Origin of the sequence: uncultured Kordia sp. (assembly GCF_947489565.1) — a bacterium.
GTDB lineage: Bacteria > Bacteroidota > Bacteroidia > Flavobacteriales > Flavobacteriaceae > Kordia.
Map to the genome: position 1 here is coordinate 1 of NZ_CANLEA010000008.1, position 230,686 is coordinate 230,686.

Annotated in this window: 203 protein-coding genes, 2 tRNA genes and 1 riboswitch (2 of these 206 running past the window's edge); of the genes, 123 read left to right on the forward strand and 82 right to left on the reverse strand. The window is 33.9% G+C overall.

Annotation, left to right across the window (positions count from 1 at the left end; translation table 11 throughout):
* Positions 1–411: 411 nt before the first annotated feature.
* Positions 412–1,068: an HAD family hydrolase gene (locus Q0845_RS12065; RefSeq protein ID WP_298513350.1), complete on the forward strand. Its 657-nt coding sequence runs from the start codon at positions 412–414 to the stop codon at positions 1,066–1,068.
* 61 nt (positions 1,069–1,129) lie between these two features.
* Here Q0845_RS12065 and Q0845_RS12070 read toward each other — a convergent pair whose 3' ends face one another.
* The 3 genes from Q0845_RS12070 to Q0845_RS12080 form a co-directional block, all read right to left on the reverse strand.
* Positions 1,130–2,185, reverse strand: coding sequence for a hypothetical protein (locus Q0845_RS12070; protein ID WP_298513352.1), 1,056 nt, complete (start codon positions 2,183–2,185; stop codon positions 1,130–1,132).
* Between the two features lie 276 nt (positions 2,186–2,461).
* Positions 2,462–2,788 carry a helix-turn-helix transcriptional regulator gene (locus Q0845_RS12075; RefSeq protein ID WP_298513354.1) on the reverse strand — a complete coding sequence of 109 codons (327 nt, stop codon included), beginning with the start codon at positions 2,786–2,788 and terminating at the stop codon, positions 2,462–2,464.
* Complete coding sequence (locus tag Q0845_RS12080) at positions 2,778–3,203, reverse strand: SRPBCC domain-containing protein (protein WP_298513355.1); 426 nt, start codon at positions 3,201–3,203, stop codon at positions 2,778–2,780. The genes Q0845_RS12075 and Q0845_RS12080 overlap by 11 nt, the downstream gene beginning before the upstream one ends.
* A gap of 352 nt (positions 3,204–3,555) precedes the next feature.
* Between Q0845_RS12080 and Q0845_RS12085 the strand changes: the two genes are divergently transcribed.
* From Q0845_RS12085 to Q0845_RS12135, 11 genes are all read left to right on the forward strand, one after another.
* Positions 3,556–3,960: a carboxypeptidase-like regulatory domain-containing protein gene (locus Q0845_RS12085; RefSeq protein ID WP_298513357.1), complete on the forward strand. Its 405-nt coding sequence runs from the start codon at positions 3,556–3,558 to the stop codon at positions 3,958–3,960.
* Between the two features lie 24 nt (positions 3,961–3,984).
* Complete coding sequence (locus tag Q0845_RS12090; RefSeq protein WP_298513359.1) at positions 3,985–5,001, forward strand: transglutaminase domain-containing protein; 1,017 nt, start codon at positions 3,985–3,987, stop codon at positions 4,999–5,001.
* 175 nt (positions 5,002–5,176) lie between these two features.
* Positions 5,177–5,497 carry a thioredoxin gene (gene trxA, locus Q0845_RS12095; protein ID WP_298513361.1) on the forward strand — a complete coding sequence of 107 codons (321 nt, stop codon included), beginning with the start codon at positions 5,177–5,179 and terminating at the stop codon, positions 5,495–5,497.
* 214 nt (positions 5,498–5,711) lie between these two features.
* Positions 5,712–6,641, forward strand: coding sequence for a DUF58 domain-containing protein (locus Q0845_RS12100; RefSeq protein ID WP_298513363.1), 930 nt, complete (start codon positions 5,712–5,714; stop codon positions 6,639–6,641).
* 86 nt (positions 6,642–6,727) lie between these two features.
* Positions 6,728–6,801: transfer RNA gene (locus tag Q0845_RS12105), tRNA-Asp, on the forward strand.
* Positions 6,802–7,085: 284 nt separating this feature from the next.
* The gene (locus Q0845_RS12110) at positions 7,086–8,357 is read left to right on the forward strand and encodes a hypothetical protein (protein ID WP_298513365.1); all 1,272 of its coding nucleotides are present in this window, start codon (positions 7,086–7,088) and stop codon (positions 8,355–8,357) included.
* Positions 8,358–8,469: 112 nt separating this feature from the next.
* Positions 8,470–8,838, forward strand: coding sequence for a BlaI/MecI/CopY family transcriptional regulator (locus Q0845_RS12115; protein WP_298513368.1), 369 nt, complete (start codon positions 8,470–8,472; stop codon positions 8,836–8,838).
* Positions 8,835–10,337, forward strand: coding sequence for a M56 family metallopeptidase (locus Q0845_RS12120; protein ID WP_298513371.1), 1,503 nt, complete (start codon positions 8,835–8,837; stop codon positions 10,335–10,337). Before Q0845_RS12115 ends, Q0845_RS12120 begins: the two co-directional genes overlap by 4 nt.
* 129 nt (positions 10,338–10,466) lie before the next feature.
* Complete coding sequence (locus Q0845_RS12125; RefSeq protein WP_298513374.1) at positions 10,467–11,963, forward strand: M56 family metallopeptidase; 1,497 nt, start codon at positions 10,467–10,469, stop codon at positions 11,961–11,963.
* A gap of 6 nt (positions 11,964–11,969) precedes the next feature.
* Positions 11,970–13,112 carry a tetratricopeptide repeat protein gene (locus Q0845_RS12130; RefSeq protein ID WP_298513378.1) on the forward strand — a complete coding sequence of 381 codons (1,143 nt, stop codon included), beginning with the start codon at positions 11,970–11,972 and terminating at the stop codon, positions 13,110–13,112.
* Positions 13,113–13,171: 59 nt separating this feature from the next.
* Entirely contained in the window at positions 13,172–13,666 is a 495-nt protein-coding gene (locus Q0845_RS12135) for a hypothetical protein (RefSeq protein ID WP_298513381.1), read from the forward strand.
* On the opposite strand, the gene Q0845_RS12140 is transcribed toward Q0845_RS12135, so the two are convergent.
* Complete coding sequence (locus Q0845_RS12140; RefSeq protein WP_298513382.1) at positions 13,663–14,406, reverse strand: Bax inhibitor-1/YccA family protein; 744 nt, start codon at positions 14,404–14,406, stop codon at positions 13,663–13,665. The two genes, Q0845_RS12135 and Q0845_RS12140, sit on opposite strands and share 4 nt — an antisense overlap.
* A 102-nt stretch (positions 14,407–14,508) precedes the next feature.
* Here Q0845_RS12140 and Q0845_RS12145 point away from each other — a divergent pair, with 102 nt between their 5' ends.
* Positions 14,509–14,922: an antitoxin Xre/MbcA/ParS toxin-binding domain-containing protein gene (locus Q0845_RS12145; protein WP_298513387.1), complete on the forward strand. Its 414-nt coding sequence runs from the start codon at positions 14,509–14,511 to the stop codon at positions 14,920–14,922.
* Positions 14,922–15,386 (forward strand): RES domain-containing protein, encoded by a 465-nt coding sequence (locus Q0845_RS12150; protein ID WP_298513389.1) that lies wholly within the window; start codon positions 14,922–14,924, stop codon positions 15,384–15,386. Before Q0845_RS12145 ends, Q0845_RS12150 begins: the two co-directional genes overlap by 1 nt.
* 5 nt (positions 15,387–15,391) lie before the next feature.
* Here Q0845_RS12150 and Q0845_RS12155 read toward each other — a convergent pair whose 3' ends face one another.
* The 3 genes from Q0845_RS12155 to Q0845_RS12165 form a co-directional block, all read right to left on the reverse strand.
* Entirely contained in the window at positions 15,392–16,672 is a 1,281-nt protein-coding gene (locus tag Q0845_RS12155; protein WP_298513391.1) for a hypothetical protein, read from the reverse strand.
* Positions 16,673–16,755: 83 nt separating this feature from the next.
* Positions 16,756–17,883, reverse strand: coding sequence for a glycosyltransferase (locus Q0845_RS12160; protein WP_298513394.1), 1,128 nt, complete (start codon positions 17,881–17,883; stop codon positions 16,756–16,758).
* A complete protein-coding gene (locus Q0845_RS12165) occupies positions 17,880–18,863 on the reverse strand; it encodes a lysylphosphatidylglycerol synthase domain-containing protein (RefSeq protein ID WP_298513397.1) in 984 nt (327 codons plus the stop codon). The genes Q0845_RS12160 and Q0845_RS12165 overlap by 4 nt, the downstream gene beginning before the upstream one ends.
* A gap of 76 nt (positions 18,864–18,939) precedes the next feature.
* Here Q0845_RS12165 and ruvC point away from each other — a divergent pair, with 76 nt between their 5' ends.
* From ruvC to hemW, 4 genes are read left to right on the forward strand one after another with little or no spacing between them, the layout of a single operon-like run.
* Positions 18,940–19,515 carry a crossover junction endodeoxyribonuclease RuvC gene (ruvC, locus tag Q0845_RS12170; protein WP_298513400.1) on the forward strand — a complete coding sequence of 192 codons (576 nt, stop codon included), beginning with the start codon at positions 18,940–18,942 and terminating at the stop codon, positions 19,513–19,515.
* 1 nt (position 19,516) lies between these two features.
* Complete coding sequence (locus tag Q0845_RS12175) at positions 19,517–21,214, forward strand: hypothetical protein (RefSeq protein WP_298513403.1); 1,698 nt, start codon at positions 19,517–19,519, stop codon at positions 21,212–21,214.
* 18 nt (positions 21,215–21,232) lie between these two features.
* The gene (locus Q0845_RS12180) at positions 21,233–21,517 is read left to right on the forward strand and encodes a hypothetical protein (protein ID WP_298513406.1); all 285 of its coding nucleotides are present in this window, start codon (positions 21,233–21,235) and stop codon (positions 21,515–21,517) included.
* 21 nt (positions 21,518–21,538) lie between these two features.
* Complete coding sequence (hemW, locus tag Q0845_RS12185) at positions 21,539–22,663, forward strand: radical SAM family heme chaperone HemW (RefSeq protein ID WP_298513920.1); 1,125 nt, start codon at positions 21,539–21,541, stop codon at positions 22,661–22,663.
* On the opposite strand, the gene Q0845_RS12190 is transcribed toward hemW, so the two are convergent.
* A complete protein-coding gene (locus Q0845_RS12190) occupies positions 22,660–22,845 on the reverse strand; it encodes a hypothetical protein (protein WP_298513409.1) in 186 nt (61 codons plus the stop codon). The genes hemW and Q0845_RS12190 overlap by 4 nt on opposite strands.
* A gap of 44 nt (positions 22,846–22,889) precedes the next feature.
* On the opposite strand from Q0845_RS12190, the gene Q0845_RS12195 reads away from it, so the two are divergent.
* A complete protein-coding gene (locus Q0845_RS12195; RefSeq protein ID WP_298513412.1) occupies positions 22,890–23,639 on the forward strand; it encodes a cyclase family protein in 750 nt (249 codons plus the stop codon).
* Here the strand turns inward: Q0845_RS12195 and Q0845_RS12200 are convergent, their stop codons facing one another.
* Both Q0845_RS12200 and Q0845_RS12205 read right to left on the reverse strand, forming a co-directional pair.
* Positions 23,640–23,981: a hypothetical protein gene (locus Q0845_RS12200; protein ID WP_298513415.1), complete on the reverse strand. Its 342-nt coding sequence runs from the start codon at positions 23,979–23,981 to the stop codon at positions 23,640–23,642. It lies immediately after the preceding gene.
* A 298-nt stretch (positions 23,982–24,279) separates the two neighbouring features.
* Positions 24,280–24,693 (reverse strand): hypothetical protein, encoded by a 414-nt coding sequence (locus Q0845_RS12205; protein WP_298513418.1) that lies wholly within the window; start codon positions 24,691–24,693, stop codon positions 24,280–24,282.
* Between the two features lie 136 nt (positions 24,694–24,829).
* Between Q0845_RS12205 and Q0845_RS12210 the strand changes: the two genes are divergently transcribed.
* The 9 genes from Q0845_RS12210 to Q0845_RS12250 all read left to right on the forward strand — a co-directional run bounded on the left by Q0845_RS12210 (position 24,830) and on the right by Q0845_RS12250 (position 30,892).
* Complete coding sequence (locus Q0845_RS12210; RefSeq protein ID WP_298513422.1) at positions 24,830–25,087, forward strand: hypothetical protein; 258 nt, start codon at positions 24,830–24,832, stop codon at positions 25,085–25,087.
* A 118-nt stretch (positions 25,088–25,205) separates the two neighbouring features.
* Complete coding sequence (locus Q0845_RS12215) at positions 25,206–25,826, forward strand: DUF4230 domain-containing protein (RefSeq protein WP_298513424.1); 621 nt, start codon at positions 25,206–25,208, stop codon at positions 25,824–25,826.
* Positions 25,827–26,009: 183 nt separating this feature from the next.
* The gene (locus Q0845_RS12220) at positions 26,010–26,147 is read left to right on the forward strand and encodes a hypothetical protein (protein ID WP_298513426.1); all 138 of its coding nucleotides are present in this window, start codon (positions 26,010–26,012) and stop codon (positions 26,145–26,147) included.
* A 67-nt stretch (positions 26,148–26,214) separates the two neighbouring features.
* Positions 26,215–26,586 (forward strand): MmcQ/YjbR family DNA-binding protein, encoded by a 372-nt coding sequence (locus tag Q0845_RS12225; protein WP_298513428.1) that lies wholly within the window; start codon positions 26,215–26,217, stop codon positions 26,584–26,586.
* A gap of 279 nt (positions 26,587–26,865) precedes the next feature.
* On the forward strand, positions 26,866–27,279 hold the full coding sequence (locus Q0845_RS12230; protein ID WP_298513430.1) for a response regulator: 414 nt from the start codon (positions 26,866–26,868) through the stop codon (positions 27,277–27,279).
* Positions 27,280–27,416: 137 nt separating this feature from the next.
* A complete protein-coding gene (locus Q0845_RS12235) occupies positions 27,417–29,480 on the forward strand; it encodes a PAS domain S-box protein (RefSeq protein ID WP_298513432.1) in 2,064 nt (687 codons plus the stop codon).
* 1 nt (position 29,481) lies between these two features.
* On the forward strand, positions 29,482–29,805 hold the full coding sequence (locus tag Q0845_RS12240; protein WP_298513434.1) for an Hpt domain-containing protein: 324 nt from the start codon (positions 29,482–29,484) through the stop codon (positions 29,803–29,805).
* A 12-nt stretch (positions 29,806–29,817) separates the two neighbouring features.
* Positions 29,818–30,537 carry a LytTR family DNA-binding domain-containing protein gene (locus Q0845_RS12245; RefSeq protein WP_298513436.1) on the forward strand — a complete coding sequence of 240 codons (720 nt, stop codon included), beginning with the start codon at positions 29,818–29,820 and terminating at the stop codon, positions 30,535–30,537.
* Between the two features lie 130 nt (positions 30,538–30,667).
* Positions 30,668–30,892, forward strand: a complete 225-nt coding sequence (locus Q0845_RS12250) for a hypothetical protein (RefSeq protein ID WP_298513438.1) — start codon at positions 30,668–30,670, stop codon at positions 30,890–30,892.
* Here Q0845_RS12250 and Q0845_RS12255 read toward each other — a convergent pair whose 3' ends face one another.
* The 4 genes from Q0845_RS12255 to Q0845_RS12270 all read right to left on the reverse strand — a co-directional run bounded on the left by Q0845_RS12255 (position 30,893) and on the right by Q0845_RS12270 (position 36,325).
* On the reverse strand, positions 30,893–31,993 hold the full coding sequence (locus Q0845_RS12255; RefSeq protein ID WP_298513440.1) for a DUF4407 domain-containing protein: 1,101 nt from the start codon (positions 31,991–31,993) through the stop codon (positions 30,893–30,895).
* Between the two features lie 167 nt (positions 31,994–32,160).
* Positions 32,161–34,467 (reverse strand): M56 family metallopeptidase, encoded by a 2,307-nt coding sequence (locus tag Q0845_RS12260; protein ID WP_298513443.1) that lies wholly within the window; start codon positions 34,465–34,467, stop codon positions 32,161–32,163.
* A 22-nt stretch (positions 34,468–34,489) separates the two neighbouring features.
* Positions 34,490–35,956, reverse strand: a complete 1,467-nt coding sequence (locus Q0845_RS12265; protein ID WP_298513446.1) for a M56 family metallopeptidase — start codon at positions 35,954–35,956, stop codon at positions 34,490–34,492.
* Between the two features lie 3 nt (positions 35,957–35,959).
* Positions 35,960–36,325, reverse strand: coding sequence for a BlaI/MecI/CopY family transcriptional regulator (locus Q0845_RS12270; protein WP_298513448.1), 366 nt, complete (start codon positions 36,323–36,325; stop codon positions 35,960–35,962).
* A gap of 679 nt (positions 36,326–37,004) precedes the next feature.
* On the opposite strand from Q0845_RS12270, the gene Q0845_RS12275 reads away from it, so the two are divergent.
* The 6 genes from Q0845_RS12275 (at position 37,005) to Q0845_RS12300 (ending at position 45,483) form a co-directional block, all read left to right on the forward strand.
* On the forward strand, positions 37,005–37,568 hold the full coding sequence (locus Q0845_RS12275) for a Crp/Fnr family transcriptional regulator (protein WP_298513451.1): 564 nt from the start codon (positions 37,005–37,007) through the stop codon (positions 37,566–37,568).
* Positions 37,569–37,643: 75 nt separating this feature from the next.
* Complete coding sequence (locus Q0845_RS12280) at positions 37,644–38,063, forward strand: hypothetical protein (protein ID WP_298513453.1); 420 nt, start codon at positions 37,644–37,646, stop codon at positions 38,061–38,063.
* A gap of 121 nt (positions 38,064–38,184) precedes the next feature.
* Positions 38,185–38,772 carry a Crp/Fnr family transcriptional regulator gene (locus Q0845_RS12285; protein WP_298513455.1) on the forward strand — a complete coding sequence of 196 codons (588 nt, stop codon included), beginning with the start codon at positions 38,185–38,187 and terminating at the stop codon, positions 38,770–38,772.
* Between the two features lie 108 nt (positions 38,773–38,880).
* Positions 38,881–41,223, forward strand: a complete 2,343-nt coding sequence (locus tag Q0845_RS12290) for a TolC family protein (RefSeq protein ID WP_298513458.1) — start codon at positions 38,881–38,883, stop codon at positions 41,221–41,223.
* A gap of 20 nt (positions 41,224–41,243) precedes the next feature.
* The gene (locus Q0845_RS12295; RefSeq protein WP_298513462.1) at positions 41,244–42,326 is read left to right on the forward strand and encodes an efflux RND transporter periplasmic adaptor subunit; all 1,083 of its coding nucleotides are present in this window, start codon (positions 41,244–41,246) and stop codon (positions 42,324–42,326) included.
* Positions 42,327–42,369: 43 nt separating this feature from the next.
* Positions 42,370–45,483, forward strand: a complete 3,114-nt coding sequence (locus Q0845_RS12300; protein WP_298513464.1) for an efflux RND transporter permease subunit — start codon at positions 42,370–42,372, stop codon at positions 45,481–45,483.
* Positions 45,484–45,703: 220 nt separating this feature from the next.
* Here the strand turns inward: Q0845_RS12300 and Q0845_RS12305 are convergent, their stop codons facing one another.
* The 5 genes from Q0845_RS12305 to Q0845_RS12325 all read right to left on the reverse strand — a co-directional run bounded on the left by Q0845_RS12305 (position 45,704) and on the right by Q0845_RS12325 (position 70,212).
* Positions 45,704–46,522, reverse strand: coding sequence for a T9SS type A sorting domain-containing protein (locus tag Q0845_RS12305; RefSeq protein WP_298513466.1), 819 nt, complete (start codon positions 46,520–46,522; stop codon positions 45,704–45,706).
* A 32-nt stretch (positions 46,523–46,554) separates the two neighbouring features.
* Positions 46,555–53,658 (reverse strand): hypothetical protein, encoded by a 7,104-nt coding sequence (locus tag Q0845_RS12310; RefSeq protein WP_298513469.1) that lies wholly within the window; start codon positions 53,656–53,658, stop codon positions 46,555–46,557.
* A 1,467-nt stretch (positions 53,659–55,125) separates the two neighbouring features.
* On the reverse strand, positions 55,126–66,981 hold the full coding sequence (locus Q0845_RS12315) for a hypothetical protein (RefSeq protein ID WP_298513471.1): 11,856 nt from the start codon (positions 66,979–66,981) through the stop codon (positions 55,126–55,128).
* A gap of 239 nt (positions 66,982–67,220) precedes the next feature.
* Complete coding sequence (locus Q0845_RS12320; RefSeq protein ID WP_298513473.1) at positions 67,221–68,249, reverse strand: hypothetical protein; 1,029 nt, start codon at positions 68,247–68,249, stop codon at positions 67,221–67,223.
* A 574-nt stretch (positions 68,250–68,823) separates the two neighbouring features.
* Positions 68,824–70,212, reverse strand: a complete 1,389-nt coding sequence (locus Q0845_RS12325) for a dipeptidase (RefSeq protein ID WP_298513475.1) — start codon at positions 70,210–70,212, stop codon at positions 68,824–68,826.
* A gap of 108 nt (positions 70,213–70,320) precedes the next feature.
* On the opposite strand from Q0845_RS12325, the gene Q0845_RS12330 reads away from it, so the two are divergent.
* The 6 genes from Q0845_RS12330 to Q0845_RS12355 all read left to right on the forward strand — a co-directional run bounded on the left by Q0845_RS12330 (position 70,321) and on the right by Q0845_RS12355 (position 76,441).
* Positions 70,321–70,402 (forward strand) — tRNA-Leu (locus Q0845_RS12330).
* A 245-nt stretch (positions 70,403–70,647) separates the two neighbouring features.
* Entirely contained in the window at positions 70,648–72,225 is a 1,578-nt protein-coding gene (locus Q0845_RS12335) for a tail fiber domain-containing protein (RefSeq protein WP_298513477.1), read from the forward strand.
* Between the two features lie 246 nt (positions 72,226–72,471).
* Positions 72,472–74,025, forward strand: a complete 1,554-nt coding sequence (locus Q0845_RS12340; protein ID WP_298513479.1) for a tail fiber domain-containing protein — start codon at positions 72,472–72,474, stop codon at positions 74,023–74,025.
* A gap of 297 nt (positions 74,026–74,322) precedes the next feature.
* Positions 74,323–75,798, forward strand: a complete 1,476-nt coding sequence (locus Q0845_RS12345) for a tail fiber domain-containing protein (RefSeq protein WP_298513481.1) — start codon at positions 74,323–74,325, stop codon at positions 75,796–75,798.
* Positions 75,799–75,850: 52 nt separating this feature from the next.
* Positions 75,851–76,039: a hypothetical protein gene (locus Q0845_RS12350; RefSeq protein ID WP_298513483.1), complete on the forward strand. Its 189-nt coding sequence runs from the start codon at positions 75,851–75,853 to the stop codon at positions 76,037–76,039.
* A gap of 165 nt (positions 76,040–76,204) precedes the next feature.
* Complete coding sequence (locus Q0845_RS12355) at positions 76,205–76,441, forward strand: class I lanthipeptide (RefSeq protein WP_298513485.1); 237 nt, start codon at positions 76,205–76,207, stop codon at positions 76,439–76,441.
* Positions 76,442–76,521: 80 nt separating this feature from the next.
* On the opposite strand, the gene Q0845_RS12360 is transcribed toward Q0845_RS12355, so the two are convergent.
* Positions 76,522–76,956 (reverse strand): hypothetical protein, encoded by a 435-nt coding sequence (locus Q0845_RS12360; RefSeq protein WP_298513487.1) that lies wholly within the window; start codon positions 76,954–76,956, stop codon positions 76,522–76,524.
* A 127-nt stretch (positions 76,957–77,083) separates the two neighbouring features.
* A complete protein-coding gene (locus Q0845_RS12365) occupies positions 77,084–78,367 on the reverse strand; it encodes a glycosyltransferase N-terminal domain-containing protein (RefSeq protein ID WP_298513489.1) in 1,284 nt (427 codons plus the stop codon).
* A 62-nt stretch (positions 78,368–78,429) separates the two neighbouring features.
* Here Q0845_RS12365 and Q0845_RS12370 point away from each other — a divergent pair, with 62 nt between their 5' ends.
* The 3 genes from Q0845_RS12370 to Q0845_RS12380 are packed head-to-tail and all read left to right on the forward strand — an operon-like array spanning position 78,430 to position 81,932.
* Positions 78,430–79,587 carry a DegT/DnrJ/EryC1/StrS aminotransferase family protein gene (locus tag Q0845_RS12370; protein ID WP_298513491.1) on the forward strand — a complete coding sequence of 386 codons (1,158 nt, stop codon included), beginning with the start codon at positions 78,430–78,432 and terminating at the stop codon, positions 79,585–79,587.
* Between the two features lie 31 nt (positions 79,588–79,618).
* The gene (galE, locus tag Q0845_RS12375) at positions 79,619–80,647 is read left to right on the forward strand and encodes a UDP-glucose 4-epimerase GalE (protein WP_298513493.1); all 1,029 of its coding nucleotides are present in this window, start codon (positions 79,619–79,621) and stop codon (positions 80,645–80,647) included.
* Positions 80,648–80,651: 4 nt separating this feature from the next.
* Entirely contained in the window at positions 80,652–81,932 is a 1,281-nt protein-coding gene (locus Q0845_RS12380) for an amidohydrolase family protein (protein ID WP_298513496.1), read from the forward strand.
* Between the two features lie 134 nt (positions 81,933–82,066).
* Here the strand turns inward: Q0845_RS12380 and Q0845_RS12385 are convergent, their stop codons facing one another.
* On the reverse strand, positions 82,067–82,255 hold the full coding sequence (locus Q0845_RS12385) for a hypothetical protein (RefSeq protein ID WP_298513499.1): 189 nt from the start codon (positions 82,253–82,255) through the stop codon (positions 82,067–82,069).
* Positions 82,256–82,437: 182 nt separating this feature from the next.
* Here Q0845_RS12385 and Q0845_RS12390 point away from each other — a divergent pair, with 182 nt between their 5' ends.
* A complete protein-coding gene (locus Q0845_RS12390; protein WP_298513501.1) occupies positions 82,438–82,713 on the forward strand; it encodes a hypothetical protein in 276 nt (91 codons plus the stop codon).
* Between the two features lie 64 nt (positions 82,714–82,777).
* On the opposite strand, the gene Q0845_RS12395 is transcribed toward Q0845_RS12390, so the two are convergent.
* Together Q0845_RS12395 and Q0845_RS12400 are read right to left on the reverse strand one after the other, a co-directional pair.
* Entirely contained in the window at positions 82,778–82,996 is a 219-nt protein-coding gene (locus Q0845_RS12395) for a hypothetical protein (RefSeq protein WP_298513504.1), read from the reverse strand.
* A 91-nt stretch (positions 82,997–83,087) separates the two neighbouring features.
* Positions 83,088–84,788, reverse strand: a complete 1,701-nt coding sequence (locus tag Q0845_RS12400; RefSeq protein WP_298513506.1) for a helix-turn-helix domain-containing protein — start codon at positions 84,786–84,788, stop codon at positions 83,088–83,090.
* 159 nt (positions 84,789–84,947) lie between these two features.
* Between Q0845_RS12400 and Q0845_RS12405 the strand changes: the two genes are divergently transcribed.
* From Q0845_RS12405 to Q0845_RS12465, 13 genes are all read left to right on the forward strand, one after another.
* Positions 84,948–86,105: a beta-ketoacyl synthase N-terminal-like domain-containing protein gene (locus Q0845_RS12405; protein WP_298513922.1), complete on the forward strand. Its 1,158-nt coding sequence runs from the start codon at positions 84,948–84,950 to the stop codon at positions 86,103–86,105.
* A 39-nt stretch (positions 86,106–86,144) separates the two neighbouring features.
* Entirely contained in the window at positions 86,145–86,726 is a 582-nt protein-coding gene (locus Q0845_RS12410; protein WP_298513508.1) for a hypothetical protein, read from the forward strand.
* Between the two features lie 68 nt (positions 86,727–86,794).
* On the forward strand, positions 86,795–88,186 hold the full coding sequence (locus Q0845_RS12415; protein WP_298513924.1) for a flotillin family protein: 1,392 nt from the start codon (positions 86,795–86,797) through the stop codon (positions 88,184–88,186).
* Between the two features lie 507 nt (positions 88,187–88,693).
* Entirely contained in the window at positions 88,694–88,858 is a 165-nt protein-coding gene (locus tag Q0845_RS12420) for a hypothetical protein (RefSeq protein ID WP_298513510.1), read from the forward strand.
* A 212-nt stretch (positions 88,859–89,070) separates the two neighbouring features.
* Positions 89,071–90,687 carry a tetratricopeptide repeat protein gene (locus Q0845_RS12425; protein ID WP_298513512.1) on the forward strand — a complete coding sequence of 539 codons (1,617 nt, stop codon included), beginning with the start codon at positions 89,071–89,073 and terminating at the stop codon, positions 90,685–90,687.
* A gap of 109 nt (positions 90,688–90,796) precedes the next feature.
* Positions 90,797–90,949 carry a hypothetical protein gene (locus tag Q0845_RS12430; protein WP_298513515.1) on the forward strand — a complete coding sequence of 51 codons (153 nt, stop codon included), beginning with the start codon at positions 90,797–90,799 and terminating at the stop codon, positions 90,947–90,949.
* A gap of 210 nt (positions 90,950–91,159) precedes the next feature.
* Positions 91,160–91,306 carry a hypothetical protein gene (locus Q0845_RS12435; protein WP_298513517.1) on the forward strand — a complete coding sequence of 49 codons (147 nt, stop codon included), beginning with the start codon at positions 91,160–91,162 and terminating at the stop codon, positions 91,304–91,306.
* 248 nt (positions 91,307–91,554) lie between these two features.
* Positions 91,555–93,180: an AraC family transcriptional regulator gene (locus Q0845_RS12440; protein WP_298513519.1), complete on the forward strand. Its 1,626-nt coding sequence runs from the start codon at positions 91,555–91,557 to the stop codon at positions 93,178–93,180.
* 94 nt (positions 93,181–93,274) lie between these two features.
* The gene (locus Q0845_RS12445) at positions 93,275–93,463 is read left to right on the forward strand and encodes a class I lanthipeptide (RefSeq protein WP_298513521.1); all 189 of its coding nucleotides are present in this window, start codon (positions 93,275–93,277) and stop codon (positions 93,461–93,463) included.
* Positions 93,464–93,622: 159 nt separating this feature from the next.
* Complete coding sequence (locus tag Q0845_RS12450) at positions 93,623–94,588, forward strand: alpha/beta hydrolase (protein WP_298513524.1); 966 nt, start codon at positions 93,623–93,625, stop codon at positions 94,586–94,588.
* On the forward strand, positions 94,581–95,063 hold the full coding sequence (locus Q0845_RS12455) for a hypothetical protein (RefSeq protein WP_298513527.1): 483 nt from the start codon (positions 94,581–94,583) through the stop codon (positions 95,061–95,063). Before Q0845_RS12450 ends, Q0845_RS12455 begins: the two co-directional genes overlap by 8 nt.
* 28 nt (positions 95,064–95,091) lie before the next feature.
* Positions 95,092–96,201: a biotin synthase BioB gene (bioB, locus tag Q0845_RS12460; RefSeq protein ID WP_298513529.1), complete on the forward strand. Its 1,110-nt coding sequence runs from the start codon at positions 95,092–95,094 to the stop codon at positions 96,199–96,201.
* A gap of 109 nt (positions 96,202–96,310) precedes the next feature.
* Positions 96,311–97,183 carry a cupin-like domain-containing protein gene (locus tag Q0845_RS12465; protein ID WP_298513532.1) on the forward strand — a complete coding sequence of 291 codons (873 nt, stop codon included), beginning with the start codon at positions 96,311–96,313 and terminating at the stop codon, positions 97,181–97,183.
* Between the two features lie 3 nt (positions 97,184–97,186).
* On the opposite strand, the gene Q0845_RS12470 is transcribed toward Q0845_RS12465, so the two are convergent.
* Positions 97,187–97,657, reverse strand: a complete 471-nt coding sequence (locus tag Q0845_RS12470) for a regulatory protein RecX (protein WP_298513535.1) — start codon at positions 97,655–97,657, stop codon at positions 97,187–97,189.
* 106 nt (positions 97,658–97,763) lie between these two features.
* Between Q0845_RS12470 and Q0845_RS12475 the strand changes: the two genes are divergently transcribed.
* Entirely contained in the window at positions 97,764–102,266 is a 4,503-nt protein-coding gene (locus tag Q0845_RS12475; protein WP_298513538.1) for a lamin tail domain-containing protein, read from the forward strand.
* 6 nt (positions 102,267–102,272) lie between these two features.
* Here the strand turns inward: Q0845_RS12475 and Q0845_RS12480 are convergent, their stop codons facing one another.
* From Q0845_RS12480 to Q0845_RS12525, 10 genes are all read right to left on the reverse strand, one after another.
* The gene (locus tag Q0845_RS12480; RefSeq protein WP_298513542.1) at positions 102,273–102,827 is read right to left on the reverse strand and encodes a hypothetical protein; all 555 of its coding nucleotides are present in this window, start codon (positions 102,825–102,827) and stop codon (positions 102,273–102,275) included.
* 3 nt (positions 102,828–102,830) lie between these two features.
* On the reverse strand, positions 102,831–103,475 hold the full coding sequence (locus Q0845_RS12485; RefSeq protein WP_298513545.1) for a diphthine--ammonia ligase: 645 nt from the start codon (positions 103,473–103,475) through the stop codon (positions 102,831–102,833).
* Between the two features lie 108 nt (positions 103,476–103,583).
* A complete protein-coding gene (locus tag Q0845_RS12490) occupies positions 103,584–104,069 on the reverse strand; it encodes a hypothetical protein (protein ID WP_298513547.1) in 486 nt (161 codons plus the stop codon).
* Positions 104,070–104,079: 10 nt separating this feature from the next.
* A complete protein-coding gene (locus Q0845_RS12495; RefSeq protein WP_298513549.1) occupies positions 104,080–104,859 on the reverse strand; it encodes an ATP-grasp domain-containing protein in 780 nt (259 codons plus the stop codon).
* Between the two features lie 32 nt (positions 104,860–104,891).
* Positions 104,892–105,377: a hypothetical protein gene (locus Q0845_RS12500; RefSeq protein ID WP_298513551.1), complete on the reverse strand. Its 486-nt coding sequence runs from the start codon at positions 105,375–105,377 to the stop codon at positions 104,892–104,894.
* Between the two features lie 51 nt (positions 105,378–105,428).
* Complete coding sequence (locus Q0845_RS12505) at positions 105,429–106,295, reverse strand: tetratricopeptide repeat protein (RefSeq protein WP_298513554.1); 867 nt, start codon at positions 106,293–106,295, stop codon at positions 105,429–105,431.
* Between the two features lie 108 nt (positions 106,296–106,403).
* Positions 106,404–107,732: an OmpA family protein gene (locus Q0845_RS12510; protein ID WP_298513556.1), complete on the reverse strand. Its 1,329-nt coding sequence runs from the start codon at positions 107,730–107,732 to the stop codon at positions 106,404–106,406.
* Positions 107,733–107,890: 158 nt separating this feature from the next.
* Complete coding sequence (locus Q0845_RS12515; protein WP_298513559.1) at positions 107,891–108,340, reverse strand: carboxymuconolactone decarboxylase family protein; 450 nt, start codon at positions 108,338–108,340, stop codon at positions 107,891–107,893.
* 80 nt (positions 108,341–108,420) lie between these two features.
* Positions 108,421–108,990 carry a Crp/Fnr family transcriptional regulator gene (locus tag Q0845_RS12520; protein WP_298513561.1) on the reverse strand — a complete coding sequence of 190 codons (570 nt, stop codon included), beginning with the start codon at positions 108,988–108,990 and terminating at the stop codon, positions 108,421–108,423.
* Between the two features lie 2 nt (positions 108,991–108,992).
* A complete protein-coding gene (locus Q0845_RS12525) occupies positions 108,993–109,682 on the reverse strand; it encodes an alpha/beta hydrolase (RefSeq protein ID WP_298513563.1) in 690 nt (229 codons plus the stop codon).
* Positions 109,683–109,784: 102 nt separating this feature from the next.
* Between Q0845_RS12525 and Q0845_RS12530 the strand changes: the two genes are divergently transcribed.
* Positions 109,785–109,946, forward strand: a complete 162-nt coding sequence (locus Q0845_RS12530; protein WP_298513566.1) for a hypothetical protein — start codon at positions 109,785–109,787, stop codon at positions 109,944–109,946.
* Between the two features lie 62 nt (positions 109,947–110,008).
* Here Q0845_RS12530 and Q0845_RS12535 read toward each other — a convergent pair whose 3' ends face one another.
* Positions 110,009–110,188 carry a hypothetical protein gene (locus tag Q0845_RS12535; RefSeq protein ID WP_298513568.1) on the reverse strand — a complete coding sequence of 60 codons (180 nt, stop codon included), beginning with the start codon at positions 110,186–110,188 and terminating at the stop codon, positions 110,009–110,011.
* 154 nt (positions 110,189–110,342) lie between these two features.
* Complete coding sequence (locus Q0845_RS12540) at positions 110,343–110,552, reverse strand: hypothetical protein (protein WP_298513572.1); 210 nt, start codon at positions 110,550–110,552, stop codon at positions 110,343–110,345.
* Between the two features lie 208 nt (positions 110,553–110,760).
* Between Q0845_RS12540 and Q0845_RS12545 the strand changes: the two genes are divergently transcribed.
* Entirely contained in the window at positions 110,761–111,135 is a 375-nt protein-coding gene (locus tag Q0845_RS12545) for a hypothetical protein (RefSeq protein ID WP_298513574.1), read from the forward strand.
* A 44-nt stretch (positions 111,136–111,179) separates the two neighbouring features.
* Here the strand turns inward: Q0845_RS12545 and lspA are convergent, their stop codons facing one another.
* The 5 genes from lspA to Q0845_RS12570 all read right to left on the reverse strand — a co-directional run bounded on the left by lspA (position 111,180) and on the right by Q0845_RS12570 (position 115,305).
* Positions 111,180–111,704, reverse strand: a complete 525-nt coding sequence (gene lspA / locus Q0845_RS12550) for a signal peptidase II (protein WP_298513577.1) — start codon at positions 111,702–111,704, stop codon at positions 111,180–111,182.
* The gene (gene fabD / locus Q0845_RS12555) at positions 111,697–112,587 is read right to left on the reverse strand and encodes an ACP S-malonyltransferase (RefSeq protein ID WP_298513579.1); all 891 of its coding nucleotides are present in this window, start codon (positions 112,585–112,587) and stop codon (positions 111,697–111,699) included. The genes lspA and fabD overlap by 8 nt, the downstream gene beginning before the upstream one ends.
* Positions 112,588–112,708: 121 nt before the next feature.
* Positions 112,709–113,860, reverse strand: coding sequence for a DinB family protein (locus tag Q0845_RS12560; RefSeq protein ID WP_298513582.1), 1,152 nt, complete (start codon positions 113,858–113,860; stop codon positions 112,709–112,711).
* 12 nt (positions 113,861–113,872) lie between these two features.
* Positions 113,873–114,805, reverse strand: coding sequence for a dihydrofolate reductase (locus Q0845_RS12565; protein ID WP_298513584.1), 933 nt, complete (start codon positions 114,803–114,805; stop codon positions 113,873–113,875).
* 17 nt (positions 114,806–114,822) lie between these two features.
* Entirely contained in the window at positions 114,823–115,305 is a 483-nt protein-coding gene (locus Q0845_RS12570) for a hypothetical protein (RefSeq protein ID WP_298513587.1), read from the reverse strand.
* 348 nt (positions 115,306–115,653) lie between these two features.
* On the opposite strand from Q0845_RS12570, the gene Q0845_RS12575 reads away from it, so the two are divergent.
* Complete coding sequence (locus Q0845_RS12575; RefSeq protein WP_298513590.1) at positions 115,654–115,950, forward strand: isoamylase early set domain-containing protein; 297 nt, start codon at positions 115,654–115,656, stop codon at positions 115,948–115,950.
* Positions 115,951–116,007: 57 nt separating this feature from the next.
* On the opposite strand, the gene Q0845_RS12580 is transcribed toward Q0845_RS12575, so the two are convergent.
* The 7 genes from Q0845_RS12580 to Q0845_RS12610 all read right to left on the reverse strand — a co-directional run bounded on the left by Q0845_RS12580 (position 116,008) and on the right by Q0845_RS12610 (position 122,369).
* Positions 116,008–116,601 (reverse strand): GNAT family protein, encoded by a 594-nt coding sequence (locus tag Q0845_RS12580; protein ID WP_298513592.1) that lies wholly within the window; start codon positions 116,599–116,601, stop codon positions 116,008–116,010.
* The gene (locus tag Q0845_RS12585) at positions 116,598–117,134 is read right to left on the reverse strand and encodes an alpha/beta hydrolase (protein WP_298513594.1); all 537 of its coding nucleotides are present in this window, start codon (positions 117,132–117,134) and stop codon (positions 116,598–116,600) included. Before Q0845_RS12585 ends, Q0845_RS12580 begins: the two co-directional genes overlap by 4 nt.
* A 5-nt stretch (positions 117,135–117,139) precedes the next feature.
* Positions 117,140–117,964 (reverse strand): thymidylate synthase, encoded by an 825-nt coding sequence (locus Q0845_RS12590; RefSeq protein ID WP_298513596.1) that lies wholly within the window; start codon positions 117,962–117,964, stop codon positions 117,140–117,142.
* A 176-nt stretch (positions 117,965–118,140) separates the two neighbouring features.
* Positions 118,141–119,859 carry a nucleoside transporter C-terminal domain-containing protein gene (locus tag Q0845_RS12595; RefSeq protein ID WP_298513598.1) on the reverse strand — a complete coding sequence of 573 codons (1,719 nt, stop codon included), beginning with the start codon at positions 119,857–119,859 and terminating at the stop codon, positions 118,141–118,143.
* Positions 119,860–119,871: 12 nt separating this feature from the next.
* Complete coding sequence (locus Q0845_RS12600) at positions 119,872–120,516, reverse strand: bifunctional nuclease family protein (RefSeq protein ID WP_298513600.1); 645 nt, start codon at positions 120,514–120,516, stop codon at positions 119,872–119,874.
* 92 nt (positions 120,517–120,608) lie between these two features.
* Complete coding sequence (locus Q0845_RS12605) at positions 120,609–121,577, reverse strand: electron transfer flavoprotein subunit alpha/FixB family protein (RefSeq protein ID WP_298513602.1); 969 nt, start codon at positions 121,575–121,577, stop codon at positions 120,609–120,611.
* 45 nt (positions 121,578–121,622) lie between these two features.
* A complete protein-coding gene (locus Q0845_RS12610) occupies positions 121,623–122,369 on the reverse strand; it encodes an electron transfer flavoprotein subunit beta/FixA family protein (RefSeq protein ID WP_298513604.1) in 747 nt (248 codons plus the stop codon).
* A 194-nt stretch (positions 122,370–122,563) separates the two neighbouring features.
* Here Q0845_RS12610 and Q0845_RS12615 point away from each other — a divergent pair, with 194 nt between their 5' ends.
* Positions 122,564–123,448 carry a DUF6734 family protein gene (locus tag Q0845_RS12615; RefSeq protein WP_298513607.1) on the forward strand — a complete coding sequence of 295 codons (885 nt, stop codon included), beginning with the start codon at positions 122,564–122,566 and terminating at the stop codon, positions 123,446–123,448.
* 38 nt (positions 123,449–123,486) lie between these two features.
* Here the strand turns inward: Q0845_RS12615 and Q0845_RS12620 are convergent, their stop codons facing one another.
* The gene (locus Q0845_RS12620; protein WP_298513609.1) at positions 123,487–123,759 is read right to left on the reverse strand and encodes a class I lanthipeptide; all 273 of its coding nucleotides are present in this window, start codon (positions 123,757–123,759) and stop codon (positions 123,487–123,489) included.
* Between the two features lie 104 nt (positions 123,760–123,863).
* Between Q0845_RS12620 and Q0845_RS12625 the strand changes: the two genes are divergently transcribed.
* The 3 genes from Q0845_RS12625 to Q0845_RS12635 all read left to right on the forward strand — a co-directional run bounded on the left by Q0845_RS12625 (position 123,864) and on the right by Q0845_RS12635 (position 129,107).
* Positions 123,864–125,468, forward strand: coding sequence for a hypothetical protein (locus tag Q0845_RS12625; protein WP_298513611.1), 1,605 nt, complete (start codon positions 123,864–123,866; stop codon positions 125,466–125,468).
* Positions 125,469–125,530: 62 nt separating this feature from the next.
* On the forward strand, positions 125,531–126,508 hold the full coding sequence (locus Q0845_RS12630) for a pyruvate dehydrogenase complex E1 component subunit beta (protein ID WP_298513613.1): 978 nt from the start codon (positions 125,531–125,533) through the stop codon (positions 126,506–126,508).
* 76 nt (positions 126,509–126,584) lie between these two features.
* Positions 126,585–129,107: a DUF5686 family protein gene (locus tag Q0845_RS12635; RefSeq protein WP_298513615.1), complete on the forward strand. Its 2,523-nt coding sequence runs from the start codon at positions 126,585–126,587 to the stop codon at positions 129,105–129,107.
* 281 nt (positions 129,108–129,388) lie between these two features.
* On the opposite strand, the gene Q0845_RS12640 is transcribed toward Q0845_RS12635, so the two are convergent.
* The 4 genes from Q0845_RS12640 to Q0845_RS12655 all read right to left on the reverse strand — a co-directional run bounded on the left by Q0845_RS12640 (position 129,389) and on the right by Q0845_RS12655 (position 133,914).
* Complete coding sequence (locus Q0845_RS12640) at positions 129,389–129,664, reverse strand: hypothetical protein (RefSeq protein ID WP_298513617.1); 276 nt, start codon at positions 129,662–129,664, stop codon at positions 129,389–129,391.
* Positions 129,665–129,750: 86 nt separating this feature from the next.
* A complete protein-coding gene (locus Q0845_RS12645; RefSeq protein WP_298513620.1) occupies positions 129,751–131,517 on the reverse strand; it encodes a helix-turn-helix domain-containing protein in 1,767 nt (588 codons plus the stop codon).
* A gap of 271 nt (positions 131,518–131,788) precedes the next feature.
* Positions 131,789–132,037: a hypothetical protein gene (locus Q0845_RS12650; protein WP_298513621.1), complete on the reverse strand. Its 249-nt coding sequence runs from the start codon at positions 132,035–132,037 to the stop codon at positions 131,789–131,791.
* A gap of 86 nt (positions 132,038–132,123) precedes the next feature.
* Positions 132,124–133,914 carry a helix-turn-helix transcriptional regulator gene (locus tag Q0845_RS12655; RefSeq protein WP_298513623.1) on the reverse strand — a complete coding sequence of 597 codons (1,791 nt, stop codon included), beginning with the start codon at positions 133,912–133,914 and terminating at the stop codon, positions 132,124–132,126.
* Positions 133,915–134,202: 288 nt separating this feature from the next.
* Between Q0845_RS12655 and Q0845_RS12660 the strand changes: the two genes are divergently transcribed.
* Positions 134,203–134,454: a hypothetical protein gene (locus Q0845_RS12660; RefSeq protein WP_298513626.1), complete on the forward strand. Its 252-nt coding sequence runs from the start codon at positions 134,203–134,205 to the stop codon at positions 134,452–134,454.
* Between the two features lie 80 nt (positions 134,455–134,534).
* Here Q0845_RS12660 and Q0845_RS12665 read toward each other — a convergent pair whose 3' ends face one another.
* The 6 genes from Q0845_RS12665 to Q0845_RS12690 all read right to left on the reverse strand — a co-directional run bounded on the left by Q0845_RS12665 (position 134,535) and on the right by Q0845_RS12690 (position 139,594).
* Entirely contained in the window at positions 134,535–134,777 is a 243-nt protein-coding gene (locus tag Q0845_RS12665) for a hypothetical protein (RefSeq protein WP_298513628.1), read from the reverse strand.
* A gap of 106 nt (positions 134,778–134,883) precedes the next feature.
* Positions 134,884–136,554 carry a helix-turn-helix domain-containing protein gene (locus Q0845_RS12670; RefSeq protein ID WP_298513630.1) on the reverse strand — a complete coding sequence of 557 codons (1,671 nt, stop codon included), beginning with the start codon at positions 136,552–136,554 and terminating at the stop codon, positions 134,884–134,886.
* A 403-nt stretch (positions 136,555–136,957) separates the two neighbouring features.
* The gene (locus Q0845_RS12675) at positions 136,958–137,191 is read right to left on the reverse strand and encodes a hypothetical protein (protein WP_298513633.1); all 234 of its coding nucleotides are present in this window, start codon (positions 137,189–137,191) and stop codon (positions 136,958–136,960) included.
* Between the two features lie 30 nt (positions 137,192–137,221).
* Positions 137,222–137,452 (reverse strand): hypothetical protein, encoded by a 231-nt coding sequence (locus Q0845_RS12680; RefSeq protein WP_298513635.1) that lies wholly within the window; start codon positions 137,450–137,452, stop codon positions 137,222–137,224.
* A 30-nt stretch (positions 137,453–137,482) separates the two neighbouring features.
* Positions 137,483–137,701 carry a hypothetical protein gene (locus Q0845_RS12685; protein WP_298513637.1) on the reverse strand — a complete coding sequence of 73 codons (219 nt, stop codon included), beginning with the start codon at positions 137,699–137,701 and terminating at the stop codon, positions 137,483–137,485.
* A 111-nt stretch (positions 137,702–137,812) separates the two neighbouring features.
* Positions 137,813–139,594 carry a helix-turn-helix domain-containing protein gene (locus Q0845_RS12690; protein WP_298513639.1) on the reverse strand — a complete coding sequence of 594 codons (1,782 nt, stop codon included), beginning with the start codon at positions 139,592–139,594 and terminating at the stop codon, positions 137,813–137,815.
* A 391-nt stretch (positions 139,595–139,985) separates the two neighbouring features.
* On the opposite strand from Q0845_RS12690, the gene Q0845_RS12695 reads away from it, so the two are divergent.
* Complete coding sequence (locus Q0845_RS12695) at positions 139,986–140,513, forward strand: inorganic diphosphatase (RefSeq protein WP_298513641.1); 528 nt, start codon at positions 139,986–139,988, stop codon at positions 140,511–140,513.
* Positions 140,514–140,629: 116 nt separating this feature from the next.
* On the forward strand, positions 140,630–142,924 hold the full coding sequence (locus Q0845_RS12700) for a sodium-translocating pyrophosphatase (protein ID WP_298513926.1): 2,295 nt from the start codon (positions 140,630–140,632) through the stop codon (positions 142,922–142,924).
* A 77-nt stretch (positions 142,925–143,001) separates the two neighbouring features.
* On the opposite strand, the gene Q0845_RS12705 is transcribed toward Q0845_RS12700, so the two are convergent.
* Both Q0845_RS12705 and Q0845_RS12710 read right to left on the reverse strand, forming a co-directional pair.
* The gene (locus Q0845_RS12705; RefSeq protein ID WP_298513644.1) at positions 143,002–143,484 is read right to left on the reverse strand and encodes a methyltransferase domain-containing protein; all 483 of its coding nucleotides are present in this window, start codon (positions 143,482–143,484) and stop codon (positions 143,002–143,004) included.
* Between the two features lie 13 nt (positions 143,485–143,497).
* The gene (locus tag Q0845_RS12710) at positions 143,498–145,987 is read right to left on the reverse strand and encodes a hypothetical protein (protein WP_298513646.1); all 2,490 of its coding nucleotides are present in this window, start codon (positions 145,985–145,987) and stop codon (positions 143,498–143,500) included.
* A 156-nt stretch (positions 145,988–146,143) separates the two neighbouring features.
* On the opposite strand from Q0845_RS12710, the gene Q0845_RS12715 reads away from it, so the two are divergent.
* Complete coding sequence (locus tag Q0845_RS12715; protein WP_298513648.1) at positions 146,144–146,392, forward strand: hypothetical protein; 249 nt, start codon at positions 146,144–146,146, stop codon at positions 146,390–146,392.
* 240 nt (positions 146,393–146,632) lie between these two features.
* Here Q0845_RS12715 and Q0845_RS12720 read toward each other — a convergent pair whose 3' ends face one another.
* The 4 genes from Q0845_RS12720 to Q0845_RS12735 all read right to left on the reverse strand — a co-directional run bounded on the left by Q0845_RS12720 (position 146,633) and on the right by Q0845_RS12735 (position 151,085).
* Positions 146,633–147,247 carry a deoxynucleoside kinase gene (locus Q0845_RS12720; protein WP_298513651.1) on the reverse strand — a complete coding sequence of 205 codons (615 nt, stop codon included), beginning with the start codon at positions 147,245–147,247 and terminating at the stop codon, positions 146,633–146,635.
* A 77-nt stretch (positions 147,248–147,324) separates the two neighbouring features.
* Positions 147,325–148,116 carry a hypothetical protein gene (locus tag Q0845_RS12725; RefSeq protein ID WP_298513654.1) on the reverse strand — a complete coding sequence of 264 codons (792 nt, stop codon included), beginning with the start codon at positions 148,114–148,116 and terminating at the stop codon, positions 147,325–147,327.
* A gap of 804 nt (positions 148,117–148,920) precedes the next feature.
* Entirely contained in the window at positions 148,921–149,604 is a 684-nt protein-coding gene (locus Q0845_RS12730) for a response regulator transcription factor (protein WP_298513657.1), read from the reverse strand.
* Entirely contained in the window at positions 149,601–151,085 is a 1,485-nt protein-coding gene (locus Q0845_RS12735) for a HAMP domain-containing sensor histidine kinase (RefSeq protein ID WP_298513660.1), read from the reverse strand. The genes Q0845_RS12730 and Q0845_RS12735 overlap by 4 nt, the downstream gene beginning before the upstream one ends.
* Before the next feature lie 143 nt (positions 151,086–151,228).
* On the opposite strand from Q0845_RS12735, the gene Q0845_RS12740 reads away from it, so the two are divergent.
* From Q0845_RS12740 to Q0845_RS12755, 4 genes are all read left to right on the forward strand, one after another.
* Complete coding sequence (locus Q0845_RS12740) at positions 151,229–152,083, forward strand: GLPGLI family protein (protein ID WP_298513663.1); 855 nt, start codon at positions 151,229–151,231, stop codon at positions 152,081–152,083.
* 4 nt (positions 152,084–152,087) lie between these two features.
* Positions 152,088–153,269 (forward strand): aspartyl protease family protein, encoded by a 1,182-nt coding sequence (locus Q0845_RS12745; RefSeq protein WP_298513666.1) that lies wholly within the window; start codon positions 152,088–152,090, stop codon positions 153,267–153,269.
* Between the two features lie 141 nt (positions 153,270–153,410).
* Positions 153,411–154,301, forward strand: coding sequence for a GLPGLI family protein (locus Q0845_RS12750; RefSeq protein WP_298513668.1), 891 nt, complete (start codon positions 153,411–153,413; stop codon positions 154,299–154,301).
* Between the two features lie 41 nt (positions 154,302–154,342).
* Positions 154,343–157,057 (forward strand): carboxypeptidase regulatory-like domain-containing protein, encoded by a 2,715-nt coding sequence (locus Q0845_RS12755; protein ID WP_298513671.1) that lies wholly within the window; start codon positions 154,343–154,345, stop codon positions 157,055–157,057.
* A 513-nt stretch (positions 157,058–157,570) separates the two neighbouring features.
* On the opposite strand, the gene Q0845_RS12760 is transcribed toward Q0845_RS12755, so the two are convergent.
* The gene (locus Q0845_RS12760; RefSeq protein WP_298513674.1) at positions 157,571–157,900 is read right to left on the reverse strand and encodes a hypothetical protein; all 330 of its coding nucleotides are present in this window, start codon (positions 157,898–157,900) and stop codon (positions 157,571–157,573) included.
* Positions 157,901–158,165: 265 nt separating this feature from the next.
* On the opposite strand from Q0845_RS12760, the gene Q0845_RS12765 reads away from it, so the two are divergent.
* From Q0845_RS12765 to Q0845_RS12780, 4 genes are all read left to right on the forward strand, one after another.
* Positions 158,166–158,897 carry a hypothetical protein gene (locus Q0845_RS12765; protein ID WP_298513677.1) on the forward strand — a complete coding sequence of 244 codons (732 nt, stop codon included), beginning with the start codon at positions 158,166–158,168 and terminating at the stop codon, positions 158,895–158,897.
* Positions 158,898–159,254: 357 nt separating this feature from the next.
* Positions 159,255–159,557, forward strand: a complete 303-nt coding sequence (locus Q0845_RS12770; RefSeq protein ID WP_298513680.1) for a hypothetical protein — start codon at positions 159,255–159,257, stop codon at positions 159,555–159,557.
* Positions 159,533–160,324, forward strand: coding sequence for a histidine kinase (locus tag Q0845_RS12775; protein ID WP_298513682.1), 792 nt, complete (start codon positions 159,533–159,535; stop codon positions 160,322–160,324). The genes Q0845_RS12770 and Q0845_RS12775 overlap by 25 nt, the downstream gene beginning before the upstream one ends.
* Positions 160,317–160,979: a response regulator transcription factor gene (locus Q0845_RS12780; protein WP_298513684.1), complete on the forward strand. Its 663-nt coding sequence runs from the start codon at positions 160,317–160,319 to the stop codon at positions 160,977–160,979. Before Q0845_RS12775 ends, Q0845_RS12780 begins: the two co-directional genes overlap by 8 nt.
* A gap of 8 nt (positions 160,980–160,987) precedes the next feature.
* On the opposite strand, the gene Q0845_RS12785 is transcribed toward Q0845_RS12780, so the two are convergent.
* From Q0845_RS12785 to Q0845_RS12810, 6 genes are all read right to left on the reverse strand, one after another.
* A complete protein-coding gene (locus Q0845_RS12785) occupies positions 160,988–161,500 on the reverse strand; it encodes a hypothetical protein (protein ID WP_298513686.1) in 513 nt (170 codons plus the stop codon).
* Positions 161,497–162,810 (reverse strand): paraquat-inducible protein A, encoded by a 1,314-nt coding sequence (locus Q0845_RS12790; RefSeq protein ID WP_298513688.1) that lies wholly within the window; start codon positions 162,808–162,810, stop codon positions 161,497–161,499. Before Q0845_RS12790 ends, Q0845_RS12785 begins: the two co-directional genes overlap by 4 nt.
* Before the next feature lie 161 nt (positions 162,811–162,971).
* Entirely contained in the window at positions 162,972–163,946 is a 975-nt protein-coding gene (locus Q0845_RS12795) for a Gfo/Idh/MocA family oxidoreductase (RefSeq protein ID WP_298513692.1), read from the reverse strand.
* An 85-nt stretch (positions 163,947–164,031) separates the two neighbouring features.
* Positions 164,032–164,556 carry a DinB family protein gene (locus Q0845_RS12800; protein WP_298513695.1) on the reverse strand — a complete coding sequence of 175 codons (525 nt, stop codon included), beginning with the start codon at positions 164,554–164,556 and terminating at the stop codon, positions 164,032–164,034.
* Entirely contained in the window at positions 164,546–164,758 is a 213-nt protein-coding gene (locus tag Q0845_RS12805) for a hypothetical protein (protein WP_298513698.1), read from the reverse strand. The genes Q0845_RS12800 and Q0845_RS12805 overlap by 11 nt, the downstream gene beginning before the upstream one ends.
* Before the next feature lie 67 nt (positions 164,759–164,825).
* Positions 164,826–166,562, reverse strand: a complete 1,737-nt coding sequence (locus Q0845_RS12810) for a DUF4419 domain-containing protein (protein WP_298513701.1) — start codon at positions 166,560–166,562, stop codon at positions 164,826–164,828.
* Between the two features lie 388 nt (positions 166,563–166,950).
* On the opposite strand from Q0845_RS12810, the gene Q0845_RS12815 reads away from it, so the two are divergent.
* The 4 genes from Q0845_RS12815 to Q0845_RS12830 are packed head-to-tail and all read left to right on the forward strand — an operon-like array spanning position 166,951 to position 169,284.
* Complete coding sequence (locus tag Q0845_RS12815) at positions 166,951–168,051, forward strand: serine hydrolase (RefSeq protein ID WP_298513703.1); 1,101 nt, start codon at positions 166,951–166,953, stop codon at positions 168,049–168,051.
* A gap of 10 nt (positions 168,052–168,061) precedes the next feature.
* On the forward strand, positions 168,062–168,391 hold the full coding sequence (locus tag Q0845_RS12820) for a DUF6249 domain-containing protein (protein ID WP_298513706.1): 330 nt from the start codon (positions 168,062–168,064) through the stop codon (positions 168,389–168,391).
* Entirely contained in the window at positions 168,392–168,958 is a 567-nt protein-coding gene (locus tag Q0845_RS12825; RefSeq protein WP_298513709.1) for an RNA polymerase sigma factor, read from the forward strand.
* A complete protein-coding gene (locus tag Q0845_RS12830) occupies positions 168,955–169,284 on the forward strand; it encodes a hypothetical protein (protein WP_298513712.1) in 330 nt (109 codons plus the stop codon). The genes Q0845_RS12825 and Q0845_RS12830 overlap by 4 nt, the downstream gene beginning before the upstream one ends.
* Positions 169,285–169,459: 175 nt before the next feature.
* Here the strand turns inward: Q0845_RS12830 and metK are convergent, their stop codons facing one another.
* Positions 169,460–170,716 (reverse strand): methionine adenosyltransferase, encoded by a 1,257-nt coding sequence (metK, locus tag Q0845_RS12835; protein ID WP_298513715.1) that lies wholly within the window; start codon positions 170,714–170,716, stop codon positions 169,460–169,462.
* A gap of 824 nt (positions 170,717–171,540) precedes the next feature.
* On the opposite strand from metK, the gene Q0845_RS12840 reads away from it, so the two are divergent.
* The 19 genes from Q0845_RS12840 (at position 171,541) to metF (ending at position 203,774) form a co-directional block, all read left to right on the forward strand.
* Complete coding sequence (locus Q0845_RS12840; protein WP_298513718.1) at positions 171,541–172,836, forward strand: O-acetylhomoserine aminocarboxypropyltransferase/cysteine synthase family protein; 1,296 nt, start codon at positions 171,541–171,543, stop codon at positions 172,834–172,836.
* Positions 172,837–172,846: 10 nt separating this feature from the next.
* Positions 172,847–173,836 carry an alpha/beta fold hydrolase gene (locus tag Q0845_RS12845; RefSeq protein WP_298513721.1) on the forward strand — a complete coding sequence of 330 codons (990 nt, stop codon included), beginning with the start codon at positions 172,847–172,849 and terminating at the stop codon, positions 173,834–173,836.
* A 12-nt stretch (positions 173,837–173,848) separates the two neighbouring features.
* A complete protein-coding gene (gene thrA / locus Q0845_RS12850; protein ID WP_298513724.1) occupies positions 173,849–176,251 on the forward strand; it encodes a bifunctional aspartate kinase/homoserine dehydrogenase I in 2,403 nt (800 codons plus the stop codon).
* Positions 176,252–176,418: 167 nt separating this feature from the next.
* A complete protein-coding gene (locus Q0845_RS12855; protein WP_298513727.1) occupies positions 176,419–176,553 on the forward strand; it encodes a hypothetical protein in 135 nt (44 codons plus the stop codon).
* Complete coding sequence (locus Q0845_RS12860; RefSeq protein ID WP_298513730.1) at positions 176,550–177,719, forward strand: aminotransferase class I/II-fold pyridoxal phosphate-dependent enzyme; 1,170 nt, start codon at positions 176,550–176,552, stop codon at positions 177,717–177,719. The genes Q0845_RS12855 and Q0845_RS12860 overlap by 4 nt, the downstream gene beginning before the upstream one ends.
* Before the next feature lie 131 nt (positions 177,720–177,850).
* Positions 177,851–178,102: a DUF2061 domain-containing protein gene (locus tag Q0845_RS12865; RefSeq protein WP_298513733.1), complete on the forward strand. Its 252-nt coding sequence runs from the start codon at positions 177,851–177,853 to the stop codon at positions 178,100–178,102.
* Between the two features lies 1 nt (position 178,103).
* A complete protein-coding gene (locus Q0845_RS12870) occupies positions 178,104–178,718 on the forward strand; it encodes a phosphoadenosine phosphosulfate reductase family protein (RefSeq protein WP_298513737.1) in 615 nt (204 codons plus the stop codon).
* A gap of 11 nt (positions 178,719–178,729) precedes the next feature.
* The gene (gene cysD, locus Q0845_RS12875) at positions 178,730–179,635 is read left to right on the forward strand and encodes a sulfate adenylyltransferase subunit CysD (RefSeq protein WP_298513739.1); all 906 of its coding nucleotides are present in this window, start codon (positions 178,730–178,732) and stop codon (positions 179,633–179,635) included.
* A gap of 180 nt (positions 179,636–179,815) precedes the next feature.
* A complete protein-coding gene (locus Q0845_RS12880) occupies positions 179,816–181,063 on the forward strand; it encodes a GTP-binding protein (protein WP_298513741.1) in 1,248 nt (415 codons plus the stop codon).
* Positions 181,064–181,261: 198 nt separating this feature from the next.
* Positions 181,262–183,355 carry a HEPN domain-containing protein gene (locus Q0845_RS12885; RefSeq protein ID WP_298513743.1) on the forward strand — a complete coding sequence of 698 codons (2,094 nt, stop codon included), beginning with the start codon at positions 181,262–181,264 and terminating at the stop codon, positions 183,353–183,355.
* On the forward strand, positions 183,348–184,124 hold the full coding sequence (cobA, locus tag Q0845_RS12890; RefSeq protein ID WP_298513745.1) for a uroporphyrinogen-III C-methyltransferase: 777 nt from the start codon (positions 183,348–183,350) through the stop codon (positions 184,122–184,124). The genes Q0845_RS12885 and cobA overlap by 8 nt, the downstream gene beginning before the upstream one ends.
* Positions 184,125–184,126: 2 nt before the next feature.
* Positions 184,127–184,717, forward strand: a complete 591-nt coding sequence (locus tag Q0845_RS12895; RefSeq protein WP_298513748.1) for a bifunctional precorrin-2 dehydrogenase/sirohydrochlorin ferrochelatase — start codon at positions 184,127–184,129, stop codon at positions 184,715–184,717.
* Between the two features lie 41 nt (positions 184,718–184,758).
* The gene (locus Q0845_RS12900) at positions 184,759–185,814 is read left to right on the forward strand and encodes an NAD(P)/FAD-dependent oxidoreductase (protein WP_298513751.1); all 1,056 of its coding nucleotides are present in this window, start codon (positions 184,759–184,761) and stop codon (positions 185,812–185,814) included.
* Positions 185,815–186,185: 371 nt separating this feature from the next.
* Complete coding sequence (locus tag Q0845_RS12905; RefSeq protein ID WP_298513753.1) at positions 186,186–191,735, forward strand: GEVED domain-containing protein; 5,550 nt, start codon at positions 186,186–186,188, stop codon at positions 191,733–191,735.
* A gap of 355 nt (positions 191,736–192,090) precedes the next feature.
* A complete protein-coding gene (locus Q0845_RS12910; RefSeq protein WP_298513756.1) occupies positions 192,091–196,383 on the forward strand; it encodes a GEVED domain-containing protein in 4,293 nt (1,430 codons plus the stop codon).
* 491 nt (positions 196,384–196,874) lie between these two features.
* Positions 196,875–197,855, forward strand: a complete 981-nt coding sequence (locus tag Q0845_RS12915; RefSeq protein WP_298513758.1) for a phytanoyl-CoA dioxygenase — start codon at positions 196,875–196,877, stop codon at positions 197,853–197,855.
* Between the two features lie 277 nt (positions 197,856–198,132).
* Positions 198,133–198,236, forward strand: a riboswitch (SAM riboswitch).
* Positions 198,237–198,610: 374 nt separating this feature from the next.
* Entirely contained in the window at positions 198,611–199,612 is a 1,002-nt protein-coding gene (locus Q0845_RS12920; protein WP_298513761.1) for a homocysteine S-methyltransferase family protein, read from the forward strand.
* A gap of 192 nt (positions 199,613–199,804) precedes the next feature.
* Positions 199,805–202,519 carry a methionine synthase gene (gene metH / locus Q0845_RS12925; RefSeq protein WP_298513763.1) on the forward strand — a complete coding sequence of 905 codons (2,715 nt, stop codon included), beginning with the start codon at positions 199,805–199,807 and terminating at the stop codon, positions 202,517–202,519.
* Between the two features lie 298 nt (positions 202,520–202,817).
* On the forward strand, positions 202,818–203,774 hold the full coding sequence (metF, locus tag Q0845_RS12930; protein WP_298513766.1) for a methylenetetrahydrofolate reductase [NAD(P)H]: 957 nt from the start codon (positions 202,818–202,820) through the stop codon (positions 203,772–203,774).
* 58 nt (positions 203,775–203,832) lie between these two features.
* Here the strand turns inward: metF and Q0845_RS12935 are convergent, their stop codons facing one another.
* The 4 genes from Q0845_RS12935 to Q0845_RS12950 all read right to left on the reverse strand — a co-directional run bounded on the left by Q0845_RS12935 (position 203,833) and on the right by Q0845_RS12950 (position 205,553).
* Positions 203,833–204,027, reverse strand: coding sequence for a hypothetical protein (locus tag Q0845_RS12935; protein ID WP_298513768.1), 195 nt, complete (start codon positions 204,025–204,027; stop codon positions 203,833–203,835).
* A 407-nt stretch (positions 204,028–204,434) separates the two neighbouring features.
* The gene (locus Q0845_RS12940; RefSeq protein ID WP_298513770.1) at positions 204,435–204,638 is read right to left on the reverse strand and encodes a class I lanthipeptide; all 204 of its coding nucleotides are present in this window, start codon (positions 204,636–204,638) and stop codon (positions 204,435–204,437) included.
* A gap of 495 nt (positions 204,639–205,133) precedes the next feature.
* A complete protein-coding gene (locus Q0845_RS12945; RefSeq protein ID WP_298513771.1) occupies positions 205,134–205,325 on the reverse strand; it encodes a hypothetical protein in 192 nt (63 codons plus the stop codon).
* Between the two features lie 33 nt (positions 205,326–205,358).
* Complete coding sequence (locus Q0845_RS12950) at positions 205,359–205,553, reverse strand: class I lanthipeptide (protein ID WP_298513774.1); 195 nt, start codon at positions 205,551–205,553, stop codon at positions 205,359–205,361.
* A 183-nt stretch (positions 205,554–205,736) separates the two neighbouring features.
* On the opposite strand from Q0845_RS12950, the gene Q0845_RS12955 reads away from it, so the two are divergent.
* From Q0845_RS12955 to Q0845_RS12965, 3 genes are read left to right on the forward strand one after another with little or no spacing between them, the layout of a single operon-like run.
* Entirely contained in the window at positions 205,737–206,849 is a 1,113-nt protein-coding gene (locus Q0845_RS12955) for an acyloxyacyl hydrolase (protein WP_298513776.1), read from the forward strand.
* Between the two features lie 49 nt (positions 206,850–206,898).
* Positions 206,899–207,450 (forward strand): hypothetical protein, encoded by a 552-nt coding sequence (locus tag Q0845_RS12960; RefSeq protein WP_298513778.1) that lies wholly within the window; start codon positions 206,899–206,901, stop codon positions 207,448–207,450.
* Between the two features lie 27 nt (positions 207,451–207,477).
* Positions 207,478–208,224, forward strand: a complete 747-nt coding sequence (locus Q0845_RS12965; RefSeq protein ID WP_298513782.1) for a head GIN domain-containing protein — start codon at positions 207,478–207,480, stop codon at positions 208,222–208,224.
* A gap of 133 nt (positions 208,225–208,357) precedes the next feature.
* On the opposite strand, the gene gldA is transcribed toward Q0845_RS12965, so the two are convergent.
* On the reverse strand, positions 208,358–209,251 hold the full coding sequence (gene gldA, locus Q0845_RS12970) for a gliding motility-associated ABC transporter ATP-binding subunit GldA (protein ID WP_298513784.1): 894 nt from the start codon (positions 209,249–209,251) through the stop codon (positions 208,358–208,360).
* A gap of 337 nt (positions 209,252–209,588) precedes the next feature.
* Between gldA and Q0845_RS12975 the strand changes: the two genes are divergently transcribed.
* The 6 genes from Q0845_RS12975 to Q0845_RS13000 all read left to right on the forward strand — a co-directional run bounded on the left by Q0845_RS12975 (position 209,589) and on the right by Q0845_RS13000 (position 214,511).
* A complete protein-coding gene (locus Q0845_RS12975) occupies positions 209,589–210,419 on the forward strand; it encodes a prephenate dehydratase (RefSeq protein WP_298513786.1) in 831 nt (276 codons plus the stop codon).
* Entirely contained in the window at positions 210,416–211,561 is a 1,146-nt protein-coding gene (locus tag Q0845_RS12980; RefSeq protein ID WP_298513788.1) for an aminotransferase class I/II-fold pyridoxal phosphate-dependent enzyme, read from the forward strand. Before Q0845_RS12975 ends, Q0845_RS12980 begins: the two co-directional genes overlap by 4 nt.
* A 1-nt stretch (position 211,562) precedes the next feature.
* Positions 211,563–211,946 (forward strand): hypothetical protein, encoded by a 384-nt coding sequence (locus Q0845_RS12985; protein ID WP_298513790.1) that lies wholly within the window; start codon positions 211,563–211,565, stop codon positions 211,944–211,946.
* A gap of 1 nt (position 211,947) precedes the next feature.
* Complete coding sequence (locus Q0845_RS12990; RefSeq protein ID WP_298513793.1) at positions 211,948–212,796, forward strand: prephenate dehydrogenase; 849 nt, start codon at positions 211,948–211,950, stop codon at positions 212,794–212,796.
* 321 nt (positions 212,797–213,117) lie between these two features.
* Positions 213,118–214,200: a bifunctional 3-deoxy-7-phosphoheptulonate synthase/chorismate mutase type II gene (locus tag Q0845_RS12995; protein ID WP_298513795.1), complete on the forward strand. Its 1,083-nt coding sequence runs from the start codon at positions 213,118–213,120 to the stop codon at positions 214,198–214,200.
* Between the two features lie 65 nt (positions 214,201–214,265).
* A complete protein-coding gene (locus tag Q0845_RS13000) occupies positions 214,266–214,511 on the forward strand; it encodes a hypothetical protein (RefSeq protein ID WP_298513797.1) in 246 nt (81 codons plus the stop codon).
* 254 nt (positions 214,512–214,765) lie between these two features.
* Here Q0845_RS13000 and Q0845_RS13005 read toward each other — a convergent pair whose 3' ends face one another.
* Positions 214,766–214,960 (reverse strand): hypothetical protein, encoded by a 195-nt coding sequence (locus Q0845_RS13005; RefSeq protein ID WP_298513799.1) that lies wholly within the window; start codon positions 214,958–214,960, stop codon positions 214,766–214,768.
* Between the two features lie 56 nt (positions 214,961–215,016).
* Positions 215,017–215,220 carry a class I lanthipeptide gene (locus Q0845_RS13010; RefSeq protein ID WP_298513802.1) on the reverse strand — a complete coding sequence of 68 codons (204 nt, stop codon included), beginning with the start codon at positions 215,218–215,220 and terminating at the stop codon, positions 215,017–215,019.
* 397 nt (positions 215,221–215,617) lie between these two features.
* Between Q0845_RS13010 and rsgA the strand changes: the two genes are divergently transcribed.
* The 11 genes from rsgA (at position 215,618) to rlmN (ending at position 227,442) form a co-directional block, all read left to right on the forward strand.
* Positions 215,618–216,571, forward strand: coding sequence for a ribosome small subunit-dependent GTPase A (rsgA, locus tag Q0845_RS13015; protein ID WP_298513804.1), 954 nt, complete (start codon positions 215,618–215,620; stop codon positions 216,569–216,571).
* 29 nt (positions 216,572–216,600) lie between these two features.
* Entirely contained in the window at positions 216,601–216,987 is a 387-nt protein-coding gene (locus tag Q0845_RS13020) for a hypothetical protein (RefSeq protein ID WP_298513808.1), read from the forward strand.
* A gap of 15 nt (positions 216,988–217,002) precedes the next feature.
* Positions 217,003–217,455 carry a D-aminoacyl-tRNA deacylase gene (gene dtd / locus Q0845_RS13025; protein ID WP_298513810.1) on the forward strand — a complete coding sequence of 151 codons (453 nt, stop codon included), beginning with the start codon at positions 217,003–217,005 and terminating at the stop codon, positions 217,453–217,455.
* A 107-nt stretch (positions 217,456–217,562) separates the two neighbouring features.
* Complete coding sequence (locus tag Q0845_RS13030) at positions 217,563–219,473, forward strand: DUF3857 domain-containing protein (RefSeq protein ID WP_298513813.1); 1,911 nt, start codon at positions 217,563–217,565, stop codon at positions 219,471–219,473.
* A gap of 27 nt (positions 219,474–219,500) precedes the next feature.
* Positions 219,501–221,522: a transglutaminase domain-containing protein gene (locus Q0845_RS13035; RefSeq protein WP_298513816.1), complete on the forward strand. Its 2,022-nt coding sequence runs from the start codon at positions 219,501–219,503 to the stop codon at positions 221,520–221,522.
* Positions 221,523–221,645: 123 nt separating this feature from the next.
* Positions 221,646–221,972 carry a nucleotide pyrophosphohydrolase gene (locus Q0845_RS13040; RefSeq protein WP_290669948.1) on the forward strand — a complete coding sequence of 109 codons (327 nt, stop codon included), beginning with the start codon at positions 221,646–221,648 and terminating at the stop codon, positions 221,970–221,972.
* Between the two features lie 101 nt (positions 221,973–222,073).
* Positions 222,074–223,303, forward strand: a complete 1,230-nt coding sequence (locus Q0845_RS13045; protein WP_298513820.1) for a 3-phosphoshikimate 1-carboxyvinyltransferase — start codon at positions 222,074–222,076, stop codon at positions 223,301–223,303.
* A 78-nt stretch (positions 223,304–223,381) separates the two neighbouring features.
* Positions 223,382–224,437: a tRNA preQ1(34) S-adenosylmethionine ribosyltransferase-isomerase QueA gene (gene queA / locus Q0845_RS13050; protein ID WP_298513822.1), complete on the forward strand. Its 1,056-nt coding sequence runs from the start codon at positions 223,382–223,384 to the stop codon at positions 224,435–224,437.
* A 141-nt stretch (positions 224,438–224,578) separates the two neighbouring features.
* Positions 224,579–225,031, forward strand: a complete 453-nt coding sequence (locus Q0845_RS13055) for a hypothetical protein (protein WP_298513824.1) — start codon at positions 224,579–224,581, stop codon at positions 225,029–225,031.
* A 221-nt stretch (positions 225,032–225,252) separates the two neighbouring features.
* Positions 225,253–226,299, forward strand: a complete 1,047-nt coding sequence (locus tag Q0845_RS13060; protein WP_298513826.1) for a hypothetical protein — start codon at positions 225,253–225,255, stop codon at positions 226,297–226,299.
* Positions 226,300–226,398: 99 nt separating this feature from the next.
* Positions 226,399–227,442, forward strand: coding sequence for a 23S rRNA (adenine(2503)-C(2))-methyltransferase RlmN (gene rlmN, locus Q0845_RS13065; protein WP_298513828.1), 1,044 nt, complete (start codon positions 226,399–226,401; stop codon positions 227,440–227,442).
* A gap of 242 nt (positions 227,443–227,684) precedes the next feature.
* On the opposite strand, the gene Q0845_RS13070 is transcribed toward rlmN, so the two are convergent.
* Positions 227,685–228,809 (reverse strand): choice-of-anchor J domain-containing protein, encoded by a 1,125-nt coding sequence (locus Q0845_RS13070; RefSeq protein WP_298513830.1) that lies wholly within the window; start codon positions 228,807–228,809, stop codon positions 227,685–227,687.
* Positions 228,810–229,089: 280 nt separating this feature from the next.
* Here Q0845_RS13070 and Q0845_RS13075 point away from each other — a divergent pair, with 280 nt between their 5' ends.
* Positions 229,090–230,067 carry a polyprenyl synthetase family protein gene (locus tag Q0845_RS13075; RefSeq protein WP_298513832.1) on the forward strand — a complete coding sequence of 326 codons (978 nt, stop codon included), beginning with the start codon at positions 229,090–229,092 and terminating at the stop codon, positions 230,065–230,067.
* Positions 230,068–230,135: 68 nt separating this feature from the next.
* On the forward strand, positions 230,136–230,686 hold the 5' portion of the coding sequence (locus tag Q0845_RS13080; protein WP_298513928.1) for an RNA polymerase sigma factor. It continues 13 nt past the right edge of the window; only the first 551 of its 564 coding nucleotides appear in the window; its start codon is at positions 230,136–230,138; its stop codon lies beyond the right edge, outside the window.
* Position 230,686: a 1-nt sliver of a hypothetical protein gene (locus Q0845_RS13085; protein ID WP_298513834.1), read on the forward strand. It continues 773 nt past the right edge of the window; only 1 of the gene's 774 nt is visible here; the start codon is cut by the window's right edge — 1 of its three bases falls inside, at position 230,686; its stop codon lies off the right edge, out of view. Before Q0845_RS13080 ends, Q0845_RS13085 begins: the two co-directional genes overlap by 14 nt.

The window sequence follows — 230,686 nt, forward strand, 5'->3', positions numbered from 1 at the left end:
TGTGAAACGGTTCAATTCGTGGAAATGATTAAGATAAAGCAATAGAAAAACCATTCGTGAATTCGTGACAATTTCTAAGGAATTTTAAATGCTAAATTTTGAATGTTGAATTGTTTGTGAAACGGTTCAATTCGTGGAAATGATTAAGATAAAGCAATAGAAAAACCATTCGTGAATTCGTGACAATTTCTAGGGAATTTTAAATGCTAAATTTTGAATGTTGAATTGTCTGTGAAACGGTTCAATTTCTGGAAATCATTAAGATAAAGCAATAGAAAAACCTATTCGTGAATTCGTGACGAATTTTTATTAAGATTGAGATTATTCAAAGAAAATCTCGATACAATTTTTCTTCGTTTTACTCCGAAAAACCACTCGATCAGACGTTTGGTAAATTAACTGTAAAGAGTTATGAAAAAAGAAAATCTGCTAGTTTTTGATATTGACGGAACGCTGTTAGATAGCGAAAACGTGCATCAAACAGGTTTTATAAATGCATTACATGCCGTTGGTGTCGAATTCGTAAATACTGATTGGGAGAATTATACACATTTAACCGATAGTTTCATCGCAAAAGAAAACTATGAAACAGACGTAAATCGTGGGTTTTCGAATCAGCTTTTACAAAAGTTTGAAGCTGCTTTTCTAGATGAAATCAAAGATTGTCAAGTCACGGAAATCGCTGGAGCAAATTCGTTTTTACAATACATCATTAAAGAAACCAATTATGCAGTTTGTTTTGCTACAGGTTCAATGTTGTTACCTGCTAAATTAAAACTTGAGCGTGCAGGAATTGAGTACGATCAAGCATTACTAGAAGCTTCTAATAACTATTTTACCCGTGAAGAGATTGTCAATGCTGCTATTGCGAAAGCTAAAACATATTTTAAGGTAACAAATTTCAAGCGCATCATTTCACTAGGTGATGGAATTTGGGATGTAAAAACTGCAAACAACTTAGGAATTGAATTTGTTGGAATTGGTTCTCATAATAAAGAAAAGCTTCAGCAATTGGGCGCTAAACATCATTTTGTAAATTTTACAGTTTTTGATACGTCAATTTTATGACAAAACATTAAATTGAATGTGTAAATAAAATTTCCAAAAACCTGAGATGTCATTGATTTTTTTAATCTAATTCTGCTAATTTCTTTTTAGCGTATTCATTTTTATATTTGGCTGACTTTTTATAGTAATACTTTGCTTTAGATATATCTTTTGGGTAGTCACTTGCCAATCCATCCTCATAGTAACTAGCTAAATTGTATAATAGGTTCCCGAGCGTATAATCATCAAGTATCAAGGCAGTCATATCGTTATTGACTAAACTAATCATAGTCTCCATTTTTAGATTTGAAGCAACTTCCAAACCAAAAAAATCTCTCATAGCCCAAAAACAATTTGTTTTACCATATGGAGCAACACAAGCTCCTTTTGTATAATAAATTGCGGCTTCATTTTTGTCAGTTTCTACACCTGTTCCTTTGTTATATGCAAATGCTAAATTATTTAGTGCTGTATAATCAAAACTATCAGCAGCCTCTTTTAACCATTTTACTTTCTTTTTGTCATTTTTGTCTATAAATGTATAATATCTCGCTAATCGTCTTTGTGCGACAGCACTATTATTTTCAGCTTCTTCAATAAGTCTTTGAAGCCCAAAATCATTCACCCAATTAGCTAATTTGTCTTTAGCAATGACTTCTCTTTTTAATTCACCGTCATCATTATAATATTTTTGATATTCTTTTAAGTTTTGTTGTACTTTTTTCAAAATCATTTTCCACTCCGCAGTTCCGTGAAGCTTAGATAAGTCTGTATCGTTTTTAAGATGTTCAACCATATTCAAGCCTTTATCTGCAGAAATATTCAAATTTTTTAATGATTTTGTAGTATTCCCTGCTAATGACCATAGACAGGCTGCATTATAGTAATCCCTAAAATTACCTTCTTTTAGTTTAAAGGCTTTCTCATATTCTGATGCTGCTTCGGTATATTTACCTTTCTGATATAAGCGCGTTGCATTATTGATTCTTTGTTCATAAGTTTGAGTATCTAGGCTTTCATCCTTATCTTCAACTACCTCAATAATTAGTGGTTTAGGAGGTGGAGGAGTTTCTTGTGCATTTGTGTATGTAGTAGAACCTATCAATAAGGTAATTAGTATTAATTTTAATAGTTTCATTTTTTCTTATTTTTAAAAATTCATTTTGAGTTCCGCTATAATAAAATATAACGGTCTCACTATGATTTTGTTACGTCGAAAATACGCGGGTATTTTCGATATAAACCTAAGCTTTGTAAATATAACAGGATTTTTCGAAAATGAAAATACACCGTAGTGAATTATAGCCATTATACCTGTTAGATAAATCTAATTTAAGTATAATCTATCAAGAAAAGTTATTCAACAATTCTCAGTTAAATGATTGCATTTACAAAGCCAAATTTTAAGGTTCTTCTATGAGAGCTTTCCATCCAAATAATCATCTAAGTTATCCAGTGAATTATCCCAGAATTGTTCGTAGAATTTCATCCATTTATTAATTTCTTTTAAAGGTGTTGCATTCGCATTGCAAAAACGTTCGCGACCTTTACGTTCAATATCTACCAAGCCAGCTTCTTCCAGTGTTTTAATATGTTTGGTTACACCTTGCCGTGTAATTTCAAACTGATTGCTAATTTGTGAAATAGATAATGTTGAACTTGCAATCACCAAGGCATGAAAAATATCACGCCTTGTCGGATCTGCAATAGCTTTAAATATTCGTGTGATTTTATCCTGCATGGACATTTTCTTTTAAATATGATACTAATTTATTGGTGCAATTGTCCCAACCGCCATTAAAGCTATCAAACATAGTCACAGCAGTTTCGCCTTCGTATTTTGATATTCCTGAATGTTCTAAGTATAACTTTGTGCCTCCAGGAATAGTTTCTAATACCCAACTTACCGTAGTTTCCGTGTTTGTACCTTCTACAATCCAAGTATACACTAACGTATACGGATCTGCACTTTTTATTTCTCCGGTGATAGGAACACATCCATCTTCATCAGAAGTGAAGGTATAATGATATCCTTTTTCGGCTTTAAAATCAGCTTGAATAAACCAAGTTGAGAGTTCTTTTCCGTTTGAAATTGCATTCCATACAGTTTCAATAGAATGCTTAAAAATTTTTTCTTTGGTGATCATGTCTTTCATAAGAGTAAAGTTTTTATAATTGCGCAACTGTTCGGTTGCTAATTTACGAATTCTTTTTTAAAAAGCAACTTTTTGGTTGCATATTGTAATTTTAACAGTTTTTAGACGTAGAAATTCACTATTTTTATACTCTATTTTATGATATACTGATCTGAAATTGAAAAAAATAAGCGATTCACTCACTCAAAGAAGAAGTTTACTCAATGTAACTTTGAAGTAGTTACTTTGGTAAATATATTTGATAGTGTAAATAGTATAGAATTTAAAATGCGTTAGCATATTGGATGAATTTTTTAAGAAATGACTCTTGATGTATGCTATTTGAAAGGAATTAATCTAAAAAAAGAAACAGATGAAAAAACAAGTAACATTTACACAAAAAATGTGGTACGTTACCATTTTGATGGTTGCTGTATTTGCGTTCAATCCAATGTATGGACAGTCTACAAGTGCTGAGCAAAAAGGAAGAATCATAAAAGGAACAGTAAGCAATCCGCAAGAACCTTTAGAAGGAGCAAACATCATATTAAAAGGCGCAAATGAAGGAACGGTAACGAACAAAAAAGGCGAGTTTACGTTTCCTGTAGCCTTAAAAACAGGCGATATATTAATGATTACCTATTTAGGTTATGAATCGATCGAAGTAAGAATAAAAGCAGATACATCTTTTATAAAAGCTGTTTTATCTGATGAAGTGATAGAGTTTATGGGCGCTGTAAATTCGAACAAACGTTACAAGTCCAAACGTAAAAACTAACTCAAAAACAGTAACTATAGTTCTGTGAGAATACTTTTAATACACATATTTCTATTCATCTTTGTATTTCAGTCAAATGCTCAGATTTCTGATTTTCAGCATATTTCATTTGAAAAAGCCGACGAAATTGCACTGAAATACAAAGATGAAACATTACATAATTTACCAGATTTAGTCTATAAACTGACATCAGAATTAGAGACTGATGCCGAACGTTTTAGAGCGATCTTTAAGTGGGTTTGCAGTAGTGTTGGTAATGATTATAAACTATATAATCGAAATAAGCGCAAACGTCAACGTTTTAAAAATGACAGTGTTCGGTTGGATCAATGGAACACAAAATTCCAAAAAATTGTCTTTAGAAGACTTTTAAAAGACCGTACAACGATCTGTACAGGATATGCGTATTTGGTGAAAGAATTGGCAAATTTGGCTGATATTGATTGTGAAATGGTACATGGATACGCTAGAACCAGCACCATGAATATTAAAACTTTAGATACGCCAAATCATTCTTGGAATGCCGTAAAACTTAATGGGAAATGGTATTTATGCGATCCTACCTGGGCAAGCGGAATTCCAAATCCGGAAACCTATCATTTTCAATTTGACTTCAATAGCGGATTTTTTCTATCAGATCCAAAAATCTTTGCGGTAAATCATCATCCATTAGATAAAAAATGGTTTCTATTAGAAGGAGAGAAGCCTTCTTTTCAAGCATTTTTAGATGCGCCAATTATTTATGGAAAAGCATATACATATTTTAGCGATCACAGTTATCCGCAAAAATTACACAATGAAATTCAGAAGAATACAAACTTCAACTTCAAGCTAGAGCTTCACAAAGAAATAGAAAAAGATGATGTCAATTTAATCATTGAAAGTAGTTTTAGGGAGCGAAAAATATATCCAAAACAGATTTCTATCCAAAATCAATCATTATCCATTGATTACAAGTTTGAATTTGCAGGCTTTTACGATGTACACTTATACATTAAAGATGACCTAATTTCTACATATACAGTTGAGGTAACTCGCTAAAAAGTAAGTATATAATCTTTTAACTGCTTAAATTACAGGAATTCAATTCAATAATAAGAAAAATCAATTGGCGTATAATCAAAACAAATACTTGTGATGTAAGTTTTGGAAAAATATTTGACTAATATTGCATAATACACAAAAAATAAAGTAGAATTTTAAAAAATATATAGTTATGGCATTAGAAATCACAGATGCAAATTTTGAAGAAATAGTAATGAACAGCGATAAGCCGGTATTGGTTGACTTTTGGGCAGCTTGGTGTGGACCATGTAAGATGTTAGGTCCTGTAGTAGAGCAAATCGCTGGTGAATATGAAGGAAAAGCTGTCGTTGGAAAATTAGACGTAGATGCTAACCAAAAGTACGCAGCACAATTTGGAGTTCGTAACATTCCAACGGTATTAGTTTTCCAAAATGGAGAATTAGTTGGTCGTCAAGTAGGTGTAGCACCAAAAAAAGCATATACAGAAGTTATCGACAAGTTATTAGCTTAGACATACATTTTGAAATAGAATATAAAAGGTTTGACAATACTGTCAAGCCTTTTTTTATGGAATTTAGTTTTAAGATATAAAAAACAAACGTCATTTAGTTTCTGTGCGAAAGCGCAATTTGACAAACGTTAAAAAAAGTTATCATAAAGTTAGCGGTGTTCCGAATACTAATATTTAATTGTACATTTATATCTCAAATTAAACAAAAGCTCTTTTGAATTTACAACAAGAACTCAATAAAACTTCAGGATTTAAAAATCTGGAATTGCTGGCAAAGCAAGTAGTAGAAGGATTTATCTCAGGAATGCATAAAAGTCCATTTCATGGTTTTTCTGCGGAATTTGCAGAACATAAAATCTACAATTCTGGAGAAAGTACCAAGCATATTGATTGGAAACTGTTTGCAAAAACAGACAAATTATATACAAAAAAGTACGAAGAAGAAACCAATTTGCGTTGTCATATCATTCTTGACAATTCTTCTTCCATGCATTATCCGGAAGTTACTGCGCCATCATTAGACAATTTAAATAAGATTGGATTTTCGGTTTTGGCAACAGCTTCTTTAATGAATATTCTCAAAAAACAACGCGATGCTATTGGTTTGAGTGTGTATTCAGATAATTATGATTTTTATGCGCCAGAAAAAGGAAGCGAACGTCATCATCAGTTATTATTAAATGCGCTCGATACAACCGTTACTACAAAGCGTGTAAACAAAAAAACAGACACATACACATATTTGCATCAAATCGCGGAGAAAATACACCGTAGAAGCCTTATTTTCCTTTTTACAGATATGTTTCAAGATGGAGTTGCTGACGAAAAATTATTTGAAGCATTGCAACATTTAAAATACAACAAACATGAAGTCATTTTATTTCATGTCTTTGATTCTGAAAAAGAATTAAACTTCGATTTTGATAACAAACCCAAACGTTTTATTGATGTTGAATCTGGTGAGCATATCGATATTTATGCAGATACGGTACAGGAAAACTATCAAAAAGCAGTTTCTGATTATTTTCTTCAATTAAAAATGAAATGTGCACAATACAAAATCAAATATGTGGAAGCAGATATTAACGAAAAATTTGAAAAAATTTTACTCACGTATTTGGTTGAAAGACAAAAGTTTGCGTAATCATTGAAAAAAAACTTTCAATTTTTATTCAAATATGTTTGTATAAATAGAATTGTAGTGTATATTTGCATCCGCAATCAAGCAACGGTTTGGTAGTTCAGCTGGTTAGAATACATGCCTGTCACGCATGGGGTCGCGGGTTCGAATCCCGTCCAGACCGCTAAAATTGCAAAAAGCTTCTCCCTCGAAGAGAAGCTTTTTTTGGCAAAATGATTTAGTTGTGTTGTTTAAGGTAAATCCTTGATTTACCTTGGTTTAGTAGTTAAACCAATGAAAAGCTTTCCTTTTTTCTTTACTGAAAATTGGGATGCTTTTTTATTTTAATGAAACTTGTTTTTCAGAATTCTCGTGAATGAATACGCATTTTAGCATAAAATCATAAAGAATATACTTCATCTATCTTTTCAATTTCAATAAATCCTAGAATTCGACGTTAAATAGTTGATGCGACTAAAAATTACACTACTATTATTTCTCTTTATATATACGTTTTCAGCGAAAGCGCAAACAAACATATATCCAGAAAAACTTTTCGATTACGGAGACTACTATTATTGGAAAGCAAAAAATATAAAAGGAAATATAAAGAAAGTAACAGTAAGAAATTATACGTACGCGTTTCACAAACCAGATTCTTCCTATGTTGAATATGCCACATCAAATGATGAAAAAGATGTGTTTGTAGATATGAATCAAGTTTTTGAGTTTGATGCGAAAAAGAATTTGATTAAAACCTATGAGTTAAAAAATGATAACGTCTTATTTCTCGAAAAAGAAAATGTGTATAATAGAAAAGGAAAACTAGCGCATCAAACCATACACAATGAAGTCAAAAAGAAATTTAATGGAAAAGATTCCACATACGTCCATCAAATAAGAGAATTAAGAACTTATAATTTATATGGGAAATTAGAAGAAGTTTGGCAAAAATCATCCTATCAAAATGCTTATTTTCTCAAAGAAAGATATTTCTATACAGATGCGAACGTACTCTCAAAATACGAATCGCTGAATGCCAATATTCGAACGGAACATTATGTAATCTGCAAAGGAAGTTTGGTGGATACAGACTATATTAAACTGTATAAGTACGATGCAAAAAATAGACTGATAGAAGAAAAAATACATGCATACGAATATGATTTGGATGAAACGAATGTCAAAGCCATTGATCACAGAGACTTTTCGGCATATACACTTTCTCAAATAATCACCTACAAATACAATGATCAAGATCTTATTATAAAAGAAACAAGAGAACATTTTGGGAGCTATTTAGAAAAAACGTCCAATACTATCACACGGATGTATGATCAAAAAAATAGACTGATCTCAGAAATGACAACCTACCATAACTTAGACCACGGAAATGGGTATGAGTATGAATATTATGAAAAAGAAGGTGAATTGTATAAAATAAAAACCATTCATGTAGATCGTGAAAAAGATAATAAGCTTATAAAGAAGCTTCAAAGAACTGTTGAAAAACAAGCTGATGGTTTTAAAGAATGTTATTTTAAAAATGATACTATAGTAAACACCGCTTTTTATACACCATACGGAGATCAACGTAAACATCAGGATTTTGAATATAACGAAGAGACTTCGTATCAATATATCTACGATAAACACGGCAATTGGACTTCACGAATTTTATTTCAAAACGGTATTAAAAAAGAAAAGACTACACGCACATTAGCATACTTCTCAGAGTAACTTCTTCTAAAAAGAACATAAATTTATAACTAAAAAATTAGTTTGAACTAAATATTTAGTTATATTTGTGTTATAGAACTAAAAGTTTAGTTAAAAAATAAGAAGTTTATTTATGAAGCAATTGACCAAAGCAGAAGAGGAAATCATGCAAATTCTGTGGAAACTAGAAAAAGCAAATGTAAAAGCCATTATTGAAAATTTTAAAGGCACAAAACCTGCCTACAATACGGTTTCTACCATTGTGCGAATTCTGGAAAACAAAGGATTTGTAGGCTATGAAAAAGTGGGAAAAGGACACGTGTATTTTCCGCTTTTAGCACAATCTGAATACAGCAATCAGTCAATTTCAAAATTGGTAAACGGATATTTTCAAGGATCTTTTAAAAGTATGGTGTCATTTTTTATGCAGAAGAATGATATCAGTACGGAGGAATTAGAAGAAATACGCAAAGAAATCGAAAAAAGTAATCCGAAGTCATGATTGTATATTTTATTCAAGTTGTTGCTTTTCAGCTGTTGTTTTTATTGAGTTATGATTTATTTCTCAAAAAAGAAACCTTTTTCAATTGGAATAGAGTCTATCTTATATTTTCGTCTTTAATTTCATTTCTACTACCTTTTATTAAGATTGAAAGCTTTCAGAATGTAGTGCCACAAGAATATATTGTATTATTACCAGAAATAGTATTGACACCGCAAAAAGCAGTTGCTACGATTGAACCTACTTGGAATTGGTTTTTAATCATCGGAATTGCCATTAGTAGTTTACTATTTATCTATAAAATTGTACAATTAGTAAAACTCCGTTTCAAAGGACGCTTTGTAAAACGTGAAAACTACACCATCATTATCATACCCAAAAGCACTACAGCATTTTCTATTTTTAGATATGTGTTTATTGGTGAAGAAATTCATGAAGAAAAATTGGAAGATGTGCTCTCGCACGAATTGGTGCACATTCGTGAAAAGCATTCGCTAGACTTGCTATATTTTGAGCTGCTGCGCATTCTGTGTTGGTTCAATCCGCTCGTATACATCTATCAAAAACGAATATCAGAATTACACGAATACATTGCAGATGCAATTGTAGTTCAAGACAAAGATAAATCCGATTATTATGAAAAATTGTTAGCCGAAGTCTTTCAGACGCAACAGTTTTCGTTTACCAATCAATTTTTTAAACATTCATTAATCAAAAAACGAATCATTATGTTGACAAAAGAAAAATCCCGTCAAATTTTAAAACTAAAATACTTGGTATTAGTACCTGTGTTAATTGTATCACTCTTATATACTTCTTGTGAAGATACAACGATAGCAGATTCTGAAGAAGCCAAGTCTAAAACTGAAATTGTAGATGCAGAAGCTAAAAAAGTGAAGTTGCAAGAAGTTATATATGAGTTAAGCAAACTTACGGTGAATCTGAATACGAGTCCAATTTTATCAAAAACAGATTATGACAAGCAAACAGAGTTGCTCAGAGAAATGGCACAGCTTTTAGGTTCTGAAGATGATGAAATAATAACAAAGCTTGCACAAATACGATCGTATGAAGATTATGTAATTGCGAGAAAAGAAAGCATCGCAAAAGGCTCAAACTATAGTGAGCTTGAACAAGAAGCTATTTCATTTCAGGTACTAGATAAAGCTCCTGTTTTTCCAGGTTGTGAAGATAAAGGAACACTTGAGGAATTGAAAAAATGTTTCACACTAAATATTCAAAAACATATTGTTGAAAACTTTGATGCTAAACGTGCAGAGAATACAGGTTTAGAAGGTCGTCAAAGAATAATTGCAAAATTTCTGATCGATAAAAATGGGGAAGTAGTTGATGTCATGGTCAGAGCTCCACATCCAGATTTACAATCTGCGGCAGAAGAAGCAATCAATACCTTACCAAAGTTAACACCAGGAATGCAAGATGGAAAACCTGTAAGTGTAAAATATGTATTACCAATTGTATTTAAAGTTGCTGAATAAGTTGGTGTAAAAAGTAGTATCCGGTTGGATCTTTTTAAAAGTATAGTGTCATTTTTTATGAAGAAAATGATATTAGTACGGAGGAATTAGAAGAAATACGTAAAAAAATCAAAAAAATAACTAGAAATCATGATGGTATATTTTATTCAAGTCGTTGCTTTTCAACTATTGTTTTTATTGAGTTATGATTTATTTCTCAAAAAAGAAACCTTTTTCAATTGGAATAGAATCTATCTTATATTTTCATCATTAATTTCATTTCTGCTGCCTTTTATTAAAATTGAAAGCTTTCAGAATGTGGTGCCACAAGAATACATAGTATTGTTGCCAGAAATTATGCTCACGCCAGAAAAAGCAGTTGCTACGATTGAACCTACTTGGAATTGGTTTTTAATCATCGGAATTACAGTTAGTAGCTTACTATTTATCTATAAAATTGTACAATTAGTAAAACTCCGTTTCAAAGGACGATTTGTAAAGCAGGAAAACTATACTGTGGTTATCATACCCAAAAGCACCATCGCATTTTCTATTTTTAGGTATGTATTTATTGGTGAAGATATTCATGAAGAAAAACTCGAAGATATCCTTTCTCACGAATTGGTGCACATTCGCGAAAAACATTCGCTAGACTTGCTGTATTTTGAGCTGCTGCGCATTTTGTGTTGGTTCAATCCGCTTGTATACATCTATCAAAAACGAATCTCTGAAGTACATGAATACATTGCAGATGCAGTTGTAGTTCAGGGCAAAAATAAATCCGATTATTATGAAAAATTGTTAGCAGAAGTTTTTCAGACGCAACAGTTTTCGTTTACCAATCAATTTTTTAAACACTCACTAATTAAAAAACGAATCATTATGTTAACAAAAGAAAAATCCCGCCAAATTTTAAAACTCAAATACTTGGTCTTAGTACCTGTATTAATTATGTCATTATTGTATACTTCTTGTGAAGATACCTTACTTGTAGATAATGTTGATAAAGTGGAAAAACTTGATAAAAAAGCATTGCGAACTAAAATTAAAAGCGCAATAGATGCTATGAGTGATTTTTATGAAAGTTATACAGGAGAAGAAAGTAAAGCCAAAGAAGAATTTGAGCAAAGAAATAAAGTTGAATATAATCTCATATTACTACTATCAAAATATAATGTTGACTTAGATGAAATCCACGATCTATATGATCAAAGATATCACGATAATTTTAAAAGATATATGAAGATAGCTTCTAAAGTGGTGCATGAAGATGCGAATAAAAATAAAATTTACGCTATGGGAGATGTAGACAAGCTTCCTATATATCCAGGATGTGAAACGTTGGGAAGTCAGGAAGAAATAAAAAAATGTCTCACAGAAAACATACAAAAACATGTGCTGAAAAACTTTAATATGAAAATAGCTGAAGGTTCAGGATTGAAAGGAAAACAAAAAATTTCTGCACGATTTATCATAGAAAAAGATGGAAAAGTAACAGTGGCAGAAGCAAAAGCGCCAAATGCTGATTTGTCAAAGGAAACAAAACGTGTCATGGAATCATTACCAACGTTTATTCCAGCTAAAAAAGAAGGCAAACCAGTAAGAATTAATTATTTGCTGCCGATTACTTTTCAAATACAAGGATAATTATACATGAAAAACATACTAAGTCTCTGCATTTTTATAGCAATCATAACTAAAGTCGAAGCGCAATCTTCGACTTTAGCTGTTGCAGATAGTTTATACACATTCGGAAACTACTCGAAAGCAATAAAAGCCTATCAGCAACAAGAAACGAGCGCTTATACAAACACACAAATTGCCAAAGCATACAAAGCCTTAGGAAATAGTAAAAAAGCCATAGAAAGCTATGAAAAAGTCTTAAAAATTGATGCGGAGAACGCATTGGTATTGTATGATTATGGAAGATTGTTATTTACGGCAGGAAAACTAGAGAAATCATTAGTAATTTTTGAAAAGCTAAAAGCAAAAGATACGCTCAATCCTAATTTTCATTATCAAATTGGCTTGGCCAAAGAAGCTTTACGGCAAGAAACGTATATACAATCTTATCAAACCGCTTTTGAGTTAGATGCACAACATCAAAAAAGTATTTACAAACTCATCAAAAACTATATAGAAACCAAAGAATTTAAAAAAGCAGATCGAATTATTACGGTAGGTTTAACGAATAATGAAGACGATGTAAAAGTTATTGGCTTTAAAGCACAATTACACTATGCGAATCAAGAATACAGAAAAGCATTGCTATGGTTTGAAAAATTAATCGACCAGAACAAAGCGACGCGATATGTATATGAAAAAGCAGCATTTGCCGCGTATCGTGTAGGACGAATTTTAAAATCAATTGCATATTACGAAGAAGCATTAAAACGTGATCGCGGAAACTATTTCTACCATTCGCAATTGGCAAAATTGTATTATCAAGATGGAGTTCCGGATAAAGCGGAACATCATGCATCTCAGGCTATTGTTGGAAAAATGACCGATCCTTCTGGTGATTATTATATTTTGGGAATGGTGCATTTTGATCGAAAAGAACACAAAAAAGCCATGAAATTATTCAATATGGCTTTAGAGGAAAATCCAGACTATGAATTGGCACAACTTCGATTGGCGCAGGTAGCAGATAATTACTATTCTGATTCCAAAGCAAAGCTGAAAATGTATGAGCGTTTCCTAGAAAAATTTCCAAAAGCCAAGATTGAAATGAAGAAAATTGTCAATACGCGAATTCGTGAGTTAAAAGAAGAAATTCACTTAAAATCAGAATAAAAGAATCAAAAACTACGGCAAAATGTCGAAAAGTTGTATTTTTCATGATATTTGTATTGATGAAACACCTTTGGACATATTGCCTTATTTTTTTTATATGCGTATCCTGTGACTTTTTTAAAAAGCCTGTCGTTACAGAAGAAGAATTGGTTGCGCAAGAAAAAGAAAGTATCAATTTGAATACTGTTGACGTATTTCCATCTTTTTCAAATTGTGATTCTTTAGAAAAAGAACAACAAAAAACATGTTTCTTTCAAACCCTAACAGATCAAATTTACGAGCAACTAGCACAAAACAATATACAGGTTACCAAAACGATTAGAGATACCATTCAAGTAGCCATATATATTGATACTTTGGGAATCATCAAAGTTTCTGATATTCAGAAAAAACCCTACACTGATAAATACATTCCAAGCTTAGACAGTTTGATTGAAGTGAGTGCGCAAAATCTTCCAAAAGCGTCACCTGCTTATAAAAGAGGTATTCCTGTAAAAACAAAATTTCTCTTGCCTATCATTTTGCATGTAGAAGAACCGTTGAAAGAAAATTAAAATCGGATCGCTAGTTTTTTTAGCAAACGCAAAACTTCCACATATAACCAAATAATGGTGACCAATAATCCCCAAGTTGCAAACCATTCGTAGTGTTTTTTGGCGCGACCTATATACCGATCCATAAAATCAAAATCGAGCAATAAACTTAACGAAGCAAAAATGGCAACTACAACATTAAAGGCAATAGCAATCCAAGAACTATCCCAAAGGAATGAAAAGTGAATTCCGAAAAAATTCAAGATAAATGAGGTAATATAAACGAGGAAAATAACGGAAATAACGGTAATAACCACACTTCTAAACTTTTTAGTCACTTTAATAATTCGTGTCATATACAAGAGTAGCATGACAAAAAAAGTAAGCAATGTGATAATAACAGCTTGAAAAGGTAAATACGGAAACCGTTGGTGAATATACGCGCTAAATCCACCAATAAAAAAACCTTTGGCAACGGCGTAAATAAGTGTGAGTGGCATTGTCCATTCGCGTCTAACAGAAATGACAATACTGCATACAAGCGCTACAATAATTCCGCCAGTAGTATACCATTGAATGGTAACACCTTCAAAAAATAACTTCCAAGTATAAGCAGCACTTGCCGTAACTAATAGCAAACAAAAAATAGATTTTAGAATGACACCGCTAAGCGTCATTTTTTTTGCTTTCTTTGTGTTAGAATGTTTCCAAAAATAATTAGAAAACGCTGGATTTGAGGTATTTAATCCGAATAAGCTCATGCATAAGGTTTTGTTAAAAATAATAAAAATATACACTTTGCAATGGTAGTTATATAAAATAGTTGTAAATTTACACAATGTACTAGGTAAAAATAATAAAATATGGAAGCTTTAACTCTAACGAGCTATATCGATAACCGAAACGACTCGCCACAAAATAAACTGAAAATTATTCACGCTACAAGAAGTGGTGTCACACGTTCACAATTAAAAAAGTTTAGCATGCGCATTGCGTTACCGCTTACTAAAATATCGGAAATAGTTCCGGCTTCCTATTCTACCTTATCCAAAAAAAACAGCTACGACAAAGAAGTTAGTGAACGCTTGTTTGAAATAGCCGAAGTATACTCAAAAGGCTTTGAAGTTTTTGGTGATGAAAAAAAATTCACAAGATGGCTTAACAAAAAAAGCAAAGTTTTAGGCGGGCAAACTCCTTTTTCCCTTCTAGATACAAGTTACGGTGTAAAATTAGTTATTGACGAAATAAGACGTATTGATTACGGAATTTTTGCTTGATGATAGTTTACAGAATTGACAGAGCCAAACGAAAGAACAACTTGCTTTCGGGAATTGGCGCGGAAAAAATTGGCGGGCGTTGGAATGAAATAGGAACACGCGCCGTATATACTTCACAACACATTTCACTAGCGTACTTGGAAGTGGTGATGCACTTAGACATTACAGAAGACTTGCCAAGCGATCGTATTTTAGTTCATATCAATATTCCTGATGAAGTTTCTGTGTACGAGCTTCAGAAGCTTCCTAAAAGCTGGAATACTTTTCCTTATAACAGCAAAACACAAGAAATATTCACGCGTTTCGTAGAAGAGAATAAGCATGCAGTATTAAAAGTGCCTTCTGCCATCGTAAAAGATGAATTCAATTACATTTTAAATCCAATGCATATTGACTTTCATAAAATTAGTGTAGTTAAAATTCAAAAATTTAGCTTTGATTCTCGTTTATATCACGAAAAATAAATGAGTTAACGATTGTATGGAAATTCATTAATCCAACGGAAATCTCTATTAATCAATTTAAATTTCTTTAAATCATATTGCTTTGCTTTAATGAGCAATGTATCATTCAAATGTGTTCCATTTAGGGTAAGAATACTATCTTTTAGCGTGTATTTAAAATTATAAACATCGGTAGAATCTCTACGGTTTGTTGCTTCGATAGTTTTGGCAACCGTATCAAGTTTCATAGCTAACCAAGTGCCGCGATCGTTCATATAATAAACTGAGAAAAAGTTTTCACGTTGAAACACAATTCTTCTCCATAAAGTATCATCTGTAATTAACATTGGAATGGTGTCTTTATTTTTTTCAAAAAGCTGAATATCGTAAATTCCATACATAGGAGGTTTTGGCGTATTGGGGCCGTACATCGCATTGGCTTCAAGGGAATCGCCTAAAGTTGTATGCAAGAAATGACCAAGAATGACAACTTTTAATACCACGGCTGCAATATTAAGTTTCGGTTCTTTAAAATATTTTGGAAAGCTTCTGGCTGTTGTCGTCGCTTTTGTGAAAAATACTGCAAACAAGCGTTTTCTGTCTTGCATAAAAATAAAAGCAGCAAAAAATAACAAATGGAACGAATAGGTTTTTATAGGAATATCATAGCACATATTCATCATAAATACATTCAGCATCACGCCAAAAGCAACCAATCCACCTAGAGTTCGTGTACGTCTAAATAGTAACAAGACACCTGCAATTAATTCCGCAAATCCAGAAAAAATAGTATACGCTTTAGAAGCGCCCATAAAGGTCCAGGCAATTCCCATAGGCGAAGAACTTCCGTAGGGTTGTATCAATCGTCCTAAAGAAGGAGAAGGAAACTGAAGTGGAATTATTTTATAAAATCCATATACAAACATTGAAAACAATACATAGTATGCTACGTATACGACAAACAAACGCAAGAGTTCGGTGTAATTTTTACGATTACGGTCAATAATACTCCAAATAATTGTACCCAAAACAGCAATAAATACACAAGAAAATAAATGTACATAATCATACGTAGTATCGCCACTTCCTGTTATGGGGCGTTCGCTAGGTAATTCAAGATCAAAAAACACATCGCCCATAAACGGGATTAAATTTCCCCACACATTATCCGATAAAAAAGAGACAACACTTTCTTGTAAATATTTAAAAGCATCTAAAGGAAACGGAAATACATATAACAATACATAGATAAAGAAAAAACGAAATCCTATTTTCTGGAAAATATTCCATGAAGTCTTGGCAAGCATATGGTGGTGTATTGGTTATATACTTAAAGTTAGAAAAAAATAGTGCTACAAACATGGTATTTGAAAAAATTAATACAATTTTATCATTTTCTAAATGTTCTGTTTTTCCATGTGTATGTAGAGAATAGTGATCGTATAAAAATATAAACAGTGAGATACGGATATAAAATTCCGCTTATAAAAATATAGAATGGCTGTACTTTTTGTTGGGTAAAATGTAATGTTTGAAGCAATAAAAGACTATCAATACTGATCTTTGAAATGAAAATAATAGCTAAAAATTTCCATGAGATAGCTGTTAGTAAAAATACAGGAAGTGTACAAAAAAGCAGGTTCATCAACACTACTATAATTCCGATCAATTTTCCTGTGAACAAGTTATAATTTGCGCTTTTAGAAGCCCAGCGGATGCGTTGTGAAACAAATGTTGACCAAGTGCGCACTGCAAACGTTTGTACCAAAGCATCTTTCGATTTGAGATACAGGACTTGTGTTGGCCATTTTTGAATGAATTTTTCCAATAAAAATACATCATCGCCACTAGCAATGGTGTCATTTCCTGAAAATCCACGCACTTTTAAAAAAGCTTCTTTCTCGTATGCTAAATTGGCGCCATTGCACATAAAAGGAATTTGTAAACCAAAACTTCCCATTGTTGTTCCCTGTAAGCTTAAAAAATCGAGTAATTGAAATATGCTGAAAAATGTAGTTTCTTTTGTATACGTTACTGGTGCAGCAATCATTTTTGGTTGTGCTAGCACAATTTTCTGATTGAAAAGCTGTAACCAATTTGTTGGTAGGATGCAATCGGCGTCAGTAGTTATGATCCAATCGCTTTGAATTGTTGAAATAGCTGCAGTGATGGCATCTTTTTTGGGCGAATTGGAAACGCGCGTATTTTGTAAAATGTGTATGTTGCGAGTTGGATGTTTTTTGCTGAAATTTTCTATGATTTTACAAGAAGTATCTTCGGAAGCATCATTGACAAACCAAAAAGAGACCTTAGATTCTGGATAGCGTAATGCCGCAATAGATGCTAACAATTTGGGAAGATTCTCTGCTTCATCTCGAAAAGGAATAATAACTGAAAACTCGGTGATTGCTTCTGTTTCTATAGGTTTTGTGATTGGCAACTTCCAAAAACCATATACCAAGCTTAGAATCAGCAACGCATAGCTTATACAAATGCAATAAATAAGTATCAGCATCATGAAGCAATTGATTTTTCTGTGGTTCTTACAGGCGAAAAATTCAACACAAAATAACTTCCCACAATACTCGGCAAGACAAAATTGAGAATCCACATCAAAGAAACTACGGAAAGAATATTCAATTCCGGAATGTTGAGATAGCCAAAAAGCCATACGGCAACACTTCCTTTGACAACCACATCAAAAATAAATAACATCGGAATTAAAGACGTAATTAAATACATAGCAGTAATGGTACTCATGGCAATTAGATAGGATGTGTTCAATCCGAAAAATAATAACAATACATAAAATTGATGTGAAAAAATAGCATAACGCAACACAGAAAGGCTGCTGTTTTTCCAGTGAATTTCCCCAGAAACATTCCGAATAAAACCACGAACACGTTCCCATGAAAAACCTTTGATGCGAAACCGTTTCTGTTTGCTTCCAACCAGAAAAAGTCCACCTAAAACCAATACAAAAGCAGAAATACGCAGTATTCGATACCAAGGCAATTCAATACCAAATTCAATGGTGAAAATGGTGAAACCGATCAATCCGAAAAATAAGGTGGCTACCAATTGTGCTAGGTTTCCGAGAAAATTCAATCCTACGACACGTTTTCGTTCAAACTTCGGGAAATACAAGGCTTTTGCGCCATATTCGCCCACACGATTTGGTGTAAATAACGACGCTGTCAATCCGCCTAAACTATGTGCAGTGCTTTCCCAAAGTGAAATGGGTTTTATAGAACTCACGAGTGTTTTCCATTTGATAATTTCCAAAAACCAATTCAAAAAACTAGCAACTAAAAGTCCTAAAATAATGGCAGGTTGTAAGAGTTTGGAAGTCTGTAGTTGGGTGAAAAAAGTATCAAAATCCAACTGTGTATTATTTGCCAATTTATCAAAAATAAAATAGGCAGCACCAATAAGTATCGCTACTTTTATAGCTAACGCAAAGAATTGCTTAGTTTTGTGTGATACAGAAGTGAACATTTTACAAAGTAAAGCATTTCGGAATACAAATCTATCATGGAGTTTATTTTCGTGATAGTGATACCGTTTGAAATAGATGAATCAAGAGAAAAAGACGCCAAAAACAGAAAGAATCATACTTGGAATTGATCCAGGAACCACTATTATGGGTTTTGGCTTGATTAGAGTTGTGGGAAAGAAAATGTACTTTTTACAACTCAATGAACTACAGCTTCAAAAATACAAAGACCATTATTTAAAACTGAAACTAATTTTTGAACGTACCATTGAATTGATTGATACGTATCATCCAGACGAAATTGCCATTGAAGCACCATTCTTTGGTAAAAACGTACAATCCATGCTAAAATTAGGTCGCGCACAAGGTGTAGCAATGGCAGCAGGTTTATCGCGTGAAGTACCGATTACAGAATATTCTCCCAAAAAAATAAAAATGGCAATTACTGGAAGTGGAAACGCCAGTAAAGAACAAGTTGCCAAAATGTTACAAAGCTTATTGCAGCTCAAAACACTTCCCAAAAATCTAGATTCTACCGATGGTTTGGCAGCCGCAGTGTGTCACTTTTACAATTCGGATAGAGTAGAAATTGGTAAAAGTTATTCTGGTTGGTCAAGTTTTGTAAAGCAAAATGAAAAAAGAGTGAAAAAATAAAATGACACAACTTTTTAGGACATTCACTATTGGCTTTTTGTCAATACTATTATTTTCTTGTGGACTCAGTGACGAAGAAGTTTTGGAACGATTTCAGAAAGCAACAAAGTCAAAAAACTGGAAAGCTGCCAAAGATTTAATTGATGAGTATTTAGAACGAAAACCGAATGAAGACATAGAAGCATATTTTTCAAGAGCTAGAATTGCTACCAATATTGAGCCGTTAGATCTTGAGGAAATTATTGCTGATTTGAATACATATATTGAAAATTTCCCTGAAAACTCTGTGGCAATTATGTATCGATTCCAAGCCTACTTATATGCCGCTGAATTTGAGAAAGCCATGGAAGATATTGAAACGGTCATTCAAAGGCATGGAAAAAATCCTTTTCTATTATCATGGAAAGCAAATACTGCTTTTTTAGACAAAAAATTTGATATAGCTGCAAAAATCTACGAGCAACTCACAAAAATGCCAGGTACTTACGAGGAAATCAGAAACAATTATTATTATATGGTTTTTTCGAAACATTTTGGAAGTAACAAAGAAGGCGCTATGTGGGATACTGCCTTTTTACAAGATCGTGGTTTTGAGCAGGATTCACTTTTAATGAAAGCACTGATCGATGATAAGATCATATTTGAAGAAGTTGCAAACTTTCATTTGCCAAAACTTACGATACCGGAATTGGAAAAAGCGATTAAGAATGATTGTCATGAACTCGATTTGTTTCCGTTCAAAGAATATCGTCGTGCTGAACTGATGAACAAAATAGCACTAGAAGAAAGAACTAAAGATTTGGAAGCGTTATTAGAAAATAGAGATGAAGTATATACTTTAAATCTTTCCTATAACGGTTATAAAGAACTTCCAAAAACTTTATTAGCGTTCAAAAATTTACAAATCTTAAATCTATCTTTAAACCAATTTACAGATTTAGAAAAAACGATAGAAGACATAAGTCAACTTCCAAATTTGAAAGTGCTCTTGTTGAACGAATGCGGAATCAAAGAATTGCCAGAAAACATCAAGCTTTTAGATCAATTGTTGGTTTTGAACATGTATGGAAATCGTTTTGAAAAACTTCCAGAAGCTATTGGAGAACTGCGTAATTTGAAGCTCTTAGGATTGGAAAATAATAGAAAACTAAGCTCATTGCCAAAAAGCATTGGAAATTTAAAGTGCTTGCAAGTATTAGATGTTTCGCAAACAAAACTAACGAGTTTGCCTGTTGAGGTAGCGTATTGCTCACAATTGGTCATGTTATCTGCCAATCGTTGTCGTATAAAAACGTTGCCTGAAAACTTTGGAGACCTAATCAATCTTAGAAACTTGAGTCTCTATGGTAATAAAATTGAAAAATTGCCACAATCTTTTGGAGGACTAGAAATATTGCGATATTTAACTTTAACAGGAAACCGATTGAAAGGTCTGCCAAAATCTTTCAAGAAGTTAGACAGTCTAGGACGTGTATCTTTGGATGGAAATCCTATTGAAGTATTTCCAAAAGAATTAGACTCTTTAAAAAGTGTTTATAGTATTGTTATACATAATACACCAATTAAAAATATTCCATATTCAATTGCAAATAAGGAAGGTTTAGAACGTATTTTGGTAAATCCGAAATACATTTCACAAAAAAATATAGATTCACTCAAAACAATAAATCCATCTTTGTATGTGATTCCACAAAATTAATTCACAAAAATAACCGATATGAATAACCAAATAGAATTATGTAAAGTATGCGCCAATAGAAAATTTTCTTCTTCACAAGGAATTGTATGTGGACTTACGGATCAAAAACCAGCATTTATCAACAACTGTCCTGATTATGAAAAAGACGTCAAAGAAGAAGAAAGACAGGCAAAACAAAAAATGGAATTAATTGAAGCAACAGCGCATGAAGAAGAAGGAAAGCCAATGTCTGTGTTGAATATTGTTGTCAGCGTTATTATTTTTATTGTAGCAATGATTCGACTTGCTACGAGTTGTTCTTAAACTTAAAATTCATCCAAAGTCATCGCCGGAATTTATATACATATCCCATTTTGTAAGCAAGCTTGTCATTATTGCGATTTTCACTTCTCTACATCGTTGGCGAAGAAAGATCGCATGATCAATGCTTTGCAGAAAGAATTACAATTACGCCAAGCAGAATTGGGAAATACGATGGTAGAAACTATTTATTTTGGTGGCGGAACGCCTAGTGTACTTTCGTTAGATGAAATCAATGAAATTTTACAAACGGTTCAGCAATACTACACGGTTTCTGAAGCTCCAGAAATTACCTTGGAAGCCAATCCAGATGATTTAACAGAAGCTAAAATCATGGAGCTTTCTAAGTCTCCGATAAACCGATTAAGTATCGGAATTCAATCGTTTTTTGAAGAACATTTGATTTTAATGAATCGAGCGCACAACAGCGAAGAAGCTAAAAAGTGTTTAGCAATTGCCGCACAGTATTTTGATAATATTACGATTGATTTAATTTACGGTATTCCAGACATGACCATGGAAGAATGGAAAACCAATATGGAGACTGTTTTTAGTTACGGAATCAATCATATTTCAAGTTATGCACTTACGGTGGAACCAAAAACAGCATTGGAAAAATTCATCCGACAAGGAAAATATAAAGACGTTTCTGAAGAAGATTCGTTAGCGCATTTTAATGTATTAGTTGAAGAAACTCAAAAACAAGGATTTGTACATTATGAAATCTCTAATTTTGGAAAGCAAGACTATTTTTCCAAGCACAACACTTCATATTGGAAAGGCGCAAGTTATGTAGGTATTGGACCGAGTGCACATTCGTTTCAAAAAGAAACCAGAAGTTGGAATGTTTCAAACAATGCGAAATACATAAAAAGTATAGAAGAAAATAAACTTCCGCTCACTACCGAAAAGCTCTCAAAAGACGATCAATACAACGAATATATAATGACAGGTTTGCGCACCATTTGGGGAATTTCACTTGATTATATTCAGAAAGAATTTGGCGAAAATTATGTACATCACACAAAAAAAATAGCAAAAGCTCATTTGGAAGAAAAGACAATTCAAGTCATTGAAAACACAATCAAAACTACGCAAAAAGGAAAATTTCTTTGTGACGGAATTGCTGCAGATTTCTTTAAAGTTTAATCTTGACTTGTTACTAAAAGAATAATTCCTAAAATAATATTAAGTGGCAATCCAACAAATAGAAATGCAAATAAATCCCAAGTGCCATTTTCTTGTAAAAGCCATATAGAAAACACCAATGATATTAGAAACAATATCAAAGCAAAAAGAAATGATTTTTTATGGTAAAAAGGCTTTTTCATACGCTTTACCAAGATAAGAAAAAATCAATTCGTATTTTTGCGGCATGATTTGTACCATTCAACGTAAAACAACCAAACATCAAATAGACCTATCAAAACCGCTTGATATTTCTATTCCGTTACGAGCTGCTAAAGACAATGTAAACGCGTGGTATGTAGACGCGCCAAAAATTGAACCGGTACGTGCTGACGATTGGGTTGGAAGCGTGAAAGAAGGTGGTGATGTTAATTTTAATAATATTTATTTCAATCCGCATTCACATGGAACGCACACGGAATGTGTTGGGCATATTACAGAAGAAGTACATTCTATCAATGAAAATTTAAAGCAATTTTTCTTTTATGCTGAATTGATTACGGTTGTTCCTGAAAAAAAAGGAGACGATTACATCATTTCCAAAAAGCAATTGCAAATGAACATAGGAAACAAAAAACGGGAAGCAATTGTCATTCGTACATTGCCAAACTTTGAAGAAAAAAAACAGCGACAATACTCGCATACAAATCCGCCATATTTAGAAGAAGACGCAGCTATATATTTGCGTGAAAAAGGAATTCAACACTTACTAATCGATTTGCCAAGTGTGGATAAAGAAAAAGATAATGGCGAACTATTAGCGCACAATGCCTTTTGGAATACTTCGGGAGACATTCGTAAAAATGCTACAATTACAGAATTTATTTATGTGGCTAATGCTATAGAAGATGGCGCGTATTATATAAATCTTCAAATTGCTCCTTTTGAAAACGATGCGACACCGAGTAAGCCAATTTTGTACAAAATAGAAAAGTAATTACTCACCGCGTAAATTCTTCTGAATCTCTTTGCTAATTTGATCTAAGGTTGGAAAAGACTCTAGCTTATCGCTAAATTCTTTCAGTTGCTCTTGAACGATTCTTTTAATTTTATTCTCTAAAATTTCATCAATAGTTTCTCCGTAATCGGGCATAGGTTCTCCAGATTTTTTAATAGGCAATGTCATATCACCATTTCCGGTAATCAACCAAAGCGGATTAAGATCTGGATACGTATCGATTATTCTCTCCAAAACATCGCTTCCTATGGAAGCCCCTGATTTAGATTGCTTACTTGTATAGCCATTGCCTACTTTTATTGAGATATCGAAGGCTCTCATGCTCATATTTTTATACTTAATGAACTCAATGATTCTGTCGATTATTTTCATTTTATATAGAAATTTATCTATGAAAAATTAACTTTTCGTAGAAAATAGTTTTTAAAATTTAAAAACGTCACTTAAACTGACAGTAAATCAGCACAAACTAGTGAACTCGTAAATATACATAATTTTGTGTGAGATATAGCGTTTTTTCTGGAAAAGACAGGAATTGTATGCCGTTGATTCTCAATAAGTATAAAAAAGATACTTTTTTACAATGCCATTTTACATTGAAGTGAAGTGGGTTTTTTAGTTATGCCTGACCCTTTTGATTGTTCTGAATTTCCTTACGGATTTCTTCCATAGTTGGAACATTTTCAAGTTTATCACCAAAAGCTTTTAGTTGCCGTGCAACGATGCGCTCAATTTTTGATTCAATAATTTCGTCAAAGATAGTATAGCTAAGTGGTGGCTCATTAGTTTTATCAAGAGTTATATCTTCATCAATATCGAGAATCATAGCGCCTTTTCCTGTTAACAGCCATAACGGACTTAACTCAGGATACACATCGATTATTCTCTCCAAGACATCACTGCCTACAGAAGCTTTTGATTTCGATTGCTTGCTAGTATAGCCGTTTCCTACGTTTATTGACTTATCAAACGCGCGCATGCTTAGTTTTTTATGCTGAATAAAGAGGATAATTCTGTCGATTATTTTCATCATTTGGTGAAATTTTTCTGCACAAAACTTCTTTATGTAGAAAATAGTTTGTAATATTATACTGTCAGTTCTATAACGTGTGTCATAAAAGCGACACAAATATAGCAATTTACTAATTATAAAAACGATAAGTATAAAAATGATACGAAAAGAGCAGCGTAAAAAACTCAAAGAAACATTGGGATATCATTATACAGATGGTGTGCTGAAAATATTAAAAGAAAAAAAGATCATGAGTAGAAAAGGAAGGCCTTATGGCTCATCTATGATTCGAAATGTATTCAATGGTTTAAATGAAAATGAAGATATTGAAAATGCTATTATAGAACTATTTGTTCGTACGCAAGAAGATATCAAAGAAACGGAGGAAACTAGAAATCGAATATTAGGAATATAGTAAGTTGTTTTTGTCATATTTTACATCTAAAAAACATTCGTAAAAAAACAATCAGTTAAAAATACAGTACATTTACAAGGAGATAAAATCAGGAATGGTTTTTGTAAATCGCTTGTATATGGATATATTTTTAGCAGTATTGATCGGAGGAATTGTATCGTACTTTGTGTATGATTATATAGGAAAAAGACAATCAGAAAAGCGTATTACGCAACAGGCACATTTATTACTCGATAAAATAAAAAGTGTTTGCAACCTTACAACTGTAGAAGGTGATTTTAGTGAGATTTATCATTACGAAGATAAATCAGAACATTTTTTACGGATGATTTCCAGTAAAAAACGCGCACTTATTGTCATTAAAGCCAAAGCATGTGTTGGATATGACTTAAAGAAGCTGCGTTTAGAAGCAGATAAAAATGAAAAAACAGTACGAATTGTCTATGTTCCGCAACCAGAAATTTTAACGATCGAAACCGATTTTACGTATTACGACATCAAAGATGGTTTGTTCAATAAATTTAGTGCAGATGATTTGACGAAACTTAACCAAGAAGCAAAGCAGCACATCATTGATAAAGTTCCTGAAAGTGGTTTGTTGATTACCGCAAAACAGGAAGCTTTAAACGCTATTTTAGTCATTCAAAAAATTGTCGAAACCATTGGTTGGAAATTGGATTATTCAGAAATTACACTTCCAGAAGATGAGGTAAATCAACTGGAAATGACAGATTCGTAAATGATTTTATAAATGTTTGAAATTCATGTTTTTGAATTGGGGAAAATGCTTCTCTAGTATTTTTGTAGACTACTTGTCTATGAATCCTGTATTTTGTCGAAATTTTATATTGATTTAAAGAAAATCTAACGTTTTCTTTCACATTCTTACCGTATATTTGTCCCAACCTAAAATAACAGTAAGATGTCACTAATTGATAAAGTAGTTTATTACTTAAATGATGTTCTTGTAAGCTTAGATATTGCGCCCATTCAAAAAACGTTGCCTAAGCAAAAAAACAACACAAAAGGTTTGCATGATCATACAGATATCAACGCATAATCTTTTAATCATTTCTACAGCATAATCTATTGCCAAGATTTTTATATCTTGTTTGCAAATAGAGTTTATGAATATTGAGTTACTTCGCGAATTTTGCATTAAAAAACCAGCAGTTACAGAAGAATTTCCTTTTGATCAAGATACATTGGTCTTTAAAGTATTGGGGAAAATGTTTGCACTCACGTCTTTAAAGAAATGGGAGGAAGGTATTCCTTCAGTAAATCTGAAATGTGACCCAGAAAAAGCAGAAGAGTTACGTTGCGAATACGATAGCATTACACCAGGATTTCACATGAGTAAAAAACATTGGAATACGGTTGAGTTGTATCATGGAGAATTGCCAAATACATTTATAAAAGAATTGGTCGATGAATCTTATGATTTGGTGGTGAAAGGAATGACAAAAAAGCAAAAAGCTGAATTGGCAAAATACCAATAATACAATGTAGATCGTTGGAAGTTCGATTCAAAAAGCTACTGGAAAAGTATTTTATAAGTCAAAAAAGAGTTTCAAACTAATAGATATGCATGCTCATTATAGGAAAATAGCGGATGTATCGATAAACGGAAACTGAAAAATGCAGGAAATGGAAAACCATTAATCTATGAAAAAAGACCATTAACCTACTTATAAAACCCTTTAATCGAAAGAACTAAGCTATCTCGCATATAAAGGGGAAATTTACGTTTTAATTGCTGAAAACTATAAATTAAACAAATGTTAGAGAATCTTTCATTTTTATTCATCGAAGATGACGAGATCGAAGTATTGAAGTTTAAAAAATCTTTAAAGAAACTAGGATTTACTCATCGAATACTCGAAGCTAAGAACGGAGAGGAAGCACTTGATATCTTGAGAAAGAAACAAGAGCTCCCTAATGTCATTCTTTTGGATTTAAATATGCCTAAGATGAACGGACTTGAATTTTTGAAAGAACTTAAAGAAGATTCGCATTTACGCTACATTCCAGCAATTATAGTGACCACTTCTAACAATCACCAAGATATGTTAGAAAGCTACAAACTAGGAATAGCAGGTTACATTATCAAGCCATTACGTTACGAAGATTACATCAAAAAAATACAACGAGTAGTTGATTATTGGATGGTAAATGAAGTCATAGAATTCTAAAAACATCCTAATTTTTTCTTTCCACACAAAGCTTCAAGAGTGCAGTTCGTCGGTTAATTATGTTTATTGACCGAAAATTATTTGGAATTTACTATCTTCAAACGCGAAAATCCCTTGAAACTAGATTTGCGTTCTAAATGAAAGAAAAGATTCAAGCCCTAGAACTAGCCCTGCAGAACGAAAAAAGAGCCCGTGAAAAAGCGGAAGAATTGCTCTTGAGGCGTACTAGCGAATTGCTAGAAATACGTGAAGCACTGTCTTCGAAAACACATGAGTACAATGTGTTCTTCGAAAATATACTCGACTCCTTTATTGTCATGGATACCATGGGAAATGTGATCAAGATGAATGATGCTGCGGTCAAATTACTTGGGTATGATATTAAAGAAGAAGCCATCAATGTTGTCAATTTAATTTACAGCAAAGATTTTGAGTATGCAATGAATTCCTTTGCAACACTTATTGAAGAAGGTTCTTTTTCAAATTACGAAGCAAGGATTTTTACAAAAAATAGAGAAATAAAGTGGGTTCAAATTAATGCGAGCTTAATTTATAATGAAGAAGGAGAAATTATAGCAGCACAAGGAATTGTAAGAGATATTACGGAGTCCAAAGAAACTGCAGTAGATTTTGAGGAACAGCAAGAACAATTGGCTGCAATTGTTGACAATTCTACCTTAGGAATTGTATTGGCACAAGATCGAAAAATCATCAAAACCAACAACGCTTTTCAAAAACTCATACAATATAGTGAACAAGAACTTTTAGGAACACCTGTAGAAGCACTTTCTTATGAAGATGCTCATGAAGAATCGAGAAGTCTCTACAACCGAATGGTTTCTAAAGAAATTGATCATTACAGTCTCACAGAAAAATACAAGCGAAAAGATGGCACTTCATTTTTATCTAAAACAAGTGTAACTGGAGTTCGTGATAGTGAAGGAAAAATAAAATATCAACTCGCATTTGTAGAAGATGTTTCTGTAAAACACAAAAGACGTTTAATGCTCAATACATTAAACAGTTTAACACGCTCTTTTATTGGAAAACTAAATATTCATGATATTGCTTGGGAAATTGCCAATGTAACTGCGCGCGATTTGGAGTTTGAAGATTGCGTGGTGTATTTAGTCAACAAAGAAGAAAATATATTAGAGCAAATTGCAGGTTACGGAGCCAAAGTTGACGAGAATAAAGAAATCATTGATAAACTATACATTCCGTTTGGAAAAGGAATTGTTGGGAATGTTGCGCAAACCGGAAAAGCAGCATTGGTACATGACACATCAAAAGATGAACGCTATGTCGTAGATGATATGCGTCGCTATTCGGAGATTTCGGTGCCAATTACAATCAAAGGAGAAGTAGTTGGAGTGATTGATTCTGAACATTCTTCTAAAAATTTCTTCACAAAAGAACATTTGCGTTTATTAAAAAATGTGGCGAATCTAGTTTCGATACAGTTGACAAATGCTGTCAATTTAGAACGAAGAATTGCTGCAGAAAGTGAAAACAAAGAATTACTCGAAAACTTAAAGCGCAGTAACAAAGAATTGCGTGATTTTGCACATATAGTTTCACACGATTTAAAATCGCCTTTGCGAAGTATCAATGCTTTAATTTCTTGGTTTCAGGAAGATTACGAACATGTGTTGGATGAAGAAGCCAATGATACTTTTGATAAATTGAACAACAAACTGGAGCAAATGGATGCGCTCATTGATGGAATTTTACGCTATTCGAGTGTGAATGACAAAAATATTCTTACGGTGCAAGAAGTAAGCATAAAAGAAATATTGGAGGAAATTAGAACCATCTTGTACATTCCAGAGCACATTGAATTCATTTTTCCAGAAGATTTGCCTGTAATTGCTGCTGATAAAACTAGAATCAAACAATTATTTCAAAACCTAATCAGCAATGCAATCGTCCATATTGATAAAGAAAAAGGCCGCGTTGAAGTGCAATATACTGAGCTAAAAAATTATTGGAAATTTTCTGTATCTGATAATGGTATTGGAATCGCCGAAGCTTATCACGATAAAATCTTTAAAATCTTTCAGACACTTGACAATAAAGGAAAGTCTACAGGAATAGGTTTATCGATTGTGAAAAAAATTATAGAGCTTTATAAAGGTACCATTTCACTAGAATCTGAAGAAGGAAAAGGCACTACATTCTTTTTTAAATTAAAAAAATAATATGCAACTAGATAGTCCCAACTTATCCTATATAAAAGAGCTTGCAGACGGTGATACCGAATTTGAAGCCAGCTTAATTACCATCTTAAAAAAGGAGCTTCCTAAGGAAAAAGAAGCCTTTATAGAGAGTGTTCGCTTGAAAAACTATCAAAATTCAGCGGAACATGTGCATAAAATTAAACATAAAATTAGTATTTTGGGACTTGAAAAAAGCTATGACTTTGCCATTGCCTTTGAAGAAGAACTGAAAAATGATGATCCCAAACAATATGAAACATTTCTCAGTATTTTGCAAAACATGGAAGAATTTTTAAAGACGATATAAGCCTACCTACTTATGAAGTGTATTATTGTAGATGATGAAGCTGCTGCAAGAGCTATAACCAAACAATTGTGTAAGAAAATAGAAGAACTTACCATTGCAGAAGAATTTGATAACGCTATTGATGCTATTAAATATTTAAATGGCAATACGGTCGATTTAATTTTTCTAGACATTCATATGCCTACTTTTTCAGGGTTCGATTTTATTCAGACTTTGAAAAATCCGCCACTTGTAATTCTAACAACTTCCGATAAAAACTTTGCACTAGATGCTTTTGAATACGACTGCGTAGTCGATTATTTAGTGAAGCCTATAACGCCAGAACGTTTTGCAAAAGCAGTTGCGCGTATCAAAGAACGCGGTGTTGTTACCAAAACAGAAGAACCAGTTCCAACAAGTTTAGAAGAAGCTTCTACCGTTGGAAATGATTTATATGTAAATATTGATCGTCGTTTGGTGAAAATTAATGTGCCTGATATTTGCGTTATTGAAGCCAAAGGTGACTATATTAAAATAAAGGCGGAAGACAAGAACTACGTGGTACATTCGACACTTAAAAAGATAGAAGAAAAACTTCCAAACCATTTATTTTTAAAAGTACACCGATCGTATATCATCAATACCACTAAAATAGTTGATATTGAGGATAATAGTGTATTGATAAAACAAGATGTAATCCCTGTAAGTAGAGCCAACCGAAAAGAGTTGATGCAACGCTTAAACTTATTATAAGTTTAGAACATTCGTCGAAACTTTCGTATACATTCGTCTTAACTTTAGAACATTTTAGACTGTCTTCTTCAATTAATTCAAATAAATTTCTTACATTCTCAGCAACAACAACAACAACCTACTGAGATTCATGAGATGGAAAGGAAATAAAAAATTCAAAGAAGTCATCACTGAAGATGGCTATCATTTGAAAGCCGAATTTATTCAAGAGCATAAATATTGGTGGATCGTCTATAAAAACGGCGAAGTCCTCTATCGTGCTGTCACCGAGAGTGAATTTGCAACAAGTTTACAAACTGCGCAAGCAAAAGCGCAACAACGCATGATTAAACATCTTAAAAGTATTACGAATTAATTAAAATTGCTTTTTCTGTAAATTAAAAAAGGCATCGGCTTGTAGCTGCATTAATTCGCGCGCTTTTTTGCGTTTGTGAAGATATATTTCTTCCTCTTCGGCAAGATCCGAATATACTTTCTTGTTTAAAGAAATATCGGTTTGCAACAATGTTTTTCGTTGATCTACTTTCTGTTTTACCCACGTTTTTACTGCATCTTCTGTATCTTGAAGTTTAAAGTCATACTCACTTTTTGATGTAAATAATTTTGCGAAAATTGGAGCTGTTTCGATGGCTAAGAATAATAAAAAAATAAACAATGAAGGCAGCCAAGGCAATTCGTTTAGTGCGTTTACACGAGCCATTAAACCATCAAAACCATCTATAATAGGTTGTGTATTGGCTTCTTGCGCTTTTTGTTGTGTAATTAAATTTTGAACAGCACTTTCTTTAACGGCTATTTTTTTAGTGTTTCCAGTGCGTAGCAGTTGTAGTTCTTGTAGGGCAGCATCGTGTTTATCGCGCTTCTCTTTGTATACAGGTCCTTTTCCAATTAATTGTGTTCCTTTTCTACCTTCAGCCTCCGAAATATAAGTTTCATACAAGTCGTTTACTTCTTTTTCTTTTGCAACAACTTCGGTTTTTAAATCGCTGATCTCTTGATTGATTTGCTGAATTTCAGGAGTATACTGTTGTGCAATTTGCGATTTGTTTGAAAGTGTTAATTCATTTTTTTGCTCTAGTAAAACTTGATTGATTTCTTTTTCAAAGATTTTCAATTCCAAAGGTTTAGAAATCACAACAGCAATAATAATCGCCAAAATGATTCGTGGTGTTGCTTGTAGAAATTCAGCAAACCTGGACTCTTTTTTTCGGAGTGTAGACACGATAAATCGATCTAAGTTGAAGATTAACAATCCCCAAATAATTCCAAAACCTACGGCTGCAAAAAGGTTGTCAAAAATGGTATACAAAGCATAAGCGCTTGCAATAAAGGCCATGAGCGCTGTAAAAAAAACGGTAGCGCCAATACCTGCATATTTGGTTTGTTCTCTGGCGCTACATTCGCGTATAAGATCGCGATCAACGCCCGAACAGACGAGAAAAAATTGTTGTAACATAAAATGATTTTTGATTGATGATGTCTATAAGAACGCAAAGTCTATAGAAATGTTACAAAAAAAGCAGCTTATTTTGAGTTTATAAGCTGCTTTTTCATATTTCATAACATACATGCCACAATGTATTAGTATTGGCAGTAATGCATCTGAATTTTCTGTTAATAAGATTATAGCTGTTTCTCCTTCAACTTTTTCTTAGGAACTTCTTTTACTTCAATCACTTTCGGTACAACTTTCTTACTGTCCTTTGCCTTGTTCTTCGCTTTCGCTTTGTTCTTTGCTTTGTTCTTTGCTTTATTTTTAGTCTTGTTCTTGACCTTTATTTCCTTAACTGTTGGCTTTTTGGGAGCTGGTGGTGGCGGAGGTGGCGGAGCAATTTTTAAATCATAAGCAAAAATTGTGCGAACTTCGGTAATGTTATTTTGTTTAAGAATTTGCTTTATTTTAGACTTTAAATCTGAAGCATTATCATCTTTAACATCATACACTATAGCAGCAGTTGGCTTTTTGTTTTTAACCGAAGAAGCTAGCGCTTTGACTTTAGCAGGAAGCATGTCAATTGATTTTATAACAACATCATTTACTGAAATCGCATGTTTTTTATTAAAACGTATCACGATATCATGAAGTTTAGCAATATTTCCTTCTTTAATAATGGTTCGTTTTATTGGCGCTGGCGGTGCTGGTGGAGGCGGAGGCAAGCGTAATTCTTCTTCAGAAGATGAATTTCGAGTTGTAATATCATAAATATTATTTCTCTTTAAGACCGCTATGGTTTTTGAAATAAACTCTTTTGAAACAGTAATATCGTAAACTAATGAAGCTGTGATTGACTTTTTAGGCTTCATTTTTGCAAGTTCGGATTTGATAAACTTATCTAAACTTTTGAATTTAAAAACATAATTATCATTCAATAAAAATTGTTCGTTTTTATTGATGAGCAATACAATATCTTTTTGTACTGTTTTCTTTTCTGTTTCTTTAACAAAAGGTACTTCCATTTCATTTGGACCATTTTTGTCATTTACATAATGAATAGGCAATTCATTAATTTTTGAAAGCTCATGACGTACAGAGTTATTTTGAGTAGCACCAACTTTTTTCTTCTTTAAACTTGCATTGTTATGTTTTCCTTTTTTAAAATGTAAAACAGCACTTTTGCTTAGCGGACTTGCAAATTCTGTTGTTAATGTATTAAAACCTGATTCGGTATATAATTGCACTTGATACGATTGCGGAAAACGTTCGCTTCGTGCATTTTTATAAACAAAACTCTGCGTATAATATACAATATCATTGTTGGAAATCTCTGTGTTGTTACTCACTTTTCCATCAATCCAAATGGCATATTTAGTGTGGTTTCTCCAATCGTTCAATTGTTTTTTATTGGGACGATTTACCTTTGGTTTAGATGGAGGAGGAATGAGCATTGCTTTTTCCTCAACACTCAATTGTGCATAGGTTTTGGTAACTTTATTTCCTTTTAAATCTTCAAAAATAAAAGTTGCATTTTTATAATAATCGGCTTTAGGATCTTGTTGAATGGTCTTTTTTATCGCTGGAATTTCTTTGATTTCAGCAGTCGTTTTTTGCGCAATTACTTTTGTGCTAAATAAAAATAGTGCACCTATAAAAACGGGAATCGTGAGCGTGGCAATTAGCCAGGCGCGTACACGAGTTGTATGTTTTGTCATCATTTGTAATCTCTTTTTAGTTACGGAAAAATTCAAATTACTGGCCAAGTATAAGTTGTGATTCCAATCGGCATTTGCTAATAATAAATGTTGATATGCTGGAATCTGTATGTTCGATTTTAATACAGCGTCATCTGCTAAAAACTCATGGTTGAGCTGTATGGCCTTTTTGTAATAAATAAGTAATGGATTGAACCAGAATACAATCTGAATCAATTCAATTAAAATAATATCGAGCGAATGTTTTTGTGTCACATGCGCCAATTCGTGCGTGTATAATTCTTCTGCAATGTTTTGTGTATCATACGCTTCTTTCTTTAAAAATATATAGTGTAAAAACGTATGCGGTAACACATTTTCTTTCAGCAATACCAATGATGCTGTCTTGTAACGAACACGTACACTTTTAATAATTTTATAGAAAATTTGATAGATATTTCTAACAAAGCGAAACAAGAACAATATATTTCCAATACTATACAAACTCAGCGTTACAAGAATCCAAACAGAAATTGTAGTTGCTACTTGAATCTGCTCAGCTTCAAGACCCGTAAATTCACCAGTATTTGTATACTGTAAATTCACAGATGCGGTACTTTCGGTAAAAGGAATTTCTACCACGGTTTCCATAGTAATCAATGGAACCATCAGCGCGAAACACAATCCGAAAAGCAAATAATACCTGTTAAACACATACATGCGTTCACGTTCTAGCAATACTTTGTAAACTAGTAATACCAGCGCTAAGCACAATCCTGATTTGATGATATACGCGATCATGAGTTTGTATTTTAATTAGAAATTACTGTTTAAATTTTCTATTTACTTTTTTAATATTTTCAAAGGACATTGCCTCTGTTCCAACATATTTTTGTTGTTGTTCCCCATACTTTTTGGCCTTGTAATAGTCGTGTGTATAAAACATACACCAAAAAGGTTGTGGATATTTCTCAGAACGACCAGTTTTGGTAATGGTCATTGGAGCGCTGTAAGAAGCAAAATCGGTGCGTTTATAATTTGCCAATTCCGCATTATCTACAGATTCTCCATCAATCCAAATGGCGTACACTTTTTTATTCAAATACTTTTTCAATTCTGCATTTGATGGTGTTCTTTTCTCCATTGGTTTAGGCATGAAGAACATAAAACGTAGCTCTTTAGAGTTCTTTTCTGCTTCGGTAAATTCCTCATATTTTTTATCAAATATTGGATGTTCTCCAACAATGGTGTCTTTGTACTGAATGCCGTTTTTATAACGAACAAATCGTACACCTTCAAAATAGGAGCTAGGTGTTACCTTTCCTTTTTTTGTGGTTGTTTTGACTGTATGAGTTTGCTTTATCGCTGTTTTCTGTATTGGTTCTATGTGCTTTATCGCTTGTTCTTTTCCCTCTTTTTCTTGTAAGATGGTTTCTCTGGAACTAAAACTGTATAATGTAAAAGCAACGACAGGAATCAACAGTAAACTACGCAGCAATAGCGCTCGTTTTGATGTATATGATTTCATGATTGTAAATCTTTTTTTTATAGATGAATGATTAATGGCATTTGCCAAACTTCCTACGGTTGAACGTGAAGAAAAACTCAATAAAATTTCTTGATATATAGAAGGTTGTACTCCTTTGTATAAAACGCCTTGATCTGCCAGGAACTCATGATTTAATTTGATAGAAGTTTTTGCGATGTATAGCAACGGATTGAACCATAATACTACTTGCAAAGCTTCTACGAGAATGATATCGATAGAATGCCTTTGTTTTGCATGCGTTTCTTCATGCCAAACGACTTCTTTTGGAATGTGTTGCTGTTCGAATGTCTGTTTGTTGAAAAAGATATACTTCAAAAAAGTATGTGGTGTTACTTTTTCATTCATTAAAACATACGTAACATCTTTATTTGAATGCTTGGGATTTTGCTGCACTTTGACAATCATGCTCCACAAGTTTCGAATAAATTTACTTCCAAAAAGCAGCAATCCAATACTATATACACTCCAGGCAATAACATTCCAATAATTTACATTTGTTACTTCCAATGAGTTATGTAAAGGAACTTCTGCCACTGCAAAATTTACAGGAATAGCCGTAGTTGTTACAATAGTTTCAACATAGGTTGTAAACGTAATGCATGGAATACCAAACGCCAGTACCAAACTTGCCAATAAATAATAACGCTTGAATACATGCGCCGTTTCTTTTTCAAGAAAAAGCTTGTAAAACGCTAAAAGTATAGCCAGAATTGCACTAAATTTTAGAATGTATAGTAGCATTATTTACTTCTTTTTAATTTCGTTATCGATAAGCTTTCTTAAGTCTTCAAGCTCTTCTTTGGTCAAATTTGTCTCTTTGGTAAAGAAAGAAGCAAACTGAGAAGCGCTATCGTTAAAAAAGTTTTTGATGAGTCCATTGACATGTTTGGAGAAATAATCTGCTTTTTTGATTAATGGATAATATTCCCTTGATTTTCCAAACGTTTTATAGGAAACGTATCCTTTATCAGTCATACGTTTCAATAAAGTAGCAATGGTGGTTGTTGCAGGTTTTGGTTCAGGATACTGTTCCAAAATATCTTTCATGAATGCTTTTTCAAGCTTCCATAAATGCTGCATCAATTGTTCTTCTGTTTTTGATAGTTTCACACGTCAAAATTTTAAGTATTGTTTTGATTGTTTGTAAAAAGAAACGCCATTATTTCGGTCGACATCAAAATAAAAACAGTTCATTTTACACCAATCACTGTAATATTACTCTACAAATGTAGAATATAAATTTTAATTCTACAAATGTAGAGGTAGAATATTTTCTGAATTTGTGCTGTCACGATTTTTTTAGGGTTTAGCACTTTGGTAGAAATTTCTATTTTGTGTAGTCCTAGGTGTTAAGGATAAAAGTGGCATCCTTTTTTAAAAAAGAGATAGCTAAAAGCTATACCTATTGACTTTTTAGGTTGTTCATATTAAAAATGCTTCAATCCCAGTATTCGTATGTATTTTTCTTATTTTGAAAACACAAATTATATATTCGTTTAAACACACCGCAACTTTGTAAATATTTAAGAGGTATTGGAACATTATGTGAAAAAGCATTAAAGCACATTTCACGCTAATCATTACTATTTAACTTAGTAGTTGATTCGTTTAGGTACTTACCAGAGTTAAGAACTTGAATTAATTCAAGATAATTACATATCTAAAAAAGTATTTTTGACAATCAAGATTATTAATTAGAACTGCTTAATGTAAATTATCAGTATATACAGAAAGAATGTAAACGAATAAAATAAGTATCTTATACTTTTAAGTATAAGAAATAATTAAAATGGAAGACTTTTTAAAACACCTAAATAAACTATCCACACTTAACAAAGAAGAAATAGTTTTATTAACGAATATAGTCGAAGAAAAAAAATATTTGAGAGGAGAAGAGGTGTTAAAGATGCACCAGATTAATAAAAAATTATATTTTGTAAATGATGGTTTAGTAAAAATTTCCTTTTTTAATGAAGATAAAGAATTTGTGATGAATTTTTTTGACAAACACCATTTCTGTGCTGTTCTAGATAGTTTACTGACCAAGCAACCTTCTCAATACAAAATAATTGCCATTCAAAATACCTCATTAATTGAAATTGATTATTATCAGTTAGAAAAATTAGCCGCCGAACATCTTTCTTTTGAAAAAATAACATCATCATTGTTGTCAATTGCAACTGGTAAAATGATGAGTAGAGTACGTGAACTACTTGAAAGCGATGCTAGTGAAAGATATTCAAATTTTTTAAAGAACAAGAGTCACTTAATTAATCAAGTTAGTTTAAAGGATTTATCTGCTTATTTTGGTATTTCTCAAGTTTCACTAAGCAGAATAAGAGCTAAGAAGTAATTATTTAACATTTGTTAAAAGAACTGTTTTTTAACAACCATATCTTTAAAGTTCATTTTTAATCCCTAATAAATCATGAATCTAAACATTACATCAAGAACATATGGTTGCTATTTTATGTTTCTTATAATGATGCTTTCCGCATCTTTTAAGCTATTCTATTATGGACCGTCGGTTCATTTTTATGTGTATCCTTTGCCTGAAGTATTTTTAAAATCAGTTCCTTATATTGAATTACTTGGTGGAATCTTGTATTTAATTGGTACAAAAAAAATGATATTTAGAGTTTACGGAGGTCTCGTTATAATACCAACATTAATAGGTGCTGTAGCTTCGCATATTGCTTTTGGATGGTTTAACTTCATGGATGGCATTAGCGAACCTTTTTATTTTACATTACCGTCTTTTACTTTCTTATGTGTAGCCATTTGGGTTTCTTACAATCCAATTAAAGAGTTTGTAAAATCAAAGTTTAAAAAAAGCTTAGCTGAATGACATATAATTCAATTACTCAATAAAAGCGGTTCGTGTTTTAACACAAGCTGCTTTTTATTTTACTAATTACTTCTACACGAATAAAATATTATTTAAGATTAATCCCCTAACTTATAGTATCATGTTAAATGCATTTAGAAAAAAAATTGAAAAACATACGCCAATTAGTGATGAACAATGGGAACACATAAAAAAAGATTGTTCAGTTATGAATGTGAAAAAAAAAGAAGTTCTTATTAAATATGCAGAAATGAATAAAAATCTGTTTTTTATCGTTTCTGGAAGTTTTGAGATTTCACTAGTATCAAAGAATGGAGAATCAAAAACGGTTTGGTTTTTTTTAGATGACTTATTTAATATAATATGCTGTTTAGATAGTATTTTTTTGGAAGAACTTACCAAATATGAAGTCACAGCTATTGAAGATGCTACAATTATTAAGTTTTCATACAGCAGTATAGAATCTTGGGCAAACACGTATCCACATTTGAATGAATTTATAAGAAGAGATGTGCTCAATGATTTAGTAATTCTATTTGAAATTAGAAATCATATGTCTTCACATACTCCAATAGAATTCATTATGTACTTAAAAGAAAAGTTTCCAATTATATTACATAGAATCCCTGATAAAAACATTGCTAGACTAATGGGAATTACGCCAGAATGGTATAGTAAAATGCAAAAAAAATTAGCCGACTTGAATTAATTCAATCGATTTGAAATTTACGCAGTTTACTTTAGCCATATATTTTTAGTATTAGAAAAAGAGTTCAAAATACTATATAAAATTAAATAACGGCTAACCATTAGTGGAATGAATAAACAACTGCTCCTTTTCATTTTTTTATTACTATCTATTACAAGTTTTGCACAAAAAACAAACTATAACATTGGCATTCTTTTAGATAAAAGAACGGAAAAAATTGACACTATTTTAGTTGAACTACAAAAGCAAATTAAAGCAGTAGTTGGGGAAGATGCAGTTATCAATTTTTCAGATGCTTCTATGCTAGTAAATGATTTTAATATACAAAAGGCAGAAGATAATTACAAGCTACTTCTTACAAATGATACAGATATCATATTGGCTTTTGGAGGTATAAACAACAAAATTGTCAATAATCAAACCAACTATGTAAAACCCACTATTTTATTTGGGGCAGTCAATAAAGATTTTCATAACATTAATTTTTCAAAAAAGACTTCGGGAATTGAAAATTTCACGTATCTGATTGAATCTAAATCTTTTCTTGACGATATTAAAACATTCAAAGAACTCACAGACTTTAAAAAGCTAGGTATTATCATTGATCGTCCTTTAGTAGATCAATTTTCGCTAAAAGAATCATTCGATATAGCATTAAAAAAACTAGATGCTAATTATAAATTGATACCGTTTGATACTATTACAGATATCACTTCTAGTCTTACCGATGTTGATGCTGTTTATTTAGGAGGAGGATTTTACCTAAGTGATGCAGATTTAACTTCATTAGCTCAAAACTTAATTCAAAAAAAAATACCCTCTTTTACAAATCTGGGGATAGATTATGTCCAAAATGGATTCATGGCAACTAATGAATCTAACGAAAATTCTAAACAATTAATGCGACGTATAGCGCTTTCTATAGAAGGGTTTGTTAATGGGAAATCGCTATCCGAAATGCCCGTTTTTGTTGAGTATAATCCACGCCTTACCATTAATTATAATACAGCCGAACAAGTTGGTGTGCCTATAAAATATAGTTTAATTAATGACACAGATTTTGTTGGGGAATTTAAAAACGTATTGTCAAAAAAAACATATACTATTTTAGAAGTCATTGACGATGCCTTAAACAAAAATTTATCCTTACAAGCACAAAAAAAAGATATAGATCTCTCTAATCAAGATGTAAAACTTGCCAAAAGTAATTATCTGCCTAGCCTAACAGCTTCTGGTAGTGGTACCTATGTTGACCCAAATTTAGCCGAAGTGAGTTTAGGGCAAAATCCTGAATTCTCTACTTCGGGTAATATAACTTTACAACAAACCATTTTTTCTGAAGCAGCGAATGCTAACATCACAATTCAGAAAAAATTACAAAAAGCACAACAAGAAAATTTTAATGCATCAGAATTAGATATCGTTTTTAATGCGTCCAATGCATATTTTAATGTGTTGATTTTGAAAGCGAACGTACAAATTCAATTAAGAAATCTTAATTTAACCAAAAGCAACTTGCAAATTGCACAGCAAAACTTTGACGCAGGTCAATCAGGGAAATCAGATGTGCTTCGATTTCGTAGTCAGATGGCTCAAAACACACAATCTATGGTTGAATCTATCAATCAATTAGAGCAAAGTTATGTAGCCTTAAATCAAGTTATAAATAATCCTGTAAAAACTGAAATTGATGTTGAAGATGTAACGCTTAATAATGAGGTGTTTAAAGAATATAATTATGATTTACTTGTAAATTTATTAGATGATCCTACCTCACGCGAACCCTTTATTGATTTTTTAGTTGAAGAAGCTAAAAACAATGCGCCCGAACTTAAATCTTTAGGTTACAATCTTGAAGCTGTTGAGCGTAATTTAAAACTTAATTCAAACGGTCGCTTCTTGCCAACCGTTGCTTTACAAGGTCAATACAACTCAACATTTAATCGAAGCGGAGCTGGTAGCGAGCCGCCTCAAGGTTTTTCTTTGGTTGATAATAGTTATAATGTTGGTGTTAATGTATCCATTCCAATATTCAATCAAAATAAAACGAATATAAATCGCCAAACTGCCTCTATTCAAAAAGACCAATTAAACATTAACAAGGAGAATATAGAGTTAGCAATTGCCAGTAACATACGCACAGCAGTTTACAATGTTGCCAACCAAATATCTAATATTGAACTTTCTAAAGTATCAGAAGAAACAGCTAAAGAAGCCTTAGAGCTTACACAAGTTTCATACGCTAATGGAGCTGTAAATATCATTCAGTTAATTGATGCTCAAAATAATTACCTCAATGCGCAACAAGCCAGAACTACTGCTGCATACAGCTTTTTAATTAATGCCTTACAACTAGAACGCTTTTTAGGATCTTATTTCTTATTGAATACAAAGGAAAAGAATACCCAATTCACACAACGATTTTTAGAATACTTAAGCAAGAGAAATTAATCTAAACATACGATAGCACAATGAAATCATTACTAAAGATTTTTTATATAACTGCCATAACAAGTGTACTTGTTTCCTGTTCGGAAGAAAAAGAAGTGACTGAAAAATTTGTCAGACCTATAAAATATAAGGAAATAGGGTATTTGGGTGATGAAAAGGTGAGAACGTTTAATGGAACTGCTCAAATTGATAAAATTATTAATATGAGTTTTCGTAGTGCTGGAATCATCACAGTATACGATATTAAACTAGGTCAAAAAGTAAAAAAAGGACAATTATTAGCAAGGCTTGACAATGTACAATCGCGCTTATCGTATGAGCAAGCACTTACGCAATTAAATAGTGCAGAATCTCAGATGAATACTGCGAAACTTGCACTAAATCGAGTGCATTCTTTATATGAAAAAGGAAGTGCTTCTTTAAGTGATTTTGAATCAGCAAAAAATGCATTTAAAACTGCTACAGAAAGTTATCAATCTGCTAAAAGAGGCGTAGATATTCAACAAGAACAAGTGCGTTTTGGATATTTATACGCTCCTGCAAATGGAATCATTGCTGCTGTAACTGCTGAAAAAGATGAAAATATTGTGCCCGGACAAGTAGTTGCAACACTGAATGCTGGCGAAACTATGGAAATAACGCTAGGAATTCCAGAAAATGTTATTAATAGTATACAACAAGGAATGGATGTTGATGTAAATTTTTCATCACTTCCCAACAAGAAGTTTAAAGCTAAAGTGACAGAAGTATCACCTGCAGTAGACCTCAATACGGCTACATATCCTATTCGAGTAGCACTTACCAATCCTAGTAATGAAATTAAAAGTGGAATGGCTGCAAACATTACTTTTAATTTCGGAGATCACAAAAATGAAAATACCATTTTAGTAGTACCTGCCAATGCTGTTGGAGAAGATAGTAATGGTCGCTTTGTATTCTTAATTACAAATGAAGGAGGAGTCACCAAAGTAAAAAAACAAAAAGTTGTTATCGGAAATTTAACTGCAGAAGGCTTTGAAGTGATCTCTGGTTTGTCACTAGGGCAAAAAATAGCAACTGCTGGTTTGCAGACATTGCTAGACGGACAAGAAGTGAAACCATAATAAATTAATATTCAGCGTAGTTAAGAAAAAACACATCTATTTTATGAACTTAGCAAAATTTTCTATTGAAAAAAATAGAATCACCTTTATGGTGTTAATCACCTTACTTATTTTAGGTGTATCTATATACTTTAATCTTTCCAGAGATAGTATGCCACCATATACTGTGCGTGTTGCAACTGTAGTTTCAGTGTTTCCAGGAGCAAGTCCTGAGCGTGTAGAACAATTAGTTACTGATAAAATAGAAAAAAAAGTACAAGAGCTTCCAGAATTGGATGAAGTAACTAGCACATCCAGAACAGGTTTGTCTGTAGTAGAAATAACACTTAAAGATGAAGTGACTCCCGAAAAAATGCAAGCTGTATGGGATAGATTGCGCAGAAAACTAAATGTCATTCAAGGTTTACCTGATGGAGTAAGATTTCAATTAGACGACGATGGTATTGGAGATGTATATGGAATTGCCATTGGCTTAACCTCAGATGGTTTCTCGTATGCTGAAATGAAAGAATACGCCGATGATATAAAAGATGACTTAATAAAACTTCCTGCTGCTGCAAAAGTAGAAATAGGCGGTGTACAAGACGAACGTGTATTTATTGAGTTCGACAATGCCAAATTAAAAGAGTACAATTTAACGGCTTACAAATTACAGCAAAACATTGCTGCCACAAATATTTTAAATTCTGGTGGACAAATAAATTTAGGAGATGAACGAATCATTTTAGAACCCACAGGGAATTTTAATACAATTGATGATATTCGAGAAATGTTGATACCTGTTGGAAATGGAACGCAACTTGTAAAACTAAGTGATATCACTACAATAAATAAAGGATACATCGATCCTTCCAATCAAATTGTGAAAATAAATGGGAAGAATGCAATATCTCTGCACGTAAACTTAAAAGAAAATGAAAACGTTGTTGAACTAGGTGTTGAAGTTGATAAATTAATGAATAAGTGGAAAAAAAGACTTCCCGTAGGTCTTGAACTTTCTCGTGTTTCTTCTATCGATAATTTTATCAATGTGAAGATAAATGACTTTATGGTCAACTTAGTACAATCGATAACAATTGTACTTTTAGTAATGCTAATCTTTTTAGGACTTAGAACAGGTTTTATAATTGCCAGTTTAATTCCCATTGTAATCATTACTACACTAATGACTATGGGATTGATGAATATTGGATTAAATCAAGTTACACTTGCTGCCTTAATTATGGCATTAGGAATGCTTGTAGATAATGCTATTGTAGTGGCAGAAACCATTATGGTAAAACTTGAACAAGGAATCGATAAAAAGAAAGCCTCCATAGATGCCTTTTCAGAATTGTGGATGCCTTTACTAATTTCAACATTAACAACATCCGCAGCATTTTTAGCCTTTTACCTATCACCTAATGTTATGGGAGATATTGTAGGTCCAATTTTTGTAATTATTTCTATTGCGTTACTATCATCTTGGCTAATTGCCTTAACAGTAATCACGATGTTTTGTTACTTATTTATGAAAATTACACCTAAGGGTTCTAAAAAACCGAGCATGGTAGATAAGATTATAAATACTATGAAAAGTAAGTATAAAGATTTAATTTTAGTTGCATTGCGACATAAATGGAAAGTCATCATTGGTGTTTTTGCTTCCTTCATTATTTCGCTTTACGGTTTTGGATATGTTCCTTTTATATTTTTCCCAGATAGTGATCGTAATTTAATTACGCTAGATGTAAACTTACCTGAAGGAACCAAAATAGAGAGTACTGCTAAAGTAGTGGAACGCATAGAAAACTATATTGCAGATTCTTTAAAAGTAAATGAGAATAGAACTTCCGGAATTATAAGTTGGTCATCATATACAGGTAAAGGACCAGAATCTTATGATTTGGGGTACGATCCTGATGAACCTAATTCCAATTATGCACATTTGCTTATTAACACTTCTCATTTTAGCGAAAACAATGCAATGATTGCCAAGTTGGATAAATTTGCTTTTAATGCAATTCCAAGCGCAAACATTAAAGTGTATCCTTTGGCTGCTGGTGAAGCTGGAGCACCTATTGAAATTAAAATTTCTGGAGCAAATCCAGATGAATTATCAAAAATTTCGGAATCTATTAAATTAAAATTATCAAGTATACAAGGAGTCAAAAACCTTAAAGATGATTGGGGACCAAAAAGTAAAAAATTCTTAATTAAAATAGATCAGAATAGAGCAAAAAGTGCAGGGGTTACAAGCCAAGACATTGCTGCATCATTATTAACAGTTTTAGATGGTGTCCAAACAGGAAGCTATCGTGAAGATGATAAGTCAATTCCAATTGTAATGCGAAACGATGCCAACCAACAACAAACATTAGCATCATTAGAAACCTTAAATATTTATGCACAAAGTTCAGGAAAAAGTGTTCCTCTATTACAAGTAGCCTCCATAATTCCATCATGGCAATATGCTAAGATAAAACGATTAAATATTATTCGTACAATTAATGTGAGCTGTGAGTTAAGAGAAGGTGCAAATGCCTCAGCCATAATGGAGGAAATATCACCTTGGATTAAAAAACAGAGTCAAAATTGGTCAGAAGGATATACCTATGAATTTGGAGGAGATGCTAAAAGAACAGCAGATGGTATGGGTTCTGTCATAGGGTATTTACCTATCTCTGCATTTATTATTGTTTTATTACTTATTATACAGTTTAACTCGGTTCGAAAAATGACGATGATTGTATTAACAATACCTTTGGCTATAATCGGTGTTGTTATTGGTTTATTGATATTTCAACAACCTTTTGGATTTATGCCATTTTTAGGAGTGATTTCTTTAGCAGGAATTATAATTAATAATGCTATTGTACTTGTAGATCGTATTGAAGTAGAGTTAAATGATTTAGGTAGAAATGATCATGATGCCGTAATTACAGCTTGTTTACAAAGATTTAGACCTATAATACTAGCGACATTTACAACAGTTTTAGGAATGATTCCCTTATACTTAAGTGGTGGAGATTTATGGGAAGGAATGGCTGTTTCTATTATGATAGGTTTATTATTTGGCACTGTAATTACACTGCTATTTATTCCTTCAATGTATAGCGTTTTATTCAAAGTTAATTACAAAAATTACACTTTTAATGAACGTCTGTTAGACGATTAGTATGGTCATGAGTTTTAACTTAAAAGAAATTTTAACTTCACTCTGTCAATCCATTATATATTCAAATGGCTAATTCTAAAAATATTTGTGTTTTCATAAAAAAAAGAAAGATGGGAACCACCCCATCTTTCAACCATAATTAAAATAAACTAACCATCAATTATATCTATTTCATCAATAGATGCTAACGGACAGCAGTTTCTTTTTGATATTTTTCTACTTAATTTTTGATCAGTTTGATCGTTTTTTCTGCCTTTTCAGAATAGAGTTTTAACATATATATCCCACTTTGTAATCCATTCACATTCATTGTGCTTAGATTATTTTCTTTAGAAAGTACCAATTGTCCATTCAAATTGTGAATTTCTGCTTTGATCAAGTCAGTATTTGCATTTGTAATGTGAATGATATCTTTTACAGGATTTGGATAGATAGAAAGTGTAGCTAATTCGTTTGTTTCTTCTACGGAAAGTGTTGAAAAATCAAAGGAAGACATTCCCGAAACTGCTGTAGCATTCGGATCTACTACATTTACAAATTCTGCCATTCCGTTATCTACCATATCAGCTTGCATAAAACTTTTTAACGGCGTTACCGTAGTCGCTAAAGCAGAATTATTCTCTAAAATATACATGCTTCCAGATGTTGGTGCTCCATTAATTTGAATGGTCACAATATTGGAAGTTGTTCCCGCAGACGGTGCAGTTAAAGATGCTGGACTTCCCAAAGTTTCTGTAATTAAATAGCCATCAATTGCTGGTTGTGCAACGTTTGTTCCATCGAAAAAGGTAGCAGAAGCAGCACCTCCTAAAGAGGAAGTGATGCTTGCAGTAACACCATCTGGTAGGATAATGGTGAAACCATAACTCTGTACGGATGTAGCAAAATTATTAGAACTTGTATTCGGAACAGCGCCAATGGTAAAGTTGTAAGAACCATTGTCAATTAATGTATAAGTATATCCATCTTGTGCGTTTGCTTGGTACGAGAATAACGCAATGATGATTAGGACTAACGTTGATATTTTTTGTGTTTTCATAATAGTATAACTTGTCTTTTTTGTTTGTAGGTTTATTGTTGTATTAGATTTTCTGGTAATTGTTCTATGATTTGATAGGTACTAAAGTTTAGGAAGTTTCCAGGATGCGCCAGTACGTTTTGTAAAATAAATGGCGTGTCAGGATTGGTACCTGAGTATTGAATAACACCGTCCATATTGGCATCGTTCACATTATAACCTGTAACGCTATAGGTTGGGAAATTCAAGAAGTTGCCTGGATCATTTAATACTTCCGATAGAATATTTGGCGTATCAGGACTTGTTCCTGAGTACTGAATTACAGTATCTCCATTTGCATTTCCACACCACATTCCATAAATTTCTGTAGGCATTCCAAACGTAGTTCGCGCATTGCTTCCAAATAGTGAAGAATTACCAAAACTTGCAAAGTTTACAGAATTTGTAGCTCCTATAGTAAATGTTATTGCATTTGCGGTCATGATTCCCAAATGACTTCGATGGTTTACAACTACATAATAGGTATCTTCAAGATTAGAGAAATTTAATGTAGAAACACCATCAATTTCTACTACATCTCCATCGCGTTGTAGTAGTGCAGAACGTGCATGTGAAACAACAGTATTGTTTGTAGGATCACGTAATTCTATCCAAATCCAATCGACAATAGCATTAGCTCCAGCAACATCAAACACGGTAGCTTCACAGGTAATTGCATCTGCATACGGACTCGTCGTTGGTAAGTATCCCGCCACACGTACATCGTCTCGCATTAGGTTTTGTTCACCTGCATTCCGATTCAAGGCAGCACCTTGCAAATAGACTCTGATATCTAATGAGAAATCGTTGGTGCATGAAACATCATTATAAGTTGCTGTAACATCCTTGAAACTGCTCCAATTTGTATTCGCGTTTGCGGCATCATCTACCAAAATACACGCTAGGTTTGGATTATTGGTGAAATCGATGATTTCTAAATTTCCGTTGTTTCCATTTTTTACATTTAGAAAGTTTAGGTTATTGTCGTTTACTTCAATTCCTGCCAAAGCGCCAAAAGAAGATACGTCTAGATTGGTTAATTCATTTTGCGGAACAACAATAGACAATAAATTATCATGTGTGGTAAAGGTGATAGCTGTAATTCCACAATTTGTAGCATCAAGATTTATCAATTGTGTATTTGTGCTTAGGTCTAATACTCCTAAATTGACCGCATTTTCTAAGAATAAATCTTCTAATAAGACATTCGTACTGACATCTATACTCGTTATTGGACAATTGCTCAGTCTAAGCTCTTTTAGTTTTGTAAGATTGCTTACATCAATATTGGTAAATGAATTTGATTCAACATTCAAATCTTCTAGATTTACAAAGGCTTCAATTCCAGTGATATCTGAAATACCAGCGCCACCAACATCTAAGGAAATAACGTTTTCGATTAAAGCCGTTGGCACTTGTCCATCATCTGGAATATCATCATAGGTTAAAGCTCCTAATTCGGATTCAAAAACGGCATCAGGAATTGCTGTATAACGGCAATACGTATCGCTAAAGCTAGTTACAGCTTCGATTTGTGTCCAATTGGTGGTACTATACGCAGCATCATCCACCAAGACACAATCCAATACGTTACAGTTACGTGTATCAAAATCGATTACATTGGTATTATTACCATTTTTCATGTTTAGAAACGTCAAATTGGTAGCATTAAAGGCGCTGAACTCAATCAAACCAGTACATACTGATAGATCTAATGATTCTATATCTGTACCATTTATTCGTATGCTGGTAAGCAACGGATTGTTACTTACATCCAACACTGAAATTAGCGTGCCACTTACATCTAAATTTGATAATAATGGCGTATTACTTGTGTCTAAATTTGCTACTTCTGTCCCACTAATATCTAAATACTCCAACAAAGGAACATTGCTGATATCAATATTTGCTAAATCAGATTGGTTGCAATCAATGCTTCTAAGCAACGGATTGTTAGAGATGTTTATACTTATCACATCAGATTCTTCAAAATTGATACTTTCTAAAAGTGTGTTTTGTGATAAGTCAATGGTTGTAAAGTCATTTTCTTTGAGTGATAACCTAGTTAAGGCAGCAAAATCCTCAATTCCTGTAACATCTGATATATTATCATTATTTAAGACAAGCGTAGTTATACTTTCAATGAGTAAGGTTGGCACTTGTCCGTCATCTGGAATATCATCATAACCTCGTGAGGTTAACTGCGCTTCAAAGTCAGCATCTGGAATTTGTGTATAACGGCAATAACTATCAGTGAAAATACTGGAAGACTGCACATTACTCCAATTACTTACTGCGTATTGTACATCATCTACAGATACACATAAAGATGGGCTTCCATAAATAGAATGCCCACTTATGTTTGTGTTATTGCCATTTTTTATATTGATAAATTCTGCTACGTTAGAAACAACGACCAATTCATTTAAGGCAGTATTATTTCGTAAATCATATGATACAATACTATTCCCTGTAGAAACTAAAGATAGTAAAGCAGTGTTGTTACTTAGGTCCAGACTTGTTAAGTTGTTATTTACCAGATCGATTTCTAGTAGATTTACTAAACTGCTTAAGTCGAGTTCTGTTAGTGGACAATTAGATAAATTCAGTATTTCTAAGGCACTATTGGCATGTAAATTTACGGTTGAGAATAGATTATTATTGGCTTGTAAATCTGTCAAAGCCGTAAAAGCTTCAATTCCTGTTAAATCAGTAATTGCTTGATTCTGTATATCTAGCGAAGTTATTCCTTCAATTAATAAGGTTGGTACTTGTCCGTCACTAGACATATCATCGTAGCCTAAGGCTTCTAGAGCAGCTTCAAAATTTGCATCAGGAATTGCTGTATAACGACAATAGGAATCGCTGAAACTTGTTTGCATATCACGATTTGTCCAATTGGTCGTACTATAAGCGGCATCATCTACCAAAACACAGCTTAGATTTGGATTGTTATCTAAAAAAATAGATAGAATATTCGTATTGTTACCATTCTTCATATTAAAATCTAAAAGATTATTCCCTTGAAGCGCAACACGTTGTATGCCTGTTGATGCAGAAAGATCTAAAGAATCTGTTAAATTATTGTTTGGCATAAAGATTTTTTCAAGATTTGGCAACTCTGGCAATACGATGCTTTGTAAGCCAGCGTTGGTAATATCTATATCTCTAAGTAGTGGACTATTGCTTAAGTCTAAACTTGCTATAGTAGTTCCTGTATCTACAATGAGTATATACTCCAAAAGTGGATTGTTATTGATACTAAGACTCGTTACAGGATTACTATTTATCTCCAATAGTGTTAAAGCTGTATTGACATCTACGTTTACAGAAGTAATGTTGTTTTGATAAATTCTCAATTCTTCTAATGCAGTAAAAGCTTCAATTCCTGTAATGTCAGAAATAGTATTCCCAGGAAGTATCGTAAATGAAGTAAGTCCTTCAATCAACGCCGTCGGCACTTGTCCATCTGCAGTACTATCATCATAGCCCAAACTATCTAAATATGCTTCAAAATTAGGATCTGGAATTGCCGTATAACGACAATACGTATCACTGAAACTTGTTTGCGCATCAATGTTTGTCCAATTGGTTGTACTATAGACTGCATCATCTACACGAATGCAGGTTAAATTACTGTTAGAATTCGCTCTAAAATTGGTAATATTGGTATTAAATCCATTCTTTACATTCAGATGCGTCATATCATTATCTCTAACATCGACACTTGTCAATGCTGGATTATTGGTTAAATCTAGCGATGAAATGCTATTATTTCGAATACCAATTTCTTTTAATAAAACATTTTCAGAAACATCTAATTCAGTCAATGAATTGCCAAATAAATCAAGTTCTCTTAATGCTACTGCATCGGTTAGATTTATACTTGAAAGTTGATTGGACCAAATTGATAAATTAGTCAATTCACTAAGTCCAGTTGCATCAAAAGAAGTAATCGCATTTTCGCTGGCAGCAATAAAACGAACACCAGTATTGTTTGACAGATCAAGACTTGTTAATGAGTTTTTATCACACCATAAGAAATCAAGGTTAAGGTTTTGTGAAAGATCTATACTTGTCAATGAATTGTTTGTCAATCGTAAGGATCCTAAGGCTGTAAAGTCTTCAATTCCTGTTAAATCTGCAATGGAAGCGTTTCTAACATCTAATACCAACTCATTTTCTATTAAAGTTGTCGGTACTTGTCCGTCATCAGGAATATCATCATAGCCTAACGCATTTAAAGCAGCTTCAAAATTCGAATCTGGAATGGCAGTATAGCGGCAATAGGTATCACTAAAGCTAGTATTTAGTTCAATAGCTGTCCAATAGGTTGTACTGTAAGCTACATCATCTACTACGATACAGGATAAATCAGGATTTTGGCTTGTATCAAAATTCCCGCTCAATATCGCCGTATTATTTCCGTTTTTGACATTCAAATATGTAAGCGCGTTGTTTCTGAGAAAAACTTCTTCCAAGGCCACCAATTCAGACAAGTCTAAAGATTGTAGTTGATTACTGTTTAGATATAAGTTTTTTAAACTTGTTAAATTCCCAAAAGTAATGCTCGACAAACTGGCATCATTGGCATCTAGTACTTCTAAAAGTGTATTCGTAGTTAAATCTAAACTGTTCAAGTTTCCTCCATCTTCAACATCTAAGTTTTTCAATTGTAAATTGCTAGAAACATCTAAACTGGTAATAGGACATGAATCTAGATTTAAAATTTCCAAATCTGTGAGTGTACTAACATTAATCGTTGAAAAAGGATTGTTAGCTGCTTCTAATTCGGTTAAAGCAATAAAATCTTGAATACCCGTCATGTCAGCTATCGATTCGCTATTTACATCTAATGAAGTCACCACTTCAATTAAAGCGGTTGGAACTTGTTGGTCGCCTGAAATATCATCATAGCCTAAAGTGTTTAGAGCTGCTTCAAAATTGCTGTCAGGAATGCTAGTGTAACGGCAATATCCTGTGGCTGAAAATTGTGTTTGCGCATCAATAGCTGTCCAATTTGCGGAACTATAAGCTGCATCATCCACAAATATGCAGGTGAGATTTGGATTGTTTCTAGCATTAAAGACAAAAATATTCGTATTGTTACCACTGCGGATGTCCAACTCAGTGAGTTCATTTTCTGTAACAATAACCGTCACTAACGATGTATTTGCGGTTAAATCTAAGTTCGTTAAATCGTTACGATTTACATTAAGATATGTTAAATTAAGGTTGTTACTGAGGTCTATTGTTGTAAGATTGTTAAAATCAGCCTCTAACGTTTGTAGCGCGGTAAAATCCTCTATTCCTGTTAAATCAGTAATTGCCAAGTTAGCGATTAAAATACTTTGCGCATTTTCTATCAATGCGGTTGGCACTTGTCCATCTGTAGCAATATCATCATATCCCAACGTTCCTAATCGCAGTTCAAAATTGGCATCCGGAATGGCAGTATAACGACAATAGGTATCACTGAAACTAATTTGATTATCAACCACAGTCCAATTGGTCGTACTGTAAGTTGCATCATCCACCAAAACACAGGTCAAATTAGGAGTGTTTAATAAATTGATTAATGTAACATTGGTATTGTTTCCGTTTTTTAAGTTCAAATAGTTAAGATCAGTACTATTTCCTAATAAAATCCTAGTCAAAGAAGTAGCACCTGACAAGTCTAATGATTCGAAATTGTTTCCTTCTAAAAAGACTTTTTCTAAATTTTGAATGTCATTTGGCAAGGTAAGATTGACTAAACCAATACTATTTGCATCTAATTCTCTTAACGAAGGACTATTGGATAGGTTTAAATCTGTAATTACCGATTGCTCATCAGAGCTATCAAATTCTATGGTTTCCAACAATGGATTGTTGTCTACTAAAAAGGTGTTGATTGTGGAATCACTAAATTCTACAGTTTTTAATTGTGTGTTTGCACTTAGATCTACTGTTGGAATCGTTTCACCATTCAGCTCAAAACTTTCTAATGCAGCAAAATCTTGAATTCCTGTTAGATTTGCAGTTCCTGTGCTACTTAAGTTTAAAGCCGTTACATTTTCAATTAAAGCTGTTGGCACTTGTCCATCACTTGACATATCATCATAGCCTAAAGCTTCCAATGCCGTTTCAAAATTGATGTCAGGAATTATGGTGTATCTACAATACTCTGTGCTTGTAAATAGTGTTTGTGCATCAATACTGGTCCAATTGCTTGTACTATAGGCTGTATCATCTACAAATACACAGGTTAACTCAGTATTACTAGTTAGATTTACACTTGAAATATTGGTGTTATTACGATTTCTCAAATTAGCTGAGGTCAAGTTATTATTGCTTAACTGAATGGTACTTAATGCAGTATTCATAGTCAAATCAATACTTGTTAATTGATTTGAGGATGCATCAAAATTTATTAATGCAGTATTGAAACCTAGGTCAATTGCACTCAATTGATTGTTAGAAATAACTAGGTTTTCCAAATTCACGAGCGGTTCAAGAGAAATGCTTTGGAGTGAATTTTCACTAACATCTAAGATTTTTAAATTTGTCAATGTACCAACCTCAAGAGTCATAAACATATTATTCGTTACTCGAAGTGTTTCCAAGTTCATGCTGTTAAAAATTTCCAGCATTGATAAGTTGTTATTGTTTAGAGAAACTTCTAGCAATGCAGATAGATTCTGAATGTTGATCTGGAAAAGATTGTTATTATCAGCTTGTATGTATTGCAACGATTGATTGTTACTTAAGTCTAATATGTTCAGCATATTGTCATTCGCATACAAATGTGTCAATTGAGGCAGACCATTTAGGTTCAAATTTGTCAAATTATTTCCTGAAACATTTAAGGTTTGTAGCGCTGCAAAATGCTCAATTCCTGATAAGTCAGCGATAAATTGATTGGACACGTTTAAGTCTGTCGTTATCATAACCATTCCCATGGGAACTTGTCCATCGCCTGGCATATCGTCAATTCCTAAGTTAAATAATGCGATTTCAAAATTAGGATCTGGAATTGGAATGAATGAAGCACATTCCACATTGTTGTCAGTTTCTGTATATCCGTAACTATACCATAGATTACAGAACAGAAGTAAAGCTGTTAGTTTTCTATACATCGTTTTTTAGTTTATTTTAATTATGATTGTTATAAAAACTGTTGCATGAATGTTTTTAAAAACTATTCAGGAGTGTTCTTATATTTTTTGACAAATATTTATAAATCTTCATGCGTTCGGAAAAAAAGCAGGTTGACAAAGTATTAACAACTTGTTAAAACTTCCATTTTTTAAGGGATTAGAGCATTTTTTGGGTTTTAAAACAGATAACTTAATTGATTACATTAATGTGAGTTCGAGTGGCGAATCTGTGATTCGTTGTATTGAAACAGCATTGAATTTCTGAGTTGTTCTCGATACTATCTTCTTCATTTCATTACGAAAATCACTCGAACTGACATTTTTTGAAATTGAACTTGAACTTGAATTTGAAATATCTAACGTCAGTTCGAGTGTTTTTATAGAGCAAAGCGGAATAAAAATGTATCGAGAACTACTTGGTAACTTTTTTAATGTAAAAATGTGTCAATTTGACGATGTAGTAATGTTGTTATAATGCGTCATTGCGCGGAAGTATGACAAAGCAATCTGTAACTTTTATAACAGATATGTTTTATGATAAACAGATCTCCACGTCACTAGCGTTCCTCGTGATGACGAATCATACATAACGAAATCAAACTTTATCAAAATTCATTTGTTTTTGTCATAGAAATCGAACTGACGGATTGTGATATAAAAATAATTATGTGTTTTTGTGAAACTGATTACTTCACTATTACTTATAATTGTGGATCATTTTTTTGTCACGAATTCACGAATAGTGTTTAGGGAACCATTAACTTTATAAATATTCACACAAATCGTCTTGTGTATCTAATAGTGTCTTTATTCCAACCGTCAGTTCGAGTGAGATTTCAAAGAAATCTTGTATCGAGAACAGCTTTGAATTTCTGAGTTGTTCTCAATACTATTTTCTTCATTTCATTACGAAAATCACTCGAACTGACGGATTGTGTGATATAAAAATAATTATGTGTTTTTGTGAAACTGATTACTTCACTATTACTTATAATTGTGGATCATTTTTTTGTCACGAATTCACGAATAGTGTTTAGGCAATCATTAACTTTATAAATATTCACACAAATCGTCTTGTGTATTTAATAGTGTCTTTATTCCAACCGTCAGTTCGAGTGAGATTTCAAAGAAATCTTGTATCGAGAACAGCTTTGAATTTTGAGCGCTTCTCGATACATTTTTTCTTCATTTTATTCTGAAAAAAAACTCGAAGTGACGATTGGGTTTCAAAAGCATCAGTAAAGGAGCGCAGTCGAGAACACTATAAAAACTAGAATTTCAATTAAATCTCATGAGCTGCGCTCGGTATCTACGATAATGCTCGATTTGACACTTTTTGTAAACTTTTATAAATCAAATACATAACAAAATAGTTATATCGAACTCACGTTAAACATCTCTATTGTTTGCTTTCAAAGGATAGTTATTGCGCTTTTTTGTTTTGAATTATTGCTGGTTTTGTGGTAATTGTTCTATGATTTGATAGGTGCTAAAGTTTAGAAAGTTTCCAGGATGTGCCAGTACATTTTGTAGAATGAACGGCGTATCCGGATTGGTTCCTGAGTATTGAATCATTCCATCCATATTGATATCATTTGCATAATATCCAATGACATTATAGGTTGGAAAATTTAGGAAGTTTCCAGGATCGTTTAATACTGTCGATAAGATATTTGGTGTGTCTGGACTTGTCCCAGAATATTGCACAACCATATCGCTGTTTGCATTTCCTGCCCATAACGCCGCAACACCAGATGGCATGCCTGAAGTGGTTTGCGCATTGCTTCCATAGGTTGAACCTGTCGTAAAATCTATACTATTTGTAGCTACAAATGTTATCGGAGCACTACTCATAATCCCTAAGTGACTGCGATGATTTGCAACTACATAATATGTATTTTCGTCTGTAGCGAAATTTAATGGAGAAACACCATCTACATCCACAATGTCACCATCGCGTTGTAATAAGGCAGAACGTGAATAAGAAACAATGGTATTATCGGTACCTTCTCTCAATTCTACCCAAACCCAATCGACAATGGCATCATTTCCTGTAGCGTTAAATACCGTATTTTCACAAGATAACATATCAGCATACGGACTTCTCGTTGGAATGTAACCAGCTACGCGTAAGTCGTCTCGCATTAAGCTTTCTTCTCCAGTATTTGGATTGAGTGCTGCACCTTGTAAAAAGATTTTAATAGCTACTGTAAAGTTACTAGCACATGACATTTCATTAAATGTAATGGTACTATCTACAGCAAACCAATTGATATCACTGTATTCAGCATCATCTACTAATACACAAGTTAAGTTTGGTGTATTGCCTATAGAGAATTGATTGATATTCGTATTATTTTCATTTTGCAGATTTAACGATGAAATTGGCGCATTGGAAAGAAAGAATTTTTCAAGTTCAGTATTCATACTTAAATCTAATGCAGTGATATCAACATTGTTTAGTGATAAATAATTTAGAATAGGATTGTTAGTAAGATCTAAACTTGTAAGACTACTGCCGTTGATACTTAAGAAATCTAAGGCTATATTTCCACTCACATCTAAACTCGCAATTCCCGTATTATTTGTTAATAGTAAACGTTCAAGTCTTGTGTTTGTGCTAAAGTTTAGCGCTGTAAGGTTTGTACCTACTAAACTTAAGTTATCAAGGTTTGTGAAATCTTCAATACCTGTTAAATCAGCAATTGGTATATTGGAAATCGTCAAACCATTGATATTTTCTATGAATACTGTTGGTACTTGTCCATCATCAGAAATATCATCATAACCGAGATTGTCTAAATATGCTTCAAAATTAGCATCTGGAATTTGTGTATAACGACAATGCATTTCATTAAAACTAGCTTGCGCGTCAATATTACTCCAGTTGGCAGTACTATAGACTGCATCATCAACTATAATACAGTCTAAATCTATATTATTTCTAGCATCAAAAGATGTGATGGAGGTATTATTGCCATTTTGAAGATTTACAATTCTTAATTCTGTTTCAGAAATGTTCAGAGATTCTAAAGATATATTAGACGTTAAATCCAATCTTGACATGTGAGTTCTTTGTAATTCTAAGTCTCTCAGTAATACTGCATCTGCAAGATTAATGTATGTAAGATTTGGCATTTCAAAAGCAATCAATCGTGTTAATAAATTACTTCCACTCAAGTCTAAAGTGCTAATATGTGTTCTGTATATATACAATTCTTCTAAAGCTGTTGCTCCCGTAAGACTGATGATGGTCATAGAATTTTCGTATACATTTACGGTTTCTAATAGTGGTGTATTAGATATATCTAACGAAGAAGTAATAGCTGCAACTGCCTCTAATGACAGTAAGTTAGGCATTTCACTAATGTCTAAGTCAGCAATAGTATTCCCAGAAACATTTAATGCTTGTAGCGCTGTAAAATCTTTAATTCCTGTTAAGTCACTAATGTTGGCATTAGAAGCATTTAACGAATTTACGACTTCAATTAAGGCTGTTGGTACTTGTCCGTCAGTTGAAATATCGTCATATCCTAACAATGCTAATCTGGCTTCAAAATTTGGATCTGGAATTGCTGTGTAACGACAATAATCTGTTGCTGTAAAGCTTGCTGTTGCATCTATATTCGTTAAGTTGGTAGTACTGTAAGCAATGTCGTCTACTGAAATACAGCTTAGGTTCGGATTTGAAGTCACATTAAAATAGCCAATATTTGTATTGTTACCATTTTTAATATTTAGCCCTGTAAGATTACAGTTGATAGCTTCTAAATCTTCCAGTTGTGTATGCAAACTTAGATCTAACGCTGTGCTTAGTGTGTTATTAGATATGTAAATATATTGTACTAATAAATTATTACTGAAATCAATAGATGTTAATTGATTATCTGCGGCATCTAATTCTAATAAATTTGGCAAAGTAGAAAGGTCTATTGCTGTAAGATTACAGCCTGAAATATCCATACTATCTATCAGTGCATTGTTTGGAAAGGTTATAGTTGTTAAGCTTGCATTTCCTTCTAAATTGATATCCTCAAGCAACACATTATCACTCAAATCTAAAGAAGTAAAATTATTCAATCTAGCTTGTATTCTTGTAAGGTTTATCAAGGTGCTCAAATCAATGGTAGAAATGCTATTGGTAGAAATCAACAATTCTTCAAGATTCACATTGGCAGTTACATCGATAGTTGAAAGATTATTACTATTTACATTCAAGAAGGTTAGCGCGGTAAAATCTTCAATTCCTGCTAAATTAGTAATGGATTGATTCGATATTGACAATGATGTTACGACTTCAATTAATGCTGTAGGTACTTGTCCGTCGTCTGAAATATCATCATAGCCTAAAGCTTCCAACGCAGCTTCAAAATTCGGGTCTGGAATTAGCGTGTAACGGCAATAAGTGTCACTAAAGTTCGTAGTAGCATCAATACTCGTCCAATTGGTAGTACTGTATGTGGCATCATCTACCAATATACAGGTTAAATTTGGATTGTTTGTAGCATTAAATCTGCTATCAGTTATACTCGTATTATTTCCATTTTGCAGCGTTAAGAAACTTAAATTGTTATCACTTATATATACTCTAGTTAATGCTATATTTTGCGACAAATCTAATTCTGTGAGCTGATTTTGTCTAAGATCTAATCGCTCTAAAGTGGGAAGATTCGATACATCGATACTTGTAAGTGCACATTCATTGGCAAATAACTCATGAAATACAGGAAGATTTCCAAAAGTTAAGGAACTTAAATTAAAGTTTTCCTCGATATTAATGTCTTCTAGAAAATCAAGATCAGGAAGATGCAACGTTGTGATATCATTATTTCGAATGTCAATATCTTCTATCAATATATTGTTAGAAAAATCAATAGCAATAAGCTGATTTCGTTCCATTGTAAAGTTTTCTAATGCAGTATTGTTTGAAAGATTGATCGTAGAAATATCGTTATTTGATAATATTATATTTCTCAAATTTACATTGTTGCTGAGGTCAATAGTAGTGAGTCCACAATCTGATAAGAAAAGCACTTCTACAAGTGTATTCGTGCTCAAATTTATGGTTCCAATAGAATTTCCAGCAGCTTCTAATTTGGTTAGATTTATATTATTTGTTACATCAAGACTTGTTATATTATTGCGATTGATTACCAATTCTTCTAAGGCACTATTATTTGAAAGATCAAGAGTTGTTAGTGCGTTTTCATCTATATTTAAAATCCTTAGATTAGTACAATTAGATATATTCACTGATTCAAGTGCCCCTCGAAAACTTCTAAACTCTTCTAAAAGTATATTATCACTCAAGTCTACTGTAGTTGCTAAATTAAATGCAATATTTAAGTATGTTAATGCTGTAAAATCTTCAATTCCTGTGAAATCGCTAATACTTTGTGAACTAACATTTAGTGAGGAAATACCTTCTATTAAAACGGTTGGCACTTGTCCATCATCTGAAATATCATCATAGCCTAAAGTTTCCAACGCAGCTTCAAAATTCGGATCGGGAACTTGTGTATAACTACAATAGGTAGTACTAAAACTCGTAGTAACATCAATACTCGTCCAATTGGTAGTACTATACGCAACATCATCTACTAAAATGCACAACAAAGAAGCATTTGGGGTAGCACTAAATGTTGTAATGCCACTATTGTTTCCGTTTCTAAGATCTAAAGTGCTTAATCCTGTATTATTTACATTGATAGTCTCAAGGTTTCCATTTGCAGTTAAGTCTAAGATGCCTGTTAATAATGCATTGTCATAGGCTTCCAAATGTTTTAATGCGGTATTGGTACTGATATCAAGTGTGGTAATTTGTGTTCTGAATAGGAATGCTTCTTCCAGTGCAGTTGCATTGGTCAAATCGATTGTAGATACATTTGAATCTGAAGCAGTAATGGTTTGTAAAGCAGTAGCATCAGAAACATCTAATGTAGTAAGTGATGCAGTAGACGCCATATTTAACGTTTCTAAATTCGACATTCCACTCAAATCAAGATTGATAATATTTGTGCTGGAAACATCTAATGTTTGTAATGCTGTAAAATCTTGAATTCCTGTTATATCACTTATGTTTAATGAAGATATATCTAGTGAAGTTACCTCTTCAATTAAGGCAGTTGGTACTTGTCCGTCACTCGAAATATCGTCGTAACCTAAGTTTCCTAAAGAAGCTTCAAAGTTAGGATCAACGATGCTTGTATAACGACAGTAATCTGTTGACGTAAAATTTGCCGTGGCATCAATTTTCGTCCAATTTTCGTTACTGTATGTAACATCATCTACCTGAATACAAGTTAAACTACCATTAAAACTTACGTCAAACGATGTTATTGCAGTATTATTACCATTTCTTATATCTAAACTGTTAAGACTAGTGTTAGAAGCATCAAGTATTTCTAAGGCAGTATTATTGCTCAAATCTAAACTGCGAATATTGCTTCGACTTACGTCTAATTCTCTTAAAGCGCTTAAATTACTTACATCTAGTACATTTAAAGAAGATTGGGAGGTAATAATAACTTCTAGTGAAGTATTAGTGCTTAGGTCTAAACTAGAAATGCTTGTAGTATAAATATTCAATTCTTCTAAGTTTACAGCTCCATTAATATTAAGTTGAGAAACAAAACTTTCTGTCAACGTCAATGATTTTAAGGCTGGTGTGTTAGAAGCATCCACACTTTCTAGACTAGATGAAATAGGACTGGCAACAAAAGTTTCTAGATTAGGCATTCCGCTGACATCAATAATTGATAAAAGATTTGAAGAAACATCTAGTGTTTGTAGTGCTGTAAAATCTTGAATTCCTGTAATACCAGTAATACCTTGACTTGAAGCATCTAAAGAAGTTACCACTTCAATTAAGGCAGTTGGTACTTGTCCATCTTCGGGAATATCATCATAACCTAAGCTTCCTAAATAAGCTTCAAAAGAGGAGTTTGGAATTGTGGTATATCTGCAATAGTCAGTTTCGCTAAAGCTGGAAGCAGCATCAATAGTGGTCCAGTTGGTCGTACTGTATGCTGCGTCATCTACTGAAATACAAGTAAGTGCTGCATTTCCTGTCGTATTAAAGATTGAAATGCTCGTATTTGTTCCGTTTCGAATACTCAATGTTTCCAAAGTATTGTTGGATAGATTGATGAAGTCTAACGCAGTAGCGCCATCAAGATTTAAGGAAACTAATGCATTATTTTGGACTTCAAAATCTCTAAGAACATCATTCATTCCAACCGTTAAGGTTTCCAAACCATTATCTGTAATAGAAAGATTTTCAAGAACTGTATTCGTTGTCAAGTCTAAGCTTGTAATCGAATTGTTATCTGCTGCAATTTGAGTAAGCAATGTATTGGTACTTACATCTAGACTTTCTAAGTTATTTGCATCAATTTCTAAATCTTCAAGAGCTGTATTATTGCTTAGATCGACAGTTGTAAGTTGATTGTCTCGTACGTTTAGTAATTCTAATAGTGTATTTTGTGTTACATCTAAAGTTGTGAGTGAATTATTGCTTGCATTCAGTGTTTGAAGTACTGTAAAATCTTCAATTCCTGTTAAATCGGCTATGTTTTGATTGTTGATGGATAGATTTGCAACGCCTTCAATTAATGATGTTGGTACGCGTCCGTCATCAGGAATATCATCATAATTCAATGAATCTAGCACTGCTTCAAAATTACTATCAGGAATTGTTGTATAGCGACAATAATCTGTTGATGTAAAGCTAGCTGTTGCTTCAATATTCGTCCAATTTTCGGTACTGTATGCAACATCATCTACCTGAATACAAATTACGTTAGGAATATTGGCTGCATTAAAATTTGTAAAATTTGTGTTGTTTCCATTTCTAACATCTAGTGTGGTTAGCGAACTAAAACTGCAATTTAAATCGGTTAATAACGGAAGATTGCTTACATCTAACATTGTTATACGTGAATCTTGACACTGTAATTTTTTAAGATTTACGTTTGTAGAAACATCTAATGTTGTATATGGATTGAAACCTGCCTGTAACTCTTCTAATGCTGTTAAATCTGTGATGTCAATAGAAGTAGCATTACTTGCTTTACAATTTAATTTGATCAAATTCAAGTTTGAAGTAAAGTCTAGTGTTGGCACAGAATTTCCTTCTATATTTAATTCTTCTAATGCAGTAAAGTCTTCAATTCCTGTAATACCAGTAATACCTTGACTTGAAGCATCTAAAGAAGTTACCACTTCAATTAAGGCAGTTGGTACTTGTCCATCTTCGGGAATATCATCATAACCTAAGTTTCCTAAATAAGCTTCAAAAGAGGAATTTGGAATTGTGGTATATCTGCAATAGTCAGTTTCGCTAAAGCTGGAAGCAGCATCAATAGTGGTCCAGTTGGTCGTACTGTATGCTGCGTCATCTACTGAAATACAAGTAAGTGCTGCATTTCCTGTCGTATTAAAGATTGAAATGCTCGTATTTGTTCCGTTTCGAATACTCAATGTTTCCAAAGTATTGTTGGATAGATTGATGAAGTCTAACGCAGTAGCGCCATCAAGATTTAAGGAAACTAATGCATTATTTTGGACTTCAAAATCTCTAAGTGTCGAATTCATTCCAACCGTTAAGGTTTCCAAACCATTATCTGTAATAGAAAGATTTAAAAGCGATGTATTGGTTGTCAAGTCTAAGCTTGTAATCGAATTGTTATCTGCTGCAATTTGGGTAAGCAATGTATTGGTACTTACATCTAAACTTTCTAAGTTATTTGCATCAATTTCTAAATCTTCAAGAGCGGTATTGTTGCTTAGATCGATGGTTGTGAGTTGATTGTCTCGTACATTTAATAATTCTAATAGTGTATTTTGTGTTACATCTAAAGTTGTGAGTGAATTGTTGCTTGCATTCAGTGTTTGAAGTGCTGTAAAATCTTCAATTCCTGTTAAATCGGCTATGTTTTGATTGTTGATGGAAAGATTTGTAACGCCTTCAATTAATGCTGTAGGTACTTGTCCGTCGTCTGAAATATCATCATAGCCTAAAGTTTCCAGCGCAGCTTCAAAATTAGCATCTGGAATTGCAGTATAGCGACAATAGGTTGTACTAAATGAAATTTGAGCATCAATATTCGTCCAATTGGTAGTACTATATGCAATATCATCTACCAAAATACAGAACAAGTTGGCATTATTTGTCGCGTCAAAAGTGTTAATATCTGTGTTGTTCCCATTTTGCATGTTAAAGAATTCTAAGGGCGTATTGCTAATTGCAAGTTCTCTTATGGAAGCATTTGATGATACATCTAATGAAGTTAGCGACGTGTTATTTAAGAAAATATTTCTCAGTCGTGTCAATGAACTTACATTTATGCTTGTCAACCCAGAATTATTTGCTTCTATTGTAGCCAGGAAAGTACTATTACCAAAGGTGATGATTTCTAAATTGGTACAACCACTAGCCATAAGTGCTCTCAAACTCGTATTCGTAGTTATATCCAGACTTGCAAGATTCGAGTTATTGTCAAGTGTCAGTACTTCCAGTGCTGTATTCGTACTCACATCAATAGTAGACAGATTATTATTTTCTAATTGTAAATCTATCAAACTCGTCAATCCGTTTAGGTTGATGCTTGTAATGCTATTATCTTCTAAATCTATATTTACGAGTAAAGTATTTGCACTCAAATCAAGTGTTGTGATATTATTATCTTTGGCTCTTAAAAGTCTCAACCTTGGAAAGTCTTCAATTCCTGTTAAATCAGCTATATTTTCTCCGCTGATGTTTAGTAGTGTTTCGGTAGCTAATAATATTGTAGGTACTTGGTTATCGCCAGAAACATCGTCTAAACCTTCATTTCCGAGTACTGTTTCAAAGTTGTCATCCGGAATGGCAGTATATTCACAATAATCGCCATCTCTAAAGATCATTTGCGCATCAATATTGGTCCAGTTAATGGTGCTATATGTAGCATCGTCTACAAAAAGACATTCCAATTCGCTATTTCCAGTAATTGAAAAAGTTACAATATTGGTATTGTTGCCATTTTTAAAGGTAGCATCGGTTAAGCTGTTGTTATCAAGTTGAATACTACTAAGTGCAGTATTTGCTATCAAATCAATACTTTCTAGTTGGTTGTTTTGTGCATTTAAATCTTCCAAGTATGCATTGTTGGAAAGATTCAATTGCGAAATAGAATTTCCGCTGATGTCTAATATTTGTAAGTTTCCAAGCATCGTTGGGACAAAATTCGATAGCGAATTGTCACTTACGGAAAGTTCTGTAAGTTGTGATATATTATCTGTATTCAAACTCGTCAAACTATTGTTGTCTGCATGTAAACTTTCCAACAATGAGTTTGAGCTTAAATCAAGAGCTGTTAGCTGATTATTATCTGCATATAAATGCACCAATTGCGTCAAATTTGAAAGATCAATACTAGTGATGCTGTTGTCGGAAATATTGAGTGTTTGCAGACTTGTAAAATCTTCGATTCCTGATAAGTCTGAAATGGATTTATTAATTACATCTAGAGATGTGATGCTATCAATCGCTGCTGTAAGGACTTGTCCATCAGCCGAGATGCCATCATATCCTAAAGCGCCCAATGCAGCTTCAAAGTTTGTATCTGGAATTTGAGTATAACAACTCGTATTTACAAAATTAACTTGTGCGTCTACAGCTGTCCAGTTGGCTGTACTATACGCAATATCATCTACCAAAACACAGAACAAGTTGGCATTATTCGTCGCGTCAAAATTGTTAACATCCGTGTTGTTGCCATTTTGTATGTTAAGGAATTCTATGGGCGTATTGCTAATTGCAAGTGCTCTTATGGAAGCATTTGATGATACATCCAATGAAAGTAGCGACGTATTACTGAGGGAAAGATTTTGTAGTTGTGTCAGTGAACTTGTATTCAAGCTTGTTAAACCTGCATTCTCTGCTTCTATGGTATTTAGAAAAGAATTATTGCCAAAGGTAATGCTTTGTAAATTCCCACAATTATTGACCAACAATGATCTCAAACTTGTATTTGTACTCAAATCAATAGCAAGAAGGCTGTTATTTTCTAGATTTAGTTCTTCCAAACTGGTTAAGCCGTTTACGTTAATGCTTGTAAGGCTGTTATTATTCACAATTACAGTTCGCAATGCTGTATTTGAGCTTAGATCTAATGTAGCAATACTATTATTTGTAGCGCGTAATGTTCGCAATGCTGTAAATCCTTCTATTCCTGTTAAATCTGAAATATTATCATTCGTTACACTTAATGCAGTTCTAGTAGCTATTAACGCTGTAGGTACTTGTCCGTCATCTGGAATATCATCAAAACTAGATAATTGTGCTTCAAAATTAGGATCAGGAACGGCAGTATATTTACAATAATCACCATCTCTAAAGATTGTTTGTGCATCAATATTAGTCCAGTTGGTTTCGCTATACATAACATCGTCTACAAGAACACATTCCAATTCGCTATTTCCAGTAATTGAAAAAGTTACAATATTGGTATTGTTGCCATTTTTAAAGGTCGCATCGGTTAAACTGTTTGTGTCGAGTTGAATGCTTGTTAGTGCAGTATTATTTGTCAAATCAATACTTTCTAGTTGATTGTTTTGTGCATTCAAATCTTCCAAATTGGTATTGTAAGAAAGATTTATTTGCGAAATGGAATTGCCACTGATGTCTAATGTGACTAAATCAACTAGCATCGTTGGCAAAAAACTCGATAGCGAATTATTACTTGCATCTACAGTTTCTATGAGCGCATTTTGGGTAAAATCTAATGCGTTTATCGAATTGTCACTTATGGAAAGTTCTGTAAGTTGTGATATATTATCTGTATTCAGACTTGTCAAACTGTTATTATTTGCATGAACAAGTTCTAATAGAGTGTTGGTACTCAAGTCAAGTGCCATCAATTGATTGTTATTTGCATATAAATTCACCAATTGCGTTAAGTTTGAAAGATCAATACTAGTGATGCTGTTGTCGGAAATGCTGAGTGTTTGCAGACTTGTAAAAGCTTCAATTCCTGATAAGTCTGAAATGGATTTGTTAATTACATTTAGCGATGTAATGCTATCAATCGCTGCAGTAAGAATTTGTCCATCAGTCGAGATGTTATCATATCCTAAAGCGTCTAATGCAGCTTCAAAGTTTGTATCTGGAATTTGAGTATAACAGCTCGTATCTACAAAATTAACTTGTGCGTCTATACTTGTCCAGTTGGCAGTACTATAAGCGATATCATCAACCGCAACACAGGTTAGGTTTGGATTATTTGCAGCCGCAAAGGTTGTAACATTTGTATTGTTTCCATTCTTTATATTCAGAGTTCTCAATGCATTATTATTCACTCCTATAATGCGAATACTTGGACTGTTGCTTAAATCGATTTCTGTAATGGAATTGCCACTGGCATATAATTGTTCTAAGGCAATGCTGTTTGTTAAATCTAAAGTTGTCAAGTTACTATTGGTGATTCCAATAGCGCGTAACAGCGGATTATTGGTGACATTGAAAGTGTTGAAATTATTGTTTTGTGCCCAAACACGTGTTAAGATTGTATTATTGGTCAAATCTAAACTAGTCAGGTTGTTATTTTCTAATAGCAATAAACCCATATCTGGACATCCAGTGATATCTAAAGAAGTTAAACCATTATTTCGCGCATTTACAAAGGTTAAATCCGTATTATGAATTAAGTTTAAACTACTGATGGAATTATCATTTACTGACAAGCCAGTTAGCGCCGTAAAGTCCTCAATACCTGTCAAATCTGAAATATTGCTATTACCTACATTTAAATCTGTAAGCTCTTTTATGAGATAGGTTGGCACTTGTCCGTCATCAGAAATATTATCGTAGCCTAAATTTTCTAAGGCAGTTTCAAAATTGCTATCGGGAATCGTTGTATAGTCCAAAATAGTGACCAAAGCAGTGTCAGAGTATATTGAATCTCCACCAGAATCTGTTACTAAAGCTCTAAACAAATAACCAGCAGTGACTTCCATATCCAATACAATGGAAATTGTGGTTGTGTTACTTCCTGAAAAACTTCCGCCATCAATGGCAGGAATCCAAGTGGTACCATTATTAATAGAAAATTCCCAAGCAACTGTATCCAGATTTGTAGCAGCAACGGTTAGCTGTCCGGTTTCATTAGTGGCAATGGTAATATCTGTAGGTTGTTGCGTAATTGTAGGTGCAACAGTTTTAACTATTGCTCTTTTTTCAGTTGAATGATCAACAGTATTTTTTGCAGCATAAAAACTGTTCGTTAAGCTCAAAAATACAATGAATAGTAGGTTTTTTTTCATGTATATAGTAGATTAGTTTATATTATTTATGGTTAAAAAAACTGCTTTATAGATGACACTAAAGCATTTGTAAGTAGTGCTCTGCAATTTTTTTTGTCAAATATTGATAAACCGCATCAATAGAGAAAAAAAAGCAAGTTGACAAAGTATTAACAACTTGTTAAAACTTAAGTGAATTAAGTGTTTGAAGTGTTTTTTGAAGTTTAAAACGTTTGTTGGGAAGTGTTGTAAGTGTAGGCTTACAGGGATTTTAAATAGTCAGAAACCGTCATATCTGGAGCAAGATTTAATTTTTTTCGAAGTCGCGTTTTGGTAACGTTCACCGAATTGACCGTTGTGTTTCTAATGATTGCAATTTCTTTAGAGGAAAGTCCCATCTTTATATACGAGCAAAGTTCTTTATCTACCCGAGTCATGTTTGGATGTGCTTCTAGTAATGTATCCAAGAAACCTGTGTTTACCACATTTAGGTTTTCTTCAATAAGCTTCATGCGTGTATTAATTTCGTTTTGATGAAGAAGTTCAACAATGACTTTATTTATATTTTTTTCAAGATCTCCTTCTTTCTGTGCTAGTTTCAGCTTGTCGATAATATTATCGTTAAGTTGAGTACGCACCTTATTATTTGCTAAAACCATTTCCATATCCTTTTGTTTCAGCAATAATTCCTGTTGATACTTTTCTTTTTCTAACTGCAATAATTGTTGGGATTTCGTTTTAATGATTTCATTCTGATTTTTCAATGTTTCATTCTGCGTCAAGATTGTTTTTTCGTTCTTATTACGCATCGTATTCACAAATCGTAATCCGATAGAAAAAATAAGTAAAACCACTAAAGTCAATACATAGCCTACAATTCCAAATTCTCGTTGTGTCATTTGAATATGATGAAGAATGGCAAAAGTGATGAAAGAATATGTAAAACTAATAATCCGCCAAGTTTTATTTTTCAATAAAAAAATGCTATAAACTCCTATAGAAAGCGCTATAAATGGTACTTCGAGTTGTTCCGTATCGAGCGCTACAGCAACGGAACATAATGTATTGGTACTAAAGAAAAAGGTAAGGCAAGCAATTTGATTTTTTCCAATAGAATTTAGATAAATCACAATGAAAAACATTGTTTCTGCTAATAAAAGGATCAGTATTGTTATATAATGTTCGTCTATAACTTTTTTTATAAAAACTACAGGAACAATAAGTACGGCTCCATAAAGGCATATTAAGTTTAAGAGTTTTAAAGCACGTCTATCAAATTCTATAGACATATAGTTGACGCCTTTATTTATGATTGTATTGTGATATGATTTAACGGTTTTAAACAAGCCTACTTTTCTGATTAATTAGTAAAATTACGATATTACTAAGATTCAATAGTACAAATAAATTTTCTGAACTTTTTAGTAACTTCAAAATTTAATTATCATTTTATAAGAAGTGATCTTAAACTTTAACCATTATCATATCAAACCTATTTAATAATATTGATTACACTTAATTTCGGAATTCCTGATTGTGCAACTATACCTTTATCTTAATTTAAAAAGTAAAATTTAACTTCTTTACATGTAACTATATAGTAAAACTAATAAAAACGGAACTCAATATTTTGCGTATAAACGACAAGAAAATCTAAGAATACACAAACGAATACGATTAACCTGTTTGTAATTAATTCTTTAAATTCTGAGAGTTTAAAAGTTAGATGTATACATTTTAAGGTTTACAGAGAAAAAACTGAAAGCCTGACCGCAAAAGTACACTGAGCAGCATCGAAGTGAATTTTGTGGAAATGCCCATAAAAAAATCCGCTACTGAGAGCGGATTTTGAAGTATATGTTTTTACTTAGAAAGTTCTGTAAAATATTTATAGAATAGTGGAATGGTTTCAATTCCTTTGAGATAATTAAAAATTCCGAAATGCTCATTTGGCGAGTGAATTGCATCGCTATTGAGTCCGAATCCCATTAAAATGGTTTTGCTTTTCAATTCTTTTTCGAATAAAGAAACAATCGGTATACTTCCTCCAGAACGTTGCGGAATTGGTGTGACTCCAAACGTATCTTCATAAGCTTTGCTTGCGGCTTTATATCCAATATTGTCAATAGGAGTTACATATCCTTGTCCGCCATGATGCGGTGTTACTTTTACTGTGACACCAGCAGGAGCGATGTTTTCAAAATGTGTTTTAAACAATTCTGTAATTTCTTTCCATTCTTGATTTGGAACCAAACGCATGGAAATTTTAGCATACGCTTTACTAGCAATCACCGTTTTTGCTCCTTCACCAGTATATCCGCCCCAAATTCCGTTTACATCTAAGGTTGGACGAATAGAATTGCGTTCGTTGGTGGTATAACCCGTTTCTCCGTATACTGCATCAATATCTAAGGCATTTTTATACTCTTCTAAAGAAAAAGGTGCCTTTGCCATTTCTGCTCGTTCTTCTTTTGATAATTCTTCTACTTTATCATAAAATCCAGGAATTGTGATATGATTGTTTTCATCATGTAAAGAAGCAATCATTTTTGCTAAAATGTTGATTGGATTTGCCACAGCACCACCATATAATCCTGAATGTAAATCACGATTTGGACCTGTAACTTCAACTTCTACATAGCTCAATCCGCGTAATCCTGTTGTGATAGATGGTTGTGTATTACTAATCATTCCAGTATCGGAAATCAAAATCACATCATTTGCTAGTTTTTCTTGATTGCGTTCTACAAACCAAGCCAAACTCTCAGAACCTACTTCTTCTTCACCTTCGATCATGAATTTTACGTTGCAAGGCAATTGATTCGTTTCATTCATTAACTCCAATGCTTTTACATGCATGTACATTTGCCCTTTGTCATCACAAGAACCACGGGCGAAAATAGCGCCATCAGGATGAATTTTTGTTTTTTTGATGATAGGTTCAAAAGGACCACTTTCCCAGAGTTCTAATGGATCTGGCGGCTGTACATCATAATGTCCATAAACAAGCACTGTTGGCAAATCGTCAGAAATATGTTTGTGTCCATATACAATAGGATATCCTGGCGTTTCGCAAATCTCTACATGATCGCAGCCTGCTTTTTCCAGACTTTCTTTAATAGCGACTGAGGTATCAATAACATCTTGCGTATACGCAGGATCAGCACTGATTGAAGGAATTTTTAAAAGTTCGATGAGTTCATCTATGAAACGATTTTTATGCGTTTCAATATAAGATTTTATAGTATTCATGAAGTATGTTGAATTTTCTAGATACTCAAAAGTACTAAAAAAGAGGGAAAAAATACGTTTGAGTTCCTTTGAATATTAAAAATGTTCTTTATATTTGCAGCCACATTTGCGGGTGTGGTGAAATTGGTAGACACGCTAGACTTAGGATCTAGTGCCTCACGGTGTGAAGGTTCGAGTCCTTTCACCCGCACAACATACAAAAGCTGAAGTTGAAAAACTTCGGCTTTTTTTATTAGGTAAAACTAAAGTCGCAACTTTATATTATCTTTTTAATACACAATTCTGGTATTTAAATTTTGTAACTACTTAGCGTAAATCGTTGTTTTTTTTTGATATTCTTTACAGAAGGATTCTTAGTTTTTTTATGGTGTTCCCGTAATAGATTTTGGTTTTAAACACTTAATTTATAGGTTCTTAACCAATAAATTTAAAAACATGAAAAAAATTACATTTGTTTTCGCATTACTCTTTAGTGTACTTTGCTTTTCGCAAAACCAATCATTTGGTAGCGTGCAACCTTCAATCTTCAACCCAATACCTCAACAATTTACTGGGCAAGAAATTTTCAGGTTTAGACCTGGTTTAGTAACTCAATTACAAAAAGGAAACGCTTTTGATTTTAACAATAGTCGATGGTTTTCTATTGGTAGTTTAAGTACAGGTAGTCAAAATGTATATGGCTTACGTTTTCAATTGGAAAGCAAAGCAATTACGATGGGTTATCAAGATTTGACTGATATAAACCCTAGAATTCAATGGATTGGCGCAGGTGCTGCTTCAACAAGTTCTTTAGAGTTTAGAGCTGCAAATAGTTTTACATCTACTAATTCTACGCTGGTAGCAACGATGACCAATGATGGAAGGACTTATTTTGGAGATCCATTAGCCGCATTTGATACAAAAGTTAGTATCGATTATACAGAAGTTAGTGGTGCTTCTTCGCGTGTGGGCTTAACTTTAGAAACTGATGCTAGTCAAAATGGTGTTTTTACCACTGCAATAAGATCAGTAAATAATGCTGGAGGTTTTATTAAAACTGGTTTGGATATTGAAAGTACTACTGGTTCAAGCTTCGAAAATACAGGTATTAATGTTCGTTTAAATGGAGGAACTCAAAATACTGGAGTAAGAGCATTTGTAACAGATAATGGTAGTGATGGTCCAACCTATGGTATTTTTGGATCAATAGCTAGTAGTGCTGATGTAAGAGTTCCTGCTTTTGGAGCAGCTATTTATGGTATTTCATCAACAGACTCAAATCGATTTGCAGGGTATTTTAATGGAAATGTATTTGTAACAGGAACATTTACGGTATCTGACAAAAAATTAAAAGAAAACATTAAATCGGAAGAAAATATATTAGACAAATTAACACAATTAGATGCCGTTACGTACACATTTAAAGCAAACGAGCATTTAAACTTACCTGCAGAATTACAACATGGATTTTTAGCGCAAAACATAGAAGAAGTTTTTCCTGAATTGATCACGACAATCAATAAGCCTATTTTTGATAAAGAGAATAAACAAACAGGTACATATGAATATAAAGCGGTAAATTATGTGGGAATGATTTCAATTTTAACGTCAAGCTTGAAAGAGTTAAAAGAAGAATCAACAGCTAATATGGAAAAGTTGAAGGAGGAATCGGAAGCTAGTATTAATAAGTTGAATGAAAAAGTAGCTTATTTAGAAAGTAAGATAGAAGCAATTACTAACGGGGAAACTAAATTAGGTAGTCAGAATGATACGAATGATTTAGGATTTTCAATGGAGCAAAACAAACCAAATCCTTTTACAAATCAAACAGTTGTAAACTATACGTTGCCAAGTAATGTGAAAGCTACAATTTCTGTTGTTGATTTATCAGGAAAATTTATCAAAGAGTACGATTTAGTAAATGAGAAAGGACAATTAACTATCAATTCAAGCGAAATTGGAAAAGGTATCTTTGTATATGCACTTATTTCAAATAATGAAGTAATACTGACAAAAAAGATGATCATCAAATAAATCCCGTAAAATTTAGAAATAATAAAATGAAAGCCGAAGTTGAAAGACTTCGGCTTTTTTGTTTGCATGCTTCTGATTAGATTTTATGATTTTCTTAACATATGATTAGAGACAGTTTGATCAATAAAATAAGAATATATTTTATAAATAGCTGGTTTTTAATGCTTTTAATTTTATGGTTATCCCGTAATTTTGTTTAATGTTTTGTGAATATCTTTAAACAAAACTAATTAAAACAATGTAACCATGAAAAAAATTACTTTATTACTAGCGTTATTGTTTACAACATTTTCTTTTTCACAAAATGAATCTTCCGGTGCTGTAGCAACTTCGATTACAACTCCCGGACCAATACCTGGGGAAACATTCCGATTCGGTCCTGGCTTAGTCACACAATTAGATGTAGGAAGTGGCTTTGGATTTTCGAGTGATCGTTGGTTCTCTATGGGACGATTAAATACAGGTAGTCAAACAGTGTATGGTTTGCGTTTTCAATTGCCAAACAGAGCAATTACAATGGGATACCAAGATGTAAATGACGTGAATCCACGACTTCAATGGATTGGGGCTGGTTCTTCGGCAAGTACTGACTTTGAATTCAGAGCAGCAAATAGTTTTACTTCTACAAGTTCGACACTCGTGGCAACGATGACGAATGATGGAAAAACATTTTTTGGAAATCCATTAGCTTCCAGTAGCACTACTACGAAAGTTGGAGTTGACTATGGAGATTTGGGAAGTATTCGTACTGGAGTGACAGCAGAAAATGTTTCTACAGTAAATGCATATATCGCAACCGGATTTAAATCAATTAATAATACTGGCGGTTATAGAAAAATTGGGTTGGATGTCTCAGGAACTAGCGCAACTGGCGCGGCTTATGATAATATAGGTGTAAATATTCGTTTAAACGGAGCAGCCATTAATAGAGGTGTGCTTGCATCTGTAACAGGTAGTAGCACGGGAACTACATATGGTGTTTTTGGATCAGTTTCTGGACCAAGTGGAACAACACCAACTGGTTTAGGAGCAGCTATTTATGGTAGTTCTGCAACAACTTCAAACCGATATGCAGGTTATTTTAATGGAAATGTTTTTACGACTGGGATGTATTTGCCTTCCGATGAGAAATTAAAAACTAGCGTCACCGCGGAAGAAAATATGTTAGACAAATTATCGCAATTAAATGCTGTAACCTATACATTTAACGAAAACGAGCACTTAAATTTACCAGCAGAATTGCAACACGGATTTTTAGCGCAAAACTTAGAAGAAGTGTTTCCTGAATTATTAACTACAATCAATAAGCCTATTTTTGATAAAGAGAATAAAGAAATAGGTACTTATGAATATAAAGCTGTTAATTATATAGGAATGATTTCAATTTTGACGTCTAGTTTAAAAGAACTCAATGAAGAAGCGACAGCAAACATCAAAGAGCTCAATGAAAAAGTAGCCTACTTAGAAAGTCAGATCGAAGAAATGAAAAGAGGAGCTGAATCTAATGGAGAGACTAAGTTTGAAGATTCAAGTACCACTGGAAATTTAGGATTTTCTATGGAACAAAATAGACCAAATCCTTTTACAAATCAAACAGTTGTAAACTATACATTACCAAATAATGCGAAAGCTACAATTTCGGTTGTTGATTTATCTGGAAAGTTTATCAAAGAGTATAATTTATCTAGTGAAAAAGGACAATTGACCATTAATTCAAGTGAAATTGGGAAAGGTATTTTTGTATACGCTTTAATTTCGGACAATGAAGTAATTCTTTCTAAGAAAATGATCATACGATAACTAACTTAAATTTTAAGACTTTTTATAAAGTACAGAATCGATTGTTATTCTGTTTAAAAAATTGTGAAATTGAAAAAGTGAAAGCCGAAGTTGAAAGACTTCGGCTTTTTTTGTTTGTAGGTTACTGATTAGATTTTATGATTTTCTTAACATATCATTAGAGATAATTTGATAGTTAAAATAAGAATATATTTTATAAATAACTGGTTTTTAATGTTTTAATTTTACGGTTATACCGTAATTTTGTTTAATCTTTTGTGAATATCTTTAAACAAAACTAATTAAAACGATTTAATCATGAAAAAAATTACCTTATTATTAGCGTTACTATTTGTAACATTTTCTTTTTCACAAAATGAATCTTCTGGTGGAATAGCAACTTCAATTACAACTCCTGGGCCACTACCTGGAGAAACATTCCGATTTGGTCCTGGCTTAGTGACACAATTAGATGCAGGAACTGCTTTTGACTTCAATGCAAGTCAATGGTTTTCTATGGGAAGATTAAGTACAGGAAGTCAAACTGTATATGGTCTACGTTTTCAATTAAAAAATAGAGCGATAACAATGGGATATCAAGACCTTGGAGATATCAATCCTAGAGTTCAATGGATTGGAGATTCTTTTGCTTCTGGAACTGATTTAGAATTTAGAGTGGCAGACAGTTTTACGTCTACAGGTTCAACACTAGTAAGCACAATGACTAATGATGGGAAAACATATTTTGGTACTCCTTTAACTTCAAATGAACCTAAAGTAGGAATTGATTATAGTGACAGTCCAACGAGTACTAAAACAGGACTTATCGTACAAAACAACTCAACTTCAGGATTGTATTTTACAGGAATTAAAGCAATTAACAACTTATCTGGATACATCAAAACTGGTATAGAAGTTCAAAGTGCTGGTTCTTCTTATCTTTCTACAGGAATTAACGTAAGAACAAGCGGAACATATCAAAATACAGGAGTTGCAGCATCTATCACAGGAACAAGTAATGGTGGCTCGTACGCTATTCGCGGATCTATTCCTACTACAGGAACTGGCTTTGGAGCAGCTATTTATGGAAGCTCGGCAGCAAATACAAATAGATATGCAGGATATTTTAACGGAAATGTAGTAGTTACAGGAACATTTACAGCTTCCGATAGAAAACTAAAGGAAAATATAAGTTCAGAAGAAAATATTTTAGAAAAACTATCACAAATAGAAGCAGTGACTTATACATTTAAAGAAAATGAGCAACTCAACTTACCAAGTGAATTACAGCACGGGTTTATTGCGCAAAATGTTGAAGAGGTTTTCCCTGAGTTAGTAACTACAGTTAATAAGCCTATTGTAGATAAAGAAAACAAAGAAGTAGGTTCATACGAATACAAAGCTGTCAATTACGTTGGAATGATTTCAGTATTAACTTCAAGCCTAAAAGAAATGAACGAGAAAGTTACTTCTTTAGAAAGCGAAATTGCTGAGCTTAAAAGAGAAAATTTAGCTAAAAACGAAAAAGACATAAAGGAAATCGGTTTCTCTATGGATCAAAACAGACCAAATCCTTTTACCAATCAAACTACAATAAACTATACACTTCCAAGCAATGCAAAAGCAACGATCTCTGTTTTTGACATGTCAGGAAAGTTTATAAGAGATTATAATGTATCAAATGAAAAAGGACAAGTAGTAATTCGTTCTAGTGAAATAGGTAAAGGAATGTTTATTTACAGCTTAGTTTCCAATGGAGAAATTATGATTTCTAAAAAGATGATTGTTAAGTAAGCATCTATCCTTAAAAATTAAAATCAAATATTAACTTTAATAAATCAAAATCATGAAAAAAAGAGGAGTCAGAAAAATCACGTTCAAAAAAAGTGTTGTATCAAATTTAACTGCTGGTGAGTTAAAAGGAGGAACAAGTAGAACTTCTAACCTTTGTTCTGTAGTGTGTACACAACAATGTCCACCTATGACAGATGGTTGCTTTACATTAAACAATGCTAGTGCTTGTAAATGTCAATAATACCAGAAATTTAGGACTAAAATCCTACTATGAAAAGCATCTTCAGAACAGGAGATGCTTTTTTCTTTAATAATTTAACAGCGAATAAAACGTTAAATAAGGTAAATCCGTACTGCAAACAAACGAAAGTTTCTTACTTTAAGAATTCATCAAAAAACATGTATCATGAAAAAAAAGAGTATCAAAAATTTATCGTTAAACAAAAAATCAATTTCTAACTTACATGCAAGTCAAGGAATTGTTGGAGGAACTCAAAATTCAATTAAAATTTGTATTCGTACAATCGTAGATCAAAATGGAAATAACATTTGTTTACGAACAGTTTTTAACTGCGATCGTACTTGGCAACCAGGTTGTGTAAATACCAATGAAGTAGATACAAATACCTATCCAATTTGTTAGAATTTTATAAAAATAAAGAGTACAAAAAAAGCTTCTCCAATGGAGAAGCTTTTCTATTTCTATACTAGAAAATAAATTTCTTAGTTTCCAGTAGCTTTGTTTATTTTATCGGTAGCTGCTTTCTTAGCATCATCCATTTTCTTATTTGCTGCGTCTTTAGCTGCGTCCATTTTACTTTTAGCCGCATCTTTAGCTTCGTCTACTTTACCTTTGGCAGCATCTTTTACGTCTTGAACTGCTTTTTCAGCTCCTTCTTTAACGTCGTTTGCCATGTCTTTAACACCTTCTTTTGCATTTTCAACTGCATTTTCAGCACCTTCTTTTACATCATTTGCCATGTCAGTAGCAGTCTCTTTTGCATCATTTGCTACTTCTTTAACAGTGTTTTTTGCGTCATTTACTACTTCTTTTGCAGTTTCTTTAGCTTTGTCTCCTTCTTTTTTTACTTCTTCACAAGAAGTCATTCCGATCATTAAAGCTACTACTAATGAAGCTTTTAAAACTAATTTTTTCATCTGTTTATCTATTTATTGTTAATTGTACAACAATGTTAAGATTTCTTTTACTCATTCACAAAGAATACGTTAACATATTTTTAACATTTTGTAGAATTAACGATTTGGTAATGAGAAGTCTCCTTGGTTAAACTTCATTTATATTGGAGAGATACGCTAGAATTTTTTCACTTGCATTTCCATTCGCATGCACATATTTATGGTTAATGGTACCAATCTTAGCACGATATTCAATATCTGTAATCAAACGCTGCAAGAGTTGTTGAAATGACACTTTAGAATTCACGGAAAGTACGCCGCCAAGTGCTACTAAATCTTCCGCTTCCTTAAAGCCTGTGAAGTTTTTTCCAATAATAACAGGAATTCCAAAAACAGCAGGTTCTAAGGTATTGTGCAAACCTGTATTGCCCATGCCGCCACCAACGTACGCAATATCTGCATAACTATATACTTTGGTCAAAATTCCAATAGTATCTATGATAAAAACATCAAATTGACTTAAATCTTTGTGTTGCTCTTTTTCAGAGAATAAAACCGTAGATTTTGTGATACTATTTTTTAGCTTCTGAATTTCAGGTTGTTTGATGTTGTGAGGCGCAATGATATACTTGCAATTTTCTGTTGAATTATTAATAAACGGAATAAAAATCGCTTCATCTTCAGCCCAACTACTTCCAATGATCACGGTAGTGGTATTATTTTTAAATGCTTCTATGAATGAAAGAGAATTATCGCGTTCCAAAATTTCTAAAACTCTATCAAAACGTGTGTCGCCACTTATAGTTACAGCTGTATAGTTGATATTTTGAAGTAGTTTTTGAGATGTTTCATCCTGTACAAAAATATGATGAAAAGCACGCAATGACTTTCGCATCCATCCGCCGTAAAACTTAAAAAATATTTGAGAAGGTCTAAAAATAGTCGAAATGGAAATGGTGTGAATCTGTTGTTTTTTCAGCGCAGCTAAATAATTTGGCCAAAACTCATACTTTACAAAAACGACCAATTCTGGATGTGTCAATTCGAGAAACTTCCTAGCATTTGCTTTGGTGTCTAAAGGTAAATACGTAATGACATCTGCAACATTGCTATCTTTTTTTACTTCATATCCCGAAGGAGAAAAAAACGTCAATACAAATTTGTGATTCGGATACTTTTTCTTCAAAGCTTCCAATACAGGCAAACCTTGTTCGTACTCACCTAAAGAAGCTGTATGAAACCAAATTACTTTATCGGTAGCTGAAATTTGATTGGCTAAAGTCTGAAAAACAGTTTTTCTGCCTTGTACAAAAAGTCCAAGTTTGGTATTAAATTTTGCAATAATTCTAAGAAAGAAACCCGCAATATAGACCAATATGTTGTAGATAAAATACAAAAGCAATGAGTTTGCTGCTAAAATACATTCTTTCACTTAAATTCATTGGGTATCGTTGTACAATTTTGTAATATTGTTAGAACAAAAGAAAGATACGAATGAAGAAAATCCAAATGGTCGATCTTAAAGGTCAATACGCACAAATTAAAGACCGAGTTGATCAATCCGTATTAGATGTTATTGCTTCTTCAGCATTCATAAACGGACCCGAAGTACACGCATTTCAAAAAGAATTAGAAGAATATTTAGACGTAAAACACGTAATTCCTTGTGCCAATGGTACAGATGCATTGCAAATTGCCATGATGGGACTTGGTTTGAAACCAGGTGACGAAGTGATTACTGCCGATTTTACATTTGCAGCCACTGTTGAGGTAATCGCATTATTACAATTAACTCCAGTTTTGGTCGATGTGGAAAAAGATTCATTCAATATCGATCCAGAAGCAGTTCGAAAAGCAATTACACCAAAAACAAAAGCTATTGTTCCTGTACACTTATTTGGACAATGTGCCAATATGGACGCAATTTTAGAAATTGCCAATGAACATGATTTATATGTCATAGAAGACAATGCGCAAGCTATTGGAGCAGATTATACATTTGCAGACGGAAGTGTGAAAAAAGCAGGCGGAATTGGCCATGTAGCTTCGACTTCTTTCTTTCCTTCAAAAAATTTAGGTTGCTATGGTGACGGAGGTGCAATTTTTACCAACGATGACGACTTAGCACATACGATCAGAGGAATTGTAAATCACGGAATGTACAAGCGTTATCATCATGATGTAGTAGGTGTAAATTCCCGATTAGATTCTATTCAAGCAACAGTTTTAAGAGCAAAACTGCCAAACTTAGATGCATACAACGCTGCACGCCAAAACGCAGCACAAAAATACAATGCAGCATTTCATGGAAATGATAAAATCATAACGCCACAAATTACCAAATCATGCGAAAATCCAATTTGCGCAGGTTGTAATTGTCATGTATTCCACCAATATACTTTACGTGTGGTAGGTGTTGACAGAGACGCGTTGGCAAAACACTTAAACGAAAACGAAATTCCTTGTGGTGTATATTATCCAATTCCATTGCATTTGCAAAAAGCATACAAGGATGAGCGCTACAATGAAGCAGATTTCCCTGTGACAAATCAGTTGGTAAAAGAAGTGATTTCATTACCAATGCACACGGAATTAGATGATGAGCAAATCGCGTTTATCACAAAAACAGTCTTGGATTTTGTAAATACCTAACACCTAAGACCCAAAACCCAAAATCAACATTTTGAAAAAAATACTAGTAACTGGCGGATTAGGTTATATTGGCTCTCACACTGTGGTAGAGTTGCAATTGGCAGGATTTGAAGTTGTGATCATAGACAATCTTTCGAACGCTTCCAAAGACGTTTTGCAAGGAATTGAACGAATTACTGGCATATTGCCTGCGTTTGAAGAGCTAGATTTACGCGATAAGCAAGCGACTATTTCATTCTTTCAAAAGTATGATGATATTAGCGGGATTATTCACTTTGCCGCAAGTAAAGCCGTTGGAGAAAGTGTGTCGAATCCGTTGTTGTATTATGAGAATAACGTATCGACGTTAATTACGGTTTTACAGCAAATTCAACATAAAAAGAAAATCTCTTTTATTTTCAGTTCTTCATGTACCGTTTACGGTCAGGCCAAAACCATGCCTATTTCTGAGAATGCTCCTATACAACAAGCGTTTTCTCCGTATGGAAATACGAAACAAATTGGCGAAGAAATATTACTAGATACGGCCAAAATTGCGAGTGGTTTACACGTGATATCGTTGCGTTATTTCAATCCAATTGGAGCGCATCCAAGTACTGAAATAGGGGAATTGCCAGATGGTGTTCCACAAAATTTAGTGCCTTTTATCACACAAACGGCTATCGGATTGCGTAAAGAATTGTCTGTTTTTGGAAATGATTATCCTACGGAAGATGGCACTTGCATTCGTGATTATATTCATGTGGTCGATCTCGCAAAAGCGCACGTAACAGCTTTAAAAAGACTTTTGGATGATACACATGAAGCTTCGTTTGAAGTATTCAATATTGGAACCGGAAGAGGAAGTTCTGTCTTAGAAGTTATTGAAAGTTTTGAACGTGTAAGCAAACAACAATTGCAGTATGAAATTGTAGCTAGGAGAGAAGGCGATGTAATTTCTGCCTATGCTGATACGACCAAAGCAAATACCGTTCTTGGATGGAAAGCAACATCAACACTTGATGAAGCAATGCTTTCTGCTTGGAAATGGGAACAAAAAATTAGAAAACCTAATAACTAACCAAATGAAAAAACTACTCATTCTATGCTTGAGTATGTTTTGTGCAACCATGATGATGGCACAAGATAGCTACTTGCATTGCGGAAAAATCATTGATACCAAAAGTGGAAAGATACAAACACAAAAAACCATAATTGTTTCTGGAAATAAAATCAAAAGCATTGAAAATGGTTATGTGCAACCTAAGACGGCGAAAGATGTTGCAATTGATTTAAAATCAAAAGTAGTCATGCCTGGATTGATAGATATGCACGTACATATTGAAAGCGAAACGAACCCGAATGCATATTTGGAAAAATATACATTAAACGATGCCGATGTTGCATTTCGTTCTGTAGGTTTTGCCGATGTAACGCTTCAAGCTGGATTTACAACGGTTCGTGATTTAGGAGGAACTGGTGTAAATATTTCTTTAAGAAATGCTATCAAACAAGGAAAAATTGAAGGTCCACGAATTTTTACGGCAGGAAAAGCATTGGCAACTACTGGTGGTCATGCAGATCCGACAAACGGAAATCGTAAAGAAATTATTGGCGATCCAGGACCAAAAGAAGGTGTAGTGAACAATGTAAACGATGCAAAAAAAGCAGTGCGTCAGCGTTATAAAAATGGCGCAGATGTTATTAAAATTACTGCAACAGGTGGAGTGTTAAGTGTTGCTAAAAGCGGAAGCAATCCACAGTTTACGGTAGAAGAAGTCAAAGTTATTTGCGAAACAGCCAAAGACTACGGAATGCACGTTGCAGCGCACGCACATGGTGACGAAGGAATGCAGCGCGCTATTATTGGTGGTGTAAAAACCATTGAACACGGAACATACATGAGTGATGAAACTATGGAACTCATGAAAAAACATGATGCATACTTAGTGCCAACAATTACCGCAGGAAAAGAAGTAGAAGCTAAAGCAAAAATTGAAGGATATTATCCAGCGATTATTGTTCCAAAAGCATTGGCAGTTGGTCCAAAAATTCAAGGAACATTCGCGAGAGCTTATAAAAAAGGAGTTGGAATTGCTTTTGGAACCGATGCAGGAGTTTTTCAACATGGACTTAACGGAAAAGAATTCGGATTCATGGTAGAAGGCGGCATGCCAGCAATGGAAACCATTCAAGCAGCTACCGTAACCAACGCCAAAATTTTAGGAATGGAAGATCAATTAGGACAATTAAAAGCTGGATTCCTAGCAGATATTGTTGCAGTTGATGAAGATCCTACAAAAAATATCAATACCATGGAAAACGTTACGTTTGTAATGAAAAATGGAAAGATATACAAGCAGTAACTTACTTCTTGTAACCTTTGTGTTGCAGGAATAAATAAAATTTATATCAACGTATTTCAAGACATGGTCAAAACAGAAAGCGAACCCGAAAAGGTTCGCTTTTTTACTATTAGAAAATGAAAATCAATTAATGCTTAAATACAAGTCTCATTATTAGCACTAATCAATCTAGGGTTTTCATCTATTGGATTTGGATTTGGAACTTCTGTTGGTTCATGAAATGCACTAGATTTATTAGAATCTTCTTCATTACCTCCATAGATTTTATATGTTGATATTGTAATTTTTTTGAGGGATAATTTTTTGTGAAATTTACTTTTCATGCGATAAAGTTTTTAGAATTAATAATGATATGAAGAACGCTAAATCCTAAATACATTCCCAATATTTGTTATCTATTTTTATAAAAATCGTGATAGATTTTCATAAAAACCGTAGATGTAGCCTTGTACTGGCGTAGAATACACACTAGTTTTGAAGTATTATTAACCGAAAATTTATTATCATGAAAAAAAAGAATGTAAACTTGAAATTAAGTTTAAAGAAAAATCGTGTATCTAATTTACAATCGTATGGTGTTACAGGTGGAGCTAATGTGACAAAAGAATCTCCATGTCCAGTAAAATCGGAACGTGGACCTTGTTATTCAGAAGATTGTATCGTTACAGGACCTTCAATAGTTGCCACATGTGCAGCTGGTTGTACGAGAGCAACCATAGAGCTTTCGTATTGTAACAATGGAATTCCAAACCCTTGTTTATCAGTGCAAGTTTGTGCGTAATTTAAACATAAGAAAAGCGAACCTTTTTAGGTTCGCTTTTTAACTTTCTACATTGTGAAATCTATTACATGCACGATTGTTGATTACCGCTAATCAAGGTTGTATTTTGTGATTGATCGGTTTCATCAAGTGCAGGGAAATCTGTTGGGACTTCTGTAGGTTCGTGAAAAGCACTCGATTGTGTAGGAACAGATTCCGTATTGGGATCGGCACTTCCTCCGTATAGATTGTAAACAATGGTAACTTTTTTTAAAGCTAATTTTTTGTGAAATGTACGTTTCATACGATTCGATTTTAAGATTAATGATAGTAGTAAGTACGTCATTTTCAGGTAAGAATCCGAATCTTTATAATCGATTTTTATAAAAATAGCTTTACATATTGTCAAGGTTTTTTATATAATAAGAAGGATTGAATCCAGTACGTTTCTTAAAAGCTTTTGCAAACGATTCGGACTTTTTAAAACCAATTTCTTCTGCGATAGATTGAATCGTATACGAACGTAACTTTTTATCATTCTTCAATGCGCTCAAAACATAGGTAATACGCATCTCAGTCATATATTCTGAAAATGTTTTCCCTTTATATTTATTGATCACTTGAGACAGATAAGTAGAATTGGTATGGCATTTTTTGGCTAGTGTAGAAAGGCTGTACTTCTTATCAAGAAAAAACAATTTGGCTTCAAGCTTTGTCAAATCATCTAATATTTTTGAAGCTTTTTCATCAGATAATACATAGCCTTTTGATGACGGTTCATTTGGCGTGAATTCTTTTGTTTTTAATTCATCAATAAGTGTATGAAACTTTGCTAATTTCTGTTTTTGCTTATTCCTATTATATACAAAAAAGCTAATAGTAACGATGAGCAGCAGTACAATTACTAAAATGGCTTGCGAAAAATAACTTTTAAAAAGGTTCGATTCTTTGGTCGCTTTCTCAGCGCGATATTCTACATTCTTTAAATCATATCCTTCAAAAATAGTTTTGTACAGCTCAAAACGCTTATCCGTACTTAAATTTTTACGTTCAATATACTGATCGTACACTTCAGTTGCTTTTTCATGTTTTCCTAATTGCGCATAGGTTTTTGCTAAGAATTGATAAGTTTCATCCAAACCAATAAATTTCAAATTTTTCTGCTGTATAATTTGATCAGTTTCTTTAAAATTATTCAAAGCATCTTCAAACTTTTTCAATCCAAACATACATTTTCCTTTATCGAGCAATAAAAAAGGAGTAATTAACTGAAGTTCATTGTGACTTCTAGAAATCGCCAACGCTTGATTCAATACAATCAACGCTTTATCGTACTCTTTCTTGGCTGTATACACATTGCCTTTTCCGCCAATAGCGATACATTTCCCAGAAAGATAATTGGTTGTTTCATTCAGTAGAAGACTCTTGGAATACAATTCAATTGCTTTATCATACATAGCTTCGTCGGTATAAGACTTGGCAGTATTATTGAGCATTTTTATACAACGAACCTTTAAAAACTGGGAATCAGGTTTGGTGTGCAACAACGAATCATAGGAATGAATTATTTTATCAAACTCACGCAATGCTTCTTTAGTTTTTCCAACTTTAAGTTTGATGGTGGCAATATCAAACTCTAAAGTCAATTGATTCTCAATAGCACCTTTTGTTCGCATCAAATCATAAGCTTGTATATAATAATCTAAAGCATTTTCGTAATTAGATTGAATATAAAAAGTAGCACCTTTTGCATGAAAAAATGAAGCTACTAGTGAATCTTGTTTATTACTTTGGGCAAACAAAATAGCTTTGTCAATGGCTAAATGTGCTTCGGTATAGGCTTTTGATTTTCTATGAATTCGATGTTTAAAATAATAGGATTGCGCAATATAATTAGTATCTTTTTGAACAGTTGCTTTTGTTGAAAATGCTGCAATATATCTTTCAATATCTTTAGTAGTGTTCAAATGTTCTTTAAGGTATACATATTGTTGTGAAAGATTCTTCTCTTTAAAAACTACAAGGGAATCTTGATTATTGGCTACAATCCAAAACGGAAAAAAAAGCAATAACAAGAAAAGTTTAGAAATACGCATCAATGGTAGTTTGGTTTCACAATTAAAAAAATACAATATATAATATCTATTTTTTTATACATGTAAAAACTATCATAATTTCTAAAATATACGAGCTGTAAATGTTAGTAAATCATCACATTTCTTACGATATTAGCACTCTCAATATATGTCGATATGATGCATGATTGTATTTCTATAACAGGCTTAGGCTCAGTATCTCCTTTGGGAATTGCGCAAGCTGAAATTTGGAAACACTACACCGAAAACACACATGGTTTTCACGCAAACACAATTCACAATAAAAACGTGTATACAGCGCCACTTTCTGAGAAGGCTGCTGCTGCTGTAACTGCTTTAAGAAATTCGAATTCAAAATATAAAAACCTTGACAATAGTGTTTTATATGCAATACTAGCTTCGCGAATTGCTATTGAAAATGCAGGTTGGGATACTGAAAAAGACTTCGGAATCAACATAGGTTCATCAAGAGGTGCTACATCACTGTTTGAAAAATATCACCAAGATTTCTTGCAAAATGAACATGCACAAACTTTAAGTTCGCCAACAACAACATTGGGAAATATTTCTTCTTGGGTTGCACACGATTTGCAAACTACAGGACCACAAATATCACACTCCATTACCTGTTCTACAGCGTTGCATGCATTGTTAAACGGAATTGCTTGGTTGCAGTCAGGAATGGCTTCAACGTTTTTGGTTGGCGGAAGTGAAGCACCACTGACTCCTTTTACCATTGCACAAATGCAAGCGTTGCATATTTACGCCAAAAAGGAAACAGAATATCCGTGTTTGTCGTTAGATTTAGAAAAAAAGCGAAACACTATGATTTTGGGTGAAGGCGCTGCTTCTATCTGTTTAGAAAAAGGAGAAAAGCAACACGCATTGGCAAAAATTAGAGGAATTGGCTATGCTACAGAAATCTTAAAACACAATACGTCTATCTCGGCAGAAGGCATCTGTTTTGAAAAATCGATGCGCATGGCATTGCAAGGACATTCGCCCGAAGAAGTAGATGCTATTGTATTGCACGCACCAGGAACGATAAAAGGTGATTTGGCAGAATATCAAGCAATCAAAAAAATATTTTGTAACAAAATGCCAAGTTTAACTACGAATAAATGGAAAATAGGTCACACTTTTGGAGCTTCAGGAATGTTAAGTGTAGAACTAGCAATTCTCATGATACAGCAACAACAATTCATATCAATTCCGTATCTTGAAAAAGAAAACACACCACAACAACTAAAGAAAATACTAGTCAATGCTGTTGGGTTTGGAGGAAACGCTGTTTCAGTATTGCTATGCAAAGACTAAAATTCAAAAAAATAAAATAACACATTAAAACCGTATACTATGGGAGATTGGTTTTCAGCATTAACAGCTTTTGAAAAAACATATTGGATGATTGCAGCGGTATCATCAACGATTTTCGTATTTGTACTCATCACTACATTTTTAGTAGGTGATGCAGATGGCGTAGATGGTGATGTAGATGCAGATATAGAAGCTGATACAGGAATTGGTTTTCAGTTTTTTACATTCAAAAACCTAGTGGCATTCTTCACTATATTCAGTTGGGCAGGAATTTCTTGCATCAATGCAGGTTACGGAAAAGGTGTGACTATTTTAATATCAACACTAGCAGGATTGGCAATGATGGTTGTGATGGCAACACTTATTTACTATATAAATAAATTAGTAAGTAGTGGAACGCTGAAACTAGAAAATGCCATAGGAAATGTGGGTGAAGTCTATTTAACTATAGGAGCCAATCGTTCCAAAATAGGAAAAGTTCATGTCAACGTTCAAGGAGCTTTGCGTGAATTAGACGCACTGGCAGATAGTGAAGAAAATTTAAAAACAGGAACTGTAGTAGAAGTAAAAGAAATTACAGGAACTGGAATCTTAATTGTTCAACCAATAAATAAACAATAATTATGACAAAAGCACTTCTCTTATTGCAGACGCAAAATGGCGGTGAAGAAGCAAGCATTCTTGAAAATATGCCTATGCTGATTTTAGTGGCGGCTATAGTACTCTTTATTTTTTTAATAATTACCGTATTTATCCGCAGATACAAACGTTGTCCTTCAGATAGAATTCTTGTAGTTTATGGAAAAGTTGGTGGTGGAAAATCAGCTAAATGTATTCATGGTGGCGCGGCGTTTATAATGCCAGTTATTCAAGATTACGAATATTTAGATTTAACACCAATTTCTATAGAAGTAAACTTAGTAAACGCTTTAAGTAAGCAGAATATTCGTGTCAATGTACCTTCACGATTTACCATTGGTATTTCAACAGAACCAGGCGTAATGCAAAACGCAGCAGAACGTTTGTTAGGTTTAGGTCAAAACGAAATTCAAGAACTTGCACAGGAAATTATCTTTGGTCAGTTACGTTTGGTAGTAGCTTCCATGGATATCGAAGAAATCAACTCCGACAGAGATAAATTCTTATCAAACATTTCTGAAAGTGTTGAATCTGAATTAAAGAAAGTAGGTTTAAAACTGATCAACGTAAACATTACAGATATCGTTGACGAATCAGGATATATCGAAGCACTTGGTAAAGAAGCTGCTGCACATGCAATCAACGCAGCACGTAAATCGGTTGCTGAGAAAAACAGAGATGGTTCTATTGGTGAAGCAAATGCATTACAGGATGAACGTACACAAGTAGCCGCAGCCAACGCAAAAGCGGTTGATGGAGAAAACACTGCAAAAATTGAAGTAGCAAATTCAGATTCGTTACGTAGACAGCGTGAAGCAGAAGCAGAACGTGTGGCAATTGCGTCAGAAAAAGTACAAGCAGCAAAAGCATTGGAAGAATCGTATGCTGCAGAACGTGAAGCCGAAGTAGCAAGAGCAGAAAGAGAACGTTCGTCGCAACAAGCAGATATTATTGTACCTGCAGAAATTGACAAGCGAAAAGTAGAAATTGATGCCGAAGCAGAAGCAGAACGTATTCGTAGAAGAGCAAAAGGTGAAGCAGATGCAATTTTATTCAAAGCGCAAGCAGAAGCACAAGGTTTGTATGAAGTTTTAACGAAACAAGCACAAGGTTTAGATCAAATCGTAAAAGCAGCTGGCGACGACGCAAAAGATGCTGTATTATTATTGATTGCTGATAAATTGCCTGAATTGGTAAAAACACAAGCAGAAGCTATTAAGAATATCAAAATTGATAAAGTAACCGTTTGGGAAAATGGCGGCGGCGGAAAAGATGGTAAAACATCAACGTCCAACTTTATCTCTGGAATGTATAAAGCAGTTCCTCCATTGCAAGAAATGTTCAACATGGCAGGAATGGAATTGCCAGAATATTTGAAAGGAAAAGATATTCCAGAAGCTGGAACAATTTCAGAAACAACAACTTCTGAAACTCCAGAATAGAAATTAACATACATATCATCTTAAAATCCGCCATTGTGCGGATTTTTTTATGACCAATAATTTATCCTTTTGACTCAAAAAAAGGAAACCCGATTTTGCATGAAATCGGGTTTGGGAATTATATTGGAATTTTCCCTGCTAACAATAGCTTCAAACGGTATCAATAATAAATTCTGAATTCAATAATTTAATATTTAAAACACTGAAAAATAGACATTTAAAAATTAAATGTGTATTTCGAAATAAAGTTTATCTGTTACTTTTTTCATTAAAACTTCATGTCTAATTGTATTCAGAAATTAACCTAAAAAAGACGTGTTTTATCGTTCTTACCATCACAAGTTTTCGTCTTGCCCTATTTTGTTTAAAGTCGTGATATGTCTCTTTTTTTTGATTTTTAAAAGCTAGACATTCGTATCAGAAATCAAAAACAATTGTGATCAATTTCGAGTACGGGGAAGCTGAAAACCTTTAATAGAGTAAGCATTATTTTAATAACATAAAACGATGAAAAAGTCATTAAAAAAGTTACAGATTAACAGAGAAGTGATCTCCAATTTTCATGCAGATAAGGTAAAAGGAGGAAGTATATTTAATACGGTTACTGAATGTATAACAGGAGAGCCACCAACAGATCTTTTTTGTGCAACAGGTGCCATAGTTTGTGGATAATAACAACAAGCCATACGCTATAGTTTTTATATTGAAAGGTGTGTATAAATGAATTCAAAAATTATTGCAAACACTATTTCAATACACAGAAAATTACGTTACATAAGAAAAGGCTGTACACACAAATTTTTTCTTTAGTAACGTAATTCTTATTTGTCACTACTCTATAGTTAATTACTATATTTACGAAGTAAACAAAGTTCTTTTAGTTTATGGAGTATAAAAAACAGCTGACAATAATAGCTATTATAGCATTAAAAACCTTTTTCCTTTTAACTTGCACAATTGCATATTCACAACAAAAATCACTGGCAGGCAATCAAAAAACGACCTTACAACAGTATATGGATGTAGGGAATGAATTGCAAAAAAAAGAAAACTACATTCATAGCATATCGTATTTTTTAAAAGCGACTAAAATTGCCGAGGAAATAGAAGATACCAATCTATTGTTTAAAGCATATATGAAGCTTGGAAACTCGTATTACTATAGTTGGAAAAATGAAAAAGCAATTGAAGCATATTACAATGCACTCACGGTTGCCAAAAAAAATAAAAGTATTGATCAGGAATTGATTGCCTATTCTGGATTGATTGCTTTTTTGCCCTTTATAAACAAAGAAGATAAAGCTGTAGACTTCTCCATATATGCATTAAGTCTTATTGATAAAGCTTCGTTTAAAGGAAAGGAAAATCATGTGCGGGTTTTGACAACAATCTGTGATGCGTATATGGCGCAGGGAAACTATAAAGCAATGTATCCGCATGTGGTAGCAGGTATAAAAATAGCAGATACTTTACATTTTCAAGAAGGACTTGTGGATTTGTATATTAAAAAAGGAAAGTTTTACAGGCATGAAAAAAACTATGATAAAGCTTTTGAATGTTTGTTTAACGCAAAAAAAATCATCACGGAACACAACTTAGCAAATCCTTTTTTTCCAACCGTTAATACCAATTATGCAATAGGACTTTGCTATTATGATTTGGAAAAATATGAAGAAGCCATTACCTATTTATCAAGTTCAATTCCGATCATAAAAGAAGATGATTTAGAAAAAGACAATGTAATTAACACCTACAATTTGTTAGCACAATGCTATTCAAAAAAAGAAAATTACAAAAAAGCGACGTCTTTATTAAACAAAGTAATTGCCATAAAAAATACAGCAAGTCGTAAAAAAAATATCGCAACGAATACATTTCACGATCAGGATAGTGAAAAGTTTTTAACTCAAATAATTGCGCTACAAAATAAAGGGAAAGAAGATCGGCAAACCATGAGTTATATGTTTTGGGCAATTATAGCAGCTACTTCGGCATTTTTGATCACATTACTATTGTATGTAAAAAAGCAAAAAACGAATCGGGCAACATTTAAAGACTTGCTCAAAAAAATTTCAGCTTTAGAAGAAGAAGAAAAAGTAGCATTACAAAAAACATCTAAAAAAGAAAGTAAAAATATTTTGGTAGACGATTCTACTATTAAAGTAATCATAGGACGATTAAACAAATTAGAAGCACAAAAATATTTCTTAAAACCAAACTGCACATTAACGTCAATTGCCAAAAAAACAAAAACCAATGTTACCTACTTATCACAAATCATCAATAGTGAAAAAGGGAAGACCTTTAGCGAATATATCAACGATTTACGAATTGAATATGTACTAAAAAGATTGAAAAATGATAAAAAATTTAGATCATTCTCTATCAAAGGCATCGCAACAGAAATTGGTTACAAAACAGATGATTCTTTTGTAAAACATTTTAAAAAGAAAACAGGGCTAAACCCATCTTACTATATAAAAGAGCTGAATAAGATTTAATCTTTTAAAAGTTAAAAACGAACCCTATTTTAAAGAAAATAGGGTATTATATTTTCGCTAGTTTTCAATGAGCATCTATATTTAGACACGAAAACAAAACCTTATAACAATGAAGAAAAATTTAAAAACAATTAACTTAAAGAAAATTACCATTGCAACAATAAACCCAGAAACTGCGGAGCAAATCAAAGGAGGATCAAGCCTTCCAACCGAGTTTGAGGAAAGAACATTTCAAGGTGATTGTCCTTCGCTTTCACATTAAAATTTCACAAATACAGTAACTTCTAAGTCTTGTTTTTACACAAGACTTTTTTTGAACCCGAATTTTTTTAATCTCGCGATACAACTATTTTTTTAAAGGCGTTAAAAACAGAAATTAGTTTCCAGAATAAAGCAGAGCTAGCATGTTTTTATTCATAAGGGAAAACCGAAAACCTTTAAAAGAGTAGGTGATATTGAAACCAACAAGAAAATGAAAAAATCATTAAAAAACTTAGCATTAAAAAAAGAAGTAATCACAAATTTTGATCTTAAAAAAGTTAATGGCGGTGGACCAACAGCACTTATGTGTAACTCTGTGCCTAGAGCGCAAGGAGGAATTGGTTGTCACCTAAAATAATGATACCATATTTTTGATAAGCTAAAACTCATCAAAACTTTAAAATTACGTTACAGCAATTAAAGTCCTTTTTTTACTGTAGCGTAATTTTTATTTTATACTAACAGGCAGTTTCTTCCATACACTTTCACACACCTAAAAACATATAGCTACGTTAAATTCAAATTAAAATTTTATACGATTGATGGTTGTAAGATTAATATAGTTACTTTGTAGTCAATATTAAGTTTTCTTTTTCCATTTAGTATATGAATATAAAAAAAGTCCGAATTATTCTCTTGGGAATTATTTTCTTTTTAGTAGGATATAACTCATTTTCACAACAGACGCACAATACCAACGAAACCAAAGAGCAAACAATACAACGGTATATAAATCTTGGTTACGAACGACAAAAGAAAGAAGAATATCGAAAAAGTATTGCGCTGTTATCAGAAGCAATAGTACTTGCAAAAGAGATTGAGAACGATAGTTTGCTATTCCGTTCGTATATGAAACTCGGAAAATCGTACTTGTACAGTTGGAAGAATGAAAAATCAATTGAAGCGTATTACAATGCATTGAAACTTGCAAAAGACAACGGAGATATTGATCGAGAACTAGCTGCCTATTCTGGATTAATTGCTTTGCTACCTTTGATTAATAAAAAAGACAAAGCTGTCGACTACTCTTTGTATGCACTTACTTTAATTGACAAAGCCTCTTTCAAGGGAAAGAAAAATCATGTCAATGTACTCACAACGGTTTGCGATGCTTTTATGGCAAAAGGTGAGTATGATGCGATGCTTCCTCATTTGAATGAAGGAATTCAGTTGGCTGAAAAACTAAACTACTATGCAGGTCTTGTGGATCTATATATCAAAAAAGGAAAGTACTATCGTCACAAGAAAAACTGGGAAAAAGCTTTCTATTATTTAAATAAATGCAAAGACATTCTAAAAGAAGGTAAGGTATCAAGTCCTTTTTTTCCGACTATAAATGCTAGTAATGCCATTGCAAGATGTTATTTCGATCAAGAAAAATACGATGAAGCCATTCAGGAATTATTGAATGCAACTTCAATTATACAAAAAGAGGATTTGGAAAAAGATAATGTTATTGAAACGTATCTGTTTTTAGCAAATTGTTATTTGAAAAAAGAAAATTTCGAAGCAGCAGCTCCATTATTCAAAAAAGTAATAGGCTTAAAAGATACCGCTCGATCTCGTAAAGATGCGGCCGTAAATAAATTTCATGAGGAAGATAGTAATAATCTTTTGTCAGATATCGAAAAACTCCAGCATCAGGAGAAAGAACACAAACAAACCATTAACTATATGTTATGGGGAATTCTATTCATCGCAATCGCCTTTCTTCTAATTTCATTCGTGTTCATCAAGAAACAAAGAGCCAACAAAGCTACGTTTAATGCGCTTATTGAAAAAATATCAACATTAGAAGCAGACAAAAAAAGCATCAGTTCTCAAAAGCCCAAAAGCACGACAAAAGGTACGCGTTTAGATGACGACATTGTAAAAACCATACTTGCACGATTAGAGAAATTAGAAGAACAAGAATATTTTTTAAAACCTACGTGCAATTTGCGTTCTGTAGCTAAGAAAACCAAAACGAATAGTACGTATATCTCTCAAATCATCAATAAATACAAAGAGAAAAAATTTAATGACTATATCAATGATTTGCGAATTGAATATGTTTTAAAAAGATTGAAAAATGATGAAAGATTTAGAATGTTTTCCATCAAAGGAATTGCTACAGAAATAGGATACAGAAGTGCCGATTCGTTTGTAAAACACTTTAAAAAGAAAACGGGACTAAATCCATCATATTATATCAAACAACTCAATAAAATGGAGGCTTCCGAAGGTGAATAGACGCCCCATTTTAATCGAAATAGGGCACGATGTTTTCGTTAATTTCAAATCTAAACATATCTTAGATTCATTAACATTATAAAACAGTTACATTATGAAAAAGCAAACAAGAAAAATCAGTCTAAGAAAAGTAGTAATTTCAAAAATAGACACCTTAGATATGCATAATATCAAAGGAGGATCAAGTATTCCTACAGATTCTGTAAATGGAGAAACAAAACGTTTAAGCGATCCAGGTGATCCAGATTTAACACATAACAATTGTGACTCAAACGGATACTAAAATAAGACGTATCATAACCGTAAAAAGCCTTGAATGTTCAAGGCTTTTTTTATACACCATTTTTAAATTTAACACTTCAAAATAGTGCTATTATTTTCTTTACTGTAACGTAATTTCTATTTTGTAGTCAAATAACTATATTTACAATAAATCATTTACATGAAATTACTAGTACGCGTGTTTAGTCTCTTGTTATTTGTGCATTCTACGTTAACTTTAGCACAACAAGATCCCAACATTTATGACAAATTCGAATCAAAATTCTACACAATTGATGGCTACAAAATCAATGTAGAAGTCAAGGGAACTGGAGACCCAATTTTCTTTTTGCCTGGCGGACCAGGAAACTCGCACGATTATATGCAAGGAAATTTTGGACAGTATTACAAAACAAATACGGTTGTATTTTTTGATTTTTTGGGAAGAGGAAAAAGTGACAATGCTAAAAACATATCGGAATATTCGGTAGAAAATGATGTCGAACTCATTGAAAAACTCCGCAAACTATTAAAGTTCAAAAAAATCTCTTTAGTAGGACATTCCTATGGAACAGTTCCGGCGCAAGCCTACGCCATCAAATATAAAGACAATGTAGACAAAATGGTATTGATCAATGGTTTTCATAGTGGCGCTATGTGGCAAGCAAACTGCGATAGTTACAATCAATATGCAAAAACACACTTTCCTGAAAAATGGAAAAAAGTAGATTCGTTACGTGCGTTAGGATATGTTTCAAGCGATCCTGAATTTATGAAAGTCTACGGAAGCTTTCCAACCAAATATGTATACTATCACAACACAAAACTCAAGCAGAATACACCTAAATATAAACATAGAGGTTGGGCAAATGATGTCTATGTAGCAATCATTGGAAAAGATGGTGATTTTGACGTTTCTGGAAGTATGATCTATCAAGATTACAGAAAAGAATTGAAAAATATAAAAGCAAAAACATTAATAGTTGCGGGACGATATGACGGAGTTTCTACTCCAGAATTTGCCGTGCAATACCAACAATTCATGCCACAAGCAACATTTGTAATGTTTGAGCAAAGTGCGCACAATCCGTATTTAGAAGAGCCTGAAAAGTTTTACAAACTATTTACAGACTTTATGAATGAGTAACACAAAATTAGTTTTTAAAGAAGATGTCTTAATTATAAAAACGCTTGTAGGAGTAGTTTCGCTTGCATGCGGAATCATCGTACTCATTACGGGTTCTCTGTATGGTTTTATCCTCTGTGGATTATCTTTTTTCTATCTTTATCTAGATGGATCTGAAATTGATTTTGAAACAAATAAATACCGAACTTTCACAGAAGTATTTGGAATTCGATATGGGAAATGGAAAGAATTACCTGAAATAGACTATGTTTCCGTGTTTAGTACGACAGAATCAGTCATAGTACGTTCTCGTTCCGCAGAAGCGAAAGTCCGAACAAATGTAGTTGTTGTAAATTTATTTTACCATGGAAATCATCGCATCAAAGCATATACTGCAAAAAAGAAAGAAAAGGCATTTCAAATAGCAAAACAAATCGCAGAAATATTAAAAATTGATATTTTAGACGCTACAGAAGCAGAATCTAAATGGATATAACTATTTTTGTCACCAAATTAACTTTTTTATGAGCATTACACGACACAATTGGACGAAAGAAGAAATCATTGCGATTTACAATAAACCCATGATGGAACTGCTTTATGAAGCAGCAACGGTACACAGAGTTCATCACGATCCAAATACCGTACAAGTGTCTACACTACTATCTATAAAAACTGGTGGTTGCCCAGAAGACTGCGGATATTGTCCACAAGCGGCACGTTACCATACCGATATTGAAGGAAATGATTTAATGACCGTTTCACATGTAAAAGCACAAGCATTACGCGCCAAAGCTTCAGGAAGCTCACGTGTGTGTATGGGAGCAGCATGGAGAAATGTAAAAGACGGACCAGAATTCGATCAAGTATTAGAAATGGTGCGTACCATCAATAAACTAGATATGGAAGTTTGTTGTACGTTAGGAATGGTGACAGAAAACCAAGCACAACGTTTGGCAGAAGCCGGATTATACGCATACAATCATAACTTAGACTCTTCGGAAGAATATTACAAAGAAGTTATATCAACACGTGGATACGAAGATCGTTTGGAAACAATTGACAATGTTCGTAAAACCAATGTAACGGTTTGTAGTGGAGGAATTATTGGAATGGGAGAATCGGTAGAAGATCGTGCAGGAATGTTAGTCGCTTTAGCAACACTAAATCCACAACCAGAATCTGTACCAATCAACGCTTTAGTCGCTGTTGATGGAACGCCGTTAGAAAATGAAAAACCTGTTGAAATCTGGGATATGATTCGAATGGTAGCTACCACAAGAATCGTAATGCCAGAAACGCAAGTACGTTTATCTGCTGGAAGAACGAATATGAGTAGAGAAGGACAAGCGATGTGTTTCTTTGCAGGTGCAAACTCTATTTTTGCAGGCGATAAATTGTTGACAACTCCGAATCCAGATGTAAATGAAGACATGAAAATGTTTGAAATGTTAGGATTAAATCCTCAAAAACCATTTACAAAAAAGGTACAACCAAAAACGGTTGAAGCCGAAGATTCTCAATATCATTCATTAGGAGAAAAGCCAAAATGGTCTCGACCAGAGCATAAAATTGAGAGAAATGAGGAAGCGAAAGAAAAAAAGAAAGCAGCTGTATTAGAAAAGAAACAGTAGTGAGTATCAAAAAATATTCTAAAAGAGCTCATAACCGAGCTCTTTTTTAGCTTAAAAAAATATACTTTCATAACAATTTATTAACTTAGCTAGAATAAACGTTAGAATTTTGAAATTGAATCTGCAAGAAATTCCAAGGGTTAAAACAATTACCAAAGAAGACTTTATAAAAAATTACTTCAAGCCACAAAAACCTGTGGTGATAGAAAATTTTATAGAAGATTGGCCTGCGTATACCAAATGGAGTTTGGACTATATGAAAGAAATAGCGGGCGATAAAGAAGTGCCGTTGTATGACGACAGACCAGTAGATTATAAAGATGGTTTCAACGAGCCACACGCCAAAATGAAAATGGCGGAATATGTAGACTTACTCAAACGTGAACCTACAAAATACCGAATCTTTCTATGGAACATTCTAAAAGAAATTCCATCCTTGCAAGACGATTTTAACTATCCTGATTTTGGCTTAAAATTGATGAAATCGTTACCGATGTTATTCTTTGGAGGAACCGATTCGCATACGTTTATGCACTATGATATTGACTTAGCCAATATTTTTCACTTTCACTTTGAAGGAAAAAAACAGTGTATTTTATTCGATCAAAAACAAAGTGATTATCTTTATAAAATTCCACATTCTTTAATTGTTCGAGAAGATATTGACTTTTCTAATCCTGACTTTGAAAAATGGCCAGCGTTGCAAAAAGCACAAGGACATATTGCCGAATTAGAACACGGAAACATTCTCTACATGCCAGAAGGTTGGTGGCATTATATGAAATATATAACACCAGGATTTTCTATGAGTTTACGCGCTATTGCTAGAAAACCAAAAAACTTTGGGCAAGCCGTATACAACCTTTTTATCATGAGAAATTATGATAATTTCATGCGTAAAATGAAAGGTCAGAAATGGATTGATTGGAAAAATGAAGAAGCGATTGCAAGAACACATCGCAAGAATAATATCGCTTTATAAAACTTATTTCACCAACTCATTGATCTTTTCATAAACCAAATGCGATTCCCAACCGCGGTACAATAAATAATCTGCAATTTTCTTTTTTCGCTTCAGCGGATTGGTCTCTTTGACAGCTTTTGCACGTTTTACAGCCAATTCGTTAAGTGTACTAACATATGCATCTTCTGCTATTTCTTTGAGAGCCGTATCAATATTATATTTTGAAATATTTCGAAACTTAAGTTCTCTTACAATGCGCAAACGTCCCCATTTTTTAATTCTGAATTTACCTCTGGCAAAACTTTTAGCAAAACGTTCTTCATTCAAAAAATTATCCTGAATCAATTCACTGACAATCAGGTCAATTGCTTCTGGAATCATGTTCATTTTTTGTAATTTTTCTACAACTTCCTTGTGACAACGATCTTGATATGCACAAAACTGTTGGAGTTTTATTTTGGCTTCGGTAATAGAATAGGAGTCATTTTTCATACGAGTTTACAAAAGAATAACTATTTATTTACAGAAACAAATTTTTACACTTTTGATAATTAGCCATATATCTAGTATCTTAGTAGGGTAACTAAAATGTAGCGGTATGAAAAAAAAAATAGCCCCCGTTTTCTTTTTTCTAATGTGTTTTATTGGACAGGCTCAAATTTTAACATTTGACTTCAATGGATTATCAGGAAATGAAGCTTCAGCAAATTCAAACTCAAATGATGCAAACCTATCTAGTTCCACAATAACAAGAGGTAGCGGACTTACAGCATCCAATAACGCAAACAGATTTAATGCGCAATCTTGGGCAACAACAAGCATTGCAAACGCAGTCTCAGGAAACGATTATATGGAATTTACAATCACGCCAAATAGTGGTTTTGAATTTGATGTAACGACTATGGTATTCAATGTACAACGCTCAGGAACTGGACTAAGAGGAATTGCGCTGCGAAGCTCAGTAGATAGCTATGCCGCGAATATTGATACAGAAATGGCAATTGCCGATAATACAAGTGTACAAACGGTAACTTTTACTGTAAATCAAACAGGAAATAGTGCTGCAGTGACCTACAGAATTTATGGTTGGGCAGAAGCAACAGGAGGTTCTGGAGGATTTGAAGGTTCTGGCGACGATATTGTCGTGAATGGAACAGTGAGTTCGTCCTGTACAGATGCTATGGATTTCACCAACGTACAATTTCCAATAACCTCACAAACCATTACTGTAGGCGACAGTTTTACAGTTTTTGCACAAGGTTATGAAGCTGGAGTTACAGAAGCAGCAGGCGCTGGTGTAGGTGTAGAAGCTTGGATTGGTTATAATACTACCAACAATGATCCGAGTGTAGGAAGTGGTTGGACTTGGGTAGCTGCAACATTCAATGTACAAGCAGGAAATAATGATGAATTCAGCGCTGAAATTGGCTCAGGATTAGCTACAGGAACCTATTACTATGCAAGTCGCTTCAGATTGAACAGTTGTAATTTTACCTATGGAGGTTCTGGCGGAGTTTGGAGTAATGATTCTGTTCAATTAACCGTTGATCCTGATATTGCAGATTTTTGTAATGTCGATTTCCCAAAAACTGCCACCATTACCGAAGGAAATACTTTCAATGTATATGCACAAGTATATGAACCAGGAATTACAGACGCAGCCGGACAAGGAGCAAATGTAGAAGCTTGGATTGGATACAATACCACAGATAACGATCCAAGAGTTGATGCTGGTTGGACTTGGGTTGCCGCAACATACGATACAGATGTTGGTAACAATGATCAATACACAGCCGAAATAGGATCTCCATTAACAGCAGGAACGTATTACTATGCGAGTCGTTTTAGAATTAACAGTAGCGATTTTACGTATGGAGGAATTTTGGCAGACAATATGGGGAACTTTTGGGATCCTGTAACCTATAATTCAGGAATCTTAACCATAAATACGCCGCCAACAGCTGATGTAGTCATAACAGAAATTATGTATAATACCTCAGGTACAGATGACGAATGGATAGAAATTTGTAATGTATCAGGAAGTACGCAAAATCTAAGTTCGTATATTATTGATGTTGGTGGAACTACAGAACATACATTTGGCGCAGGAACTATGTTAGCAGATGGCGCTTGTATTACTATTTCACTTGGAAGTAATGGTGATGGAACGTACAATCCAGGATGTAATTTTACACCAGATGAAGGTGAAGACGCAAGTACAAATAGTACCAACAATTTGTCAAATTCTACAGATACAATTACATTATTTGCCGCAGATGGAACAACTGTTGCCGATATTGTTACTTATGATGATGCAGATGGTGCTGATGGTAATGATGCATCTTTACATGTGATTGATGCTACGTTAGATAATTCTGACACTGGAACCAACTGGCAAGAAGTTACTATTGGAGGTTCTCCAGGAACAAATGCGTTAATTTCTCCATGTGCAAGCACACAAGTCGAATTTGTAGCAACGACTTCTACACTAGCAGAAGATGGATTATTCATAGATGTTTGCGTGTCTATTGCAAATCCAAGTGGAGGAACAGCAACGACTGTTGAAGTAGCTCTTGACGGAGGAAGTACAGCAACCAACGGAACAGATTATGATGATGGAGCTGGAAGTCCAGCTGCAATCTCGTTCCCAGTAACACTTACCTTTCCAGCAGGATCTTCGGTAAATCAATGTGTAACTATCTATATTTCAAATGATGATGCGGTTGTAGAACCAAGTGAAACGGTTATTCTAAATCTACAAAATGTTTCAGGAGGAACAACACCTTCCATAGGAACAAATTCAACACATACACTTACCATTACAGACAATGATGGTGCTGGCTCTAGTGACATTATGATTACACAATATTATGAAGGTTCTGTAACAAACAAATGGATAGAAGTAAAAAATATAAGCGGCGGAATTATTCCTGCAAACACCTATTATATTGTTGTTCTTAACAATGCAGACGCAGATGCTCCAGCTTCAGCAGATCCTTCAGATTCAAGTTCACCATCATTCAATAATAATGTATTAATATCCACAGATATGGCAGTTGGAGAAATACGTCGTTACAAACATGATACAGCGGTATTACCAGCGTATGCTTCTCCTGGAGAAGTTGGTTATGACGGTAATCCTACGTTCGAATTTCCTGCGGGAGCAAGCCTATTTAGTGGAGATGATTTGGTAATCATTACCACAAGTATTGATAGTAATTCATGGTCAAATAGAGTAGATGTTATTGGTGATGGAACACTTTGGGGCGATCGCAGATGCTTTGTGCGAAACTCATGTGTGGCTTCTGGACCTTCTACAACTTTTGATGTAAACGATTGGGTAGAATTTACGGATACGGAAGTGGAAAATCCAGTCTCTGGTACAAATCCGTATTTAGGAGAACATGAAGAAGGAAGTACAACTTGGAATGGTTCTGCTTGGAGTAATGGAACTCCAGATAGATCAAGGATAGTTACTTTAGCAGGAAATTACAATGCATCAACCAATGGAGATTTAATTGTGTGTTCGTTAACTGTGGATAGTGGCGTTACGACAACAATTCCAGCGGGAACCTATATTGATATTCAAAATGATTTAACGGTAAATACAACAGGAATTTTAAATATAGAACACGAAGGTTCGTTGATTATGGTAGATGATTCTGGATCCGTAACACTGAATGGAACTGGAATAGTGAATGTTCAAAAAACAACAACTTCTTTTGAGCAATACGATTATACCTATTGGTCTTCGCCAGTAGCAAGTACTACTTTTGGAACCGCTTTAGGAACTTGGCGTTTGGATAGAACCTATACGTATGTGCCTGCCAATTTTGAAGATTTAGACGATGATGAAATTGATGATAATGATGATGTTTGGGCACATATATTATCAGGAGATACCATGACGCCAGGAATTGGATATGCTGCTATGGGACCTACTACAGGAAGTTTCCCAAGAACGGAAAATGTTACGTTTAGCGGCGCTGTAAATAATGGAGTTATTACATCCTCGGTAAGTTTAAGTGCAGATGCTACCGATACAGATGACGATTGGAACTTTGTTGGAAATCCATATCCATCAGCAATAAGTGCGGACGATTTTGTGACTTTGAATACAAATATTACTGGAACACTTTATTTTTGGACACATGTAGACGATGCTTCGATGTCCAATCCTGGGCCAGATTTATATAATTATAGCACAGACGATTATGCAATGTATAATGCTTCTGGTGGTGTTGGTACAAGTTCCGTCAGTGGAAGTACTGCGCCTACAGGATTTATTGCGTCTGGACAAGGTTTCTTTATCGAAGCAATCACTGCGGGAACGGTTACTTTTAACAACAGCATGCGAAGCAACACGTATAGTAATAATGATTTTTTTAGATCAAATACTGCTGAAAACTCAGATGAAACTTCGCAAGAACGCGATCGAATTTGGTTGAACCTTACCAATGCAGATGGTGCATTTAGTCAATTGTTAATTGGTTTCTTTGAAAATGCTACTTTGCAAAAAGACCGTTTGTATGATGGAATTCGATTGAATGGTTTCAATTACTTGCGATTCTATTCCAAAGATGATACACATCAGTACGGAATTCAAGGACGACCAGCATTTGTGGATACGGATGTAGTTCCGTTAGGATACGATTCAGCGGTTTTAGGAGATATTACAATAAGTATCGATCAAATAGAAGGCGTATTAAACACAACAGATGTTGAGGTGTATTTGCAAGATTTACAATTAAACATCACACACAATTTAAAACTAGCGCCATACACATTTACAACGACTGACGGTTTGTTTCCTAACAGATTTCAATTGCAATTTATCAATAACGCCGTTTTAAATGTGGAAGAAGCAACTTTAGCAGAAAATGCACTGGCAGTTTATGTAAACAATGACAAAGAAATAGAAATCAAACAACGCACGCGGACAGTCATTAATAGTGTAAACGTATATTCAATGCTGGGACAATTGGTGGGAACGACTTCAGATCTGAATCAGAAAATTTCTTTACGAGCACAAGCTTCTGGTGTCTATGTAGTGGTGATTGATACTGAAAAAGGGACGTTGACGAAGAAGATTACGCGATGAGTAATTTTATAAACCAAATACGCTTAAAATTGAAGCAAAACAACCTTTGGCTTCTACCTTTTCTTGTTTTTGAATAGTATCAATTTTGATGTAATCACTCAAATATTGAATTGGTTGTGTATAATTTAGTTGCGTTTGTTTTACTGTTTTATAAGTTCCATCCATTCCAAAATGAATTTCAACGCCAGTTTCAATGATTCCATATTGATGAAAATTTTCTTTTTCATCTCCATTTGGTGTTATCATGATACGTTTAGAGAATAAATGACTTTTGAATTTGCCAAAATCATCACCTTTTGCATTGGGTTTTGTGAGATCGTCATTCGCAAAAAACCAACCTAAAAGATCCTTTGAGTTTGCTAAATCGGGTGCCATAAGTGCACAATAAAAAAAGATGAACAACTCATTAGTAATACCTTTTGGGAAAGTTATGATGAAATCTGAATTTTTAGGATTCTTATAAATTTCAGCAACATCAATTTGCATTTCATTGACAAGGAATGTTACCGATTTTTGTAAATTTTCTTGAGTAACATCTTTTAATAAAATATAATCTTTCATAAGTTAATTTTTAAGAGACAATTCCAAAAAGTGATAGCCAGTTTCATTCACTAATTTTGCTCCTTGAACGACTTCTACAGGTTTGTTGAACAACGGACAATCTAACACAACGGTATGAAATTCGCCATTTTCACCACAAACATCCACGCCTTTAGCATCTAAAAGTGCTACAGTTTCTTGATTGATGATTCTGCCCAAAAAGTCTTTTCCTAAATGATCATTACAGGAAACAATCATGGCAATAATTCCTGCGTCAATCATTTCTGTGACAAGTGTTCTACGATCTTGTTGCCAAAGCGGTAAATTACAGTTGATGTTGGCGGCTTTGCAGACTTTTTCTTCCCATTCGCGATGCGATTCTATGTCAATATCACCAAAAACAGCATCCGTCAATTCATATTGATTTGCAAGTGTTGTAAGCTTTTCAATAAACTTATTGGTATAATCACTCCACGTTGCCGAAATATAATGCATAGAAGTATTTAAAGCATCAGCCTGCGCTTGTAATATAACTTTGGAAAGTCCGTGTGAACGACTAATTTCACCATTTTCATTCAGTGCATTTAAAAGTGCGGTTGGCTGTTGTTGCATTTGCATCAATGCGTAGCAGGAATCTTTTCCGCCAGACCAAGAACAAAGTAGTTTCATGAGTTTTTAATTACATCAAATTCAATGTAAAAATAGAAAGTCATACGTTCTTTCAACTAATTAATTTGTGTTTTTATAAAGAAGCTATTTTTTGAAGTGTATTTCTTTCTAATGGTTTGTCGAATTATTGGCAATTACTTGATCCATCTCATCTAATAAAAAATCTATCAAAACAAAGATATTTGAAAGGCTTTTATGATCTTTTGAGCGAATTGTTCCAGAGAAAATCACAAAAAAGTCTCTAAGTTCAATGAATGGCCTTTTAGTCTCCATCAAAGGAACTGTAGTTTTACTTTTGAGTATGGTTTCAGAAAAAATACTTTTTTTGCCTTTAAAAGTATAGGCTTCGGTTCGTCCGTACTTTGTGTATGAAACTAGTGTTAGAAATGGATCTCTGAACAGTTTACAATTAGGAAAATGTTTAACTGAATCTACATTTCTCGCTTTGATCGTTAGTCTATTAATTCGCTTGTTCCAAACGGCATAAATATCAAAAGACCATTTTCCTTTCGATTGTTGAAAATGAAGATTCCCTCTTTGAGTGGTTTCCTTAGCATTAATGATTGATTGACTGAATATATGTGGCGAGTTCATTTTTTAAGATTTAATTTGAAAAATAAATATCCAACGCTTTTACCAAACTATGTACGTTGAGGTTTGGATAAAATCCTGCACTATTGATACAATTGATTTCCACAATTTTCCATCCGTAATTCGTTAAGCAAATATCCATCACAAAAGCTTCGTCGACTTCGTAGATTTGAATCATTTTTTTAGCAAAAACAATTCCTTCTTCAGCAACTTCAGCTTCGAATACAACATCACCATTAAACTTGTAATAGACTGCTGCTACAATTTGTCCGCCAACAATCCACAAACGCGCTTCCTTGTATATTTCTTTTGGAATGGACGCTTGCACTAATGATTTGGCGTGTAGTAATGGTGTTTTTGGATTTTCTAGTGAATTCTCAACAAAATCAGTCCATTTGGTTTTTGTAAACACTTTTCCTGTGAAAATTTTAGCGTCTTTATACGGTTTGATAAACTTTTGCTCGTTCGGTTTCCAATCAATAGGATCTTCAAATTGAAAGACTTCTACATCGTAATTCAGTAAATTCTCTTGATAGTATGTTGAATAGATTTCATACTGATGATTTCCGCCATAAAACGAACCTGGATTCCAGTGTGTATTTGATTTTGCAAGTCGCGCCAATTTCACCGAACCATACACGAAAACATCAGTTCGGTCAGCTTCTACGGTAATTTCCTGAGTTTCTGAGTTTAATTGAATTTTTTCAAACGGAATATTCAAATCGTGCAACGCATCAAAAATGCGATTGTGATCTGGATCAGAGTAAATATTAGATTGTACTAAGAAAAGCATAAAATGCAGCTTGTGGTTTTAATAAAGATTGCTTACGATTTCTTTTTAAATCGCTCACAATCATAAGTGTCTTTTAGTTTTTGAAGTCGATTAGAATCTTCACAGTGTTTTCCGTTGTGTGTAGTACAACAAAATTTCCCTTGAAACATCTCTAATGAAAGGTTGATAGCTTCTATGGCATTTTTTTTATCTTGTTCAGAATCGTATGTGTATGTATTTTCCATTTCATAGCGTTGCTTCTTGATTTCATTAGTCATGTGTTTTAGCGTTTCAATGTCAAAACTCATTTCTATTTTTCCGCTGTCAGTGGTTTCTATTTGGAGATTTTTCCCATCAATAGCAACTTCTTCTAATTCTTTTTCAAAAGCGATATCTTCTGCCGTTTCTGTACTTGAATCTTCTTTGGTAAATGTATTCAATTGATTCGCTGGATCTGCTTCTTGAATCACCATTTTTTCTTTTTTAGGATTACAAGAAATGATAAAAATGACACAGAAAATTGCAAAAATGTTTTTCATGAAATTAAAAATTATTGAATATGAAAGATAATATATTTTGAATTGAAATGTTTACTTCTCGTCCCACTTGCTTTCAAAATAATCGATGAATTGCGCATAGCGAGAGCCTTCTTTGGCATACTTTCGGGTTAATTTTGCCCATTCGTCAAACTTAGTTCTGTTGCGAAGTTGAAAATAGGTTTGCGCCATATTTACCGCCATCTCGCTTTTTTCAAAATCATTATCTGAGATTGAAATTCCTTTTTTATAAATACGTTCTGCATCTTCAACACGATTCAAATTTTTATATGCATAGCCCAACTCGCGGAAGAAATAATAATTATTTGGGTTGTTATGAATGGCTTTTTCTAAAACTGTAATAGCTTTTTTAAATTGTTTTAATGCGTTGTATGCATACGATAATTCAAATTCCAAACCATTGAAATGTGGTTCTTTTTCATATGCTTTCAACAAAGGTTTTAATGCCAATTTGCTTGCACCCACATGATTGTAGTGAAATCCAATATTTTTTAGATAGGAAACTGTTCCCGCATTTTGCTTATAACTCTTTAACCAATCTGGTTGCTCGGGCAATCCAAGTTGTTTGATTTGCTCAGGTGATAAGACAGCAAAATCAATGGTATTATTACTCAATCGTGCTTTAAGACTTACATTGTCCAACTCCGACTTTACTTTTTTTAATCCGTTTGCGGTGACTGAAAATTTAGTTTCAAAATTCTCTGTAAATCCTGCTTGTTCATCTATGTAAATAAAACTTAGCGCATACGTAGTATCTGTTGCTTTTTTTTGGGAAACAACCCATGTATCAACGACTTCGTAATACTTTTTGTCAAATGTAAAAGGAGTTTTTTGATCGGTTTGTGCAAGACTTGCATTCACCATGAAGAGTACACATATACAAGTAATTATTTTTTTCATGAGTATTGGTTTTGGTAACATTTATGCTTAAAAGTAATGCAAATCATGCTTCAATGAAAACTTAAATGAGTCAAAACGACTTTTTGATGCGTAAACAAGTGCCGTATATTAGTGAAGTTTTTTTAATTCCACACGGCGATTTTTATCTCTTCCAGAAGCAGTTTTGTTGTCACCAATTGGCTTGGTTTCTCCAAATCCCTTGTGTTGCAATTGACTTGCTGAAACTTTGTATTTTTCTATCAATAAGGTAGCTACAGCCGCAGCGCGTTTTTCCGATAAAGTTTGATTGTATGCATCATTTCCCTGTGTATCGGTATGACCTTCAATCTGAATTTTTACAGACGCATCAGCATTCAACATTTTTGCAATTTCTTCAATAAGCGGATACGATTCTGATTTAATGACGCTTTTATCGGTATCAAAGTAAATTCCGTATAAAGTAACTTTCCCTTTCGTATCTAAGGTCTTTCGCAACGATTTGTCATCTAAGGAATTGGAAACTTCAAAAGGAACAGCATCGAGCAATTGCGGACCTGTTTCGGCATAAAACATTCGGAATTTATAATTGCCTTTCGTAGTTGGCGCTTTAAAAGTTAAGATACCTTTCAATTTGGGTTTTAAATAAAAATAGCTAAGGTAACCATCGTAGCTATCTTCTTTTGCATCGGCTTTATACATGCCAATCCAAGCAGTTTCTGTTAAATTCTCGTGTCCCGTATACTGTACTGTAATTTCTTCGGTTGCTTTATATACTTTTTTGTCGATACTGAATCCAATGCCTGGTACATCCGGACTTCCTACTCTAAAAGGAATTTGGTGTATCAATGCTCCCGGATCTGAAGAATAAAAACGCAGCGTATAATCTCCCGGATTGCTCGGAGCTGTCAATTCAATAGTCGCTTTTTTTGTGTTAGAAACATATTTGTATGACATATATGTTGCGATATCTTTTGGAATTTCCTTTTTAAAAATACCAATCCATGCATTTTGATCGGTCTCAAAATCAGTGTCAATCTGAACTTGAAATGGACTTGACGGATTTATCTTTTCTGTTAATACTGTAATTGTATATTCATGAGGTTGTGTAGCAATCACAGTTATTTTTTTTCGTTGAATCACTTTTCCGGGATCTGAATCGTACAATTTCAACTCATAAGTTCCCGCAACTACAGGCGCTTTAAGCTTTATAATACCGTTTTGGTTATTTTCTATATATTCATACGTTTTATAACGATCGCCAGCATTCAGATCAAAAATACCTACCCAAGCTTTCGAATCTAATGTTCCGTCTACAATTACTTTTATTTCTATGTCAACACCTTGTCTAATATTTTTGGTTAGGACTTCTATGGAAGCATTTTGCTGTGCTAGAACTGTTGTGGAAAACGATAATGAAATTCCTATGCATAGGAAGTAGTGTAGTAAACGTAATTTCATGTTTTAAGTAAAGTATTTAGTATTGGTATTTCACAAATATATTGATAGAATTCAATGGATAAGTAGCCATAAGTCCTAATTGTTACATTAAAAAACTGTAAAATTAGTACGGTTTTAGGGATCAATACTAAAAAGCGACCTAATTAGGCCGCTTTCTGTTATGTTGCTACATAATTCCCTGGTGTAAATAAAAATACTTTCATCAGTCGGTTCCATGAATTGATCTGAGTAATTACGAGCGAGAGTATACAGATTTCTTCTTTCGTAAAGAACTTTAATAATGGATTGTACACTTCATCAGGAAAAGGTGTTCTTCTCAATTTAGTTAAAGCATCAGCAAAAGCTAGTGCAGTCCTTTCTTTTTCAGTGAAATAAGGTGTTTCTTCCCAAACACATAAAGAGGATAGACGCAATTCTGTTTCGCCTAATTTTTTAAGTTCTTTATGATGCATATCTACACAATACGCGCAACCATTTTTTTGAGAAACACGCAATTTAATAAGTTCTAAAAGCTGATTTTCTATAGAAGATTCTTTAATATATACTTCTATCTTTTGTAAATGTTCAAACATTCCTTTGGGAATATCTGCGTATGAAATTCGTTCCATGTCGTATGATTTATAGTTTCTACAAAACTACCTTGGAACATGCTTGAAACTTCTTAAGGTATCTTAAGAAAGTAATGAATTTACCTGTTTTTTCGGATTTCACTTAAATATTCTGGAGTAATATCTAAATACGAAGCAATCATATATTGTGGGACACGTTGCGCAAAGTTGGGAATGGTATCAACAAGATTGTAATAACGTTCTTTGCTATGTTGTTTCATGTAAATTTCGTCTTTACGCTGAATAGCAATGAGTGTTTTTTCTGTGATGATTCGAAAAGCACGTTCTAGTTTTGGAACTTTTGTATACAATACTTCTAGATCGTTTTTTGAAATGGATAAAACGGTTGTTTTTTCAACTGCTTGAATGGCGTTTTGTGAAGGAGTTTCATTGATAAAACTGTCCAAATTAGTAATCCACCAATTTTCAATTCCGAAAAGGCTAATATTTTCATTTCCGTTACTATCGGTTCTAAAAGAACGTATGAGACCTTCTATAATAAAATAGCGATGTTTGCAGACTTGATACTGTTCTAATAAGAATTCTTTTTTCTGGAAAGTTTCTGTAGAAAGTGCATCAAAAATCAAATCGATTTCTTCGGTTTCAAAAGCTACATACCGATTCAAATAATTTGCTAATTGTAATTTCATACTTACGCAATAAAATCTCGAATGACAGTTGTCAATACGTTTATGTCTACTTTCTCAATAGGATGTTTCACTTCGTCAATGACTTTGAGAGTTGCGTTCGGTAATTGTGTAGCTGCGTTTTCAGATTCTGCTACAGTAACCATATTGTCTAAAGCGCCAATTCCGACCAATACTTTATGTGGAATTTGTTGTAAATCAGCATTTGTTAGTTTTTTACCATTTGCCAAAGCCAGCATCATTGCTGCTGTTTTATGCATCACTTCTTTCCAGTCATTTGGCTGATGCAATTCATGCAATCGTTTTGCAAACGCAGGAATTTTTTCTTCAATCTTCTCTGGATTCAACATTTTGACTTCTTGTTGAGCACTTTCCAAACTCCAATTGAATTTTGTGCCAAGTGTTATAATAGCATCCACCATTTCAGGACGTTTCTTTGCAAGTGTTAAGGCAACATAGCCGCCCATGCTATACCCGAAAATATGTGTTTTGGAAATTCCTAAGCTTTGAAGCTTCTCAATGACATTATCTGCAAATCGTTCCATTTCAAACTCATGATCAGAAGTGCGTCCGCCGTGACCTTCAAAGTTGAGCGTATGCACATTAAAATCGGTTGCCAAAAGTTTTTGCAATGATTGCAGTTGCACTTCACTTCCTAAAGCGCCGTGAAGTAGGAGTAGGTTGGTGTTTTTCATGGTATAAATATAGCTGTTAGTAATGAGATATTAGAATTGAGATTTTTTTTCAAAACGTTTTACTTCTATCTTTAAGTACTATTAATTCATAAAATTTTTATCATGAAGAAGAAAAAAATAAAAAAAGTAGTATTAGGGAAGTTAAAGATTGCTAAAATTGATTCCTCTGAAAAAGTATTTGGAGGCTCAAGAATATTTGCATGTTTTTCTGTTGGAGATCCTATTGAATGTGTAACAGTTTTAGAGCCTAGATGTATAGGTTAATGCAGTATACAGTAACAAAAAAGCGAACCTTTTCGAGTTCGCTTTTTTAATTTTGCTCTTTCTTAAAATGGTAAAGGACAATCCCAAGGTAATTGTGTAGGACATATCCAAGCGGATGGACAATCATCAATAATAGATGTACAGGTGAATGTTATTTGAATTCCTCCTTTTAATTGTCTGTTCTCTAAGTTCGAAATTGAATTTTTGCGAAGCTTTAATGATTTTGCATTCTTTTTTTTCATGACTTTACTTTTTTGGTTAAGAATGGACTGAAATTATAAAAATGAGATAGTTTTTGGGTATGGGAATACCGTAGTTAACATTTAGTTACACTGAGATATAATAAAAGAGAAACGTATATCAACCGTTTCTCTTTTTACATTTGTTAGCTAATTCCTATATAGGAAAAGGACATTCTCTAGGGTTTTCAGTTAGTGGACAAACCCAAGCAGATGGACAAGCATCTATGACAGATGTACACGGATAATTTGGGAATGTTGGACAGTTGAATTTTGTGTAATACGTTCCGCCTTTTACCGTTTCATTTGTCAAATTTGAAATAGAACTCTTGTGGAGTTTTAATGATTTTACATCTCTTTTTTTCATGACTTATAAGTTTTTTGGTTAAGAATACTTTTAAGTTATAAAAATTAGATAGGTTTTTGGTATGGGATTACCGTAGTTAACATTTATACTTTGCTTGATATGAGTGTTTTACATTATTAAATATTGATGAATTTCTATGCTTCTAACTGATGTGAATATTTTGTTGGAACTTGATATATACTTATATTTATATAAAAACGTATCATAAATGAAACGAAAAAACATATTCATAATCTGCGGAATTATAGTGGCATTTTATTTTGCAATTGCCAATATGCCTATGACAAAATCATCGGTTGTGGGAACTTATGTAAATACAAACTATCATCAAGAACCATTTATAGCTGATATTCCGTATGTGGCAGATACATTAGTTCTTAAAGAAAATGGTACTTTTTCAAGCGGATATTATGGCAATGGAACTTATAAAGTTAGTTATGGAATTTTTAAAACAGAAATTAGTTTGGAGTATGATTATGAAATGGGAAAAGCAGGTTTCAGTAGCTCGTTTCTCAATAAAATATACAGCACAACAAAAATTATTTTAAATGTAGATTCGAATCAATATTATGAAAAATTATAAGTTGTAGATATAAAAAAAACCTAGCATTTGCTAGGTTTTTTTGTTTATGATAAAGAAACTTCTTTTCGTTTTATAAAGGAGACAATCAGTAATCCTGTTCCAAGCATCACCGAAACGTCAGCCATGTTGAAAATGCCTGTTTTAAAGATTCCGCCTAAGTCAATATGCATAAAATCGGTTACGGAACGATATAAGATACGATCGTATAAGTTTCCAATTCCACCACCAATAATGCAGCACAAACCAACAATCATAAAGCGATCTAAATCGGTATTGACAATAATCATTCGAAGAATAAAAAATAATACTGCAACTGGAAGAACGATTAAAAAGATACTTTTTAAAATAGAACTTTCCATAGAAGATAGAAATCCTAAAAACGCACCTTTGTTTTCAGTCTTCATCAGTACGAGATATTCACCAATCACTGAAATACGCTCTGTGTCATTAATATGAGTTCTTGCTACTGACTTTGAAACTTGGTCGCAACCAACGTTTATCAAAATCAGTCCAAAAATAAGGAGCATTCGCAATGATCTGGACATTTTCATAGTTTTCGTATTATTCATTTCCAAAAGTTGCACTTTCAGAAGTTACAGAACGATCAATTTTACGTAACAATCCTTGCAATACTTTTCCTGGACCAACTTCTGTAAAATGTGTAGCACCGTCAGCAATCATTTGTTGAACAGACTGTGTCCACTTTACCGGAGCTGTTAACTGAGAAATTAAGTTCTTTTTAATTTCACTTGGATCCGTTACCGCAGTTGTTGTTACATTTTGATAAATAGGACAATTTGGAGTATTGAAGGTAGTATTTTCAATAGCTGCAGCCAATTCTTCACGCGCAGGTTCCATCAAAGGAGAATGGAAAGCTCCACCAACAGGTAAAACCAATGCACGTCTTGCACCAGCTTCTTTTAAAGTTTCACAAGCAGTGTTGATGGCTTCTACTTCTCCAGAAATCACAATTTGTCCTGGACAGTTATAATTTGCCGCCACTACAATTCCTGCAGTTTCTGTACATACTTTTTCCACCACTTCATTATCTAATCCTAAAACGGCAGCCATTGTACTTGGTTGAATTTCACAAGCTTTTTGCATTGCTAAAGCTCTTTGAGAAACTAATTTTAAACCATCTTCAAAGTTTAATGTTCCATTGGCTACCAAAGCAGAAAGTTCTCCTAGTGAATGTCCTGCAACCATTTCTGGTTGAAATTTGTCTCCAAGAACTTTGCTTAAGATGACAGAATGTAAAAAGATAGCAGGTTGTGTTACTTTCGTTTCCTTTAAAGCCTCCGCTGAACCTTCAAACATTACATCGGTAATGTGAAATCCTAAAATACGATTGGCATCTTCAAAAAGATGTTGTGCTACATCAGAATTCTCATAAAGGTCTAATCCCATTCCTGTAAATTGAGCACCTTGCCCTGGAAATATGTATGCTTTCATTATTTAAGTCTTTAAAACCTTCTATAGATTAAACAAGAAGGGTTTGTTTCTAATTGTTTGGCAAAAGTAAAGAATTTTGAGAGAATCGAAATTTCTTACCAAACTTTCTATAAAGAAGTGATCAATCTATTTTCTTTTTCTCCTTCAACTTCATATTGGGTTCAGGAGGAATTCTTTTCTTAAGGAATAATATTTGTCCTAAATGGCTGGATTGATGTTCCATTACATGAAACCAATAGTAGTGATTATTGTATTCTCTGGTTGGATTGGTTTTTTTTAGCCAAGAATCGTCTCTCTTTTTTAGTTCTTTTAAAGTAACAGCTCTAACTTCTTTATAAATATTTAAATAATATTCCACATCATGTCCTTTGTAGGTTTCTCTTCCTGCATCATCTAAATTAAGTGCTGGTCCCCAAAATGCTCTTTCTTCATCATTAAAACCTCTATTTTCAAACGTGTATAGTTGATAGATTTTTTCAGCAGCGGCTAAATGCATGATAAGTGCGCCAATTGAATTTGCTTTTTCATCATGTAAGTGATCTAATTCTCTTTGATTTAGATTTTTAACATGAGCTTCCACACGTTCGCTAAGATTATTAAGCATTGAGACTAAAGTTCCCATTTGCGGAGTGTATTCTTCGCGTTCTCCAATGAGATAAGAGTCATAAATTTTTATATTTTTCCCAATAATGACTATAGAATGATTTTTTTCAGGATCATCTTTTACAAGATTAAAAGCATATCCTTTTGTAAAGTCTGCATTTATTCTCTGAAAATTAGTTCGCCATCCAGATAATTTTGGAGCATCTATATTTTTTTCGAAATCACTATTGTTAATAGTCGTTTTTTCTAATTCTCCTGTATCTATATTTTCGATGTAAAGCTTGAAATCATCAAAATAAAACTTTCCATTGGAGCTACAAATACCTCCAAAAACCAGATATTCTGAATTTTCATCTATATATCCATTGATTTCATAAGTTTTCCATGTATCTGATAATACAGGACGATTCCCCATATTATCAAAAAAGCCATCTTCATCATTTTTATTATCTACTCGAGCCCAAATGGATCCCCAAGTTACTTTTCCAATGTCTTCAACTTTTACGGAAGCAGAAAGTTTAAATTTTAATTTTTTATTGGTTGTTATTTTTATACTCTGAGTGAAAGAGGTCCAATCATCCTGACTATATAATTCAGTTGTATAAGAAATGAAATAAAATAGAAAGAGCAAAAGCATACTCTTTCTTGAAAATAATTTAGAAATATTCATTAATTACATATTTTAAACTCTTTCATAGGTAATAAAAGAGAATTCGTAGTCGTGCTTGTCGTCTTTTTTATGGAACTTGTTTTTGATTTCTTTCCAATCTTTCATCTCAATTTCTGGAAAGTAGGTATCGCCTTCAAATTCGTGATGCACACGTGTCAACTCAATTTTTGTAGCAAATGGAATCGCTTGCTTGTAAATTTCGCCACCACCAATTACATACGGTTCTGCATCCGCAATTGTAGCAACACTTACTGCTTCTTTCATGGTGTGAACCACAATAACGCCTCGTGGTGCTTTGTAGTTTTTTTGTCGTGTAATGACAATATGTGTTCTGTTTGGAAGTGGTTTTGGGAAGCTTTCAAAGGTTTTGCGTCCCATGATAATATGATGTCCTGAGGTGAGTTTTTTAAAGCGTTTTAAATCGTTACTTAAGTGCCAAATCAATTGATTGTCTTTTCCAATCACGTTATTTTCTGCGGCAGCGACAATAATCGTCAAACAACTACGATCAATAACTTCAGGCTCAGGCTCATTTGCCAACTCAGCTTTCGCTTGCACTTCGGCAACCTTTGTTTCCTGATCTATAAATTTTTGTTTTAGAGTCGAGATGCGTTCTTCTTGTTGTGCCACTAAAGTTTCTAGCTGTTTGGCTTCCCATTCTTTCCCCATGAATTTATTCGTAACAAATACATCAAATACATGAAAAAGAAAGGCAAATAGCCATAAAAATACAGCCCAAACAAACCATTTTGTGCCAAATAGTGTTACATCTTCTCCTAAACCTAATACCACATTGATAAGTACAAGCAATGCAGAGCCAATTACGAAAATCACAAAGTGGTAATACAGACGTTTTTTTTGCCTGATACGTTTTTGTGCAGTTTCAATAAGCGCTAATTGATCTTGATCGATTTGTGTAGTAGGTTGCTTTTTTTTACCGAACATGTATGTAGGTTTGTTTACTAGTTTTTAACGGCGTTTCTAAGCAATCTATCCGCTTGAAGCGTTACTGCATATGAAACATCAACATTGGTTCCTTTGTGTGTGCCACGAGAAAAAGAAGGTAATGTTTTTACAATTTTTACAATTTCTTTTTTCAAAGTTGCATTGTTGGTACGAACACCTACATTTTCTACAGCTCCTTGTTTGTTTACTATGAAACGAATATATACACTGTTATCTTTAGTATCATTAGGAATAGTACGTGCGATATCTTTGTTAAAAGCATTTTGGATGAATGCTTCAATCTTATCTGAAGTACATTTATTTTTTTGTTGAACTGAACCTGCATTTTCACAACCTGATAGTTGTGGAGCATTGTCCATTACTGAAAAGTTAATTGTCCCATTTGGAGAAACTTTTGGCGTAGACATATCAGTAGCATTTTGAGCAAAACCAAATTGAACAGCTAAGCAAACGAATGCAGGAATAATAAATTTTTTCATTTTGACATTTTTTTGATGATATAAATATACTTTTCTTTTTTGAATAGTACATTCTGTTCGTATGAAAAGATGCAGATTTACCATGAAATGCACTTTTTTTAGACGAATGAAATTGATAGTGTGCCTGAAAGACTCAAAAAATTACGCAATCGATATCGTTGAAAACCAGTAGAAAAGAGTGTTAAAAAAGGGTTGTCAATCTTTTAATTTAAAGCTGTATTTTTTTCATTTTGTATGATTTTAAAAGGCTTTTTTTAATAAAATGATAATTCTTACATCTTTGTGAATTCTTTCATTTGTTTCCCAAAAATTCTTATATACATTTGAGTTTATTAAACACTTGAAATTATGGCAATTAAAAAACAATATTTAAAAAGTAAACCACTTTGTAAAGTGACGTTTAGTGTGGCTGCTAAAGAAGCAGAAACAGTTTCTGTAGTAGGAAATTTTAATGAATGGAATTCAGAAGCAACTAGCTTAAAGAAATTAAAAAACGGAACGTTTAAAGGAACTGTCGATTTAGCAAAAGATGCTGAATATGAGTTTCGTTATGTCGTAGATGGAATTTACACAAACGATGAAGCAGCAGACGCCTATAAATGGAATGATTTTGCAGCTGCAGAAAACGGAGTTTTGAGTTTATAATTAGGATTTAACTTTATAAAAAAGCTTTCTATATTTGGTAGAGAGCTTTTTTGTTTTTTACAACTTCTTCAACAACTCACGTTTTACACGGCTAAACCATTCGTATCGAAGAATACTCAGTACAATGCTATCACGTCTGCCATCAGGAGAAGCGCAATTGCTTCGTAATACACCTTCTTCGGTACAACCAATACTTTTCATTGCAGCAATGCTTCGTTTATTTTTATTATCGGCTCTGAATTCTACACGCTGTACTTTCATGTGTTCGAAAGCAAATTGAAGCATCAAAAATTTACTGTTTTTATTCAAGCCTGTACCTTGAAAATCTTTTCCGTACCAAGTGTATCCTAACGAAACTGTTTGATGTTTTTGCTGAAAATCATAAAATCGTGTGGCACCTGCAATGGTATTAAAACGCTTGTCATATACTATAAATGGATAGGCTTCTTCTTCCGCTCTTGCTTCTATTGCCATGGTGATATATTTTCGCAAACCATCTTCTCCATGCGCTGGAGTTAACGAATATTTCCACAATTCAGGTTCGTTGATCGAATAGGCTAATAAATGCTTAAAATCGTCTGCTTGTAACGGTCGTAATTGCACAAAACCGTTGTCTAATATGTAATTTTTTTTGAAGTCTAGTAAAATCATGAATATTGAATTCTCTGGATTATTTTTTTGCAGACTACATCTGCAATTTTTTCTTTCCGATACATTTCATGTGCTTCATTATTGCATAACTGAATGTTTTCGCTTCCTATTAAAGTATTCCAGCCTTGTGATGGTTTATAGCGATCATTCATTCCAAAATATAATTGAATTGGAATCGCTAGAATTGTGTTTTCATAACGTAAGCGTGTAGCAGAAACAGCGTGAAATGATATTAAAGGTAACCCTAGTAATGCAGCTTTCCAAGCAATTATTCCTCCAATACTAAAAGAAAGTACGTGAAAAGGTTGTTTTTCTAATTGAATTAGTTTTTGAACAGCTGTTTCAATTCCAAAAGTGATGAATTGTCGATGTAAATCTTCTTGAGAATAGGTGCTAATATCTATATTTCCTAGGTCACAACAGTCATAATATTGAATGTCAAAAATGCCCGTTAGTTTATCTTCATATAAGCGAACCCAATCCGATTTTTGTTTTCCCCATAAATCAGATAATATGATGAGTCGTGGAAGCATACAAATTAAATCGCTACAGCACCTTTAATATGTGGATGATGTTGATAATTCACCAATTCGAAATCTTCAAAAGTAAAGTCAAAAATACTGTTGATTTCCGGATTTATTTTCATGGTTGGAAGCGGATATGGTTCACGCGTTAATTGCAATTCTACTTGCTCAAAATGATTGCTGTAAATATGTGCATCACCAAAAGTATGAACAAAATCTCCGTATTCGTAACCACAAACTTGCGCCATCATCATAGTTAATAATGCATACGAAGCAATATTAAAAGGAACACCTAAAAAGACATCGGCACTTCGTTGGTATAACTGACATGATAATTTTCCATCGGCTACATAAAACTGAAAAAATGCATGACATGGAGGTAAGGCAGCTTTTCCATTGGCTACATTTTCACTAAATGAAACTTTAGTGTTAGGTAACACACTTGGATTCCATGCAGAAACCAACATACGTCTACTGTTCGGATTGTTTTTTAAAGTTTCAATCACTTCTGAGAGTTGATCAATACTTTCGCTATTCCAATTGCGCCATTGATGTCCGTATACAGGACCTAAATCGCCATTTTCGTCCGCCCATTCATTCCAAATGCGCACACCGTTTTCTTGTAAATACTTAACATTCGTATCTCCTTTAATAAACCACAACAATTCATGTACAATTGATTTTAAGTGTAGTTTTTTAGTCGTCACCATCGGAAAACCTTCGCTGAGATCAAAACGCATTTGATAACCAAACACACTTTTTGTTCCAGTTCCTGTACGATCTCCTTTTTCATTTCCGTGTTCTAATACATGTTTTACAAGATCTAAATACTGTCTCATGATGATTTCTGTTTTATAGTGATGCGATACAATTTTGTAGTGAACTAATCTTGACTTTTTCTATTTCCTAAAAAAATGACACAAAAGTCAAGATTAGTTCGGCTCGTAAAAATAAAAAAAACGCTTCGATTCTACACCAAAGCGTTTGTATTTTATCAATATGTTATTAACTATAATTAGCCAATTAACATTCCTGCAATTGTTGCTGATATTAAAGAAGCTATTGTTCCTCCAATTAAGGCTTTCATTCCAAATTCAGACAAGGTTTTACGCTTTCCTGGTGCTAAGGAACCAATTCCTCCAATTTGTATTCCAATTGAAGCAAAATTGGCAAATCCACACAACATATACGTCGCCATGATAATAGATTTATCATATGTTAAATGAGAAGCATTAGCGGCGTCTTTTAAATCTGCTAATTGAATATAACCGATGAATTCACTGGCGGCTAATTTTACTCCTAATAGTTGTCCCATTTGCATAATATCTTCATAAGCAACACCAATTAACCACATTAAAGGAGCGAAAATTGTTCCCAATATAGCTTCAAGTGAGAATTTAGAATATACTGTATTAGCTTCCATCCAAGCATTCAGTGTTGTTACATCGCCAACCCAGCCTAGAATACCATTAATCATTGCAATAAATGCTACAAAAACTAATAACATGGCACCCACATTTACAGCAAGTTTCAATCCTTCCGTCGTACCATTAGCAATGGCATCTAAAATATTAGAACCAATTTTTTCTTGTGATACTTTAACATCATTATTGATTTTTTCTGTTTGTGGATATAATATTTTAGAAATAACAATTGCTCCAGGCGCTGCCATTACAGAAGCTGCTAATAAATGTTTTGCATATACAAGTTGTAAGTCAGGATCATCGCCACCTAAAAAGCCAATATAAGCAGCCAATACTGCTCCAGCAACGGTAGCCATTCCACCAACCATGACAAGTAAAATTTCTGAACGTGTCATTTTCTCTAAGTATGCTTTTATCAATAAGGGAGCTTCGGTTTGTCCTAAAAAGATATTTCCTGCAACAGATAAACTTTCTGCTCCAGAAATTCCTAAAACTTTAGTCAATACCCAAGCCATTCCTTTTACAATTTTTTGAATAATTCCTAAGTAGAATAAAACAGAAGTTAAGGCGGAGAAGAAGATGATGGTTGGTAATACTTGAAACGCAAATATGAACCCGAAAGAATCAACATTCATCATACCTCCAAATAAGAATTCACTTCCTGCTTGTGTATAGTTAAGTATTTCAATAAAAAGTTTACCAATGGCTTCAAAAGCATTTTTGACAGCATCAACTTTTAAAACGCCAATAGCAATTATCAATTGCAAAGCAAGACCTATTCCGACAGTTTTCCAATTGATAGCTTTTCGATTACTACTAAATAAAAATGCAATGATTATTAAGACTAACATTCCTATGATTCCACGAATCAAACTGTTAGTACTAAATCCTTCACTAGGTTTTATTTCACTTTTCTGTACGTTAGTAGTTGCAACTACTTCTTCTTTTTCTTTTCTTTTTGTAAAATGATAAGAAACTTCTTTTTCTTTAAAAACTAAGGTAGAATCTGTAAGCGAAGTAATTTTATATTTACGAATGGTATCATTGGGTTGATTGTAATAAAAAACCAATAAGTTATTCTGATAAATATAATCTCCGCTAGCTTTTAAGTTGTTCTTTGCTGCAAGTTGATAGTGAAATTCTCCTGCTTGCAAGGTAAGTTTGTCGGCATCGCTTATTGGAATGTTATTTTCAGTTTGAGCGTTTTGTATGCTGCTAAAATTCCATGTTCCATCGATTGCAGTATCTTGGGCGCTTACATTAAAAAGCACACAAAACACTGTAATAATACTTGCTACAAATTTCTGCATTGAATAGGTGTTTTATTTTTTGTCTTCTCTGTTAGAGATTTCATCTCGAAGTCTGGCTGCCTTTTCATAATCCTCATCCGCCACAGCGCCATCTAACATATTATATAACTCTTGAAGCGATAATGTTTTTAAGGTATTATCTGTTGAGGTTTCTACTGTATCCAAATCTTCATCATCGTCTGTAAACAATTCGTCTACTACGATGCTTTCTTTTTCGTTTTCTTCATCCTCTTCCTTTGAGGTTAATTTTAAGAAGATTCCCGCTTTGTCTAAGATGGTTTTGTATGTAAAAATGGGTGCGTCAAAGCGAAGTGCCAAAGCAATAGCATCGGAAGTACGTGCATCGATAATTTCTTCAATTTTATCACGTTCACAAATAATGCTTGAATAAAATACACCGTCTACAAGTTTGTGAATAATAACTTGCTTGACAACCACGTCAAATCGATCTGCAAAATTTTTGAAAAGATCGTGTGTTAGTGGTCGTGGTGGTTTGATCTCTTTTTCAAGAGCTATGGCAATTGATTGTGCTTCAAAAGCGCCAATTACAATTGGTAGTTTTCGGTCTCCATCAACTTCATTCAAGATTAACGCGTAGGCTCCGTTCTGCGTTTGGCTGTATGAAATTCCTTTTATATTTAGTTTTACTAAACTCATTTGTCTCTGAAATGCATTCACATAAAAAAAGGCTGTCTAAAAAGGGATTCCCAATTTTAGACAGCCCTTAGTTGGGCACAATTTAACAAAAATTATGCGTTATTCGCTTTAAATTCTTTCAATTTTTCAATTAGCTGTGGAACTACTTCAAAAGCATCTCCTACAACACCGTAATCAGCAGCTTTAAAGAAAGGAGCTTCTGGATCTGTGTTGATGACAACTTTTACTTTAGAAGCGTTGATTCCAGCTAAATGCTGAATAGCTCCAGAGATTCCAATAGCAATGTACAAGTTAGATGCAACAGGCTTTCCTGTTTGTCCAACGTGCTCACCATGAGGTCTCCATCCTAAGTCAGAAACTGGTTTTGAACATGCGGTTGCAGCGCCTAAAACGTCTGCTAATTCTTCCACCATTCCCCAGTTTTCAGGACCTTTTAATCCTCTACCAGCAGAAACAACAACATCTGCATCTGCAATAGTTACTTTTCCAGTTACTTTATCAACTGAATCTACTTTTACACCAAATAATGAATCGTCTAAATTTGGAGCGAAAGCTTCCGCAGCAGCGGCACCTGAATTTTCAACCAATCCGAATGCATTGTTAGAAACACCCACAACTTTTACATCAGAGTTAATTTCTGTCATGTTGAATGCTTTGTTTGTAAAAGCAGTTCTTTTTACGGTAAATGGACTTGTACTTGTTGGAGCGGCAACTACGTTAGAAGCGTATCCTGCTTCTAAGTTTACGGCTAAAATTGGTGCTAATGTTTTGCTATCTGCACTTGAACTCACGATGACTACTTTTGCATCTTCGTTGGCAGCAGCTTGGTGTAAAGTAGCAGCATAAGCTTTAGCGTTAAAATCTTTAAGTGCATCGGCAGATACATTTAATACTTTATCAACTCCATAATTTCCTAACTCAGCAGTATTGTCTGCATTAATGGCAACAGCCGTTACGGTTGTACCTAATTGATTTGCAACTTCTTTTGCATATGAAGCAACTTCAAAAGCTGCTTTTTTAAATTTTCCTTGATCTGATTCTGTATATACTAAAACTGACATAATTTTTTCTTTAAAAGATTAAATAATTGAAACACTAAAAGATGATTAAATTACTTTTGCTTCGTTGTGCAATAAGTCTATTAATTCATCAATGTTTCCTGCATCTACTAACTTTACAGCTCCTTTTGGTGCAGGTTTTTCAAATTTTACAGCCGAAGTTTCTTGAGCTGTATCAATAGCGTCAATTACAGTTAATGGTTTTTTACGAGCCATCATAATTCCTCTCATATTTGGAATACGAAGGTCGCTTTCTTCCACCAATCCTTTTTGTCCAGCAATTACTAATGGAAGTGCTGTTTTAGAAGTTTCTTTTCCACCATCAATTTCACGCATTGCCGTTGCAGCAGTTCCTTCTACTTCAAGACTAATACAGTTATTAATAAAATTAGCGCTTGTTAATTCTGCTAACATTCCAGGAACCATTCCTCCATTATAATCAATAGATTCTCTTCCTGCAATTACTAAATCGTATCCACCATCTTTTACTACGGCTGCTAATTGTTTTGCAACAAAAAATCCGTCAGTTGCTTCTGCATTTACACGGATTGCTTTGTCAGCTCCAATAGCTAAGGCTTTACGTAATGTTGGTTCAGTTTCTGCGCCTCCTACATTTACAACATCTACAGATGCACCTTGTTTTTCTTTAAACCACATTGCACGCGTTAAACCAAACTCGTCATTTGGGTTAATTACAAATTGCACACCATTGGTATCAAATTTAGTATCTCCTTCAGTAAAATTGATCTTTGAAGTGGTATCTGGTACATGACTAATACATACTAATATTTTCATGGAATTTATATGTTTTGATTTGAAATTTAAATTTTCGACGAATATACAGAATATTTCTCTAAAAATACTATGCGTGCATAATAAATTTTCATTATTGATGGTTTTTCTTCAATTTTTTTTAACTATCAATAATTTTAAAGCGCTTTTGAGTATAATTTTTTATATTTTGTAATAAAAAACGCTAGTCTTCTTTTATGAAAATTGTACACAGTTATTGGTCAAAACCTAGTTTACGTTCTGGTAATGCAACTGCTAAATATTTTGGAGGTTGGTTAATGCCCAAGTATTATTATTACAGTTGGGCGTATAGCTGTTTGCGCTTTCGAGAATATTATGATGAGGTAGAACTTGTGACCGATAAAAACGGATACCATTTACTTATTGAAAAACTAAATTTGCCTTATACCAATGTGCGAGTGGTTTTGGATGATTTGAATGAGTATTCAGGAAAATTGTGGGCAATAGGGAAATTACATACTTACAAGCTACAAGAAAAACCTTTTATTCATGCTGATGGCGATGTTTTTGTATGGAAACGTTTTGAAGACGAATTGCTTTCCGCACCTTTAATTTCTCAAAATGAAGAGTTGAATTTTGTACAATATCAACGTGGCATTGAACAATTGAAAACCTACTTTCAGCATATTCCGGAAATTATTTTAGAAGATATAGAGCAATATGAAGATACCATTGCTGCTAATGCAGGTATTTTTGGTGGTAATGATGTAGCTCTTTTTCATGAGTTTGTAGATATTGCTTTTGAATTTTTGGATAAAAATAAAGGAGTTGTTGATCATCCTGAGATTCACAGTTCAGCTTTTGCTATTATTTATGAACAGTATTTATTTTCTTGTTTGGCGCGAAAAAAAAATGTAGAAGTTCAGTATTTGTTAAAGGGAGAAGAAACCGATTATAATTATATGAGTGCTATTCAAAACAAACATAAAAACGTAAAGTACGCGCACATTATTGATATTCGAAAAAAGTTGTATTCGCATGTGCTAGAACTCGAACAGATGTTTAGAAATGAATATCCTGAGTTTTATTTTCAAATAAATAGACGTCTTCGAAGTTTATAAATAAAAAAAGCTTCCTAAAAAGGAAGCTCTAATAGTTTCTAGCCATACACGCAATCCCACCAATATGTTGGATTTGGATATGTATATGTATAACATGTAAGCTGTGTTTGTGGCGGACATGTGTTTGTTTGACAGTTTCCTGTAGCAGGCGGACAATTTCTTGTTGGTGCAGGACCCGATCCAGAACCACCAGTTCCACCAGTACAGTTACCTCCGTAACTTCCTCCTCTAATGCGCTCTTGCGTTTGCTGGTCAAGGCTACTTACACTTCGCTTGTTTAATTTTAATTGAATACTTACCTTTTTTTTCATAATAATTGTATTTTTAAATGGTTAAACATCACTCATAATTTAAAAGAAATTATTTTACAAATAGTAAGGTTTTTACTTAATTAACATACGGTTAAAAATATAAAATGATAAACTATCCATTTGATATACAAATAAATACTACTGATTTTGATGAAACGCTTCAATGGTGTGATGCTTTTTTGGAAACAGCAACTTTTGAAAAGAAAATAGAAGTGTTGGCTTTTTTGTTACAGCATCATGCGGAATTTGAACAAAATCGTTTGTTTCCAGTGTTGAAAAAACACTATTCTGCGGCTTATTTCACGAATTTAGTATACAATACATCAATAGAAAACTATTTCTTTGAAGGAAAAGTAGGTGTGTTATTTTTAGTATTCAAGTTGGAGCAACTACTTCCTGAAACATCTTTTTCTGAAGTGATTGATAATTTTTTGAAAGCAATCATGTTTCAATTGCGCTTTTCGCCTTTATTGTGTCATCATGATGGAAATCAGCAACAATCACCTGTAGGGTTTTCAAAAGGAAATTCAGGAATTGCCTACGGATTAATGTTGCTTTCAGAATATTTTGGGAATAAAGATATTGCGCTCTTAAGCAAAGGATTGTTAGCCTACGAAGATACAATGTTGTCACAGCACAATTATCATACATACCAGTCGCCTGTACAAGATGTTTCAACACTTGAACAATTCAAAGAAAAGCATCTTCAAAAAAACACAACTTTCTTTTCAGATAGAGAAGAAAAATTGACGCCAAAAGAAGCATTGAAAATGTTTTACATACGCACAGAATTGATCCGCATCTTAGATGAAATTCCAAACATCTCTATTTTAGAAATGCTTGTTGATCAAATAGTTGTCGACAAAAAACTAGAAGCAGAATATGCATGGTGTAAAGAAGTAATACACATTTTAGCAAGTGACGAAAGTTATAAAGAACTTCCTGAGAAAGCATCTTTCATAAAAATTACACCATCCGCTACAAGCGATTTTACATTCAATGCTTTTGTATTGCAGCAGTTTACTTTCACATTTAGAAGAACCGTTATATTGTTGAATATTTTGGAAGTTTCGGTTTTAGATGCTTATGAAGCCACGTATTTGCCTTCGAAACATCCGCTTTCTGATTTCTTTAAACAGTTTTATGAGCATTGCAAATCCGTTATTAAAACACAAAAAGAACATCATCAAGCTTGTCTGTTCGAAATTTTAGATTTTGAATATGAAACCGTATTGATGCAGCAAAACATCTCCAATTATTTAGGATTGCAACTAGAAGATATTATCAATGTAAGTCAGCGCGAAAAACTACTCGCTCAAGAAGAAGCTGTTTTTTTGAAGACTGAATTGCGAATGAATCCTACTGGGAAATTGGTAAAAACTTCTTGGAATTGGGTGACGGAAGAAATTTTTGAACGAATTTTTAAAGCGAAAGTAAATTTAGAAGCAGAATCGAGTGAGTTTTATTGTTATAAAATTCCTTTAGGTGTCATCAATTTAGAGAAGAAAATGAACATCAAAGAGATTGCATTAACCGAATATGAATACATTTTGTTGGACTTATTTGAATTTTCGGTCACGGTGGAAGATGTGATAAAAGAATTTTCTACGATTTTTGACGTCGAAAATCAAGAAGATTTTCAAAGAGTTACCAGTTTTGCTAAAGAAATCATAAAAACGTTGATCTTTAAGAAATGTTTGATTCTGTAATTCCCATTTTTGGAATTAATTGTTATTTTTGTTTTTCACTTTTTTAAAATAATAATAATTGTATGAGAACAATACAGTTTAGAGAAGCGGTAGCTGAAGCTATGAGCGAAGAAATGCGAACAGACGATAGCATTTACTTAATGGGAGAAGAAGTTGCCGAATATAACGGAGCATACAAAGCTTCTAAAGGTATGCTTGACGAGTTTGGAGCAGATAGAGTGATTGATACACCTATTGCAGAACTTGGTTTTGCTGGAATTGGTGTGGGTTCAGCAATGAACGGAAACCGTCCAATTATAGAATTCATGACGTTCAATTTTTCACTAGTTGGAATTGATCAAATCATAAATAATGCTGCAAAAATGCGTCAAATGTCTGGCGGACAATTAAATATCCCAATTGTTTTCCGTGGACCTACAGCTTCTGCGGGACAATTAGCAGCAACACATTCACAAGCTTTTGAAAGTTGGTACGCAAACTGTCCAGGACTTAAAGTTGTTGTTCCATCAAATCCATATGATGCCAAAGGATTATTAAAAACGGCAATCCGAGATGACGATCCAGTAATTTTTATGGAATCTGAGCAAATGTATGGTGATAAAGGAGAAGTGCCAGAAGGAGAATACACAATTCCATTAGGTGTTGCAGACATCAAACGTGAAGGAACTGATGTAACAATTGTTTCTTTTGGAAAAATCATCAAAGAAGCGTACAAAGCTGCAGATGAGTTGGCAAAAGAAGGAATTTCTTGTGAAATTATTGACTTGCGTACAATTCGTCCAATGGATCACGATGCCATTTTAAATTCAGTAAAGAAAACAAATAGATTGGTAATTTTAGAAGAAGCTTGGCCTTTTGGAAATGTTTCTACAGAAATTGTATATCAAGTACAAGCACAAGCGTTTGACTACTTAGATGCACCAATTCAAAAAATAAATACAGCAGATACACCAGCACCATATTCTCCAGTATTATTGGAAGAATGGTTGCCTAACCAAAATGATGTTATCAATGCAGTAAAGAAAGTTATGTACAAATAAATATGTACTTTTAACATTATAAAAACTTCATCGGCATGTTTGTTGATGAAGTTTTTGTTTTTAAAAAGATAAAAATTTGAAGACTACAGTATATTGTTTTTTAGCCATCTTATTCTGTTACACAGGTTTTGCCCAAACCAAAGTGAGCGGAGTAATTAAAGATTCATCCGGAGAACCAGTTCCTTTTGCCAATGTGGTATTTAAGAACTCCATCGAAGGAACCATTAGTAATGAAGATGGTCGATTTTACCTAGAATCCGACAAAACATATAAAGTAGTCGTCTTTTCTTTTGTAGGATATGCAACGAAAGAATTGACCTTGACAAAAAAAGTCAATTATAAAATGGAAATCACCTTGGAAGAAGGTGAAAAATTGAAAGCGGTAGTGATCGTTTCGGGGAAACAACCTAAAAAGAACAATCCTGCCATCGACATTCTCCGTAAAATTTGGAAACGAAAACGTTTTAATGGTGTTCGGCAATTCAAACAGTACGCGTACGACAAGTATGAGAAAGTAGAATTTGACTTGAATACGATTGATAGTGCTATGATGAAAAGCAGACTGTTTCGTGGAATGGAATTTATCTTCAAAGAAATAGATACTTCAAGCATTACCGGAAAAACATATTTGCCAATATTTATCAACGAAGCGGTTTCAAAAGTGTATGGAGATAATGTTAGAAATAAAGAAAAAGAAGATTTAATTGGGAATAAAAACTCAGGATTTAGTAGTAACGAAACCATTACTTCTTTTATCAAAGATTTGTATGCAGATTATGATATTTACGATAATTATTTAAAGTTTTTTGATAAGAGTTTTACCAGTCCATTATCACGTACAGGAATCAATACGTATAACTATGTCTTAGCAGATACAGCTTATATTGACGACAAACTTTGCTACAATATTATTTACTATCCAAGACGTAAAAATGAGTTGACATTTAAGGGAGATTTTTGGGTGAATGATTCTACGTTTGCCATAAAAAAAATCAACCTTCAGGCAAGTAAAAGTGCCAATATCAACTGGGTGAAAGAGATTTATATAGAACAAGAATTTGAAGTATTAAACGATTCTGTTTTCTTGTTGAAGCGTGATTATATGTTGTCTGATTTTGCGTTGAACAAAAAAGAAAAGTCCAAAGGAGTCTACGGAAAGCGTACGACTTTGTATGACAATTATGTGTTTGATGAAGAAAAACCATCCGATTTTTACAGTCAAGAAATCAATCCATTTAATGAAGAGATTTACGAACGTAGTGATGAATTTTGGGCGGAGAATCGATTGGAGAAACTGAACAAAGATGAAAAAGGTGTTTACAAAATGTTGGACACACTTAAAACAGTTCCAAAGTTCAAGCGCTTGTACAATTTAGCTTCCATTTTAGCATCTGGTTATATAGAATTTGATCAATACAATCTGGATTATGGACCTATCTTTTCTACTTTCGGATTCAATGATGTGGAAGGAATTAGACTTCGCGCTGGTGGAAGAACGTATTTTGGACCCAACGATAAATGGCGTTTAGAAGGTTATGGAGCTTATGGTTTTAAAGACAATCGATTTAAATATGGAATCTCAGGAAAATGGTTGCTAGATCCAAGAAATCGATTAATTGTTTCTGCAGGAAACCGTCGAGATGTAGAACAAACAGGTGTAAGCTTAACTGTAAATGACAATGTTTTAGGAAGAAGTTTTGCTTCCTCTGCGTTATTTGCTTCTGGAAATAGTGATCGACTCACAAATATTAACTTATCTACATTAGCTGTGCAGATGGAGCCATGGAAAAATATTACCATGCGTTTAGGAAGTTCGTATAAAACCATGCGATCTGCTTCTCCAGAAACATTCAGTCTTTCATATATAGATCCGCAATCGCCAACAGGAATTAACGATCGATTAGTACAATCGGAAGTGAATTTTTCTATTGATATGACACCGGGAAGAAAAACCATTCGTCATGGAGTTGAACGTAAAGTTGTGAATGATGATTTTCCACGAATTTATTTAAATTATAGTCGTGGAGTAGAAGGTTTATTAAATAGTGATTTTAACTATTCAAGATTGCAATTGTTTTATAGGCAGCCTTTCCAACTTGGAGGTTTTGGACGTACATTTACGACCTTTGAAGCAGGAAAAACTTTTGGAACAGTTCCGTTAAGTTTATTAAATGTCGTGCCAGGAAACCAAGCATATTTCTCTATTCACAATACCTTTTCTCAGTTAAACTTTTATGAATTTGTAACAGATACGTATGCGTCTTTGCATATAGAACACAATTTCAACGGACGTATATTTTCACGAATTCCATTATTGCGTAAACTAAATTTACGTGAAATTGTAGGTATTCGTGGTGTTTGGGGACAAATTTCTCAAGACAATGTTGCTATGAACGTTCCAGCGTTTCAAAGCTTGCCATTTAGCAGCATTACGCCAGACGGAATTGCACCAAATAAAGAAATCTATTGGGAATATTCATTGGGAATTGGAAACATCTTTAAAGTCTTTAGAATTGACTTTAACTTTAGAGGAAACTACAAAAACAATATAGACGCTCGTCAATTTGGAGTTACAGGAGCTTTTGGATTCCATTTCTAACAGCATTTTTACAAAATATAAAAGCTGCAATCTTTGATTGCGGCTTTTTTTATATCTATCTGCAAATCTTAGTGTTGCAGTGAATTTGACTGCCGATAATTATCGAATCGCGGCTTACATTGATTGTGTGAGCTACTTTTTCAACCTAGTTTTACCTCATAATTTATAACCGATTACAAACATAAAAATCGTTCGTTACAATTTGGGGGAATAGACTCGGACGATAAAAAAAGCGCATCAAATAGTTGATGCGCTTTTGTGTGTTAATATGGAAAAATGTTTTAGCAAATTTCACCATTTTGGCTAGCGCCTGCACATCTATTAGAGCAAGCATCACTTTCTGGTCTTGTATGTGATGTAGTTCCGCATGTATTTGCTACATCAGTATCGCAGTAACGTTGTGTGTGACATCCTTGTTCATTAGTATTACAATTACAAGTTTGATGATCAACAGTATTACATCCAGCAGCAGTTTCTACTCCTCCAATGATGACATTTGCATTGTTAATACCAGCAATTTTAATTTTTCCTAAATTTAATTTTTTTTGTTTCTTCATGACAATATGTTTTAGTGGGTTCGAAAGTAGTTGGGTAATGTGTGAAAACAAAACAAAATACCCTTTAATTATCGAATTAAAGGTTCTTAAATCTCTTCTGAGGTATTGATTTTATTGATGTTTTTGATGTAATACGATGGATAGATTCCTGTTTTGTTTTTAAAAGCTCTAGAGAACGAATCAGGTGATTTAAAACCCAATTCGGAAGCGATAGATTTGATATCATACGATCGAAAAAGCTTATCTTCTTTTAGTTTTTCTAAGGCATAATTAATTCGTAAATTGGTTATATATTGAATAAATTTTTGCTGTTTTTCGGAATGAATTACTTTCGATAAATAAGCTTTGTTCGTTTTTACTTTTTTAGCCACAAAAGCCAAATCACAATTCACATCCAAAAACTGTTTTTTATCTTCAAATTTAGCTAAAGCAGCAAGGATTTGTTGTACTTTTTCCTCATCAATTGTTAAAGTTGATTTTCCTTTTTCTTGAGTGATAGGAATTTCTTCTTTTTTAGATTCTAATTCAGTTAATAGTTTATCAAACTTTATTTTGTTCTGTAGCTGTTTGTTTTTACTGTAGAAAAAATAAATAAGGAAAAGCAATAACAATGTAATTATAATTACTAATGCAGCATTATAATTAGCTTTTTTTGAAGAAGCCAATTGATCAATTAATGTTTCTAATTCTTTTATATCATAATCTCTATGTATAGCATCTTTGACATTTTTAGAAACATGCTCGTTAATTCTATTATTTTCTTCAAATGCACTCCAATATTTTAGAGCATTTTCTTTATCACCTTTCTTATTATAAAGATTTATAAGTGTGTGATAGGTTTTGTCAAGTAAAGGATAATTTATAGCATTTTTTTGAGATACAGAATCGACTTTTCGTAAAAATTTAATTGCATTATCATAATCATTCTGACTTTTATAACTCATACCTGTATAATAGTATATGCTTGGATATTGAGTTTTATTCTTTTCAGAAATGGCTCGTATTTCTGCAGTAGCCAATTTAGAGAGTGCTTCTTGCTGATTTCCTCTCTCATGTGCTAAAATTCCTTGCCCTGTCAAGAAAGAAGTATATCCTAAATCATCATTAATTCGTTTAGATTCCTTTAGACCAAGGTTAATATATATGTCGGCAGAATCAAGCAAACTACGATTTGTTATATTTTCCTTTAATGCATACTTTAGATAAGTATCGGATAATGCCATTAATGTGTTTGAGAAAGAGTAACGATTGAAGTTATAATTGCGTTCTTCTTCCGATGCAGCTTTAAAATCATTGTAGTTTTTTAATAAAATTTTCAAAGCACCTTTTTGATCTCCCAAAACATTTTTCACTAATGCTATATTATGTGAGACCATATAAGTCATATATTCATTATTGCGATTATAAAAATCATATGCTTTATTATAGTATTCAAAAGCTTCTTCATATTTGCCATGTTGATAAGAGAACTGGCCTTCTAAAAATACACAAAGTGTTTCTAGACTTTTATTTTTTAATTCTTTAGTGGCAATATTTTTAGCGATGCTTAAATAGTCTAATGCTTTTTGATAATTCCCTTGATTTTTTTCTAAAACGGCGTATCTTCTGTTAGCCTCAAATAAATCATTTTGATTATTACTTTTCTTTGCGTTTAGAAAAAGCTTATCAGCATATATTCTTGCTTTTCCAGACTCGTCATATAAATGTTTTAAATAAAGATCGTCTAGTTCTTCATAAGAATACTGTGCTAACGAATCAATTTCTTGTTCTTGAGCATATAAAGTATATGTTGAAATGTAAGTGCATAAAAGCAACAACAGCTTTAAATAAGTTGGAGGAATTATAAAGCGCATAAAAAAATAAAATGTAAAATATGAATATTCGATTGAATGTAACGGATGTTACTAACAATTGAAAAAGCTATAAATTCGGCTAAGAATCATACAAATCTAACAAAATATTGGCTAATTGTGTTTTGAAAATACTTTTTTAAAACTTTTATATAAGCTTCAATATCTGTGTAAATACAGAGGATAATTTACTATTGGCTTTTTTGTATAAATCAAAAGCTTGCATTTATAAAATACAAGCTTTTGTTTAATTTTTAATTTAAGGGAAATTTTATTATAAATTTGGAGCCCTTGTGTCTGTACAACGATCAGTTTCCGCTACTGTTTGTAAAGTTCCACAAGTATCTGCAGGTGTAGATGGACCACAAGTATTTACATGTGGCTGTGTACATCCACAAGAAGCTTCTGCGGGTTCCGTATCGGTAGATTGACATTCAGTTGTTGCTCCTCCAAATAATGAATTTACATTATTGATTCCAGCAATTTTAATCTTTCCTAAATTTAATTTTTTTTGTTTCTTCATGACAATATGTTTTAGAGGGTTCGAAAGTAGTTGGGTAATGTGTGAAAACAAAACGTAATGACCTTTAATTATCGAATTAAAGGCTCTTATATGTCTTCTGAGATATTGATTTTATTGATGTTTTTGATATAATACGATGGGTAGATGCCTGTTTTGTTTTTAAAGGCTCTTGAGAACGAATCGGGCGATTTAAAACCCAATTCTAAAGCAATAGACTTGATGTCATACGAGCGAAAAAGCTTATCTTCTTTTAGTTTTTCTAAGGCATAATTGATTCGTAAATTTGTAATGTATTGAATAAACTTTTGCTGCTTTTCGGAATGAATTACTTTTGACAAATAAGCTTTGTTCGTTTTTACTTTTTTGGCCACAAAAGCCAAATCACAATTCACATCCAAAAACTGTTTCTTATCTTCAAATTTAGCTAAAGCAGTGAGAATTTGCTGTACTTTTTCCTCATCGATCGTTAGCGTAGATTTTTCTTTTTCTTTTTTTACAGTAGCATGACTAGCTTCTTTTTTCTTGGCTAGTTCTTTTAAAAGTTGATCAAATTTCGCTTTGTTTTGCTGTTGCCTATTTTTATTATAAAACCAATAGATGATAAAAAGAAAGGCTAATATGAAAATAATAATCAAAGCTGTATTGTAATTTGCTTCATTTTCATCATTAGTATAATTCAGTTCTTTAAGTTCTTCATTTAGTTTTTTAATATCATACTTCTCATGAATATCGCTTCGAACAGTTCCTGTAATACGTTCGTTAATTTGATCATTTTCCATGTAAAGATCTAGATATTTCGATTTGTTCTCTATATCATTTCTCCCTTTATAAATTTTACTAAGCAGATAATAAGTACGTTGGAGTATCGGATAGTTGGCTGCATTTTTTTGAGAAACAGAATCTACCTTTTTTAAAAAATGAATAGCTTTCTCATCATTTGCAAGTTTATGATAGGTAAGCCCTTTGTAGTAAAATAAAGATGGAAGCCAACCTTTAATGCCTTCTTTTATGATTACATCGGTGGAAGTATTAATGAGTTCAATGGCTTCTTCATAGTTTCCTAACTCAGTATTTATGATTCCTTTTTCTGCAATAAAAAGAGAAATTATGTTCTTATTACCTTTTTTACTAGCTTCTTTAAATCCTATTTGATTGTAGGTTAGTGCAGAATCTAAATATGTCTTTTTTTCAATGATATCATCATTATCGATAGCAAATCGGATATAGGTGTCGCATATTGCTAGAAGCGTATTTATTTGAAAGGAAGAACTGAAGTTTTTAAGTTTTTTTCCGTTAGCAGCTTCTTCTTTATAGGCTTTATAGTTTTTCTTTAATATTTTAATGGCTCCTTTTTGGTCACCAAGCTCATTTTTAATCAATGCAATCGCATGCGAGGTTATATTTGCCATAAACTTGTTATTGACACTATAAAATTCTTGAGCTGTTGTGTAATGCTCAAAAGCTTCATCATATTTTGAAAACTCATAAGAAATCTTACCTTTCAAATAGACACAACTAATTTCTAAAAATGAATCTTTTAGTTCTTCAATTGCAATTATTTTGGCTTTGTCAATAGACTCGATAGCTTTCTCATAATTTCCGAACTTACTTTCTAAAATGGCTTTTCGTTTATATGCTTGATGTAATTCTTCTTGATCTTTAGATTTTACAGCATTTTCAAATACTCGATTAGCATACGTTCCTGCTTTGTGAATATCTACGTATAAAAAATGATCGTATTTTTGGATAAGTTCTTCGTTAGAATACTTAGCCAACGAATCAATTTCTTGTTCTTGGGCATATAAATTTTGTGTAGAAACATACAGGAAGCAAAGCAATAATAGCCTTAAGTAAGTTGGAGGAATTATAAAGCGCATAAAATTATAATGTAAATAAATATTGATGGTGAAATTAAACTCTTGATATATTATTTGTAATGGGGAATAGTATATTGTTACATCAATAATCATACAAATCTAATAAAATATAACCCAATTAAATTTTAGATAGGGTTTTTTTAATTTTTTTTGAAATACTTCTGTACCGCTGCAAATATTGATGAAATAGAGAACCTACTATTGTCCAATAGTAGATTGCTTTAGTTGTATAGGCCGTTTTTAGCACATAGTTTTGGTTCCAGAAATATGAATTAAAACTCAAATATTATGAAGAAAAAATTAACAAATCTTTCGTTAAACAAGAAATCAGTATCAAACTTAAGTGGAGTACAAAACGTTTACGGTGGATCAAAACAATTAGACACAATTTCTTGTGTACCTTATGGAATTTGTTGTCCAACACATGATACAGCGTGCCCAACAAACACTTGTGGAGGAACAGGAAATGTTTTAACAGCAGACTGTAACACAAACCAAGAAGGTTGTACCGTTCCTACCTTTTCAGAAGTTCTTTGCTAACAACGCGGTAATTAGGTTTTAGGGTATTAAAAAAGCCTGCATTGGGAGTGCAGGCTTCTATTTTTTTAATAAGCAATTTATTAACCACAAGCGCCAGTTGGAAATCCTCCACAATCGTTAGTTGCAGGTTTTGTTGTTAAGGTTACGCAGTCAGTTTCTACATACGTAGTACATTCTTCTGTTAATTCATCAATACATGGATCAGATTTAGGACATGTATTATCAGTATTACAGCCTAATGTAAGTCCACCTTTAATTTTATATAAAGTATTCATACTTGCTATTTTACTCTTCCCTAAATTTAATTTACGTTTTTTCTTCATTGCGATATAGTTTTAAAAATTTTGAGTGTGAAAATAAGAGTTTGACCAATTTTCACAAAAGAAACATAACTACAATACGACAATTGTAGCATCTTTAAATGTCTTCTTAGCTATTGATTTTATTGATATTTTTGATATAATACGATGGGTAAATCCCTGTGTTTTTTACAAAGGCTCTGGAAAACATATCGGAAGACTTAAAACCAGATTCTTCCGCAATTGATTTAATGTCATATGAGCGAAAAACAGGATCGTCTTTCAATCGTTCTAATGCGTAGTCGATTCGTAAATTTCTGATATAATCAATAAACTTTAATTGTTTGTGTTCGTGAATTATTTTAGATAAATACGTCTTATTAGTTTTTGCTTTTTTAGCCACAAATGCTAAATCACAATTTTTATTTCTGTACCATTCTTTTTCTTCAAACTTCTCCAAAGCTTTTAAAACTTGGATCACTTTCTCATCATCAATAGTTATAGCATTTTTAGTTTTTTCATTAGTTATTTTGAATGATTGCTTTTCTTCAAGTTGTTTTACCAATTTATCAAAGGCAACTTTGTTTTTCTGTTTCTGTTTTCTGTAAAAAAGAAAAAATACAACCAATACAATTACTAATAAGCCAATCACGATCATGGCCTTTTTATTTGATTTTTTGATATATGATATTTCACCATCTAGAATATCTAAATCGTATATATTGTGAATGTCGTCTCGTACTTCCTGTGAAATTTGTGCATTAATACGTTGATTTTCTATATATAAATTTTGATATTTTGATACATTATCTGTATCATTAAGTTCTTTATATATTCCAATTAGCGAATAATAAGCTCCTTGAAGCATTCGATAATTTGAGCTATTTTTTGTCGAGATAGAATCTGCTTTTTTAAAATATTTAATAGCAGCATCCAATTCATTTAATTTTTTGTGACTTCGACCCTTATAATAATATAAAGCCGTCAACGAACTTGGTTCTTTATAGTCTTGTATTTTTGAAGAAGCTGTATTTAATTCAATAAGTGCTTTATCATAATTTCCTCGTTCTTCTTCTATAATTCCAGCATTGATTATAAAACTAATTTCATAAGATTTATTTTTTTCTTCAATGGCTTCCTTAAACCCTATACTATTATAATCAGCAGCAATATTTAATAAAGAGTCTTTTTTGCTAGGACTTTTGATGGCATATTTTACATAAGCGCTGCTAATTCCTAATAAGCAAGATGGTCTGAAATCACGAGAAAAATTGTCACTTCGTTCTATTTTTGGAGTGTTTTCGTAATGATGTAAACATTTTGAAAGTATTTCTATACAAGATTCGTGATCGCCAAGATTATTTTTGATTAAAGCAATATTGGAAGAAATCACATTCATGAGATATTCTTGCTCTTCTTTTTTATAATAATCATAAGCAACAGTATAGTTTTTAAAAGCTTTTTTGTATTGCCCCGTAGAAAAAAGAATATTTGCTTTTGTAAATTTCGAGTATATTCCTGAAGCTATTAGTTTGGAATCTTGTTTAGCTAAAGAAATAGCTTTATCTATATATTCAAATGCTTTATCCGTATTTCCAAGCTCGGATTCAAGTTTAGCAAACATATTATAAGCACCAATAGTTGTAGCAGTGTTATTATTCTCTTTAGAGATTAAAAGTCCTTGTTCGGCATATACTCTTGCTAGTGAAGGGTTTTTAAATAAAGAGGTATTAAACTTATTGTATAGTTCGTTAAAAGAGTAGTCGCGTAACGAATCGCTCTTTTGCTCTTGAGAAAACACAGTTGTAGAAAAAACACATGCGTACAAAAGTAAAAATCGAAATAAAAATTTGGGGGATAATGAAAACTGCATGAAATTAGAATATGAAAATAAATATTGAGAATGAAATTAAACACTGATGCATTATATGTGGTAGGAATCAGTATAATGTTACATCAATAATTATGCAAATCTAATAAAATATTGAGGAACTAAGTTTTTTAAGAAGTTGTAGGAAAGTTATATAGAATGTTTCAAGACTTATAAAAATTAAAAGTATCCGAGAATTTATAGGTGTTGAGTGCAAGTTTGTAGTGTTGTAGGGAATATTTTATGATAGATTGCAGCATTAGTCAACAATTGAGTTTTACTAATGCTACAATCACATTACATGACAGTGTTTGTATGTCTTATGCTATACAAATCATATAGACCCATTTCCTCTTGTGGTAACAGTTGGAGGACAAGAATCGCTATCTAACGGCGAGCAATTTGTTTTAACTGCAGAAGGTTCACAAGAGGTGTTTATGCCAGTTTCTTCAGAAAGACACCCTTCATTTTGGGCAATCGTTTCATCGGAACCACCTCGTATAATTTGTAGATAATTTATAGGAGCAATATTTATTTTTTTTAATGATAGTTTTCTTTGTTTTTTCATAATAGCAATTGTTTTTAGTTTGCGGATAAATTATATAGAGCCATTCCCTCTAGTGGTTATGGTAGGAACGGAAGTATCATCAGATGGTGAGCAATTTGTCCTTCCATCAGAAGCTTCACAAGAAGTATTTACGTCCGTTTCTTCAGAAAGGCAGCCTTCATTCGGAGCAATTGTTTCATCGGAACCACCTCGTATAATTTGCAAATAATTAATAGGAGCAATATTTATTTTTTTCAATGATAGTTTTCTTTGTTTTTTCATAATTACAATTATTTTTAGTTTACTAATAAATTATATAGAACCATTTCCTCTAGTAGTTCCTGTTTTACAACCTTTACAGGTTTCCACCATGTCTACAGAGGCTACACAAGTAGCTATTGGATCTGTTTGTTCAGAAACACAATTGTTGAGAGGATTCTGTGTTTCTCCGCCACCTCCTTTGATAAATTGAAGCTGATTAATTGGGGCAATGTTTACTCTTTTCAATAACAGTTTTCTTTGTTTTTTCATAATAATTACTAATTAATGTGTCTTTTAAGTTACGTACCTAAAATACTTTTAAAAAGTACTCTTATCCAAAGAAAATATGTCGGTTTTTTAAAAAACAGACGTGTGTTTTATTTAGTTATCTTTCAGTTTTTCAAGGCTTTTGATGTAAAAAGAAGGATAGATGCCTGTGCGTTTTTTAAACGCTTTTGAAAATGATTCTGCAGTATTAAATCCTACTTCTTGAGCAATTGATTTAACATCAAAGGAACGAAATACACCATCGTTTTTCAATCGTTGTAAAGCGTACTCTATACGTAAATCTGTAATGTATTGTACAAACTTTTTATTTTTATGTTTTTGAAGAACAATTGAAAAATAAGTGCTGTTAGTTTTTACTTTTTTGGCAACATAATTCAGCGTGCACTTATTGCTTAAAAATTGTTCTTTTTCTTCAAACCTTTTCAAACGCTTCAAAATCTCCACAACTTTTTCATCCGCAATCTTTGGCTGTTTTTTTGTAATTTCTTTTGTCTGAATCTCTAATTTTGAATCTTCTACCTGTACTGTTTCTTGTTGCTTTTTTTCTAAAGTATTTATCTGAACTAACAATTTCTCAAAGCGCTTTTTATATTGATATTGTCTTCTCGTATAAAAGAATACAATTATCAATAACACACACACTAGCGCCCAAGCAATATATTTTACATACGCGTATTTAGTGCCCATATTACTAGATTCCTCTTCTAGTTTTTTAATTTTCATTTCAAGAGAAGGAATGTCGTATTTTTCATAAAGTGTTTTAGTAGTTTCGTCTTTGAGTAAATCATTTTGCTGATCCTTTTTAGAAAAAAGCTTAAAGTATTTTATGGCATTATTTGTATCGCCAACTTGCTCATACGATTCGCCTAATAAATATAAAATCTCTTGTAAAAAAGGAAAGTCTATTTTTTGATTTTCAGAAGCTTCTAATGCTTTTTGTAAATGTACAATCGCCAAATCGTATTGGTGCAAACTATAATAGGCTTTTCCTTGATATAAGTAAATCAAAGGAATTTCTTTTAGTAATTTTTGATCAATGCTTTCTTCCTCAGCATCTTTTAAAATTTCTAGTGACTCATTGTATTTATCAAGTTCATAATAATTAATTCCTTTATTCATTAAAAGCATAGCATATGCTTCTTTATCATTGTGTTTAAAAGATTTTTGAATACCTTCATTTGTATACAGTAAAGAAGAATCTAAATATACTTTTTTGAATCTAGATTTATTTTGATTTTTAATGGCAAGCTTACTGTAAGCACTAGCTAAAACCATATAACCATTTATAATATCGTAATAAGAAGTAGTTTCTCCTTTAGATTGAAAATAGGTTAGATTTTTTTTAGAAATTTCTATAGCATTTCTTATATCACCAATCTGATTTTTTATAAGCGCAATATTGTGAGAAATCCTGTGAAACTTTGTTTGATCAGGATCATCCTTTAGCAAATCGCATACAATTACATAATATTCAATGGCTTTTTCATACTCTCCAAAATCTGCATGAATCTTACCATTCAAAAATAAATTTTTTATAATATAAATGCTGTCATTTGCTTCTTGACTGTGCTGAAGCGCTTTCTTTATAAATTTTAATGCTTTGTCTTTTTTTCCTAACGATGTAGAAACTCTAGCAGTATAATGTTCAGCTTGATGAATTTGAGATGCATTGTTCTGTTGTATTGCTAAATCAAGCATTGCTTGTGCATACGTTTGTGTAATGATTAAATCTTGATATTCGTAATTGTAAAATTGCTCCTTTAACTCTTCAAAGGATTTGTTTTTTAAAGAATCGGGAACTTGAGATGTATTTTCTTGAGCCGACAAACAAAATCCTGTCAGTAAGAAAATGACCAGAAAGTACATTTTCATCATAGGGGAAATCAACATAAAATTTATGAATACTAGTTTTTTAAGTTCAATAATAAATTGAAAGAAATCGAAATGCAACAACGCATACTTATAGCAAATGATGGAGGATCAACGATTTTTTTACTAAAAATACCACAAAAATCTAAGTAAAAAAAGAGAGAAGCTACCAGATGCAGACTTTTTATCTACAGTCTTTCGAAAGATTTTTATTTCTTTTCAATAGTTCATTGAAATAGAATTAAAACAACTATAGCTAAATTGAGCAAAGAAAAAGTAGATTATTACCTAATAATGATGGTAACGTAATAAAATATTAATCCTTCTTCATTGGTCAGTCAAAGTGTTTTGCCTAAATTTGCAGCCCATTTTAAAAAAATGCATAATAATTGACGATATGACAGCGAAAGAAAGAGTAACTTTTGATGCACTGATTGAGATTCCAAAAGGAAGCAGAAATAAATATGAATATGACTTTGATTTAAAGAAGATTCGATTCGATAGAATGTTGTTTTCTTCTATGATGTATCCTGGAGATTACGGTTTTATCCCAGAAACATTAGCATTGGATGGAGATCCATTAGATGTACTAGTTTTAGGAACAGAACCTACGTTTCCAATGTGTGTAATGGAAGTAAAGCCAATTGGCGTATTCCACATGGCAGACGAAAAAGGGCCTGATGAAAAAATAGTATGTGTACCTGTAAGTGACCCAATTTGGAACAGTTATGAAGATATCAAAGACTTAAATCCACATAGAATCAAAGAAATCACACACTTTTTCCAAGTATACAAAGACTTAGAGAAAAAGAAAGTTGATGTTGGTGGTTGGGGAAATGCCGAAGAAGCGTATGAAATTGTAGATAAATGTGTTGCGCGCTATGAAGCAAGTGAACACAAAACAAACGGCGACTTCACGATATAATAAAAATATTATATCATAAAACTTAAAAAAGCCTTCGAAATCGATTTAGAAGGTTTTTTTTTATGCTTGATTTTGTTACATTTACGCCGCTAAATAACAAATCAAACCAAATATATATGGAATCAATGATGATTTACATGCCAATAGCAGCAGCAGCGCTAGGCTTAATCTACATGCTTATCAAAAAGTCTTGGGTAATGAAACAAGACGCAGGCGACGGGAAAATGAAAGAAATCTCGGATCATATCTACGAAGGAGCTTTAGCTTTCTTAAACGCAGAATATCGCCTGTTAGCAGTATTTGTAATTATTGTAAGTGTTGCACTTGCAGGAGTTTCATTTATTGTACCAACAACGCATTGGATGATTGTAGTTGCATTTATCTTCGGAGCAGTATTTTCAGCATACGCAGGAAATATTGGAATGAAAATCGCTACCAAAACAAATGTAAGAACAACACAAGCAGCACGTACAAGCTTACCAAATGCTTTGAAAATATCATTTGGCGGAGGAACGGTTATGGGACTTGGAGTCGCTGGATTAGCGGTTTTAGGATTAACAGCATTCTTCCTAATCTTCTTCCACTACTTTATGGGTGGAGTATGGACAAATACGGATGACATGACTGTTGTGTTAGAAACATTAGCAGGATTCTCTTTAGGAGCTGAATCTATTGCATTATTTGCACGTGTTGGTGGAGGAATCTACACAAAAGCAGCAGATGTTGGAGCCGATTTAGTTGGTAAAGTAGAAGCTGGAATTCCAGAAGATGATCCACGTAACCCAGCAACAATTGCTGATAACGTAGGAGATAATGTTGGTGACGTAGCTGGAATGGGAGCTGATTTATTTGGTTCGTATGTAGCAACAGTACTAGCAGCAATGGTACTAGGAAACTATATCATTAAAGATATGGGCGGAAGCGTTGAAGGATTTGGCGGAATCGGACCTGTATTATTACCAGTAGTGATTGCAGGTGCCGGAATTATCATTTCGATCATCGGAACCATGTTAGTGAAAATTAAAAATAACGAAGCAAAAGAAGCACAAGTTATGGGTGCATTGAATGTCGGAAACTGGACATCAATTGTATTAGTAGCAGTTGCTTGTTTCGGATTGATTACATATATGTTACCAGAACAAATTTCAATGAAATTCTTCGGAGAAAATAATGGAAACCCAATTACAATTGCATCTATTCGAGTATTCTATGCTACGTTAGTTGGATTGTTTGTAGGTGGAGTTATTTCTGCAGTAACAGAATATTACACAGGATTAGGTAAAAAACCAATCTTAGAAATTGTACAAAAATCAAGTACAGGAGCTGGAACAAATATTATTGCAGGTTTAGCAACTGGAATGATTTCTACATTCTCGTCTGTATTATTATTTGCAGCAGCAATTTGGGCATCGTATGCATTTGCAGGATTCTACGGAGTAGCAATGGCTGCTTCTGCTATGATGGCAACAACAGCGATGCAGTTAGCAATTGATGCTTTCGGACCTATTGCAGATAATGCAGGAGGAATTGCAGAAATGAGCGAACAAGAACCAATTGTAAGAGAACGTACTGATATCTTAGATTCAGTAGGAAATACAACAGCAGCAACAGGAAAAGGATTTGCTATTGCTTCTGCTGCTTTAACATCGTTGGCATTATTTGCTGCGTATGTAACCTTTACAGGAATTGACGGAATTAATATTTTCAAAGCACCTGTATTAGCTATGTTATTTGTAGGTGGAATGGTGCCTGTAGTATTCTCTGCATTGGCAATGAATGCAGTAGGAAAAGCTGCGATGGAAATGGTATACGAAGTACGTCGTCAGTTCAAAGAGATTCCAGGAATTATGGAAGGTACTGGGAAACCAGAATATGACAAATGTGTGGCAATTTCTACAAAAGCATCTTTAAAAGAAATGATGTTACCAGGATTATTAACGATCGGATTCCCATTAGCCATTGCTTTTGTTCCATTAGCATTCGGAATGGATCATTTAGCGATCGCAGAAATGTTAGGTGGATATATGGCAGGAGTTACCGTAAGTGGTGTACTTTGGGCAATTTTCCAAAACAATGCTGGTGGAGCTTGGGACAACGCTAAAAAATCTTTTGAAGCTGGAGTTGAAATCAACGGTGAAATGACATATAAAGGTTCTGACGCTCACAAAGCAGCTGTAACTGGTGATACTGTTGGAGATCCATTCAAAGATACTTCAGGGCCATCAATGAACATCTTAATCAAATTAACATGTTTAATCGGATTGGTAATTGCGCCAATCTTAGGAGGACATTCAAATGAAACAGCTACTGCTGAAGAAGTTGATAAAAATGTAATTCAAGTAAATGTTCAAGAAGCAAATGAAGCTGAGGTTGCATTGAATGTAATTACAATGAAAGAAGAAAATTTATAAAAACCGACTTTTTATATTTTTTAAGAGCCGTAATCGTTTGATTGCGGCTTTTTTAATGATATGAATTTAGTTGAGATTTACACTGTATATACATAAAACGTAAACCAAAATGCTTCTTTCGATTTAAATTCAATCACTTGATCCGCATTCCACGCAGGAATGTCAAAATCATGTGTAACGACTCTGGTGCCTTTGGGCAATTCATTTTCGAGTTTTAAAGATAACTTTCCTAAAGAATCGCGTGTTAAATATAAAATGAGTGCAGTTGCTTCAGAAACAGCTGCTTTCAAAAAATCTGTTTCTATAATTTCAATACGATCTGTAAGTCCTGCAGCAGCAATATTTTTTTTAGCAGCTTCCAAGGCTTTGGGCAAAATTTCATAACCAATACAGCGAATATCAGCGAGTTTTGCGGCCGCAATTAATGTTCTGGCATCACCACAACCTAAATCGATCAAAGTATCGCCATCTTGCAAGTTGAGAAGTTTTAGTTTTTCTTGAACCACTTCTTCAATAGTTACCAAATACGGTTCATCGAGTCGGATAGGGAAATTTTTCAAAGGAATACAGTTTTTAAGAGGAATGTAATTGTTGTTTTAAGGCTTCAAAGGTGTCAGATAAGTAAAAGCTGCACATACTTTTCAAACGAATGATTAGTTCTTGGTGAATGAATTCGTCTTCCGTGTTTGTTTGCGCTAGAAATGCCTGCACACCATGTTCCTGAATAAAAGGATGATAGTCTTCATAAAATTTAGTACCAACCAGCAAACCTTTTGTAGCAGCTTTTAAATCATCACAGAAAAGGAGTGCGACTTTATCCGCGACAATTTCCATCAAACGAGAAGTAATCAATAAGTTTTCAGAACTATCTGCATTTGCAGTTTTTTTACCAAACGGATTCAAATTATACCTTTCGCTAATTTCCTTAATTTCTTTTCCTTTTTCGGCAACACTGGCTACCTGTTCTACACGTTGCAGAATGTTTCCGTATTTTTCTACATTAGATACATTCCCGAAAACAGTACCAATATTTCCAGCAAACGGTAGTACGGTTAATAGCATATTTACCAAACTAAATCCTTTATCGGTAGCGCCGCGCCAAACATCGGTTGCTGTAATTTTTGAATGCTCAAAATAGATATGTGCCAATTCGATCGTTATCAAAAACACCAATGCATTAGGTTCTAAATAACGAATGCTTTTTGGATTTAAAAAGTCATTTCCAACAAGTAAAAAATCGGGTTTTCCTTCAACACCAATAACAGCATTAGCATATGTTCCACGACCAATATAGCATTCCGGAATCTCCATTTGAAGTGCATTGCAAATTGCAGTAATCCGTTGTGAAATTTCAGGATAATTGTCTGTATGTAAACGATCTGAAAAAGAAATTACAGCTTCGTAATCTGGCGGATTTAAAGCAGCGATAAAATTGTTCAAAGAATCAAAAAAACCTTTGGCTTCTTTAAAGCAACTTGGAACGACTTCTTGTAAAATTTCCTTTTTTTCTATAGGTTGATATGAGTTTTCATGAAGAGAAGCTTCAATTGTAAATGTTTCCGTATTTAAAATATCTTGTATGATTTCCGCTTTTTGCTGATGATTTTCAAATGTGGCCAATGCTTCAATCCTAGTCGCGACTAAAGGTTGTAACTCCGCCAATTGATGAATGGTCTCAGAAACATCTTCTTGCAATTCTGGTTGAATCTGTAAAATAGCTTCTAAAATAGCTACTTTCAATTGTCGTCCGCCTTCACCTTTAAAAATATTCGTAGTTTTTGTTGGCAACAAATCGGTGATACTATCATCTGGAAGTGATTGATAAATGGTTCTATACAAAGAAATCGCATCCGAAAATCTGGAAGCATTGGTCAAATGTTTGGCAAAATTCAAATTGAACTCAAACACCAATTCGGCATTCTTTTCTCGCTCAATAAACAATTTGTATACATATTCGTGAAACGCAATGGTATGCGTCGCAATTTCCTTTTGTTGAAATGGTTGTAAAATCGCCAACAGCTTTTGTTGTTCTGCGAACGGAAGTTGCCAATCTTTCACAATACAAATTAAATTGTCACCAAAAATTTCATGAACAGGAACATGTTTTGCGAATACTTTTAATAAAGATTCTTCTTGCTCGGGAACCACTTTCAAGCGTTTTAAATGCGGAATTAAAGCAGCTTTGAGTTCGTTCAATAACAAATCGGAAGTAGTGCTTTGCAATTCAAATAGGCTAGCAGCTAACGCTAAATGACTTGTTTTCTTGTGATACTTCTTAGCTAAAACATCCGCAAAAACACTGAAACGATTTCCGTTGGTGGTAATGACAGGCAACAATTGCATATATAAAGAATCGTTCATGAATTCGGTATAAAACGATACGTTTTCGCTAGTAATTAAATCTTTTCCTGTTCTTTCTTGAATGGAAATGTGTTCGCTAGAAATAGATACTAAAAAGAAATTGTGTGCTGTATCTTTTCCAATCAAAAAAGTACGATCTGATGTTAATATAAAATACCAAACAGCATTTTTAGGATACGTTTCAGAAGTATCCAATTTGACTTCACTGACGCCCAAAATACTCAAAACACATTCTTTCTCTTGCAATTGATGAAAGATGAAATTCTGCGTTTCCAAATCTACGGAAGTGACAAAAGGAAGTTGTTCTTCATTTTTCAGCGCAAACAAATGATCGTTTTGTAACGTCAATAAATATGTTTGCAGTTGTTTAAAAAATGCCTGTTTTTGTACATCAAAATTCGCTTCTTTTTTAGTTTCTTGATACGAAGAAAGATCAATTTCAACCTGTTCGGCGAGCACATATACAATGTTTTCATTCTTTAGAAATTGCAAACGCGTAGCTCTTAGGATTTCATTTTTCGCAACATTTTCAATATCGATATCAACTGTAAATCCATTGGAAATTCTTTTAAACATCAATTCTTTCTTATAAAAAGAGCGCAATTCATTTTGTAGATCATACACAGAAAAATTGGGATGTAAATACAGTTTTGCAATTGCTTTTTTATGATTGTCAGTAAATCCTTTTAAAAAGTTGAGCATAGCAATAACGAATGATTTTTGAGAAAATTAAACAATTTTAGTCAAAAAACAGCTTTTTTTCATGTATGTGCGTATATATCTTATGGCGAAACCCAAAACATGCTGTTTTTTAAATAGTTACCTTATATGTGTCTATTAATCATAAAATATTACACCATGAAAAAAAAGAAATTGAATTCAAAATTGACATTAGGGAAAATGGATGTTTCTAATTTATCAAACATTCGTGGAGGTTACTATCCTCCATTTGAAACTGAGGACAATGGCTGTAATGGCGGAAGTGGTGGTGGAAGTGGCGGAACCTATTCCAATAATTGTAGCGGACAAACGTGCGGAAATTGCATCACCGATGCACATCCACTTTCGGATCCTTTACACTGTAGAACTTGTCATACAGGTTGTTAGGGGAGTAAAAAAGCTATTTGGAAAATATGATTTGTCATTCTGAATTTATTTCAAAATCTCGTTGTAGCTTATACAATTATTATGAGAAACTAAGCTTGACTCAGTTTGATGAAATTCTAATTTTTGAATATGTCAAATCGAGCGCAGTCGAGATTCATTTGAAGTTCTAAGACTTCTCTACTGCGCTCGAAGTGACAAAAAGTGTATAATATTATATGTAATTTTTAAGAAGCGTATTCCTTAAAATAATCCGTGAATTTCTGCATCAATTTTGTTGATGACACTTCCTAAATCCTCAGGATTGTCTACAAAATCCAAATTATCAACGTCAATTACCAATAATTTTCCTTGTGAGTATTTGGAAATCCAAGCTTCGTAACGTTCGTTTAATCGACTCAAATAATCAATACTTATTGAGTTTTCATAATCGCGTCCACGTTTGTGAATTTGAGCTACCAACGTAGAAATGTCGGCGCGTAAATAAATCAATAAATCTGGCGCGTCTACCAACTTTTGCATCAATTCAAATAAAGATTGGTAATTTTCGTAATCGCGATTTGTCATCAATCCCATAGCATGAAGATTGGGTGCAAAAATATGTGCATCTTCATAAATGGTACGATCTTGAATGATCTTTTTTCCGCTTTCGCGAATTTGTAAAACCTGTCTAAAACGGCTATTTAAAAAATAAATCTGAAGGTTAAAACTCCAGCGTTCCATTTGCGTGTAAAAGTCGTCCAAATACGGATTGTCCACAACATCTTCAAAATGCGGTTCCCACTTATAATGTTTCGCTAATAATTTTGTTAAAGTTGTTTTTCCTGCGCCAATGTTTCCTGCAATTGCAACGTGCATGTGATTCTGTAATTAGGTGTTTGCTTAAAATCGGACTATTGGATTTTATAATCGATTCTAAAAAATATTCGTTCTATTTATTCTTTTGTTGGTTTTTTGAGTTGGAATTGATATAAAATAACTCCGTCGTAAATATACAAGATATCATCGTGAAGCGAAAACTGTTTTATAGCAATTCTGTCAGAAGGTAAATTTATAAGATAAACTTCGTCGTTACTCGTAAAATATAGCTGTTTATCCTTTAAAAAAATCACTTCTTCATTCGTCATGTCAAAATCTGTTGCGCCTACCAATGGTTTTTGCGAGAGTAAACTTCCGTAGATATTATACAGATATATGTTCGTTTCTGTCAGTACGCGGCAAAAATTGTAATTGCTTTTGAGTGTGATAAATTTTTCTGGAATTGGTAAATTTTGAACAGGCGTTTTTTCTTGAACGTAATTAAATACTTCCAACTGTTGTGTATTGGTGTCAAAAATCCATAAATTCCGATCGTTCGCAGTGGTTGCTGCTGCTAAATTCTTAAAGTCGGCACTCACATTGAAATCCATACGTCTGATTTCATTTAGCGTATTATCTAACACAATCACGGTATTAAAATCTTCGTAAAACAAGGTGATTTTGAGTGGATTTAAAATATCTACAGAAGTAATTTTACCCAATTGCAGATTGTTGTATTGCCATTCTTTTTTGTCTTTTCTTTTGATCAGAATATTATTTTGGATGACGTAAGAAGCACCAAAATTATCCATCGCTACAAAACGATCGACAGCCAAGCTATCTTGATGTTGCAAGGTTGCTGTAATGGTTTTTTGTCCAAACGCACACAGCGAACAACATAGGAATACGGAAAGAATGAGCGATTTCATGATTGGCAAATTACAAAAAATGCGCCATAGTTGATGAAACAATTTTTTTATGCCTGAATGTGGCAATCTGTTTCTTTAGTCATAAACTGTTTAGTTTGAAGATTTAATTGTGTAAGAAAGATCATTTGTGGATATATTTATGAATGAGTAATTAAGCATTATGTATTTGTGAATTCGTGATAAAAGAAGTGTGGAAAAAGGCTTTTTAGTAGTAAATATTTAACCACGAATTCACGAATATTTTAAAGAGTTTTTGCCAAGTAGATTTCGATACAAAATTCTTGCAGAATTTCACTCAATCTGACGTTTAGCGTTTCAAGTTCTATTTCAACTTCAAAAGTCGTCACTTCGAGTGGTTTTCGTAATGAAATGAAGAAAATTATATCGAGAAGTACTTATGAATTTGTAAAGTGGATTCCTGCCTGCGCAGGAATGACATAAGGATTAATTAGAAATTCGTGGCAATCTGTTTATCAAGAAACAGATTACTTCATCATACTTCTTCGTAATGACGTTTCAAAAAAGTTCTAAATATGTCTAAAATCAAACATTTCTCGATACAATTTTTTACAAAAATCACTCGAAAAGACGTTTTGAGGCTATAATTTTATTCAATAACATCTAAAAGCATAGCAAGTCTAAGAGAGAAACAAGTCTAAGAACAAAGCAAGTCTAAGAGAGAAACAAGTCTAAGAACAAAGTAAGTCTAAGAGTGAAACAAATCTAAGAGCATAGCAAGTCTAAGAGTAAAACAAGTCTAACAATCTAAAAGCAAAGCAAGTCTAGAAATCTAACCATCTAAAATTAGCAAATCAACTTATACCCAAAACCACGCACGTTGACAATCTGAATTTCAGGATCATTTTTCAGTTTCTTGCGAAGTTTGGTAATAAAGACATCCATACTTCGTGCATTAAAAAAGTCGTCATCGCCCCAAAGTTTATTGAGAATGAAGGTTCTGTCTAAAACGGCATTTCGTTTCTCTGATAAATGAAATAACAATGCCGATTCACGATGTGTCAATTGCACAGGAGTTTCTTTCCAAATTAGCTGTTGTTGTGTATGATTGAAGGTGTAGTTTCCAATCGGAATTTGAGTATGATCTTGCTTGATGTGAATTCGATCTAACAATGCATGAATCCGAACAATCAATTCTTCCATACTGAACGGCTTCTTCAAATAATCGTTTCCTCCATGTTGAAAACCTTCAACCACATCTTTTACTTGCGATTTTGCAGTCAAAAAGATAATAGGAATGGTTGCATTTTCCTGTCGAATTTCTTGTGCTAAGGTAAAACCATCTTTCTTAGGCATCATAACATCCAACACTAAAATCTCAGGTTGTACTTCTTGATATACTTTGTATGCTTCTTCGCCATTTTCACACAGAAACACTTCAAAATCGCGTGATTCCAAGCTTTCTTTTACAATCTGACCTAAGGCAGGTTCGTCCTCAGCTAAGAGTAACTTTATCGTATTTTTTGTCATGAGAGCAGCGTAATTTTAAAAATAGTATGATTGGCATTTGGAACCAATTGGATCGTTCCGTTGTGTTTTTCAATGATTTTTTTGGTATAATACAATCCAATTCCAAATCCTTTTACATCGTGTGTGTTTCCTTTTGGAATTCGGTAAAACTTGTCAAAAATCTTTTCACGTTGCGATTTGTCGATGGTATTGCCATTGTCTGAAACTGTAATTTCAATGGTTTCCAGCACTTTTGCGACATTTACTTCCACAGTATCGCCACCATATTTCAATGCATTATCAATCAAATTTGTAATGGCATTTTCAAAGTGAAAAGGATCAATTTCTACAGATAAATGATCAATATTACTTCTAAAAGAAAGCGCCTTTTCAGCGGAAAGTGTACGCTGTTTTTCGGTTACTTTTTCTACAAAATCAACAAGATCTACATTTTCTTTTTTCAACAATAATTTTTCGCTATCCAGTGTGGCAGTTTCTAATAGTTTCTCAACCATCAAGTGAAGTTTTTTCAATTGCTTATCGGAAATGGATAAATATTTCTGAGTTTTCTCAGGATCTTTAATAGCGCCAAAATGTTGAATGGCTTCCAATGCTGTCGAGATTGTCGTAATTGGTGTTTTAAATTCGTGCGTAATATTGCTGATCAAATCATTTTTAATTTCTGCCAATTGCTTCTGTCTGCGAATAACGCGCAACAAATACAATAACGAACTAATAATTGCTAGAGAAAGCAATGTAGAGAGCAAAATACCAAACATGCTTTTCTTCCAAACAGCTTTTGAAATATTAGCATAGCGCAACGCTAATTGTTCTCCAGGTTTTTGATACGCTGACTTTGAATAGGTTTTTAGTGTTGTTGAAGGAAGCGTGTCTGTACCAATTTCGCCAACCACTTTTTTATTGACAGACAATTGTAAACGATATGGAATTTCAATTTGCTTTCGATCCAATTCCGTATCTAAGAAGGTTTTTAACTTATTAAAATTTAGCGAATCTTCAGAGATAGAAATATATAAAGAAGAAATTTGATCAAACAATCGAATGCTATCTCTTGCCTTTAATATTTTTGGATACGGAAACCTTTTAGAAAGCTCACGGAAAGCAGTACAAGAATCTGTACACGCCGTGTTATCTATATGTGTGTGTCCAGTGTCTATAATAATCGTATCCGATTTTACTTGCCATTTCGATTCAATAGAAGTAAAAATAGAATCAAAATTTACATTTCTCAATTTTTCAAATGCTCTTGGATCGTTGCTAGCACTCGTAGCTTCCATACTAATAAACATCATCTTCTCTTGCTTGGCAAAATCTGCATAATATGCTTCTACAGCATTATCCAGACTTATCTGCACTTGATTCATGAATTGTTGTTTATTAACTTGGTAATTTTTATAATTCCAATACAGCTGCACAGCAATAGTGATTGCTATAGTTGCAATAATGCCATATAAAATCCAAGAAGAGCGTTGTTGCTTCATTTTGTTATAATTACAGTTCAAAAGTAAGAAGTTATTTCACATAATACAGCATCGGTTAACACTCGTTAACGTTCATTAACCAAAATCAAAAAGAAACTGTTTCATATTTGTACCATCAAAAAACTAAAAAACACAAACGGATTATGAAAAATTATACGAAATCAATTATCGCATTGATCTTTATGCTTGTAAATGCAGTATTGTATGCGCAAGATTTTCAGGGAGTTGCTACGTACAAAACCAGTATGAAAATGGATTTTAAAATTGACAGTGCTGCACAAAGTCAAGGAATCAATAAAGACATGCAAGCGAAACTAAATGAAATGCTGCAAAAGCAGTTTCAAAAAGAATACAAATTAACGTTTACGCCTTATGAGTCTTTATACAAACAAGAAGAAAAATTAGCAGCACCTTCACCACAAAATGGTGGTTTTCAAGTAATGGTCGTGGGCGACGGACAATCTTCCACACTATATAAAAACACAAAAGAGAAGCGCTATGCACAACAACAAGAAATTCTTGGGAAAAAATTTTTAGTGCAAGATGTATTAGAAGATACGGAATGGAAACTAGAAAAAGATACAAAGTTCATCGGACAATATACTTGTTATAAAGCAACACGTACTATTGAAATGGAACGTATGACTTCTATGTCTTTTGGATCTGATTCAGAAGAAGAGCCAGAAGTAACCAAAGAAAAAGTAACCGTAACGGCATGGTATACACCAGAAATTCCAGTAAATGCAGGACCAGAATTGTATTGGGGATTGCCAGGATTAATCTTAGAAGTAAATGATGGATCACAAACGATGGTATGCAGTAAAATTGTATTAAATCCTAAAAAGAAAGTATCTATTAAAGAACCAACCAATGGGAAAAAGGTAAATGCAAAAAAGTTTGAAGAAATCATGAGAAAGAAGACAAAGGAAATGACAGAACGTTACCGTGGAAATGGTAGAGGAGACGGAAATGAAATTAGAATCGAAATAGGAGGATAAACGCATGAAAACTCGGTTACACTATATCACGCTTTGTGTAGTATGCTTTATTGGTTGTATTTCAATAACGCGTGCGCAAGTAGCAACAATTCCGTTTGAAAATGACGAATTGATGTTTATCAAAGTCAAAGTAAATGATCATGACGAACCTTTAAATTTCGTTTTTGACACAGGCGCTTCAACAGCGGTGTTGGATGAAAATATAGCAAAGAAAATTGGCGTTACAGCAAACTATCAACAGCCAACAGAAGGTGCCGCAGGAACAGAAATGTATAATATTGCCTTGTCGCAAACATTTCATATTGGAAATATAAGCATCAAAAATGCGCATACGGTATTGGTTGATTTAGAACGTTTGGCGAAAAAAAGCAATCAACAAATTGATGGAATTATTGGCAATAATATTATGCAGCAATATGTCACTCAAATTGATTACGATCAAAATGTAATTAAACTGTACAATGATGCAGATGAAATTCAAGGAAAGGAAGCATACAAAACGGTAGAAGCAACTTTTGATTACAGTCAAATTCCGCAAGTAAACCTTGAATTCACATTGGATAATAACCAAAAATTTAAAGGAAATTTTCTGTTTGATTCTGGTGCGAATATGACTTTTTTACTCAATACGCCGTTTGTAAAAGAGAAAAATATGGAAAGTTTGCTCGAAAAAACGATTGAAAATAAAGCAGAAGGTTTGACGACATCTTCTAGCTTTAAAATTGGGAAAATAGCCAATTTGCAGTTTGGAGATTTTACATTTGGAGAAATGCCTATCGATTTATCAAACAGTAAAGCTGGCGTGATGGCTTCTTCAGAATACACAGGGATTTTGGGAATAAAAATTATCAACAGATTCAATAGTATTCTCGATTATAAGCATAAAAAAATCTATCTAAAACCGAACAACAGTTATGCAAATGTTTTTGAATTTCCACGTAGTGGTATTTCGTTAACAGAAGAAGCTGACATGATTAAAATTTCAAACGTAATCACAGCTGCGGAAGCCTATGAAAAAGGAATTCGTGAAGGTGATCAATTGCTTGAAATTAATGATGTTACAGTTGAAGATGTTCGAAAGTGTAGAAAGATATTACGTCAAAAAGATGCAACAGTCAAACTGAAGCTAAAAACTAATAAAGGAGAAATAAAAACAATTTCAATCCTTCTAAAACGCCTTATATGATGCTTTTTTAAGAAAATTTTAACAGAAGAAAATTAAACTCAACCACAAAATAATGGTCTTAATGAAGTTAAAAAGTGTAACTTTTTACACAATTCTATACTAACTATAGAAATAATGACGAAAAACATAAAGACCTAACAAATGAAACGACTATTACTTTGGAGCTTAGTTTTATGCACAACAGGCGTATTTGCTCAAAATTTTCAAGGAAAGGCTTACTATCAATCCAAAACAACTGTGGATATGGATAGTTGGGGCAGACAAGGAAGAGAAATGTCAGCAGAGCAAAAAAAGCGTGTACAAGAGATGATGAAAAGCTATTTAGAAAAAGTATACGTTCTAGATTTTACGCAGACAGCATCTACGTATAAAGAAGAAGACAAAATTGAAGCTCCAGGAAGAGGCGGCGGATTTGGTCGAATGATGATGGGAAGTTTTTCGCCAGGAAAACAATACAAAGATGTAAAGAAAGGCATGATTATGGAATCCAAAGAATTCTTTGGTAAAAAATTCCTAATCAAAGACACTTTGCAAAAGTTGGAGTGGAAAATGGAAGGAGAAACCAAGCAAATTGGAAAATACCTTTGTTTTAAAGCAACAGCACTTAAAAAGGTTGATGAATTGGACTTTAACGCAATGCGCCCTAAGAAGCAAAAAGACGATAAAGATAAAACACCTGAAGAACGAAAAAAAGATTCTATAAAAGCTGCAGATGATCCTTTTAGTCAAGTAGATATCCCAAAAGAAATTTTAGTAACTGCTTGGTATACGCTTGATATTCCTATTAGCCAAGGACCAGGAGAATTTTGGGGATTGCCAGGATTGATCTTAGAAGTAAACGCATACAGAACTACGGTTTTATGTTCTAAGATTGTGATGAATCCAGGAGAGAAAGAAATCATTGAAGAGCCAACAAAAGGTGAAGAAGTGACTCGTAAAGAATATAACGAGATAGTCATGAATAAAATGAAAGAAATGCGCGAAATGTATCGCGGTCGCGGTCGCGGCGGAAGAGGTAGAGGCAGAGGATAAAACCTGCTGAACCCACTTACTAATCAGAAGAAAAAACACCAATGAAAAATATACTGTGTATTCTGCTATGTTTCATAGCACAGACAACTATTGCCCAAATTAAACTAGAAGGAGTCGTAAAAGACAGCGTTGGCAAGCCTTTAGAACTTGCCAATGTCATAGCGCTCAACAAATCGACAAATACCTTAGAATCGTACGGAATTACGAATAATGAAGGACGTTTTAGATTGGCATTAAAGAAAAATACAACCTATTCAATTAAAGTGAGTTTTATAGGTTTGGCTACGATTAATGATTCTATTACGACCAAGGAAGTCGATATTACGAAGGAATTTGTAATGAAACCTGATAATGAGCTAAAAGCAGTAGAATTGACCTATGAAATGCCCGTGACAATTAAAGGAGATACTATTGTATACAATGCTGATTCCTTTAAAAATGGTTCGGAAAAGAAACTCGGAGATGTACTGAAAAAACTGCCCGGCGTTGAGGTAACTGATGAAGGTGAAATTGAAGTGGAAGGAAAAGCTGTGACGAAAGTTATGGTGGAAGGAAAAGATTTTTTTGATGGCGATAGCAAATTGGCCACGAAAAATATTCCGGCAGATGCTATTGATAAAGTTGAAGTTTTGAAAAATCATAACGATGTTTCACAGATGCGTGGACTTGGAAATGATGAAGATAATGTCGCCATTAATATCAAACTGAAAGAAGGAAAGAAAAACTTTTGGTTTGGAGAAATTACTGGAGGACTTGGTCCAGAAGAACGGTATGTTGCCAATCCGCGATTGTTTTACTACAGTCCAAAATACAGCGTGAATATTATTACAGACTTCAATAATATTGGCTCCATTCCGTTTACACGACGCGATTATTTTAATTTTACGGGAGGATTTAGAAGTGCCGCCAGAAATACAGGAACAAACTTTAATGTTGCTTCCAGTGACATCGGTTTCTTGACATTACGAAACAATCGAGCGAAAGCGATTGATTCTAAATTTGGAGCGGCAAACTTCAGTTATACACCAAAGAAAACATGGGATATTAGCGGATTTGCTATTTATTCAGGTTCCCGAACAGAATTGCAGGAAAATAGTATTAATGATTATATCGATGAAAATACTCCTGATGAAATTACGGGAACGACCACACGCCAAAAAAGTGATTTAGGATTGTTCAAATTGAGTTCAACTTACAAGCCAAATAATAACAATCAGTTAGATTATGATGTTTTTGGAAAAGTGTCGCAACAAACGGAAACACAAGATTTCTTTTCATCCTTATTAGGAAATATTGATGAGCGTCAGTCTCAGAATCCATTTAGCTTTAATCAAAACTTAAACTATTATTATACGCTAAACGAGAATCATATTTTTGCGCTAGAAGCACAGCATTTATATCAGGACGAAGATCCTTTTTATAACGCACGATTGGCGCAAAGTGAACAATTCCGTTTCACAGATTTACTAGGATTAAATACCTCACAAACATTTTTAGACATTGCGCAAGATAGACGGGTAAAAACGAACAAAGTTGATGCACGATTGGATTATTGGTATGTATTGAATCAGAAAAGTAATATCAACATTACCGCAGGTGCAACCTTAAGTTCGCAGCAATTCGATTCTGAAATTTTCCAGTTGTTAGACAGCGGAAGTAAATTATCATTATTCAGTGCGCAACAAGATGTTGAAAACAACGTGAACTATAATTTTTCAGACACTTATGTAGGATTGCATTATAAAATAAAAACTGGAAAATTCACCTTTACACCAGGAATCACGGCACATGCATACAATGTAAACAATACGCAATTTGGTTCAGAATTTAAAGATACTTTTACGCGTTTTCTACCAGATGCAAACATTCGCATACAATTTAAAGATTCTGAGAATTTGAATTTAGCATACCAAATGCAAACAGATTTTACAGACGTGAACAATTTGGCTGAAGGTTTAGTTTTCAATAATTACAACTCTATTTTTAGAGGAAATAGAACGCTTGAAAATGCATTGTCTCATAATTTGAATTTGAGTTACTTTAGTTTCAATCTATTCAATTACACGAACATTTTTGCCTTTTTAAATTACAACAAACGGATAGATCCAATACGAAATCGTTCGCAATTTTTGACGATTCCAGGAACTTCAGGCAATCCAGATGCATTAAGTACCAACAGTGTTTCTACGCCTTTTAATTCAAACTTTGCAGACGAAACATTTACCGCAAATGGACGTTTTGAACGTATGTTTGGAAAAGTAAAAGCTTCTTTGGGCGGATCGGTATCACTTTCAAAATTCAATCAGGAAATTAATGGAATTCGTAATGTCAACGAATCGTTTACGCAATCGTATCAAACACGAATCAGTACCAACTTTAGAAAAGCTCCAAATATCGAAGTCGGGTATAATTTAACGATCAATGATTACGATCAAGGACAAAATTCGAATCGTTTCATAACGAGCAGTCCGTTTGTAAATGTAGATGCATATTTCTTAAAGAGTTTCATCTTTACAGCAGATTATTCATACTTTAACTATAGCAATGAAGAACGTACCATTAACAATTACAGTTTCTTAAAAGCGGAGCTTTCGTATCAAAAGAAAGACAGCCAATGGGAATATTCTGTAAGTGGTACTAACTTATTAAACACAAAATCATTGAATCAAGATAATTCAAATAGTTTCTTAACAAGTACAAGTGAATACTTTATTCAGCCACGTTATGTGATTTTTAGTGTGAAGTATAACTTGTAAACTGAAAACATACATACAGAGGTTTAATTAAAAAACAGAATTCCACAATTCTTTACATACCAAAAAAGGTATAAAATAACCGAAAGCCTTTCTGCAACCGCTGCAGGAAGGCTTTCTCTTTCTAAAAAGTAATTAAAAAAAATAGCAATATTGTGTAGCGTCACTTACAATGTGTTTTACAGTATAAGTAGCGTCTTGAATTTTTTTCTACAATATTTTGATTGCTAGTATTACGTATAGCGAAAGCTAAAATTTTCTTGTCGTAAGAAAATGGTAGTGTTAGTATTTTTCATAATGAGTCGGTTTGTATAATAGATAGCAATATTTGAAAAAGGTTGCGTCTTAATTCTAAAAAAGGTGATTTTTATATTAGAAAATACGTCTTTATATATTAGAATTTCATGCTCTCAAGTCGATATAAATAGTTGATAAACAAGAAACAACCTGTAAAACTATATTGTGTTTTATAGGCTGCTTTTTTTAAAGAAATTTTTTTGAAAAAAAGTTAGCGAACTATGCTTTTGTAATAATTTGCTCTACATATACGTATGGTCCATCTGGTGCCGATTGCGCAATTCGTGCACAATACCAACCTTCTCCATACGTTAAACCAGAATTCCAAGGACTGTTTTTTGCATCTGCCCAAGTCCAAGCTTTTGCATTTGAATCTGGGTTTTGTGGCCATCCTTTCTCATAGACTTCAATTTTGTCTTTTTGTGCTCTAAAAGGTGCATTTGTACTCCATTCTAGCCACAAGTTTCCTTGTCTTTCAAAGGTTTTTAAAGTCCATTCAAATGATTTGGTAACTGTTTGCTCGTTTGCTAAGTCATCATTTTTTGCCATGATATAAAAGTTTTTAAAAAGTTTGCCTACTCTATTAGGTTTTCAGCGTCGCCTTATTTTGAATGATTTGATATTTCAAAATTCATCAGAAGTCATGAAAAATAATAGATGATAAGTACTGAAAATGGTGTTCCGTGATTTTACGTGATTTTACGTGGTTTATACCTGATTCTATCTGCATGTCCGCAAAACCAGTCATTTTTTGGCTAGTTTTATGACAATCTTGAAGAAAAAACACGAATCATTAATAAAACTTAGGAGTATTATGGAAAATTCAACTACACATTCACAAACAACAAACTATAAAGAACAAAGAGAAAGATGGGCGCATGAAGAAACCTTGCAATTAACACAGCATTTTCACCGATTAAACAAGAATACTGCTGAATTTGAACGTGTCAGTGATTTTATAATGAATAAAGATGGTGATGTTCTTAGATTTGAAACTATTAAAAAGGTTATAAAAGGACTTCGAATTTATTTAGCTTTAGATGCTTCAGATAAAGAAAAGTTTACATTTTTTCCAGTATTAGAAGCAATGACACAACCAGGAGAATTTCATTACTTTAAATTATTTGCGGCACATACAAGAGAAGTAAATACAAAAACGGAAGTGGTACCTAGACTATTTAAAGATATCATTGGTAAAAACTGGGATACCATCGATTTGAATTTGATAGATGATTTGTTTATTGCTACAAAAAAAGTTCCGAAAGAGTTTGATAGAATAGTTCGCGTAAAATATTATGAAGTTAGTCAAGATATCATAGAAAAAGTCATTAATAACTTACCAGAAATTAACGGAATAACCTTATATTCTGGAATTGATATGAATAAGTTTGGAGATAAAACGAGCATTTCTTTTACGCCAGTTTTAGGATTTCAACATAATGCAGCCATGGAAGATATTGAAGGATATGGACTTCAAGGCATCATGGAGTTTTCAAAAGGAGAAGTCCTCATTGAATATACAAGGCCATGTCCACCAACGTGTTAGTAAACTTTTATGAGTGAAGAATTTTTTGGTAATCTAAGCCTTATTTCATCTTTTTCGGTGATACTTCCATTGCTGCTGGCAATATGGAAGTATCATCGTTTAAACCCTATCCAAAAAAAGCTAAGCTACCTGTTAATTTTGTTTTCTATTACTGAGCTTATTGCGAATATATTATGGTATCAAAAACTCAATAATTTACCCGTATATCATTTTTATACCATTATTGAATTTCTCTGCATTATAAGCATATATAAAGACGCTTTACACAAAATATATCCAACACGACTTTTTATTGTATTAGCTGTATCGTTTAGCTTGTTTTGCGTTGTTAATATGCTTTTCTTTCAAAGTCTTTTCATGTTTAATTCAAATGCCACCACCGTCTTAGGTATTTTGGTCATTTCTTTATCACTTAGTTATTTTTATGCGTTACTAAAGGAAGTAAAATATACCTTATTAGAGCGCAATCCGATGTTTTGGCTCAATGCAGGCTTTTTGATTTATTTTTCGAGTAACTTATTGCTGTTTTTTATCAATAATAGCATGTTTACCAAAGCAGATGAGGTGAGTTATCTAGTTTGGGGATTGCATGCCATTGTCAATTTTATATTAGTCATCTTTTTTACAATTGCTATATGGATCACTCCGAATCAACAGTAACATTACAAATTATAATTATAGGAATGGTCGCTATTTTTGTGTTATCACTAGCTGTCATTTTGTTCTTTATTATTTATCAAAAACGGTTGTTTGCGCAACAACAAAAGCATCAAAAAGTTGCCGCAGATTATCAGAGAGAATTACTCCGTATTGCCATTCAAAGTGAAGAAAAAGAACGTACAAGAATTGGAAAAGAATTACACGACGATGTTGGAGCGTTGTTAACGACCACCAAATTATATTTGAGTCAGATTTCACCTGAAATGAATGCCGAAAAACAAAAAACTACGGTTGAAAAAATGTATTCTTTATTAGAAGCGATGATTCAAGGTGTTCGTAATATTTCGCAGGATTTACGACCTGTTATTTTAGAAAGATTGGGATTGATAGAAGCGGTAAAAAGTTTAGTCACTACCGTAAATGATTTGAATGTTGTAAGAGTCGAATTCGTCGATACTACCAGAAACATGGTTTCAAAATCACATGAACTCAACATTTACAGAATTATACAAGAACTTTTAAATAATACCTTGAAGCATGCAAATGCAACAGAAGTATCTATTGTGTTTAAGAATGAACTATCAAATTTAGTGATTGTATATAAAGACAATGGTGTGGGAATTATACATGAAGTATTACAAGAAAAAAAAGGCATCGGACTAAAAAATATTGAAAGTAGATTGTCAATCCTGTCAGGAACTTTTAAATTTGAAGATGTCAAACAAGGCATACAACTAACCATACTAATACCATACGAACATGACTAACCAAACTATCTCTGTAGGCATTGCAGATGACCATATGCTATTCCGCGAAGGCGTGAAGTTAATTATAGAGAATTTTGAAAATATTACACCTGTACTGGAAGCTGAAAACGGACATGACCTATTCACACAATTAAAAAATAACGTTCCAGATGTTATTCTTTTAGATTTAGAAATGCCTGTAATGGATGGTATTGAAGCAACACAAAGATTGCGTGAGGAATATCCTGACGTGAAAATTTTAATCTTAAGCATGCACAAAGAACAACGCATGATTACCTATTTAATGGAAATTGGCGCGAATGGATATTTGCTAAAAGATGCTGCTCCAGAAACCTTTGAAGAAGCCATCAGAACGGTTTATGCAAAAGGTTTTTACTTTAACGAGTTTGTGTCTCATGCCATGTTAAATGGATTAAGAGACAAGTCCAAAACACCTCCAAAAATAGGGAAGGACTTTCATTTGACTTCTCGTGAAGAGGAAGTATTAGCTTTAATTGCGGAAGGACTTACCACAGTTGAAATTGGTGAAAAGTTATTTTTGAGTAAACGAACTATTGAAGGTCACCGAAATAATTTGCTCAGTAAATTAGGAGCAAAAAATACGGCATCATTAATCATTAAAGCAATTAAGGAAAATCTGATTATCGTAGATTAACGTAGTTATTAGCAAGGCGACCAATACTCCAATCGGATTAATTTACCATTTTTGAGATACAGACGTAAACCGTCATCACTATTTTTTTGGAAGAGGATAATAGTTCCATCTTTTCGTTTTCCAAAAGTTTGGGCGAGTTCCTGTCCAAATATTTCAACAAGTTCTGAGAGCGTTGTATTATGAGATAAGTTTTGGTTCTTATATGTGACAATGACAGAAAGATCTTTTTCAAAGTCAACGATTTCTAAAAGATAGTGTTCTTTTTGGTTTCCAGTGAATTTGAAAGCACCGTAATCAAGAGTTGTATAGGTTTGTCCTTGCGTATCTGCAGATAAAAATCCGCAATCATATGTTGGATCGTACACTTTTTTAGGTGTTCCTAACTTTTGAATGATGTCAGCTTTTGCGGAATAAAAACGAAGTCCTTTATAACTTAGTTCATCAAAATCTACCGTTTGTGCAAAGCCTATATTGGCTATGAAATAAAATAGAAGAAAGCTATAAATGTGTTTTAATTTCATGTTTGTGATTCAGCAGTAGTTTCAGATTCAAGTCCGTTTACAGTGGATGTATCTAGCATTGTTTGAATGCGTTGTGAAATAAAGATACTCATAATTACAAATCCCATAAAGAAAAAGAAACCATTTTGTAGTTCTGATTTATTCGTGGATAGAATTTCAAGATTTTCAATGCTGTTTTCAAGTTGTCCTAATTGGCTTGAGATAATTCCGGTAAAACCGATATAAGACATAAAAATTGCCACAACCATTACATCTGCCATGGACCATTTTCCGCTTTTAAACACCATAAAGCGAATGATTTTGTTCTTTTTTAAGGAACGTTTAAAAACTAATAACAGACTTGAGATGAGTTTGGAAACTGGGAAAATCACACTAAAAAGTAAGACTAAAATACCAACCAACATGACTTTGGTTTTTCCTTGTGAAAGCATAATGCTCGATACTTCCATGATACTTTTACTCTTGTAATACAGCACTTGATCTTTGAATGAAATTGCTTCGCCCATCAATTGTAATTCCATAGAAGCAATACGTGCATCAATATCAATCATCGGAAGAAAAACGCCCAATGCTAACAGATGAACTGCCGCAATAATGTAAATTGTAATAGTGAGATTGGAAGTCTGTTTAAACACAAATAATAACAAAAGCATGCTTAAAAATGCAGCTAATAACACAATATTATAAATGTTTTGCTTGTCATTGATTGTGTCAAGTTTCTTTGAAATGAGTGCAATACAAGTGTCTCCAGTTTCGGAGTTGTATTTTGATAGAATGTTATTGTAAGTTGTATAATCTATTTTTTGGAAGGTATCTTTTGTATACGAATTGATTTGTGCTAAAATATACTCTTTGATGCCTTCACGATTTTCTTCACTCTCTAAAAAGTCGAGAATATCCTCTGTAATTGTAGGCACTTGATTTTTTAATTCGCTAAAAATTTCGAAAAAATCTGCACCAATATTTTTCAACGAAAGTCCAAAAAAGTCTTTGTTTTTCTCGTTTTTTGCTTTGTAAGTACGTTCAAACTTGTCAATAGATTCATTCAAGAATTTCTCAACTTTCACACGTGCTTCTTCGCGTTGTCCTCCAGAAAGTTCGAGTTCGTTTAACTTTTTTGTAATGATTTTTCCAAACTGTTTTTCCCAAGCATCAACATTAAACATTCCATATCTAATATCCGAAAGTTCAATAGCATCTGCTTTGAATACACGTTTCTCTGTTTCTAACTGGTAACTTGTATACGCAGCAAAACTGATCGCAATAAGCAATACAAATAAAATACTGTTTAGAATAAGGTTTTTACGCACGCTGTAGATGTTAGTTTTTATCGTTTTCCATAGATAAGACGAGTCACTGCTAAATTTGTTTCAAAAGAAATAACTTATCGTTTTTCAAGATACTCAAAAATTGCGTTTGAAATAGTTTTATGTATGCGTTTTCTAACGTATTTGCGTGTATTTTTTCCTACTTATTCATATTGCAAGCCAATTTTTTCTTTCACTTGATCAATAATTGTGATTAACTGCTCACTGAATGCCAATGGTACTTTTGAGTTCTCTTTATCGCCGTTGCGGATGTTTGCATTTACAGCTTCAATTTCATGAATATATCCAATTCCCGAATGTGGAAGTTCAAAAACAGTTTCTGTATCATCTTTGTACAAAGTAATTGTATTTGCATGATGAAAACGACGGTGTAATTTTATAAAACCTTTGGTGCCAAAAATATATCCTTCGGTTGGCGTATCTACTTCAAAAGTAGATTCTAAAACAGCTTTTGCATCATTCTCATAATCAAACAACATAGCACAGAAGCTATCAACTCCAGTATCTGTCATACGCGCCATTGCTTTGATTTCAGACGGCATTCCCAATACTAAAAGACTTAAGAAAATTGGGTAAATTCCGATGTCTAACAAAGAACCGCCGCCCAACTTTTTATTGTACAAACGGTTTTCGGTATTGTATTCGCCCAAAAAACCAAAATCAGCACGAATGCTAACAATATCTCCAATAACTTTTTCGTCTAAAAGCTCCAATACTTTTTGATATGAAGGCATAAAACGTGTCCAAATAGCTTCCATCAAAAATACATTTCGCGACTTAGCTTCTTTCACCATGGTATGCACTTGTTCGGCATTAACGCCCATTGGTTTTTCACACAAAACAGCTTTGTTATGTTGTAGGCAAAGCATGGTATTTTCAAAATGAAACACATGTGGAGTGGCAATATAAATGACATCAATTTCAGGATCGTTGGCAAGTGCTTCATACGAGTCATACGCTTTTTGAGCATGATATGTTTTCGCAAAAGCAGTTGCTTTATCCATACTTCGAGAAGCAACTCCGTAAAGAACTGCATCGTTTGAAAGTTGTAAATCGGCAGCGAATTTACTTGCGATATTTCCTAAGCCAATAATTCCCCATTTAATTTTTGTTTGCATGAAAGTAGATTGTATGTTGATTCAATACACAATATTGAGAAAAAGATAGGAAATACTTGTGAATGTATTGCCTCAGAAGTTTGATCTATTTTTTCAAAATGCCCAAATAGGCTTTCCAAGGACCCAATTCATCAGTATATTGTTTTGCCATCACTCTGGAAATTTGTCCAATATGACCTAAATCATGCACTGTCCAAGTTGCTAAAAGCTGCTTTAAATTCACTTCGCCCAATTCGGGATGCATGCCTTTTTTTATAAAATCATTTTCTGTGATGTGAAGTGTTTCTAATGCTTTCAGATTTTTTGATCTAAGCTCTGAAAACTCCGCTAGTAATTCTTGAATGCTTTTTCCTTTGCTATCATTTTCTTGTGCAAATCGATCAAAAGGTTCAAACGTTTTATTTTCAGCAGACGACAAAATAATTTTGGCACGAACAATCCAATCGGTTTTCTCGCCATGCACTAAATGTCCTATGATATCGTACGGACTCCAAGTGTTTGTGCCTTCGTTATTGTATAACCATTCATCAGACAATTCACTAAGCATTGTTGTTAGTGTTTCTGGAGTTTGACTCAGAATTTCTATGGATTTTTCAATATCAAACGTCATTTCTAACTTTTATAGGTTTTGCAGTTTTTGGTTTTGCAAGATTCATAACCGCAATAATTAAAACTCCGAATCCTATACCTTTAAAGATACCATTTGCAAGATCAGAAACTTCTAAATAATGTGAAATAATTTGAGAAAAAACAATACATAGTATTCCTATGATGAATAATAAAATGGCTTTTCTGTGGTTTGATTGTGTCATGTGTTTAAAGTTTTTTTATAGGTAGTTTTTCGGATGAATTTGTTACGATTAAAAGAAAATGATGTCTCTAGATTTCAAAATCAAGATTTTTACCTCTTAAAAAAGAACCTTTTGCTTCATATTCATCCACAATTGCGTGTTTTATGAGTGTAAACTTTTCTCTATCCATTATAGGATTATTTTTGTCTTCTAACTGATTGATAATGGATTTTAGTTTTTCCATCTCCTCATCATAAAACAAGGTGCCTGTCGCTATATTTTCACGAATATACTTAACTAGCTTTTTATAAAATTCTATTGTAAAATTTTTATTTTGATGTTGTGTCGCCCCTTCTTGAAGCGTCTCGACAACTTTTAATATAGTGCCTTCATATGTTTTTTGATCGTCGGAAGCTGTAGCATATGTTTCTCTTATATATGCTATTTGTTCTTCGTAATCAATGGGAATTTCTTCTTTTTCAAACAAAGGATTACCATTTATATAGATAGAGAATCTAATTTCTTCAGATTGATAATAGGATGTTAATCTTTCTGTGGTTTCGACATCAATGTCTCCGCCTATATATAAACTATAAAATTTTATGTCTTTAAAACGTTCAGGAATCACAACTTTTCCAAAGAAAAAAAGCCCCAAATCTTCCCATTCTTGCTTTTCAAAAACTTCCTCAGGAATCTGTGAGATATTATAAAACATTTTAGCAGGTTTACCATATTCAGCGCTTTCTTTTTCAATATCAATATCTCTTTCAAATTCTTTAGCAGCATGACTCACGAACCAATCAATTTTAGGTGTCAAACGTTGTGTTTGATGATCTTGAGTAATGCCAACAAAACCGCCCCAATATTCCATATCAGTTTTTTCTGTAGCTCCATCCGTATTTACAAGTACATGTTTAAAATCGACATGTATCATCTGTTTGGGCAGCATTTTAAAAATATCTTCTATCGAAATTCCAGTACACTCTTTCAAATCAATACGTCCACCGTTTTTAGAAAATGGAAAAAACTTCGTAATCCAGCCATCAATATATTTTGGTGAGCCGTATTCTTCAATAGTATGTATTTTGAAAATGTTCATCCAAAATTCGTTGTCTATATCTTCTTGTGCTGTGTTTCGGATCTTTGTAATAATCGGATATAGATCCTCATGCCACCAAGCTAAATCATATTTCTTTAAAATGTCTAATTTGTCTAAAAGATGATTCCAATCACCAGCAGATCCTTCAACAGTCATTTCAGGAATTCCACAAATACATCTGTAAATTATATATTCAAAATAGGCTTTAAACGTATCCATGATGGTAATTTCACTCACCACTTTAGAAGCCAGTGTTGTCGTACTAAAATCAGCTCGCAATTCACTCACCAAATCAGCGCCTAGTATTTTTTCTATCTCATCACTAAATGTAGAAGTAGCTTCATGCCAAGGACTTGTAGGATCACCTAGTTTAATGTTATCATTTCGAATAGCAATCACTTGTCCTGCGCTTAGCTGTGGGAAAAGATCGTTTCCAGATTTACGTTGATGATTGACATGATTTGAAATTCCTTGCAAAACCAACAACCAAATCATATCTGGCGAAAGCGTAAACGGTCTGTGCTGTGAATATGCCAAATACAATCCGTATAAAAACGAATGATATCCACCAGAAATAAGTTTTTCATCAGGATTTGGTAAGTATTCTATCTTATTAGAGAAGGTTTGAACAATCTCACTAAATGCTTTTTCTTCTACTAAATCTGTCGGTCGGTCTAGAGTTTCGATATGAAATGTTATCGAATTTTCGATTTTTGTTTTAATCATGGTTATAACGTAACTGGAATGTGTTCGAAGTTACGATTTTTCATAATAATTTCTTTGACGCTTATGCCTAATTCTTAAACGCTTGAGGGTTTTCTTTTTAATAGAGTTTAGAAAATAAACACCTTTGAATTGTCATTAACTAACAATTAAAAACGCAATTGCTGCTTTATAGAACGAAATCAATAATGAAAATGCAAGCACATAAGTAAAATATCAGTTTTTATCAGATTATATTTTAACGATGGAAAACCACTTTCTGTACTTTACAGAAGTGGTTTTTTATTTTAAAAAAGCTTCAAAAATAAATTTGTAACCTTTTTAAAAGTCAAATTGTCCAATAGATGTGAATTCACAAATCAAATCAAAAAACAATAAAAACTTTTAAACAATGAAATATTATAAAAACGTACTACTTACGGTGTTCTTATGCCTAATAAGTATCAATTCTTATGGACAAAACAATTCAGATTATATCAAGAAAGTAAATGGCCAATCGTTGAAAGTTGAAGCTTTAAATTCGCATATTCAACAAGTAATGGACAGCTTAAAAATGTCAGGTTTGTCAATTGCTATTATCAATGATTCAAAAATTGCGTATCATCAAACATTTGGTGTTTCTAACCTAAAAACTCAAGAAAAAATAACTGAAACCAGCATTTTTGAAGGTGCTTCATTATCCAAACCAATTTTTGCCTACTTTGTCTTGAAAATGGTAGATAAAGGAATTATCAGTTTAGACGAACCTTTATATAATTATATGAAACATCCCGCAATTGCTGAAAATTCTATAGAAAAATCCAAACGCATCACCGCACGAATGATTTTATCACACAGTAGTGGTTTTCCAAATTTTAGCAGAGGAAAAAAAGTAGAATTACCGTTTACGCCTGGCGAAGGTTTCTTGTATTCGGGAGAAGGATATCAATACTTAGCAGCAATTATTGGGCAACAACACAATGTAGGTTGGAGAGCAAAATTCAATGAAATCTTTGAGAAAGAAGTAACGCAACCACTCGGAATGAAAAACACCTCTTTTCTTTGGAATGACTATTTAAAAGCACACAAAGTATTTGGACATATCGAAGGGAAACCTACAAAGAATGACCACGGACAATGGAGTGGAAAAACATTCAATGCATTTTCAAGTATTCACTCAGAAGCTAGTGAATATGCAAAATTTATCATTGCTATGTTAAAAAGAGAAGGCTTAAGCAAAGCAAGTTTTGATGAAATGTTAGCCACGCAAAACAAATTTTCAAACTCCAATGAATTATTGAAAGAAACGGGACAAACAGGTTGGGGATTAGGCTTTGCGCAAAAACCAACTTCCAACGGATTAATGCATTTACACACAGGGAACAATCACGATTTTCAAGCGTATACGATGTTTGTGCCAAAACAACAATACGGATTGGTAGTTTTTACAAATTCAGACAATATGCTACCTTTTATCCAGCAATTAGGAATCATCTTAGAAGAACAATTTTAATATACTATTTATGGAATCAACAGGAGATATTTTAGTCATGACGAGCTTTGTCATTGGCATAGTGCTCATCGTTTTCATCCTCGCCAGATACAATTACTTGATCAAAAAAGCCATGATTGAACGTGGATTAACTCAAGGATTATCAGATGCCAAAACACGATATATAGACGTAGGTTGTTTGGTTTTGGGTTTAGGAATTGGCATGTTAGTCTCTTCATTTTTTACCCAACTAGATTTGGATGAAGGCACGATGGAATTGATCGTTTGGGGAATCATTCTCATTTTTGGCGGATTAGGAGTCATTGGAGCACATTTTTTAAGAAAAAGAATGGAGAAATAAGTGTTGGAAACCGATTTCTATCTCATAAAAAAACTTCAAGAAGGTGATACAACTGCGTTTCGACAGCTAGTGGAACGGCATAAAGATGTATCGCTTTCTTTGGCATGTGCTATTCTAAAAGATACAGGCAAGGCAGAAGATGTATTGCAAGAAGCATTCATCAAAGTGTATAAAAAGATAGATACGTTTCAATTCCATGCAGCATTTACGACTTGGTTGTACCGAATTGTCATTAATACGAGTTACAATGCGTTGAAAAAAGACAAAAATCGACAGCGTTTTTCTCAAGAAACGGAAGAAAAACTGCGAGCTGTAGAAGACATTCCAATAGACAAGTTAAAAGCAGCCGATCAAAAGAAATATATAAACATGGCATTGAATAAACTCAGACCTGACGAAGCTTTGGTGTTGCGTTTGTTTTATTTGTGCGAATTAAAAATTAGTGAAATAACCGAAAGTACAGGATTTTCCACTTCCAAAATAAAAGTAGATTTAAGCCGTGGGAGAAGCAATTTAAACTTTCAATTAAGACAAATTTTAGGAACTGAAATAGACAATTTATTATGAAAGAAGAACAACTAAAAACCTTGATGCAGCAAAGTAGGGTAGAAACTTCCGATGATTTTATGGATACGCTGATGCAAAAAGTAAAAACGTTGGAAGAAACACCAACAGTTCAAGTTCCATCGTTTAGAAAAATAGCATTGATAAGTTTGATAGGACTCATCTTTATAAGCTTCATTTCGTACAAATATGTAGCACCTTTTTTAAGCGAAATCTTTGAAAGTAAAACGATTTCCAGAATTCCACTGTATGCTATATTTTTAATAGTGTCTTTACTTGGCGTGAATTATATCTTGCGATTGCACCAAACGTATCGGAGATTGAGTTAATTTTCTTTTTCAACTAAATGTCGTTTCAATCGTAATTTGCGAATCTTCTTTTTAGATCGATTCTTTTGATCCATATATATACACCAATAATTACCAATACAAATGCTACAAAACAAAAAAGCCGCTTCCATAGCAATAGAAGCGACTTTTAAAATATATAACTAAGCTCAGAATTTTACAATCCGAAAGCTGTTTTTACTTTGTCTACGAAATCTAACTTTTCCCAAGTAAATAACTCAACATCTAAAGTTTTGCTCTCTCCGTTTGGAGTCACAAATGTTTTAGAAACTACTTCGTTTTTACGTCCCATATGTCCGTAAGCAGCCGTTTCACTATACATTGGTGTGCGTAATTTTAAACGACTTTCAATCGCTGCAGGGCGCATGTCAAATACTTCTTTTACTTTTTCAGCAATCTCACCATCTGTCAAATCAACTTTTGCAGTTCCATACGTATCTACAAAGATTCCCATTGGTTCAACAACTCCAATTGCATACGAAACTTGTACTAAAATCTCATCAGCAACACCAGCAGCTACTAAGTTTTTCGCTACGTGACGTGTTGCATACGCAGCACTTCTATCTACCTTACTTGGATCTTTTCCAGAAAAAGCTCCACCACCGTGAGCACCTTTTCCACCGTAGGTATCAACGATAATTTTTCTACCTGTCAATCCAGTATCTCCGTGTGGTCCACCGATTACGAATTTTCCAGTCGGATTGATGTGATATTTGATATCATCACCAAATAAAACTTGAATTTCTGGCTTTAATTTTGATTTTACACGTGGAATTAAAATATCCACAATATCCTTACGGATTTTAGCTAACATTACTTCATCACTTTCGTCAAAATCGTCATGTTGTGTAGAAATTACAATTGCTTCAACTCTTGAAGGTACATTATCGTCATTATACTCAATCGTAACCTGACTTTTTGCATCAGGACGTAAATACGTAATCTCTTTATTTTCTCTACGTAAAGCAGCCAATTCAATCAACATTAAATGTGATAAATCTAAAGCTAATGGCATTAAGTTTTCAGTCTCTTTTGTAGCATACCCAAACATCATACCTTGGTCACCAGCACCTTGCTCTTCTTTAGTCGCTCTGTCAACACCTCTATTAATGTCGTCTGATTGCTCGTGAATAGCAGATAATACACCACAAGAATTACCATCAAACATGTACTCGCTTTTTGTATATCCAATTTTGTTAACTACTTCTCTTGCAATCTTTTGAACGTCTAAATATGTGTTAGACTTTACTTCTCCAGCTAAAATTACTTGACCAGTTGTAACCAATGTTTCACAAGCTACTTTTGATTCAGGATCAAATGCTAAAAAATTGTCGATTAAAGCATCAGAAATTTGATCTGCAACTTTGTCTGGATGTCCTTCTGAAACGGATTCAGAGGTAAAAAAATATGACATAATAAATCTTCTTTTATAAATTATAAAATGATAAGAAAAATAAAAAGAGATTGCTTGGTCGTCTAAAGGAGTATAAAATTACTGCTTTAGCATTTTTTAATTTCTTGATTAATTCAAGAATTGAGGTTGCAATCAGTTCAAATTTTTCCTCAAAACAGGTGCAAATGTATAAAAATCTACTTAGATATAAGCAACAAAAAATATAATTTTATAGGAAGTTAAAAAAACTGTTAAAAAAGAATTTTTTTTAAAAAACATTTGGATATTAAATAATTATGACTTTACCTTTGTAGCAAACAAAGACAAAAAATGTTTAAAAAAGTTTCAAATATGATGTGTTGTATGATGTGTAGCAGAAATGCCGCAGAGGACACTATTGTATTGCACTAACTTTTTAAAAGCATCTCAATAATTTCAAGCCTCTGCAATTGCAGAGGCTTTTTTCATGATTATATTTTAAGTTAATTTTTTTTTCAAAAACCAATGAGTAAAATTTTTCAAATAGCGACAATAGAAATGACAATGACAATGTGTTGTTGTATGATGGTTATGTGCATGATGATGTGCTGTAGCCAAGTTCGCTATTATCGAAAAGTTCCAGATAAATACTAACCCATTTATCATTTTATAAAAAAGGTCCTTTTGGTAATGCACTTCCAAAAGGGCCTTTTTTTATTGGTTGAAATCGACACTTCGATAAGCTCAGTGTAAACAAACTAACAAAAAAACAAATCAACAAATCAACAAATCAACAAAAGACAAAAGACAAAAGACAAAAGACAAAAGACAAATTCGCAAAACAATAACACATAAAAATTAAAAAGATGAGTACACAAAAATTCGCAACAAAAGCATTACATTCAGGACACGACACTACGAAAAACGGAGGAACAAGAGCAGTGCCAATTTATCAATCTACAGCGTATGTATTTAACAATTCAGATCATGCGTCTAACTTATTCGCCTTAGCAGAACCGGGCAATATTTACACAAGAATCAACAATCCAACAAATGATATTTTAGAACAACGTTTGGCTGATTTAGAAGGTGGAATCGCTGCAGTAGTAACTGCCTCAGGAACTTCTGCAATTGCAACAACATTACTTACTTTACTAAGAGCAGGAGATCATATTGTAGCTTCTAACAGTTTGTATGGCGGAACGTATAACTTGCTAAATGTAACTTTACCAAGACTCGGAATTACCACCACATTTGTAGATCCTTCGGAAGAAAACAGTTTCACAGATGCCGTACAAGAAAACACAAGAGCCGTTTTTATTGAATCATTAGGAAATCCAAAATTAGATGTATTAGACATCGAAGCGATTTCAGCACAAGCAAAAGCAAACAAAATTCCACTCATTGTCGATAATACAGTTGCCACTCCATACTTGTTGAATCCTATCAAATACGGCGCAAACATTGTCATTCACTCACTTACAAAATACATTAACGGAAACGGAACTGCCTTAGGCGGTGCTATTATTGATGCAGGAACGTTTGATTGGACCAACGGAAAGTTTCCAGAATTTACAGAACCATCTGCAGGATATCACGGATTAATCTATAGCGAAGCTCTAAAAGAAGCCGCTTTTATTGCCAAAGTTCGCATCGAAGGATTGCGCGATTTTGGTGCAGCTTTAAGTCCGTTCAATACATTTCAAATCATTCAAGGACTAGAAACTTTGCCAATTCGTATCAAACAACACAGTCAAAATGCACTAGCATTAGCACAGTGGTTGCAAACACAAGAAGCGGTAGCTTGGGTAAATTATCCAGGATTAGAAACAAGTGATTACAAAGCATTGGCCGATAAATATTTGCCAGAAGGACAAAGCGGAATTGTAACTTTTGGAATCAAAGCAGGTTATGAAGCAGCAAAACGCATTGCAGACGAAACAAAAGTATTCTCGCTCTTAGCCAATATTGGAGATACAAAATCACTCATCATTCATCCAGCAAGTACGACACACCAACAATTGACAGCGGAACAACAAGTTTCAACAGGTGTAACACAAGATTTAATTCGCTTATCTGTCGGATTGGAAAATATTGAAGATTTAAAAGTGGATTTACAAACAGTATTTGACAAAATTACAGCAGGAATTCCAGCATCATAAAGCAGCTATTTTGAGACAGAAAATAACACATATCACCATATCAGATTTCTTTACCGAAAGCGGTGCGTACTATCCAAACTTAAAATTGAGTTATCAGTTAGTAGGTTCGGATAGTGCAGATGCGCCAATTGTATTGGTAAATCATGCGCTCACAGGAAACTCGGAAGTTACAGGCGAAAATGGTTGGTGGAATAAACTGATTGGCGATGGAAAATGTATTGATACCAATGCGTTTAAAATTTTAAGTTTTGACATTCCAGGCAATGGATTTTCAGAAGAAACAGGATTGATCAAATTTTATAAAGATTTTGTGGCGAGAGATATTGCAAAACTCTTTATCCGCGGATTGGAAAATTTACAAATTGACTCACTTTTTGCAGCAATTGGCGGATCATTAGGTGGCGGAATTGCATGGGAAATGGCCGTTTTAGAACCAAATTTGATTCAAAACTTAATTCCAATTGCAGCCGATTGGAAGTCTACGGATTGGTTGATTGGCAATTGCTTTTTGCAAGAACGCATTCTAGAAAACTCTAGCAATCCCATTGAAGATGCTCGTATTCACGCCATGTTATGTTATCGAACGCCTTTCTCTTTCAAAGTGAAATTTCAACGAACGAAACATAAAGAAAAAGAAATATTCAATACGGAAAGTTGGTTGGCGCATCATGGAAAAAGATTGCAAGAACGCTATCAATTAGCAGCTTACAAACTCATGAATCAGCTGTTAAAAACCATCGATATCACAAGAGGAAGAGCATCACTTGAAAAAGTAGCTTCAAAAATTAAAGGAAACATTCACATTATAAGTATCAATAGTGACATCTTTTTTTCACCAGACGAAGACATTGAAACCTTCAGAAGGCTAAAACGTGTCAAAGAAAACATATATCACGACGAAATTCAGTCCATTCACGGACACGATGCATTTTTAATAGAATACGGACAATTGAGTCTGTTACTCAGAAACATATTTCAAGTTCAAAAATCATCTATATAACAATACAACGCTATGAAGATTTTAAAATTTGGCGGTAAATCACTCGCTAACGGAAAAGGAATCAAAAACACGATTCAAATCATAAAAGAAAAAGCAACACAACAAGAACATTTTGCAGTGGTATTATCTGCTCGCGGAAATGCTACAGATGAATTATTGGAAATGTTAGAAAAAGCAATCAATAAAGAATCGTATCACGAACAATTAACGGCATTCAAAGCTTATCAAAGTCAAATTGATCGCTCTATAGATTTTTCTGAAGAATTCACAATCTTAGAAAATCTATTTCAAGGAGTTTCTTTATTAGGTGATTACAGTGAAAAAATAAAAGATCAAGTAGTTTCCCAAGGAGAACTTATTTCTGCAAAGTTGGTGACGAGTTTACTCAAAAAAGAAGGTGTGAATGCACATTTTACAGATACACGAAACCTTATAAAGACAGACGATTCTTTTGGAAATGCACGTCCACTTGATGTGATTTCAAGAAAAAATGTGATCAATCATTTTAAATCACATAACGGAACAACGGTGAATATTGTAACAGGATTTATCGGCTCAAATCAAAACAATGAAACCACAACTTTGGGCAGAAATGGAAGCAATTATACAGCAGCATTGTTGGCTAATTTTTTAGATGCGGAAGAATTACAAAACTATACACATGTAGATGGAATTTTTACAGCGAATCCTGATTTGGTAGCTGATGCGCGAAAGATTTCTGAATTATCTTTTAATGAAGCAAACGAATTGGCAAACTTTGGAGCCAACATTCTACATGCAAAAACAATTGTTCCACTGATTGAAAAAAATATTCCATTGCGAATTTTAAATACATTCAATACAAATGACGAAGGAACTATTATCAAGCAAAAAACGCAGACGAAAGGAATCAAATCGATCTCTGTATTAGACAATGTAGCGCTGATCAACTTAGAAGGAAGAGGTTTGTTGGGAAGAGTAGGCGTAGATGCGCGAATTTTTAAAACGATGAGTGAAAATGATATCAACGTAAGCATCATTTCGCAAGGTTCGTCGGAACGTGGTATCGGATTGGTGATTGATGCTGACAAAGCTTCACAAGCAATTATTGCACTTGAAAGAGAATTTGAAAATGACTTTTATACCAAAGATGTCAATAAAATTTCGGTGATAGATGATGTCGCAGTCATTTCAATTGTGGGACAAGATTTAAGTGAATTTCACAAACCATACAACGCTTTGATTAAAAATCAAATCGTTCCGATTCTGTTCAACAATACAGTTTCAGGGAAAAATGTGAGTTTGGTGGTTAAAGAATCGCAACTACACAAAGCTATCAATGTAATTCACGGACAAATTTTCGGAGTTTCTAAAAAAATAAACATTGCTGTCTTTGGGAAAGGTTTGGTTGGAAGTACACTATTAGATCAAATCGTACGAAGTAAAAAAGACATTTTAGACAAAAATAACATTAAGTTAAATGTGTTCGCTGTGGCGGATTCACAACAAGTATATTTAGACAAAAACGGGATTGCTGACAACTGGAAAGAAACATTTTCAAAAGAAAAAGTAGCCTATACAGTGCAGCAAATCATCGATTACGCAAAAAACAATCACTTAGAAAATTTAATCGCTGTTGACACGACAGCAAGCAAAGATTTCATACATAATTATATAAGTTTAGTTAATAATGGCTTCGATTTGGTTTCGGCAAATAAGATTGCAAACACAGTTGAGTACTCATTTTATGATACGTTGCGAAAAGAACTGAAAAAGCATCAAAAAAATTATTTGTACGAAACCAATGTAGGAGCTGGTTTACCATTGATTGATACGATAAAATTACTGCATAAATCGGGCGAAAAAATCAATAAAATTCGCGGTGTATTCTCCGGTTCGTTAAGTTACTTATTCAATACATTCTCTGTAGAAGAAGTTGAATTTAGTACGGTTTTACAACAAGCTTCGGAAAAAGGCTATACAGAACCAGATGCTCGTGAAGATTTATCGGGAAATGATGTAGCTCGTAAATTATTAATCCTTGCCAGAGAATTGGATTTAAGAAAAGAATTCTCAGACATCACGATTCAAAATTTATTACCAGCACACTTACAAGCGATTAGTTTGGCGCAATTCAATAAAAATGTTACAGATTTAGATCAAACCTATAAGCTCATCAAAGCCAATCAGCAAAAAGATCACGTCTTACGTTATGTAGGTGATTTATCGACAGAAACAGGAATCTTAGAAGTAAAATTGATTTCAGTACCAAGCAATAGTGCATTGGGACAAATAAAAGGATCCGATTCTATTTTCGAAATTTACACAGAAGCCTATAAAGAGCAGCCGCTAGTCATACAAGGTGCAGGCGCAGGTGCAGCAGTAACAGCAAGAGGTGTTTTTGGAGATATTTTACGATTAACGGAGAAGCTTTAAAATTATAAATGCTAAATGCTAAATGCTAAATGTTGAATTTTAAATTAATTTCAAAGATCAATCGAGAAGAATAGATTCTGTAGAGATACTAGAAGGTTTTAGAAACAAATCAACAAATTGACAAACAAACAGATTAACAAATTTAAAGTTCAAATGTTTATAGGTTTATGAGTTTAGACTTAGATAGAGAAGTTAAAATAACCAAACCAACAAAAAGACAAATCAACAAAAAAGAGCGCAGCGACCAAGAAACAACAGGAGCAAAGCGACTCAAACAAACAACAACAAAAAAGAAAAAATGAATTCACAATATATAGAAACACAAGCGATACGAACACAAATAGAACGCTCTAGTTTCCTTGAACATTCCAATCCGTTATACCTAACTTCAAGTTTTATTTTTGAAGATGCGGAAGATATGCGTGCTTCCTTTGCGGAAGAAAAAAAGCGTAACATTTACAGTCGTTTCACAAATCCAAACACATCCGAATTTGTATCAAAAATCTGCAAATTGGAAGGAGCAGAAGATGGTTATGCTTTTGCAACGGGAATGTCTGCGGTATTTTCCACTTTTGCAGCTTTACTTAACAGTGGCGATCATATTGTGTCTTCACGATCTATATTTGGTTCTACCAATAGTCTATTTACCAAATTTTTACCGAAATGGAATATTGAAACAAGCTATTTCAAAGTCAATGAAATCGATAAAATAGAAGCATTGATACAACCAAATACAAAAGTGTTATATGCAGAATCGCCAACGAATCCTGCAGTTGACATTTTAGATTTACAAATATTAGGCGACATTGCCAAAAAGCACAACCTAATTTTTATTGTAGACAATTGTTTTGCGACACCATACTTGCAAAATCCGATACAATTTGGTGCCGATTTAGTCATTCATTCAGCAACAAAACTCATTGACGGACAAGGTCGTGTATTAGGTGGTGTTACTGTTGGTCGTGCCGATTTGATTCGAGAAATTTATTTATTCTCAAGAAATACAGGTCCAGCCTTATCACCATTCAACGCATGGGTTTTATCCAAAAGTTTAGAAACCTTGGTGGTACGTGTAGAACGTCACTGTGAAAATGCATTGAAAGTAGCGGAATTCTTGGAAAAACATCCAAAAGTAAATTGGGTAAAGTATCCTTTTTTACCATCGCATCCGCAATATGAAATTGCTAAAAAACAGATGAAACTTGGAGGCAATGTAGTTTCGTTCGAGGTAAAAGGTGGCGTTGATGCAGGAAGAGCATTTTTAAACAGTATCAAACTCTGTTCACTTTCGGCAAACTTAGGTGATACACGTAGTATTGTGACGCATCCAGCATCTACAACACACAGCAAATTATCAGTAGAAGATCGATTGGAAACAAGTATTACTGACGGACTCATTCGTGTGTCTGTTGGACTCGAAAATGTAAATGATATCATTGAAGATTTAGACCAAGCTTTACACAATTAACAATTTCGGGTTTAAACTTTAATTGTATAACACTTTTTAACTAAAAAAAATGTATCTCTTTTGAAAAAAAGAAATACATTTGACAAATAATCTAGTAAGTCTATAGGTTAATAGTATTAGAATAAATTAAAATGATTTTAAATCAAATAGTTAGAAATAAAACTAGTTACAGAGCTGATATAAGTTCTGAAAAACCGTTGCGAAGTTTTGTCAAATCAATCAGCTGGAGAATGATCGGAACACTAGATACAATTCTCATTTCTTGGTTGGTTACCGGAACTTTGGAAATGGCATTTACCATAGGATCAATAGAAATGATTACAAAAATGATATTATACTTTTTTCACGAAAGATTATGGAACATTATAAAATGGGGGAAATAATATGAGTTTAGATATAACACAAATTAACAACGAATTACGAGACAAGTCTCCAACAGATATTGTCTCATGGGCAATTGCACAAGGAGGAAAGTCGGTTGTCACCACCAATTTTAGACCTTATGAAGGCGCAATTTTACATGCATGTACACAAGTACAATCAGCAATAGATGTGGTTTGGTGCGATACAGGATACAATACACCCAATACGTACCGACATGCAGAAGAGTTAATTCAACTATTAAATTTAAAGGTTGACTTATATGTGCCAAAACAAACGACGGCGCATCGAGATATTGTACTAGGAATTCCAGATGTAAATGATGAAAACCATCAAGTATTTACGGAGCAAGTAAAATTAGAACCTTTCAAACGTGCCATGGAATTTCACAAACCAAACATTTGGTTTACGAACCTTAGAAAAGGACAAACTGCTTTTCGCGATTCTATCGATATTGTGTCTGTTGGAAAAGACGGAACCTTAAAAATAAGTCCTTTCTATCACTGGTCAGATGAAGAATTAGATACGTATTTGGAAGCACATCAAATTCCAAACGAGTTCAATTATTTCGATCCTACAAAAGTATTAGCGAACCGAGAATGTGGATTGCATTCATAAATGAAGAAGAAATGACTGAGAACGTATTACAAACAAACATCTTAGAAAGCGAAGCTATATACATTTTTAGAGAAGTAGTGGCGCAATTTGAAAAACCTGTATTGTTATTTTCTGGTGGAAAAGACTCTATTACGCTGGTGCGATTGGCACAAAAAGCATTCTTTCCAGCAAAAATTCCTTTTCCATTATTACACATCGATACAGGACATAATTTTCCTGAAACGATTGAATTTAGAGATAGACTCGTACAAAAATTAGGATTGGAATTGATCGTGCGAAACGTGCAAGACAATATAGATGCAGGAAAAGTAACGGAAGAAACCGGAAAGTATGCTAGTAGAAATATGTTGCAAACAGAAACCTTATTAGATGCCATTGAAGAATTTGGTTTTGATGCTTGTATTGGTGGCGCACGACGCGATGAAGAAAAAGCAAGAGCCAAAGAACGTATCTTTTCAGTACGTGATGATTTTGGACAATGGGACGAAAAAAATCAACGTCCAGAAGTATTTGATATGTTGAATGGGAAAATCAATCTAGGACAAAATGTACGTGTATTTCCGATCTCAAATTGGACAGAATTAGATGTGTGGAGTTATATCGAAAAAGAACAAATAGAAATTCCATCAATCTACTTTGCGCATACACGCGCAACTTTTTTACGAGATGGATTAATCTGGTCTGCAGACGATGAAGTTGTATATCGAGAAGAAGACGAAAAAATAGAAGAACGTGTCATCCGATTTAGAACTGTGGGCGATATGAGTTGTACTGCAGCGGTACTCTCAAACGCATACGACATTGCTTCGGTAGTTCAAGAAATACGACAATCAACCATCTCAGAACGCGGTGCGCGAATTGACGACAAACGCTCGGAAGCAGCGATGGAAAAAAGAAAACAACAAGGATATTTTTGATGTAAGGAATTAGGGATTAGTTATTAGGCAATAAAAACCTAATACCAAAGACCCAACAAAAAGACAAATCAACAAAATCAGAAATCAGAAATCAGAAAGTTAAATGATAAATGTTGAGTTTTAAAAGAAGAAGAATACATACTAATACCTAAAACCCAAAAGCTAATACCTAGAAAGAAAATGGATGTACTAAAAATAGCCACAGCAGGAAGTGTCGACGACGGAAAAAGCACCTTAATAGGTAGAATATTATACGATACACAATCGCTCACAGATGACAAACTGGAAGCCATTGAACGCAATAGCAAACGAAAAGGATTTGATTACTTAGACTTTTCACTCGCTACGGACGGATTGGTTGCCGAAAGAGAACAAGGAATTACCATTGATGTAGCACATATTTATTTTTCAACGCAACAGAGAAGTTATATCATTGCTGATACGCCAGGTCATGTAGAATATACAAGAAACATGGTAACAGGAGCTTCTACTTCGCAAGTTGCCATCATCTTAATTGATGCCAGAAAAGGTGTGATTGAGCAAACATTACGTCATTTCTATATCAGCAATTTATTACGTGTAAAAGACATTGTATTTGCCGTAAATAAAATGGATTTAGTAGACTATTCAGAAGAAAAATACCTAGCGTTGTTTGATGAAATTCAAACCTTAGTATCTAAAACAAAATACAAGGAACAGCACATTACGTGTATTCCAGTAAGTGCGTTGCAAGGTGATAATGTAGTAAAGAAATCTGCAAACATGTCTTGGTATACAGGAAAAACATTGATAGAACACTTAGAGCAAATTCAACCGCAAGATGTCTATGAAGAAGCACAAACACGTTTTCCTATTCAAACTGTAATCAGACCAAAAACTTCCGATTATCATGACTTTCGTGGTTATGCTGGAAAATTGTATGGAGGCGATTTAGCTGTCGGAGACGAAATCACCATTTTACCTTCAGGAACGCAATCAACCATAAAAGAAATCTATTTCTACGATCAAAAATTTGAAAAAGCAGGAAGAGGAAGTTCGTTAACCTTAACACTTACAGATGATGTCAATGTAAGTAGAGGCGATATGATTGTAAAAGCTGCTGAAAAACCAACCGTTGAAAAAGAATTAAAAGCAACAATTTGTTGGATGGACAAAAAACCATTAACCGCAAATACGAAATACAGTTTGCAACATGGAGTCAACAATGTATTGGCAAAAATTGTAGATGTTGAAACGATTGAAGAAACAAACTTCTCTGGAGAAAAAACGGAAGCATCACAATTGCAACTCAATGAAATTGGGGTAATTCAATTAAAACTAAGCAAACCATTATTCTTTGACAGTTATGAAAAGAATAAATACAATGGCGGTTTTATTCTTATAGACTTACAAACGAATACCACGGCAGGAGTTGGATTTATTAAATAAAAACGAAATACACATGAGAAACATTCAAACCAAAAATATCATGCGCTGCACTTGTATGTGTTGTTCAAACATTTTTCTAAAACCAAAAGGAACGTGACGTAAATACTATATCATATTTTAAACAAAAGTCCTTTTGAAACACCATTCATTAGGACTTTTTTAATGAACTCAAGATGAGTTCAATAATTCAAAAATCAAATGCAAAGCTTTAGAACAGAAATAGAAAATCCAATTGTTGAAAAAGATATCATCGAGTTGGAACAAAAAATCCGCTTATTCAAAGAAGGAAAAGTAGATGAAGAAAAATTCCGTAGTCTACGATTGGCCAGAGGTGTATACGGACAACGTCAACATGGCGTACAAATGATTCGCATCAAATTGCCGTACGGAAAAGTTTCTAGTGCGCAATTACACAGAATTGCAGATGTAGCTGACGAATATTCCACTGGAAGATTGCACATTACGACGCGTCAAGACATTCAAATTCATTATGTGAGTTTGGACAGAACGCCAGAATTATGGGCACAACTTGAAAAAGACGATGTCACATTACGCGAAGCTTGCGGAAATACAGTACGTAACATTACGGCAAGCGCTACTGCAGGAATTGACATTGACGAACCGTTTGATGTATCGCCATATGCAGATGCAGTTTTTAAATTCTTTCTACGAAATCCAATCTCGCAAGAAATGGGTAGAAAATTTAAAATCTCCTTTTCTGCTACTGATAAAGATTCGGCGCTTAGTTATATTCATGATTTAGGATTTATTGCTAAAATTCAAAACGGAATTCGAGGTTTTAAAGTAATGCTCGGAGGCGGATTAGGTTCGCAGCCAAGACATGCAGATGTATTATATGAATTTTTAGCTACAGATGAAATCATTCCGTTGACAGAAGGTGTTTTACGCGTATTTGATCGTTATGGAGAACGCGCCAAAAGAGGAAAAGCACGTATGAAATTCTTAATTAAAGATTTAGGCTTAGAAGCTTTTGTTGGATTAATTGATGCAGAACGAAAAGCATTGTCAAACACAAAAGTTTCGATAGAAACTGCTGTCTTTGAAGTTGCACCAACATTTCAAGAATCTAATATTGAAACAGTTGCTATTGAAGACAACGAAACCTTTGAAGCATGGAAACAAAGCAATGTCATTCCGCAAAAGCAACAAGGATTATTTGCTATTGGAATTCGCGTGCCTTTGGGAGATTTCTATACAGATAAAGCTCGTTTGTTAGCAGACATAATCAAAACCTATGCTGCAGATGAATTACGATTTACATTGCGTCAAAACATACTAATTCGTCATGTAAAAGAGGAATTACTTCCAATACTTTATCAAAAACTAAAAGCATTGGGCTTTACCGAAATTGGCTATAATAAATTAATAGATATTACAGCATGTCCTGGAACCGATACTTGTAATTTGGGAATTGCGAGCAGTACAGGAATCGCTACAGAATTGGAAAAAGTAATTGCTGCGGAATATCAAGAATTCATCACTACAAAAAATATTACCATCAAAATAAGTGGTTGTATGAATGCTTGTGGACAACACAATATGGCAGAAATTGGTTTTCAAGGAATGACCATAAAATCTGGAAAATTGGTAGCGCCAGCTTTGCAAATACTCTTGGGAGGCGGAATCATAGGAAACGGGCAAGGACGTTTTGCCGACAAAGTATTAAAAATTCCAAGCAAACGCGGACCAGAAGCATTGCGTACCATTTTAAATGATTTTAAAAATAACGCTGAGGCGGAAGAATCTTTCTCAGATTACTACCAGCGAAAAGAAAAAGCGTATTTCTACACTTTCTTAAAACCGTTATCAGATAGTTCTGAACTCTCGGAAGATGATTTTATTGATTGGGGAAATGAATCACCATACGTAAAAGCAGTTGGAATTGGAGAATGTGCTGGTGTTGTCATTGATTTGGTGGAAACGCTATTGTTTGAAAGTGAAGAAAAAATTGAAAATGCAGCGGAAGCACTAAAGAATCAGTTGTATAGTGACAGCATTTATCATGCGTATGCGGCCATCGTGAATGCAGCCAAAGCACTTTTACTTTCTGAACAACAAAAAACGAATTCGCATGCAGCCATTATCAAACAATTTGATGCCGTTTTTGTAGAAACGAAAAAAATAAATTTACCAAATGATTTTTCAACATTCGTATATCAATTGCAACAAAATTCGCCAAGTGAAGCGTTTGCAAAAAAATACCTAAATGATACCATTTGGTTTGTAGATCAACTCAAAATATACAGAAAGGAGGAGTTGACACATGCATAAACCAAAGCTAACAGTATTAGGCGCTGGACCTGGCGATATAGAACTCATTACACTCAAAGGAATCCGAACTCTAGAAGCCGCAGATGTAGTATTATATGATGCTTTGGTCAACAGAGAATTATTGGACTATGCGCCGCAAGCCAAACACATATTTGTAGGGAAACGCAAAGGATTTCATCGCTACAATCAAGATGAGATTAATGAACTTATTGTGAAAAATGCCTATGAATTTGGACATGTAGTTCGCTTAAAAGGTGGCGATCCATTTGTTTTTGGTCGTGGAGCAGAAGAAACAGCATACGCACAACAACATGGACTAGATACGAATGTCGTTCCAGGAATAACTTCCGCAGTTGCAGTGCCAGCATATGTGGGTGTTCCGTTGACAAAAAGAGGAATTTCAGAAAGTTTTTGGGTCATCACAGGAACAACTTCTGCTAGAAAATTATCTAAAGATGTTGCTTTAGCGGCACAATCTACAGCAACGGTAGTGATTCTAATGGGAATGGGCAAGCTTCAAGAAATTGTAAGTCTGTTCAAAGCCGCAGGAAAACAAAATATCCCTGTTGGAATCATTCAAAACGGAACCACCGATAATGAAAAATCCGTGTTCGGAACCGTAGATTCTATTCTGGAAAAAGTAAAAGAAAAAAACATTGCAGCGCCAGCAATTATTGTGATTGGTGAAGTTGTAAATGAAGCTATCACACATATACAAAACTATCACACAACAGAAAAAAATAGACTTCCAATTCGAGAAGCAATATAACTATGGAAAAAAACGAATTATATCCAATATTCTTAAAAGTACAGCAATTGCAAGTGTTAATTGTTGGTGGAGGAAATGTAGGACTAGAAAAAATAAGTTTCTTATTAAAATCAAGTCCCAATGCACAAGTATCGTTGGTGGCACCTTTTATCAAAGAAGAAATCAGAGTTTTAGCAACCTTGCATCCAACAGTCACACTCATAGAAGATACATTTAACAATGAATATTTAGATGAAAAGCACATTGTCATTGCTGCAACAGACGATCAAATGGTCAACTTAAATATCTTCTTAGAAGCAAAACGGAGGCATTTACTTGTAAACTTAGCCGATCAGCCACAATATTGCGATTTCTATTTAGGAGGAATTGTGACGAAAGGAAATGTAAAAATCGCTATTTCTACCAATGGAAAATCGCCAACTACGGCGAAACGTTTGCGTCAATTTTTTGAACAAATCATTCCTGAAAGCATTGACGAATTGGTGCAAAATTTACACAGCTACCGAAAAAGACTCCATCAAAATTTTGAACAAAAAGTTGATACACTCAATGATCTTACAAAGAGTTTATTACACGAAAAAATAGAAAATTAAACTAAAAAAAACAATACGAACATCTCAATATTACATACAAAATGATACAAACAGATTTATTAATCATAGGTGCAGGACCAACAGGACTCTTCACAGTTTTTGAGGCAGGTTTACTAAAATTGAAAACACATCTCATAGATGCTTTGCCACAACCAGGTGGACAATGTTCAGAAATATATCCTAAAAAACCAATCTATGATATTCCAGGTTTTCCTGAAATACTAGCAGGCGATTTAGTGAAAAACTTACTAAAACAAATAGAATCTTTTGAGCCAGGTTTTACCTTAGGTGAACGTGCAGAAACTTTAGAACGTTTAGAAGATGATACTTTTGTGGTAACCACAAACAAAGGGACAAAACATGCAGCGCCAGTAGTTGTGATTGCTGGTGGATTGGGTTCGTTTGAACCTCGAAAACCTCCGATTGGAGAAATAGAAAAATATGAAGACAAAGGTGTTGCATATATCATTCGCGATCCAGAAGTATATAGAGATAAAAAAGTAGTCATTGCTGGTGGTGGAGATTCTGCATTAGATTGGACAATTTACTTAGCAGAAATTGCTAGCGAAGTAACCTTAGTGCATCGTAGGAACGAATTTAGAGGCGCATTAGATTCGGTTGAAAAAGTACAGGAACTTCGAAACTTGGGTAAAATCAATCTCATTACACCTGCAGAAATTACCAAACTTCATGGAGAAGAACATCTATCTGCAGTAACTATCACAAAAAAAGGAGAAGAACCAATACTTTTAGAAACAGATCATTTCATACCGTTATTTGGGTTGTCTCCAAAGTTAGGACCTTTAGGAAATTGGGGACTTGATATTGAGAAAAATGCAATCAAAGTAGACAATTCGTATGATTATCAAACCAATATTCCGGGCGTATACGCTATCGGAGACGTGAATACATACAAAGGAAAACTAAAACTCATACTTTCTGGATTTCATGAAGCCGCAGTAATGTGTCAAAGTGCGTATCAACGTATCAATCCAGGTAAAAAATATGTGATGAAATATACTACAGTTTCAGGTGTAGAAGGTTTTGATGGTTCTAAAAAAGAAGCTAAAAAAGAAATAGTACAAACAATATATTAATTGCAAAAATTAAAATATCACTACAGACGAAAATGAACTCATCATTTTCTTAAAAAAAGCAAACTTCGGTTTGCTTTTTTTGTGAAATATGTAAGTGTAAACGCTAGATTATAGAAGATTTAAACTGTTAATTTTGACTCTTTTACAGAAACACTAATTTGTGATTAAAAAGAACGTTTTTAGCAACTTGAAAAACGTAAATATCTTAAGAATAATGACATAGAAGTAACAGTCTAGTGAGTGAATAGGATTTTAGTTTCGGCGAAATGTAGAAAAACACCGTCGAAATGCATTTAACGAAAGTTGAATGAAAAGATATATTTCCTAATTTAACTATGACAAAATAGCCCAACTACCAAAACCCCCGAATCATGAGATCAACCCTATGGCTTGCATTAATTTTTGTATGTTTTTTAATTTCTGAAACCCAAGCTCAATGTAGTGGAATTAACAGAATTCAATGCTCAACAGCTGCACCTACAGTTGTAGGAAATAGTATTAGTTGTACACCTCCGGCCAATCAAGGAGGACGAAGAAATTTTGAAGTCACCAATATGATTGCTGGTGCAACGTATAGACTTTCCAATTGTGGATCTGGCTTTGATACACAAATGACAGTTAGAGATGCATCAGGAACTTTTGTAGCATTCAATGATGATAATGGACCTGCTTGTACTGGAACAGCAGCTTCTATTGACTTTACACCAACAACTACAGGAGATTATCGAATTCATTTGAACAGATACAACTGTGCAACGACAAATAACCTGAATGGAGATATCGTTGTTACACTACTTTCAACTTCTTCAGGACCGGCAAATGACGATTGTGGAACTGCCACTTCGCTATCCGTGAGTCCAACAAGTACCTGTGTAACACTTACTGCTGGAGACTCTTCAACAGCAACTGAAAGCATATCAGCAATTAGTTGTGGAGGTTTTACAGGAAATTCAGATGATGATGTTTGGTATAGTTTTGTAGCAACTGCAACGAATCATGATATCACTGCACGTCCGGGAACATTAAGTGATCTCGTAGTAGATTTACGTTCAGGTGCATGTGATGGAACAAATATAGATTGTGCCGATAATACAACAGGAGCAAATGATGAAGTTATCAATGCAACTGGCTTAAGTATAGGAACCACCTATTATGTACGTGTATACAGTTATGGAGGTGCTGCAAATGCTGGCACTTTTGATATCTGTGTCACAACACCAATAGTAATTCCATCAAACGACGATTGTGCCAATGCAATAGCATTAGGAGTAAGTCCTACAGATACGTGTGTTACGAGTGCTTCAGGAACTACCGAAAATGCAACTCAAAGTATCGCTGCTATCAATTGTGGTGGAACTACAGGAGATGCAGATGATGATGTTTGGTATAGTTTTGTAGCAACTGCTTTTGAACACGATATTACAGTAACTCCAGGAACGTTAAGCAATGCGGTAATAGATTTACGATCTGGTGCTTGTACAGGAACAAATATAGACTGTGCCGATATTACTGGAGGCACAAGTTCAGAAGTAATAAACGCAACAGGACTCACTTTAGGAGCTACCTACTATGTCCGCGTATATAGTAGGGGAAGCAATACTTCGCAACAAGGAACCTTTGATATCTGTGTCACAACACCTCCGCAACCACCACTAAATGACGATTGTAGTAATGCTACTGCTTTAACGGTAAGTGGTACAACGTGTACAACCAGTGTTTCTGGAACAACGGAGTTAGCAACTCAAAGTATTGCCGCTATTAGTTGTAATGCTGCAACTGGAGATGCAAACGATGATGTTTGGTATAGTTTTACAGCAACAGCAGCAAATCATGATATTACAGTAACGTCAGGAACCTTAACAAATGCAGTAATAGATTTACGCTCTGGTGCTTGTACAGGAACAAATATTGATTGTGCAGATGCCACAACGGGTACAAATAATGAAGTGCTCAATGCCACAGGCTTAAGTATAGGAACAACCTATTATGTGCGTGTATACAGTTTTGGAAGTACAGGAAATGAAGGTACGTTTGATATCTGTGTTACAACGCCAATAGTTCCTCCTGCAAATGATGACTGTACCAATGCAACTTTACTAGGCGTAAGTCCAAGTAATACATGTGTAACAAGTGTCTCAGGTACTACTGTAGATGCTACTCAAAGTATAGCAGCTATAAGTTGCAATGGTTTTACAGGAAATGCAGATGATGATGTTTGGTATAGTTTTATCGCTACAGCAACGAGTCATGATATTACCGTAACGCCAGGAACACTCTCTGATGCCGTACTCGATCTGCGCTCAGGAGCATGTAATGGAACCAATATAACTTGTGCAGACAATACAACCGGATCAAATGCTGAGGTAATTAATGCTACAGGTTTATCAATTGGAACAACCTATTATGTTCGTGTATATAGCTATGGCGGAACAGGAAACGGAACCTTTGATATCTGTGTCACAACACCTGTCATTATTCCAGGACCCTGTCAGCCAACGACAGATACGCCAGGAACGATGTATATAGATGAAGTTGCTTTTTTAGGAACTCTAGAAGATGTAACCAACGCTGGTTCAGGATTCAGTACAGGATACCAAGATTTTACAGGATTATCTACTATTTCAAGACAGGTTGAAGGAGAAGGAATCAATGTATATGTAGAAGCACCTTTTAGATGTACTTGGAAAGCTTGGGTCGATTGGAATCAAGATGATGTATTTGATGAAACTACGGAAGAAGTTTACAATTCAAACTTTATCTCAACCACAACGACGACTTTCGGTTTTGTAATTCCACTAGGAACAACACCTGGAGATTACAGAATACGTATTAGAAACTATACAGGATTTGATTATTCGTTATTTGATTACAATAATTCATACGATTTTGATCCATGTGAAGATTTTAATGATACTGGAACTACAATTGATGAATTGGGAGAAGCTGAAGATTATCTCTTTACGGTAGAACCTTTCTGTGACGCACTTATTGATACCATTACAGATGGAGAAACCTGTGGTACAGGAACGGTTGATTTATCAGTCACAGGAACAGGAACACCATCGGTAACTGAATACAGATGGTATGATGCAGAAACAGGCGGAAGCTTAGTAGCAACGACTCTTACAGGAGATTGGACTACGCCATCACTTTCAGCAACGACAACCTATTATGTCACAGCATATAATGGAACTTGTGAATCTTGGGTGCGAGAACCAATAGTCGCAAAATTCAATCCAATACCAACAGTTACGATTACTCCAGATGTTTCGAATCGAGTGGTCTGTGGAGAAAATGACATGTTAGAGATTTCTGTTTCAGGAGATGTAGAAGATGTATTTTTAATAGACGAAGACTTTGAATCAGGTGGCTTAGGCGCATTTAGTAATGTAATTATCATAGACAATGGAGCCACCATAAACGCAAGAAGTGCATGGCAAAATCAAACCAGTACGTTTGTGCCAGCGGAAGAAGTATGGTTTCCAGCAATTTCTTCAGGTTTTGGAAGTGATCAATTTGTAATATGTAACTCGGATGTAGGTGCTGACGGATTTGGAACTTCATATATCACACACAATGCATTACAATCAACAGCTTCATATGATACAACCGATTATGTAAACTTGACATTAAGTTTTGACTGTTATTACTCGCATTATCTAGATGATGGAACAGGAGGCGCAGATGATTACTTTACCGTAGAAGTTTCAACAGATGGAACCAATTGGACAGCATTAACGGCAGATATCATTGCAGATGTCGGGATTGGGACAAAGTTTGACAATCTATCATATGATTTATCAACCTATATCAATGAGTTAACACTAAGCGTACGAATTCGTTTCTATGCAGTTTGGTCAGATGGTGTAGCTGTTGATAATGTTCAACTCTTTGGAGATAAGGATGTAACAGCAGTAGATTGGACAACAACACCAGCAAATATTATCGATTTATATATTGATACAGATAATGACAACATCGGAGATACACCGTATGTATCCGGAAGTTATGAAACAGTATATGCAATGCCAACACTCGCACAATTAGAAGAAGCAGATTACTCTTTTACCATTGATGCAAACTTAGCCAACGGATGTGGAGCTGTAAGTTCAAACTTCAATGTAACAAACAATACACGAGTATTTGATAGTGCAGCAGATGCATGGGGAACGGCTGCCAACTGGGCACAAAATATAGTACCAACTTCTGATGATTGTGTCATTATCAAAGACAACGGACTTATGGTGGATACACAAGCTACAGGAAATGGATTGGCAAGAAATATTACCGTAAAAAATGGAGGTTATCTAGAACTGGCAACAGGTTCTTCCATCACTGTGACAGATTGGATCAATGTAGAAAGTGGAGGAACACTTCATGTAAGAGATGGCGCTAATTTAATTCAAGTAACGGATGTAACTTCCAACAACAACACCGGAGAAATAGAAATGGATCGCACTGCAGTTGGAGTGAATACACTAGACTATATTTATTGGTCTTCTCCAGTAGAAGATTTTGAAGTTACAGATGTATCGCCTGGCACAAGTCCTGGATTAATATTTCAATGGCAACCAACAGTTGCAGGAAATGGCTTAGGAAACTATGGTGAATGGCAAAGTGCTTCAGGAACTATGGGCATAGGAAACGGATATATTATTCGCGGTATTTCAGGAACAAGTATCGCCAATACAGCAGAATTTGGTGGAGTTCCAAACAATGGAATTATCAATACCACAGTCACTAGAGGAACGTACACAGGAGTAGACTATCCAGGCGCAGGTGGAACCAACGCAACAAATTTAGATGACAACTGGAACTTGGTAGGAAATCCATATCCATCAGCAATCTCAGCAGATGCATTTATTGCAGCGAATGCTTCCGTAATTACCGATGATACCAATCCGTCAACAATCACAGGAACGGTATATCTTTGGAGACATTTAAGTACTCCAAGTAACGCGTATGGAGATCCTTTCTACAGTGACTATCTATATAATTATAACGAAAATGATTATATCCAATACAATAGTACAGGATCAAATCCAGTAGGCTTCAATGGGAATATTGCTGCAGGACAAGCTTTCTTTGTACTAATGGATGATGCGGCACCAGCAAGTTCAATGATTCAGTTTAACAATAGCATGCGTGGAGTAGCATACACAAACGACCAATTCTACAGATCAAGTGATGATGAAGTTGGACAATTTGAAAACAATAGTGAAAGCACAACGACAATAGAAAAACACAGAATCTGGCTAGATATAATTTCACCAGATAATTCGGCAGCTTCTTCCTTAATAGGTTACATCACTGGAGCATCAAATGAACAAGATCGTTTGTTTGATGGAAACAATCTAAGTGATGCACCAACGCATATCTACTCGCTCATAGGAGAAGAAAAGATGGCAATTCAGGGAAGAGCAGTTCCTTTTGACCAACAAGACGAAGTTCCATTAGGTGTAAAGATCGCACAAAGCGGAAACTATACCATAGCAATCAATGCATTAGATGGATTGTTTGAAACTACCGATCAGAAAATCTACTTAGAAGATTTATATACCGATATGATTCACGATTTAAAACTGACGCCGTACGATTTCTATTCAGAAGGTGGAGATTTTGAAGATCGTTTCATATTGAAATATGTAAAAACTAATGACAATACACTTGACTTAGAAGAATTTAATTCCAATACAGGAATCGTAATTACTACCAACGAGAATCAAATCAAAGTACATGCATACAACAGTCAAATAGAAGCTATAACAATACATGATATTCTAGGGAAACGTTTGCTCGATCGTAAAAACATCAGCGAAGAAGTATATGACATTACTAATTTAAAACCGACAAACAGTACACTCATTGTGAAAGTCGTTTTAGAAAACGGCAAACAGAAAATTCAAAAAGTCATTTACTAATCAAAAGGAAACGTTCTCAAAAAAAGCACTCTTCATTTCAATATGGAGAGTGCTTTTTATTTTTTATAAGATTAAGAAGTCTAAAGAAAAATCATTTGGTAATACTAAAAACTTAATTAAAAAATGAAAGTAATTTCCAACAATAAGGCGATTTGGAAGAAATTACGGTCATTTTTCTTTTCATAATCTATGGTTTTGTAACTCTCTTATAAATAACATAATAAGTTTGTTTTGTGAAAAAAAAAAAATGTATTAGATTTGACGAAATGTAAATAAAGTACGTCAAAATACATTAATTAGCCATAAATGTTCAGATGTATTTTATTTATGGTTCACCCTAAATCTTAAATAGTCTATGAAACTCACCTTTCAATTGACCTGTATACTTATGTGCTTTTGCATGTTTGAGGTAGCCGCTCAATGTGCAGGTATCAATACAAACGCATGTAGCACACCAGCTCCTACAGTGGTAGGAAACAGTATCACTTGTACGCCACCTTCAACCCAAGGAGGAAGAAGAAATTTTGAAGTCACCAATATGATTGCTGGAGCTACGTACAGACTTTCCAATTGTGGATCTGGCTTTGATACACAAATGACAGTCAGAGATGCATCTGGAACTTCTGTCGCTTTCAACGACGATAATGGACCTGCTTGTACAGGAACAGCAGCTTCTATTGATTTTATTCCAACAACTACAGGAGATTATCGAATTCATTTGAATAGATACAATTGTGCTACTACCAATAATCTCAATGGAGATATTGTAGTCACGCTAATGACACCACTACCACCTTCTAATAACGATTGTGCCAACGCAATAGCGTTAACGGTAAGTAGTGGAGCAACTTGTACAACGAGTGTCTCAGGAACTACTGTAAATGCTACGCAAAGTTTAGCTGCAATTACGTGTAATGGCGGAACAGGAAATGCAGATGATGATGTATGGTATAGCTTTGTTGCTACGGCAACAGAACATGATATTACGGTAACTACAACAATAGATGCAGTGATTGATTTACGTTCGGGAGCTTGTAATGGAACCAATATTGATTGTGAAGATTCTGTATTTGTCGGTGGTTCAGAAGTATTAAATGCTACAGGTTTAACCATAGGAACTACCTATTATGTACGTGTGTATAGCTATGGAACTGGAGCTGGAAATGAAGGAACCTTTGATATCTGTGTCACAACACCTGTAATTATTCCAGGACCCTGTCAGCCAACGACAGATACTCCAGGAACGATGTATATAGATGAAGTTGCTTTTTTAGGAACTCTAGAAGATGTAACCAATGCAGGTTCAGGATTTAGCACAGGTTATCAGGATTTTACAGGATTAGCAACTTTGTCAAGACAGGTAGAAGGCGAAGGAATTAATGTATATGTAGAAGCACCATTTAGATGTGCTTGGAAAGCTTGGGTCGATTGGGATGAAGATGATGTATTTGATGAAACTACTGAAAAAGTATACGATTCTAATGGAATTGCCACAACGACGACGACTTTTGGATTTGTAATTCCACTAGGAACAACTGCTGGAGATTATAGAATACGCATTAGAAACTATACTGGGTTTGACTATTCTGCATCAGATTATAACAGTTCATATGATTTTAACTCATGTGAAGATTTTAATGATACAGGATTTACAATTGATCGATTAGGAGAAGCAGAAGATTATCTCTTTAAGGTAGAACCTTTCTGTGATGCTATTATAGATACTATCACAGAAGGAGAAACGTGTGGTGATGGTACAGTAGATTTATCTGCAAGTACAAGTATTTCTGGTTTTACAAGATTTAGATGGTACGATGCAGAAACAGGAGGAACCATGTTGGCTGAAACAAATAATGGAAATTGGACTACACCATCAATATCAGCAACGACAACCTATTATGTAACAGTCTATAATGGAACTTGTGAATCTTGGGTGCGAGAACCTATCACAGCAAAGTTCAACCCAATACCTACAATTAATGTAACTCCAGATGTTTCGAATCGAGTAGTTTGTGGAGAAAATGACATGTTAGAAATCTCTGTTTCTGGAGATGTAGAAGATGTATTTTTAATTGATGAAGACTTTGAATCAGGTGATTTAGGCGCATTTAGTAATGTAGTTATCATAGACAACGGAGCTACCATAAACGCAAGAAGCGCATGGCAAAATCAAACCAGTACATTTGTCCCATCAGAAGAAGTATGGTTTCCAGCAATTTCTTCAGGTTTTGGAAATGATCAATTTGTAATTTGTAATTCCGATATGGGAGCCGATGGAGGAGGAACTTCATATATCACACACAATGCCTTACAATCAACGGCTTCATACAATACAGCAGACTATGTAAACCTAACGCTCAGTTTTGACTGTTTCTATTCTCATTATTTGAATGATGGAGTTGGTGGTGCTGACGATTATTTTACAGTAGAGGTTTCTACGGATGGAACCAACTGGACAGCGCTAACGGCAGATATTATTGCTGATGTTGGAATTGGGACAAAGTTTGACAATTTATCATATGATTTAACAGCTTATATCAATCAACCAACGGTAAGTGTACGAATTCGTTTCTATGCAGAATGGTCAGATGGTGTAGCTGTTGATAATGTTCAACTCTTTGGAGATAAAGATGTAACGGCAGTTGATTGGACAACTACACCATCAGGAATTATCGATTTATATATTGATACCGATAATGACAATATTGGAGATGCGCCATATGTATCCGGAAGTTATGAAACAGTATATGCAATGCCAACACTCGCACAACTAGAAGAAGCAGATTATTCTTTTACCATTGATGCAAACTTAGCCAATGGATGTGGAGCCGTAAGTTCAAACTTCAATGTAACGAACAATACGAGAATCTTCGACAGTGCTGCAGATGCATGGGGAACGGCTGCCAACTGGGCACAAAATGTAGTGCCAACGTCAAATGACTGTGTCATTATCAAAGACAACGGACTTATGGTGGATACGCAAGCTACAGGAAATGGATTGGCAAGAAATATTACCGTAAAAAATGGAGGTTATCTAGAACTGGCAACAGGTTCTTCCATCACTGTGACAGATTGGATCAATGTAGAAACAGGTGGAACACTTCATGTAAGAGATGGTGCAAACCTAATTCAAGTAACGGATGTAACTTCCAACAACAACACCGGAGAAATAGAAATGGATCGCACTGCAGTTGGAGTGAATACACTAGACTATATTTATTGGTCTTCTCCAGTAGAAGATTTTGAAGTTACAGATGTATCGCCTGACACAAGTCCTGGATTAATATTTCAATGGCAACCAACGGTTGGAGGAAATGGCATAGGAAACTATGGTGAATGGCAAAGTGCTTCAGGAACTATGGGCATAGGAAACGGATATATTATTCGTGGTATTTCAGGAACAAGTATCGCCAATACAGCAGAATTTGGCGGAGTACCGAACAATGGAATTATCAATACCACCGTCACTAGAGGAACATATACAGGAGTAGACTACCCAGGAGCAGGAGGAGTCAATGCCACGAATTTGGATGACAACTGGAACTTGGTAGGAAACCCATATCCATCAGCAATCTCAGCAGATGCGTTTATCGCAGCGAATGCTTCCGTAATTACCGATGATACCAATCCGTCAACAATCACAGGAACGGTATATCTTTGGAGACATTTAAGTGCGCCAAGTGATGCGTATGGAGATCCTTTTTATAGTGATTTTGCGTACAACTACAACGAAAATGATTATATCCAATATAACAGTACAGGATCAAACCCAGTAGGCTTCAATGGAAACATTGCAGCAGGACAAGCCTTCTTTGTATTAATGGATGATGCAGCACCAGCAAGTTCAACGATTCAGTTTAACAATAGCATGCGTGGCGTTGCCTATACCAACGATCAATTCTACAGACCAAGTGATGATGGAGTTGGACAGTTTGAAAACAACAGTGAAAGCACAACGACAATGGAGAAGCATAGAATTTGGTTAGATATCATCGCGCCAAACAACAGAGCATCTTCAGCTTTAATTGGTTACATCACTGGAGCATCAAATGAGCAGGATCGTTTGTTTGATGGAAACAATCTAAGTGATGCACCAACGCATATCTATTCGCTAATAGGAGAAGAAAAGATGGCAATTCAAGGAAGAGCAGTTCCATTTGAAGAGGAAGACGAAGTTCCATTAGGTGTAAAGATCGCGCAAAGCGGAAACTATACCATAGCAATCAATGCATTAGATGGATTATTTGAAACTACTGATCAGGACATTTACTTAGAAGATTTATATACTGACACGATTCACGATTTAAAACTTACGCCGTACGATTTCTATTCAGAAGGTGGAGATTTCGAAGATCGTTTTGTGTTAAAATACATTGATACAGACGAAAGTAGTTTAAGTGTAGATGAATTCAATTCCAATACAGGAATCGTAATTACTACCAACGAGAATCAAATCAAAGTACATGCATACAATAGCCAAATAGAAGCTATAACAATACATGATATTTTAGGGAAACGTTTACTCGATCGTAAAAACATCAGTGAAGAAGTATATGACATTACAAATCTAAAACCGACAAACAGTGCACTCATTGTGAAAGTCGTTTTAGAAAACGGCAAACAAAAAATTCAAAAAGTCATTTACTAAAAAAGACAAGCCGCCCAAAAATAAAAGCACTCTTCATTATAATATGGAGAGTGCTTTTTTTCTTTCTATAAAATCATGTTAAGTAAGTGGAAACCGTATATAACTATTTAGAAAATCTTATAATTTGTCATCAACCAAAAAATAAAATCATGTTAAAAAAAATTCAAAATCTCGAAAACACTAAAATCTTAAAAAAAGAAACGCAAAAAAACATCCATGGAGGTATACGCTCACTATGCCCAAATCAAGGAGGCTATTGCCCTAATGATGCTGCAATGATTCCTGTTCACTGTATTTCAGCAGTGGCACTATGTTGCGTGGGGAATGTTTGGGTACAATGTTAAAAAAAGGACAGAGCGAACTTCGGTTCGCTCAACGCTCTTCAACCTAAATAACCAACTTGTCAGAAATTATCCAAAATCCAAAACACATAGAAATACGGGTTGCTAAATACAAAAGGTTCTATTACTTTTATGCAAAACCAAAGAAGCATGTTACGCAATACCATCAAAGAACTCTCAACAACCATTCTCAACAATCAATCAGATTTTGATACCATAAAAAATACGATTGACGAAATTCACACACATTACTTAGAAACGACTAACATTCGTGACTTAGGAGATGGTATGCAACATATGGCAGCTGTACCAACAGCAAGCGGAATGGCATTATCGCTCAATCACGCAGCAGCATGCTTATTAGACTATCGCAGGACGGCAAAATTCTTAGACGGAATGGTAACGCTCATTCGCGAAAAACAACAACAACATCCAAACGAAACAATCAATATTTTCTATGCAGGTTGTGGCCCGTACGCACCTTTTATAACTTTAGTAGCGCCATTATTTAAAGCGTCGGAAGTACAATTTTCCATATTAGAAATCAATGCATCTTCTATCAAAATGGCAGAAGAATTGATCAATGCATTAGAACTCACAGAATATGTAACAGCATATCACAATGCCGATGCAGTAACCTTTCAAATTCCAGATGCTAAAAAATACCATATTCTCTTCAGTGAAACGCTCGATGCTTTACTGTACAGAGAATCCTATGTGCCAATTCTTTGGAATATGTTGCCACAAATCTCAGACAACTGTGCAGTCATTCCAAACAATGTCATCGTACAAGCGAGTTTAACATATCCTCAAAAAGAAGGCGAAGACACGCGAAAAGAAAAAGAAGCAGCTGTGATTCTAGATGTACGCGAAGCAGTGAAAGTGAATGATGGTACTAAGTCGTTGCCACAATCTTTTGAGCCTATTACAATCAATCTTAGTGGAGACGAAAAATACCATACCATGATTGTCGATACCAAAGTACACATACACAATGATATTTGGTTACACAGAAATGAATCGTCGCTCAGCATTCCACTCGAAATGGAAATCGTATATCCACTCGAAGCGCCAAACGTAACCTTTTTCTATGAACTCAAACCTTCAGTTGAATTAAAATTACAGAACTAAACAAGAGGCAAGCGTCAGTTCGAGAACAACTACAATTTCTAAAGTTTAAAAGTTGATAGTTTAGAGAGTTTCTATGAACAAGCAATTCAATATTTAAAAATTTCAATTTCCCAAACGTCAGTTCGAGTGGCAAATCTGTGATTTGCTGTATCGAGAACAACTACAATTTCTATAGTTTATAACAACTAAAACGTTATCGCTTAAAAATCACTGCAAAATATTTGCATCTTCTTCACGGAAGCCGTTTCTTTGTATCAAATAGTTCATATATATACTGTCGTTATCAAGAAAGGCTGAGGGAATAGACCCGATGAAGCCTTAGCAACCCTTTACACTTAAAGAAGGTGCTACGTTCTACTGCGCAATGCAGGTAGATAACCAAGAGAAATTCACATCATTTCCTCATGCTTTTTTGATAACAATAATTTGGGCGTTACCCTAAAGGGTCAGGCTATTCGCTGTATCTTTTTTTGTAAAAAAGGATGCCGCTACTATCCTTAACGTAGGATCATAGGTCGCTAAATAAACTCAAAACACCATCTCTAAAATAAGGAGAAGGTTGCTGAGCAAAGTTGAAGTGCATCCTTAACGCCAAATGTCACATCGAGCGTAGTCGAGATGCATCTGTATGTATTAAAAAAATAAAAAACAAAGCCCGCTGAGCGAAGCCGAAGCGACTTTGAAACGAAAAAGAAATATTCATACTGTCATTCCTGCGCAGGCAGGAATCCAGAAGAAAAGAAAGAAGGAAACAAATGAAAAACATCTGGAACGAAATAGAAAAACGAATCCTTGTCTTAGATGGCGCTATGGGAACCATGTTGCAAGCCTATAAATTCACCGAAGAAGATTTTCGCGGCGAACGCTTTAAAGACTTTAAAGTACCATTACAAGGAAACAACGATTTACTATCCATCACACAACCGCACGCCATCAAAGAAGTACATGCAAAATACTTCGCTGCTGGTGCCGATATTGTGGAAACCAATACATTCTCTGGGACAACCATTGCTATGGCCGATTATGAAATGGAACACCTAGTTTACGAACTCAACTACGAATCTGCAAAAATAGCCAAAGAAGTAGCAGACGAGTTTACCGAAAAAGAACCACACAAACCACGTTTTGTCGCAGGTTCTATAGGACCAACCAACAGAACGGCTAGTATGTCGCCAGATGTAAACGATCCAGGATATCGTGCTGTTACTTTTGACGAATTACGAATTGCCTACAAACTACAAGTGGAAGCTTTAATAGATGGAGGAGTTGATGTATTACTCGTAGAAACAGTTTTCGATACGCTCAACGCCAAAGCAGCGCTATTTGCTATTGAAGAAGTAAAGGCAGAAAGAGATATAAATGTCCCAATCATGTTAAGTGGAACCATTACAGATGCCAGCGGACGTACACTATCTGGACAAACAGCGGAAGCATTCTTAATCTCAGTATCACACATTCCATTACTCTCAGTAGGATTCAATTGCGCACTAGGTGCCAACCTATTACAACCGCACTTAGAAGCCATTGCAAACAAAACAGATTTTGCGGTTTCAGCACATCCAAATGCAGGATTGCCAAATGCTTTTGGAGAATATGACGAATCACCATCAGAAATGGCCGCGCAAATAGAAGAATATCTAAAAAAGAATCTCATCAACATCATTGGAGGTTGCTGCGGAACAACACCAGGACACATAAGTGCAATTGCAGAAGTAGCTGCAAAATACAAACCTCGTAATGTTGTTGTTAGTTGCTAGTTGATTGTTATTAGTTCTTTGTTGTTAGAAAATCAATCAAAATCAATCAAAATCAACAAATCAACAAATCAACAAATTAACAAAAAGACAAATTGACGAATCAACAGATCAACAAAAAAGACAAATCAACAAACAACAAAAAGAGCCTAGCGACAAACCGATAACCAACAATAAGGAACAAAGAAAAAGAAGATGCAAGATAAAGACCCAACACCTAATACCCAACACCAAAAACCTAAGACCCAAACCAAGTTCATGCGACTTTCAGGTTTAGAACCTTTAGTTTTAAACGAAAACAGCAACTTTGTCAATGTTGGAGAACGAACGAATGTAGCAGGTTCGCGTAAATTTTTGCGACTCGTCAAAGAAGAGAAATTTGATGAAGCGTTGGCCATTGCCAGACATCAAGTGGATGGTGGTGCGCAAATCATCGATATCAATATGGACGATGGTTTGATTGATGGAAAAGAAGCGATGGTAAAATTTTTAAATCTCATTGCAGCCGAACCAGATATTTGCCGTGTGCCCATTATGATCGACAGTTCCAAATGGGATATCATTGAAGCAGGATTGCAAGTGGTGCAAGGAAAATGTGTGGTAAACTCTATCTCGCTAAAAGAAGGCGAAGAAAAATTTATCTGGGAAGCTACACAAATCAAACGCTATGGTGCTGCCGTAATTGTGATGGCATTCGATGAAGTTGGACAAGCCGATAACTATGAACGTCGATTAGAAATTGTGGCACGTTCCTATGATGTATTGGTCAATAAAGTTGGATTTGCAGAAGAAGACATCATCTTCGATTTAAATATATTTCCAGTGGCAACAGGAATGGAAGAACACCGTAAAAATGCCATCGATTTTATAGAAGCTACACGTTGGACACGCGAAACCTATCCTAACGTCAGTGTAAGTGGTGGTGTCAGTAACGTATCGTTTTCATTTAGAGGAAACAATGTTGTACGTGAAGCCATGCACTCTGTGTTTTTATATCATGCCATTCAAGCTGGAATGAACATGGGAATTGTAAATCCGACGATGTTAGAAGTCTATGACGACATTCCAAAAAACCTATTAGAACATGTAGAAGATGTAATTCTCGATAGAAGAGACGATGCTACAGAACGTTTATTAGACTTGGCGGAAACCTTCAAAGGAATTAAAAAAGCAGACACCGAAACAGTTCAAGAATGGCGTAGTTACGAATTACAAGACCGTATCACACATTCGCTTGTAAAAGGAATTGATAAATATATTGTTGAAGATGTAGAAGAAGCACGCCAACAAGCAGAAAAACCAATTGAAGTCATAGAAGGAAACCTCATGATCGGAATGAATGTCGTAGGAGATTTATTTGGTTCAGGGAAAATGTTCTTGCCGCAAGTGGTAAAATCGGCACGTGTAATGAAAAAAGCAGTGGCGTATTTAAATCCGTTCATAGAAGCTGAAAAAGGCGAACAACAACAAGCCATCGGAAAAGTGTTAATGGCAACCGTAAAAGGCGATGTGCACGATATTGGAAAAAATATTGTAAGTGTCGTATTGGGTTGTAACAACTACGAAATTGTAGATTTAGGAGTCATGGTGCCGCCAGAAAAAATCATAGAAACAGCCAAAGCAGAAAATGTAGATGTCATAGGTTTGTCAGGTTTAATTACACCTTCACTTGATGAAATGGTATACTTAGCCAAAGAAATGGAACGCCAAAACTTCAATATTCCTTTATTGATTGGTGGCGCAACAACTTCCAAAGCACATACCGCTGTAAAAATTGATCCAGAATATAAAAATGCGGTGGTGCATGTAAACGATGCATCAAGAGCAGTAACGGTAGTTGGTGATTTGCTAAACAAGAAAAAATCGAAAGACTATCGCGATAAGTTAAAACGAGATTACGACGAATTCCGTGAAAAGTTCTTAAAGCGTAAAAAGAAAAAATCATACATCTCTTTAGATGCTGCCAGAGCAAAAAAATATAAAATTAATTGGGAAACAAGTACTATTGTCAAGCCCAAAGAGTTGGGAATTCAAAAGTTAACGCAGCTCAGTTTAAAAGAATTAGTTCCGTATATTGATTGGAGTCCGTTTTTCCGTTCGTGGGATTTGCACGGACGTTTTCCAGACATTCTTACGGATGATATTGTAGGCGAGCAAGCCACGCAATTATATTCGGATGCCAAAAAAATGATAGAGGAAATCATTGCGAAACAGTCGCTAAAAGCCAAAGGGATTTTTGGATTGTTTGAAGCTAATACGATCAATGATGATGATATTTCAATTCAGAAAAAAGGAAAAGAAATAGGCGTTTTTAGAACGCTTCGCCAACAATTAGACAAACGTGCGGAAGTTCCAAACATTGCTTTGGCAGATTTTGTAGCGCCAAAAGAAAGTGGAAAGCAAGACTATATGGGCGCATTTTGTACGGCCATTTTTGGAGCAGACGAATTGGCAAACAGTTACAAAGAACAGCAAGATGATTACAACGCGATTATGGCACAAGCAATTGCCGATCGTTTTGCGGAAGCATTTGCAGAATATTTACACAAGCAAGTACGTACGAAACATTGGGGATATGGTGCTAATGAAGATTTGACTAATGAAGAACTCATCAAAGAAACCTATAAAGGAATTCGTCCAGCGCCAGGATATCCAGCATGCCCAGATCATTTGGAAAAAGAAACCATTTGGGAATTACTAGATGTCGAAAAAGTGATTGGAGTTTCATTAACGGAAAGTCTAGCCATGTGGCCAGCTGCCGCAGTTTCAGGATATTATTTTGGGAATGAAGAAGCCAAGTATTTTGGACTTGGAAAAATAACGCAGGATCAAGTGGAAGATTTTGCAAAAAGAAAAGGAATTACGATAGAAAAAGCCCAAAAATGGTTGCATCCTGCGTTGGCAGATTAGCCCGCGTTAGTGATAGCAGTGGCATCCTTTTACCGTCAGTTCGAGTGAATTTGTGTATTGAGCTTTGGCGAAATCACAAATTTGTATCGAGAACAAGGTAAAAGATACAACGGATAGCACGACCGAAGTAACACGAAGGGAACACCCAAAACGAATAGGAAATGAAGTTAAAAGTCAAGAGCAAAAAACAAATTGACAAATAACAAATCAACAGATAAAACATAGAAAAAGAAAAATACAAGAGCCGAGTAAGCAAGTCTCAATACTAACTACTCAAAACTCAATACTATAAAAAAGCATGAAAGTAACAGAACATATAGCAAAATCGGAAGGGAAAACATTGTTCTCTTTTGAAATTTTACCACCGTTAAAAGGACAGCATATCAATTCAATATTTGATAATATAGATCCATTAATGGAATACAAACCACCATTTATTGACGTAACCTATCACCGAGAAGAATATACGTTTAAAGAATTGGGGAACGGATTGCTTAAGAAACAAGTCGTAAAAAAACGTCCTGGAACTGTGGGAATTTGTGCTGCAATTCAGAACAAATATCAAGTAGATGCCATTCCGCATATTTTATGTGGCGGATTTACGAAAGAAGACACAGAAAACTTCTTAATTGATATGGATTTTCTGGGAATTGATAATGTAGTGGCTTTGCGTGGAGATGCCGTAAAAAGCGAAACGTATTTTAGAGCAGAACCCGAAGGGCATCGCTATGCGTCCGAATTGGTAAGTCAGATACAAGACCTAAACAACGGAAAATATTTGGATGAAGAATTGTTGAACTCTTCAAAAACAGATTTCTGTATTGGTGTCGCTGGTTATCCCGAAAAACACATGGAAGCGCCAAGTTTGGACTCGGACATCCATTTCTTAAAAAAGAAAATAAAAGCAGGAGCAGGATATATTGTGACGCAAATGTTTTTTGACAATCAGAAGTATTTTGAATTCGTTGAAAAATGCAGAAAAGAAGGCATTACTGTACCAATCATTCCAGGATTAAAACCCATAGCAACCAAAAAACAATTGAACTTAATTCCGCATCGTTTCAAAGTAGATTTACCGGACGATTTAATTATGGAAGTGGTTCGTTGTAAAGACAACAAAGCGGTGCGTAAAGTAGGAATTGAATGGTGTACGCAGCAAAGTAAAGAATTGGTTGCTGCTGGCGTGCCAATTTTACACTACTATTCTATGGGAAGATCTAGCAATATTGAAGCAATTGCAAAAGAGGTATTTTAAATGAAAGAGAGGAAAATTAATTCCTCTCTTTTTATTTTGTAGTTATTTTTGTGATGAATTATAGATTCCCTGAAGGATCAAATAATCCGCAATTCCAATTTCCATAACATCTAGTGACATCTATAGTAATACACAAGTCTCTAGATTCGCAAATGTATACTGAATCTCCAAATCCACCTTTGGCAGCTTTGATATTTAAAGTTGAAATAGATGCTTTTTTTAGTTTTAACTTTTTAATGGATCTTTTTTTCATGATTTTGGTTTTATGATTAATTTTAAAAATATGCAAAAAGTAAAAAAAAGATATTGGTTTTTACAATACTAAAAGTATGTGTTCTCTATAGTTAACGTATATGTCAAAGAAAAGAGAGGAATGTTAATTCCTCTCTTTTAATACATAATTGAATCGAAAATATCGCATTCTTCGGTTCTCGGATCAAACAAACCTTAGAGCAAACTCTATAATATCTAGTAACATCAATAGTTTGGCAAATATGATCAAATTCGCATATGTAAACTGAACTTTCATATTCACTCGGAAGCTATACATATAGATAGCTAAAGCGGATGATTTTTAATCTTAACTTAGTCATTATCTTTTTTTCATGGTTGTAATTTGTAAGTTAGATCGCTAGAAATTCAGCAAATTAAATGTTGCTTTTAAAAATTTTGATCTGTTGGGTACGGATAAATTTGGCAGTAATATTCACCTCTACATGCTGTATAATCGATGGTTTCACAGAAATCCTGAGATTCGCATACAATTATTGAAAGCGTATTGTTTCCACCATGTAAAGCTTTTGCGTTTAATGTGGAAATTGAAGCTTTTTTCAACGATAACTTAGTAATTGACTTTTTCTTCATGATTTTGGTTTTGATGTGCCCGAAGGTAGAAAAAACGTCTTATAAATGACATTGGTTTTCCATTACTAGAAGTACGTGTTCGCTGTATTTAACATTTAGGCATAAAAAAAGAGGAATGCCTTAAATTCCTCTTTTTAACTAAACATAAAATCGATTATTTTAGAAATCAGTTTTATAAATTGCTGTAAAAGCAATGTATATCATGATATAGCGAATAGTCTATTTGGACTTTTCGGTGATTTTAAATCTTTTAAACTTAAAACTGTATTAATTCGTAAGAATAGTGAAGCATATTGTAAAGCTCTGTATTCGCACTATGTATATTTTGTTCTGTACAATTTGGTTAATGTAAAACTACTAAAAAGCAGAAAGTTATCGTACGGGTTTTACAATACTTTAGTTACGTGATTGCTGTAAGTGCGAGTTTTTCAAGTGTGATATATAGAAAAAGGAACCTGTTAGAGTTCCTTTTTAGTTAAGTGTTTTTTGAGGAAATTAGCGTTGTGGGTTATCATATATTTGACATATAAATTCTCCATTACATGCTGTATAATCGATGGTTTCGCAGAAATTTATAGAAAGACAAAATGCAGTATTTCCAATAGTTCCTCCTTTTGAAGCATTCGTATTTAAATTAGAAACGGCTGCTTTTTTTAGTTTTAATTTTTGAATTGATCTTTTTTTCATGATTTCAAATATTTAGAATTAATAATTTTTTGATTAACAATTTATAGTCAAATACAATTGACATCCGAACTCTCCATTGCATGCTGTATAATCGATGGTTTCACAAATATTGACAGATTCACAAAACAGATAACCACTTTGATCTGTTCCGCCAGAAAGCGCATTCGCATTAAGTGTTGAAATAGAAGCTTTGTGCAGTTTTAATTTTTTAATAGATTTTTTTTTCATGATATAAGTTTTTTGGTTGATATAAAAATATAGAAATGAAATAGTTACTTGCAGAGGTTTTCCATTACAACAAGTAGGTGCATGCTGTAGTTAACACAGGTTCATCTAGAAATAAGACCTTTCATCAATAAAAAAGAAGGAAATAGAAGCATTTTTAAAATAAAAACTACATTTGTTAACGCAATGAAAAAGTTAGTTTACCTCATATTCCTCTATTCGTGTTTCTGTATTGCTCAAGAAACGACTTCTAAAAAAGAACAATCGCCCAAAGCAGCTACGATTGATGTCAATTATTTTAGCGGAAACATAGCACGTCATAATGACGATATTTTGCATTTAATTACGGGACATCCAGAAGGTGTTATTGTGAGTTACAACCGAAAAACCTTTGGAAATGACGATTGGTCACAATTCTATAACTATCCAGATTATGGGGCTTCATTCAGTTATCAAGACTTAAAAAATGAATATTTAGGAAAAAATGTAGCGCTATATGCACATTATAATTTCTACTTTCTCAAACGAAATTTGATGTTGCGTATCGGACAAGGATTGGCGTATACGAGCAATCCGTATGACAAAGTAGACAATTTTAGAAACATAGCATTTGGTTCACGATTAATGAGTAGTACCTATGTAATGTTGAATTACAAAAAGGAAAATCTATTCAAACGATTGGGCATACAAGCAGGATTATCGCTCATACACTATTCCAATGCCAATGTAAAAGCACCAAATACAAGTATCAATACCTTGGCTTTCAATATTGGAGTCAACTATAATTTGGAAGATACTTCGTTGATGGAATTCCAAAAAAATGAAGTCGCTCAAAACTTTAAAGAACCGATTAAATTTAATATTGTCTTACGTGCAGGAGTCAATGAAAGTGATGCTATTGGAAGCGGACAATATGGATTTACGGTAGTTTCTGCCTATGCCGATAAACGTTTGGGACGAAAAAGTGCCATACAATTAGGAACGGAAGTATTTTTCTCCAACTTTCTAAAAGAATGGATTCGCTTTCGATCTATTGCATTTCCTAATGGAGAAGTAAAAGGCGATGAAGATTTTAAACGTGTAGGTGTTTTTGTGGGACATGAATTATTTATCAATAAACTATCTGTCATCACACAACTAGGATATTACGTGTATTATCCTGTGGATTTTGAAGGACAAACCTATATTCGTATTGGAATGAAACGATACTTTAGTAAAAAATGGTTTGCAGCATTAACACTCAAATCGCATGCAGCGAAAGCTGAAGCGGTAGAATTAGGCGTGGGAATTCGACTGTAACAATTTTATGTAAAAAGACTCTTTAAGTTATCAATCAAAAAACAAAAAGATGAAAAAAAGAGTTTTATACAGTACGTTTTTACTATTAATGTGGAGTCAGTTCGGAATAGCGCAATTAGCGCCCGAAGAGGATTATGAAAATAAAAAGAACAAACTTGGGTTTTCGAGTGATGGTGAAAAATATCCTCCATCAAGAGGCCTAATTTTAGGAATACATGGCGCGCGTGAAACAATGTTTGAAATAGGATATTTTCACTATAAGAAGGAAGATGCAGGTTATGGTGATGCAATAAAAGGGTATACAATATCAACGGAACATTATATAAATAAAAACTATATCATAGCACCAAAAATTGCGGGATTTTCTAATCTATGGGGCATCAATTTAGGAGCTGGCGCAGTTTGGTATTTTGATATGGAAAAAAATAATAGCTTACGAATAAGACCAGAAATTGGATATGGTTCAGAGCGTTTTAAACTAACATATGGTATCAATATGGCCATTACCAATAAAGACATGTCGAATGTTAGCAAACATATGTTTTCAGCGACTTATTTTTTTAAGTTCAACAAAAAAACAAAAAACAGAAAGCTCAAATAGTAAAAGCTTAAATAGTAAAAAAAGACAATGAAAAAACTATACTTCATATTAGTACTAATGATTTGTATTTCTTGTGATAAAGAAGACGTACATGATTGTTTTCAAACCTCTGGAAGTATCATCTCAGAAACTGTAAGAGTTGCCGATTTTTCTATGATTGAAGTTGGAGAAGACATTACTTTGGTTGTTAAAGAAGGAATGAGTCAGGAAGTTATCATAGAAACAGGAATCAATCTTATCAATGATGTAGAAGCAAAAGTAGTGGGAGAAACCTTGTTTTTATCAGATAACAATAATTGTAATTATTTCCGTGACTTCGGAATTACAACAATATACATTACAGCGCCAAATATCACTAAAATTCATAGCAAAACACAGTTCGAAATACGTTCCGACGGAATCTTGACTTTTCCAAGCTTAGAATTGATCTCTGAGAACTTTACCAATAGCAGTGCCGCTTCTGGAAACTTTAAATTGCAAATTGAAAATCAGGATTTAAAACTTGTGTTCAACAATCTCTCAAACCTATTTATTTCGGGAAGTACAGAAGAATTTGTCATCAGTTTTCCAGGAGGAAACTCTAGAGTAGAAGCTGCAGATTTTATAGCAAATAAAGTGATCATCTCCTCGAGAGGAAGCAATGATATCATCATCAATCCGCAACAAGAACTTTCAGGAGATATCTATGGAACTGGAGATGTCATTGCAGTCAATCGTCCACCAATACTAGATTTTACAGCGCATTACACAGGAAGTTTAATCTTTCAGGATTAATTAAAATCAAGAGACAATCCACAAAAAACAAACAGACGAACAGTCAAATCAACAAAAAAACGAATCAACAAACAAACAAATCCACAAAAAGTCTAAGAGCGAAGTGATCTAAGAATCCAAGAAGTCTAAGAATCTAAGAAGTCAACTCTCTAAACAAGCTCTCCAAATTTTTATTCTTCTGATTAATCTGTAAAGTCTTCAAGCTATTATCGTGTGCAAAATCAAACACAGTCGGACGCATATCTTTTGTTGTGCTAAACGTAAGTTCGTATACCAAACCACGTGTATTCACAACCTTTGTAACATGTGGAATCTGCTGAATCAATACCTCTTCAACGCGATAATCAAACTCTACTTCAATCACTTGTTCCTGATTCTTCTGAAGTTTCGCCAAAGTGGTATCAGCAACAATTTCACCTTTATTAATAATAATCACACGATCGCACAAAGCTTCCACTTCTTGCATAATATGAGTAGACAAAAAGATGGTTTTCTCCTTTCCTATAGAAGTAATCAAATTGCGAATCTCTGTCAACTGATTCGGATCTAAACCAGTAGTAGGTTCATCTAAAATCAATACTTCCGGATCGTGTAGCAAAGCATTCGCTAAACCAACACGCTGACGATAACCTTTCGACAATTCACCAATCTTCTTTTTGGCTTCTGGCAACAATCCAGTCATTTGAATAACTTCATCAATACGCGATTTAGAAACTTTATACACATTTGCATTAAAAGCTAAATATTCGCGCACATGCATGTCCAAATACAACGGATTGTGTTCTGGAAGATATCCAACACTCTTTTGTACGTTTCGCGCTTCTGTAGTCGTATCAAACTCGTTTACCGAAGCATTTCCAGAAGTCGCTTTCAAATACGTCGTCAATATTTTCATCATGGTAGACTTTCCAGCTCCATTAGGACCTAAAAAACCAACAATTTCTCCCTTAGTAACACGGAAAGAAACTGAGTTTAAGGCTTTTTGTTCACCATACGTTTTTGTGATATTTTCTACAACGATAGACATATTATAAGAGTTTGAAATTCAAAATTACATAAATTTTTATCAGTATTTCACCATATTAAATCAAATAAAAACAAAAAAGAATACAGTTTATTGATAAAAACGTTTTTCTTCAAAAAATATTGGGAAACGATTTTGTTTATAAAAATTTATCTATACTTTAGCTACAACAAATTGAAAGAAAAGATGTTTAGTGCAAACTATTTTTGGCAAGGTTATTTTTACTTCTTCTACGGAAAGAGGTCGGAACGCTTTGTCTTATAGTTTAGTTTAAACATAATAATATAGATACAAAAAAGTTCCGAAATACATTCGGAACTTTTTTTTTGATTAAAAAACAATGCAACAAACAATAGCAATACAAGGAGTTCAAGGATCTAACCATCATAAAGTGGCGCAGCTATACTTTGGAGAAGAAGTACAGTTAGACGAATGCCTGTCTTTTGATGCGTTAGTGCATAGCTTAACACATGAAAAAAGTAGTTATGCAATCATGGCTTTGGAAAATACCATTGCAGGTTCCATAATCCCAAATTATGCACTAATTGATGCCAATAATGTTCATATCAATGGAGAATACTACTTAAACATTCATCATCATCTAATGGCGTTGCCCAATCAGACGATTGAAGATATTACCGAAGTATGTTCGCATCCAATGGCTTTATTGCAATGCAAAGAATTCTTTAAGCAATATCCGCATATCAAATTAGTAGAAGATGTAGATACGGCAGCCGTAGCCAGAAGAATTCAGGAAGAACAAAAAGAAGGAATTGCCGCAATCGCTACAAAAACAGCTGCAGAATTATTTCAGTTAAAAGTGCTTTCATCAGAAATTCAAACCATCAAAACCAATGCGACACGTTTTGTCATTCTGCAAAAGCAAAAACCAATTGAAAATGTTGCCCAAATAGACAAAGCTTCGTTGCGATTTGAATTGGATCACAAAAGAGGAAGTCTGGCAACCATCTTAAATGTAATGAGCGATTGCAAGTTGAATCTCACCAAAATACAATCATTGCCAATTATTGAAACGCCTTGGAAATATGCCTTTTTCGTAGATGTTACATTTGAAGCCTATGAAGATTATACCAAAGCAATTGCTGTATTAGAAATAATGGCTACAAGTTTAAAAGTATTAGGAACTTACAAAAACCGACGAAACGCATGATTCCCGCAAAACGTATACATACCGTAGAAGAATACTATTTCTCTCGAAAATTAAGAGAAGTACGCGGCTTGGTAGCTGCCGGAAAACCCATTGTCAATCTCGGAATAGGAAGTCCAGATTTGCAACCGCCAGCAGTTGTAGTAAACGCACTAGAAGCAAGCTTGCACGATGAAACGGCACACAAATATCAAAGCTATCAAGGAATTCCAGCCTTGCGAAAAGCAATTGCAGATTTCTATAAAAGAAACTATAATGTTGCTCTAGATGCGGATACAGAAGTATTGCCACTTATGGGAAGTAAAGAAGGAATTATGCACATTTCTATGGCGTATTTGGATGAAGGAGATGAGGTGTTAATTGCCAATCCGAGTTATCCAACCTATACTTCGGTAACCAAACTTTTAGGTGCTATTCCCAACTATTACAATTTAGATGCAAACAACAATTGGTTGCCAAATTTGGAAGAATTATCGAAGCGCGATTTAACGAAAGTAAAACTCATGTGGGTAAACTATCCGCACATGCCAACGGGAGCAAAAGCGACAAGTACATTCTTTGAAAAACTCATTGCCTTTGCAAAAAAACATCAAATTCTCATCATCAATGACAATCCATATAGTTTTATTCTAAATGATGCGCCTATGAGTATACTCAGCATTGATGGCGCAAAAGAAGTGACACTAGAACTCAATTCGCTCAGTAAATCGTTCAATATGGCAGGTTGGCGTACGGGAATGGTCATGGGAAAAGCGGAGCATATTCAACATGTATTAAAAGTAAAAAGTAATATGGATTCAGGAATGTTTTACGGAATACAAAAAGGTGCTATCAAAGCCTTAGAAAGTTCGAAAGACTGGTTTGCTGAACTCAATAAAATATATGAAAAACGTCGTAAACTTATTTGGGAATTAGCGACAAAATTGCATTGTGAATTCGATACAGAAACCGCAGGCATGTTTGTATGGGCAAAATTACCAGCAGACAATCAGCTTACATCAGAAGCATTCATAGACAAACTGCTCTATGAAAAAGACGTATTCATTACGCCAGGAAGCATTTTTGGAACGCAAGGCGAAGGATATGTACGTTTCTCACTCTGTGTCACAGAAGAAAAAATAAAAGAAGTCATTCAACGAATCTGATATGGAAAAGCAAATAGCAATCATACAGGCATACATTGATGCATACAACAATTTTGATATCTCAGGAATGATGCAAAATATGCAACGAGATATCATTTTTGAAAACTATGATGCTGAAAAACGAACGCTTTCTACAAAAGGAATTGAAGAATTTGAAACGCAGGCAAAAAAAGCAGCAACGTTATTTTCAATGCGGAATCAACAAATAAAAGGGATACAGAAAAATGATGCAAAAAATACCATTGAAGTGTCCATAAAATATCAGGGGATTTTTGCAGTTGACATGACGGAAACTCTAAAAAAAGGAACTAAAATTACGCTCGAAGGGAAAAGTATTTTTTACTTCTTTGATCAAAAAATAAATAAAATAGTAGATAAAAGTTAACATGAACGTATACATCATAGGAATCGGACTCATAGGCGGAAGCATGTCACTGGATATTCAATCAACATATCCAGAAGCAATGATCTATGGAGTAGATGTAAACGAAGCGCATTTGGAAGAAGCACTGCAAAGACAGTTAATTCATGAAAAAGCCACGCTTCAAAATGTGCAAAATGCTGATATTGTGATTGTCACTATTCCTGTGCATGCTTCCATCGGAATCATTCAGGAAGTATTAGACACCATAAAAGATGATACGTTGGTCATAGATGCAGGTTCAACGAAAGAAAAAATATGCGAAAGCATTGCAGCACATCCAAAACGACGCAACTTTTTAGCCGCGCATCCAATTGCTGGAACTGAATTTTCTGGACCTTCGGCGGCCATTAAAAGGTTATTTGATGGAAAAACAAACATCATCTGCGAAGTGGAAAAAACAGCGTTCAGTCTGCAAGAAAAAGCATTAGAACTGTTCAAAAACTTAGGCATGCGGATTCGGTATATGGATCCAAAATCACACGACAAACACATTGCATATGTATCGCATTTGTCGCATATCAGTTCGTTTATGTTAGGAAAAACGGTCATTGAAAAAGAAAAAAACGAACGTGATATTTTCGATTTAGCAGGCAGCGGATTCGCTTCTACAGTACGTTTGGCAAAAAGCTCGCCAGCCATGTGGACGCCCATATTTGAGCAAAACAAAACCAATGTCATCGAAACACTCGATGAATATATCGCCAATTTACAGGAATTTAAAAGCCTGATGTTGCAGGACAATTTTGAAGGAATTTATAAAGAAATGGAAAACACAAATCACATAAAAAAAATACTAAAGGGAATTGAATAAAAATAATTTGGGCGTTTCCCTAACGGGTCGGGCTTTCGGCAGTCGCTTTTTACAAGCTGTCATTCCTGCGAAGACAGGAATCCACCTTGCAAAAGAGCTTCAACAAAGCCTCAATCCCTAACGCGAATCAAAGATCATTAAGTGCAGTCAAAGCAAACGCGGAACTTCACACAAAAGTGGAGAACAATCGAAAGTGAAATCAAATGAAGAGGAAAACAAAAAACAAATTGACAAATCAACGAATCAACGAATCAACGAATCAACGAATCAACAAAATACAAAAAGACCAATTAACAAAAGATAAAAGATAAAAAGGTAATCATGGAAAATAAAAAAGAACTCAGAAACTGGTTAAACGCCTTCGGATTAGAACATCCGATAGTAATCGCTGGTCCGTGTAGTGCGGAAACAGAAGATCAAGTATTAAATATTGCACATCAACTCAAAGATACGGATGCAACGGTATTGCGTGCAGGAATTTGGAAGCCACGTACACGTCCTGGAAACTTTGAAGGTGTAGGCGCATTAGGATTAAAATGGTTGCAAAAAGCCAAAGAAGAAACAGGAATGTTAACTGCAACAGAAGTTGCCAATGCAACACACGTACGTTTAGCATTAGAGCATGATATCGATGTATTATGGATTGGTGCGCGCTCTACCGTAAGTCCATTTATTGTACAAGAAATTGCAGATGCGTTGAATGGAACTGACAAAATTGTTTTGGTAAAAAATCCAGTAAATCCTGATTTAGCATTGTGGCTTGGAGCTGTAGAACGTTTGCATTCTGCTAATATTGAAAAATTAGGTGTAATTCACAGAGGATTTTCAACCTACGAAAAAACACGTTACAGAAACAATCCAGAATGGCAAATTCCAATTGAATTGCAAAACCGTTTCCCAGATTTACCATTAATACTAGATCCATCGCATATTGCAGGTCGTAGAGATATTATCTTCGATTTGTGTCAAACAGCTTTAGACTTAAGCTACGACGGACTCATGGTAGAAACACATTTTGATCCAGACAACGCATGGAGTGATGCCAAGCAGCAGATAAAACCAACGCGTTTGGTGGAAATCATGGAAGATTTAAAAATCAGAAAAGCGACCGATACAGAAGCAGAATATAGAAATGCCTTAAACACACTTCGTACACAAATTGATGTAATTGACCATCAATTAATCGAAACCTTAGGAAAACGTATGAAAGTGGCAGACAAAATTGGAGCCTTGAAAAAAGAGAAAAACGTTGCCATCTTACAAACCAGACGTTGGAACGAAATCCTTGGAAAAATGATTCTAGAAGGTGAGCAAAATCAACTAAGTGAAGAATTTGTATTGCGTATTTTCAAAGCTATTCACCAAGAATCGATCAATCACCAAGAAAAAATAATAAATAACTAATGCTGAATTGGGTAACGTGACTAGATTTTTGTGACTTCATAATATAACATTAAAACCATTATATTATGAAAAAAAAGAAGTCAATAGCTAAATTTAGTATCACAAAAAGTAAAATAGCGAAGTTAAATTATTACAAAGCAGTTAGTGTAGTAGGAGGTGCAGTCTCAGGAACAGACTATCTGGCTTGTAATCCTCCGAAACCAACTGGACTAGAATGTTTAAATGATTCAAGACGATGTCACGAAAGTGAAGTAATTTCTTGTTACAGCCCATGTGGTGGTACAGCAGCAACTACTGGTTGTAATCAATAAGTAATAAGTGAAAAAGCGAGTCAATTGGCTCGCTTTTTCATCTATGACTACCAAAAGTTAAGCGCAAGTACAATCTGTATTTTCAAACAAACCATGATAAACATCCTTCCACATACCAAGTGACTTGAGCTTCTTTACTTCTGTCAGATGGATTTTCTCCATCTATTCCTTCTTTAATTGAAAAATCTAAAAATGGACTTTTTGTTCAAGTCTAAATTCTTTAACTTCTTTTTGTATAACTTTTTATTTTATAATTAGCATACATTTTCACAACCAGAAAACATTCCTGTGTTTCTTGTCTTTTTAATAGGCTTTACTTGACAACAACTTGTACCTCCTTGGCAAGGTCCTTCACAAGTATTAGCCTGATGCCCTCCATTAACTGAATGATAAAAACTGATGATTGATTTCTTATTGAGCATTAAATTTTTGATATTCTTTTTTTTCATAATACATTTTTTTTAATAATAATTTAATAGATGATGATATTGGATGATACTTGTTCCTAGCAACCATCTAAATAAACACAAGTATTTAATCCTTGGCAAGTAGCATCATTTCCTGGGCTTGAAACTGGAGCTGGTTTTTTCTCTCTACACCAAAATAAAGACCACAAAACTCCCCCATGAATTTTGTTAACTGTTTTTTTATTCAAAGTAGAAATTGACTTCTTGTTCAATTGTAAACTCTTTAAATTTCTTTTCTTCATAATATTCTGTTTTTAAATTATTAATGCATCAAAGCAAAACATAAAAACAATCCGAAAAAAGTGATACCATTGATGATTTATGATTTATCAGCAACTCCAATTAATGGTTTGTGAAAACTTGATGCGGATTTTTTGTGAAGCTGTACGTTTTTAAATTTTGTTTTTTCATGGTTTATTAGGTTTTGAATGAATACTGATTCAAAACAAAACATAAAAACAACTCAAAAAAGAAACACTATTAATAGTTCATTAAAACGTGAAAAATAAGTTGTTGATGATTCATAAAAGTGACATAGGAAAACTTTTGTATGTCAAAATAAATATGTAATGCCTATTTCTTTAAAAACCAACAGGTAAAGCTTTGTTATTTTTAAGAATAATCTTGATCTTTGCGGCAATGATAGGAACTGTTTATAAATCTACGGGAAGTTGGTATTTGGTCAAAACTGAAGCGGGAAAAGAATACGAGTGTAGAATCAAAGGAAAATTTAGACTCAAAGGGATTAAAAGTACCAATCCTATTGCGGTAGGTGATAAGGTGAATTTTACCTTGGAAACAAAAAACAACACCGAAACGGGAATTATTGACGAAATCTTTGACCGTAAAAACTATATCATTCGTAAATCAGTCAACCTATCCAAACAAACCCATATCATTGCTTCCAATATTGATCAAGTATTTCTATTGATTACAATTGATAATCCGCCAACATTTCCAAGTTTCATAGATCGTTTTCTAGTCACCGCAGAAGCCTATTCGATTCCCTGTGTATTAGTATTTAACAAAATTGATACCTATGCAGAAATTGAAAGACGCGCTGAGGTTATGTATCTTATGGATATTTATCAAAGTATCGGCTACGAATGCATTGAAATTTCTGCCAAAGAAGGCGCCAATGTAGAAGCAGTTAAAGAACGTATGAAAGGAACTGTGAGTATGTTTGCAGGACATTCAGGTGTTGGGAAATCTACTCTGGTGAATGCTATTGCGCCGGAATTAAATCTGAAAACCAAAGAAATTTCCGAACAACACAAACAAGGACAACATACGACGACTTTTGCTGAAATGTTCGACTTAGAAATTGGCGCAAAAATCATTGATACGCCAGGAATCAAAGGTTTTGGAATTGTAGACATGGAAAAAGAAGAAATTGGCGATTACTTTCCAGAATTCTTCGCGTTAAAAAACGAATGCAAATTCAATAATTGTGTTCATCTAGAAGAACCAAAATGTGCGATAAAAGATGCTGTTGAAGATGGCGAAATTGCTTGGTCGCGTTACAAAAGTTATATGCAAATCATAGAAGGTGACGAAAATAACTATCGCGTGGACGAATTTAAAGAACAGTAACTATGTATTGTAAATAATATAAATTGGAAATGGACATAGATAAAATAATTTATTTTGTACAATTCATTCCTTTTATTTGGTTTTTGCTTTTAGATGAAGAAGTTTCGAATAAAAAAAGTGTTTTTCTGAAATTCATATTCATTTCAATAGCAATTTTGATTTTCGGAATTTTTTATGAATATAATTTAGCTGAAAATAATAAATCACTTATATATTATGGTTCTCAAATGACATTGATATTTTTATTGTTGTACAAAATAGTCCAAATTCCATACTATTGGATTTTCAAACGAAAACCTGAAATATCAACAATTCCAGAAAAGAATATTGACATAATTCCATTGTTATTTGTGATTGCCGGAACAATCAGTTTACCATTTTTAATTGACATTTTTATTATCCAAAAATTAAGATAACATATAACAACACACATGAAAGCCGTTATACAAAGAGTTACCGAAGCAAGTGTTACCGTAGATCAAAAGAAAGTAGCAGATATTGGTCACGGATTGCTTATTTTACTTGGTGTAGAACATGAAGATACACTAGAAGATGTAACATGGCTTTCTAATAAAATAGCACGTTTACGCATCTTCAATGATGAAAATGGTGTGATGAATACATCGTTGCTCAATACTGGAGGAGAAGCCATTGTAGTAAGTCAATTTACGCTACATGCAAGTACCAAAAAAGGGAATCGCCCAAGCTATATCAAAGCTGCAAAACCAGACATTTCCATTCCAATGTACGAAGCATTTGTGGTACAATTTGAAAAAGATCTTGGCAAAAAGGTGCAAACAGGAATCTTTGCTGCCGATATGAAAGTTGCATTGCTTAATGACGGTCCTGTAACCATCATCATAGACACTAAAAACAAAGAATAATAGTATTTAGTAACTTTTCATAGCGCTTATTAACTTTCTTCCTCAGAATAGATTACTTTTCTTATATTCGTGAAATATTCCCCCGAATATTAAAACATAAATTACGTATGCGTTTAAAAATTTTGACAATTGCTGTCATACTATGTTCTATGTATGTAGCAAAAGCTCAAGATAAGGAGCTTATAAGTTACCTTACACTTCCACAGGAACTTACAAAAAATGCAAATGCCGTTGTTCGGTTAGATGAAACACTTGTAAAGATAGAAGCTATCGATGATATGACTGTTTCTGAAAAACGTATAGTGACGGTATTAAACGAAAAAGGATTGCGAAAAATTGGCGCTCAAGTCTATTATGATGAAAACATACGTATAAAAAATGCGGAAGTTAGAATCTATGATAAATTTGGAAAGCAACTCAAAAAAATTCGTCAGAAAGATTTTGAAGATGTAAGTGCCGTCGATGGTGCAACAATGTATACGGATGCGCGATACAAATACATAGAGTATACACCAGTATCATATCCGTTTACGGCTGTATTTACGAGTGAAATTCACACTAAAAAAACATCCAATTTACCAAGATTTTCCCCAGTTCCTTACTATACAGGAATTCAAAAAAGTAGATACAAAATTACCTATCCATTATCGTTAACGCTCTATAAAAAAGAACATAATATTGAAGAGTATGGAGTGATAAAAGATGAAAAAGAAGGGCGTTTAATGTACATTCTTGAAAATGTTCCAGGAGTCAAACCAGAAGCCTACAGTCCAGCAGAAGCTACGATAAAACCACGTGTGCAATTTGCGCTAAGTAAATTTACGTATGAAGGTATTTCTGCGGAAGTTGATAACTGGGAAGAAGTAGGCGCATGGATACATCAAAACTTACTCAATGGTCGTGCAACGGTAGATGCTGCTACGAAAGCAAAAATTGAAAGCATGATTGCGGGAGTTGAATCTGATCGAGAAAAAGCGCGACTCATTTATGAATTTATGCAAGGGAAAACACGGTATATCAGTGTGCAAGTTGGAATTGGAGGATATCAACCGATCAAAGCTGATGAAGTAGACAGAATGGGCTATGGCGATTGCAAAGGGTTGACAAACTATATGATGGCACTGTTGAAGATTGCAGGTATTGAATCGCATTATACGGTTGTGTATGGCGGATCAAAAATTTCGAGTTTCTATGAAGATTTTGCTTCCTTAGGACAAGGAAATCATGTTATCTTAAACATTCCGAATAAAGGCGATGATATTTGGTTAGAATGTACAAGTCAAAAAGTACCTTTTGGACATATTGGCGATTTTACAGATGATAGAAATGTATTAGTAGTAACTCCGGAAGGAGGAAAATTAAAACATACCAAAAAATATGCTACCGAGGAAAATCTACAGGAAACCACAGGTTCTTATGTCTTAGATAGTAACGGAAATATCAAAGCAGATGTTACAATAAAAACAGAAGGAATTCAGTATGACAATCGTTTTTATATGGAAGACAGATCTGATGTAGAAAAGGACAAATACTATAAAAAATATTTTCAAACAGTCAACAATGTCAATGTGGATAATATCGAACTCAAAAACGATAAGAAAACTATTGAATTCACAGAAAAAGTAGCATTCAATGCAGACGCTTATGGTGTTTCTACAGGAGATCGTATGTTGTTTGCTGTCAATGCTTTTAATAGACTTACCAGCATTCCTGATCGATACCGAAATCGTAAATTTCCATTAGAAATTCAGCGAGGTTACTACGATGTTGATGATTACGAAATCAAATTGCCGAGCGATTATAAAATAGAAGCCATTCCAGAAGATGTGACGTATGAAACTAAGTTTGGAAGTTACACATTTAGCATCACACAAAAAGGCGATCAAACTCTACAATACAAAAGAACAATCAAAATAAAAGATGGTTTGTACCCTAAAGAAGAATACAAAAACTATCGAAAATTTATCAAAAAAATTGTCCGATACGATGGTTCAAAAATTGTATTAGTCAAAAAATAACACCCTAACAATAACAATAATTCACAGATGAAAAAACAAATGCTATTCGTATTTGCGTTGCTAAGTTTTGTAGTAATGCATGCGCAAGACTTTGAATTTGGAGAAGTGTCTAAAGCCGAATTGGAAGAAAAACAACATCCAAATGACCCAGAAGCCAGTGCAGCTATTCTTTATGAAAAAACGTACATCACACTGCGTTATATTCAAGGAGAAGGATTTCAAGTAGAAACCAATATCCAAAAACGTATCAAAATATACAAAAAAGACGGCTTGGATATGGCAAATCATACCATTCCATTATACAAAGGAAGTGGTGGCGAACGTGAAAAAGTTGCAGGATTAAAAGCTTATACTTACAACTTAATTGATGGAAAAATTGAAGATACAAAATTGCGTAAAAGCGGAATCTTTAAAGAAAAGCGTAATGAATATATAGACTTACAAAAACTAACAATGCCTAATGTAAAAGAAGGTTCTGTGGTAGAGTTTAAATACAAAATGATTTCGCCATACATCGGAAACATCAATGAAGTGTATTTTCAATACGGAGTTCCTGTAAATCAAATTGACGTTACTTTTGAAGCACACGAATATTTTACCTATAAAAAACACTACAAAGGGTATTTTAGATTGCAACCTAAAGAAACGAGTCGCTCAGGAAAAATTACCATTACCGGAAAAACAAGAACTGGAGGAAATAGTAGGCAAGCAGTAAGTAGAACATCTTTTAGTCAAGATGCTATAGATTTCACTTACAACGTTACAAAATTCAACCTAAAAAATGTACCTGCACTCAAAGATGAAAGCTTTGTGAGTAATCTTGAAAATTATCGAAGTGCCGTAAAATTCGAATTGGCACAAACACAAATGCCAAACGACATTCCGCAATACTTAGCGAAGTCGTGGGATGATGTGGTAAAAACAATCTACAATAACAGTAATTTTGGAGGGCAACTTACCAAAACATCGTACTTTAAAAGCGATATAGACAACCTAGTAGCAGGCGTTTCAGACGACATGAAAAAAGCGGCAATGATTTACACATATGTGCGTGATAGAGTAAAGTGGAATGGAAGATATGGTAAATATGCAGATGTTGGTGTTCGTAAAGCATACAAAGATAAAACAGGAAACGTAGCGGATATGAATTTGATGCTAACGGCAATGTTGCGCCATGCAGGAATCAGTGCAAATCCAGTGATATTAAGTACGCGTTCGCATGGAATTACGATGTTTCCAAGCTTAAACGGATTCAATTATGTAATTGCAGCTATTGAAGTACAAGACGCTGTTATTTTACTAGATGCTACAAATTACTACGGAGAACCAAATGTATTGCCAATGCGCGCATTAAATTGGTCAGGACGATTGATTCGTAAAGATGGAAGTTGGAGTCAAATCAGTTTGATGCCAAAACAGACTGCTTTACGAGCAACGATGATCAATGCAACCTTGGACGAAAATGGAGATATCACAGGAAAACAACGCACACAATATACCTCACACAATGCCTTAAACTTCCGTGAAATGTATTCGGAAATCGATAAAGAAGAATACTTGGAAGAACTTGAAAATACGATTGAAGATATTGAAATCGCAGAACACGATGTAAAAAACATTAAAAAATTAGGGAAACCTGTGGTAGAATCGTATTCGTTTGAAAAAGAATCGCAAGCAGAAATTATTGGTGATAAAATCTACTTTTCGCCACTTTTCTTCTTAGCAACTTCTGAAAATGTATTCAAAGCTGAAGAGCGTGTATATCCTGTCGATTTTGGGTATCCATGGAAACGAAAAATAATGATGAACATTCAAATTCCAGAAGGCTATGAAGTAGAATCAATGCCAGAAGCAGGCGCTGTAAAAATGCCAGAAGGTTTAGGTTCGTATTCATTCAATATTTCCAAAACTCCAACAGGAATTAGTGTGGTAATGTCTAAAGAAATCAGTTCTTCTGTAATTACACCAGACAAATATGGAGCCTTGCGTGAATTCTACAAAATGCTCGTTGAAAAGGAAAAAGAAAAAGTAGTATTAAAGAAATTATAATAGAAAAAAACTATAAATCTTTCTTAAGAAACAACTCATAAAATTCGCTGAAAAGCTATATTTTTACAAGTGACTTTATAACTGGTTTATAAAGTCACTTTTTGTATATAAAAAATAAACTTTATGAATCTAAAAGATGCACAATTAGCAGTCGATACATGGATCAAAGAACACGGTGTTCGCTACTTTAATGAGTTAACCAATATGGCGCAACTTACAGAAGAAGTTGGAGAAGTAGCGCGTATTATTGCACGTCGTTATGGAGAACAAAGTGAAAAGGAAAGCGATAAAGACAAAGACTTAGGAGAAGAATTAGCTGATGTTGTTTTTGTAGTACTGTGTTTGGCAAATCAGACGGGAATTGACTTGCAAGCCGCATTTGATAAAAAAATGGACAAAAAAACCAAACGTGATCACGATCGTCATCACAACAACGAAAAATTAAAGTAGATAAAAGGTTTGATACGTCATTCTGAAACCATGTGCTGAACTTGATTCAGTATTGATTCAGAACCACACAAATAGATTTTAAGAAAAGAATAAGAAAGAATATGAACATAAAGCTTCAAAAATCAACACTTCACAAGCAATCAAATATTGCCATTACAGGTTCTAAAAGTGAATCCAATCGGTTGTTACTTTTACAAGCTTTATATCCAAACATCACCATTGCAAACATCTCCAATTCAGACGATGCAACGTTGATGCAAAAAGCTTTAAAATCTACAGATAATATAAAAGATATTCACCATGCCGGAACAGCAATGCGCTTTTTAACGGCATATTATGCAACTCGCGAAGGACAAGAAATCACACTCACAGGTTCTTCAAGAATGCAAGAACGTCCCATAAAAATATTAGTAGATGCATTGCGACAATTGGGTGCAGATATTGAATACACAAAAAATGAAGGATATCCGCCGTTGCAAATAAAGGGACAAAAACTACAAGAAAGTCAAGTAACCTTAGCGGCCAATGTAAGTAGTCAATATATTTCTGCATTACTCTTAATTGCGCCAACTTTAGAACAAGGATTAACACTGACACTGGATGGGAAAATTACCTCAGTTCCTTACATCAAAATGACGCTTTCTTTGCTAAACGATCTTGGTGTAACAACAAGTTTTGAAGGAAATACAATCACAGTTGCACGATTTAAAGCATCACAAGAAACCAAAGCGTTTACAGTAGAATCTGATTGGAGTTCGGCTTCTTATTTTTACAGTCTAATCGCGTTAAGCGAAATAGGAACAACCATAGAACTTTCAGCATACAAGCAAAACAGTCTACAAGGCGATTCTTGCTTGGCAGAAATATATACACTATTTGGTGTTGAAACTGTTTTTGGTGAAAATACCATCACGCTAACGAAAACGCAAGAAGCAACTCAAGAAACGATTAAGCTAGACTTAAAAAATGCACCAGACATTGCACAAACAATTGCTGTAACCGCATTTGGATTGCAATTATCTTGCGAAATGATCGGACTACACACGCTAAAAATAAAAGAAACCGATCGTTTGGTGGCATTAAAAGTAGAACTTGAAAAACTAGGTGCTTCTGTAGATATTACGGATAAGTCTCTGTATTTGCACAAAGCAACAACGATCAACGAAAATATTTCCATTCATACTTACAAAGATCACCGCATGGCAATGGCATTTGCACCATTAGCATTATGTACTCCACTATACATTGAAAAAGCAAATGTAGTGTCGAAATCCTTCCCAGATTTTTGGAAAGATTTGGAAAAGATTGGGATTGAAGTAATAGAAAAATAAAAAAACTCACTAAATACTTGACAACGCCTATTTTGAGATTGTATATTTGCGGTTCTTAAAAAATAACTTAAAAGACTTATGGCAAAAAAGCTATCACATTTTAATTTTGATCTTCCAGTAGAATTATTAGCAGAATATCCATCAGAACATAGAGATGAAGCACGTTTAATGGTGTTAAATCGAGAAAAGCAAACTATTGAACACAAACAGTTCAAAGATTTGGTGGATTACTTTGACGAAGGAGATGTAATGGTGTTGAACAATACGAAAGTATTTCCTGCAAGACTCTTTGGAAATAAAGAAAAAACAGGAGCACGCATTGAAGTCTTTTTGTTAAGAGAATTAAACGAAGAACAACGTTTATGGGATGTTTTAGTAGATCCTGCAAGAAAAATTAGAATTGGAAATAAATTATACTTCGGTGAAGACGAAAGTTTAGTTGCTGAGGTCATAGATAATACAACATCAAGAGGACGTACTTTACGCTTTTTATATGATGGTTCGTATGATGAATTCAGAGCAAAATTAGGTGAACTAGGACAAACGCCACTTCCAAAATACATCAAAAGAGATGTAGAGCCAGAAGATGAAGAGCGTTACCAAACAATTTATGCAAAAGAAGAAGGAGCTGTAGCAGCACCAACAGCAGGTTTGCATTTCTCAAAACACTTATTGAAGCGTTTGGAAATTAAAGGAATTGACTTCTCTGAAATTACTTTACACGTAGGTTTAGGAACATTCAATCCTGTAGAAGTAGAAGATTTATCGAAGCATAAAATGGACTCTGAAGAATTGAAAATTGAGTCAAAAGCTGTAGAAACGGTAAACAGTGCTAAGACAAATAAAAGAAAAGTATGTGCTGTAGGAACTACAGTAATGCGTGCTTTAGAAAGTTCAGTTTCTTCAGAAAGAACATTGAATGAATATGAAGGTTGGACAAATAAATTTATCTTTCCTCCGTATGAATTTAGCATTGCGAATTGTATGATTACAAACTTCCACACACCAAAATCAACACTATTAATGATGGTTTCTGCCTTTGCAGGTCACGATTTCATCTTAAGAGCGTATGAAGAAGCTATCAAAGAAGGATATCAATTCTATTCGTATGGTGACGCAATGTTGATTCTGTAAATAGAAAACACATAACACATATATAAAATCCTGTCTTTGGCAGGATTTTGTTTTTTAGGTAGATTTAAAATGTTTTAGAATCTTCACCAAATATCTTCAGAGATAAAAAATGATCGAACTACATAAAATTAAAATTTAAAAATGCTTTTTACTAAAAAAAATATAGCAACAAGTTTATCTAAAGAAGAAACTCTGAATCAGATTAAAACGATCACAAAACCAATCTCTTTAAACAATGTGTTTGATGTAAATAGTGATGAAAACTATGAATTTGAAGGCCATTTTGATAATTTTTCATTCACACTTTTTCCGTTATTTAATTATGGATTGAATCAATTATTACGACCAAAAATTATAGGTCAAATAGAAACTTCTAACGATCAAACAGTCATAAAGTTAGAATTTTATTTACCTAAAATGATAACGTATGTATTGTTATTACTTCTAGTGATTGCAATCCTTATCTTAAATACGGCATCAATCGATTTCAATACATTCATGATCTATGGATTAATAACTATGTTGGGATTTTATTTTGGTTTCCTTTACAGAATAAATAAAGCAATCAACATAATCAAAGCTAGGCTGAACTAACAAATGCTATGTTATTAAATTGCACCTAATTATTAGGTTATCTACAAACAATGATGCCTATAATTTGTTGTTTGTACAAGATTATGAACGAACAATACATTCCAATTCCCATAAGGTTTGTTTTTTACTAACTTTAATACTCAGAATTTTCAACTAATTATCAAACAAGGTATTAGCTGTTGTTCTGAAAATTCAACTATAAATTTCAAATACATTCTAAAATGAAAAAAAGTATACTATGTATATGTTGTTGTGTGTTTATCCTAAATTTTAGCCAGGCACAAGACAATCATATGGGAGCGAAACATATAAAAGTTAAAGCAAATTGGACAGTTTCTGAATCAGGAACGTTGGCAGATGGTCACAAAATAGCTGATTTATCTTGGGCAGCAAATAGTAGTGTTGCTTGTTTTCCAGCGACTCGAAATCAAAAATTCTCTGGAAATCATGTCTTCTATACCACCACGATTCCGAAGCGTTCTGAAATGTTTATCAAAGTCATTCCAAAAAACAAAAATCAAAACTTTAGCCTGTATGCGTATGAAGTTGGAATGACAAATAATCAGCTGCCGCCAGACTTGAATAGTTGTGTAACTTGCGAAGCAGATTTTAAATGGGATTACAAACGCAGAGGAAAAACACAAGATCATACACGTGAAGTACGATTGAATGCCATTAACAATCCGTACAAAGTAGTCATTGGAGTTGTAGGTGCAGAAGGTCTTACGGAAGGAGATTTCACCTTAGAAATAAAACTCAATGGAGGAGAAGAGATTTCGTATTCGACACCCAAAATTGAAGTTGTCAAAATAGAAACCAAAGGCGCAGTGACTGTAACCAATGGAAATTTAAATACAGGTGATGTAATCGGCGATTTATCCTGGGCTTCTAACAGTAGTGTAGCTTGTTTTCCTTCAATTCGAAATCAAAAATTTTCTGGAAATCATGTTTTGTATGAAACAACGATTCCGAAGTATTCTGAAATGTTTGTTACAGTCATCCCAAAAAATAAAAATCAAAACTTTAGCTTATATGCATACATGGTTGGTGCAACCAATGAACAATTACCGCCAAATCTAACGAGTTGTATTACCTGTGAAGCTGACTTTAAATGGGATCGTAAATGGAAAGGAAAAACACAAGATCATACACGAAAGATTCGGTTAAATGCAATCAATCGTCCTTACAAAGTAATCATTGGTGTCACTGGAGCAGAAGGTCTTACGGAAGGCGATTTTGAAGTAAAGATTGAAATCAAAAAAAGATAGTCGGTAGTTTTTTTATTTTTATCAACTACTTCATTTCTAAATACTACATTGATGTAGTAACAAAACTGCAAACTCACAAATTCTTACTACTTTTGCAGCATGAAGCAAGCAGTGAAGAAGGACATACGTGCATTAAGCAAAGAACAACTTCGTGATTTTTTTGTGGCAGAAGGCGATAAAGCATTTCGTGGAAATCAAGTCTATGAATGGTTGTGGCAAAAAGGCGCGCATGATTTTGACGATATGACAAATCTTTCTAAAGAGACACGTAAAATGTTGGAGGAAAACTTTGTCATCAATCATATTCGTGTGGACAAAATGCAACGTAGCAATGATGGTACAATTAAAAATGCGGTACGCTTGCATGACGGCCTCATTGTAGAATCTGTTTTAATTCCAACAAGTACACGTACAACGGCTTGTGTTTCAAGTCAAGTGGGTTGTAGTTTAGATTGTAAATTTTGCGCTACGGCGCGATTAAAACGCATGCGAAACCTAAACCCTGATGAAATCTACGATCAGGTAGTTGCTATTGATCGTGAAAGCAGATTATATCATAACAGACCGTTATCTAACATTGTATTCATGGGAATGGGTGAACCATTGATGAATTACAACAATGTGTTGAAAGCTATAGAAAAAATTACTTCGGATGAAGGTTTGGGAATGTCACCAAAACGAATCACAGTTTCAACTTCTGGTGTGCCAAAAATGATCAAAAAAATGGCAGATGATGAGGTTAAATTTAAATTGGCTGTTTCATTACATTCTGCAATTGAAGAAGTGCGAACGTCTATTATGCCATTCAACGAACACTTTCCGCTTACAGACTTAAAAGAAGCGTTGGCATATTGGTACGATAAAACCAAAAATAAAATTACTTATGAATATGTAGTTTGGGATGGCATCAACGATCAACAAAAAGATATCAATGCACTGGTAAAATTCTGTAAAGATGTGCCAAGCAAAGTAAACTTGATCGAATACAATCCAATCGATGATGGTCAATTCCAGCAAGCAAGTAACAAAGCAATCGATCGTTATGTAGATTCTTTAGAGCAAAATGGAATTACCGTAACCGTAAGACGTTCAAGAGGAAAAGATATAGACGCAGCTTGCGGACAACTCGCAAACAAGGAGTAGTTTAAAAGAAATTTACTCAGATGTCATTCCTGCCTACGCAGGAATGACATCTGAGTAAAGAGTCTAATAGATCTAAGAAGTCTAAGAATCTAAGTAAGTCTAGAAATCTGTAAGCGCGAGTTTAAAACTCGTGCTTAAAAACAAACTATATTAGCCAGAGCGGGTTTCCAACTCGTACTAAAAAAAGCCTTCAAAGTAAAACTTAAACTTCAAAGGCTTTAAATATTGTATAAACTATAGTGTTATTGTTTGACTATTTTATATGAACTTACAGAGTCTCCAATCGTAACCACCATAATATAGGTTCCTGCTCTCAACGAAGAAATGTCAATTTGTTTTGTAGATAAAACAGTTTCATCAACGCGCATTACTTCCTGACCAAATAAATTGATCACGTTTAAATTACTAATTGGTAAGGTACTATCAAACTGTACAATTCCTGTAGTTGGATTTGGATAATACTTAAAACTATTGGTATTTACTTCTTCTACAGATAATGGATCTGATTGTGTTGTAAAGCTCCAAATAGGTGAGTTCACTGCGTCTCCACCTACATTCTTTGCTACAATTTGCCAATAATACAATGTTGAATATTCCATTCCAGTAATATCTACAGTTGTATTTCCAAGTGTTCCTAACAAAGCAAGTGTTCCAGGAGAATCTCCTAAATACACGTCATATGCAGTAGCAGGATCGCCCGTCATTGCAGCTTCCCAAGCAAAGGTTACAGAATTATCAGGATTTCCGTCCATATTGTCATCAGCAGGATCAATCACAACGCCAGTTGCCATATCTGCTGGTGTTGGTGTTGTTGCAGGATCTGGTGCAGTAGCATCAGCAATCATATCAACATTGTCAATAATCCAACGGTCACCGTCATTATTTTCCAGAACAAAAGCAACATAAATAGCTTGTCCAGCATACGCAGACAAATCTACAGTGTGTTGCGCTAAAGGTCCACCAGACCAAACATCGGCTTCACTTTGTGTATCAACAATCGTAAAATCGGCATGTGTGGTTTGACTCATACCTGTAGAAACTCGAATTGTATATGTAGAACCGTAATCAGTAGCAAAACTATCCGATTGATCAAACGAAAGGATGAAATTCGTAGCATCTACTGTAAATTGTGGAGTTACCAACCAGTCTTCGGCATTTCCGCCTGTAACAGCTTCCCAAGTAACAAAGGCAACATTATTGGTTGCTCCATCATTTACTTGCCAATCTTGAGTGGTTCCTAAACCATTCGTTCCAATAAAACTTGCCCATCCGGCAGGAATCATTGTACTAGATTCGAAGTCTTCAGATAACTGTGCAAATCCAAATTGATAAAAAGTTAATAAAAATAAAAAAGTAATTTTTCTCATAATCAAGGCTTTATATGTTAGTTCTCATAAAGTTATAAAAAAAACAACAACTCTGACATTTTGTATTAATTTTTATAAAATCTGTAAAAATTAAAGGGAAAAACGTTGAATTCATTAAAAAAAGCTGAAAAATAGAAACCATATCGCCTTTAAAACATACTGAACTTCCTACAACTGTATTCCTAACAATGAAAATAAAATGATAATTTACCTTCACAACTGTTCGAATCTTGTTAAAAAGGTTACAAATCATGGAATTAGTTAATATCTTTGCAGTAGAATGAAAGTAGTCGCACAGATAAAACAACCCATTGTAAAAGAAATGGAACTTTTTGAAAAAAAGTTTTCCAACTCTATGACTTCCAAAGTTGCACTACTCAATCGAATCACACATTATATTGTCAATAGGAAAGGGAAGCAAATGCGCCCTATGTTTATCTTTTTGGTGTCTAAAATGGTATCAGAAGGATTGGTGAATGAGCGTACATATCGCGGTGCTTCTGTAATTGAATTGATTCATACAGCAACACTTGTACATGATGATGTTGTAGATGATTCTAACAGACGAAGAGGTTTTTTCTCCATCAATGCGTTGTGGAAAAATAAAATTGCCGTATTGGTAGGCGATTACTTCTTGTCTAAAGGATTGCTACTATCTATTGATAATGGTGATTTTGATTTGTTGCGAATTATCTCTGTTGCAGTTCGTGAAATGAGTGAAGGTGAATTGCTTCAAATTGAAAAAGCACGTAGACTAGATATCACAGAAGAAATCTACTATGAAATCATTCGACAAAAAACAGCAACATTAATTGCAGCGTGTTGTGCTATGGGCGCGCAGTCTGTAAATGCTTCAGAAGAAGAAGTAGAACGTATGCGCTTGTTTGGAGAATATATCGGGATGGCATTTCAGATAAAAGATGACTTATTTGATTATGGAGAAACAAAAATCGGAAAGCCGACAGGAATCGATATCAAAGAGCAAAAAATGACACTTCCACTTATTTATGCATTGAATCATTGTTCAAAAGAAGAAAAAAAATGGGCAATTAATTCGGTGAAAAATCATAATAAGGACAAAAAAAGAGTCAAAGAAGTCATTGCTTTCGTAAAAAAAACAGGCGGATTGGAATATGCAACCAATCAAATGAAAGCATATCAAGAAAAAGCGCTAGAGCTGCTTAAAGCCTATCCGCAATCCACATATAAAGATTCATTAGAATTGATGGTAAATTACGTGATCGACAGAAAAAAATAATTTTTTTTCATACGCAGGCAACCATTTGTACAAAATTTGCGTCTATGTCAATAGAAAGCAATCTGATAGTGAAAGTTATTCAATTACATCTACAAGAAGCACAACTCATAAAACGAGCAAAGCGCAACGATCGAAAAGCGCAGCAAACGTTATATGCACAACATGCACCAAAAATGTTAAGTGTTTGTAGATATTATATTGCTAACGTTCATGATGCCGAAGAAACAATGCTTTCAGGATTTTTCAAAGTATTTACACAATTGAAAACCTATCAAAATAAAGGAAGTTTTGAAGGCTGGATTCGAAGAATTATGGTTCGAGAATCAATATCCTTTCTTCGAAAAAAGAATCCACTTGTTTCGGTAGAAGAAATTGAAAGCTACACAGAAATCACCGAATGTGAAGTGAATGTAAATGCAGGTGTCGAAGAAATCCAAAAAGCAATAGATGCGTTGCCGCAAGGATATCGAATTGTATTCAACTTGTATGAAATAGAAGGATACAAACATCAAGAAATTGCTGAAATGCTCAATATATCTGTGAGCACATCGAAATCGCAGTTATTCAAAGCAAAAAAGACACTTCAAACACAACTACGATCAAAAAAAAACAGAGCTAA

Bases quoted from the DNA above. Each gene is read 5' to 3' on its own strand.
- Q0845_RS12525 (WP_298513563.1), bottom strand. From the start codon at position 109,682: ATGAAAAACACCAACCTACTCCTACTTCACGGCGCTTTAGGAAGTGAA.
- Q0845_RS12965 (WP_298513782.1), top strand. From the start codon at position 207,478: ATGAAAAAACTATACTTCATATTAGTACTAATGATTTGTATTTCTTGT.
- Q0845_RS12585 (WP_298513594.1), bottom strand. From the start codon at position 117,134: ATGCTTCCACGACTCATCATATTATCTGATTTATGGGGAAAACAAAAA.
- Q0845_RS12310 (WP_298513469.1), bottom strand. From the start codon at position 53,658: ATGTATAGAAAACTAACAGCTTTACTTCTGTTCTGTAATCTATGGTAT.
- Q0845_RS12200 (WP_298513415.1), bottom strand. From the start codon at position 23,981: ATGAGAGCCTTCGATATCTCAATAAAAGTAGGCAATGGCTATACAAGT.
- rsgA (WP_298513804.1), top strand. From the start codon at position 215,618: ATGATAGGAACTGTTTATAAATCTACGGGAAGTTGGTATTTGGTCAAA.
- Q0845_RS12455 (WP_298513527.1), top strand. From the start codon at position 94,581: ATGAGTAACACAAAATTAGTTTTTAAAGAAGATGTCTTAATTATAAAA.
- Q0845_RS12805 (WP_298513698.1), bottom strand. From the start codon at position 164,758: ATGACACAATCAAACCACAGAAAAGCCATTTTATTATTCATCATAGGA.
- Q0845_RS13000 (WP_298513797.1), top strand. From the start codon at position 214,266: ATGAAAAAAAAGAAGTCAATAGCTAAATTTAGTATCACAAAAAGTAAA.
- Q0845_RS12195 (WP_298513412.1), top strand. From the start codon at position 22,890: ATGATTTGTACCATTCAACGTAAAACAACCAAACATCAAATAGACCTA.
- Q0845_RS12450 (WP_298513524.1), top strand. From the start codon at position 93,623: ATGAAATTACTAGTACGCGTGTTTAGTCTCTTGTTATTTGTGCATTCT.
- Q0845_RS12150 (WP_298513389.1), top strand. From the start codon at position 14,922: ATGATAGTTTACAGAATTGACAGAGCCAAACGAAAGAACAACTTGCTT.
- Q0845_RS12295 (WP_298513462.1), top strand. From the start codon at position 41,244: ATGAAATCATTACTAAAGATTTTTTATATAACTGCCATAACAAGTGTA.
- Q0845_RS12385 (WP_298513499.1), bottom strand. From the start codon at position 82,255: ATGAAAAGTAAATTTCACAAAAAATTATCCCTCAAAAAAATTACAATA.
- metF (WP_298513766.1), top strand. From the start codon at position 202,818: ATGAAAGTAACAGAACATATAGCAAAATCGGAAGGGAAAACATTGTTC.
- Q0845_RS12130 (WP_298513378.1), top strand. From the start codon at position 11,970: ATGAAAAACATACTAAGTCTCTGCATTTTTATAGCAATCATAACTAAA.
- Q0845_RS12680 (WP_298513635.1), bottom strand. From the start codon at position 137,452: ATGAAAAAACAAAGAAAACTATCATTGAAAAAAATAAATATTGCTCCT.
- Q0845_RS12830 (WP_298513712.1), top strand. From the start codon at position 168,955: ATGAAAGAAGAACAACTAAAAACCTTGATGCAGCAAAGTAGGGTAGAA.
- trxA (WP_298513361.1), top strand. From the start codon at position 5,177: ATGGCATTAGAAATCACAGATGCAAATTTTGAAGAAATAGTAATGAAC.
- Q0845_RS12410 (WP_298513508.1), top strand. From the start codon at position 86,145: ATGGGAGATTGGTTTTCAGCATTAACAGCTTTTGAAAAAACATATTGG.
- Q0845_RS12580 (WP_298513592.1), bottom strand. From the start codon at position 116,601: ATGATTTTACTAGACTTCAAAAAAAATTACATATTAGACAACGGTTTT.
- Q0845_RS12205 (WP_298513418.1), bottom strand. From the start codon at position 24,693: ATGATGAAAATAATCGACAGAATTATCCTCTTTATTCAGCATAAAAAA.
- Q0845_RS12645 (WP_298513620.1), bottom strand. From the start codon at position 131,517: ATGCGCTTTATAATTCCTCCAACTTATTTAAAGCTGTTGTTGCTTTTA.
- Q0845_RS12520 (WP_298513561.1), bottom strand. From the start codon at position 108,990: ATGAAATTACAATTAGCAAATTATTTGAATCGGTATGTAGCTTTTGAA.
- Q0845_RS12600 (WP_298513600.1), bottom strand. From the start codon at position 120,516: ATGAGTTTAGTAAAACTAAATATAAAAGGAATTTCATACAGCCAAACG.
- Q0845_RS12785 (WP_298513686.1), bottom strand. From the start codon at position 161,500: ATGAAATTAAAACACATTTATAGCTTTCTTCTATTTTATTTCATAGCC.
- Q0845_RS12300 (WP_298513464.1), top strand. From the start codon at position 42,370: ATGAACTTAGCAAAATTTTCTATTGAAAAAAATAGAATCACCTTTATG.
- metH (WP_298513763.1), top strand. From the start codon at position 199,805: ATGCAAGATAAAGACCCAACACCTAATACCCAACACCAAAAACCTAAG.
- Q0845_RS12420 (WP_298513510.1), top strand. From the start codon at position 88,694: ATGAAAAAGTCATTAAAAAAGTTACAGATTAACAGAGAAGTGATCTCC.
- Q0845_RS12245 (WP_298513436.1), top strand. From the start codon at position 29,818: ATGAAGTGTATTATTGTAGATGATGAAGCTGCTGCAAGAGCTATAACC.
- Q0845_RS12475 (WP_298513538.1), top strand. From the start codon at position 97,764: ATGAAAAAAAAAATAGCCCCCGTTTTCTTTTTTCTAATGTGTTTTATT.
- Q0845_RS12815 (WP_298513703.1), top strand. From the start codon at position 166,951: ATGAAATATTATAAAAACGTACTACTTACGGTGTTCTTATGCCTAATA.
- Q0845_RS12215 (WP_298513424.1), top strand. From the start codon at position 25,206: ATGGATATATTTTTAGCAGTATTGATCGGAGGAATTGTATCGTACTTT.
- Q0845_RS12415 (WP_298513924.1), top strand. From the start codon at position 86,795: ATGCCTATGCTGATTTTAGTGGCGGCTATAGTACTCTTTATTTTTTTA.
- Q0845_RS12735 (WP_298513660.1), bottom strand. From the start codon at position 151,085: ATGAAGCAACAACGCTCTTCTTGGATTTTATATGGCATTATTGCAACT.
- Q0845_RS12740 (WP_298513663.1), top strand. From the start codon at position 151,229: ATGAAAAATTATACGAAATCAATTATCGCATTGATCTTTATGCTTGTA.
- ruvC (WP_298513400.1), top strand. From the start codon at position 18,940: ATGAATCAAGAGAAAAAGACGCCAAAAACAGAAAGAATCATACTTGGA.
- Q0845_RS12840 (WP_298513718.1), top strand. From the start codon at position 171,541: ATGAGTACACAAAAATTCGCAACAAAAGCATTACATTCAGGACACGAC.
- Q0845_RS12725 (WP_298513654.1), bottom strand. From the start codon at position 148,116: ATGAAATCGCTCATTCTTTCCGTATTCCTATGTTGTTCGCTGTGTGCG.
- Q0845_RS12770 (WP_298513680.1), top strand. From the start codon at position 159,255: ATGTTTAATTCAAATGCCACCACCGTCTTAGGTATTTTGGTCATTTCT.
- Q0845_RS12125 (WP_298513374.1), top strand. From the start codon at position 10,467: ATGATGGTATATTTTATTCAAGTCGTTGCTTTTCAACTATTGTTTTTA.
- Q0845_RS12800 (WP_298513695.1), bottom strand. From the start codon at position 164,556: ATGACGTTTGATATTGAAAAATCCATAGAAATTCTGAGTCAAACTCCA.
- Q0845_RS12275 (WP_298513451.1), top strand. From the start codon at position 37,005: ATGGAAGACTTTTTAAAACACCTAAATAAACTATCCACACTTAACAAA.
- Q0845_RS12900 (WP_298513751.1), top strand. From the start codon at position 184,759: ATGATACAAACAGATTTATTAATCATAGGTGCAGGACCAACAGGACTC.
- Q0845_RS12290 (WP_298513458.1), top strand. From the start codon at position 38,881: ATGAATAAACAACTGCTCCTTTTCATTTTTTTATTACTATCTATTACA.
- Q0845_RS12695 (WP_298513641.1), top strand. From the start codon at position 139,986: ATGACAGCGAAAGAAAGAGTAACTTTTGATGCACTGATTGAGATTCCA.
- Q0845_RS12865 (WP_298513733.1), top strand. From the start codon at position 177,851: ATGATTTTAAATCAAATAGTTAGAAATAAAACTAGTTACAGAGCTGAT.
- Q0845_RS12505 (WP_298513554.1), bottom strand. From the start codon at position 106,295: ATGAAAAAAATAATTACTTGTATATGTGTACTCTTCATGGTGAATGCA.
- Q0845_RS12605 (WP_298513602.1), bottom strand. From the start codon at position 121,577: ATGTCAGTTTTAGTATATACAGAATCAGATCAAGGAAAATTTAAAAAA.
- gldA (WP_298513784.1), bottom strand. From the start codon at position 209,251: ATGTCTATCGTTGTAGAAAATATCACAAAAACGTATGGTGAACAAAAA.
- Q0845_RS12265 (WP_298513446.1), bottom strand. From the start codon at position 35,956: ATGCTACTATACATTCTAAAATTTAGTGCAATTCTGGCTATACTTTTA.
- Q0845_RS12820 (WP_298513706.1), top strand. From the start codon at position 168,062: ATGGAATCAACAGGAGATATTTTAGTCATGACGAGCTTTGTCATTGGC.
- cysD (WP_298513739.1), top strand. From the start codon at position 178,730: ATGACTGAGAACGTATTACAAACAAACATCTTAGAAAGCGAAGCTATA.
- Q0845_RS12440 (WP_298513519.1), top strand. From the start codon at position 91,555: ATGAATATAAAAAAAGTCCGAATTATTCTCTTGGGAATTATTTTCTTT.
- Q0845_RS13035 (WP_298513816.1), top strand. From the start codon at position 219,501: ATGAAAAAACAAATGCTATTCGTATTTGCGTTGCTAAGTTTTGTAGTA.
- fabD (WP_298513579.1), bottom strand. From the start codon at position 112,587: ATGAAAGCATACATATTTCCAGGGCAAGGTGCTCAATTTACAGGAATG.
- Q0845_RS12380 (WP_298513496.1), top strand. From the start codon at position 80,652: ATGAAAAAACTACTCATTCTATGCTTGAGTATGTTTTGTGCAACCATG.
- Q0845_RS13040 (WP_290669948.1), top strand. From the start codon at position 221,646: ATGAATCTAAAAGATGCACAATTAGCAGTCGATACATGGATCAAAGAA.
- Q0845_RS12565 (WP_298513584.1), bottom strand. From the start codon at position 114,805: ATGTTCGGTAAAAAAAAGCAACCTACTACACAAATCGATCAAGATCAA.
- Q0845_RS12650 (WP_298513621.1), bottom strand. From the start codon at position 132,037: ATGAAGAAACAAAAAAAATTAAATTTAGGAAAGATTAAAATTGCTGGA.
- Q0845_RS12795 (WP_298513692.1), bottom strand. From the start codon at position 163,946: ATGCAAACAAAAATTAAATGGGGAATTATTGGCTTAGGAAATATCGCA.
- lspA (WP_298513577.1), bottom strand. From the start codon at position 111,704: ATGAATAATACGAAAACTATGAAAATGTCCAGATCATTGCGAATGCTC.
- thrA (WP_298513724.1), top strand. From the start codon at position 173,849: ATGAAGATTTTAAAATTTGGCGGTAAATCACTCGCTAACGGAAAAGGA.
- Q0845_RS12540 (WP_298513572.1), bottom strand. From the start codon at position 110,552: ATGAAAAAAAGAGATGTAAAATCATTAAAACTCCACAAGAGTTCTATT.
- Q0845_RS12485 (WP_298513545.1), bottom strand. From the start codon at position 103,475: ATGAAACTACTTTGTTCTTGGTCTGGCGGAAAAGATTCCTGCTACGCA.
- Q0845_RS12345 (WP_298513481.1), top strand. From the start codon at position 74,323: ATGAAAAAAATTACCTTATTATTAGCGTTACTATTTGTAACATTTTCT.
- Q0845_RS12710 (WP_298513646.1), bottom strand. From the start codon at position 145,987: ATGCTCAACTTTTTAAAAGGATTTACTGACAATCATAAAAAAGCAATT.
- Q0845_RS13060 (WP_298513826.1), top strand. From the start codon at position 225,253: ATGAAAAAAAGTATACTATGTATATGTTGTTGTGTGTTTATCCTAAAT.
- Q0845_RS12895 (WP_298513748.1), top strand. From the start codon at position 184,127: ATGGAAAAAAACGAATTATATCCAATATTCTTAAAAGTACAGCAATTG.
- Q0845_RS12755 (WP_298513671.1), top strand. From the start codon at position 154,343: ATGAAAAATATACTGTGTATTCTGCTATGTTTCATAGCACAGACAACT.
- Q0845_RS12920 (WP_298513761.1), top strand. From the start codon at position 198,611: ATGAAAAACATCTGGAACGAAATAGAAAAACGAATCCTTGTCTTAGAT.
- Q0845_RS12210 (WP_298513422.1), top strand. From the start codon at position 24,830: ATGATACGAAAAGAGCAGCGTAAAAAACTCAAAGAAACATTGGGATAT.
- Q0845_RS12610 (WP_298513604.1), bottom strand. From the start codon at position 122,369: ATGAAAATATTAGTATGTATTAGTCATGTACCAGATACCACTTCAAAG.
- Q0845_RS12075 (WP_298513354.1), bottom strand. From the start codon at position 2,788: ATGCAGGATAAAATCACACGAATATTTAAAGCTATTGCAGATCCGACA.
- bioB (WP_298513529.1), top strand. From the start codon at position 95,092: ATGAGCATTACACGACACAATTGGACGAAAGAAGAAATCATTGCGATT.
- Q0845_RS12530 (WP_298513566.1), top strand. From the start codon at position 109,785: ATGAAGAAGAAAAAAATAAAAAAAGTAGTATTAGGGAAGTTAAAGATT.
- Q0845_RS12915 (WP_298513758.1), top strand. From the start codon at position 196,875: ATGTTACGCAATACCATCAAAGAACTCTCAACAACCATTCTCAACAAT.
- Q0845_RS12910 (WP_298513756.1), top strand. From the start codon at position 192,091: ATGAAACTCACCTTTCAATTGACCTGTATACTTATGTGCTTTTGCATG.
- Q0845_RS12730 (WP_298513657.1), bottom strand. From the start codon at position 149,604: ATGACAAAAAATACGATAAAGTTACTCTTAGCTGAGGACGAACCTGCC.
- Q0845_RS12515 (WP_298513559.1), bottom strand. From the start codon at position 108,340: ATGGAACGAATTTCATACGCAGATATTCCCAAAGGAATGTTTGAACAT.
- cobA (WP_298513745.1), top strand. From the start codon at position 183,348: ATGCATAAACCAAAGCTAACAGTATTAGGCGCTGGACCTGGCGATATA.
- Q0845_RS13070 (WP_298513830.1), bottom strand. From the start codon at position 228,809: ATGAGAAAAATTACTTTTTTATTTTTATTAACTTTTTATCAATTTGGA.
- Q0845_RS12675 (WP_298513633.1), bottom strand. From the start codon at position 137,191: ATGAAAAAACAAAGAAAACTATCATTAAAAAAAATAAATATTGCTCCT.
- Q0845_RS12620 (WP_298513609.1), bottom strand. From the start codon at position 123,759: ATGAAAAAAAAGGTAAGTATTCAATTAAAATTAAACAAGCGAAGTGTA.
- Q0845_RS12625 (WP_298513611.1), top strand. From the start codon at position 123,864: ATGATAAACTATCCATTTGATATACAAATAAATACTACTGATTTTGAT.
- Q0845_RS12160 (WP_298513394.1), bottom strand. From the start codon at position 17,883: ATGATGCTGATACTTATTTATTGCATTTGTATAAGCTATGCGTTGCTG.
- Q0845_RS12255 (WP_298513440.1), bottom strand. From the start codon at position 31,993: ATGTTACAACAATTTTTTCTCGTCTGTTCGGGCGTTGATCGCGATCTT.
- dtd (WP_298513810.1), top strand. From the start codon at position 217,003: ATGAAAGCCGTTATACAAAGAGTTACCGAAGCAAGTGTTACCGTAGAT.
- Q0845_RS12775 (WP_298513682.1), top strand. From the start codon at position 159,533: ATGGATCACTCCGAATCAACAGTAACATTACAAATTATAATTATAGGA.
- Q0845_RS12190 (WP_298513409.1), bottom strand. From the start codon at position 22,845: ATGAAAAAGCCTTTTTACCATAAAAAATCATTTCTTTTTGCTTTGATA.
- Q0845_RS12535 (WP_298513568.1), bottom strand. From the start codon at position 110,188: ATGAAAAAAAAGAATGCAAAATCATTAAAGCTTCGCAAAAATTCAATT.
- Q0845_RS13045 (WP_298513820.1), top strand. From the start codon at position 222,074: ATGAACATAAAGCTTCAAAAATCAACACTTCACAAGCAATCAAATATT.
- Q0845_RS12230 (WP_298513430.1), top strand. From the start codon at position 26,866: ATGTTAGAGAATCTTTCATTTTTATTCATCGAAGATGACGAGATCGAA.
- Q0845_RS12780 (WP_298513684.1), top strand. From the start codon at position 160,317: ATGACTAACCAAACTATCTCTGTAGGCATTGCAGATGACCATATGCTA.
- Q0845_RS12390 (WP_298513501.1), top strand. From the start codon at position 82,438: ATGAAAAAAAAGAATGTAAACTTGAAATTAAGTTTAAAGAAAAATCGT.
- Q0845_RS12080 (WP_298513355.1), bottom strand. From the start codon at position 3,203: ATGAAAGACATGATCACCAAAGAAAAAATTTTTAAGCATTCTATTGAA.
- Q0845_RS12975 (WP_298513786.1), top strand. From the start codon at position 209,589: ATGCAACAAACAATAGCAATACAAGGAGTTCAAGGATCTAACCATCAT.
- Q0845_RS12140 (WP_298513382.1), bottom strand. From the start codon at position 14,406: ATGAGCTTATTCGGATTAAATACCTCAAATCCAGCGTTTTCTAATTAT.
- Q0845_RS12180 (WP_298513406.1), top strand. From the start codon at position 21,233: ATGAATAACCAAATAGAATTATGTAAAGTATGCGCCAATAGAAAATTT.
- Q0845_RS12855 (WP_298513727.1), top strand. From the start codon at position 176,419: ATGAGTTTAGACTTAGATAGAGAAGTTAAAATAACCAAACCAACAAAA.
- Q0845_RS12285 (WP_298513455.1), top strand. From the start codon at position 38,185: ATGTTAAATGCATTTAGAAAAAAAATTGAAAAACATACGCCAATTAGT.
- Q0845_RS12220 (WP_298513426.1), top strand. From the start codon at position 26,010: ATGTCACTAATTGATAAAGTAGTTTATTACTTAAATGATGTTCTTGTA.
- Q0845_RS12995 (WP_298513795.1), top strand. From the start codon at position 213,118: ATGGAAAATAAAAAAGAACTCAGAAACTGGTTAAACGCCTTCGGATTA.
- Q0845_RS12335 (WP_298513477.1), top strand. From the start codon at position 70,648: ATGAAAAAAATTACATTTGTTTTCGCATTACTCTTTAGTGTACTTTGC.
- Q0845_RS12860 (WP_298513730.1), top strand. From the start codon at position 176,550: ATGAATTCACAATATATAGAAACACAAGCGATACGAACACAAATAGAA.
- Q0845_RS13020 (WP_298513808.1), top strand. From the start codon at position 216,601: ATGGACATAGATAAAATAATTTATTTTGTACAATTCATTCCTTTTATT.
- Q0845_RS12350 (WP_298513483.1), top strand. From the start codon at position 75,851: ATGAAAAAAAGAGGAGTCAGAAAAATCACGTTCAAAAAAAGTGTTGTA.
- Q0845_RS13010 (WP_298513802.1), bottom strand. From the start codon at position 215,220: ATGAAGAAAAGAAATTTAAAGAGTTTACAATTGAACAAGAAGTCAATT.
- Q0845_RS12905 (WP_298513753.1), top strand. From the start codon at position 186,186: ATGAGATCAACCCTATGGCTTGCATTAATTTTTGTATGTTTTTTAATT.
- Q0845_RS12655 (WP_298513623.1), bottom strand. From the start codon at position 133,914: ATGCGCTTTATAATTCCTCCAACTTACTTAAGGCTATTATTGCTTTGC.
- Q0845_RS13005 (WP_298513799.1), bottom strand. From the start codon at position 214,960: ATGAAAAAAAAGAATATCAAAAATTTAATGCTCAATAAGAAATCAATC.
- Q0845_RS12870 (WP_298513737.1), top strand. From the start codon at position 178,104: ATGAGTTTAGATATAACACAAATTAACAACGAATTACGAGACAAGTCT.
- Q0845_RS12985 (WP_298513790.1), top strand. From the start codon at position 211,563: ATGGAAAAGCAAATAGCAATCATACAGGCATACATTGATGCATACAAC.
- Q0845_RS12880 (WP_298513741.1), top strand. From the start codon at position 179,816: ATGGATGTACTAAAAATAGCCACAGCAGGAAGTGTCGACGACGGAAAA.
- Q0845_RS12070 (WP_298513352.1), bottom strand. From the start codon at position 2,185: ATGAAACTATTAAAATTAATACTAATTACCTTATTGATAGGTTCTACT.
- Q0845_RS12500 (WP_298513551.1), bottom strand. From the start codon at position 105,377: ATGAAAAACATTTTTGCAATTTTCTGTGTCATTTTTATCATTTCTTGT.
- Q0845_RS12545 (WP_298513574.1), top strand. From the start codon at position 110,761: ATGAAACGAAAAAACATATTCATAATCTGCGGAATTATAGTGGCATTT.
- Q0845_RS12950 (WP_298513774.1), bottom strand. From the start codon at position 205,553: ATGAAAAAAAAATCTATTAAAAAATTAAAACTGCACAAAGCTTCTATT.
- Q0845_RS12225 (WP_298513428.1), top strand. From the start codon at position 26,215: ATGAATATTGAGTTACTTCGCGAATTTTGCATTAAAAAACCAGCAGTT.
- Q0845_RS12945 (WP_298513771.1), bottom strand. From the start codon at position 205,325: ATGAAAAAAAGATCAATTCAAAAATTAAAACTAAAAAAAGCAGCCGTT.
- Q0845_RS12135 (WP_298513381.1), top strand. From the start codon at position 13,172: ATGAAACACCTTTGGACATATTGCCTTATTTTTTTTATATGCGTATCC.
- Q0845_RS12715 (WP_298513648.1), top strand. From the start codon at position 146,144: ATGAAAAAAAAGAAATTGAATTCAAAATTGACATTAGGGAAAATGGAT.
- queA (WP_298513822.1), top strand. From the start codon at position 223,382: ATGGCAAAAAAGCTATCACATTTTAATTTTGATCTTCCAGTAGAATTA.
- Q0845_RS12145 (WP_298513387.1), top strand. From the start codon at position 14,509: ATGGAAGCTTTAACTCTAACGAGCTATATCGATAACCGAAACGACTCG.
- Q0845_RS12400 (WP_298513506.1), bottom strand. From the start codon at position 84,788: ATGCGTATTTCTAAACTTTTCTTGTTATTGCTTTTTTTTCCGTTTTGG.
- Q0845_RS12940 (WP_298513770.1), bottom strand. From the start codon at position 204,638: ATGAAGAAAAAGTCAATTACTAAGTTATCGTTGAAAAAAGCTTCAATT.
- Q0845_RS12250 (WP_298513438.1), top strand. From the start codon at position 30,668: ATGAGATGGAAAGGAAATAAAAAATTCAAAGAAGTCATCACTGAAGAT.
- Q0845_RS12165 (WP_298513397.1), bottom strand. From the start codon at position 18,863: ATGTTCACTTCTGTATCACACAAAACTAAGCAATTCTTTGCGTTAGCT.
- Q0845_RS12615 (WP_298513607.1), top strand. From the start codon at position 122,564: ATGAAAATTGTACACAGTTATTGGTCAAAACCTAGTTTACGTTCTGGT.
- Q0845_RS12175 (WP_298513403.1), top strand. From the start codon at position 19,517: ATGACACAACTTTTTAGGACATTCACTATTGGCTTTTTGTCAATACTA.
- Q0845_RS12260 (WP_298513443.1), bottom strand. From the start codon at position 34,467: ATGATCGCGTATATCATCAAATCAGGATTGTGCTTAGCGCTGGTATTA.
- Q0845_RS12235 (WP_298513432.1), top strand. From the start codon at position 27,417: ATGAAAGAAAAGATTCAAGCCCTAGAACTAGCCCTGCAGAACGAAAAA.
- Q0845_RS12955 (WP_298513776.1), top strand. From the start codon at position 205,737: ATGAAAAAGTTAGTTTACCTCATATTCCTCTATTCGTGTTTCTGTATT.
- Q0845_RS12325 (WP_298513475.1), bottom strand. From the start codon at position 70,212: ATGAATACTATAAAATCTTATATTGAAACGCATAAAAATCGTTTCATA.
- Q0845_RS12430 (WP_298513515.1), top strand. From the start codon at position 90,797: ATGAAGAAAAATTTAAAAACAATTAACTTAAAGAAAATTACCATTGCA.
- Q0845_RS12280 (WP_298513453.1), top strand. From the start codon at position 37,644: ATGAATCTAAACATTACATCAAGAACATATGGTTGCTATTTTATGTTT.
- Q0845_RS12470 (WP_298513535.1), bottom strand. From the start codon at position 97,657: ATGAAAAATGACTCCTATTCTATTACCGAAGCCAAAATAAAACTCCAA.
- Q0845_RS12960 (WP_298513778.1), top strand. From the start codon at position 206,899: ATGAAAAAAAGAGTTTTATACAGTACGTTTTTACTATTAATGTGGAGT.
- Q0845_RS12490 (WP_298513547.1), bottom strand. From the start codon at position 104,069: ATGAACTCGCCACATATATTCAGTCAATCAATCATTAATGCTAAGGAA.
- Q0845_RS12660 (WP_298513626.1), top strand. From the start codon at position 134,203: ATGAAGAAAAAATTAACAAATCTTTCGTTAAACAAGAAATCAGTATCA.
- Q0845_RS12110 (WP_298513365.1), top strand. From the start codon at position 7,086: ATGCGACTAAAAATTACACTACTATTATTTCTCTTTATATATACGTTT.
- Q0845_RS12315 (WP_298513471.1), bottom strand. From the start codon at position 66,981: ATGAAAAAAAACCTACTATTCATTGTATTTTTGAGCTTAACGAACAGT.
- Q0845_RS12370 (WP_298513491.1), top strand. From the start codon at position 78,430: ATGAAGAAAATCCAAATGGTCGATCTTAAAGGTCAATACGCACAAATT.
- Q0845_RS12745 (WP_298513666.1), top strand. From the start codon at position 152,088: ATGAAAACTCGGTTACACTATATCACGCTTTGTGTAGTATGCTTTATT.
- Q0845_RS12395 (WP_298513504.1), bottom strand. From the start codon at position 82,996: ATGAAACGTACATTTCACAAAAAATTAGCTTTAAAAAAAGTTACCATT.
- Q0845_RS12240 (WP_298513434.1), top strand. From the start codon at position 29,482: ATGCAACTAGATAGTCCCAACTTATCCTATATAAAAGAGCTTGCAGAC.
- Q0845_RS12750 (WP_298513668.1), top strand. From the start codon at position 153,411: ATGAAACGACTATTACTTTGGAGCTTAGTTTTATGCACAACAGGCGTA.
- Q0845_RS12065 (WP_298513350.1), top strand. From the start codon at position 412: ATGAAAAAAGAAAATCTGCTAGTTTTTGATATTGACGGAACGCTGTTA.
- Q0845_RS12305 (WP_298513466.1), bottom strand. From the start codon at position 46,522: ATGAAAACACAAAAAATATCAACGTTAGTCCTAATCATCATTGCGTTA.
- Q0845_RS12690 (WP_298513639.1), bottom strand. From the start codon at position 139,594: ATGATGAAAATGTACTTTCTGGTCATTTTCTTACTGACAGGATTTTGT.
- Q0845_RS12590 (WP_298513596.1), bottom strand. From the start codon at position 117,964: ATGAGACAGTATTTAGATCTTGTAAAACATGTATTAGAACACGGAAAT.
- Q0845_RS12340 (WP_298513479.1), top strand. From the start codon at position 72,472: ATGAAAAAAATTACTTTATTACTAGCGTTATTGTTTACAACATTTTCT.
- Q0845_RS12980 (WP_298513788.1), top strand. From the start codon at position 210,416: ATGATTCCCGCAAAACGTATACATACCGTAGAAGAATACTATTTCTCT.
- Q0845_RS12630 (WP_298513613.1), top strand. From the start codon at position 125,531: ATGAGAACAATACAGTTTAGAGAAGCGGTAGCTGAAGCTATGAGCGAA.
- Q0845_RS12595 (WP_298513598.1), bottom strand. From the start codon at position 119,859: ATGCAGAAATTTGTAGCAAGTATTATTACAGTGTTTTGTGTGCTTTTT.
- Q0845_RS12575 (WP_298513590.1), top strand. From the start codon at position 115,654: ATGGCAATTAAAAAACAATATTTAAAAAGTAAACCACTTTGTAAAGTG.
- Q0845_RS12085 (WP_298513357.1), top strand. From the start codon at position 3,556: ATGAAAAAACAAGTAACATTTACACAAAAAATGTGGTACGTTACCATT.
- Q0845_RS13030 (WP_298513813.1), top strand. From the start codon at position 217,563: ATGCGTTTAAAAATTTTGACAATTGCTGTCATACTATGTTCTATGTAT.
- Q0845_RS12155 (WP_298513391.1), bottom strand. From the start codon at position 16,672: ATGCTTGCCAAGACTTCATGGAATATTTTCCAGAAAATAGGATTTCGT.
- Q0845_RS12495 (WP_298513549.1), bottom strand. From the start codon at position 104,859: ATGCTTTTCTTAGTACAATCTAATATTTACTCTGATCCAGATCACAAT.
- Q0845_RS12115 (WP_298513368.1), top strand. From the start codon at position 8,470: ATGAAGCAATTGACCAAAGCAGAAGAGGAAATCATGCAAATTCTGTGG.
- Q0845_RS12435 (WP_298513517.1), top strand. From the start codon at position 91,160: ATGAAAAAATCATTAAAAAACTTAGCATTAAAAAAAGAAGTAATCACA.
- Q0845_RS12560 (WP_298513582.1), bottom strand. From the start codon at position 113,860: ATGAATATTTCTAAATTATTTTCAAGAAAGAGTATGCTTTTGCTCTTT.
- Q0845_RS12320 (WP_298513473.1), bottom strand. From the start codon at position 68,249: ATGTCTATAGAATTTGATAGACGTGCTTTAAAACTCTTAAACTTAATA.
- Q0845_RS12760 (WP_298513674.1), bottom strand. From the start codon at position 157,900: ATGGCAAAAAATGATGACTTAGCAAACGAGCAAACAGTTACCAAATCA.
- Q0845_RS12360 (WP_298513487.1), bottom strand. From the start codon at position 76,956: ATGAAAAAATTAGTTTTAAAAGCTTCATTAGTAGTAGCTTTAATGATC.
- Q0845_RS12480 (WP_298513542.1), bottom strand. From the start codon at position 102,827: ATGAAAGATTATATTTTATTAAAAGATGTTACTCAAGAAAATTTACAA.
- Q0845_RS12765 (WP_298513677.1), top strand. From the start codon at position 158,166: ATGGAAAATTCAACTACACATTCACAAACAACAAACTATAAAGAACAA.
- Q0845_RS12425 (WP_298513512.1), top strand. From the start codon at position 89,071: ATGGAGTATAAAAAACAGCTGACAATAATAGCTATTATAGCATTAAAA.
- metK (WP_298513715.1), bottom strand. From the start codon at position 170,716: ATGTCATATTTTTTTACCTCTGAATCCGTTTCAGAAGGACATCCAGAC.
- Q0845_RS12685 (WP_298513637.1), bottom strand. From the start codon at position 137,701: ATGAAAAAACAAAGAAAACTGTTATTGAAAAGAGTAAACATTGCCCCA.
- Q0845_RS12990 (WP_298513793.1), top strand. From the start codon at position 211,948: ATGAACGTATACATCATAGGAATCGGACTCATAGGCGGAAGCATGTCA.
- Q0845_RS12935 (WP_298513768.1), bottom strand. From the start codon at position 204,027: ATGAAAAAAAGATCCATTAAAAAGTTAAAACTAAAAAAAGCATCTATT.
- Q0845_RS12810 (WP_298513701.1), bottom strand. From the start codon at position 166,562: ATGATTAAAACAAAAATCGAAAATTCGATAACATTTCATATCGAAACT.
- Q0845_RS12885 (WP_298513743.1), top strand. From the start codon at position 181,262: ATGCAAAGCTTTAGAACAGAAATAGAAAATCCAATTGTTGAAAAAGAT.
- Q0845_RS12355 (WP_298513485.1), top strand. From the start codon at position 76,205: ATGAAAAAAAAGAGTATCAAAAATTTATCGTTAAACAAAAAATCAATT.
- Q0845_RS12665 (WP_298513628.1), bottom strand. From the start codon at position 134,777: ATGAAGAAAAAACGTAAATTAAATTTAGGGAAGAGTAAAATAGCAAGT.
- rlmN (WP_298513828.1), top strand. From the start codon at position 226,399: ATGAAGCAAGCAGTGAAGAAGGACATACGTGCATTAAGCAAAGAACAA.
- Q0845_RS12570 (WP_298513587.1), bottom strand. From the start codon at position 115,305: ATGAAAAAATTTATTATTCCTGCATTCGTTTGCTTAGCTGTTCAATTT.
- Q0845_RS12720 (WP_298513651.1), bottom strand. From the start codon at position 147,247: ATGCACGTTGCAATTGCAGGAAACATTGGCGCAGGAAAAACAACTTTA.
- Q0845_RS12120 (WP_298513371.1), top strand. From the start codon at position 8,835: ATGATTGTATATTTTATTCAAGTTGTTGCTTTTCAGCTGTTGTTTTTA.
- Q0845_RS12700 (WP_298513926.1), top strand. From the start codon at position 140,630: ATGGAATCAATGATGATTTACATGCCAATAGCAGCAGCAGCGCTAGGC.
- Q0845_RS13075 (WP_298513832.1), top strand. From the start codon at position 229,090: ATGAAAGTAGTCGCACAGATAAAACAACCCATTGTAAAAGAAATGGAA.
- Q0845_RS12640 (WP_298513617.1), bottom strand. From the start codon at position 129,664: ATGAAGAAACAAAAAAAATTAAATTTAGGAAAAATTAAAATTGCTGGT.
- Q0845_RS12405 (WP_298513922.1), top strand. From the start codon at position 84,948: ATGCATGATTGTATTTCTATAACAGGCTTAGGCTCAGTATCTCCTTTG.
- Q0845_RS12510 (WP_298513556.1), bottom strand. From the start codon at position 107,732: ATGAAATTACGTTTACTACACTACTTCCTATGCATAGGAATTTCATTA.
- Q0845_RS13055 (WP_298513824.1), top strand. From the start codon at position 224,579: ATGCTTTTTACTAAAAAAAATATAGCAACAAGTTTATCTAAAGAAGAA.
- Q0845_RS12445 (WP_298513521.1), top strand. From the start codon at position 93,275: ATGAAAAAGCAAACAAGAAAAATCAGTCTAAGAAAAGTAGTAATTTCA.